Genomic DNA, 219,627 nt, shown 5'->3' on the forward strand with positions numbered 1-219,627 from the left:
TCAATCTTGTGACCCTTCAGCCAGCTCACCAGCTCATCGTGCCCTTTAGGGGTGTTAGCGAATTTTTTGGTGCGATGACGGCCATCAGGGCGCAACACATCGACATCCAGTTTCTCTTTAGCGGTGTCGATACCAATATAATGAAGTTCATGTTCCATAGTGAAACCAACCTTGCAAATACGGATTACCGGGAAAACCGGTCCATGATACTGTCCGGTTTATCACTTTGGGAGAAAGGCAGTCCGCTGCATAAATCTACCGCGCAGGTTAGAACCCAAGGCCGGATACGGCATGCGGACTGCAGGCAGAGAAAACTGGCCAATTTTCTCTGCACAGGAGGGATAATACAAGGCCGGATAAGCGCAGCGCATCCGGCAGTTATGTCGCTCGTTCATCTCGCACCGCCAACACCTCGGGCAAATTCAACTCAATCCAGTCCGCCAGTACAGCAACCTTTTCGCTCACCTGCTCGCCCAGCGGCGTTACTCGCGACGTCCGGTTAATGTTAATAACTAGTTAATTAAAGTGGCATCCTCCCGCATCCTCTCGGATAATGACGGGATGCCGGGAACGACCACGTCTGTTCCCTGAATATTTCTTCTGACAGATCAATGGATGCCAGTAATGATTAGCGGCGTGCTGTACGCCCTGTTAGCAGGGTTGATGTGGGGGCTTATTTTTGTCGGGCCGTTGATCGTACCGGAATACCCGGCGATGTTGCAGTCGATGGGGCGTTATCTGGCGTTAGGATTAATTGCGCTGCCCATTGCCTGGCTGGGGCGCGTGCGTCTGCGTCAGTTGGCGCGTCGCGACTGGCTTACCGCCTTGATGCTCACCATGATGGGCAACCTTATCTATTACTTCTGTCTCGCCAGCGCCATTCAGCGTACCGGCGCACCTGTTTCCACGATGATTATCGGCACTCTGCCGGTGGTGATTCCCGTCTTCGCCAATCTGCTGTACAGCCAGCGCGACGGCAAACTCGCATGGGGGAAACTCGCCCCGGCGCTGGTTTGTATTGGCATCGGCCTGGCGTGTGTGAATATTGCTGAGTTAAACCACGGACTCCCCGATTTTGACTGGGCACGTTATACCTCAGGCATCGTGCTGGCGTCAGTCTCTGTAGTCTGTTGGGCGTGGTATGCCCTGCGCAACGCCCGCTGGCTGCGGGAAAACCCCGACAAACATCCGATGATGTGGGCGACGGCGCAGGCGCTGGTCACGCTGCCGGTTTCTCTCATCGGCTATGTTGTCGCTTGTTACTGGCTGAATACGCAAACGCCGGACTTCTCCCTACCTTTTGGTCCCCGTCCGCTGGTGTTTATTAGCCTGATGATTGCGATTGCCGTGCTTTGCTCATGGGTCGGTGCACTCTGCTGGAACGTCGCCAGCCAGCGATTACCGACAGTGATTCTCGGGCCGCTGATTGTTTTCGAAACGCTGGCAGGTTTGCTGTACACCTTTTTACTCCGCCAGCAAATGCCGCCGCTGATGACGTTGAGCGGTATCGCGCTGTTAGTGGTTGGCGTGGTCATTGCAGTCAGAGCAAAACCAGAAAAACCTTTAACTGAATCTGTCTCAGAAAGTTGACATGCTGGCAGTGAGTTAAATAAGCCTCTGCTACGTAAGGGTTATAGCTTTTGCCTTAAAGATGCATTTAAAATACATCTTATATTATTAAGAATGAGGTATCAGCTATGGCTTATCGCGACCAACCTTTAGGTGAACTGGCGCTCTCTATTCCTCGCGCTTCGGCTCTGTTTCGTAAATATGATATGGATTACTGCTGCGGCGGTAAGCAGACGCTGGCTCGTGCTGCGGCACGTAAAGAGCTGGATGTTGAGGTCATTGAAGCTGAGCTGGCAAAGCTTGCTGAACAACCGATTGAGAAAGACTGGCGTAGCGCCCCACTGGCGGAAATCATCGACCATATCATCGTGCGCTACCACGATCGTCACCGCGAGCAACTGCCGGAGCTGATCCTGCAAGCGACCAAAGTAGAGCGCGTTCACGCCGACAAACCGAGCGTGCCAAAAGGGCTGACAAAATACCTGACCATGCTGCATGAAGAGCTTTCCAGCCACATGATGAAAGAAGAGCAGATACTCTTCCCGATGATCAAACAAGGCATGGGCAGCCAGGCGATGGGGCCAATCAGCGTAATGGAAAGCGAACACGATGAAGCGGGTGAACTGCTGGAAGTAATCAAACACGCTACCAATAACGTCACACCGCCGCCAGAAGCCTGTACCACCTGGAAAGCGATGTACAACGGCATTAATGAACTGATTGATGACTTGATGGATCACATCAGTCTGGAAAACAATGTACTGTTCCCACGCGCGCTGGCGGGTGAGTGATTTGTTCGATCAACGATCCTGACATGGGCAGGATCGTTGATTATTCAGTCATTCAGTGGAAGTAATTCATTGTTGTAACTGGTGTACATACCTTCAACGGTAAGCAAACTGCCGTTTTTATCAAGATGCGCCGCATTGAGTTGTCGAGTCTCATTACGCCGCTTCGCATCACGTACCAGCCCATCGCCTACGTAATAAATATAGTGGTCATCATGAGCAAAGGTATCTGATAATTGACCATTGGCGTCTTTAAACCACGTCCATTGACCTTTCAGTTCAAAATACTCAACCGTGTCTTCATCAATAAAATACGTATAGCGATCGTCATGTGCTAAATAATTTAATGGTGTGCCATCGGGGCTTTTAAACCACTGCCATTGTCCATTAATATCAAAAATAGTCACATCATTGCTCGCGATGAAATAAACTTTACTCCCTACAATATTAACGCCTTCCTGTAATTCTTGTTTCGGGTCGGGTAAATGAATAACCGAAAGCGTTTTTTCGACCCCAGAAACATACTTCACCAGATAGAGCGAATCTTTATATTGCGCCACATTATCCGTCAGGTGGCGAAAATATTCAGGATCAACATCAGGAATGGTCGCAACCCGGCAGTCATTGGCACGCCTGGAAGCATCTCGGGTCATCCAGGTTACTTTATCCCGCTGTAGGTCAAACGTAATCCGGCAATCTTTACCGAACGAATAACGTTTTTCCCCATCTTTATCGCGATAAATCAGCAGGGAACCGGCTCTCCAGCGCACAATCTGAAAGGTATCCGGATCGGCGTTGATGGCATCTCCGTTGACAAAGACCTGCGATTTGGTCCGCCAGATGGTATCCCAGGGTCCTGGATTACTTTTGCTTTCGCAGCTATTGGGGGAATAAATAATGGGACGACGTGTCCAGGATTTAACGCCAAGAATAGAATACCCTTGCGCACTGCCCAGCCAGCGCCCCTGAAAGTAAATATTGCGACGATCTTTCAATACATCTGCGGAATCACCTGCGTAAATTATCCCTCCCACCTGTTGCAGTGAATCCATATCAACCTGCTTTTCGCCGCGGTTATCATCCGTGCGTTCACCATCAAAATAGAGGCTGTCTTTATCGGCAGCAAAACGCCCCCAGGCGCGGAATGTTGCGGCATCGACTTTCGGTGTTCCCGGCGGGTTCTGGACTATTTTCCCAGCCCATAAAATATGGCGGCCATCAGTCAACCAGTCGAAACGCCAGCCGCCATTTGAGCGATAGCCAGAGAAGGGAGCCACCCGCACAAAATCATTATTGATATCATCTGGAGAATCATATTTTCCATCAGTGCCGTCAGCTACGCGGCGTAACTGTTTGAACTTCACCTGCGGCAAATGAATATCCGGAAAATCGATACCGTAACCGTCACTATCTTCAACGATATATTTTGTTCCTTGCCCCCACGGCTGGTAGTAAAACGCGGCATAAGGTACGCCGGAGCAGGCCATTGAAGCGGTTGAAAATAAAGCCAGTACGAGACAAACGGGTTTAATTGGCAACATAGCATCATCCTGAAACTGTTAGTGTGAAGAGGTTATTTAAATAAGGGTTTCAGACCGCTCGGAGGTTGCTTCACCGTTGACCATTCTGCTGAAATGGGGTTGTAGCGTAGCCATTCAGTTTGCTCGTAGTGTTTTCCGTCGATTGTGGTTAATCCACTAAGTTGGTGACTGTAGAGTTGCCCGTCTGTGGTGATATACATGTAGCCAGTTACCATGCTTCCCCTCTCCAATAGTTCAGAAACATCCTCTGGCCTGGGCATTATCAGTTCACCTTCACCTAATGTATTGGTTTTAACCTTATAGAATTGAGCTTTGTAATAGCCTACCGACCAGGTTAATAAGGTAAATTTTTCCGGATCTACTCCCGCCAGTGTTTCATAAACACAATCACTCCCCGCTGGCGTTGCTTCTTGTTTAAGCCAGGACACAGTCTTCAAACCAATTTTAAATGACGCACAGCTGTGACCGATATCCTCAAGCTCATAGTCATGCTCACCGCTTTTATCGCGATAAACCAACCGTTCGCCAGGCATCCAACGTTTAATCTGAAAGGTTTTGCGATCGGCGGGCAGCGGCTTGCCATTAACAATCACCTGCGAATTTGTCAGCACAACAAATTGCAGAGCTGAATCATGCCGCTCGATTTGAAATCCATCGGCATGACCCAGCCAGCGACCTTTATGCCAAAGACTATTTTTATCACGCAGTAAATTCCAGATGTCCGTCTCTTCCAGCGTTGACATATCCACCTGCTTATCGCCGCTATTATCATCGGTACGCTGACCGTCAAAATAGATACTGCGTTTATCAGCAGCGAAAGCACCGAATGCCTGGAAACTGGCGGCATCGACATTAGGTTCACCGGATGGATTTTTCAGGACTTTGCCTGCCCAAAGAACAGAGCGTCCATCGGTGAGCCAGGTATGCTGGCAATTATTCCGATCATCGCAGTCGAACTTATCGGGATTAAAATCGGACAGTAAGCGGGTTTCTTGTTTATTGGCTAAATTGGCAATGCGCCAGAGCCGGGAAAAATTAACGTCCGGCAGTTCGGAGAGGATCTCATCTTTTTCTCCCTTTTGTTCGGCAACATAAACCGTGCTTTTCTCCTGCTGGCGGTAATAAAAATCTGCGCCCCAGGAAGGTGAAATGGAGAGAGGTAATGCGGCGATTAATAACCAACTGTGCTTAGCCATAGTGAACTCTGCAATGAGTGGCAAAGATCCACGGTAAGCCCGCGCCTGAGAGCTGTCGATGACGGGAAGTATTTTTAGGAATGTATAAAGACAAAGGAGATTGCTGACAAAGTGTGCTTTGTTCATGCCGGATGCGGCGTAAACGCCTTATCCGGCCTACAAAAGCACGCAAATTCAATATATTGCAGATGTTCTGTAGGCCTGATAAGCGTAGCGCATCAGGCAATTTTGCAGCCTGAAAGACACCCGCAGGTGCCTTAGCGGCATTACTTCGCCATGCGTTTTTTACCAATAAACAACCAGCCCAGCCCCAGCGCGATAAACCACAGTGGGGTAACCAGCAGCGCCTGGCGAGTGTCATCTTCCAGCGTCAGCAGCACGATGACGAACACAAAGAACGCCATACATACCCAGCACATCAGCTTGCCGAGCGGCATCTTGTAGATTGACTTCTCATGCAGGTGCGGACGCTGTTTGCGATACACAAGGTATGAGCAAAGGATAATCGTCCAGACAAACATAAACAGAATCGCGGAAACCGTCGTGATCATCGTGAACGCGCCAATCACGCTTGGATTCACGTACAACATCACCACGCCGCCGAGCAGACAGATACAAGAGAAGGTCAGCCCTTTCGCGGGTACTGCGCGTTTAGAGAGTTTAGCGAACGCTTTCGGCGCAACACCTTCCTGAGCCAGACCAAACAGCATGCGACTGGTAGAGAAGACGCCACTGTTAGCGGAAGAAGCCGCAGACGTCAGCACCACAAAGTTGATCACGCTGGCAGCAGCAGGCAGACCCACCAACACGAACAGTTCAACAAACGGGCTTTTATCCGGGACTACCGAACTCCACGGCGTCACGGACATAATCACAATCAGCGCGAAGACGTAGAACATAATGATGCGGATCGGAATAGAGTTAATTGCACGCGGCAGTGATTTCTCTGGATCTTTGGTTTCCGCAGCAGTAGTACCTACCAGCTCAATCCCCACGAAAGCGAAAACCGCTATCTGGAATCCGGCAAAGAAGCCACTTAAACCTTTCGGGAACCAGCCGCCATCGTTCCACAAATGCGCAAATGACGCTTCCACACCGGTCGGTGACTGAAAGTGCATCGCCACCATGACCAGGCCGACGACAATCAGCGACACAATGGCGACGATTTTGATCATCGCAAACCAGAACTCCATCTCACCGAACATTTTCACGGTGGCGAGGTTCAGGGTCAGCAACAGCACTATCACCGCCAGCGAGGCGACCCAGTCAGATAGCCCCGGAAACCAGAACTGCGCATACGCCGTGATGGCAACCACATCCGCCATACCGGTAACCACCCAGCAGAACCAATAAGTCCAGCCAGTGAAATATCCTGCCCACGGCCCTAATAAATCGGAAGCGAAGTCACTAAAAGATTTGTATTCCAGATTCGAAAGCAGCAATTCCCCCATTGCCCGCATCACGAAAAAGAGCATAAAACCGATGATCATATAAACGAAAATGATCGACGGCCCGGCAAGACTGATTGTTTTACCGGATCCCATAAACAACCCCGTACCAATGGCGCCGCCAATGGCAATAAGCTGAATATGCCGGTTTGTGAGATTGCGCCGTAGCGACTGTTCAGCCGGAGCCTGATCATCGGCAACGACTTTTACCTGATCTACCATGTTTTTTTCTTCCTGTCTGTGTTGTTCAGGCTCTGCGGCCTTTAGTCAGTCTATGATACGACGAATCTGTATCGGGACTCATCGATATTAGGAAACAATACGTGGGATGAATACTAAGATTTAGATCTAATGTTAATTTTATGTTTAAAGTGAGTGTCATATCACGGTGATAACGCGAAACAGCTCACAAAAATACACGCTTACGGAGCGTTTGCAACACAAAATATCGCCGATTGGCAAACTGAAGGGTTTATTGCTAAATGCCTGCTCCCCTCTGGCTCGAGGGGAACAGAATACGCTGCTTAGAGGATTTCCAGCAGCTCGACTTCAAACACCAGGGTGCTGAACGGAGGGATGGACGCGCCAGCGCCGCGCTCGCCATAGGCCAGTTCCTGCGGGATAGTCAGTTCCCATTTAGAACCTACTGGCATCAGAGTCAGCGCTTCAATCCAGCCTGGGATCACGCCGTTCACCGGGAATTCAGCCGGTTCGCCACGAGCAACAGAGCTGTCAAACACGGTGCCGTCGATCAATTTACCAGTGTAATGAACGCGAACGCGGTCGGTACGGGCAGGAATTGCGCCTTCGCCCTGGTTGATCACGCGGAATTGCAGGCCGGATTCGGTGCTGTTCACGCCTTCTTTTTTAGCGTTTTCTTCAAGATATTTCACACCTTCAGCAGCCATCGACTGGAAACGCTGACGACGAACAGCATCGGCACGTTCATGGATTTCACGCAGCGCGCGGTGCACCACATCAACCGGAACAGCCGGATGTTTGCCTTCCAGCGCGTCGGCAATACCTGCAACCAGCGCTTCTGGCAGCAGCCCTTCCAGACCAGATTCACTCAGTTGTTGCCCTACCTGCAAACCAATGCCGTAGCTTGCTTGCGCTTCGATGGTGTCAAAAGTTGGGGTGGTCATCGTATTTCCTTCCTCAGGGTATAAAGTAACGGGCAGCATATCAGCCACACTTCCTTGGGTAAAACTTTGTCGCGAGAGTGATGACAAATCCCGGGGAAAAAGAAACAATAGCAATATCCCGTATGAATATAATGAAGGCGGGTTTACCACGGACATCATAGCGTTAGCTTATTCATAGGCTATGATTGAGGAACAAGACGCGGAGCAGGAGGAAACCATGCCCGGGCGCTTTGAACTAAAACCAACCCTGGAGAAGGTCTGGCACGCGCCGGACAACTTTCGCTTCATGGATCCGCTACCTCCGATGCATCGTCGGGGGATTATTATTGCCGCCATTATTTTGGTGGTCGGTTTTCTGCTTCCGTCTGAGGATGCGCCCGACGCCCCCGTCGTGACGCGTGAAGCGCAGCTGGATATTCAGTCGCAATCTCAGCCGCCGACGGAAGAACAACTGCGGGCGCAGCTAGTTACGCCGCAAAACGATCCGGATCAAGTTGCCCCGGTCGCTCCAGAACCAATACAGGAAGGTCAACCGGAAGAGCAGCCGCAAGCTACGCAAACGCAACCTTTCCAGCCAGATAGCGGCATTGACAATCAATGGCGCTCTTATCGTGTCGAAGCCGGCAAAACGATGGCACAACTGTTCCGCGACCACGGTCTGCCTCCTACCGATGTATACGCAATGGCGCAGGTAGAAGGCGCAGGTAAACCATTAAGTAATTTGCAAAATGGGCAAATGGTGAAAATCCGCCAGAACGCCAGCGGCGTGGTGACGGGCTTAACCATTGATACGGGGAATAATCAACAAGTCTTGTTTACCCGCCAGCCGGATGGCAGTTTTATTCGCGCGCGGTAGATGACCGTTCAACCAGAAGCCAGCTAAGGATCGTATCTTTGATGACCTTACGTCTGGCTTCCAGTGCCTGCGGTGAAACCATACTGATGTGATAAACCAGACCAAGCGTATGCTGGTTGATCAAATAATATCCCCCAAGCGCAGCAATATTAATATTCACCTGCAACGGGTCGATATCTGGCTTAAATATATTGAGTTTCTTCCCTTCATCCAATAAAGATTCCATTAACTGCAAATGCGCATGGTTAATTTCTAAGAGACGTTGTGATTTTGCATAATGCACGCCTTTACTTTGGTTTTCACTATGTACAATTTTTAAAAACCAAGGGTTTGAAACATAATAGTCCCAAGTAAAATCAATGATTTTTTCAATCGCTTTTTGTGGCGGAAGACCTGAGAAATCAAGGGCCTTTTCTTTTTGTCGAATATCGTTCCAGGTATATTCCAGCACTTCGATAAATAAATTTTCTTTATTTCCAAAGTGGTGATAAACCGTCTGCTTACTACACCCCGCAGCCTTAACAATATTATCGACCCTGGCGCCTTCGTAACCATATTCGGCAAATTCATTAACCGCGCATAACAGCAGCTTTTCCTTCAGGCTTTGTACGTTGCTGGTATCAAGATACATAACGCTTCCCCACGTCTTCTTCGTGATGGCTATCATAACCGTATTTGATCTCAGCGACAGCAAAAAGGCAAAACATTGTCTTTCATCGAGTTATCAAATGTCCTGTGATCATTATCGCAGATCAACCAACCAGATGGTTGATCTTTTTACTGACTAGTCGCAAGCTAACCATCACTTAAGGAAACAATATTCAGAAAAAGAGGATTAACCTATGAAATCCACTCGTCCTGTTGCTGTCATCACTGGCGCTGCACGTGGTATTGGAAAGGGTTGTGCGCTGGAACTTGCTCGTGGCGGGTTTAACCTGCTGATTAACGATCGTCCCGATGCCGACAGCGTAGAAAAACTGCATATCACACAACAAGAATGTATGGCAGAAGGCGTGGAAGTCATTTGCTTCCCTGCCGATGTTGGCGATCTCTCCCTGCATGAAGAGATGCTCGACGCGGCGCAAAACCAGTGGGGGCGTCTGGACTGTCTGCTCAACAACGCAGGGATTTCAGTGAAAAAGCGCGGTGACCTCCTCGATCTCGAACCAGATAGTTTCGACCAAAACATTGCCATCAATACCCGCGCGCCGTTCTTCCTCGCTCAGGCATTCAGTAAACGTCTGCTCGCACAGCCGAAGCCGGAAGCGGAGCTGCCGCACCGCTCGATTATTTTCGTCAGTTCAATCAACGCCATCATGCTGGCGATGAATCGCGGCGAATACACCATTGCCAAAACCGCCGTTTCTGCCGCTGCTCGTCTGTTTGCTGCTCGCCTTTGCAATGAACAAATTGGCGTTTATGAAGTGCGCCCTGGCCTAATCAAAACCGATATGACCATTCCGGCAACCGCCTATTACGACGAATTGATTGCCAAAGGTCTGGTGCCGTGGGGACGTTGGGGTTATCCGGCTGATATCGCCTCCACTGTCCGCGCGATGGCGGAAGGCAAACTGATTTACACCTGTGGTCAGGCGGTCGCCATCGACGGCGGCTTAAGTATGCCGCGCTTCTGAGGCTGAACTATGAGAGATCTGTTACAACGCCCTGATTTATTCAGCATTAATACCGCGACGCTGGGTTATAAAACGCCGCTGCCCGCCATTATTGACGCTTGCGCCGCGCGCGGTATTGGCGCAATCGCCCCCTGGCGCAGAGAATTGCAGGGCGAAGATCTCCAGCAGATCGCCCGCCAACTCGCCGCCAGTAACATGAGCGTTTCCGGTTTGTGCCGTAGCACTTACTACACCGCACCGACGCTGGCGGAACGCAAACTAGCGATTGATGATAACCGCCGGGCGCTGGACGACGCCGCCGTGCTTAACGCCGCCTGTTATATGCAGGTGGTTGGCGGTCTGCCAACAGGCACAAAAGATCTGTATGAGGCGCGGGAACAGGTGAAACAAGGGATTCGCCAGTTACTGCCACATTCGAAAGAGGTCGGCGTGCCGATTGCGCTGGAGCCACTGCACCCAATGACCGCAGCCGATCGTTCCTGTTTGTGCACGTTACGCCAGGCGCTGGACTGGTGTGATGAACTCGATCCCGATGGCGAATTTGGCCTCGGTGTCGCGGTGGATGTTTATCACGTCTGGTGGGATCCGGATCTCGCCAGTCAGATCCTGCGTGCCGGAAAACGCATCCTCGCGTTTCATGTTTCCGACTGGTTAGTGCCGACCACTGATCTGGTCAATGACCGTGGAATGCCGGGAGATGGCGTCATCAATATTCCGTCAATCCGTCGGCTGGTTGAAAACGCCGGATTTAATGGCGCTATTGAACTGGAAATATTCTCCCCCTACTGGTGGCAGCAAGATATTAACAGCACGTTGGATATTAGCGTCGATCGCATCGCGCATTATTGTTAAGGAATGATCATGAGTGACCAACCCGTTCTGTTCAGCAGAGCGGCAGCTTCCTGCCGCCTGACATTGAATCGAGAAGATAAATGTCATGCTATTAACGAAGAAATGATCGAATCTCTCGATCATTATTTAAATGAAATTGAAAACGACACCACATTACGATTAGTCGAATTAACTGCTACAGGTGATAAATTCTTTTGTGCGGGCGGCGATATTAAATCGTGGTCAGCCTATTCGCCATTAGATATGGGCGGAAAATGGATTAAACGCGGTAATGACGTTTTTAATCGTCTGCGCAATTTACCCCAATTAACCGTTGCGAATCTCAACGGTCATACCATCGGCGGTGGGATTGAACTTGCTTTGTGCTGCGATATTCGTATTGCTCGCCCCAGCGCGAAATTCTCTAACCCGGAAGTGATGCTCGGTATGGTGCCTGGCTGGATGGGCATTGAACGCGTGCTTAATCAGGTCGGTCCGGTGGTCGGTCGCCAGATGCTGATGCTGGGTAAACGTCTGACGGCACATGAAGCCCAGGCGGCGAATTTAATTGATGAAGTGGTAGAAAAAGAACAGGTAGAAAGCTGGATGGCGAATCAGCTAGCGCAGCTGGAAAAATGTGGCCCGGTGGCGCTGGCGCATATTAAGCAGCTGATTCTGGCACTGGAAAATAAACATGCCGATTACTCGCACCAGTTACTGGCAGGGTTAATGTCTGCTACTCAGGATTGCCAGCAGGCGACGCGCGCGTTTGCCGAAAAAAGTAGCGTGAGCTTCCACAATCAATAAGGAAATTGTATGCGTAAGATAACAACCGCCGAGGCACTGGCGGCGCAAATTCAGGACGGCGCAACCATTGCCATTAGCGGTAACGGCGGCGGCATGGTGGAAGCCGACCATATTATGGCAGCCATTGAAGCTCGTTTTCTGCAAACCGGACACCCGCGCGATCTGACACTAATCCACTCGCTGGGTATTGGCGATCGCGACAGCAAAGGAACCAATCGCTTCGCTCATGCCGAAATGCTCAAACGCATAATTGCCGGACACTTTACCTGGTCGCCCAAAATGCAGGAACTGGTGAAAAACAATGCCATTGAAGCCTACTGCTTTCCTGGTGGCGTGATTCAGGCGTTGCTACGGGAGATCGGTGCCGGACGTCCGGGACTTTTTACCCACGTAGGGTTGGGATCGTTTGTTGATCCGCGCAATGGCGGCGGAAAGTCGAACGCTTGCACCACCGACGATCTGGTAGAACTGATTGAAATTGATGGTGAAACCAAACTCCGCTATCGCCCTTTCAAAGTGGACTATGCCATTTTGCGCGGCACTTATGCCGATCCGCGTGGCAACGTCAGCCTTGAAGAAGAGGCGATTGATATGGATAGCTATTCGATGGCGCTGGCAGCACACAACAGCGGCGGCAAAGTGTTCGTACAGGTGCGCGACGTACTGGAAGCAGGCGCACTTGAACCACGTCGGGTCAAGCTACCGGGGATTCTGGTTGATGGCATCGTTGAACACCGCGAACAACCGCAAACCTATCTTGGCGGTTACGACCTGACGATCAGCGGTCAACATCGCCGTCTGAGTTCTAACGACGCTATTGAACTGGTTAGTCATCCGGTACGTCGCCTGATTGCCCGTCGGGCAGCTCGCGAACTGGTGGCTGGCGCTTCAACCAACTTTGGCTTTGGCATTCCCGGCGGCATTCCTGGGGTTGCGCTGCGCGAAGGCGTTCCTTACCAAAGTTTATGGCTGAGCGTCGAGCAAGGCGTGCATAACGGTATGATGCTGGATGATGCGTTTTTCGGCTGCGCCCGCAACGCCGATGCCATTATTCCATCACTCGATCAATTTGAGTTCTACAGTGGCGGCGGGATCGATATCACCTTCCTCGGCATGGGAGAGATGGATCAGCACGGTAACGTCAACGTCTCGCATCTCAATGGCAATCTCATTGGCCCCGGCGGATTTCTCGAAATTGCGCAAAACGCCCGTAAAGTGGTGTTCTGCGGCACGTTCGACGCCAAAGGCAGCAAAATCGATGTAACGCCAGATGGCTTGCATATCGCCCAGTCAGGTCAAATCCCTAAACTGGTTACCCGGGTAGAAAAAATTACCTTTAGCGCCGCGTACGCACAGCAAAGCGGTCAGGAGGTGCTGTATATCACTGAACGCGCGGTATTCCAGTTAACGGCAGAAGGCGTTGAATTAATTGAGATCGCGCCGGGTGTGGAGATTGAGCGCGACATTCTGCCGTTCATGGCCTTCCGCCCGATTATCAGGCAACCACGTCTGATGGAAAGCAGCCTGTTTACGCCAATGGAGGATGCATGAGTCAGCTTGATGACACCATCCTCGATGCGCTGACGCACGTCACTTTCCCGAAGGGGTTTGTGTCAGCAGAACCAACGTCAATTGTCACCGTTGAGGATGTTGATTACCCGATCTGGCAAGTTGATGCGCTGGTCGTTGGTAGCGGCGCAGCAGGATTACGTGCGGCAGTTGAGCTAAAACGTCGTCAGCAAAATGTGCTGATCGCCACCGCCGGGTTATATATGGGAACGTCAGCGTGCTCTGGTTCCGATAAACAAACACTGTTTACCGCTGCCACTGCGGGCAACGGCGACAATTTCGCCAAACTGGCGGAAGCACTGGCGAGCGGTGGCGCAATGGATCACGACACCGCTTATGTCGAGGCGGTCGGTTCTCTGCATACCCTCGGCGGTCTGCAATATCTTGGTCTGGAATTACCGGAAGATCGCTATGGCGCAATTCTCCGTTATCAAACCGACCATGACGAAGCCGGACGCGCAACCTCCTGTGGACCGCGCACTTCTCGCCTGATGGTGAAAGTATTGCTGGAGGAAGTGCAGCGCCTCGCCATCCCAATGTTGACCAGTGCAACGGTGATTAAGCTCCTGCATCAGTGCGGAGAGAATGGCGAAGATCGCGTTGCGGGGGCTATTCTCGCAACCGGTTCCCGCGCCCATAACCCCTGGGGGCTGGCAATTGTGACTGCGCCCAATGTGGTACTGGCAACGGGCGGACCGGGCGAACTTTATCGCGACAGTGTTTATCCACATAAATGCTTCGGCTCACTGGGGCTGGCGCTGGAAGAAGGTTTGACGCTAACCAATCTGACAGAAAGCCAGTTTGGTATTGGCACGCCACGTTGCACCTTTCCGTGGAATTTGTCTGGCACCTATGTACAGGTGATCCCGTATATCTATTCTGTGGATGCTGAGGGCAACGAGTATAACTTCCTTGCAGATTACTATCGCACTACCCAGGAACTGGCTTCAAACATCTTCCGTAAGGGCTATCAGTGGCCGTTCCATGCCACGCGGGTGATGGATTTTGGTTCAAGCTTGCTGGATATGGCGGTGGCGCAGGAACAGCAACGTGGTCGCCAGGTTTTTATGGATTTCAATCGCAATCCTGAAGCCGTACCTGGTGATTTGCCGTTCTCATTAGAGCGGCTGGATGCCGACGTTCATGCGTATCTGGAAAATAATGGCGCCCTGGCGCAATCGCCCATCGAACGTCTGCAACGGATGAATCCGCTCTCTATCTCGCTGTATAAGATGCACGGTTACGATCTCACCGCGCAGCCTCTGCAGTTTGCCATGAATAATCAGCATATGAATGGCGGTATAGAAGTGGATATCTGGGGGCAAACCTCCCTGCCCGGTTGCTTCGCGGTGGGAGAAGTTGCCGGAACTCACGGCGTTACCCGGCCTGGCGGCGCGGCACTGAATGCCGGACAGGTTTTTGCCGTGCGCCTGGCGCGTTTTATTGGTTGCTCCCAAAAGCGGTCTGTTAATGGAGATATTGCAAAGCTGGCAGCCTCGCCGTTGTCTACTGTCAGAGAGATCATCACTCAGGCGCTGGCAAACGAGAACGGAATGACGCTGACAACGGCGAAAGAAAAAATCCAGGCACGAATGTCTGATTACGCTGGATTTATTTGTCATGCCGATAAAGTTCGCCACGCCACCCGTGACGCCCTGCTGTTGAGTGAATTTGTGCAGCAACACGGTTTGACCATTAAGCATGTAGGCGAAATTGCCGAGCTGTTTATGTGGCGGCATATGGCACTGACCTCTGCCGCGGTATTAACACAATTAACGCATTATATTGACGCTGGTGGCGGTAGTCGCGGGGCGCGGATGGTTATGGATGAAGCCGGTAATTCTATCCCACAAACACGAAATGGTTTTTGTGATGCATGGCGCTTTCGTTCAGAGCGTATAGAGGATAAAAAGAATAAGTTACTCATTCATTATTGCAACGGTGCATTTCAAGTCAGAAATACTACTGTTCGTGAGTTTCCCATTATCCACAGCATCTGGTTTGAAAAAAATTGGCCTGACTTTCTTAATGGGACAATTTACCAGCCACAGGATGAATGATATTGCAAAGGTTAATCACTATGCGAAATATAATTAGATCTATTAATGCTCTGCTTGCAACATTGAATATTACCATTTTGGCGATCATTGTGGCATGTGTGACATGGCAGGTGGCTGCACGATTTATATTTAATAGTCCCAGTATTTTTACAGATGAACTCAGCCGTTTGCTCTTTATTTGTCTTGGACTTTTTGGTGGTGCGTACACCGCAGGGCAAAACCGGCATCTGGCGATTGACCTGCTACCTATGATGCTGAAAGGAAAAGCCCGACGTCATTTATTTTTGTGTATTCAGATTATCGTTATTATCTTCGCTACCATCATTATGGTATATGGTGGTGGGCTATTAACGATGGACACATTCGATTCAGGTCAAACCTCACCCGCTTTAGGCTGGCAGATGGGATATATCTATATGAGCATCCCGATTAGTGGTGTACTTATTATCATATACACCATAGATATGGTTTTAACCGAACTTAAACAACCACTCTAAAGATAACAAACAACAACCAACCATAGTAGGAATGGAGAAATTATGGATTACTGGTTACCTATTATTGTGTTATTTGGTGCCTTCTTTTTTATGTTGGCATTAGGTGTACCTATTGTTTATGCCATTGGTTTATCGACACTGGCATCAATTTCCACACAACTCGATTTCAACTCAGCATTGAGTGTGGTTTCCCAAAAGTTAGCCTCCGGGTTAGATAGTTTTACGTTGTTGGCAATCCCATTTTTTATCTTGTCTGGCAACATTATGAATCATGGAGGAATAGCACGAAGGCTAATTAACTTTGCGCGAATTCTTGGCGGTCGTCTGCCAGGCTCACTTGCTCACTGTAATATTCTTGCCAATATGCTGTTCGGGGCAATTTCTGGTTCAGCCGTTGCTTCGGCGGCGGCGATGGGCGGTGTCATGCATCCGCAACAGGTTAAAGAAGGCTACGACCCGGCATTCAGCACTGCGGTTAACGTTGCTTCTGCTCCTACTGGTTTACTTATTCCACCAAGCAATACGTTGATCGTCTATTCACTGGTCAGCGGCGGTACGTCTATTGCCGCACTGTTCCTGGCGGGATATGTTCCGGGAATTTTGCTGGGCCTGGCACTGATGGTCGTCGCCGGTATTATCGCGGTACGTCGCGGTTATCCAAAACCAGAACGTCCGACTTTGCGCCAGGCTGGAGTGGCTATATGGATGGCGATCCCCAGCATTTTCCTGATTGTGTTAATTATGGGTGGCGTACTAAGCGGTATTTTTACCCCAACCGAAGCTTCGGCAATTGCGGTAATTTATACTCTTTTCCTCGCGCTGGTTCTCTATCGTGAAATATCAGTTAAGGATTTACCTAAAATATTTCTGGAATCAGTGATTACCACAGCAATTGTTTTGTTATTGATCGGCTCTTCAATGGGCATGTCATGGGCTATGTCCAACGCTGACGTACCATTCCTGATCCTCGATTTGCTCAATACCATTTCTGATAATCCAATAGTAATCCTGCTTATTATCAATATTATCTTGTTGATCATTGGCACATTTATGGATATGACGCCAGCGGTACTGATTTTCACCCCGATATTTTTACCCGTCGTCACCGAGTTGGGCATGGACCCGATTCACTTTGGTATTGTCATGGTACTGAACATGTGTATCGGTATTTGTACTCCACCAGTAGGCAGTGTGCTGTTTGTTGGCTGTAGTGTATCTAAATTACCAATCAACAAAATTATCAAACCTATGCTGCCCTTCTATGCCGTGATGGTATTAGTGCTGGCAATGGTGACCTATATTCCGCAAATCAGTATGGCATTGCCAAAAGCACTTGGCTACTGATACGCATTCACTGGCGGCACCTGCCGCCATATTTATTAGAAAAGGAATATCTATGAAAATAAAAGTATCCGCTGGCATTATCGGTGCTGTTCTTATGTTATCTGCAGGCCAGTCTTGGGCAGTTACGTTAAAACTTAGCCATAATCAGGATAAATCACATCCTGTTCATAAAGCGATGGAGTTCTTTGCGAAAAAGAGCAAAGAGTACTCTAACGGTGATATTACTATTCGTATTTACCCAAATGGAACATTGGGTACTCAACGAGAAACAATGGAGCTGATTCGTTCTGGCGCTATTCCACTGGTTAAAACCAATGCGGCAGAAATGGAAGCATTTGAAAATTCTTATAAATTATTTAGCCTGCCTTATTTGTTCCGCGATCGTGATCATTATTATCAGGTCATGCAGGGCGATATCGGAAGGAAAATCCTCGACTCAACAAAAAACAAAGGTTATTTCGGTCTGACGTTCTATGATGGAGGCGCCCGCAGCTTCTACGGCAATAAACCTGTGCTGAAACCAGACGATCTGAAAGGCATGAAAGTCCGTGTTCAGCCAAGTCCTGGCGCAGTTGAAATGATCAAAGTCATGGGCGGTAACCCGACGCCACTGGATTACGGCGAGCTGTATACAGCCTTACAGCAAGGTGTGGTTGATATGGCAGAAAACAGTGTGATGGCGCTGACCACCATGCGTCACGGTGAAGTGGCAAAATCCTTCAGCCTTGACGAACACACTATGGTTCCCGATGTGGTTCTGATGAGCAATGCTGCGTTTGATAAACTTAGCCCAGAAAATCAGTCAGTTATATTAAAAGCAGCGAAAGAATCAATGAGCTACATGAAAGACTTGTGGAGCGAGGAAGAGAAAAAAGAATTCGCTAAACTGGATAAAATGGGCGTGAAAGTCTACCAGGTTGATAAAGCTCCGTTTATCGAGAAAGTGCAGCCGATGTACGCAGCCTTTGCTAAGGATAACCCTGCCCTTGCCCCAATGCTGGCTGACATTCAGGCGGCTAAGTAATTATCTTCATGGGGCTGCTTATTGTGGCCCTTATCGATATCTGCAAGTGCTCGCTACAAAAGCAAAACGCCGACACAAGGTCGGCGTTTTTACGTCTCGTTGAATAACGAATTATTCAGCTACTACGTTTACGATCACTTTCGCGAATACTTCGCTGTGAACCTGGAAGCTCACTTCGTGTTCGCCAGTGGTACGCAGAACGCCGTTCGGCAGACGAACTTCGCTCTTAGCCACTTCAACGCCAGCCGCAGTTACAGCGTCAGCGATGTCGCGAGTACCGATGGAACCGAACAGTTTACCTTCGTCGCCAGCTTTAGACGCGATGGTAACAGTTTCCAGTGCATTGATTTTCTCAGCGCGAGCATTAGCTGCTGCCAGAACTTCAGCCAGTTTAGCTTCCAGTTCAGCGCGACGTGCTTCGAAGAATTCAATGTTTTTCTTGGTAGCTGGAACAGCTTTACCCTGCGGTACCAGGAAGTTACGAGCATAGCCCGCTTTAACGTTTACCTGATCACCCAGGCTACCCAGGTTTGCTACTTTATCAAGCAGAATAACTTGCATTACCTTATCCTCTCAAAGTCGTATTAATGGACCGTGACCGATTACTGATGGCGATCAGTGTACGGCAGCAGGGACAGGTAGCGAGCGCGTTTGATAGCGCGAGCCAGCTGACGCTGGTATTTTGCACGGGTACCGGTGATACGGCTTGGGACAATCTTACCGCTTTCGGTGATGTAGTTTTTCAGCGTAGCGATATCTTTATAGTCGATCTCTTGAACGCCTTCCGCGGTGAAACGGCAGAACTTGCGACGACGGAAATAACGTGCCATATGGCTAGTCTCCAGAATCTATCAATTCAATCTGCTCGGCATGCAAAACCATTTTGCTCAGTCCGTTCTTTGCCTTGTGGCATGAAATGAACCCCTGAACGGTTATGCGACTGCCGACCGTTATACTGTGAGTAATGGCCTGGTTTTCGTGTCCGCTAACAATAACGGGCATTTGGCACCATGCCTGCCGGTGAAAACCGGCTTCCTCCTGCACAGAACGATGCTCAAGCACGAACTGGCAGTGAGGAATTCCTGATGGACTGACCTTTCGAAGGGGAGTCCTGCACACGGTGCCGGACAACACCAGACGGTTGGTCATCAGAAATTACTCTTCAGAATCCCCAGCTTCAGCATCATCTGCGGTTTCGTTTGCGAAATCATCGCGACGCTCACGGCGCTCGTCTTTCGCTTTAACCATCGGAGATGCTTCGGTAACAGCGTGCTTGGTACGCATAACCATGCTGCGGATAACGGCATCGTTGAAGCGGAAGGTAGTTTCCAGCTCATCGATCACTTCCTGCGGAGCTTCAACGTTCATCAGAACGTAGTGTGCTTTGTGCAGTTTGTTGATCGGGTAAGCCAGCTGACGGCGGCCCCAGTCTTCCAGACGGTGGATCTTGCCTTCTGCACCAGTGATGGCAGCAGTGTAGCGCTCGATCATGCCCGGAACCTGTTCGCTCTGGTCAGGATGGACCATAAAAACGATTTCGTAATGACGCATCGAATTGCTCCTTACGGATTATTCAGCCTCCTGTCTGGGTCAGCCGAATCCCGGGGAGGCAAGGAACGTGTTAAAGGTCGGCTGAAAAATGACGCGTTATAGTACTTGTATGCCCCGCTAAACTCAAGGCCAGCCGACAAATAAATCTCATCTTTCGCTCAAAAGAACTAACTCGCTGATTTGAAGTTCATCACATTCCGTCACAGTGTTTTTTCGAACAACTGCATCAGAAATGGTCACCATCAACTTCTTTATCATTGATTAAAATTAAATCAGAAGATCATCACGGAGGAGAGCACACAAAGTCAGCCGTCGAGGAGGTATCTATGTTCAGTCGTGTTTTAGCCCTTCTGGCTGTGCTTTTGCTAAGTGCAAATACATGGGCAGCCATTGAAATTAATAACCACCAGGCCAGAAATATGGACGACGTACAGAGCTTAGGCGTGATTTATATCAACCATAACTTCGCCACTGAAAGTGAAGCTCGCCAGGCACTGAATGAAGAGACAGATGCGCAAGGCGCAACGTACTACCACGTGATTCTGATGCGAGAACCGGGGAGTAACGGCAATATGCACGCCAGCGCGGATATTTATCGCTAGCACCAGGTATAACCAACGAAACATTGCCATAGTTTGCTTTGCCCCCTTCTCCGGGGGCATTTTTTTGAAAAACGGCTGCAGAATCAGACCAGTTATCTCCCGAAGAAGGAAATTTCCGCAGCGCGTGTTTTACTTCTGCCCGTAATAGGCGTTGGGACCGTGCTTACGCATGAAATGTTTATTCATCAGGAAGCTGTCGATGTGATTGAGTTGTGGATTAATACCGCGCGCAATCCACGCCATTTTCGCCACTTCTTCCATCACCACTGCGTTATGCACCGCGTCGTGGGCGTCTTTCCCCCAGGCGAACGGCCCGTGCTGATACACCACAATTCCCGGCGTATGCAGCGGCTCGGCGTCACCCAGCGTTTCGATAATCACTTTGCCAGTGTTTAGCTCGTATTCACCCTGCACTTCTTCTTCGCTTAACCCGCGCGTACACGGGATATCACCAAAGAAGTAGTCAGCGTGCGTAGTACCTAACGCCGGGATCGCCAGCCCCGCCTGCGCCCATGCGGTGGCATGAGTGGAGTGGGTATGGACAATGCCGCCCAACGACGGATAACGGCGGTAGAGTTCGAGATGCGTCGCAGTGTCGGAAGACGGGCGATACTCCCCTTCCACCACCTTGCCGCTCATATCGACCACCACCATATCGTCTGCTTTCATGGTTTCGTAGGCGACACCGCTGGGCTTGATCACCACCAGCCCGCGTTCGCGGTCAATGGCGCTGACGTTGCCCCAGGTAAAGGTCACCAGCCCGTAGCGCGGCAGATCCATATTGGCTTCAAATACCTGCTGTTTCAGCTTTTGCATTATGCCGCCTCCACCATGCCTGCTTTGACCATGCGCGCTTTCACCCAATCACGCGCTTTCGCCACTTCTGCCGCTGGGTCTTCTGCCGTTTCGCTCCACATCTCAATCAGATAGGGCCCGCAATAGCCACTCTGTTTAAGCGTTTCGAAGCAACGTTCGAAATCCACTACACCTTCGCCAAACGGCACGTTTTTGAAGACGCCAGGTTTGGTGTCTTTCACATGTACCGCGACGATATGCCCGATTCCGGCCTGCAACTCCATCTGCACATCGTTGTCCCACGCCGACAGGTTGCCGATATCCGGGTAGAGCTGGAACCACGGGTTGTTGAGATAGTGCGCGTAGCCCAGCGCCTTGCTGATGGAGTTCATCAATGGGTAATCCATGATCTCCATCGCCAGCGTCACCTGCGCGCGGCTTGCCATCTCAACGCTCTCTTTCAGGCCGTCACGGAAACGACGACGCGTTTCGTTATTGGCTTCCTGATAATAAACGTCATAGCCCGCCAGCTGGATCACACGGATACCGACATCCTGGGCGAACTGGATAGCTTTGCGCATAATCTCCAGCCCCTGCGCCCGCACCGCGTCATCTTCGCTACCCAGCGGGAAACGACGATGAGCAGAAAGGCACATAGACGGTACACGCACGCCGGTTTCCACAATCGCGTTGACCAGCGCCAGACGCTGCTGGCGGCTCCAGTCGAGGCGCGACAGGCGTTCGTCAGTTTCATCCACCGACATCTCGACAAAATCGAAGCCTAACGTTTTTGCCAGTTGCAGTCGTTCCAGCCAGCACTCCCCGGCGGGGAGCGCTTTTTCATAGATGCCAAGCGGGATTTGTTTGGACAACATATCCGCTCCTTAGCCCCACAGTTCGGCGATGGAACGTTTGAACTGACGCGCAGCTTCAACCGGAGAAGCGGCATCACGGATGCTGCGACCCGCGATAAACACATGAATCGGAATACCTTTGAACAGCGGCAGATCTTCCAGCGCCAGGCCACCGGTGACGGTGACTTTGAAGCCCATATCGGAAAGACGTTTGATCGCGGTGATATCTGCTTCGCCCCATGCCACGCCTGCGGCCTGCGCGTCACGGCTGCGGTGATAAACCACCTGCTGAATGCCTGCGTCACGCCACTGTTGCGCCTGTTCCCAGGTCCAGTAACCGGTCAGTTCGATCTGCACGTCGCCGTTAAACTCTTTTGCTACGTCCAGCGCGCCTTTGGCGGTGTTGATATCCGCACAGCAAATCACGGTCACCCAGTCAGCGTTGGCTTCGAAGCACATGCGAGAAAGAATTTTGCCCGCATCGGCAATTTTGGCGTCAGCCAGTACGATTTTGTGCGGGTAAAGCGCTTTCAGGTCACGAACCGCACGCACGCCTTCGCCCACGCACAGAATGGTGCCCACTTCGATAATGTCGACTTCTTCGGCAATCAGGCGAGTGGTTTCGTAGGCGCTATCCATAGTTTGGTTGTCCAGCGCGACTTGCAACATCGGTAATGACATGTTCAATTCCTTCTTAAGCTGCCGCGTTGGTGCGGTCAATGAGATCCAGTACTTCCTGCTCGGTACGGCAGGCACGTAAACGGTCGAAATTCTCTTCATCTTCAAACAGGTTGACGATCTGCATGATGCCCACTTCCTGGTGAGTGTTGGCATCAACCGCCGCCATGGTGATGAGGATATCCACCGGGTCGTTATCTTCGTGGTTGAACTCCAGCGGCTTTTTCAGCGTCACCAGTGCAAAACCGGTTTTCTTAACGCCTTCTTCCGGGCGTCCGTGCGGCATTGCCAGGCCTGGAGCGAGCACAAAGTACGGGCCGTGCTGTTCAACCGCATCCAGAATCGCCTGGTAGTAACGCGGCTCGACAACATCCGCCGCCACCAGCAGGTCAACGCCGATTTTCACTGCGTCCTGCCATGTCTCAGCTTCAGCCTGCAGACGGATAGATTTATTCTCCGCCAGCGAATCACGTAGTTTCATGGCGCGTCCTTACTTCACGTCCTGCGGGAAATGTTCTTTGATCACTTCCAGCAATTTCGGGCCAAAGTCGGCAGGAGAGAGCATGTTGCGCACGCCAACCACGTATTTGTTGCCGGTCACGGTGATTTCGCCCGCAATGTGCGTAGAAGCGATGATGATATCCGCGCCGCTCAACTCACTTTTATATTCGCCAACCGCGCAGCTATTTACCGTGTGGTCGATGTTCGACTGGGTTAAAAACTGGTCCACTTTCATCTTCATGATCATGGAACTGCCTTGTCCGTTGCCACACACAGCCAGAATACGTACGGTCATAATCAAAACTCCTTATTAAGCAGACTGTTCTGCCAGTTGTTTTTCTGCATCTTCTTCTGCGCGCAGCGCGCGGCCAGCGAAGAACATATAAGCCAGTGCAATTACAATGATGACGGCCATAAAGGCGATACCGATGGAGAAGAAGCCCTGCATCATCGGTGGTGCCAGAATTGACCAGTCCGCCATACCCATCCAGGCACTCATACCGGTGAGTTTCACCGCCCAGACGCAACCAAAGATTTCGATCATTCCCATCACCAGACAAATTTTCAGCGCCGCACGCCAGCCGCCGAAGTGGTTAGCGAACACGCCGATGGTGGCGTTGGAGAAGAACATCGGGATAAAGCCAGGAATAATCAGGATCGAGGAACCGCAGGCGACCAGGATACCAACCGCAATCAGCTGACCGATGGTGCCCCACATAAAGCCCCAGACCACGGCGTTCGGCGCGAAGCTATAGATAGCCGCACAGTCAATCGCCAGAACCGCACCTGGGATCAGACGCTGGGAGATACCGTTAAATGCTTCAGAGAGTTCCGCCACAAACATGCGCACGCCCTGAGTGATGATGAAGATCGCCACCGCAAAAGAGAAACCGGTTTGCAGGATGTAGACCGTCCAGTTCACTTTGCCTGCCATCGCCTGCACGGTGTCGATACCGAAGGAGAGCAGAATGGCGCCAAAGAAGATGGTCATGACAATCGCCGTGGAGACGATGTTGTCGTGGAAAATGTTCAGCCAGCCAGGCAGTTTGAGGTCTTCAACGCTCTCCTCTTTTTTGCCCAGGAACGGCGCGACTTTATAAGCAATCCATGATGCAAACTGCTGCTGGTGACCGATGGAGAAACCACAGCCATCCGTCACTTCCTGAGTCGGCTTGTACATCATGTTGGAGGTAATGCCCCAGTAGAGCGAAACCAGAATCGCCGTGCAGATAATGGTGGTCCACATGGAGTAGCCAAAGATGAACAGCGTGACGGCAATCAGCCCCGCCTGCTGAAACATAATGTGGCCGGTCAGCATGATGGTGCGAATACCGGTAATACGACGCAGCAGCACGTAACAAATGTTCAGCGCCAGTGCCAGCAGCACCGCGTACCCTACCCAGCTATAGGCATCGCCCATGCGCTCGATAGTGGCCATCATCGAAGCGTAAGTATCTGAAATCGCACCGTTGATACCGTAGACTTCCGACATTTTCGCCACCACCGGTTTGAAGGTGCTGGTCAGGATGCCGGACCCTGCCTGCAACAACATGAAACCAATTATGGTTTTAATCGTACCTTTAATAATAACGCTGACACTTTTGCGCAATAGGATGTAACCCAGGCAGGTCACAATACCCAGCAACAACGGGGCATTGGTCATGACCTGGTTAAAAAACACGGTAAAGATGTTGTAGAGGATCTCCATAACGATCTCCTGAAGAAGAGGTAACCGGGTATTCCGCACACCCGGAATGTTGTGCATTCACTCTAATTTTCAAAAGTAATCACAACAAGATTATTTATGATTAAATGTGACGCGGCACGCAAATAATTCCACATTGATAGAGTGGGATTCATGCAAAGAAACAATTACTCATTTAAATTCATTCAGTTAAATGAATTACACATTCCATTAAATCTTTCCACACTCAAAATCCACAACAACTCCCCTGGCAAAAAGTCAAAAAACGGTCATTGCCTTCCTGAAAAAATAGTGTCAGGATTAATCAAAACCAATCACATATTGATTCAAATTGAACATCATGAAGGTAAATGGCGATGAGTAAAGTGAAAAGTATCACCCGTGAATCCTGGATCCTAAGCACTTTCCCGGAGTGGGGTAGCTGGCTGAATGAAGAAATTGAACAAGAGCAGGTAGCTCCTGGTACATTCGCGATGTGGTGGCTCGGTTGTACTGGGATCTGGCTGAAATCGGAAGGTGGCACCAACGTTTGCGTTGATTTCTGGTGCGGTACTGGCAAACAAAGTCACGGTAACCCGCTGATGAAACAGGGTCACCAGATGCAGCGCATGGCTGGCGTGAAAAAACTGCAGCCAAACCTGCGTACTACCCCGTTTGTTCTTGATCCGTTTGCGATTCGCCAGATCGACGCGGTACTGGCAACTCACGATCACAACGATCATATCGACGTCAACGTCGCTGCTGCCGTGATGCAGAACTGTGCTGATGACGTACCGTTTATCGGACCGAAAACCTGCGTGGATTTATGGATTGGCTGGGGAGTACCGAAAGAACGCTGCATCGTGGTCAAACCAGGCGATGTGGTAAAAGTGAAAGACATTGAAATTCATGCCCTTGACGCGTTCGACCGTACTGCACTGATCACCCTACCAGCGGATCAAAAAGCGGCTGGCGTGCTGCCAGATGGTATGGACGATCGCGCAGTAAACTATCTGTTCAAAACACCGGGCGGTTCTCTGTATCACAGCGGCGATTCCCACTACTCTAACTACTATGCAAAACATGGCAACGAGCATCAGATCGACGTGGCGTTAGGATCGTACGGTGAGAACCCACGCGGTATTACCGACAAAATGACCAGCGCCGATATGCTGCGTATGGGCGAAGCGTTGAATGCGAAAGTAGTTATCCCGTTCCACCATGATATCTGGTCAAACTTCCAGGCCGATCCGCAGGAAATCCGCGTACTGTGGGAGATGAAAAAAGATCGTCTGAAGTATGGCTTTAAGCCGTTTATCTGGCAGGTCGGTGGCAAGTTTACCTGGCCGTTGGATAAAGATAACTTCGAGTATCACTATCCGCGTGGTTTTGACGATTGCTTCACCATTGAACCGGATCTGCCGTTCAAATCGTTCCTGTAATCTGTCGTTTATACCGGGTAGCGTGGATCTGTTCGCGCTATCCGGCGTAGTATTTCCTGGCTATTTCAAATATCATCTAAAAAAATCAAATTTTATCGGAATAGCTCATGACTGAAGCACAAAGACATCAAATCCTCCTGGAAATGCTCGCACAATTGGGCTTTGTGACCGTGGAGAAAGTCGTTGAGCGTCTGGGAATTTCGCCTGCCACTGCGCGACGCGATATCAATAAACTCGACGAAAGCGGCAAACTGAAGAAAGTGCGCAACGGTGCCGAAGCGATTACCCAGCAGCGCCCGCGATGGACGCCGATGAATCTGCATCAGGCGCAGAATCACGATGAAAAAGTACGTATCGCTAAAGCGGCCTCGCAGTTGGTTAATCCGGGCGAAAGCGTGGTCATCAACTGCGGCTCTACCGCATTTCTGCTCGGCCGGGAAATGTGTGGCAAACCGGTGCAAATCATCACTAATTATCTCCCGCTGGCAAACTATCTGATCGATCAGGAACATGACAGCGTGATCATCATGGGCGGGCAGTACAACAAAAGTCAGTCCATCACCTTAAGCCCACAGGGCAGCGAAAACAGTCTCTATGCCGGGCACTGGATGTTTACCAGCGGCAAAGGGCTGACCGCAGAAGGGTTATATAAAACCGATATGCTGACGGCAATGGCAGAGCAGAAGATGTTGAGCGTGGTAGGGAAACTGGTAGTGCTGGTCGATAGCAGTAAGATTGGCGAACGCGCGGGGATGCTCTTTAGCCGCGCCGATCAAATCGATATGCTGATCACCGGCAAAAATGCTAACCCAAAGATCCTGCAACAGCTGGAAGCGCAAGGGGTCAGCATTCTGCGTGTTTAAAGATGCTGGTGGAAAAATGTCACCGCAGCATCTAACGCCTCGGGTGTAATACGGTGGCGCACGCCAGGCTGCCATGAACAGGTTAGCAGTTTATCTCGTCCCGTCTCGCTTAAGGCCTGCTGCAAACGTAGTGATTCATCGGCAGGCACAACGTCATCGTCGAGGCCATGCCACAGCAGTAGAGGTCTGTCACCAAGTTGTTCCAGGTGGTTTGTCGCTTCCCACTCTGCCAGCGGCGCGACAATGTTATTGAATTCATTCTGCTGTGCTGCCGTTTCAGGTATCAGCGGTGGAAACAGTGAACGGGCGAGCGATGTATAATAGCCAGACCCCATCATGCTGGCGGTACATTTCACCGTGGGGTGGCGAGCGGTAATTCCCAGTGCGGTCATTGCACCCATTGACGCGCCACCAACCGCCAGGCGTTCATCAAGCAGCCAGTTTTCTTCGGCTATTGCCGCACGTAAAGTAGTGAATTCCTGCATACTTTGTAGCAAGATTTGCCAGAATTGATTTAAACGCCGCGCTGCGTCGCCACTAAAACGGCTACCGTGATTGGGCGCATCCGGCATGATCACCCGGAAACCAGCCTGCGCCAGCGCGACAGCAAAATAGCTATAAACCAGGCTGGATGAAGTAAATCCGTGATAAAAAATCACACACGGTAACGGGATTTCTTTTTGCCCTACGGGATAAGCGTGAAGAACGGGAATATCAGCCAGCACGCGTGATTCTAATTCAATCATTTTTTTCTCCTTTGAGTCTGGTATGACATGAAGAAATCCTTAGCACAAGTTTCTGCTGACCGTATTAGTTCATAATGTTGAGATGTGGATTACGCTTTCACAACGTTTTCATTCGAAAATCGCGTACCAGGTAACAATTCGGGAACATTCCCCTCAAGTTAAATAAATAAGGCACTACACTATGGTTAGCAGGAAACGTAATAGCGTTATTTATCGGTTTTCCAGTTTATTATTGGTGTTGATGCTAAGCGCCTGTAGCGCACTGCAAGGTACGCCACAGCCAGCACCGCCAGTAACGGACCATCCGCAAGAGATTCGCCGCGACCAGACACAAGGGTTACAGCGAATAGGTAGCGTAAGCACGATGGTACGGGGCTCTCCGGATGACGCATTAGCAGAAATCAGAGCGAAAGCTGTCGCTGCAAAAGCTGATTATTACGTTGTCGTAATGGTGGATGAAACCATCGTGACAGGACAGTGGTATTCACAAGCCATTTTATACTCTAAATAATTCGAGTTGCAGGAAGGCGACAAGCGAGTGAATCCCCAGGAGCTTACATAAGTAAGTGACTGGGGTGAGTGAACGCAGACGCAGCACATGCAACTTGAAGTATGACGAGTATATACCGTAAATAAATCAGACAACTTATACAGCCAGCTTTACATTGCTTTGCGTCCCTATGCGTTTACCTGTGCACAATAAATTACCGGCGGGAAGCTCGGGCGTTTATTACCGCGATGGAATGCCCTGCCACATGTGGGGAAACGAAAAATGGAGCTGACGATGAAACAATTACTTGCCTCACCCTCGCTGCAATTAGTGACTTGCCCTGCGAGCGCCACGGCACAGTCTGCAGAATTCGCCAGTGCTGACTGCGTGACGGGCCTGAATGAAATAGGTCAGATCTCGGTTAGCAATATTTCAGGGGATCCGCAGGACGTGGAACGTATCGTGGCGTTAAAGGCCGATGAACAAGGGGCATCATGGTATCGCATTATTACCATGTATGAAGACCAGCAGCCCGATAACTGGCGTGTACAGGCGATACTGTATGCGTGAGTGTCATCTACAGCAAATGAACAATGCCGGATGCGGCGCGAGCGCCTTGTCCGGCCTACAATTTTCACATATTTCATTTAGTTAATCGAAACCAGCGTCGCATCCGTCGTATACGCTTACAAACACACTCCCCCCGTCGCCCGCAGCAATAAATCATTCTGGATCTGCTCTGACAACCGCACGCCACCGCGCGTATTTAACATCACCTGACACCACGCCTGCGCCATTGGCGGAGAAGCATATTTCAACATTTGCGCGCCGCAGCCCAGCAAAAATAATTGATGTGTTATCTCCCGTCCCAATTCTTCAGCCGGTTTGCGCAGTTGCTGTTGTAAGCGACGAACCGCGCGATCAAAATAACGATCTTGCCCTTTCACTTCCATAAACGCTTCCGACAGCAAATCGTAGACGCCCGCTTGCTTATTAAGAACGCGCAGCACATCGAGGCACATAATATTGCCAGAGCCTTCCCAGATGCTGTTCACTGGCATCTCCCGATAAAGTCGCGGTAGTTCGCTCTCTTCGCAATAGCCAATACCGCCCAGCACCTCCATCGCTTCAGCCACAAACGGAATGCCACGTTTGCAGGTAACAAATTTCGCCGCTGGCGTAAATAAACGCGCCCACAGGGCTTCTTTGGCATCGGCACGCCGATCCCACGCCCGCGCCAAACGAAACAACAACGCTGTTTGCCCTTCAAGCTGAAGCGCCATGCGACTTAAGACATGGCGCATAAGGGGCTGTTCGATTAACGGATTACCAAATACATGGCGTTGATGAGCGTGATAAATCGCCAGCGAGAACGCGCGACGCATCATGGCATGGCTACCCAGAGCACAATCAAAACGCGTCATCCCGCCCATTTTCAGAATCAGGCGAATCCCTTCCCCTTCCTGACCCAACAACCAGCCAATGGCATCCTGAAACTCCACTTCGCAACTGGCATTGGAACGATTACCCAACTTATCTTTCAGACGCTCCAGCCGAATCGCGTTGCGTTGCCCGTCAGGCAAAAATCGCGGCACAAAAAAGCAGGACAAACCGCCCGAGGTCTGTGCCAGCACCAGATGCGCGTCGCTTTGTGGCACCGAGAAAAACCATTTATGCCCCACCAGCCGATAAGACCCATCGTCCAGACGTTCGGCGCGAGTGGTGTTGCTCATCACATCGGAACCGCCCTGCTTTTCCGTCATTCCCATGCCAATCAACAAACCGCGTTTTTGCCCACCTGGCAATAAGTGAGAATCGTAGCGATCGCTCAACAGCGGCGTGGTCCAGTCCTGAAACGGCGCGGGTAACATCTGTAACAGCAATGGCGTGGCGGCAAAGGTCATGGTTATCGGGCATAATGACCCGGCCTCAACCTGTGCGTGCAACATAAAACGCGCCGCCCGCGCCACAAATGCGCCGGAGCGAGCATCTTCTTCCCAGGCCAGGTTGTGTACCCGATTGGTACATAACGCCTGCATCAGCAGGTGCCATGCGGGATGGAAACGGACATCGTCCAGACGTCGCCCCTGGGCATCGTAGCGCAACAGTTCAGGTGGGTTTACATTCGCCAGCCGCCCCAGTTCAAGGGATTCTGCCGTTCCGAGTTGCTGACCAATACTGGCGAGAAAATCGCTATCCCAACCAGCGCCTTCGCGCGTTACCGCTTCGCAGAGCGCGCCATCAGACAGGTATAAATTGCTGTTATTTAAGGGTATAGGTTGATTAAAAACAGTGTGAGTTTGCCAGTGCACTGTGTCTCCCTCCATCAATGGCAGTCACCATTAGTATGGTCACTGCCACGGATTCCTGACAGAAAGAGATTGCTAAAACATTCTTAACCCGCAATGTAGTGCGGAACAAAACGCGAAGTGTCTTTAGTGATCAGCGTGTTATCTTCGCGGATACCCATACCGCACGCTTCATCATCGACAATCCAGCTACCAATCAGCGTGTAACTATCGCCAAATCGCGGTAGCGGTTGAAACGCCTGATAGATCATCGGTTCATCGGCGTAATCACCATCAGCGTGGTCAACGACGTTATTCTGGCCGTCGAAAATGGTGACGTTACCGCCCTCGCGTGAGTAGATCGGTTTACGCACATAGCTTTCGCCAGCGGCGATCTGCGGTTTTTCGCCCTCAAACCAGGACGCCAGAAGATTAGGATGACCAGGAAAGAAGCGCCAAAGCAGCGGCATTAGCCCTTTGTTACTCAAGATACTTTTCCATAACGGCTCCACCCACTGCTCACGACGCTTGCGCAGCAGCGGACCGTTATCGTCACGCATCATCCACTCCAGCGGGTACAGCTTAAATGCACGCTGGATGACATTATCATCAAGATCGGTCAGTACACCGCCGACGCCCAAACCGAGATCTTCAATGTAGATAAACCGCGACTCCTGTCCTGCCTGCTGAGCGCAGTCCTGCAAGTACAGCACGGTACTCCTGTCTTCGTCGGTGTCCTGACAGCAGCAAAAATAAAACGGCTCCCGGCTATAAAGCTCGCTAAAGCGTGAAATCAGGCGCTCCTGAATGGCATTGTACTGATCGGCATCGCGCGGAATAACGCCGCTGCGCCGGGCATCTTCCAGCCACAACCACTGGAAATAAGCCGACTCATACAACGAGGTCGGCGTATCAGCGTTGTATTCCAGCAGCTTCACCGGCGCATTGCCACACCAGGCAAAATCCATACGGCCATACAGCGAAGGATCGCGGGAGCGCCAGCTTTCAGCGATCACATCCCAGTACAACGGCGGGATCGCCAGTTGCGTCAGGATCTCTTCATCTTTAACCGCGCGATCCACCACCTCAAGGCACATCTGATGCAGTTCCGCAGTCGGTTTTTCGATCTGCTCTTCAATCTGGCGCAGAGTAAAACGGTAAGCCCGACTCTCATCCCAATAGATTTCATTGTCGATGATATGAAAGTCGAAACCGTTGTCGGCGGCGATCTGGTCGAGATCCCGCCGCACAGGAACGTTGTGTCTCAGCATGATTAGCCTCCCCAATGCCCACGGGCGCTGGAAGAACGACCATAGCCGCCGCGAGAAACGGTAGACGCTTTTTTGGTGGTAAAGCCGCCCGTGGAATAAGACTCTTTTTTGCCAGAACCGGAGCGCCAGGAGTAATCACCGGAAGTGTTGCGCCAGACGGGTCGCGAAGCAAATGAGGAGCCGCCGCTGTTATAAACGAACTGCTCATCGCGATCTTTACGAATAACCCGGCTTAACAAAAATCCAGAAACGACCGGGATCCAACTCTGTTCGATATTGTCATAATAGCAATTTTGATACTTAGACTGACAATTTTGCTGAGTCATATTCTTCGGTACATCGGCATAAAATGCCGCTTTGGCGTTGTTCCAGCCACGCGCGCAAATGTCTGCATTATTACCGTCATCAATACAATCCTGCACTGTCGAATAAAACGTTCCGTCACCGTCGTTATCGACATCGCTACTTTCACTCCATCCTTTGATCACTAAAAAAACTGCGCCGCCCATAATCGCCAGGGTCAGATATTTTTGTGCGTAGCGATTGCGACGCGGCTCAAAAGGATTATTGGGTCTACCAATGCGACTGATCGCTCCGTGACCAATTTTACTGTTATTTCTTGATTTGCGTTTTCTGGCCATGATCATCCATTACCATGTCATACAAGCTGCGTTAAAAATACCGCCAGCCAGCGCGGCGGTTCCCATAAACATTCCTGCCGCAGTGTTGTGATTAATAATTTTATCGCTTAATGCCGGCATATAAAGTCTGACGCCAGCAAAAACGAGTAACTGAATCACCAGTGCGATTCCGCCCCAGGCAAAATAATCTGGAATACTCACCGCATTGATTGCCGCACTGGATAACGGGATCACGTAGCCCAACAATGTACCGCTGAATGCCAGTGACGCCGCGGTATTATTGTTTTTGATTAATTGCCATTCGTTGTGCGGTGTAATTTTGGAGTAGATAAACAGAAAAATAATTATCATCGCCACGCCAATAAAAAAATAGGCGCTAAAAGCAAGAAGTGAATCCAGTATATGCATCGTAAACGTCCCTGTAATTAACCAATAATATTAAGTGATGTCAGCGGGATATCGACGCCCAGCGCGCGCGAAAATAACCACTCCGGCTCGCCGAGATCGTTAAAAGATTCCTCACCATTTAACAGCAAATATTCGTAAGTATCTTCGGTCACTTGCCGTTGGTAGCCCATGGTAAAATTATGGACCTCCCATTTGGCATGGTTTTGATTTTCTACTTTTTCCAGCATGTAGACGGGTTCAATATTTCCCGGTTCTTCGCTGTTAAAAAATCGCTGCCAGCGTTTTTCCTGCCAGTTTAAGGTCATTGCCCCCATCGCTTTGGCGTTGATCGCCTCGCGCCAGTGACTCTCTTTACTGATACCGTAGCTCTCTTCATAGACAAAGAGCTTGATATCATCAATGTCATCAATATCTTCGCCGCCGGTGGTATTGATTTGCAGAAATTCATCGCCTGAAGTGTAGTAGCGGAAAATCTGGCTACCGCCGCCCAGATCGATGCGGCTGACGGCGGCTACCGTGTATTCTTCACCCGGCAGCGCAATCAGCAATTCATCTTCCAGCAAACGAAACGCTAACGAGTCGAGCGTAAAGCCACTATTGAGATGAAGTCCCAGCGGACCGCGAACGATAACAGGCTTATCATCCTGACCAAACAGGCGCTGGAAAAAACCAGACATATTTTATCCTTAAATTAGCAGCCAGCCTTTTAGTGAGGCTGGCAAAAAATTACTCGCCCTGTTGGCGTTGCAGCCTTGCCAGCACATCCTGGGCATTGCTTTTGTTAACACCACCAATCCCCACTTCTGCCAGTTTTTCGTCGAGATCGCGACCGTCTGCCACTTTTTCCAGCTGCGCGGCGGCATCCAGCCGGGCCTGGCGCTCAGCCTGACGCGTTTGCAGGCGTTTTAATGACTCTGCAGCTGTCGAAACGCTGGAAGAGGCGCCAACGGTCGAGGTCGTTACGGCCTGCTGCGCACGCTGCATGGCTTCAGTAGCTTTAACGACTTCCATTTGTTGCTCAAATTGGGCAATACGCTGTGCCGTTGCCGTAACGGCTTTTTCCACACCATCGCGGGAGACTTCCAGATTCGACAACACCTGTTCTTCAGCGGTAATAAGATTCTCAAGGCGCGCAATTTCTTCGGCGACTTCGTTAATTAACGATGGGTTAACGTTCTTGCTTAATGCTTCCAGCGCACGGGCTTCCAGACTGGTTTTACGCTCGCGTAAATCTTTCAGCTTATCGTTACTTAATTTCACCCGCGCCAGCAGATCGACGCGAGATTTTCCGGCTTTATCCAGTTCAGCTTTGGCGTCCCGAATATGTTGTTCCAGCATGCGCACGCCCTGGGTTTCTTCAATGGATTCTTCCGCCTGGGAGATAAATGATTTCCCCAGCGTAAATAAACTTTTTAAAATTCCCATAAATACCCGTCCTTGTAATTAGTGTGAATATTCTTCTGTAATTTCAGCCAGATCCAATGCATTATCTACCAGCGAGGTTATCTCAAGCAGGATATCTTCAAGAGAAGATTTAAGCGATAACGCCCCAAAAACAATGTAATACTCTTCCTGTTGTACACTGGAGATCCCTACCGATGAAAGCGGCATAATCTTCTGATTTCTTAATAAAAAGGTATTAAATTCATCCGGATTGCTGATACAACTTACCGGACAAATAAATGTTTCGATAATCATCTGGCGGGAAGTAAAAAGAATATTGATCTGCAAATCGCCATAATCATTCATTTTAATAATTAATGCGTTTTCGCTATTCGTTATATCAATATTTTGTTCAGGTACAGTTTGCAGCGCCGTCGCCAGCACCAACGGATTCCATGTCATATATTATTCCATATATATAAAATTTAATTATTAATAAGGTGAATATTTATAGAGCGTAATTATCTTACCAGCTATAGATAAAAAAAAACCATCCAAATCTGGATGGTTTTTCTTAAATCAGAGGGATTAGCTGCGCTGGCGAACCGCTTCAAATAAGCAAATTCCGGTCGCAACCGAAACGTTCAGCGAAGAAACACTTCCTGCCATTGGGATGCTGATCAACTCATCGCAATGTTCACGAGTCAGGCGACGCATACCTTCACCTTCCGCGCCCATCACCAGCGCCAGTCGTCCGGTCATTTTGCTCTGATAGAGCGTATGATCCGCCTCGCCTGCCGTACCGACGATCCAGATGTTCTCTTCCTGCAACATACGCATGGTGCGCGCAAGGTTAGTCACCCGAATCAGCGGAACGCTTTCTGCCGCGCCGCAGGCTACTTTTTTCGCCGTGGCGTTGAGCTGTGCGGAGCGATCTTTCGGCACAATCACCGCATGAACGCCAGCGGCGTCCGCGCTACGCAGGCACGCGCCGAGGTTGTGCGGATCGGTTACACCGTCGAGGATCAGCAGGAATGGTTGATCGAGCGAAGCGATCAGATCCGGCAGATCGTTTTCCTGATACTGCCGTCCTGGTTTCACACGGGCGATAATGCCCTGATGCACGGCACCGTCGCTTTTCTCATCGAGATATTGGCGGTTTGCCAGCTGGATAACCACGCCCTGGGACTCAAGGGCGTGAATCAGCGGTAACAGACGTTTATCTTCACGGCCTTTTAAAATAAAGACTTCCTGAAAACGTTCAGGGGCGCGCTCCAGCAGGGCCTGCACTGCGTGGATGCCGTAAATCATTTCGCTCATTAATGTACTCGTTGTTTACGTTTTGCCTGATGCGCTACGCTTATCAGGCCTACATGATCCCTGCAATATATTGAATTTGCGTGATTATGTAGGCCGGATAAGGCGTTCACGCCGCATCCGGCATGAACAAAGCGCATTTTGTCAGCAATCTGACCCTCTTCTGTTTGAAGAGGGTATTGATCACTCTGCCACTTTTTTCTTCGCCGCACGCTTCGCTTTGGTCGCAGCGGCTATTTTTTGTGTTTTAGCCGATGGCTTTTTCGCTTTTTTCGCATCTTTCTTCACCGCTTTCGGCTTCGGTTTTTTCTCGCCACGGAAGGCGCTATCTGGCTCAAAGTTTACCTTTTTGCCTACCTGACGACGCTTACCGCCTTTTTTGCCGGCATCGCCTTTTTTCGCTTTCTCGCGCGCAGTTTTACCAACGTTACGCGGTGCACGTTCACTGGAGATCAGGCTAAAGTCGATTTTGCGCTCGTCCATATTAACCGCTTCGACGCGAACTTCCACGCGATCGCCCAGGCGGTAAGTCTGACCACTGGATTCGCCCATCAGACGTTGACCCACCTGGTCAAAGCGATAGTAGTCGTTGTCCAACGAAGAGACATGGACCAGACCATCAATGAACAGGTCATCCAGGCGGACAAAGAAGCCGAAGCCAGTAACGCTGGCAATCACGCCTTTAAAGACGTTGCCCACCTGGTCGAGCATGAAGTCACACTTCAGCCAGTCAGCCACATCGCGCGTTGCTTCGTCGGCACGACGTTCCGCCATCGAACAGTGCTGACCCAGTTGCAGCATCTCTTCCATCGAATAATGGTAGCCACCGGTTTCGGTGGTATTCCCCTGATGCCCCTGCTCTTTCGCCAGCAGATACTTAATGGCGCGGTGCAGCGTCAGGTCAGGATAACGACGAATCGGCGAAGTAAAGTGCGCATAGGACTGCAATGCCAGACCGAAGTGACCACGGTTTTCCGGATCGTAAATCGCCTGTTTCATCGAGCGCAGCAGCATAGTTTGCAGCATTTCTGCGTCAGGACGGTCGGCAACAGACTCCAGCAGTTCCGCGTAGTCACGCGGTTCCGGCTTGTTACCGCCCGGCAGTTCCAGCCCCAACTCCGCCAGCACTGAACGGAAAGAGGTAATCGCTTCGGTGCTCGGCTTGTCGTGAATACGGAACAGTGCCGGTTCTTTGGCTTTCTCAACGAAACGCGCCGCCGAGATATTCGCCAGAATCATACACTCTTCAATTAACTTGTGTGCGTCGTTACGTTGGGTCTGTTCGATACGCTCAATACGGCGTTCAGCGTTGAAAATGAACTTCGCTTCTTCACTCTCAAATGAGATCCCACCGCGTTCTTCACGGGCTTTATCCAGCACTTTATAGAGGTTATGCAACTCTTCGAGATGCTTAACCAGCGGCGCGTACTGCTCGCGCAGATCCTGATCGCCCTGCAGAATATGCCAGACTTTGGTGTAGGTCAGACGCGCGTGAGAGCTCATCACCGCTTCATAGAATTTGTAGCCAGTCAGGCGGCCTTTCGACGAAATGGTCATCTCGCACACCATACACAGGCGGTCTACCTGCGGGTTGAGCGAGCACAGGCCGTTAGAGAGCACTTCCGGCAGCATCGGGATAACCTGCGAAGGGAAATACACCGACGTACCACGGTTACGCGCTTCGCTGTCCAGCGGTGTTGGCGGACGCACATAGTAGCTGACGTCGGCAATCGCGACCCATAAACGCCAACCGCCGCCGCGTTTTTTCTCGCAGTAAACTGCATCGTCAAAGTCACGGGCGTCTTCGCCATCAATGGTGACCAGCGGTAAATCGCGCAGATCGACACGACCCGCTTTTGCTTCTTCCGGCACTTCTTCTTTCAGCCCGGCAACCTGTTGCTCAACAGCCTGCGGCCAGATGTACGGAATTTCATGAGTACGCAGAGCGATATCAACCGCCATGCCGGTGCCCATATTATCGCCCAGCACTTCGACGATTTTACCCACCGCTTTGGTACGGCGAGTCGGGCGTTGGGTCAGTTCAACAACCACCACAAAGCCCATCCGCGCGCCCATGATCTGATCGGGCGGGATTAAGATATCGAAGCTCAGACGGCTGTCGTCAGGAACCACAAAGCCGACGCCCGCTTCGGTAAAGTAGCGACCAACAATCTGGCTGGTTTTTGGCACCAGTACGCGAACAATACGCGCTTCACGACGACCTTTACGGTCAGCGCCCAGCGGCTGCGCCAGCACCTGATCGCCATGAATGCAGGTTTTCATCTGCTCACTGGAGAGATACAAATCATCTTTACGTCCTTCAACCCGCAGAAAGCCGTAGCCATCACGGTGGCCAATAACGGTACCTTTCACCAGGTCGAGGCGTTCCGGCAGCGCATAGCACTGACGGCGAGTGAAGACCAGTTGACCATCGCGCTCCATCGCACGCAGGCGGCGACGCAGGCCTTCAAGCTGCTCTTCGCCTTCAATGTGCAGCTCTACCGCCAGCTCATCACGGCTGGCCGGTTTTTCACGTTTGGTTAAATGTTCGAGGATAAATTCCCGACTAGGGATGGGATTCGCGTATTTTTCAGCTTCGCGTTCCTGGAAAGGATCTTGTGACATCTCGGTTCCTCCGTTGTCATCTCTGATGAAGATTTTCGTCACTCCACCAGCAATAATTTATAAAGCGGTTGATTCTCTTCAACCAAATCGGCAAGCGTGTAGTTATCCAGTTCCGTAAGAAAACTTTGCACGGCCTTAGAAAGTGCCTGTTTCAACCGACAGGCAGGTGTAATGTGGCAAAACTCACTACTGCAATTCACCAGCGATAAAGGTTCCAGCTCGCGCACCACATCACCAATACGTATCGCACTCGCCGGTTTACCCAGGCGAATGCCGCCATTTTTTCCACGAACAGCAGTCACGTAGCCGGCACGACTAAGTTGATTGATTATTTTGACCATATGATTACGGGAGACGCCGTAGACGTCAGTCACTTCAGAAATACTGGTCATCCGCCCTTCTGGCAATGATGCCATGTAGATCAGCGCGCGTAATCCGTAATCAGTGAAACTCGTTAACTGCACATCAACCTCAAAAAAGGGAAATCGGGAAAAAATACATTTATATTGATGATAAACCAGCCACAAGCTGTGTCGCTAATTTATTTCAGTTTGGGGAAGGAAAAAAGCGAGGATTTAACACTGTGTCGGATAGCGTAATGGCTTACCCGACACAGCAATGTATCACACTGTTAGCCCAGCAGGCAAAATATCTGCCGGGCGTCCCAGAATTACGCGTCGAACGGGTCGCGCAGAATCATGGTTTCAGAACGATCCGGGCCGGTAGAGATGATATCGATCGGTACACCGGTCAGCTCTTCAATGCGCTTGATGTAGTTCAGCGCCGCCTGCGGCAGGCCGCTACGATCTTTCACGCCGAAGGTGGATTCAGACCAGCCCGGCATGGTTTCGTAAATCGGCTCTACACCTTTCCAGTCGTCAGCTGCCAGCGGAGTGGTAGTCACTTCGCGACCATCCGGCATACGGTAAGCCACGCAGAGTTTCACCTCTTTCAGGCCATCCAGAACGTCCAGTTTGGTCAGGCAGAAGCCAGACAGGGAGTTCAACTGTACCGCACGACGAACGGCAACAGTATCCAGCCAGCCGGTACGACGACGACGACCCGTCGTTGCGCCGAATTCGTTACCCTGCTTGCAGAGGAACTCGCCAGTTTCATCAAACAGTTCGGTCGGGAACGGACCTGCACCTACACGAGTGGAGTAAGCTTTGAGGATACCCAGAACGTAATCAACATAACGCGGGCCCAGGCCGGAACCGGTCGCCACGCCACCAGCAGTGGTGTTGGAAGAAGTTACGTACGGATAAGTACCGTGGTCGATATCCAGCAGCGTACCCTGCGCACCTTCGAACATGACGAAATCGCCACGCTGACGCGCCTGGTCGAGCAGGTCAGAAACGTCAACCACCATAGAAGTCAGGATGTCGGCAACTGCCATCGTATCATCCAGAACTTTCTGGTAATCAACCGCTTCAGCTTTGTAGTAGTTAACCAACTGGAAGTTGTGATATTCCATCACTTCTTTCAGTTTTTCAGCGAAGGTTTCTTTGTCGAAAAGGTCGCCAACACGCAGACCGCGACGTGCCACTTTATCTTCATAAGCAGGCCCGATACCACGACCGGTGGTGCCGATCGCTTTCGCGCCACGCGCTTTCTCACGCGCGTTATCCAGCGCAACGTGATAATCAAGGATCAGCGGACATGCTTCGGACAGCAGCAGACGCTCACGAACGGGGATGCCACGGTCTTCCAGTTCTTTCATCTCTTTCATCAGCGCGGCCGGAGACAGCACAACACCGTTACCGATGATGCTGGTTACATTCTCGCGGAGAATACCTGATGGAATAAGATGGAGAACGGTTTTTTCACCGTTGATTACGAGAGTATGGCCTGCGTTGTGACCGCCCTGGTAGCGTACAACATATTTAGCCCGTTCAGTCAGAAGATCGACGATCTTACCTTTACCTTCGTCACCCCATTGGGTGCCCAGTACGACGACGTTGTTACCCATTTTTCAAAATCACCGTTTGCTTAAAAATGGATTCTACCATCGCTTTTTCAGAGTTACAGCACTTTTTGCATCCAAAAATGACCTTAGTCAGCCTATTTTTTGCTCAGCCAATCGTTTTCCTCAACATGTAGTAGACCACAACGCCCGCAACCACAAGTCCACCGCCAAAACGACGTAAAATATTATCGGGTAAATTAGTCATTGCGGAGATCATCTTCTTCCATGCCTTCGGGTAAAGCATCGGCCCTAAACCTTCCAACACTAAAACCAGGGCAAGCGCCAGCCAGATAGTCGAATTCATTCATTATCCTTATAGAAAAAGAAAACCACCGACATCCCTGAGGATGCGGTGGCTTTATTGACCTGTACCGCGGTCGTTATATTAACGCGTCGCGGAGCTCGGCGTCTTCATATAGCGGAAGAAATCGCTGTCCGGGCTCATGACCATCACGTCCTGATTGCCAGAGAAGCTGTTCTCATAAGCACGCAGGCTACGAATGAACGCGTAGAAGTCTGGATCCTTGCTGAATGCGTCTGCAAACAGCTTGGCAGCTTCGGCATCACCTTCACCGCGCATGATACGGCCCTGACGTTCGGCTTCTGCCAGCGTTCTGGTGACTTCATAGTCAGCAGTCGCACGCAGTTTTTCTGCTTCTTCCTGACCTTGTGAACGATGACGACGTGCTACCGCTTCACGCTCGGCGCGCATACGGTTGTAGATCGCTTCAGACACTTCGGTCGGCAGGTTGATCTGCTTGATACGCACATCGACAACTTCAATACCCAGCGCCGCCATACTGTTCGGGTTGATGACCGGAACTTTGCCCTTCGTCTCAGCTGTTACGCGCTCTGCCGCTTCGGCAATGGCGTTATCTGCTGCCGGGGTAGTAACTTCATCTTCTGTACCCGCAGAACCAGAGTTCAGCGCGTCACGCACTTCCAGGGTCAGACGACCACGGGAATCGGTGACGATGTCTTTCACGTCCAGGCGACCAATTTCAGAACGCAGACGGTCAGAGAACTTACGTTTCAACAGCACTTCCGCTTGCGAAATGTCGCCACCGCCCGTTGCCAGGTAGTAACGGCTGAAATCGCTGATGCGCCATTTGATGTAAGAGTCGACGATCAGGTCTTTCTTCTCTTTGGTCACAAAGCGGTCGGCCTGGTTGTCCATGGTCTGAATACGTGCGTCGAGCATTTTCACCGTTTCAATGAACGGTATCTTGAAATGCAGACCCGGCTCATAAACCAGAGGTTTGTTGTCATCGTCACGCAGTACCTTACCAAAACGCAGCGTAATACCGCGCTCACCTTCTTTGACGACAAAGACAGACATGTAAAGCACTACCAGCACAATGATGATAATCGCGATAACTGACTTACGCATCGTTATTCCCCCTGACGCTGGTAGTCGTTACGCTGCGCGTTGGCGCGGCGTTGGTCCATAATATCGCCCTGACTGGTGGACGACGTGTTGCTTGCTCCACTGGTTGTGGAGGAAGAGGCTGGCGGCAGACGCAGCAGATTGCTGGCACCGTTATCGCTCTTCGCCGCAGGGGCGTTACCACCTTTCAGCATCTGGTCTAACGGCAGAACCATCAGGTTGCCACCTTTATCGTTAACCAGCACTTTGCGGGTGTTACCCAACACTTTTTCCATCGTCTCGATATACAGACGCTCGCGAGTAATTTCCGGCGCGGCTTTATATTCCGGCAGAAGTTTAGCAAAGCGCGCCACTTCACCCTGAGCTTCCAGGATGGTCTGGGCCTTGTACGCACGCGCCTCTTCGAGGATACGTTGCGCCTGACCGTTCGCACGCGGCTGAACTTCGTTGGTATACGCTTCTGCTTCACGAATGTATTGCTGTTCGTTTTCACGCGCGGCAATCGCATCATCAAACGCCGCTTTTACTTCTTCCGGCGGACGAGCAGCCTGGAAGTTGACGTCCAGCAGCGTGATACCCATGTCATACGGGCGGATAGTCTCTTCCAGTTCGCGCTGAGTATCGCTACGAATCACGGTACGACCTTCCGTCAGAATGCGGTCCATAGTGTATTTACCGATAACCCCACGCAGGGCGCTGTCGGTAGCCTGACGCAGGCTGTCATCCGGGCTGGTCACGCTATACAGATATTTTTCCGGATTGGTAACGCGGTACTGCACGTTCATCTCAACGCGCACTACGTTTTCATCGGACGTCAGCATCACACCGGAAGCGGCCAATTCACGCACGGCTTCCACGTTCACCGGTTTGACTTCGTCGATAAACGTCGGTTTCCAGTTCAGACCCGGCTCAACCAGATGGCTGAATTTGCCAAAGCGTGTTACCACGCCGCGTTCGGCTTCTTTAATGGTGTAGAAACCACTGGCCGCCCAGATAATGACAATCGCTGCCGCTGCGATGGTAACGACACGACCGCCAAGCTGCGGGCGCGGGCCTTGTGATGAACTGCCACCGCCAGAACCAGTGCCTTTACCGCCGCCCAGACCACCGAGCTTTTTGCTCAGTTTGCGGAAGATATCATCTAAATCAGGTGGCCCTTGATCGCGACCGCCTTTGTTTCCATTTCCCTCAGAGTTGCCGCCAGGTTTGCTGCTTCCCCACGGGTCGCGGTCTTGTCCGTTATTACCGGGCTGATTCCACGCCATGTTTGTGCTCCATATTTGTTATGCGGTGATCCCTGTTGTCTTTCGACGCCAGAGGATATGACTCCACGCTTCAGACGCTACGCCGTTAGATCAGGTAATCGATCAACGTCGGTTCTTGTTTACAGAGGCGACGCCAGTCAACGATCGGCATACGAACTTGCAGACTTACGCTGCCGTCTTCCTCCATCCACTCTTTTTCTATTGCCTGAAGCTGATAAAAACGACTTCTCAGACGCCCTTCCTGCGGTGGCAGACGCAATGTATGCTGCGCCACCTCGCCGGAAAGCCGCTCCGTCAAAGCCTGAAAAAGCTGTGGTATCCCCGCTCCGGTCTGTGCGGAAAGCCAGACACGGCTCGGTTTGTTCTCTTCGTCCCGATCAATACGCGGTTCGAAATCTTCCAGCATATCGATCTTGTTCATCACCAGCAGAGTTGGGATCTCGTGAGCATCGATCTCTTCAAGAACCGTATTCACCGCTTCGATGTTTTCTTGTACACGCACATCCGCCGCATCAATCACATGCAGCAGCAATGTGGCTTGCCGCGTCTCTTGCAACGTGGCTTTAAACGCCGCCACCAGATCGTGCGGCAGGTGGCGAATAAACCCTACGGTATCTGCCAGCACGGTTTCACCGACATCCGCGACGTCAATACGCCGCAACGTCGGGTCGAGGGTGGCAAACAACTGGTCTGCCGCGTAGACCCGCGCTTCGGTGATGCGATTGAAAAGGGTAGATTTACCGGCGTTGGTATATCCCACCAGCGAAACAGTAGGGACGTCGGCTTTGATACGTGATTGCCGCCCCTGCTCACGCTTCTTTTCAACTCTTTCCAGGCGCGACTGTATCTGTACGATGCGATTACGCAACAAACGACGGTCGGTTTCGAGCTGGGTTTCACCCGGACCACGCAAACCGATCCCGCCTTTCTGTCTTTCAAGGTGGGTCCAGCCACGCACCAGGCGCGTAGCCAGATGGCGCAGCTGCGCCAGCTCAACCTGCAACTTACCCTCATGGGTACGCGCACGTTGGGCGAAAATATCTAAAATAAGGCCGGTGCGGTCGATAACACGACACTCGCACAAACGCTCCAGGTTACGCTCCTGCGCCGGGCTCAGGGCATGGTCAAAAAGAACGACCGAAGCACCCGTCGCTTTTACGGCTTCCGCAATTTCAACTGCTTTACCTTCACCTACAAAATACTTTGGGTGCGGCGCTTTACGGCTACCGGTAATCACCTGCAATGCTTCGACACCGGCGGAAGAAACCAGAGATTCAAACTCCTGGAGGTCTTCCATATCTTTGTCTTGCGTAAAATAGATGTGTACCAGTACCGCCTGCTCACCAGCATCATAACGGTCAAACAAGCGTATAACCCTCTAAATAGATCAGCGGGGAACGCAGGATCGCTGGCTCCCCGTGTAAAAAAAACAGCCCGAAACCTTATTCGGTTTCTTCGCTGTCCTGTTGCGCGGAAGTATTCTGCGCGCTGCTACCATGATGGTAGTTACTGCTGGTACCGCCACCGGCGTTGTTACTGTGATGAGAAACCGGGCGAGACGGGACAACAGTAGAAATCGCGTGCTTATAAACCATCTGGCTGACCGTGTTTTTCAACAGGATCACGAACTGATCAAAAGACTCGATTTGTCCTTGCAGCTTAATACCATTCACCAAATAAATAGAAACTGGAACACGTTCCCGACGCAGTGCGTTCAGGAACGGATCTTGTAAAGATTGCCCCTTAGCCATTCTCTCTTTTCCTTATATGCTTATTTGTACTTTGAACCTTTCGATTCTGAAAAAATTGCGCACGATACGTCTCAATTGTACACATTCAGCCTGCGATAGCACCAACAACCTGTAATACTTCGTCACGCGCCTGTTCTGGTTTTTCACTGTCAAGCCAGTGAACCCCTTCCCAACCACGCAGCCAGGTTATCTGCCGCTTCGCCAACTGTCTCGTGGCGCAAACACCTCGATAAACCATTTCATCGTATGAGATTTCGCCTTCAAGGTAAGACCACATCTGGCGATAACCCACGCAACGAATGGAAGGCAAATCCGTATGCAAATCTCCTCGGGCAAAAAGCGCCCGGACTTCTGCTTCAAAACCTGAAGCCAACATCTGATGAAAACGCTGCTCAATTCGTTGATGGAGCAGTTCACGGCTCGCCGGGGCGATGGCGAACTGATGCACCTGATACGGTAGAGCGTCTCCTGACGTTTGCGTCAGTTCCGTTAAAGTTTTACCCGAAATGAAAAAAACTTCCAGTGCCCGGGAAAGCCTTTGTGGATCATTTGGATGAATCCTTGCTGCCGCAACCGGATCGATCTCCTGAAGTTGACGATGCAATGACTCCCAACCTTGCTCTGCCGCCTGTTGCTCAATTCTGGCCCGTACTTCCGGGTCCGCCGACGGTAGCGGCGACAACCCTTCCAGCAATGCCTTGAAATACAACATCGTACCGCCCACTAACAGTGGGATCCGCCCCGCCGCCGTGATATCGGCCATCTCCGCCAGCGCATCGCGGCGAAAATCAGCGGCCGAATAAGTCTGCGACGGATCGCGAATATCCAGCAATCGGTGCGGCGCAGCGAGTAATTCTTCAGCGTTCGGCTTCGCCGTCCCGATATCCATCCCTTTGTAAATAAGGGCAGAATCAACGCTTATCAACTCTACTGGTAAAATTTTACGCAGCTCAATAGCTAACGCCGTTTTACCGGAGGCCGTCGGCCCCATTAAAAAAATCGCCTTAGGCAGGCTCGCCTTACTGATATCACTCATCTTTCAGGGCTTTTATCGCCGGATGTAAATCAACAGATTGTAACAGACCACCCGGCGGCGTTTTCACAAGCTGCGGACATAACCGTTCTACATCCGTCAGCAGGGTAATGGCCTGTGCCATCGACCACTGCGCATGTTCGCTCATCAGATTTCGTGCAATCCACTGCGCAATATTGCCAGGTTCGAATACGGACTGCTTCGCCAGGTAGCCTATCAGTTCAGGAATCAAGATTTGTAAATTTTGTTGGCGTAAGGGTAAAGGCACGGCCCTGATGGTCACATGCTGCGCATCGGACTGAAATTCAATACCCAATTCCGCCAGTGCAGACTGCGCTTTTTCTAAGGCCGATCTTTCTTCACCAGAGACTTTTAGCCGCAGCGGAATAAGCAGCGGCTGAGCGCAGACCGGCGCATCTCCCGGCGTTAACTGCGCCTGACGTAACCAGCGTTCCGCCACCGGCAGGGCTAAAAGTGAAATATTGCCGTCACGTTCCAGCAGCGCACAGTCCAAATGGACGATAGTCAGCACCCGACCAAAGCTTTGACCATTCGCAGCCAGCGTAAGTTCCTGCGATTCTTGCACTTTTGGTTTGTGCATCGCTGCAGGCGTTTGCAACAGCTGGCGATACACTTCGCCTTGCTGTTTCTGGTAGCCCGGTTGCGCGTTCGGCCACGGGGCAGCCTGACGGCTACCGCTACTTGTTGCAGGCGCAGGAGATGAAGACGGAGAGTAACGCGGAGCCACTGGCTCACGAACTGCCGGTTCAGCAAAGTGATTACGCCCTGCTGCCACGCGGTTTTCGGGTATATGGCGCGGTGCTGACTGGGCGTTATCTTCCAACGGCAAGGGCGTTTCCAGCTGCTGTTGCAGCACGCTCAGCACGCCCTGATAGATAAAGTCATGCACCAGACGCGACTGATGGAAACGCACTTCGTGTTTGGCGGGGTGTACGTTGACGTCCACCTGATGCGGGTCGATCTCCAGATATAGCACAAACGCCGGTTGCTGATCGGCGCCCAGTTTGTCTTCGCAGGCCTGGCGGATCGCGTGATTAATCAGGCGATCGCGCATCATGCGCCCATTTACGTAACAATATTGAATTTCCGCCAGTGCGGGCGTGATGTGATTCGGATCTGCCACCCAGCCACGCAGCGTGAGATCGCCGTGTTGCCATTCGATCGCCAGCGCATGTTCGAGAAAAGCAGTGCCGCAAATCGTCCCTAAACGGCGTTCTTTTTGCCCGCCTTCCGGTACTGCTCGGTACTGACGTACGATTTTTCCGTTATGCGACAGGTTGATAGTGACGTCGAAACGCGCCAGCGCAATGCGGCGGATGATTTCATCGATATGGTTAAATTCGGTTTTCTCGGTGCGCAAGAATTTGCGCCGCGCCGGGGTGTTGTAGAACAGGTCCAGCACTTCCAGCGTCGTACCCAACGGATGCGCCGCCGGTTTAACCGTCACGTCCATATCGCGCCCTTCGGCATAGGCCTGCCAGGCTTCCTGCTGCTCCGTGGTACGCGAAGTGAGCGTCAGACGGGAAACCGAACTGATACTCGCCAGCGCCTCACCGCGAAAGCCCAAGCTGATAATAGCTTCGAGATCGTCCAGAGAGGCGATTTTACTGGTGGCATGACGAGCCAGCGCCAGCGCCAGCTCATCTTTTTTGATACCGCAGCCGTTATCACGAATGCGGATAAGTTTCGCCCCACCGCGTTCGATATCAATATCGATACGCGTCGCGCCCGCATCGAGGCTGTTTTCCACCAGTTCTTTGACTACCGACGCAGGTCGCTCGACCACCTCACCTGCGGCAATCTGGTTCGCCAGTTGTGGCGGTAAGACCTGAATTGGCATCAATAATCCTTAGTTTGGCAGCGTGCGATCTGGCGTCGTCACCGTACTGGCAGTTTGTGCCGTTGCACCCTGCGGCGCAGACTGCATTGGATGCGCAAGGAAGTAATTGCGCAGGCCGTTGTAAATGGCTTCTGCCAGTTGTTGTTGGTAATCGTCGCTCGCCAGCAAACGTTCTTCGCTGTTATTGCTGATAAAACCAGTTTCGACCAGTACTGACGGGATATCCGGCGAACGCAGAACGCCGAGACTGGCGTGTTCTGGTCGGCGTTTATGAATTTCGCCAATGCGTTGCAACTGACTGATCATATTGGTCGCCACATCATACCCTACCCGCTGGGAATGACCGAACTGTAAATCCAGCACCGCCTGGCTTAGGTACGGGTCGGCCTGACTGTTCGCCAGCACATCACCCGCCCCGCCCAGCAGCTCCGACTGCTTCTCATGCTGTTCCAGCCAGCTTGCCATTTCGCTGTTGGCGCGACGGTTTGAGAGCACCCATACAGAGGCACCGGTGGCACTACGGTTTGGTGCGGCATCGGCATGAATCGACACAAGGAAATTGGCGTTTTGCTTACGTGCCACATCACTACGCCCCATCACCGAGATAAAGTAATCCCCGTCACGGGTTAAAACGCCCTTAAACATCGGATCGTTATTGAGCAAGGTACGTAATTTACGCGCAATGGCGATGGTGACATTTTTCTCCCGTGTACCACCAGGGCCGATAGCGCCAGGGTCCTGGCCGCCGTGTCCGGCATCAATAGCGATGACAATTTTATCGCCAGTGTTAGCCGTCGCGCGCGCTGCCGGACGCGTTACCGTATTGCTGCTGATAACACCCGTGGTACGGTTGCTTTCTGTTTTAAACGGATTGCGCGCCGGTTCGCTAACGCGCGGTGCGACAACCGCAGGCGTTTCAACGCGTTTCGCAACCACTGGCGGCGGAGGAGGCGGTGGCGGCACATCGGCGTTAATCGTAAAGACGACGGTGTAATTGCTGCCATTCTGCCGCTTCACCGCTTCGGTTTTACCGTTTTCGGTAAGATCGACCACCAGCCGCAACGTTTGTGCATCTTTAGGCGTTCCAGAGCGAATTGCCTTCACCAGATTATTACCGCTGAACAACAACGGCAGCCCCTGAATCACGCCCGTTTGTTTGATATCGAGTGCCACGGTGCGTTTGCTTTGATGGCTAAACGCATAATCAGGATCGCCAATAAAACTCAACGTTATCCGCGCCTGTTGGTTGCCGTTAGAAACCTGAATATCAGAGAGCGTCGCGGCGCCAGCCTGCGCGCACAGCAGCACCAACGTCGCAACCAACCAATTTCTGATGCGATACATCATCCCGCCACCTTTCAAAGGTTAACCGGCTAAACGCGCCAGCAACAATTCACCCGCAGAGGAAACCGCACTCACGCGCGCCTCACGGCCTTGTGCCTGATAATCAATGTGTATTTCGACATCCGGGTCAGGAAGAACACCTGTACCTTGTTGTGGCCACTCCACCAGGCAGATGGCATCGTTGGCAAAATAATCGCGGATCCCCATAAACTCCAGCTCCTCGGGATCGGCAAGGCGGTACAAATCAAAGTGATAAACCATTATGTTGTCGAGCGTATAGGGTTCGACCAGCGTATAAGTGGGGCTTTTGACATTACCCTGATGACCCAGAGCCTGTAAAAAGCCCCGGCTAAAGGTGGTTTTACCTGCGCCTAAATCGCCATACAGATAGATTACGGTTGCGCCTTCGCAGGCTTTCGCTACCCGCTCGCCCAGGTCTAATGTTGCCTGCTCATCAGGGAGCGGAATTACTCGATTCATCATGGTTTTTATCAGTCACTTCCGGGTTAACAATACGCTGTAGCGTGGAAAAGAGATCGGTTGCCAGCATCCCGCGCGTACCAAAACGCGCCGCCAGTACGTCAGCTGCCGCGCCGTGTGCGACACAGCCTGCACAGGCTGCATCATACGGCGACAGTTTTTGCCCAAGCAATGCGCCAATAATACCAGAGAGCACATCGCCCATGCCGCCGCTCGCCATGCCTGCATTTCCGACATCAATAATGCCTAAAGCGTCAGGATGGGCGGCGACCACGGTTCCGGCACCTTTCAGCACCGCTACGCCGCCATAACGTTGTACCAGACGTTGGGCGCAATGTAAGCGGTCACTTTCAATTTCAGCGACGGAACAGCCTAACAACCGCGCAGCCTCGCCAGGATGCGGCGTGATCACGCGATTGTGACGCTTATCGGGATTGATTGCCAGCAGGTTCAATGCATCGGCATCCCACAACATCGGTTTGCGAAAATTCTCAACTTTTTGCAGGGCTTTTTTTCCCCACTCTTGCTGGCCCAGACCGGGACCAATCACCACCACATCGGCCCATTCCAGGCTTTCGGTAAGAGAGTCCATAGTCAGTTCATGCACCATCAATTCCGGTCGTGCAGTCAGCAGCGGCGCAATGTTTTCACAGCGAGTCAGTACTCGGACTAAACCAGCACCAGCACGCAGCGCCGCTTCCCCCGTCATACGAATCGCCCCCGCCGTGCCGTGATCGCCACCAATAATCACCAGCCGCCCGTGATCGCCTTTATGCGAAGTCGGGCGACGCGGTTTCAGCCAGTGAGAAAGTTGTTCAGCAGAAAACCGTTGAATTTTCGTCTCCTGACCTGCCAGCCAGCTATCCAGCCCCAGAGAGTCAAAATGCAGTTGTCCGGTAACATCCCGTGCTTTCCCGGTGAGCAAGCCAGGTTTCAGCGCAATAAAGGTGATGGTGTGATCGGCGTTGATCACCGCACCTGGCGTGGCGCCGGTTTCCGCCAACAGGCCGGAAGGAATATCAACCGCCACAATCGGCGCAGGATGGGTATTAGCATGGTCGATTAATTGGCTAATAGATTCACGAGGCGCTTGCTGCAATCCAGTGCCGAGCAGCGCATCAACAATCAGATCCACCGACTCGGGCCAGACAATATTCGTCGCATGGATTTCGCCTCCCGCGTTTAACCATGCCTCGCGTGCCAGCGCGGCCTCTTCCGGCAACGGTTTGTCACTTTCCTGGGCCAGCAGCGTGACATCAATACCGATCGCTTTGGCCAGCCGCGCGACCACGTAGCCATCGCCGCCGTTATTACCATGACCGCACAGCACCAGCCAGTGGCGGGCGTCAGGATAAGCCGAACGACACACCTGGAATGCGGCTTCGCCAGCGCGAAGCATCAGCTCATAGAGAGTGAGCCCCAGCGCATCTGCCGCCTCACGTTCTCCGCGGCGGATATCGTCGGCGTGCCAGACAGTGTGTGGTATACTTACGGGGTTTTTCTTCATTGTATGGTCCGTCATGTCAGAGCCCCTCGATCTCAATCAGTTAGCGCAAAAAATTAAACAGTGGGGGCTGGAACTGGGCTTTCAGCAGGTAGGTATTACCGATACCGATCTCAGCGAGTCCGAGCCCAAACTGCAAGCATGGCTGGACAAACAGTACCACGGCGAAATGGACTGGATGGCGCGTCACGGTATGCTGCGCGCTCGCCCTCACGAATTATTGCCCGGTACGCTGCGCGTGATCAGCGTGCGGATGAATTATCTTCCTGCCAACGCCGCATTTGCCAGCACGCTGAAAAATCCCAAACTCGGCTATGTTAGCCGTTATGCGCTGGGCCGTGACTATCACAAGCTTCTGCGCAACCGACTCAAAAAGCTGGGCGAGATGATTCAGCAACATTGTGTTTCGCTGAATTTTAGACCGTTTGTCGATTCTGCGCCTATTCTCGAGCGCCCGTTAGCTGAAAAAGCTGGACTTGGCTGGACAGGTAAGCACTCACTTATCCTCAATCGCGAGGCCGGTTCGTTCTTCTTTTTAGGTGAATTGCTGGTCGATATTCCTCTGCCCGTGGATCAACCGGTCGAGGAAGGATGCGGTAAATGCGTGGCCTGTATGACAATTTGCCCGACCGGCGCCATCGTCGAGCCATATACCGTCGATGCTCGCCGTTGTATTTCTTATCTGACGATTGAGCTGGAAGGGGCTATCCCGGAAGAGTTGCGACCGTTAATGGGAAACCGTATTTACGGCTGTGATGACTGTCAGCTTATTTGTCCGTGGAATCGCTATTCACAACTGACAACTGAAGACGATTTCAGCCCGCGCAAACCACTACACGCACCGGAACTCATTGAGCTTTTTGCATGGAGCGAAGAGAAATTCTTAAAAGTCACGGAAGGATCGGCGATTCGCCGTATAGGTCACCTGCGTTGGCTGCGTAATATCGCCGTAGCATTAGGCAATGCGCCCTGGGATGAAGCGATTCTGACGGCGCTGGAAAGTCGTAAAGGTGAGCACCCACTTCTTGATGAGCATATAGCGTGGGCGATTGCGCAGCAAATCGAGAGACGAAATGCGTGCGTGGCCGAAGTGCTATTACCAAAAAAACAGCGTCTGGTTCGTGTAATTGAAAAGGGACTACCACGTGACGCCTGATTCATCCACAGCTTGTGAATAAAAATAAAAACGCATTGCAATTCAAGACGAATATCATCGTCAAGTGATCGATACGACAAAATACAATCTTAATTTTCAACTTATATATCAACAGGTTAAAAAATTACTATTCACCGTGCGAAGTTTTTCTGAAATTAAGATTACAGCCCGCACCTGTGGATAACTCTGTTTACAAGAGTTTGTCAGAGGCAACAAAAACCAGCAATAACGCATCGCGTCGCTGTGGATATTTTATTGGGAGAAGAATTTGGAGCGGGAAACGAGACTCGAACTCGCGACCCCGACCTTGGCAAGGTCGTGCTCTACCAACTGAGCTATTCCCGCTTGGGTGGTCTGTGCTTTACAGCACTTTTCAAATTTTGGAGCGGGAAACGAGACTCGAACTCGCGACCCCGACCTTGGCAAGGTCGTGCTCTACCAACTGAGCTATTCCCGCGTACTACTTAATTTTTGCTTTCGTAATTTCGCATTTCTGCGTCGTTACGGGAGGCGCATTATACGAGAAATCTTTCCCTCTGCAACCCCCCTAAAAAAAATTTTTCGAATTTTTATCTCAAGTGCTGAAATTATCAGCAAGGCGTTCAATTTAGCGTCAAAATCACGCCACCGCAAGTGGATTCCGGCGGTTACGTGACCAGGAAGAATTTTACAGCTTGATGAAATGCTCGCGGTAGTAAGCCAGTTCCGCAACTGATTCGCGGATATCATCCATCGCCTGATGCGTCCCCTGCTTGGTAAAACCGTCGAGAATTTCCGGCTTCCAGCGGCGCGCCAGCTCTTTCAGCGTGCTGACATCGAGATAGCGGTAGTGGAAGTACGATTCCAGTTCCGGCATGTATTTGAACAGGAAGCGGCGATCCTGACCGATGCTGTTACCGCAGATAGGCGATTTCCCCGCAGGCACCCACTGTTTTAAAAATTCGAGCGTCGCCAGTTCTGCTTCCCGATCGCCCATCGTGCTCGCTTTCACACGCTCCACCAGCCCGCTGGCGGTATGGGTGCGCACGTTCCAGTCATCCATCAGCGCCAGCTGTTCATCGGACTGATGTACTGCAATGGTCGGCCCTTCTGCCAGAATATTCAGGTTGGCATCGGTCACCAGCGTGGCAATCTCAATAATGCGATCGCGCTCGGGATCCAGACCGGTCATCTCAAGATCGATCCAAATCAGGTTGTTTTCATTGGCACTCATGCTATTTTCCACCCATTCACAGTGACTATATTGATCCACAATTGCGTGTATCATAGATGTTTTGCCCATCAGGGGCGACCAGGAGTCTGTACGATTGAGTAAAAATAAACTCTCCAAAGGCCAGCAGCGCCGCGTGAACGCCAATCACCAGCGTCGTCTTAAAACGTCTAAGGAGAAGCCCGACTACGACGACAATCTGTTTGGCGAGCCTGATGAAGGTATCGTCATCAGCCGCTTTGGTATGCACGCTGATGTGGAATCCGCCGATGGCGACGTTCACCGCTGCAATATTCGCCGCACCATCCGTTCACTGGTAACCGGCGACCGCGTAGTCTGGCGTCCGGGTAAACCGGCGGCGGAAGGCGTAAATGTCAAAGGGATCGTGGAAGCGGTGCATGAGCGCACCTCGGTGTTAACACGCCCGGATTTCTATGACGGCGTGAAACCCATCGCCGCCAACATCGACCAGATTGTCATTGTCTCCGCCATTTTGCCGGAGCTGTCGCTCAATATTATCGACCGTTACCTGGTAGCCTGCGAAACCTTGCAGATTGAGCCGATTATTGTGCTCAACAAGATAGACCTGTTGGACGACGAAGGCATGGCGTTCGTCAACGAACAGATGGATATCTACCGCAACATCGGTTATCGCGTATTGATGGTTTCCAGCCATACTCAGGATGGGCTGAAACCGCTGGAAGAGGCATTGACCGGACGCATCAGCATTTTTGCCGGGCAATCTGGCGTCGGCAAATCCAGCCTGCTGAACGCGTTGCTGGGGCTGCAAAAAGAGATCCTGACCAACGATGTCTCTGACAACTCAGGTCTGGGCCAGCACACCACTACTGCCGCTCGGTTGTATCACTCCCCGCACGGCGGCGATGTGATTGATTCTCCTGGGGTACGCGAATTCGGACTCTGGCATCTCGAGCCGGAACAAATCACTCACGGTTTTGTCGAATTCCATGACTACTTAGGTCTGTGCAAATACCGCGATTGTAAACACGATACCGATCCGGGCTGCGCTATCCGTGAAGCCGTTGACGAAGGGAAAATCGCGGAAACCCGTTTCGAAAACTATCACCGTATTCTGGAAAGCATGGCGCAGGTAAAAACGCGTAAAAACTTTTCTGATACGGATGACTGACAATTAAGCTAACCGTCGTTAGAATCGTCCCCTTTTTTTCAGGATCCGGCATGTACGCCGGATCAGGAACGACAAAACAATGGCCTGGAGGCTACTTTGTTAAATTCATTTAAACTTTCGCTACAGTACATTCTGCCGAAACTATGGCTTACTCGCCTGGCGGGTTGGGGCGCAAGCAAGCGAGCAGGATGGCTGACAAAACTGGTTATTGATCTGTTCGTTAAATACTACAAAGTCGACATGCAAGAGGCGCAGAAGCCGGATACTGCCAGCTACCGCACCTTTAACGAATTTTTTGTCCGTCCGCTGCGTGACGAAGTACGCCCAATCAATACCGATCCAAATGTTCTGGTCATGCCTGCCGATGGCGTTATCAGCCAGCTAGGTAAAATTGAAGAAGATAAAATCCTGCAAGCCAAAGGCCACAATTACAGCCTCGAAGCCCTGCTGGCGGGCAACTATCTGATGGCGGATCTTTTCCGCAATGGTACGTTTGTGACCACTTACCTCTCCCCGCGTGACTATCACCGCGTACACATGCCGTGCAACGGTATTTTGCGTGAAATGATCTACGTACCGGGCGATCTCTTCTCCGTTAACCATCTCACTGCTCAGAACGTGCCGAATCTGTTTGCCCGTAACGAACGCGTGATCTGCCTGTTCGATACCGAATTTGGCCCGATGGCGCAGATTCTGGTCGGTGCGACGATTGTTGGCAGCATTGAGACGGTCTGGGCGGGTACCATTACACCACCGCGCGAAGGCATCATCAAACGCTGGACCTGGCCTGCCGGGGAAAACGACGGTTCTGTGGCGCTGCTGAAAGGCCAGGAAATGGGGCGCTTTAAACTTGGCTCTACCGTTATCAACCTGTTTGCACCAGGTAAAGTGAATCTGGTTGAGCAACTGGAAAGCCTGTCTGTCACGAAAATTGGCCAGCCGCTGGCAGTATCTACCGAAACCTTTGTTACGCCAGACGCTGAACCAGCCCCGCTTCCTGCTGAAGAGATCGAAGCAGAACACGACGCCAGCCCATTGGTTGACGATAAAAAAGACCAGGTCTAATCCATCAAAGGAAACGCTGACGTGCGCCTGATTATCACTTTTCTGATGGCCTGGTGCCTCAGTTGGGGGGCGTACGCCGCGACGGCCCCCGATAGCAAACAAATCACCCAGGAACTGGAGCAGGCAAAAGCGGCGAAACCCGTGCAGCCGGAAGTCGTAGAGGCGCTCCAGTCTGCCTTAAATGCGCTTGAGGAACGAAAAAGTTCCCTTGAGCGCATCAAGCAATATCAAGAAGTCATTGATAATTATCCGAAACTCTCCGCTACTCTGCGCGCACAATTAAACAACATGCGTGACGAGCCGCGCAGCGTGTCGCCGGGAATGTCTACCGACGCGCTGAATCAGGAAATTCTCCAGGTCAGCAGTCAGTTGCTGGATAAGAGCCGTCAGGCCCAGCAAGAGCAGGAACGCGCCCGCGAGATTGCCGATTCACTGAATCAACTGCCACAACAGCAAACCGATGCCCGTCGTCAGTTAAATGAAATCGAGCGCCGCCTGGGAACGCTTACCGGCAATACCCCGCTTAATCAGGCACAAAATTTCGCGTTACAGTCTGACTCCGCACGTCTGAAAGCCCTCGTTGATGAACTGGAGCTGGCGCAGCTGTCTGCCAATAACCGCCAGGAATTAGCGCGCTTGCGCTCTGAGCTGGCGGAAAAAGAGAGCCAGCAGCTGGATGCGTATTTGCAGGCCTTACGTAATCAGTTGAACAGCCAACGCCAGCTTGAGGCGGAGCGGGCGCTGGAAAGCACCGAACTGCTGGCAGAAAGCAGTGCCGATTTACCGAAAGATATCGTCGCGCAATTCAAAATTAACCGCGAACTGTCGGCGGCGCTGAATCAGCAGGCGCAGCGAATGGATCTCGTCTCTTCGCAACAGCGTCAGGCTGCCAGCCAGACATTACAGGTCCGGCAGGCGCTGAATACCCTGCGCGAGCAGTCACAATGGCTGGGAGCGTCCAACCTGCTCGGCGAAGCGTTGCGAGCACAGGTGGCACGACTGCCGGAAATGCCGAAACCGCAACAACTTGATACCGAAATGGCGCAGTTGCGCGTGCAACGGCTGCACTATGAGGATCTACTCAATAAACAACCGCAACTGCGACAAATCCTTCAGACTGACGGTCAGCCGCTGACCGCCGAGCAAAACCGTATTCTCGAAGCACAACTGCGTACTCAGCGTGAGTTGCTGAACTCATTGTTGCAGGGTGGTGACACGCTACTGCTGGAACTGACCAAGCTGAAAGTCTCCAACGGGCAACTGGAAGATGCGCTGAAAGAGGTGAACGAAGCGACGCACCGCTATCTGTTCTGGACCTCTGACGTGCGCCCGATGACCATCGCCTGGCCGCTGGAAATCGCCCAGGATCTGCGTCGTCTCATTTCGCTGGACACCTTCAGTCAGTTAGGTAAAGCCAGCATCATGATGCTGACCAGCAAAGAGACGATTTTGCCGCTGTTTGGCGCGTTGATTCTGGTCGGTTGCAGTATTTACTCGCGTCGCTATTTCACCCGTTTTCTCGAACGTTCGGCAGCGAAAGTCGGCAAAGTGACTCAGGATCACTTCTGGCTGACATTACGCACTCTTTTCTGGTCGATTCTCGTCGCGTCACCGCTACCGGTGCTGTGGATGACTCTGGGTTACGGCTTGCGCGAGGCGTGGCCTTATCCGCTGGCGGTAGCGATTGGCGATGGCGTAACGGCCACCGTGCCGCTGCTGTGGGTAGTGATGATTTGCGCCACCTTTGCCCGCCCTAACGGCTTGTTTATTGCCCATTTTGGCTGGCCGCGCGAACGTGTTTCCCGCGGGATGCGCTACTACCTGATGAGCATCGGGCTTATCGTGCCGCTGATTATGGCGCTGATGATGTTCGATAATCTCGACGACCGCGAGTTTTCCGGTTCGCTGGGACGGCTTTGCTTCATCCTCATTTGCGGTGCACTGGCAGTGGTCACCCTCAGCCTGAAAAAGGCCGGGATTCCGCTGTATCTCAACAAAGAAGGCAGCGGCGACAACATTACCAACCATATGCTGTGGAACATGATGATTGGCGCGCCGTTGGTCGCTATTCTGGCAGCGGCAGTCGGTTACCTGGCAACGGCACAGGCACTGTTAGCAAGGCTTGAAACCTCGGTCGCCATCTGGTTCCTGCTGTTGGTGGTTTATCACGTTATCCGCCGCTGGATGCTAATCCAGCGACGCAGACTGGCGTTTGACCGGGCGAAGCATCGCCGGGCAGAGATGTTAGCGCAGCGTGCGCGTGGCGAAGAGGAAGCGCATCATCACAGTAGCCCGGAAGGGGCAATTGAAGTCGATGAAAGCGAAGTCGATCTCGATGCTATCAGTGCGCAATCCTTGCGGCTGGTGCGCTCAATTTTGATGTTGATCGCCCTGCTTTCGGTCATTGTGCTGTGGTCAGAAATCCATTCTGCTTTCGGCTTCCTCGAAAATATTTCGCTGTGGGATGTCACTTCCACGGTACAGGGCGTGGAAAGTCTGGAGCCGATCACCCTCGGTGCGGTGCTGATTGCCATTCTGGTGTTTATCATCACCACGCAGCTGGTGCGCAACCTGCCCGCGCTGCTGGAACTGGCGATTTTGCAGCACCTGGATTTAACGCCGGGTACGGGCTACGCCATCACCACCATCACCAAATATCTGCTGATGCTGATTGGCGGGCTGGTCGGCTTCTCAATGATTGGTATTGAGTGGTCGAAATTGCAGTGGCTGGTCGCCGCGCTCGGTGTTGGTCTCGGTTTTGGTTTGCAGGAAATTTTCGCCAACTTTATCTCTGGCCTGATTATCCTGTTCGAAAAACCGATTCGCATTGGCGATACGGTAACGATCCGCGATCTTACCGGTAGCGTGACGAAAATTAACACCCGCGCCACCACCATCAGCGACTGGGACCGCAAAGAAATTATCGTGCCGAACAAGGCGTTTATTACTGAGCAGTTTATCAACTGGTCGCTCTCTGACTCGGTCACGCGCGTGGTGTTGACGATTCCGGCCCCTGCTGATGCCAACAGTGAAGAAGTGACGGAAATCTTGCTTAACGCTGCGCGCCGCTGCTCGCTGGTGATCGACAACCCGGCGCCGGAAGTCTTCCTGGTGGATCTACAGCAAGGGATTCAGATTTTCGAGCTGCGTATTTACGCCGCTGAGATGGGTCACCGTATGCCGCTACGCCATGAGATCCACCAGCTAATTCTGGCAGGCTTCCATGCCCACGGTATCGATATGCCATTCCCGCCCTTCCAGATGCGTCTGGAAAGCCTGAATGGTAAACAAACGGGGAGAACGCTGACTTCTGCGGGTAAAGGTCGTCAGGCGGGAAGTTTGTAAGGTCTTTGTGGCCGGATGAACCCATCCGGCTCACAAACAAAACTGATAGCGCAGGAAAAACTGCCACAGCCAATAGCCGAAAATAACCAGCGCGGTGGCGTACATAAACCAGCCGCCTTTTTTTCGCCGCAGCGCGAACCAGAGAAAAGGGAAAAAGAGCGGCAACGTCAATATCACACCGACATCACGGGTATCGTCATTTTCCAGATACTCCAGCACATCGCAGATGTTTTTAACCCCGCCTTCATCAATCATCCACTCTTTGTCCAACGTGGAAGTGATGAGTATCCAGGGGATCGCAATAACAAACCAGATGCAGCACAAGACAAACATGCGCGCACTCATGAGATAACCCGTAGTTTAATTTCGCTATAGCGCATACGAAATCCCACTCATTCCCTGTCATTACGCCCTATCGTCAGGCCGACGATAGGGCATCTGATTACTCAGCCACCCACTGCGGATTTTTTGCCACTCTGCTGCAATAATTCTGGTAAATCGCCATCGCTAACAGCGAGAAGAAGACAGGGCCGCCAACCATCCACAATGTGCTATCCCAGTCTCCGGCTTCAACCACTGGCTGGATAATGGTGAAAACGTTCGCAAACGTCACCACCAGTACCACCACCACTGTCGCGATCGTTGCCGACATGTGTGTTTTGAAAATCACAAATGGTCTGTCGAGATCCTGACGTGCTTTAAAGAATGGGAAAGCCAGCGCAAGGAACAGATAGGGAAGCGTCATGGAAACGTTCGCCATCAGCGTCAGCTTGTTAAAGAACGCTGATGCAGTACCACCGCCAAACGAAACCAGCAGGATGAAGACAGTAACCAGCCCGCACTGCATCCACATGGCGATAGACGGCATGCCCATGGCGTTCAGGCGCGTCATCGGTTCCGGCCATAACGCTTTCGGCGTACCCTGGATGATCGCTTTTAGTGGCGAGTAGCAAAGTGTAAAGAACGCGCCGGTGTAAGCCAGGAACATCGAAAGCCCGGTAATACGCGCAAACCATACGCCCAGCGACAATGACGCCTCAGGTGACAAATGCAGCACGTTACCCAGCGTCATCCCCAGGCTTTTCATCAGCACATAGGTAATATTGCCAAGGTTAACGGAACCATTACTTAATACCTGCTGCCAGTTAGTGCTGACGCCCCATAAAAATATCGCCAGCGAATAACCGATTGAAATAACAATAGCGGCAAAAACAATACCTTTGGCAAAGTTCTTTTCTGGGTTTTCTGTTTTATCTACCAGACCACCAACCGCTTCAATTCCGCCGTAAGCGAAAATGGCAAATACCACAAACGATAACATCGCCAGACCGGATTGATATCCTGGATTCGGCGATACCACGAAATTAATATCCTGTGCAAAATGGCCACCATTTAATAACAAAATGGCAATGCTCACTAACAGTAATACTAAATTAAGACACATTACTGCAATACCACCTACTGCAGTAATACGAGCAATTTTATTAATCCCTTTTGAAGCAACCACGGTAACCAGGATCATCCATGCCACCGCCAGCAGACCCACTACCTGCGTTGGCTCCAGGCCTGCAATGCGCCAGTGCTGAGTCATGTCGGTACCGTAGAGGAACGTAGAAAATGGTACCCAGACTTTAGCTGAGGTACTCACCATCCAGATGATATAAGAGGAAAACCACATAAATGTGCCGATAAAGGCGAAACGTGGTCCGACACTATTATTCATCCAGGAATAGATGCCGCCTTCTTCTTTGCGATACGCCGCGCCCATCTCTGCCATCATTAAGGCAAATGGTATAAAAAATAATAATGCAGAAAATATATAAAAGGGAATCGCACTATACCCCATTAAATAATAAGCTGCCGGGCTATTGGCAAACCCAAATACTGAAGTAAAGATCATCAATATGAGCCCTATCAGACTCATCTTTTTTATCGTGTGAGGCATGAAATTATCCTTCGTGTTAGCACATGTATAAAACGCGCGCACTGAACTGCACTACCCATCGATTGACGGGCCGCAATAAAAAACCATACAGAATTGATACCTGGATGATAGCAAATATCCAGTCTTAAATTGTGGCCTTCAGCAGAAAAATGAAAACATCTGCTACAGAATGGCGTTAAAACGCCATTCTGTACGGTTAATTAGATGATTTTTCAGAATTATGCCCGGTCAACGCTAAAGGCAATCACTTCCGCAAGCGTCTCCGCGCCCAGCGCCAACATCACCAGACGATCAACGCCCAGAGCCACGCCGGAGCAGTCAGGCATACCGACTTTCAGAGCTTCTATGAGGTTTTGATCAATTGGATGCTGCGGTAAACCACGCGCCGCACGTTTGCGGTTATCCTGCTCAAAGCGTTGTTGCTGTTCACGGGCGTCCGTTAATTCGTGGAAACCATTCGCCAGCTCAATACCTTTGTAGTAGACCTCGAAGCGCTCTGCGACCCGATGATCTTCGGTACTGATTTGCGCCAGTGATGCCTGACTGGCAGGGAAATGATAAACAAAGGTCGGTTTTTCTTTACCAATGTTCGGTTCCACACCAAAGGTAAACAGCAACTGCAACAGTGTATCGCGATCTTCTTCGGTATCGGCAACGTTGCTCAGATCCAGTTTCGCCGCCACTTCCCGCAGCTGCGTTTTATCCGCAGAGAGCGGATCAATTTCCAGATAACGTAAGAAGGCTTGCTGATAAGAAAGGCTTTCTGCAGCCGGGCAATCCAGTACTTGCTGCAGAAGATCGTCAACTTCGTTCATCAACCGGTACATATCATAATGCGGCCGATACCACTCCAGCATCGTGAACTCAGGGTTGTGATAACGTCCCATCTCTTCATTACGGAAGCTGCGGCACAGCTGGAATACTGGGCCACAACCGGCAACCAGCAGGCGTTTCATGTGATATTCAGGGCTGGTCATTAACCAGAGATTCATCCCCTGAGAGTGTCCGGGGCCAACGAAACGTGTCTCAAACGGGACCAAATGAATATCGGTTACCGTCGCCTGGCTCATACAAGGCGTCTCCACCTCCAGCACTCCACGATCGGCAAAGAAACGACGGATCTCCGCCATAATCGCCGCGCGTTTTAATAAGTTAGGAATGGATGCGCTCGGCTGCCAGGATGCCGTTTCGCTCATAGTGAAATCTCCAGTTTTTAACAAGGGCACGAAGTCTACTCGCAACGCGACGGCGAGACAAATTTTACGCAGGAATCATTCAGCAAGGGGGGGTGACTAAAAAAACCACAATCTGATGGTTTAGTAATTAAATTAATCATCTTCAGTGATAATTTAGCCCCCTTGCGCACTAAAAAAATCGATCTCGTCAAATTTCAGACTTATCCATCAGACTATACTGTTGTACCTATAAAGGAGCAGTGGAATAGCGTTCGCAGACCGTAACTTTCAGGCACTTACCCTGAAGTACGTGGATGTGGGATAAAAACAATCTGGAGGAATGTCGTGCAAACCTTTCAAGCCGATCTTGCCATTGTAGGTGCCGGTGGCGCGGGATTACGTGCTGCAATTGCTGCCGCGCAGGCAAATCCGAATGCAAAAATCGCACTAATCTCAAAAGTATACCCAATGCGCAGCCATACCGTTGCTGCAGAAGGTGGCTCCGCCGCTGTCGCGCAGGATCATGACAGCTTCGATTATCACTTTAACGATACAGTAGCGGGTGGCGACTGGTTATGTGAGCAGGATGTTGTGGATTATTTCGTCCACCACTGCCCAACCGAAATGACCCAACTGGAACTGTGGGGATGCCCATGGAGCCGTCGCCCGGATGGTAGCGTGAACGTACGTCGCTTCGGCGGCATGAAAATCGAGCGTACCTGGTTCGCCGCAGATAAGACCGGCTTCCATATGCTTCACACTCTGTTCCAGACCTCTCTGCAATTCCCGCAGATCCAGCGTTTTGACGAACACTTCGTGCTGGATATTCTGGTTGATGATGGTCATGTTCGCGGCCTGGTAGCAATGAACATGATGGAAGGCACGCTGGTTCAGATCCGTGCTAACGCAGTGGTGATGGCAACCGGCGGCGCTGGCCGTGTTTATCGTTACAACACCAACGGCGGCATCGTTACTGGCGACGGTATGGGTATGGCGCTGAGCCACGGTGTTCCGCTGCGTGACATGGAATTCGTTCAGTATCACCCAACCGGTCTGCCAGGTTCCGGTATCCTGATGACCGAAGGTTGCCGTGGCGAAGGCGGTATTCTGGTCAACAAAAATGGCTACCGTTATCTGCAAGACTACGGCATGGGTCCAGAAACTCCGCTGGGCGAGCCGAAAAACAAATACATGGAACTGGGTCCACGCGACAAAGTTTCTCAGGCCTTCTGGCACGAATGGCGTAAAGGCAACACCATTTCCACGCCGCGTGGCGATGTGGTTTACCTCGACCTGCGTCACCTGGGCGAGAAAAAACTGCACGAACGTCTGCCGTTCATCTGTGAGCTGGCGAAAGCTTATGTTGGCGTCGATCCGGTTAAAGAGCCGATTCCGGTACGTCCGACCGCGCACTACACCATGGGTGGTATCGAAACCGATCAGAACTGCGAAACCCGCATTAAGGGCCTGTTCGCCGTGGGCGAATGTTCCTCTGTAGGTCTGCACGGCGCAAACCGTCTGGGCTCCAACTCCCTGGCGGAACTGGTGGTCTTTGGTCGTCTGGCTGGTGAGCAAGCAATGGAGCGCGCATCTACTGCCGGTAATGGCAACGATGCCGCGATCAATGCCCAGGTTGCTGGCGTTGAACAGCGTCTGAAAGATCTGGTTAACCAGGACGGCGGCGAAAACTGGGCGAAGATCCGCGACGAAATGGGCCTGGCCATGGAAGAAGGCTGCGGTATCTACCGTACGCCGGAACTGATGCAGAAAACCATCGACAAGCTGGCGGAACTGCAGGAACGCTTCAAGCGCGTTCGCATCACCGACACTTCCAGCGTGTTCAACACCGACCTGCTTTACACCATTGAGTTGGGCCACGGTCTGAACGTTGCCGAATGTATGGCGCACTCCGCAATGGCACGTAAAGAGTCCCGCGGCGCGCACCAGCGTCTGGACGAAGGTTGCACTGAACGTGACGACATCAACTTCCTCAAACACACCCTCGCCTTCCGCGATGCTGATGGCACTACTCGCCTGGAGTACAGCGACGTGAAAATTACTAAGCTGCCGCCGGCCAAACGCATGTACGGTGGCGAAGCGGATGCAGCCGATAAGGCGGAAGCAGCCAATAAGAAGGAGAAGGCGAATGGCTGAGATGAAAAACCTGAAAATTGAGGTGGTGCGTTATAACCCGGAAGTCGATACCGCACCGCATAGCGCATTCTATGAAGTGCCTTATGATGAAACCACCTCATTGCTGGATGCGCTGGGCTATATCAAAGACAACCTTGCGCCGGACCTGAGCTACCGCTGGTCCTGCCGTATGGCGATTTGTGGCTCCTGCGGCATGATGGTTAACAACGTGCCGAAACTAGCATGTAAAACCTTCCTGCGTGACTACACCAACGGCATGAAGGTTGAAGCGTTAGCTAACTTCCCGATTGAACGCGATCTGGTGGTCGATATGACCCACTTCATCGAAAGTCTGGAAGCGATCAAACCGTACATCATCGGCAACTCCCGCACCGCGGATCAGGGTACTAACATCCAGACCCCGGCGCAGATGGCGAAGTATCACCAGTTCTCCGGTTGCATCAACTGTGGTCTGTGCTATGCCGCATGCCCGCAGTTCGGCCTGAACCCAGAGTTCATCGGTCCGGCTGCCATTACGCTGGCACATCGTTATAACGAAGATAGCCGCGACCACGGTAAGAAGGAGCGTATGGCGCAGTTAAACAGCCAGAACGGCGTATGGAGCTGTACTTTCGTGGGCTACTGCTCCGAAGTCTGCCCGAAACACGTCGATCCGGCTGCGGCCATTCAGCAGGGCAAAGTAGAAAGTTCAAAAGACTTTCTTATCGCGACCCTGAAACCACGCTAAGGAGTGCAACATGACGACTAAACGTAAACCGTATGTACGGCCAATGACGTCCACCTGGTGGAAAAAATTGCCGTTTTATCGCTTTTACATGCTGCGCGAAGGCACAGCGGTTCCGGCTGTGTGGTTCAGCATTGAACTGATTTTCGGGCTGTTTGCCCTGAAAAATGGCCCGGAAACCTGGGCGGGATTCGTCGACTTTTTACAAAACCCGGTTATCGTGATCATTAACCTGATTACTCTGGCGGCAGCCCTGCTGCACACCAAAACCTGGTTTGAACTGGCACCGAAAGCGGCCAATATCATTGTAAAAGACGAAAAAATGGGACCAGAGCCAATTATCAAAAGTCTCTGGGCGGTAACCGTGGTTGCCACCATCGTAATCCTGTTTGTTGCCCTGTACTGGTAAGGAGCCTGAGATGATTAATCCAAATCCAAAGCGTTCTGACGAACCGGTATTCTGGGGCCTCTTCGGGGCCGGTGGCATGTGGAGTGCGATCATTGCGCCTGTAATGATCCTGCTGGTTGGCATTCTGCTGCCACTGGGTCTGTTCCCGGGTGACGCACTGAGCTACGAACGCGTTCTGGCGTTCGCGCAAAGCTTCATTGGTCGCGTATTCCTGTTCCTGATGATCGTCCTGCCGCTGTGGTGTGGTTTACACCGTATGCACCACGCGATGCACGACCTGAAAATTCACGTGCCTGCGGGCAAATGGGTTTTCTACGGTCTGGCTGCTATCCTGACAGTTGTCACGCTGATTGGTATCGTTACAATCTAACGTATCGCCAATGTAAATCCGGCCCGCCTATGGCGGGCCGTTTTGTATGGAAACCAGACCTTATGCTCAAAACGACGCTTTGCGCCTTACTGATTACCGTCTCTTGCTCCGCTCTTGCCGCGACCCACAGCGAACAACAAATCAACGATATTGTGCATCACACTATTACCCCACTTGTTGAGCAACAAAACATCCCCGGCATGGCCGTTGCAGTGATTTATCAGGGTAAGCCTTATTACTTTACCTGGGGCTACGCGGATGTGGCAAAAAAGCGGCCCGTCACGCAGCAAACGTTGTTTGAGTTAGGCTCGGTCAGTAAAACATTTACGGGCGTGCTTGGTGGCGACGCTATTGCTCGAGGGGAAATCAATCTAAACGATCCCGTCACAAAATACTGGCCTGAACTTACCGCTAAACAGTGGAATGGGATCACACTATTACATCTCGCAACCTACACCGCTGGCGGCCTGCCGTTACAGGTGCCGGATGAGGTGAAATCCTCAAGCGACTTGCTGCGCTTCTATCAAAACTGGCAGCCTGCATGGGCGCCAGGAACACAACGTCTGTATGCAAACTCCAGTATCGGTTTGTTCGGCGCACTGGCTGTGAAGCCGTCTGGTTTGAGCTTTGAACAGGCGATGCAAAATCGTGTTTTCCAGCCACTCAAACTCAACCATACGTGGATTAATGTGCCGCCCGCAGAAGAAAAGAACTACGCCTGGGGATATCGCGAAGGTAAGGCAGTGCATGTTTCGCCAGGGGCGCTGGATGCTGAAGCTTACGGTGTAAAATCGACGATTGAAGATATGGCCCGCTGGGTACGAAGCAATATGAATCCCCGTGATATCAACGACAAAACACTTCAGCAAGGGATACAACTGGCGCAATCTCGCTACTGGCAAACCGGCGATATGTATCAGGGCCTGGGCTGGGAAATGCTGGACTGGCCGGTAAATCCTGACAGCATCATCAATGGCAGCGACAGTAAAATTGCGCTGGCGACAAGCCCAGTAAAAGCAATTACGCCCCCTGCTCCTGCTGTGCGGTCATCATGGGTGCATAAAACAGGTGCGACCGGCGGATTTGGTAGCTATGTCGCGTTTATCCCAGAAAAAGAGCTGGGTATTGTGATGCTGGCTAACAAAAATTATCCCAATCCAGCGAGAGTTACCGCCGCCTGGCAGATTCTCAACGCTCTACAGTAAAATTTCATCGGGTCCGAATTTTCGGACCTTTTCTTCGCATTTCCTTGCTGTCATCTACACTTAGAAAAAACCAGTAAGGAAACATTTATGCGCCTGCTCCCTCTCGTTGCCGCAGCGACAGCTGCATTTCTGGTGGTTGCCTGTAGTTCTCCCACACCGCCGCGTGGCGTTACTGTGGTAAATAATTTCGATACCAAACGCTATTTGGGTACGTGGTATGAGATTGCCCGTTTTGATCACCGTTTTGAACGCGGGCTGGAGAAAGTGACCGCGACGTATAGCCTGCGGGATGACGGCGGCCTGAATGTCATTAATAAAGGCTATAACCCAGACAGAGAGATGTGGCAGCAGAGTGAAGGAAAAGCCTACTTTACTGGAGATCCGCGTCGCGCAGCCCTGAAAGTGTCGTTCTTTGGGCCATTCTACGGCGGTTATAATGTCATCGCGCTCGACCGGGAGTACCGCCACGCGCTGGTTTGCGGCCCGGACCGCGACTACCTGTGGATACTCTCTCGCACGCCAACCATTTCTGACGAAGTTAAACAGGAGATGCTGGCAGTCGCAACCCGGGAAGGGTTTGATGTTAGTAAGTTTATTTGGGTACCGCAGCCCGGTAGTTAGTGAGTGCTGAGTTTCAGACCAATAATTCCCACCACAATTAACGCCAGACTTGCCAGGCGCATCGGGTTAGCGGACTCGCCGAGCAGCACAATGCCGGTGATAGCCGCGCCGACTGCGCCAATCCCCGTCCAGACAGCATAAGCCGTCCCTACAGGTAATGACTTCATCGCCCAGGCGAGCAGCGCCATACTGACAATCATCGCCGTCACGGTAATAACACTTGGCGTCAAACGACTAAAGCCGTGGGTATATTTCAGGCCAACAGCCCAGACGACTTCCAGCAACCCAGCAATAAATAAGATAATCCAGGACATATAAAACTCCGGAGAAATGGGGCCGTCCCCGGTGAAAAGAAGCGTTTGCAGGTCGTCCTGCAAAGCTGATGGTTGAACGGATATTTTGCCTGGTAGCAGGGGAATTTCAACTATTACCTTAGTGACTATCGCTGAAAAAATAAACGGCACGACAAACTTGTCGTACCGTTATTGCTTATTGCTGCGCTTTCGTCGCTGCGCCAGAAATCGCGTTACCGCCGTCGGAGATATCTTCACCAACGCCACGCGTGGTGTTGCAGGCAGTCAATACTGTTGAAAGCACCAGAACAGAAAAGATCGCTGCAATTGTCTTCTTCACCATAACGTCTTCCTTTTAGGTAATGTTATTTGTGTTTGCCTATAGCAAATTAATAATAGACAACACCACCGAAAATGACGGAAATCTGATGATTTTTACGAAGAGAAGAAAAATTAGCTGGCTGCGCGGGAGATGGAATTACCGAGATGTTTAATGTCTTCACCAAAACCGCGTGCGGTGTTACAGCCCGTGAGCAGCGCACTGGCAAGCAAAACAAGAAGGATAAGGCGTTTCATCATCTCTGACCTGAGAAAGTGATGGTGCAGCCCACAGGCCGCACCACAACCGCATTACTTCACGCGAGAGACGTATTCACCAGAGCGGGTATCCACTTTGATGACTTCGCCGATCTGTACGAACAGCGGAACTTTAACCACAGCGCCAGTAGACAGGGTAGCCGGTTTGCCGCCAGTACCTGCGGTATCACCTTTCAGACCCGGATCGGTATCAACGATTTCCAGTTCAACGAAGTTCGGCGGAGTAACGGAGATCGGCTGACCATTCCACAGAGTTACGATGCACTCTGCCTGATCCAGCAGCCATTTAGCGTTGTCGCCAATTGCTTTTGCATCAGCAGACAGCTGCTCGAAAGTTTCGTTGTTCATGAAGTGCCAGAACTCACCGTCGTTGTACAGGTAAGTCAGGTTCATATCGACAACATCAGCGCCTTCAGCGGAATCGGTAGATTTGAAGGTTTTTTCTACGCGAGTGCCAGTCAGTAGACGGCGCAGTTTAACGCGAGCGAATGCCTGACCTTTACCCGGTTTCACGAATTCACTGGCTTCAACCGCGTAAGGTTCGCCATCTAACATGATTTTAAGACCAGCACGAAAATCGTTGCTATAGTACGTTGCCATAAGGCCCTCTGAAATTTATTAATTGGTAGCTAAGCCACAAAATGGCGCATATTGTAACCCTAAATACCCCATCCAGAGAAGATTGGTTAGCGCAACTTGCCGATGTTGTGACCGATCCTGATGAACTTCTGCGTCTTTTGAATATAGACGCGGACGAAAAACTGTTGGCCGGACGCAGCGCCAAAAAGCTGTTTGCCCTGCGCGTGCCCCGCTCATTTATCGATCGCATGGAGAAAGGCAATCCAGACGATCCACTTTTGCGTCAGGTACTTACCTCGCAAGATGAGTTTGTCGTCGCGCCCGGATTCTCCACCGACCCGTTGGAAGAACAGCACAGCGTAGTGCCTGGTTTGTTGCATAAATACCACAACCGGGCTCTATTGCTGGTCAAAGGCGGCTGCGCGGTAAATTGCCGCTATTGCTTCCGTCGCCACTTCCCGTATGCCGAAAATCAGGGCAACAAGCGAAACTGGAAGACGGCACTTGAGTATGTTGCTGCGCATCCGGAACTGGACGAGATTATTTTCTCCGGCGGCGATCCGCTGATGGCGAAAGATCACGAACTGGACTGGTTGTTAACGCAACTGGAAGCCATCCCACATATCAAACGTCTGCGGATTCACAGCCGTCTGCCGATTGTGATCCCGGCACGTATCACCGAGGCGCTGGTTGAACGCTTTGCCCGTTCTACGCTGCAAATCTTGCTGGTGAATCACATCAACCATGCCAATGAGGTAGATGAAACGTTCCGTCAGGCGATGGCTAAATTGCGCCGTGTCGGCGTCACCCTGCTTAACCAAAGCGTTCTGTTACGTGGCGTGAACGATAACGCGCAAACGCTGGCAAATCTGAGTAATGCATTGTTTGACGCCGGTGTGATGCCCTATTACCTGCATGTGCTCGATAAAGTGCAGGGCGCGGCGCATTTCATGGTGAGCGATGATGAAGCGCGGCAGATTATGCGTGAGTTGCTGACGTTAGTATCGGGATATCTGGTGCCAAAACTGGCGCGCGAGATTGGTGGCGAACCCAGCAAAACGCCGCTGGATCTCCAACTACGCCAGCAGTAACTGATTAAACAGGGAAGTTAAACATTAAAATTGCCTGATGCGCTACGCTTATCAGGCCTACATCGTGCATTGAAATTAAATGAATTTTCAATGAACTGTAGGCCGGATAAGGCGTTTACGCCGCATCCGGCAAGAGCAACAAACGCAGTACAGCGACCTGTCATTTTACAGGGAAGTTTAATCTTTGCCCGTTGCATAACCTTTAATTATTCATATACATTGCTATTTTTACTCTTTATATAGCCAACACCAATAATTAACCTTTCTTTTCTGTTTATATAGAGTGAGCACGGCTATTTATGTTATTTTAACAACTATTACTACCAAGCCCATTTATCTGGCTTATAAATTAAAATTAATTATTTAATTGAGAAATGGTTAGGGAGAACCTACATGGCCATAAGCATCAAGGGTGTTAATATCGGTGTTATTCGCAAGAGTAATAATTTCATTGCACTGGCGCTGAAAATTAAAGAGCCTCGCAATAAAGAATCGTTGTTCTTTATGTCTGTCATGGAACTGCGAGATCTGTTGATTGCGCTGGAAAGTCGTCTGCATCAAAAGCATAAACTGGATGCTGATGCACGCCTTCAGTATGAGCAAGCTCGCGATAAAGTCATTAAGAAAATGGCAGAAAACATCCCGGAAATTCTGGTTGATGAGCTTAAAAATGCCGATATTAATCGCCGGGTTAACGCGCTGGAACTTACCGATAATCAGGGCGAAAATCTTAATTTCGCATTAACGCTACATGATGGCAGCAAATGCGAATTAGTGGTCAATGAGCTGCAAATTGAAATGCTGGCGCGGGCAATCATTCATGCAATTAATAATGCTGAAATGCGTGAGCTAGCATTACGTATTACATCGCTATTAGATTTTCTGCCGTTATATGACGTCGACTGCCAGGACAATGGCAATCTGGAATATGACACCTATTCCCAACCAGAATGGAAACATAATCTGTTTAGTCATTATCTGGCCGTACTTTATCGCTTTAAAGATGAAGGTGGCAAAGAGCAATTTAGCGGTGCAGTAGTGAAAACGCGTGAAGCAACACCGGGTAAAGAAGTGGAGGCTATCACTCGCCGGATGCTTGATTTCAGTCCTCGACTGAAAAAGCTCGCTGGAGTGCCGTGTCAGGTCTACGTTCGTACTGTGGCAGCCAATAACGCCCAACCACTGACCCAGGATCAATGCCTGCGCGCACTGCATCACCTACGCGTTCAATCCATCAGCAAAACTGCACCACAGGCGAAATAATCCCATCTTTGCTAATGCGAGGCTGGAGCCATCCAGCCTGAAATGACTGATAACGTGATCGTTGATCATGCCGGATGCGGCGTAAACGCCTTATCCGGCCTACAAATTCTCAAGCATTCAATCAGTTGCAATGCCTGATGTAGGCCTGATAAGCGAAGCGCATCAGGCAATTATACGTTTGTCACCCAGCCTCTGGATCCCATCAGTTCGGGCACTTATATACCTGACCGATAATCTGGCTGTCAGTCGGGACAAAGCTGGACAACATGCCCTGCGACGGGCTGCTGATACCATAAATCACGTTACCACCCATTGCTGCCGCCTGGTTGCGCAGATCGTTTGCCGCACCACGCATAGAACCGCCCTCTTCACCGTGTTGTCCGGAAAGCCAGTTACTTTGCTTACCAGTAGCAGTACCAATCAGCTGGCACTCTGCACCTGGTTGCTCGTCCACGATGCGAACGCTCTGTCCGGCAGCGCTCAATTCGTTGCTGGAGCTACAACCCGCCATCAGTAGCGCGGCACCGACAATCCCTGCTAAGTATTTTACGTGCATGTTATTCCCCATAATCAATGAGCTGGACGCAACTCGCGTCGTCCGTGTCTGAATCTTATACTAGAAAGATGACCAAAAGAAAAACCCCCAGACATTTCTGCCCGGGGGTTTCTTTATTTCTGCGAGGTGCAGGGCAATGTCGGGTAGCAGCAGCGCATTACTGCGCCGCCGCCCCCTAAGAACCGTACGAGCGAGTTTCCCCGCATACGGCTCAAGCCTTAATAAGTTCAACCGACGGGTTGAACCGGCAGCATCTTTTTATTCCTCATTCACGTGAAACTGAATGTGACAGCCCGGATGCAACATCACCAGATTCTCAAGCTCGTCACCGCCGCCCAGATGTTTCTGGTGCTTATGGTGAACGTGCCAGCCTGTTTCCATCGTAATTAACTGGTTACAGAGTGGGCAGCGTTTTTCCTGCCTGAGCCAGAGCGCCAGCAACTTCTTCCTGCCCTGCATGGTTTCCTTCCAGTGACGCTCAAGGCGCTGCTCGAAGTACAGTTCCCATTCAGGCAGATAAGGGTTAGCCTCCGCCTTTATCTTGATGTGCCGTTTAATGACGGTGTCTTTTGCATAAACTAAAGTCACCGGATTTTCCTTATCCTCCCGCCATTGAAACGTCCAGTGCCGGTTGCCCACCGTGTGAAAGTATTTCGCCTTCACCCAGCGTTTGTAGCGGTTTTTATGCCGCCTGCAACACCAGCGCCAGAGCAATTTCCAGACACGGTAATCCACATAGCTGAATGTCTCCTTCGCCACCACATGCCGGTGATAGTTCGCCCAACCCCGTAATGCCGGATTGAGCTGACGTATCAACCAGTTCTGCGGCTGCGTCGGATGACGCTTCACGATGTTCCTCACTTTCGCCAGAAACGTTCGCAGGTTCTTACGGGAAGGCTTTATCAGCATTTTCCCGCGATACTTGCGCACGTTCTGACCGAGGAAGTCAAAACCCTGCTCAATGTGCGTTATCACCGTTTTCTCCGGCGACAATTGCAGCCCCCGCTCCGCCATAAAGGCTTCAACGAGAGGTTTGACTTCATTCTCCAGCAATTCTTTCGAAATGCCGTTAATAATGAAATCATCCGCATAGCGCACATAATTGACCTTGGTCTTGTAGCTGGCTTTGGTGTTCTTCATCCCAAACCGGGATTCAAGCACCGCTTCCAGACCATCAAGCGCCATATTGGCCAATATCGGCGAGATAATGCCGCCCTGAGGCGTTCCCGCACCGGTTGCGTGGTAATGACCGGACTCCATGTAGCCTGCCTTCAGCCACTTACCCAGCACCTGCTTATCCATCGGGATATGCGTCAGTAACCAGTCATGGCTGATGTTATCGAAGCACCCTTTGATGTCGCCCTCCAGCACCCACTGCGCCGAGTTGCCCCGACTGAGCGCCACAAAGCACTGTTCAATGGCGTCTGCCGTTGAACGCATCGGACGAAAACCATAACTGTTGCGGTCAGCGGTGGTTTCCGACACGGGTTCCAGCGCCAGCAGGTATAACGCCTGCATAGCCCTGTCTCTCATGGTCGGTATCCCGAGCGGACGCAACTTGCCGTTCGACTTCGGGATATACACCCGCCGCAGCGGTTTAGGGTGATATCCGGTTCTCTTCATATCGAAGATAGCCTCCCATTTGGTTTTCGGGGTACTCCATAACTTTCCATCCACACCGGGGGTATTCTTGCCCCGGTTTTCCGTGACTCGTCTGACCGCTAATGCCTTAGCCGCCAGCGAACGGGTCAGCATTCGTTGCAGCGCTTTTACCCGCCGCCACTCCTGCCGAAGTGCTGCCTTCGCAATGCGTACCTGTAGCTTTCTCACCGCTTCTGAGGTTTTACGCCAGTCAATGGCGTGCCACCTTTCCGGGCGGGAAGATGCAGATACCACCTGCGATTCAACTCGCGTTTCGGTATTCACCTTGCTATCCTCCTGAATGCTCTGTGGAGAGCACCCTGAGGACGAACGTGGATTTCCCCCGAGGGAGAAATCACGTTTCGCCCCTCGGGGTTTACATTCAATAAGCTTTACAAGCCTTATTACGATTTAAGACCAACTGGAAGTCTGCCCCGTTTCCGGTGAAGCCCTGTTTCATGCCTCTATCCACGCCATTACAGCGCGGCGTTTGCTTTCTCCAGTCTCCCTTACCCGCATACCCAACAGTTCGCCTTACGACTCCCCTGCCTCTTTGAGGCGAATATACGGGCTTACCGAGTTCCGTACAGATGACACGTATCGGTTAGGTTCTGCCTATCCACCGGTGGCGCTCATATCAGCGTATCCCCAGATGTAAAAGGGATAACCTGTCCACCCACCTTTTTGGTCAGAGCGTATCAACGACTTACGCTCAATGCGGCTGACGGTGTTTAACAGCAGTTCACGTACGTTAACCTTACGATACAGCCTGGCCTCTCATGGTCATGTCGTTAGACCAATCCAGATGGCGTCCTCGCGGATACCAGCCGCCGCTTGCGCGGGAGTACGTTGTCAGGAAGCTCCGCACCCCACCGTTACCAGTGACGCACTATCCCTAGGCTACCGTTGGCTGAACAACGGGTTCTTCTTCGCTGTTTCTGCTCAGAAAATAGCGACAGAACAATCATCGGTACAGCTTGCGCTGCATTCCTCTTGTGAAGATCGCGAGCAAAACGATCCCGCCCCGTTCATGAATCCATGAAAGGATGAAGTGATGATGTATGGCAAACCGCGCCATAATCGTTGATGATGTAACGTCAATCGGGAATGATCGACGTCTGCCCTGATGGGCACTCTGTGCAGAATAAACTGCTACAGATAACGGAGTGAAAGTAATGGGCACGTTACTGTCCATTACTGAAAGGTAACCCAAACTGCGGGTGCGTATTCCACCGTCGAAACGGTTCCACCTTATGCTACGCTAGGGATTTTGTGAGAGCGGGTACTTGACCCGCTCTCACGGGGCGCATAAGCTAACTGCAAGAGAAGATTTTCTCTAGTTTATTCAGCCAGTTACGCAGAGGAATGCGACTCTCGTCGCATTACATCATGCCACCCATGCCGCCCATACCGCCAGCAGCGCCTAAGTCAGCTGCATCGTTTTTCGGCAGGTCGGTAACCATGCACTCGGTGGTGATCATCAGGCCAGCCACAGAAGCTGCGTACTGCAGAGCAGAACGAGTTACTTTGGTTGGATCCAGGATACCCATGTCGATCATGTTGCCGTATTCTTCGGTTGCTGCGTTGTAGCCGTAGTTGCCGTCGCCAGCTTTAACGGTGTTAGCAACAACAGACGGTTCTTCACCGCAGTTCAGTACGATCTGACGCAGCGGAGCTTCCATTGCACGCAGTGCAACTTTGATACCCACGTTCTGTTCTTCGTTCTGACCACGCAGGTCAGCCAGTTTAGACGCTACGCGGATCAGCGCAACACCACCACCAGCAACCACGCCTTCTTCTACCGCAGCACGGGTCGCGTGCAGGGCGTCTTCAACGCGTGCTTTTTTCTCTTTCATTTCAACTTCGGTAGCAGCACCAACTTTGATAACTGCAACGCCGCCTGCCAGTTTCGCTACGCGCTCCTGCAGTTTTTCACGGTCGTAGTCAGAAGTTGCTTCTTCAATCTGCTGACGGATCTGAGCAACACGGCCCTGAATTGCCGCTTCTTCACCCACGCCATCGATGATGGTGGTGGTGTCTTTGTTGATCACAACACGTTTAGCCTGACCCAGGTCTTCCAGGGTTGCTTTTTCCAGCTCCATACCAATCTCTTCAGAGATTACGGTACCGCCAGTCAGGGTTGCGATATCCTGCAGCATAGCTTTACGGCGATCGCCGAAGCCCGGAGCTTTAACCGCAGCGACTTTCACAATGCCACGCATGGTGTTAACAACCAGAGTTGCCAGCGCTTCGCCTTCAACATCTTCAGCGATGATCAGCAGCGGTTTGCCTGCTTTTGCAACGGCTTCCAGAACCGGCAGCATTTCGCGGATGTTGGAGATTTTCTTGTCAGCCAGCAGGATGAACGGGCTTTCCAGTTCTACTGCACCAGTTTCCGGCTTGTTGATGAAGTAAGGAGACAGGTAGCCACGGTCGAACTGCATACCTTCAACCACGTCCAGTTCGTCCTGCAGACCAGTACCATCTTCAACGGTGATAACGCCTTCTTTACCGACTTTGTCCATCGCTTCAGCGATCAGTTTACCTACGGTTTCGTCGGAGTTAGCGGAGATAGTACCAACCTGAGCAATCGCTTTAGAGTCGGAGCACGGTACGGACAGCGCTTTCAGTTCTTCAACTGCAGCAGTAACGGCTTTGTCGATACCACGTTTCAGGTCCATCGGGTTCATGCCCGCGGCAACAGCTTTCAGGCCTTCAGTAATGATAGCCTGAGCCAGTACGGTTGCGGTGGTGGTACCGTCGCCTGCAGTGTCGTTCGCTTTAGAGGCAACTTCTTTCACCATCTGCGCACCCATGTTTTCGAACTTGTCTTCCAGTTCGATTTCACGAGCAACGGAAACACCATCTTTGGTGATGGTCGGTGCACCGAAAGATTTATCCAGAACTACGTTACGGCCTTTCGGACCGAGGGTAACTTTCACTGCATCTGCCAGTACGTTTACGCCGCGCAGCATTTTCACACGAGCGTCGTTACCGAATTTTACGTCTTTAGCTGCCATTATCTTTATTCCTTAAATTCGTATGTTCAGTGTCGTGCGCGGATTACGCTTCAACAATTGCCAGAATGTCGCTTTCGGACATGATCAACACTTCTTCATTGTCGATCTTCTCAGACTTCACACCGTAGCCATCATTGAAAATTACGATGTCGCCAACTTTCACGTCCAGCGGCTTCACTTCGCCATTTTCAAGGATACGGCCATTGCCAACGGCCAGCACTTCGCCACGGGTAGATTTAGCCGCTGCAGAGCCGGTCAGAACGATGCCGCCAGCAGATTTAGTTTCAACTTCTTTACGCTTGACGATCACGCGATCATGCAATGGACGAATATTCATTGATAACTCTCCTTTGAGAAAGTCCGTATCTGTTATGGGTGACGCCGGACCTTACGTGGTTTCCCGGCTGGTGACCAGTGAAATGGGGATGGGCTTCTCCCCCTTCAAGGGGGCAAATGAAAAAAAATTCTGATCAGTACAAAATCGGGTAAAAATCCTGATTCACATCACATTTCATCGCAATTTCTCCATCGCCGCCATACGCGAATCTGATTGTGCTACCATCGAGATCCTGCGCAGTTGCCCAAATTTTGGGCACAATTGGACATTAACCCATGAGTGGACTCAAACAAGAACTGGGACTGGCCCAGGGGATCGGCCTGTTATCAACCTCATTATTAGGCACTGGCGTGTTTGCCGTTCCTGCGTTAGCTGCACTGGTAGCGGGCAATACCAGCCTGTGGGCGTGGCCCGTTTTGATTATCTTAGTGTTCCCGATTGCAATCGTCTTTGCGCTGCTGGGTCGCCACTATCCCAGTGCGGGCGGCGTCGCGCACTTCGTTGGCATAGCGTTTGGCTCGCGGCTTGAGCGAGTCACTGGCTGGCTATTTTTATCGGTCATTCCCGTAGGCCTGCCCGCTGCACTACAAATTGCCGCCGGCTTTGGCCAGGCAATGTTTGGCTGGCATAGTTGGCAACTGTTGTTGGCAGAACTTGGTACGCTGGCGCTGGTGTGGTACATCGGCACTCGCGGAGCCAGTTCCAGTGCCAATCTACAAACGGTGATTGCCGGGCTTATCGTCGCGCTGATTGTCGCTATCTGGTGGGCGGGCGATATCAAACCTGCGAATATCCCCTTCCCGGCACCTGGTAATATCGAACTTTCCGGGTTGTTTGCTGCGTTATCGGTGATGTTCTGGTGTTTTGTCGGTCTGGAGGCATTTGCCCATCTCGCCTCGGAATTTAAAAATCCAGAGCGTGATTTTCCCCGCGCTCTGATGATTGGTCTGTTGCTGGCAGGATTAGTCTATTGGGGCTGTACGGTTGTCGTCTTACACTTCGACGCCTATGGTGAAAAAATGGCGGCGGCAGCATCGCTTCCAAAAATTGTGGTGCAGCTGTTCGGTGTAGGAGCGTTGTGGATTGCCTGCGTGATTGGCTATCTGGCCTGCTTTGCCAGTCTCAACATTTATATACAGAGCTTCGCCCGATTAGTCTGGTCGCAGGCGCAACACAATCCTGACCACTGCCTGGCACGCCTCTCTTCTCGTTATATCCCGATTAATGCCCTTAATGCCGTACTCGGCTGTTGCGTGGTGAGCACGTTGGCGATCCATATGTTAGAGATCAATCTGGACGCACTTATCATCTATGCCAATGGCATCTTTATTATGATTTACCTGTTATGCATGCTGGCAGGCTGTAAATTATTGCAAGGACGTTATCGACTACTGGCGGTAATTGGCGGGCTGTTATGTGTTCTGTTACTGGCGATGGTCGGCTGGAAAAGTTTATATGCCCTGATCATGCTGGCGGGGTTATGGCTATTTCTGCCAAAACGAAAAACGCCGGAAAATGGCATAACCACATAATCCGGCGTTTCGTCATTAATCCTGGCGATCGTCTTTATGATCAAGGCGGTCGCGGTCATCATCCTTTCGTTGATACTCACCATCAAAAGTATTACCGCCACCAGTCCCGGCGCTAAATCCGCCGCCCGGCATACGGGAAAAGCGCAAATGCGGCATCAGCTTCACCGTCAGGTGCTTTTGCACTGGCGGTAATAAAAGAAGAAGACCGAGGAAATCGGTGAAAAAGCCCGGTAATAAAAGCAGCAAACCGGCAATGATCAACGAAACACTTTTAATCATTTCCGCCGCTGGGTTTTCTCCCGCCGCCATTTTTTGTTGCATCAGCACAAAATTCTTAAAGCCCTGGTTACGTACCAGTGACATACCAATAACTGAGGTGAATATAACCAGCACGAGGGTCAGCAATACCCCCAGGACATGAGCAACCTGAATAAAGATTGAAATCTCAATATAGACATAAAGGAAAACGGCAATTAAAGGTAACCAGCGCAAAGGTTTCTCCTGTAATAGCAACCAGTTAAATCTGGTCGCCTGAATGGGTTGCGAATCGCGTTCAGCTTATATTGTGGTCATTAGCAAAATTTCAAGATGTTTGCGCAACTATTTTTGGTAGTAATCCCAAAGCGGTGATCTATTTCACAAATTAATAATTAAGGGGTAAAAACCGACACTTAAAGTGATCCAGATTACGGTAGAAATCCTCAAGCAGCATATGATCCCAGGTATTCGGCCGATGCAGGGGATAATCGTCGGTCGAAAAACATTCGAAACCACATATATTCTGTGTGTTTACAGCAAATCATTGGCAGCTTGAAAAAGAAGGTTCACATGTCAAACAACATTCGTATCGAAGAAGATCTGTTGGGTACCAGGGAAGTTCCAGCTGATGCCTACTATGGTGTTCACACTCTGAGAGCGATTGAAAACTTCTATATCAGCAACAACAAAATCAGCGATATTCCTGAATTTGTTCGCGGTATGGTAATGGTTAAAAAAGCCGCAGCTATGGCAAACAAAGAGCTGCAAACCATTCCTAAAAGTGTAGCGAATGCAATCATTGCCGCATGTGATGAAGTCCTGAATAACGGAAAATGCATGGATCAGTTCCCGGTAGACGTCTACCAGGGCGGCGCAGGTACTTCCGTAAACATGAACACCAACGAAGTGCTGGCCAATATCGGTCTGGAACTGATGGGTCACCAGAAAGGTGAATATCAGTACCTGAACCCGAACGACCACGTTAACAAATGCCAGTCCACTAACGACGCCTACCCGACCGGTTTCCGCATCGCAGTTTACTCTTCTCTGATTAAACTGGTAGATGCTATTAACCAACTGCGTGAAGGCTTTGAACGTAAAGCTGTCGAATTCCAGGACATCCTGAAAATGGGTCGTACCCAGCTGCAGGACGCAGTACCGATGACCCTCGGTCAGGAATTCCGCGCTTTCAGCATCCTGCTGAAAGAAGAAGTGAAAAACATCGAACGTACCGCTGAACTGCTGCTGGAAGTTAACCTCGGCGCAACTGCAATCGGTACTGGCCTGAACACGCCGAAAGAGTACTCTCCGCTGGCAGTGAAAAAACTGGCTGAAGTCACTGGCTTCCCATGCGTACCTGCTGAAGACCTGATCGAAGCGACCTCTGACTGCGGCGCATACGTTATGGTGCATGGCGCGCTGAAACGCATGGCTGTGAAGATGTCCAAAATCTGTAACGACCTGCGCTTGCTCTCTTCTGGCCCACGTGCCGGCCTGAACGAGATCAACCTGCCGGAACTGCAGGCGGGCTCTTCCATTATGCCAGCTAAAGTAAACCCAGTTGTTCCGGAAGTGGTTAACCAGGTTTGCTTCAAAGTCATCGGTAACGACATCACTGTTACCATGGCAGCAGAAGCGGGTCAGCTGCAGCTGAACGTTATGGAGCCGGTCATTGGCCAGGCCATGTTTGAATCCGTTCACATTCTGACCAACGCTTGCTACAACCTGCTGGAAAAATGCGTTAACGGCATCACTGCTAACAAAGAAGTGTGCGAAGGTTACGTTTACAACTCTATCGGTATCGTCACTTACCTGAACCCATTCATCGGCCACCACAACGGTGACATCGTGGGTAAAATCTGTGCCGAAACCGGTAAGAGCGTACGTGAAGTCGTTCTGGAGCGCGGTCTGTTGACTGAAGCAGAACTAGACGATATTTTCTCCGTACAGAACCTGATGCATCCGGCTTACAAAGCAAAACGCTATACTGATGAAAGCGAACAGTAATCGTACAGGGTAGTACAAATAAAAGAGGCACGTCAGACGACGTGCCTTTTTTCTTGTGAGCAGTAACTTAAAAACAACAACCTGATATCAACTTGTTAAAAAACAAGGAAGGCTAATATGCTAGTTGTAGAACTCATCATCGTTTTGCTGGCGATCTTCTTGGGCGCCAGATTAGGGGGAATTGGTATTGGTTTTGCAGGTGGATTGGGGGTGCTGGTTCTTGCCGCTATCGGCGTCAAGCCTGGTAACATCCCATTCGATGTCATTTCCATTATCATGGCGGTTATCGCTGCTATTTCTGCTATGCAGGTTGCTGGCGGTCTGGACTATCTGGTTCACCAGACAGAAAAGCTGCTGCGCCGTAACCCGAAATACATCACGATCCTTGCACCGATCGTAACCTATTTCCTGACCATCTTTGCTGGTACCGGCAACATCTCTCTGGCAACACTGCCAGTTATCGCTGAAGTTGCGAAAGAACAAGGCGTTAAACCTTGCCGTCCGCTGTCTACTGCAGTGGTATCCGCGCAGATTGCGATCACCGCATCGCCAATCTCTGCGGCGGTGGTTTACATGTCTTCCGTGATGGAAGGTCATGGCATCAGCTACCTGCATCTGCTCTCTGTGGTCATCCCGTCTACCCTGCTGGCAGTTCTGGTGATGTCCTTCCTGGTAACCATGCTTTTCAACTCCAAACTGTCTGACGATCCGATTTATCGCAAGCGTCTGGAAGAAGGTCTGGTTGAACTGCGCGGTGAGAAGCAGATTGAAATCAAATCCGGTGCAAAAACGTCCGTCTGGCTGTTCCTGCTGGGCGTAGTTGGCGTGGTTATCTACGCGATTATCAACAGCCCGAGCATGGGCCTGGTTGAAAAACCGCTGATGAACACCACTAACGCTATCCTGATTATCATGTTGAGCGTTGCAACCCTGACCACTGTTCTTTGCAAAGTGGACACCGACAACATCCTCAACTCCAGCACCTTCAAAGCAGGTATGAGCGCCTGTATTTGTATCCTGGGTGTTGCATGGCTGGGCGATACTTTCGTTTCCAACAACATCGACTGGATCAAAGATACCGCTGGTGAAGTCATTCAGGGTCATCCGTGGCTGCTGGCTGTTATCTTCTTCTTTGCTTCTGCTCTGCTGTACTCTCAGGCTGCAACTGCAAAAGCACTGATGCCGATGGCTCTGGCGCTGAACGTTTCTCCACTGACCGCTGTAGCTTCTTTCGCAGCCGTGTCTGGTCTGTTCATTCTGCCGACCTACCCGACGCTGGTTGCTGCGGTACAGATGGATGACACGGGTACCACTCGTATCGGTAAATTCGTCTTCAACCATCCGTTCTTTATCCCAGGTACTCTGGGTGTTGCCCTGGCCGTTTGCTTCGGCTTCTTGCTGGGCAGCGTGATGCTGTAATGACAAATCGCGGGGCGTTCACGCCCCGCTTTCTTTCCCGCCGACTAACATCCTTTCCCCGTCCGTTGTATAGTGACCTCTCTCTTGCGGTTCCATCTGTTCTTGCGAGGTGTTTATGCTTGATGAAAAAAGTTCGAATACCGCGTCCGTCGTGGTGTTGTGCACCGCGCCGGATGAAGCGACGGCCCAGGAATTAGCCGCCAAAGTGTTGGCGGAAAAACTGGCGGCCTGCGCAACCTTGATTCCTGGCGCTACCTCTCTCTATTACTGGGAAGGTAAACTGGAACAGGAATACGAAGTGCAGATGATTTTAAAAACCACCGTATCTCACCAGCAGGCACTGCTGGAATGCCTGAAGTCTCATCATCCGTATCAAACCCCGGAGCTTCTGGTTTTACCTGTTACACACGGAGACACAGATTACCTCTCATGGCTCAACGCATCTTTACGCTGATCCTGCTACTTTGCAGCACTTCCGTTTTTGCCGGATTATTCGACGCGCCGGGACGCTCACAATTTGTCCCCGCGGATCAAGCCTTTGCTTTTGATTTTCAGCAAAACCAACATGAGCTTAATCTGAGCTGGCAGATCAAAGACGGTTACTATCTTTACCGTAAACAGATCCGCATTACGCCGGAACACGCGAAAATTACCGACGTGCAGCTGCCCCAGGGCGTCTGGCATGAAGATGAGTTTTACGGCAAAAGCGAGATTTACCGCGAGCGGCTGACGCTTCCTGTGACCATCAACCAGGCAAGTGCGGGTGCGACATTGACTGTCACCTACCAGGGCTGTGCTGACGCCGGTTTTTGTTATCCGCCAGAAACCAAAACCGTTCCGTTAAGCGAAGTGGTTACTAACAACGCGACGCCACCGTCTGCATCAGTTCCGCAGCAAGAGCAGCCCGTCGCGCAATTGCCCTTTTCCGCGCTTTGGGCGTTGTTGATTGGTATCGGTATCGCCTTCACGCCATGTGTACTGCCGATGTACCCTCTAATTTCCGGTATCGTGCTGGGCGGTAAACAGCGGCTCTCCACTGCCAGAGCATTGTTGCTGACCTTTACTTATGTGCAGGGGATGGCGCTCACCTACACGGCGCTGGGTCTGGTGGTTGCCGCCGCAGGGTTACAGTTCCAGGCAGCGCTACAGCATCCTTACGTGCTTATCGGCCTCGCTATCGTCTTTACCTTGCTGGCGATGTCGATGTTTGGCTTGTTTACCCTGCAACTCCCCTCTTCGCTGCAAACGCGCCTCACGCTAATGAGCAATCGCCAACAAGGTGGCTCGCCCGGCGGTGTGTTTGTGATGGGGGCGATTGCCGGGCTGATCTGTTCGCCATGCACCACCGCACCGCTTAGCGCGATTCTGCTGTATATCGCCCAAAGCGGAAACATGTGGCTGGGCGGCGGCACGCTTTATCTCTATGCGCTGGGCATGGGCCTGCCGCTGATGCTAATTACCGTCTTTGGTAACCGCCTGCTGCCGAAAAGCGGCCCGTGGATGGAACAGGTCAAAACCGCATTTGGTTTTGTGATCCTCGCACTGCCGGTCTTCCTGCTGGAGCGAGTGATTGGTGATATATGGGGATTACGCTTGTGGTCGGCGCTGGGTGTCGCGTTCTTTGGCTGGGCCTTTATCACCAGCTTACAGGCCAAACGCGGCTGGATGCGTATTGTGCAAATTATCCTGCTGGCGGCAGCATTGGTTAGCGTGCGCCCACTCCAGGATTGGGCATTTGGCGCGACGCATACCGCGCAAACTCAGGCGCATCTCAACTTTACACAAATCAAAACGGTAGATGAGTTAAATCAGGCACTCGCTGAAGCCAAAGGCAAACCGGTGATGTTAGATCTCTATGCCGACTGGTGCGTCGCCTGTAAAGAGTTTGAGAAATACACCTTCAGCGACCCGCAGGTGCAAAAAGCGTTAGCAGACACGGTCTTACTTCAGGCCAACGTCACAGCCAACGACGCACAAGATGTGGCGCTGTTAAAGCATCTAAATGTCCTTGGCCTACCGACAATTCTCTTTTTTGACGGACAAGGCCAGGAGCATCCACAAGCGCGCATCACGGGCTTTATGGATGCAGAAACCTTCAGCGCACATTTGCGCGATCGCCAACCGTGAACGACACTTCAGTGGGAAAGACGGAGGAAAATAGCGTGCAACGTGAAGATGTACTGGGAGAAGCCCTGAAATTATTAGAATTACAAGGGATTGCCAACACCACGCTGGAGATGGTTGCTGAACGTGTGGATTATCCACTGGACGAGCTGCGCCGCTTCTGGCCAGACAAAGAGGCGATCCTCTACGATGCCCTGCGCTATCTTAGCCAACAGATAGATGTCTGGCGTCGTCAGCTGATGCTGGACGAAACGCAAACCGCCGAACAAAAGCTGCTGGCGCGTTATCAGGCGCTATCGGAGTGCGTTAAAAACAACCGCTACCCGGGCTGTCTGTTTATCGCTGCCTGTACGTTTTATCCCGATCCTGGCCACCCTATTCATCAATTGGCCGATCAGCAAAAAAGCGCGGCCTACGACTTTACCCACGAACTGTTAACCACGCTGGAAGTGGACGATCCGGCGATGGTAGCAAAGCAGATGGAACTGGTGCTGGAAGGTTGTTTAAGCCGAATGCTGGTGAATCGTAGCCAGGCGGATGTCGATACCGCACATCGGCTGGCGGAAGATATCCTGCGCTTCGCTCGCTGCCGCCAGGGTGGCGCACTGACCTGACAGAAACACAGAAAAGAAGCGATTTGCCGCAATCTTAAGCAGTTGAATCGCTTTTACTGAAATTAGGTTGACGAGATGTGCAGATTACGGTTTAATGCGCCCCGTTGCCCGGATAGCTCAGTCGGTAGAGCAGGGGATTGAAAATCCCCGTGTCCTTGGTTCGATTCCGAGTCCGGGCACCACTAATTCAAAGTCGGTTGGTCAGATTTGCAAGATGCAGTTCTGACGGACACGAAGGCGAGCCAGTAAAAACACGATGTAACGCTGTTACTTGTGGTTGAGAAAAGGCTCTTAAGAAACAGACTTGTTCCCGCAAGTCTGTTTTTTTCGTGCGTGATATTTACAGATCTTCGTAGTTAATGTCAAATTGTGTCAGCGCCATATTCATCAGGCTGCTACATCAATTCCGTTTCCAGTATATCCCGCAAACTATCAACACTTTCGTCAATGTATTCCAGCGTTGATGTAATGCTGACGTGACCCAGCAATTTCTTTACCGCGTACAAATTACGCTCCGGGGATTTCATCATGTGCGTTGCCACCGTATGACGGAACCGATGCGGGGATATCGTGAATTTGCATTCCCGGGACAGACGCTTAAAGAATGCGCGTAGAGGATATTCGTTCATCATATCAGGGTATTTTTTCTTTCTGACCAAGTCAAACCATCCCACGTTAAATAGCTGGTCATCCAGTTCCATACCTACTTCGCCTGCCCGAAGAACCAGTAGCTCCAGCGACGGATACAGCGCCGAAACAATCGGAACGCGATGTTCACGATGATTTTTTGCCCCCTCAACGTTCAGGTCAATCCATCGTTCCTCAAGATTGACGTCACCCAACCGAATATGCAGAAGCTGGTTCTGCCGTATTGCTGTATAGCGAAAAACATTCATTACCGTCAGCCAGAACCACACCGGGCGGAGTGCATTTCTGCGACCATTGAACATGCTGCTGTTCCCTTTCATTCCCTCAGTTTCTAGATGCCGCTCCATCAGACGATACATCGTATCCATTTGCGTCTGAGTCAGAGTCTTCTTCTTTTTCGTTCCGGGACGCACAACCGCACCATTAAATGGATTTTCGGCCTGCGGTAATAATCCCTGCTTAATTCCAAAATTGAACAGCGCCCTCATGTGTGCAACTTTGTTATTCCACGTCCGGGTGGCACAATTCTGGTCATTCAGTACCCGATGCCGCCATTTCAACACCGTAAGATGATCGATATTTGCAGGGTTATGCGGTGTAAAGCCTTCAAACGAGCGAACCACTTTCTGGTAACTCCACTCAGTCGCCGGACGTAATGATTTGCTGTAAAAATAGTGTTCAGTTAACGTCCCAAACGTACAAGCATTCATAAGAATATCCTTATATAACAATCAATAACGGGTTATCCCCTGGATTGTTATCGCTGCCGTAAACTTTACTGGCAAGCACCAGATAGCCGCTCAGCTTCTGAAAACGCCCTTCCCTTTGCTCGTTCTGATACAGGTGACAAGTGTACATCGCACCATTGTCCTGCCGGTGACGGCCGAGTCGTTCAAAGGCTTTCTGAAGCCGGGCCTTATCCTTCACTGGCGCATTCGTCTCTGTCATATACTGGTGAAAAATACCTGGCGCACGAAGAAACACGTAACCGGCGACCAGATGAATCCGCCCGTCGGATTTGTTCGGAATCAGACGTCCAGAACGGCATCCCGTAACCAGCCATTTCCAAAATGCCTCTCCAGGATCGTTCAGCTCAACGGACTGCGCGATTTCACAGGTTTCCGTGGTATCAGCACTGACAAATCCCATCATCGCCAGCAATACATCTGTATCATCCGCGCCCTCCTGCCTATCCGGGGATACCAAGTCCGCATCCGGCATAGGAACAGATTCTGCGGTCGAAAGATTTTCTGATTCGAAATACGACGTAGCCAGCTCAGGCACATCATCAGCTAATCCGGTCAGCAACGTGTCACCCTGCAATGATTCATCCTGAGCTGGAATGATCATCGCCGGAACTGCTGGTTGCTCGCCTTCTGGCGCACCAACAGTGAGGCTAATAGCCTCAGACACAATGGCATTGACCACGCCCGACTGCGCCCGAAAACCGGTCAGGTACGTTGACAGAGTTTTGATGGCTTCCGGCCAACTACTCAACCAGTTAATCGCTTCTGGAGGGATAATCTTCCACGCAAGCATGGCGCCAAAGCTCTGCAACCTTTCCGGAGACTGCTCCGAAGCAAAACGAAAGCGATAAGGTTCTGGAGGTGCGTCCAGTAACGGAAACCAGCGTTTACCACTCTCCAGCTCGACGTGGAGGTGACAAAGGTATTTAAGTGTAGGTAGCATTGCTGCATAAACCACCACCGCATTCCAGGCCGCGTTTTGCGCTGCCTGTTCTTCAGGCGGAGCGCCAACCGGCAACATGTAACTTTTCGACAATCGTGTTGCATACGATACTGTTTCCAGCATGTAGTCAACCATTCCCCCAAGGCGGGCATATGGACCACTCTCCGTTAGCGGAAATTCCTGCATGAGCGCAACACAATGCTTCAGCGGGGCAAGGTAATACTGGCGATACATGTCCTTTGGCACAGAGGAATAATCCCAGAGTGATTGCAACCATTTTTGACGGCAGGTCCTCTCCAGCAGCTCGTTAACGGTCACAGGCTGGAAGTAACCTGGTGGTAAAGAGGGTTTTATTGCCTCAACAGTTGATAGAGCATTTGAACGAGCACTCCACGGGCGAGAGAAAAAATTCAGATTTAGCATAAATGGAAACCAAGATAGAAAAAATATCGCAATATTGAACATCTATAGAAAACATGCAATAAATAATTATTTATCAAACTATATAGTTTCAGTATAAAATCCATACATACCAAAAGAAAAAATAATGTGCATCACGCCCCCCAGTAACAAATTACCTAATAGCCTACTGAATAATTATTCTGGAGTACTTACATACATCTATATCTAACTATAAGAAAAATAATTTTCTCTCATCCAGAAAAGTTATATCTAAACTAAAAATGAATACCAACAAAATCAACTTTACCAACCTAAATATCCGCATGGAATAGTAGATCACTGTAGGAAATTTAGTCCGTATTGAGCGATCTGAACAATCGCCAAAAAGAAACATATCACCAGTCGGACTGAGCAATGCCGATCATAGTTCCATTCCTCGCAGCGAACGACGACTGATGCAGAAAACTGCGGATCATGGAGACAAATCAGACTATGTCGGCATGAAGACTAGCGTTATTAATGGTATTTAGATATTAAATTAGAAATCACCTGCTCCAGCGTAATTTTTGACAGATTAATGACCTGATAGCTGACATCAACATCCAGAATCATATCCATCGCTTTTATGGTATGAACAATACTGCTTTTTATCTGGCGGTGTTGTATCTGTAATGCTGTTGTTGATGAGAATGGCATTAACATAACAAAGATATTTTCCCTTATGCGAATAATAGTATCCATCTGGCTTGCATTGCTGATCAAAACATTTGCTATATTCTTTACAGCATTATCCCCTGCTGCAACCCCTTTATTTACATAAAGCGTATCGAGATTACATATTTTACAACTAATCATTGTAATATTCGTGTTTCTTTTTTCATAAACTGAAAAACTGCGCGGCGTATTTTTTGAAAAAAAGTGAGTATTGAAAAAAACCAGTTAGATAATCCCGGCGTGAACATTCAATAACGTTGTGCAGCGCCATCTGAGTGCGGATACATATAATTACCAGCGTTACTAACTTACAGAGATTTTCAACACCCCTGCCTATATACCAGGTGATGATGCCAGCATCCTCTGTCGCGATAAGAAGAAAATTACATGTAATGTTTGAAATTATAAAAAAATTAATTATTTCACTATATTTTTCATCAGAATGATTTTTTGGAATATATATATATAACAAAGATAACCAAAGCGCGGACAAGAAAAATAATGAGCGCGAAGATAAAAGAATATCCCTGTACTCATTAACGTTATCACTATGAGATGCCAGAATACATATAATCAAAGTAAAAGCGGCCACCATCACAAACAATGAAAGGTTGTTTTTCTTGTTTATTTTTGGCGTGTAATTCAAACCTGCAACATAAATCAAAACAATAAACGAAAAATGTCTTAAAAAGTATACGAACGATATATTGCAAGCATTCTTTATTATTATTGCTTCATTCTCCTTTATTTGTATAGACGAAAGCACACTAATAATATTAGAGGATAAAAACAAGGCATCAATTCCAAAAGCAACAGAAAGAATGAGGATAACGGTCATCCCTTCCTCTAATTTGTATGCGAAACACAAAATAAAACAGAGAATAACATCAAGGGTAATTTCTGGTATTGCAAATAACAACCATTTAATCATTGACACGGAGAAGTAATGTCCTGTGTAACTATATTCAAGCACGTATTCACAAATTATTATCATGCTTACAACAATAAAAATCACGGGTATTATTTTATGATTTTTTAATTTTACCAGAGTCATTAGTATATTTTTCAAAGTCACTTTGCCATGCGTGTATTTTTTATACACAGACTGAACCTGCCGTTATCATAGTAGATAAAAACAAATAGCTTTATAGTTTTAAGTGGTATAAATAATCTGTATAGCAGATTTTTAGGAAGGGTTGAGAATATGGGTAAGACACCTCAGAAAAACGACACACAAACCGATTGAATAGCAACCGCCTGATGTTGTTTATGATATTTGAAATCATATTCACGCTATAAGTAACAGGTTGTACCAGACCAGACATGAGATGTCACACAGAACAACAAATCTGGTAACCGATATCAATAAATTATATTAATAAATGATTTGCCTTGTTTTTTTCGCTAACGGAAAATACCTCTGATATGCGATAAACAGTTAACCTCGCATCATGTAATAAATAAAAAGAGGTATTATTATAATAAATAAAATATTACTCGGAATGGGTGTTCTGCGCGCAGCGACAGCTCGTATTGAATGGGTTTTCTCAACATTCCCATCGGTGTGCCTGTCTTTTTCAGGTGGAAAGGATTCCACGGTGCTTTTCCATCTTGTGGCAGAGGTGGCCCGCAGGAGAAAACGTCATTTCTCTGTTCTGTTCATTGACTGGGAGGCCCAGTATCGGTGCACCATTGAACATATTCAGAAGATGCGGGAAATGTACCATGATGTGACGGAAACCTTTTACTGGGTGGCACTTCCCCTGACTACGGTAAACGGTGTCTCTCAGTTTCAACCGGAGTGGATATGCTGGGAGTCTGGTGTGACCTGGGTTCGCCAGCCACCGGAATACGCCATTACGGATATGGCGTATTTTCCTTTTTACCGGTATGCCATGACTTTTGAAGAATTTGTTCCGGCATTTTCTTCCTGGTTTGCCGGTAACCGGTGTGGAGTGGCAGTGCTGACCGGTGTACGTGCAGATGAGTCCCTTAACCGGTTTATGGGACTGGTGTCCCAGCGCAAACTGAGATATGCCGATGATAAGCCCTGGACCACGGCATCGCCTGAAGGGTTTTACTACACCATGTATCCGCTGTATGACTGGAAAACTCGTGATATCTGGATATATCACACCAGAACCCGGGCTATCTACAATCCCCTGTATGACCTGATGCACCGTGCCGGTGTGCCGTTACGCAACATGCGTGTCTGTGAGCCTTTTGGTCCTGAACAGCGTAAGGGGCTGTGGCTTTATCATGTTCTGGAGCCGGAAACCTGGGCCAGGATGTGTGAGCGGGTGTCAGGGGCTACCAGCGGGGCGCTTTATGCCAATGAAAGCGGTGCCTATTTTGCCCTGCGTAAACGTATATCAAAACCGGCCCATCATACCTGGCGCAGCTATGCGATGTTCCTGCTGGATGTGATGCCGGAAAGAACGGCAGAACATTACCGCAACAAGATAGCCGTCTATCTCCGCTGGTATCAGACACGGGGATTTCCGGATGATATTCCGGATGAACAGGAGAATGACCTGGGCTGCCGGGATATCCCGTCCTGGCGACGTATCTGTAAGACTCTTATAAAGAATGATTTCTGGTGCCGAACCCTCTCCTTCAGTCCGAACAAACCCCGGCACTATGAACGTTATCTGCAGCGTATGAAGGAAAGGAGGAAGGAATGGGGGATTCTGTGACACCGGAGATACTTGGCAACATGATTCGTCAGTACTTCAGCCAGGAACGAGCAGAAGAAGAGACTATACAGGCCCTGAATCACCTGCGCAGGGTGCTTCATGAGGTCAGCCCTTTTGCGCAGGAGCCTGTGGACTGTGTGCTGTGGGTGAAAGCGGATGAAGTGGTGGCCAACGATTACAATCCCAATGTCATGGCGCCGGGTGAGAAGAAACTGCTGAAGCAGTCACTGGAGAAAGATGGTTTCACACAACCGGTGGTAGTGTCTGAGGAAAAGAACCATTACCTGGTGGTGGATGGTTTTCATCGCCAGGTGCTGGGCAGGGAAGCAGGTACGGGAAAACGCCTGAAGGGCTGGTTGCCAGTGACCTGTATTAATCCGGAAAGAAAGGGACAGGCCTCACGTATTGCTGCAACCATTAGGCATAACCGGGCCAGGGGTAAACACCAGATAACCTCAATGTCTGATATTGTCAGGGACCTGTCACGCCTGGGCTGGACGGATGAACGCATTGGTACAGAGCTGGGGATGGACCAGGATGAAGTGCTGAGGCTGAAACAGATTAGCGGACTGACGGAGTTGTTTCAGGAAGAGGATTTCAGCCCGGCATGGACGGTTCGCTGAGACCGTCATATATGAGCATTATTTCAGTGAGTTGATGTTTTGAGCAGGAAAAATAGTACCCCGGAAGTTGTGGAAGACATAATTGCGCAGAAACTGGAGGCTGCTGGTTGCTGGCGCAGAGCTTCTGCCCGCTGGCTTTTTGTCATGGGAAATGTTGAATGTACAGAAGCACAACGGGAGTGGTTGTTGTTGCGCCGGGAGCATTGTCTGGCACAGCTTCCCCCACCGCCACCAGATAAGCTGGACATCAGTGAAGTATCAAAAGCCGCGGATGCAACGCTAAAACGAATGGGGGTTATTACCCCGGCCGGAGCCGTATTCTGAGTGGATACGTTTGCATCGTTGCTGTGGTTTTATTAAAGAAAAATGCGGGGACGAGTGAATACGTGTATTCCTGCAACCCCGGTTTCTGTTAGTGATGTTTACGTTTCAGGCAAGCATTTGCTTTTATGCATAATTCCTGATAAAAAACAGCCAAGCCGCTGAATATTCTGGCTGTTTTATATGATGTGTATATTTTTGCTCTGTGCACGGCGAATAATCCACAGAAAGAATTAATTAACTCAATCACTCTGTTTACTGTTTTAGTCAGAGAGATATGATTGTTGATGTGGTAAGTGAAAGTTTTCAATGCCTTGAATCATCAGAAAACCTTTCGTACGGGATATACAACTTAAACTGCCCTCCCCCTCAGGAATGGCGTTGCAGAAACTGAATATAATCATCACCGGATACAGGGAAGGTTTAATCAGCGTTAGTCTTACACAGCATATTGTCTTCTTGTTCAGAACGTGTTGTTACCTGATGTTTTTTATTAGTTGCATTGTTATAATAAAAAAATAACTCACTCACTACCTGGATGACGTATTCAATTCTTGCCAAGCAACTACCAAAATAACCATTACTGACCCCGTTATTACTACAACTGACGGCTCTTGAATGTTTTAACACCATATATTCATGCAGGGCCTTTATGATTTTATTGCTGCGTATTGAGCTTAGTTCAATAATACACCAGAACTCATCCTCACTTACTTCTTCCATTGATATAACTGTATTTTTCTTCGATAAAACCGAATATATGTTGTGTCGGAAACGACTGTCTGAATTTCCCTCCATTAATCCTCTGACTGATTCGCCTCTGAATAATGTATTCATTTTTAATGGTGCTCCTGATCTCATTTAAAAACACAACAGAAGGATGGTTATTAAGAGATAAATATGCGGAATGCTCTTACATGCACTGTTTTAGTATATGTATACAGCATTTCGTGTATTTGCTAATTGTGACATTGCATATGTTTTACACTGTACTGTTTGCGCTTATTCCATGGTCTGCGCCGTGCGGTATAAACAACTTTGCTCCGGTAGTCGCAGTCATTACCCGAGCTTGGGTGAAAATAACGGTACAGATGAAAATACAAACCTTTTTTTAGCGAGTGTCGCCCAACCTTTCAGGCAGGGATGCCATCACCTGGTAATTACTGAGGAAATCCTGCATCACGGCAGACGCTGCCTCCGGAGCAGACAAATGAACAATACTTTATTAAAGAACGCTGTCCGTTGTATCTTTAAAAAACAGAGGACAAACGCATCATTATGGTCTGTGGTGTTTTCAGTTCGAAATTGTCTGTTGTCGTTATTTTAACGATTTAATTGATAATGATTTACAGACACGGCATCAGCCTGTTGTTCTTCGACAACCACAGGAATATACAGTGTACACATCACCTTACCCTGTTCATATTCCAGCACCATCACTTCAGGCTCTGCCCTTCTGACAGCCCGCATTTCCGGCAATATATTCAGATACAGATAATACATCTGTTCAATATGTGTCTCCCGTTCAGTCTCAAACCGAACCTTCAGATATTTTCCTTCACTGTACGGAAACACCTTACCTTCCTGCCCTCCGGGAATGCCAATACCATTAACAACCCGATAGTGATACTTTTTATCCGATACAGGCGTTGCCCGGGTCACAACCCACAGCTCTCCCTGACGTTGTGATTTTTCACCAAATATTCGCTCCAGATACGCACGTACTGTTGCATTGTCCAGATAATTATCCACTGTTCCATAAAAGACCACTTCCTCTCCCACGACCGTTCCGCCCGACAGGAATACTTCCTCCGGTCGGGAAATCTCATACTTTTTACGTATCGAACCTGACAGGGGAAAAAACACCCACTCTGGTTTTTCACGATACTGTGTCGGGGTCATTCCGGTACTTTTCCTGAATTCCCGGTTAAACGACTGCTGGGAGTCAAACCCCACACTGAGCGCAATATCCTGACATCCCCGTTGAGAAAAGCGCAGCAGCAACGCAGCGCGATTCAGTCGTCTGCGTCGGATATATTCCCCCAGCCCCATCCCCGTCACGGAATGAAACAGGCGCTGCAGATGTCGCCGACTGTACCCCGAATAAGCAGCAAGCGTAGCGATATCTGTACGACGTCCACTCTCCACTTCTGCATCAACATATTCCAGAATTTTTTCTGCCGTCATTCTGTGGAACTGATTTGCCATTTCCTTTCTCCTGTCAGGGGAGTGTGATACAGAATTTTGCTATCCTGTATGCTCTGTTTTACATGATAATCATGTTTGCCGGAAATAACTTATTCCTGGAATTACATGAATGCCGTGATTTTTCTCTGGATATATACCCCCTGATTCATATAGTAATATAACTATATATTCCGGGAGGTAACTGAACAGGCCTGCAGCAACCACTGACACAGACTCATGATAAAACAGTTCTGGTCTTACTGTTGTCCGGTTCCTGCACGGTGACCGGAGTGTTAGCGGGCACCGGTACATACTGGCGATGTGTTGTTACGTTGTGGCGTCATAAATTCACTGTTCTCCCTGTCCGACACTCAAAGTGATATGGACAGGATAAAGACATGTTTCCGAGCGATAATATAACGGCACTCAACTATTTCCGACTCTGTCAGTATCAGGCTGTTTACCACAAAAATCAGATTATTATAGTTTTTGTTATGTTCCCGGCTACACATAATATCAAATGATGCATAGCTGAACTATTATCCTATACTCGTTGTGAATATTAATTCTGGTGATAAAAATATGCAGGCACCGTTAAAAACATTTTTTATTCCCCCTCCGGAAATACCGACACAACACGGCCCCGACAACATCCTGTATGACTTTAATGATGGAGCACGGGTGCTCCTTCCTGAAGGTAAATGGCATGTGCGCCTGCTGGATGCAGATTCCGGAAATATTCTTTTCTGTTGTGACATCAATAATGGCTGGGTGACCAGCAGCAAGAAATATTTTGTGCGCTTCCGTATTCAGGTATTCCGTCAGGGCGAAGAGACTCCCCTGCTGGATGAAACGCTGAACCTGACGGACCGTGATGTTCTGATTTCATTCCCCACCGGTACTCTGGGTGACCTGCTGGGCTGGTTCCCTTATGCCGAACGTTTTCAGTCCCTGCATCAGTGCCGGCTGGAGTGCACAATGGCGCAGGACATCATTGACCTGCTGGCACCACAATATCCGCAGATATGTTTCTCCACGCCGGAGAAACCACGCACAACTGAACCTTATGCAACATACCGGGTGGGGCTCTATTTTGGTGGTGACACAAATAACCAGCCGGTGGATTTTCGTCAGGTCGGTTTCCATCGTTCAGCCGGTTACATTCTGGGCGTTGACCCACGGGAAGCACCGGTCCGGCTTGACCTGTCCGCCTCCCGGACTGTCCGGGAGCCTTATGTGTGCATCGCCACACAATCCACCTGCCAGGCAAAATACTGGAATAACGGCACCGGCTGGAGTGAGGTCGTTGCTCACCTGAAATCGCTGGGCTACCGGGTGCTGTGTATTGACCGGGAGGCTCATTACGGTCAGGGGTTTGTCTGGAATCACATTCCCTGGGGAGCGGAAGACTTTACCGGCAGTTTTCCGCTACAGGAGCGGGTTAATCTGCTGCGTCATGCCAGCTTCTTTATTGGTCTGGCCAGTGGGCTGTCATGGCTGGCATGGGCAACCGGTATTCCGGTGGTGCTGATAAGTGGCTTCAGCCTGCCGAACAGTGAGTTTTATACCCCGTGGCGGGTGTTCAACTCCCATGGTTGTAACGGATGCTGGGACGATACATCACTGAATTTTGACCACAGGGATTTTCTGTGGTGCCCGAGACATAAAAACACGGACCGGCAATTTGAATGCACCCGACTGATAACAGGCACACAGGTTAATGGCGTTATCAGCAGACTCCATGCCTCCCTGATGAAGCAGGGAGATAAAACCTGTCTTACAAAAGGAACGAATAATGAACAAGGTTTATAACACTGTATGGAATGAATCCACCGGGATGTGGGTCGTTACCTCAGAACTGACCCGTAAAGGCGGTCGTCGTCCCCGGCAAATCAGGCGTACCGCACTGGCGGGGCTGATTGCTGGCCTGCTTCTGCCATCTGCTCCTGCTCTGGCGGTGGATTATAACAATAATATTCTGGGGAACGAAGGAACGCCCTTCACAATGTTGCTGAATGCCGGTGATACGGCGACAGATACCACCATTAACTATGATGGAGCCCAGTCTGTCGCCAGTGGAGGCAGCGCCACAAATACCACTATAAACGGTGGTTCCCAAAGTGTTTATGGCGGTAGTGCCACAAATACAACCATTAATAATGGAGGCACTCAGCATGTCGTTGGTGGCCGTGTCACGGATACCACCATTAACGATGGCGGCAGGCAATGGCTTGACGACGGAGCCACTGCTACGAACACCATTATTAACAATAACGGCAGCATGAGTGTCAGGGACGGCGTTAGTGCCACAAACACTATTATTAACAATAGAGGCAGTATGGCTGTCGAAGTCGGCGGTAGTGCCACGAGCACCACCATTAACAGTGGTGGTTTCCTGTCCGTCTCCGGGGGCGCCAGTGCAGTAGACATTACCCAGAACAGCGGCGGAGCTATTTCTGCAGACACTTCTACCACCCTGAGTGGCACCAACTCTAACGGCAGCTTCAGTATTGCCGGTGGCAGTGCCGTCAATATGCTGCTGGAGAATGGTGGATACCTGAGTGTTAATAGTGGTCATCAGGCCACAAGCACCACCATTAACAGTGGCGGTGGGCTATCTGTCTACGGGGGCGCCAGTGCTGTTGACATTACTCAGAACAGCGGCGGGTCTATTTCTNCAGACACTTCTGCCACCCTGAATGGCACCAACACTAACGGCAGCTTCAGCATTGCCGGTGGCAGTGCCGTCAATATGTTGTTGGAGAATGGTGGATACCTGAGTGTTAATAGTGGTCATCAGGCCACGAACACTATTATTAACAATAGCGGTGGTATGGCTGTCGAATTCGGCGGTAGTGCAACGAACACCACCATTAACAGTGGTGGTTACCTGTCCGTCTTCAGGGGCGCCAGTGCAGCTGACATTACTCAGAACAGCGGCGGGGCTATTTCTACAGACACTTCTGCCACTCTGAGTGGTACCAACATTAACGGCAGCTTCAGTATTGCCGGTGGCAGTGCCAGTAATATGCTGCTGGAGAACGGTGGTTCTCTGAGAGTTTATAGTGGTCACCTGGCCACGAACACCATTATTAACAACGGCTGGATGGAGGTCGAGGGCGGTAGTGCCACAAGCACCACCATTAACAGTGGTGGTAAGCAGAATATCTTCAATGGCGGCAGTACAACGAGCACCACCATTAACAGCGGGGGAATACTGGATGTCTACAACGGCGCCAGTGCAGTTGACATTACCCAGAACAGCGGCGGGGCTATTTCTGCAAACACCTCTGCCACTCTGAGTGGTACCAACATTAACGGCAGCTTCAGTATTGCCGGTGGCAGTGCCAGTAATATGCTGCTGGAGAACGGTGGTTCTCTGAGAGTTTATAGTGGTCACCTGGCCACGAACACCATTATTAACAATAGCGGCAGAATGAATGTCGAAGGTAGTGCAACGAACACCACCATTAACAGTGGTGGTGGCCTGTCCGTCTCCGGGGGCGGCAGTACAACGAACACCACTATTAACAGTGGCGGTGGGCTGTCTGTCTACGGGGGCGCCAGTGCAGTTGACATTACTCAGAACAGCGGCGGGTCTATTTCTACAGACACTTCTGCCACCCTGAATGGCACCAACACTAACGGCAGCTTCAGCATTGCCGGTGGCAGTGCCGTCAATATGTTGTTGGAGAATGGTGGATACCTGAGTGTTAATAGTGGTCATCAGGCCACGAACACCATTATTAACAATAGCGGCAGAATGAATGTCGAAGGTAGTGCAACGAACACCACCATTAACAGTGGTGGTGGCCTGTCCGTCTACGGGGGCGGCAGTACAACGAACACCACTATTAACAGTGGTGGTTTCCTGTCTGTCAACGGTGGCAGTGCAGTTGACATTACTCAGAACAGCGGCGGGGCTATTTCTACGGACACCTCTGCCACTCTGAGTGGTACCAACATTAACGGCAGCTTCAGCATTGCCGGTGGCAGTGCCGTCAATATGCTGCTGGAGAATGGTGGATACCTGAGTGTTAATAGTGGTCATAACGCCAGCGACACAACTGTTGGCAGTGGCGGTATGCTGGATGTCCGGAGCGGCGGTGTACTTCGTGGTACCACCACCCTGACAGATAAAGGGACGCTCGCCGGTGGTACGTTCACAAATGTCACAAATGAAGGAAACCTGTATTTCCTCAACAACAGTGCGGCGACCTTTGCGGGTACCCTGACGGGGAGCGGTACCCTGACCCAGGAAGGCGGAAATACCCGCTTCAGCGGACTGTTGTCTCAGGATGGCGGGATTGCTCTTCAGAGTGGCGCTGCAATGACGATGGTTACCCTTCAGGCGAACGCTAATGTGACGACACAACCAGGCACCACCCTGACGCTGGATAACGGAAGCATCCTGACGGGGAGCGTTACAGGGGACAACACTGGTGCAGGTGACATGACGGTTAAGGGAGCCTCTGTCTGGCATCTCGATGGTGACTCCACTGTCGGTGCATTAACGCTGGATAACGGGACTGTCGATTTCCGTCCGTCAGCCACCACGCGCCTGACGCAGGCTTTCCGGCCGGTTTCACTGGTGTCTGAAAGTCTTTCAGGTAACGGGACATTCCGGATGAACACGGATATAGCATCTCATACCGGAGATATGCTGAATGTGACGGGGAATGCCAGTGGCAATTTTGTGCTGGACATCAGAAATACCGGTCTTGAACCTGTTTCCGCAGGCACACCACTTCAGGTCGTTCATACCGGCAGTGGCGATGCTGCGTTCAGCCTGAACGGCGGGAAAGTGGATGCCGGTACCTGGGAATACTATCTGAACAAGGAAAATACTGACTGGTACCTGAAAGCTGACAGTAGTCAGCCAGGAACAGATAACCCAGGAACAGATAACCCGGGAACAGATAACCCAGGAACAGATAATCCAGGAACAGATAACCCGGTACCTCCGGTACGCCATACAACAAAATCGGCTGATGCTGTGCTGAATATGGCAACGGCACCGGTCTATGTGTTCAACAGTGAGCTTCAGAGTCTGCGTTTTCGTCACGGCGATGTCATGCAGAATACCCGTTCACCGGGTGGTGTCTGGGGACGGTACACCGGGTCAGATACCCGTATCGGCGGTGGTGCCGGCTCAGGTTATTCACTGACCCAGAGCGGAATGGAAACCGGCGGCGACACCGTATTTGACCTGAATGACAGCAGGCTGGCTGTGGGGGCTTTTGTATCCTATACCGATAACAGCATCAGCCATAACCGTGGTGGCAGCAGTACTGTCGGAAGTACCGGCGGTGGTCTGTATGCAACCTGGTTTAACAATGATGGTTACTATGTGGATGGCGTTATCAAAGTTAACCGTTTCAGGAACGAACTGCGCACCTGGATGAGTGACGGCACGGCAGTGAAAGGCGATTATCATCAGAATGGCTTTGGTGGCAGCCTGGAAGCAGGCAGAACCTTCAGTCTGAATGAAAACACCTGGATTCAGCCTTATCTCCGTAGTACGGCATTCCGGGCAGAATCAAAGGATATCAGTCTGGATAATGGTATGAAGGCGAAAGCAGGGACAACCAAATCGCTTCAGGGTGAAGTGGGTGTGAACCTCGGGATGAATCTTGATGTTGCCGGAACTGTTGTCAGACCGTATCTGACGACTGCAGTGAGCCATGAGTTTTCGGATAACAACAGAGTCCGGATAAATGACAGCTATAACTTTACTAACGATATCTCAGGCACCACAGGGAAATACGGTGCCGGGGTGAGTGCTCAGCTGACAGCGAATGCCGGGGTGTGGGCAGAAGCGAGTTACCAGAATGGCGAGAATACAGAATCGCCAGTAACAGGTAGCGTTGGTTTCCGGATTAATTTCTGATACGGAAAAAGGGGCAGTAACGGGCGCTCTTATACTTGTTACTGCCCCTGTCGGCAAAAGGAAACAACACGCTGAAAAACGCCCACATTCACCATCTTTACACTTGTTATTTTAAATGAACAGGGCCACAACGTCCTCAGTGCTGTGGCCAGACAGAAATTAATATCCGACGCTTCTGAGATGAATACGGGCCACTGATTCATCTTCCGCCCAGTAAATCCGTTCAGCGACCATGGCTTCGGGGTTTAGCTGTACGTCACGTAGTACACGCTCTTTGAAGCGCAGATAGCCCCCCCTGTCAATGAGATGTCCCATATGGAGATACACTGGTTTGCCGTCCAGCATTTCTTTTTCAAACTCAAACAGATTAGTGATGACCTGTCTGATGACATCCTCAGTAACCCAGTTAAGGAATAACTTACCCATGCGGGGCGTTTTTTTTACCGGTTCGTCCTCCCAGACGAACCTGCCAGAACTCCTGTGGCTGACGCTGCCAGGCGAGGGTGGGACACGCCAGAACACATTCTCCGCATCCGATACAGAGCGATTCTTCCTTTGTGGCTTTTCCGTTCTTTAATGACAGGCACCCCACGGCGTGGTGAGCACAGGCTTTCACACAGGCGCCACATCCGATGCAACGTTCTGCCGTAAAACGCATTCTGGCCACACCAGTAATGCCAAAATCTGACATGGACGCTTTGGCACAGTCATTCGGGCACCCGGCAATGACGGTTTTCAGGTGATAGGCACTGGGATAAATGAGCTTTTCCAGCCGCCGGGATAAACCTGTGGTGTCGGTGTTGGCTTTCTGGCAAATCCGGTTACCCTGGCAGGCGACAATGTTACGTCCGCCAATTGCCAGATATCCGGCTTTCGGATCATCAACCTGAACATCGCACAGTTCCATTTCGATTTCGCGAATGAAAGGCTCCAGGGCAGCATTCACCTTGTCGATATCTTCGTAACGAATACCGGGCATGGCCAGTTTCTGGCGGGTGGTCAGATGAATCTGGCCATTACCCCAGGTTTCAGCAATGTCGCGCGCCACGGTCAGCAGGTGAGCGGGTAAAATACCGCCGGGTATACGTACGCTTATCATGGCTTCGCCGCGGACTTTGGACAGGCGATACTCGTTGTTTGCCCGGGTCTTAATGATATCAATATCCACACTCATCATTTTTCCTCAGTCTGTAAACTGACGGGCCACGGCATAGTTGAAAACCGGACCATCGACGCAGACATAGACATCCCCCATGCGGCAGTGACCGCATTTCCCCACTGCACAGGCCATCCGGCGTTCATAATCCACCCAGATTTGTTCCGGCGGCAGCCCTTTTTCCAGCAACATCTGTACGGTGAATTTAATCATCACGGGAGGACCAACAACAATCGCCTGCATGGTGCTGATATCTTCAAATGTCAGTGCTGCCAGATGGTCAGTGACCCGCCCGGTACGGTAACGTTCATCCGCTTTGCCTTCATCCAGGGTAAGAATGAGATTGTGGTGCCGATGCCAGTTCGCCATCTCTTGTTTATACAGCACACAGTCCCGGTTTCTGTAACCGAAAATCATGTCAAGCCGGTTGATTTCCTGCGGATTTTCGACGAAATAGCGCATCAGTCCCTTGACCGGCGCAACGCCGGTACCGCCGGCAATGACCACCAGAGATTTGTGACGGAAGGCATCGACAGGGTAGCCGTTACCATAGCAGCCACGCAGCCATACCCTGTCGCCCTCACGGAGGGTAAAAAGCGCGCCGGTCACTTTGCCGACATTGCGGATAAGCAGGTCTATCCAGCCCTCTCCGCAGTCAGAAACAGAAATGGGCGCCTCTCCGACACATGGCAGGGAGACTTGGACAAACTGTCCCCAGCGGGCCGGGAAATCGACTTCCACACGGAAATTCCACTCCTGTGGTGTATGACGGGTGATGGAAATAATGCGGTATGCAGCAGGCAACAGGCTGTGCTTTTCTTTATCGTGACAGGAACACTTTGACACAGGTTATGCCTCCCCGGAGAGTGCCAGCCGGACAGCGGCAGTCATTTTATTGATAATACGTGAGAATTTAATGTACTGAGGACATCGGTCATCGCAGCGTCCGCAGCCCACGCACATATGCTCAGTACCATTGCGGGCTTTGTAATCATTGACTTTATGAAGTGCACGGTAACGTAAACGTTCTCCCGCAGACTGGCGAAAACTGTGCCCGCCGGCCATATCGCTGAAGCCAGGTACCATACAGCTGGCCCACTGGCGGCGGCGTTCACCGCGCTGAGGATTTTCGTCATAAGCCACATCAAAAACGCTGTAGCAGGTACAGGTCGGACACCCGGTTGTGCAGCGCCCACATCCAATACAGCGGCTGTTGTACTCATCCCAGAGCGGATGATTGATAATAATGTCGCGAATTCTTTGGGGGGACTGACAGATTTTTTCAGGGAGGGTAACCTGTTCCGGGTTTTCGCTGACGAAGACAGGCTCATATTCTGTGCGCTGTCCCATTCCCTGTAAGGCTTCTTCAAAAAAAGCATCCTTAATAAAAACACTGGCGCCGTCATCACTGAAACGCATTGCCGCGCTGTAATTATCAGTTTTATTGCTCCCCATGGAGACACAGAAACAGTTTTCAAAACTTTGCGAACACTCAATCAGAACAAAACGGATATGTTCACGCAATCGCTGATAACTGTAATCAGAATTATTTCCGTTTGATAAATACATATAATCCAGCCGCGACATGGCATTAATGTCACAGGCGCGGGCAAATATCAGCACCGGCGTGGTATCCGTCTCCGCAATCTGGATAGTGTCTTTATTAAAATAAAAGAGCGTTTCTGTTATCGGTGAAATAACCGTATTGGGTGACATGTGGGATTTCTCCTGCCAGACCAGGTCATCCCATCCACGGATTTGCTGATAAATAATGTTATCCGTATCAGCAAAACGCCCGCCGCGAAACTCGGCTGAAGGCGCCAGGACGCGCCATTGCGTGCTCAGTCGCCGGATTAACAGACTGAACTCTTCAGGCGTGATTTTAACCGCCATCACATACTCCATTACCTGTCAGTGAAGGATACATTTGAGAAAATAACGATACTGTTTTTACGCTAACGCTAAAGCGTTAACAGTAACAACGGAAAAAACAGATTTTTGTTATCACTATAATGAATAAGTGGTACTTTAATTACCCATACTGGATAACGCTGCGGGACGATGTCCACCGGAACAACAAATGCTGTTTCCGTTCACGTATACTGTACGGCGGCGGAAAGATCTGGCTGCATGAAATATGCCGAAAACAAGATGACAACAGTGAGTGATTAACGAAGATATATTGCAGTGGAGAAGCCGACGAGAGTATCTGACCGGGCGATTTATGCTTTCCCTATTTATCAGCGATTGATAAAGTTTCGCCTACTGATTTTTTATACGAATTTTACTTCTGTATGCGTACACGAATTGACTGTCTGACGGATAAAAACTGTTTTACAGAACAAATGAATCGCACCGTCTTCGCCGGGGGGGGGGGTGAATAAAAAATACATCATTGCCATATCAGCAGATTGCCCGGGAATTGAAAACGCCCCGTGAACGGCTGAAGTATATGCCGGAGGCAGGTTTACGGGTGACCGCGCCAGACAGCCTATTCTGATTTGGCAATCAGTGTATTGCGGCTGATATCCCGGAGTTGAGAAGAGCCGGAGTGCCGGTGGTGACTACGAATTTCCACATTTGTTATGCTGCCTGCAGTCGCAAAGAAACGGACTGCCAATAAAACACGGCAGATGTACCGTTTGGTTTTGCTATAGCTACCATTTTGGACAGATCGGACCTTCAGAGGACGTCAATGAGGACAAATCCCCTGACAGGGGAAAGCTAAAAAACGGGTTAAATACTAAGTTCCAGGTTGTCAGAATGGATGAGAGGTGCAAACACGCAATTTTTATTTTTGTTGATACTTTAATACACCATCTAAAATAAGATTGTTCGCCTCCCGATGCAAAACTAATGTCTCGAGATATCCTGGTTTTAACTTCCACCATCTCATATCTTTTGCAATGCGAGAGAGGCAATGATTATGAGTAAACACAACAGCGTTTTTACTCTGATACGATAAGTCTAAAATTTTCCTCACAGGTGATTCACCATTATTTGATAAACTTACTATAGTGGGGCTGACTCCATTTGAGAAAAAACAAGCTGTTTGTCTGGTTCTGGTTGTGTTTGTTGAATAGAGATTATAGCTCCCGGTTATATCACTCAAATCCTTACCCAGCAGAATCGCTTTTTGCGTGCCATTGACAGTTATTCCATCCGGTTCAGAAAAACATTGATTTTTTGAACGATCACACCTTTCTCCGTGTCTTATTATAAGAATGGTAGGGTATCTCTTACTAATTTCACATGCCTGCTTTATATCCAAATATCTTGGTCTTTTTAACACTGAGACAACAACTACCGCAAGCACTAAAAATGTTACCAATGTTGCAAATACTGTCTTTAGTTTAACTGATGATAATTTCTCAAATGAAAACATCTATATTAACCTTTGTAATAACAGAATAGAAGTTGATAGACGAAGTTATCTTTACAGGGCAGAAGGCGTCGCTTCCGAATTACGGAGAGACTGTCTACCAGAAATAAACATCTTCGTTCATCTAAGGGAAGCACTAAAATAAAAATTCAATATGATAACAAAATCAACATCACACCAAAAAGAAATCCATAAATTTTTACGGGAAGCTATTTTATGGGAAATATCATACAATATTGAATCATTCAGAACGCAAACCGTATTTATCACATCTAGTTTTTTTACTCTTTACAAATGAAGCGAACTGGTCAGCTGATAATGGGGGGGAGAAATAATACCCCTGAAATAATTTTACCCCCTGTTTTTTTAACCACTCATACTGCCATTTATTTTCAACACCTTCTGCAATCACTCGCAAAGAAAACTTGTTTGCAGCAAACATAACGCATTCAGCCAGACGGTGTGAAGATAGAGCTTCATCCACACGATAAATGAATGAACTCCCTATTTTCATAAACTCTGCATTAACCCTAGATAACATATCAAGATTTGAATATTTTGTTCCAAAATCGTCCAGTGCCACAGATATATTTTCTCTGTCCAGATTATCAAGAAATATACTATCTTCTGAAGAGTTCCCCCATTCTCTGTGCTCCGTCAATTCACAAACCAGCACAGGGCAGAGTTGAATAAGACGCTTCTGGAGCAGTTTACATGCACAAATCATTTCCGCTGAATTATTGTCTGGCGCCCCCGCATTAAAAGTGATTAACATACCAACCGGTAAAAATGGTTTTAAAGACAGTAAAATATCGGCGGTCTTTCTTAATAGTATATTTGTCATAAATCCGGATAGCCCGGCATGAACCACCTGAGAAATAAACAGGTCGGGAGATAACACCCTGCCATCGGGCATATTCCAGCGAGCCAGAACTTCAACACCACATAAATTAGAGTCAGCATCCACTACGGGCTGAAAAAATGGCAAACATTCCTCAGCCATATGTAGCTTACTGGAAAATATATTATAACAGTCAGAGTTACTATACATGCCCACCCCTTCTAAAGGATAGCTGCAGACTAAAGTAATTGTATACCATATTGTTATTCGGTGCATAAATAAAGAGATTACTTTTTCTCATTCAGGACCTGTGTTCAGTAATCTCTTTATGGCAGAGTCCCTGTTGTATCTGATTGGCACTCTGCTCATTTTATTACGGATATGTGGCAGAAATATTCACTGGTATAACAAAATTCCCGGGTTTAGTCGCATTTACTCGGTATTCAAACTGAAATGTCGCATCGTAACTTTGCCCTGCATAGTTCGGATTCACAAGTTCCGGTAATGTGAGGGTATAGTCCGTTGTGGTATTCGCAACATTTGATGTGAACTCTATTTTCGATGGCATAAACCCATTGAGTGTGAGCTCGGCATGATCGACAGCGATAGTTCCCATCGGGGATTGTAGCGTTGCAGATGTCGGCGTTACTGACATCGAATTGACAGCACTGGTTACGTAATGTCCCGTTGCATTAATATAAGAACCATCACCACCACGACACATACGAATAGTTATATCAAATCTTTCAGGTCCCCCATCCACGGTCACCGGAGTAGGAAAGCTCACGGCTTGTGAACCATACCATCCCGTCCCAATTCCTGTTTTACGCCAGCTCTGTCCTGAGGGAAGCCATTGACCAAATTTCCCCCCCCAGTCACTCTTCCTACCAACCTGTGATGCAATCCCATTAAAATCTGTCACAGGCACGTTTTCGAGGTATGTCTGATTTCCATTAAAATGAGATGTTAACCCCATTTGCACATTCCAGTCGACATTATTTTGTGCTGAAGTTATAACACCACTGCTGAATGCACAGTCACCAGTAACACTACTGACCTCATAATTGTTATCCTGGTTATTAAACTGTAGCTTATATATTTTACTGGTTTTTCTGTAAGACGATTGTGTTATAAGATTTTTTTCGTATATAACAGTCGCAAAAACCGGTAATGAAGAGATGATCCCCACACATAAAAAAAGGAATGTGAATACATTCAAAAAACAGGGCTTAAACGTAAAGTTAAAGTTCCGTACTTTTACCGCGATTTGCGCAAAAATAACAAAGCATCTTTTTAACATTATAATGGACTCTTTTGCTGAAATGAGTTTCATTAAAATCTCCCGTTCTGAATAGCAATCCAATCGACTGGTGTAATGCCTGACTATTCTGTATCAAAGCAACAGTCACGAATCTTGCGTATTCATGGATATCTCTGATATGCATTTTTATCATTCATGACGGAAACTCTCACATTTCATGAATATTCATCAAAAATGACGTCGTGCAGGTCGGTGCTATGACGGATAATATATGAACATTCGGAACTCCCATAAGAGAACACAGGCGAGAGCGCCAGTAATAATGCTTCCGGTCTTTGTTTGCTGATGGTTTTCGGGATAGTTTCTGAAGAAAACTTATTCTGTCCATACACTCTTTCTTATATATGTAAAAGGGCGTGGGCGCTTCATCCCGCCCCCCTCCTGCTGTTTTTATAATACTGTCTTTCAACACTGCCAGCGGCAGGGAACCGTCGACAATATTTATTGTTGAAAATAATCGTTGCATCTCTTTCACCTGTCCGGGAACCAGAAATATTGTCCTGCAGTAGCGCACATCATCAGATGCTCTGAACATTGAGAATAAAGACAACCAGTTCAAAAGTGGCACTGCACTCAGCGCTATTATCAGTATATCTCCTTTGGTCGGTTCGGTTTCTTTCCTGAGTCTGACATCATAATTTTCTGCTTTCAGCAGTGCGCTTAACCCCAGCATCTCATACTCACAGAAACCATCTATAATGATTCGTTGTTGTATCATAAATACATTATGGATATATAACTTCAAATGTCACTGCAGCCTTAACCGGACCAAACTGATCTGTGTTATGGACTTCCGTTACCGGTGTAATGACACACTGGCGCTCACCGGTTGCGGCGGTACTGTCACTGCAGAATGCATCAGAATCTAGCCCTGTCAGTTTTACAGGCGTATTATTGTTCTCCAGCCATAAATATGTTCCATTTGGCTTACCGTCCTTTGTTAACAACATTTGCAGCTTATCATTCGACGATTCCAGTTGCCCCTGTGAAACAGAACCTTTAATTGCCGTCTTTACTGGTATATTCCCTGCGCATGCCCACTTTATTTCAAGCGGTGAGTGTTTTTTCGCTGCTCCCGGTGTTAATGTTCCCAGGCTATAAAATTGCGTTGGGATGGATATATCACAACTGGGGGCAGTGAATGTTGCATTAATGGTAAATGTGGCCGTTTTGGTATCTGCACTCCGGACATTCGCAGAAAAGCCGACAACACTCACAGATAATGCCGCTATCAGCACAGGATTAATGAATTTCATAATTCTGTACTCCCCCCCAGTCATTTATCGCGGCAATGTTAAGGCTCCCACGGACACTAACCCCCAGAGATACACTGCTAAAGGGTGCCAGCAGCGTTAATTCTTTTGTAACCTTATCGCTGAGTTTCAGCTCCCTGCCATTGGTTTGCACACCGACAATTGCCATATAGTAGGGGGTCGGGTTTTTAATCCAGGTTTTATCTCCCCTTTGCTCCATGGTCAGTTTCTTCTCAGCATTTTCCCTCCCGTTCTTAAGACCGGATGGACGATAAATCAGCTTCACTCTGGAGTTCATCGCAATCGCCAGAACACTGCCATGGCTTTCTTTAACATCTGGTTTTGGCGGTACTTCCTGTACATTCAACCAGAATAACGATTCACGGTCTGTGGGTAATGAGGAATCTGTTTTCATGATTCGGATAATCTGTTTTTGTTTTGCGCCGACTTTAAAAAAAGGAGGCTGAGGAACCATGTAGATACCATTTCCCTCACTGGTATTATCCACCCATACCTGCCCCCCATACATCTGACCGGCATTATTGGTGACTTCAAAGGTAATATTTTTTTTTATTTTCATCATAAATGAAGCGCGTCCCATTCAGTACAAACGCAGCCATAGCCTGGCTACAGAATGCGAATGAGAGCACAACTGCAATCGCCGTTTTAGCTACTTTATTCACAACGAATCTCCTGAACTTTATTGGTGTTAGCCTGTAAACCTTTCATGGAAAAATGACACTGCATTCCATTTCCCATATCAATGCGGATCTTTTCTGGTTCAGTCAGCATATTCATTAGCAGAACACCGTTTGTGGATATAAACCCGGCATTCAGTCCCTGTTCTGTGGAGGCTTCACCACCTGTAAGGTATTTACCCTGCTTATCCTTCACACGCAGGATGTAACGAAGTACGTTCTCAAAACCAAATTTTCGGTAAACCATCGCCTTTTCAGTCGGAACCACTTTGTAGGATGTCGTGCTGAAATCCATGTCGTCAGGGACGTTTTCCATGTTAATGTTAATGCTGTTTTCTGCATACCCGGACAACCACACTACAGTGTTACCATTTCGGTCAGTAGGCATGGAGTTGTTGAACTTGATTCCACTGACACCCGGTACGCTGACAATAGCGACAGTATCGGAAGACTCTTTTGTAAAGAGAGGTCCGGTTTCGCGGGTCCCTAACACAGAGCCGGAGATGCCTCCGGAGAAGCTGGTCTGTCCGTCACCCTGGCGCGAATGTGTCTGCGATACTCCAATATTTGTCTGAACAGCGTCAAACGCATAGCTGGCCGATGCCGATGCGCCCCGCTGACCACGGGAACTGATATCCGCATTGAGGTTATAGTTAACGCGATCATTCACTGAAGCTGAAATGCTTGTATTGAACGTTGAACCATTGCTCCGGTTATATCCCACACTGTTACTGGCGTAATGCTGTATCCCCCTGAAGTCAAAAGGTATGCTGACACTCACCGACGCTGAATAATCCGCTTTATCAGTATTTGCGTAACGGTTATATGAACCGTTCAGGAACACAGATACCGAATCAAAAGCTGAAGTGCTCAGCGACAAGGTCGCCCCGGTATCACTCCCGTCTCTGTCCCAGTAATTCTGGTGCCACCACGCTCCACTCAGATAAGTCGTATCAAACCGATGAGACAGACGCGCCTCATACCGTGATTTCTGATTACCGTGAATAAAAGTGCGATGGGGATCAAATTCTGCATAATCCACATACCCTTTGTCCTGATAACGATATGTCAGAAGCTGCAGGTCTGTTCTGTCTGTAAAGTTTTTGGCGTACTTGACACTGACGTTCTGGCCTTTCTTTTCATCCCCATTGTTATAGCGGGCTTTAGCTGTCTGGGCACTCAGGGATAACGCCCCCAGCTCACCAAACGGTTTCGTTACGCCAATCCCTGCCGACTGATAGCGATTGTTTAACAGTATTGCCGAATTCAGCGTTGCGCTGGAAAAACCATAGTCAACACTGCCCAGCCAGAAGAGTCCGTTATCCGACGAGAACGCCTTATTCAGTTCATTACTTTGATTTTTCTTACCCATGGCAAAGTCGTACTGGAAATCACCTGGCCTTAACAACGTCGGCAGAGTAGTGACCGGATAAACCTGAACCGTCTTATGCCCGTTATCATCCTCTAACGTTACAACCAGATCGCCATTTCCGGTTGGCCGAAGGTCATCAAGACGATAAGGGCCTGCCGGAACCATGCGGGAATAAATCGTATAGCCGTTCTGGGTCACGGTTACCCGTGACGGGCCTGAAGCGATCCCCGAAATATCCGGTGCATATCCGCGTGCCTCCCACGGGCGCATGTTACTGTTAGAGCGAACTGATACGCCATAAAAATTAAAATCAGAAAATAACTCTGTCTGAGTTTGCGATTTTCCCAGTAATAAATCCCCCTGGATTTGACTGATTGCCGTGGACAATGTCATATCACTGGAGGTGAATTCTGTTTCTCCTCCTGAGCGGGATACGTTAATATTACTGGATAATACCCATCGCCCGACATTGAAACCAAGGTCAAAATTTCCGAAGGCATTTAATTTGTCATTTGTTGTTTTATTGAAGTTAGCATAATACTTTAGCCGTCCTCCGGTAACACCGTAATCCCATCGTGACGGGTCACTTTTACTGAGCAGATAAGCCTGAGGAATATCAAGCAGCAGTTTCTGCGCACTGTAATCAAAAACTACCTGTGTATGATTTTTTTTAGCCAGCTCATAACAGTTCTTTTCTCTGTTATAAACATCATCATATTTACTGGCATCCAGCATTACACCTGCACTGTTTATCCATTCCGGAGAGAAACAGAGCATATTGTTTTTTTCATCTGCCGGTGTAATGTTTAACTCAGCCGTACCGGTTTTTTCATTGTTAACAAATACATCCACACTGTATTGTCCCTGAGGATAAGCATAATCAGATTTTAGAATCGAAGGAATTATGCTGGTCCCCTGGATAAAATCCAGATTTAAGTCCGTAGCATATCCGAGATGCGTATAAATACTCATCGCTAACAAAGAAATCTTTGGTAGTCGCGATAAGCTCATATCATCCTCCATCGGCTTATATTTGTTATCTGTTTAAGGTGTTTTTAATACCGCTAATGAATAGCATCAGCGGTATTGGTGAGATTAGTTATAAGTTATTGCGTAAGCAGCAACGCCCTGATAATCGCCAGGGGTGGTTCCACCTTTCAATTTTGCCTGGAATTTAAAACCATCTGAATTAGCATTATTTGCATCAAATTCAATACTGGTATTAGAAGATGTTACCTGAGTGTTTGCTGTGTTTTGTGCATTCATTGCTGTCAGTTTTACGACAGCGTCGGTAGCCTTACCGGTACTATTTTTCAAGCCTTCGGCATCAAAGTTGCCATACCATGTTATGGTTGCAGTCTTACCTGCCAGGTTACCACACTGTGTTGGATTAACGGGTTTAAATGAGAATTCCGTCGGTGTCTGGCTTTCTGCATTTGGAGCCACAGTGCCCAGCTGAATAACATCCGTCATGCTACCGCCATTATTTACAGCAACATCGCAGGTTACGGATGTAACGTTACCAAAAAAATGAACTTCGCTTTGCTGTGCTGCGTTAACAGTAGCAGTCGCGAATACCAGAGCGATAAGAGAACCAGGATATAATTTATTCATAACTTAAAACTACCATTGTTGACATTACTTGGGTGATTTTATATGTGTGTTACAAAAACACGCACATATAAAACATTTGTGAAAGTATGTTTTCTTTATTTTATAAAACCACTTAATTTACTTCATTTTCAGGCGTTTTGCAGAGAGAGAATAACTCATTAACTACCTGAATAACATGTTCCACTCTTGCCAGACAACTTCCGAAATATCCATTGCTGACTCCATTATTATTGCAACTAACGCTCCTTGGATGTTTTAAAACCAGATAATCATACAAAGCCTTTATAACTTTATCGCTACGAATAGAACACAACTCAACAATACACCAGAATTTATCTTCACTTATTTCTGTTGTTGGTATGACTGTGTTTTTCTTTGATAAAATTGAACTGAAGCGATGTCGACAATAACCACCTGAAAGATCTTCCACCCTCCCTCCTTTCTTTTCACTAAAAAAAGAAGCAACAAAAAAATAAGTACCACCCGACCTCTTTTTAAATAATAACAAACCAAAGCGGCTGAAAAAACAATCAACTTTGGTTACTAAGACCAAAAGCATAAAACAAAACAGAATAAAAAACCAAAAAAAATAAAGAAAATAGATTAAAAATCTATTTTCTTTAAATTTTATAGCACCATTGTTCGTTTTATTAGTTGGAAATGTCTTTTATATGGCAATAAATTGTCTATTTTTATCATTTACATAACCTAAATTTTATATAAAGCTTATCTAAAATTCCGATTAACCCTGATGGGAAATTATCTCCTCCACACTAAACTACCTATTATTAGGTAGTCGATTAGTAAGTATAAGAATTATCATCAGGTTAGATAACTACTAAATCAGTCTTTCATTTTAAACATCTGATACAAGTCGTAGGCTCATAATTAAAGAAATCTTCCTTCCCCGATGACGCATTGTATGTTTTCTGAACTTTTTATGTTTACCTTATATCGTCGGTAATAGCGCCCGCCTAGTTAAGCAAAGAGTGAAATTACGCGATATGGGAAATGTGGTTTTCCATAAGGATGTTTTCGTCAATAAAGGGGAAACATCCCTCAGGGGAATGTTTCCCCTGAGAAGTGACTGGTTGATTAAATCAACGTTGGTAAAGTGGGCTACGCCACCAGCGCCTGCTCACGCAACACCAGGTATTCAAATGCTTCCCGCGAAAAACGAGCGGCACGAAATACAGCCCGGTTATCTTCTTTTAGCATTTGCAGCCACGAGGCAATATAGCTCTCATGTTGCAAGTCACCATGAATGCCAAGCTCAGCACACAGAAAGGCCGATCCCATCTCCGCTATCAGCTCTTCAAATCCATAAACCGGATCGCCAAACTTCCGCGAAGTGGAAACAATACCGTCTCTCGCCAGCCGAGAAACATGCCCAGTAGAATGCACCAGTTCATGCAACAGCGTACTGTAGTAGTCTTCCACCGAATCAAACTGAGCGGCTTCCGGCATCATAATGTGGTCAACTCCCGGGCGGTAATACGCACGATCCTGATAGCGATGCTTCACTGGCACACCACTACAAGCTACAATCTGCTCTGCCCGGGCAATGCGTTTCACGTCGGGCAAAACCGGTATTTCCGGGTAAAGGTTGTCAGGCAGTTTTTCACACTGCTCAACGTTGAAAAGGTGAAAGCTGGCCATAAAGCAGCGATCCTGCATAACCATCTCGCCGTTCTCATCAAACATCGGCTGGCCGCTGTTATCCGTAGCCTCTTTCTGGAACGGTTTAAACAGCGTCACCAGCGTCGATTTTTCGCCTTTCCGGACACTCCCACCGGCATCAAGTGCCTGTTTGAACGTCAGCCAGCGATTTGAATGAAATCCCTTATTGGCAGCATCGATCCATAACAGCATCACGTTTATACCGCTGTAGTTCCGGCCAGTTATGGCATTAGCAGGCAAACCCTCCTTTCCGGTTTGCCATGCTTTACGCCAGGGTACTGTACCGTTCTCCAGCGCCGTAATAATCTTGTCGGTTACGGTCTGGAACAAATCCTGCCGTGGGGCAGATTTGCGGTTGGTAGTTTTCTTCGTCATATGCCATTCCCATCAATAAAAAACGGGAATGGCTCCCAGACGGGGAACAATCCCCGTTGGGTTAAAGTAAAAATCAACCAATTAATCAGTTATTAACCATTCATTCAGTTCATCCTGAAAAGAAAAATCCCAAACGCCTGGGCATACTGTCCTGGCCAGTTTAATAACTTCATCGTAAAAAGCCTTACATGAAGGATGTTTATAGCGTGATAAATCGCCATTACATCCCTCTATAAAAGTTCGGGCCAGCCTGGAAATCTGCCACTGATTATCAGTGACATTACTCTCATCTGGTTCCATTTTAAGACCCAGACGCTCGTATGCGGCAACGGTCAACAATTCCCCCTCAAGATTTGCCAGCTCACATAAAGCGTCTATAGAAAAGAGTTTCTCTAGCATTAAAAAGGAACTAGCTCCGGATAAGGCAGCCATAATTTCGACCGATTCAGCGTGCTTTAGTGCATAATCGCGTAGAGCGAAGCAAAGACGAATGTCTTCGTCATCTTCATTAAGGATGGAAAGTTCTCCCAGTGCCAATAAAGACAACGTGATACCAAAAGCCTCTGCAGTCATTGCACCTTCATAGCCATTTCCTGGCACGCTGACACGATACGTCAAAGCCCCTATAGGCACTGTATAAAAGCTATTGTTTGACAATCCGCGACCTTCCCAGCGAACCGGAGCGGCATTACAGTAATCAACACTAAGTTCATCAGCCCAATCATAAAAGAATGATTCGCGTTGACGAGATTTTATAAATTCATGGAACACAGAATCAAAATCACAGTGTTCTGTTACCCGGATGGTTTGTTTCGTTGCCATAAAAAATCCTCGCAGGTTAAGGGCGGGGATTGCTCCCTGACGGGAAATCAATCCCCGCAAGGGTCAAGTTAAGATTTTAAGCAAAACAGCCTTATTGGTGCCTGAAGCCGTGTTCCGTCAACGTTTTTTCTAATTTCCGGATCGCATCAAGCATTTCATCGCATTCGCTGTTAGTCATGGCAAAGTCACGCATCGTATTCCATGTCAGACATTGAGTCAGATGCGATAATGCCAGCGCTTCGTCGTCAGTCAGTTCAAGCTGAAGTGTCATCTCTCATTCTCCCAGGGTTACAACCAGCACATCGTCAACATATCTGGCGACAAAGTTTTGCGTCCGTTCAGCAGTCTCACCTCCCAGACGGACAAATAGTGTCAGTGAAAATGTCACCTGCTGAGTGTCGGGATCTGGACGATGGTTCCAGGCATCCTGTGCGGCTTTAATCAGCGCAAATTGCCGACGTTCCCACTGGGAAAAATCAAACACTTCAATAGCGTGTTCCCAGGCCGGGAGCGTGATAGAAACAGGCGTAAATGCCAGAGATAAGCGATTAGTCATCGGTGTATTCCTTACGTAAAAAAGGGAACACCGATCCCCTGTGGGAAGCGTGTTCCCTTAGGGCGAGTGAAAATATTGATAGCGGAAAATCCGCTGTGGTCAGAAGTGTACCTTCATCGCGAAAGCGACCGCTGTTTTCAAAGGCTAAACAGCGTTACCGCCCGAAGGCATCGTCTCTCAGGTCATGACGATTTTGGCTGGTAATCACCCGAAGGCGTCCCTCTCAGATTACCGGACGGGACATTGGCTGTTGTCGGAGACAACGAGTTAGCGTTTAAATGCTATCGCTTATATTCCACAGAGGCAAGCTGGTTTAATTAATCCTCCATATCTGGTTTATTATAGACACGTTCAATATAACGCCCCCGACCATCACCGTGCCCCAGATCCATTGACACCATTGCTTTTGCCTCATCGTCACTCATACCTTTACTTTTATGATATTCCATTGCTTCACCTGCCCAGGCATATCGCAGACTATGAGGTGCATATTTCCCCACTAATCCCGCATCTCTGATAATATTTCGATAGCGATCAATCGCTGATTTCAGATCCGGTTTATCAACCAACTTACCATCATTTCCGGCAGCAATTTTCAAAGCATAATTGACGGCGTTTAGCATTTTATCGCGATCTATAACTGTCGTGTCTCTTGGACGTCCTCCTTTTGTACCAAATACGATCCTGACACGATCATCACCACGCGATAATGCGCGTTGCCAGGTTTTTAGTGATTTAACAGATTGCACCGCTTCTTCGGTCCTCAGACCAAAACAACGAGCAACCTGCATTGCAGCTGCTACGCCAACGTCTTGCTTCTCTGAATAAGCGAACGCTGCGAGATAGCGTTCGCTATTAATTGCGACTTTAGTACCGTCACGACTGGCATCAGATAATCCGAGAGCTGAATTACTTAATTTCTCGTGACCAGGATCGGCAAGTTTTGTCCGACCAGCAACGGTCAGAATATTTCTGATTGCGGCCATCTCATTCTGCATTGTTCTTTTGGATATCCCTTCAGCCTGGCGACTCTTCACATACAGCTCTATATGATGGGTTTTTATATGCTTTACGTCCCGAATCTGAATATTTAACTTAGCTATCCTTTCCGCTATACGGGTGGCGATCTTTGAACGATCCGCAATAGTTTTAAACCCACCACCGCCCTGCCTTGCCAGCGTGACGAGCTGCTTACTTAATTTAGACATACCTGTCCTCCTTTACTAAGAAATACAGATCAAGCTCTTCTCCCAAAATAAGGAAACGATCGCGATCTATATTCTGAATATTCACACAGAATATGAGTGATACATCTGGCCCCGACGACACGGTTAGGTTTTGCGCTTCCTGCGTCTCGACTGGTATCTGTGCATCGGGGTGACAACATGTTGAGTTTTTACGAGGTTCCCCAGCTCGCAGAGCTGTTCGCGGCGTATGCCGTCCTGACGTTAGTCAGACTACCTCCATACGTCAGCTTTCACTGACATTGCCATTGATACCGAGTCGAATTTTCTCCTGAAGTTGATACGTCTACGCTCATGGTTTCTCCGTGAATGGATGCCTTCCGTGATAAGACGTTATGGTTAAAAAGTGTGCTTAAAGATGCTATTTTCCCAGTCCGATCGCCGTGGCTACGTGTGCGTCAGACTGTACAGGGTGCTGAAAGACCGCATTCCGTCTGCTAAGACGGTGCCCTTTCGCGCAGCGTCACTTGGTATCGCTACCGCTCTTACACAAGTGACGCTGCACATATCCCATCGCCAAATGCCGCTCTTGCAGATGCCAAATGTTCCAATTGGCATAGCAACGAGCCGCAAATGTTGCCGGGATAAGCTGGACGTAAGCCCAAAGGAAAAACAGCTTTAAGGATATCGGGCAGACGTCGTTGCCCTGCGTTGAAGTGTACCTTTATCGCTTGCGCGATCGCCGTTCTCAAAGGTTAAACGGTGTTATCGCCCGAAGGCTTCGTCTCTCAGATTACGACGATTTTGGCTGCGGCCACCCGAAGGCATCAGTCTCAGGCCGCGCTTCTTTCCCTATGATATTGGCTTGCGATCACCCGAAGGCGCTTCTCTCAAATCGCTGGCACAGTTCCGCTTGCGTTGAAGCATTGGCTGTTGTCGGAGACAACAGTGTAACGCCCGGAGAATAAATCTTTCGATGAGATCTTTCAATATATTGCTTTAATTTTCAGCATCTATTAATCTCGATTTATAGCGACATTGATAGGGACATATTAATGGATGGTGTAATAAAATGGTTCAGTGAAGAGAAAGGGTACGGATTCATCACTGACAAGAATAACAAAGACTATTATTTTCATGTCAGTGATATAAACGGCGCCTTGGTTCCTGAAAAAGGAAATAATGTTAGCTTTGAAATTGAAATATCACTAAAAGGCGAGCGAGCAAGGAAGGTAATCATTACCCAAAAGGCTAAGAATACATCATATGATGATAGATTATATTTTTGTCGCTGTTGTAATAAAAAAGTTTTCCCACGGATGATTACTTACCAAGGGGAACCACAAAAAACAGTATGTCCATATTGTGCGAGAACAATAAAAGTTTTTAAAAAAAGCAGCATCTTTGATTTATTCATAAAGTTGTTCGATTTTATCCTTTCTACTATTGCTATGTTATTTGAAGTCATTGCATGGATTTTCAATTTATTTATAGGCAAGAAAAAATAATGGATAATAACCGAATGAAAAACAATAATAAAACATCACACCAATCAGATATCTGGTCTGTACTTTTCAATGGGCTAACCGAAGCCATAAAGATGGTCCTTTCGATTATTGTTGCTGTCGCCGGAAGCAAAGCTGTTACTTCAACCGATGACGAAGAACTGCATGCAGGTTACAGAAATGGACATAGTGGCTACGGTAACTATGGTGAAAACAACCAACGAATCTATTCTGATGACGATTTATAGAAGCAGGCAACAAGATTTCTTTTCCGTTGCCTGCTTTTTGGGGTTATTTTTTCGCTTTGGAAGCCCCTTTTGTAGCTACAGTTTTAACGACCTCACCAGCCACACCGGGTCCCTTAGCTCCCGCTTGCTGCGATCCTTGACTAGCTTTATCGACTGCTGAAGACAACGCCTGTCCTATATTCACACCACTCCAACTCACAGCACCAAACCAGAACATCGGTAGTACCACATACATAGCTCCCAGCACCAGATTCATAATCCACCCATCCGAGCCGATGCTGGCAATCCAGTTATTGAAGTTGTTGGTATACCCCTTATAGCTAGCGTACAGCAACTGGATAAGCTTATCGTCCAACCAGCCACCCAGTTCCCACCAGAACGGAACAAAAATTATCGCAAACATCGCAAACGTAATGGTGACCACCACTTTCGGATCGTAAGCACCAAAGAGCATCACCAGCGGAATGCTGATCACCAGGGCCATCAATATAATGCTGTGCACCATCGGCAGCGCCTGCCGCAGAGCATCAAATGCCGGTAGCTGAGTGGTCTGTGCTGACAGCGCCCCAAGCCCACTCAGGAACTGTTTGATACCCGTATCGATACCCGTTCCTTGCCCCTGCTGATTGCCCATCATGTAGGTGTCACCACCACCGGAAAGTTGCGTATTCTGAGGGCTGACCAGCCAGCGCAGCAGACTTTCTTCCCAGTTATTAGGGGATTTAGCCTTCATCATATTGATCGTTCGGACATCGAAGTTTTTCAGCAGACGACTTTGTAGCCCTTTCCCTGATGCGCTCCACCAGTCTTTGCACGTCGGATACCCCCCTCGGCCAACATCAGGGTAACCACTGTCACGCCCTTCATTATAAGGCCATGCAGATAATGGTTCTGTTGACGTGTAATAGTCGTAATATCCTCCAGTATTAAGAAAATAACTCGATCCAATCCAACCAACCGAATCAACTGTTACCGCTGTCAGTTTTGGATTACTGTTTTTGAGTTTGTAATATGCTTTTGCATAACACTGTCTGGCAAAATCCTGAACTTCCTGCCTGATTACAGGATCAATTAATTTCGTATGCTGCACTTCAAAACGCAGTGTCCGGAAGTCATTGCCACAGGGAATAGAGGCTATCGCGGCGTGTGTAATCCCTTTCGATAGCGAATGTACCAGATACCACCATGCCGGGATTTTCGCAGTCTGGCCGTTAAGCTCAGCAATTAATGGCCCATAGCCGGACTCATCCGGTTTAGGCACGTTCACGCCGCACTGTGAAGAACGAGTGCGATCAAACTTCATCGTCGAGATATCAACGTCCTGTATCGGCATCGCACAAAACATGATCACCACAAAGGCGACATAAATGACATGCTCCATACGCGGTAATGCCAGCGCCCCTTTGTTACCTTCGTCGTCCCCCTCTTCCCTAACCTTCAGCCAGACGCCCGCTATTTTGAATGCCAGCGGGATGGCAAAAATCCCGGTGGTGGTAATAATCGTCCACAGCGCGTTATTGATCAGCCAGCCCATCAGAACCAGCACCATTTCAAGGTAGCTATCAGCTGTCATCACATTCCCCAACGCGAGCAGGTGATTTCAATCATCACAAACAGGCACACCGTCATGATTTCCAGCCGGTATACCTGAAAGCGGCGGGTACAGTGACTTAGCAGATAGCCCCGGACACGGTGCAGCCAGAAAAACGCGATAACCGTATACAGCACCAGCCTCCAGAGCAGGAGCGGCGTTTTTATCTGGCGTAGCCATGCCCGGAGTTCTGCCTCACTGCCGACAAAATGCAGAAGGATGAAACTTAAGCCTCCCAGCACCAGAATGGCAGTAACGCAGAGCAGCATAATCCGCACGATTCGTTGCCAGAGTGGTTTACGAATGATGTCCATATCATTCCTCCACCTTTTCATTAAGATTCTGTATGGCATCGTCATTCTGATGTGCAGACTGGCGTAACCCATTGTCCGCCTCGCGACTTTCCTGGCGGCTTAGGGCAACAAGCAATGTGTTATTGCTGATTGCCTTTCGTATCTCCATCTCATTCTTCAGCGCCTGAACTTCGCGATCCAGAAACTCAAGGCGACGATCAGACTCGGTGAGTGCCATTGTTTGATCCGCCGCGTTTGGTTCAGCCTGGCCTGCCATCAACATACGGCGCATTCCCAGAGCAGTAGAAATCGTATCTGCCATAGCCAGTTCGCTGGCAAGTCGTTGTACTAATGCAGCGTTATCCGGGTCATCCTTCAGTGCCTGAATCACACCTCGGGTAACGGTCAAATCACCTGATTTAAGTTTTGCCAGGTTGGAGGCATTTGGAGCCAAGTTCCCGTTTACCAGCTTCGCTAGCGTTTCCGTATTTTCTTTTGTGGTTTCCTCCAGCATCGGAGAAAAACCAACGCCAGCAGTTGATGCTCCCGCTTCGTTTTCTACACCACCACTACTGCACTCACTGGCTTCTGTACATGTTCGAATAGCCCGGTCACCCAGCACTTTCACGACGGCTTCTGCCGCCTCCTCACTGGTTTTATATTTTTTGCACAGAGATCCATTACAAGCAGATCCACTTACCCCCCCACTACTGGTTACTGGTTGCTTATTTAGAATATTGAATCCAGCTTTTGCCATGTCATGCGTCGGCCTTATCGCTTTTTGCCCACTGCCACCACGTTTCTGCCCCCCGATCCATTTCACACCTTCTTTACCAGTAGTGGTTTTTAATTGATTATCAGCCGCTACCGCGTCCGGAGTTATAGAGACTATTTTTTTGAATTCTTCACCAATAGACGCCTGTGTCCATTTGCTTGAGTAAGCAAAGTCAGTCATTTTTGTTGCCATGTTTTGGCAATTCAACTGTGCTTTATCGAAAGCAACGGTTGCCTGTAAAATGCCATTGGACAGTAATTCATATAAACCTGGATTCGCTCTTTGTAAAACCATAGCGGGCAAACTAGCAACAGCTCCGGTAGCACCTGTAATTACCGTTCCCATCATATCTTTGAAGCCATTCGTCACACCATTCAGCTGATTTTTAACTGTGGTAGTTACATCAAAATTACCGCACATAAAGTCGCTGTCCCAGTTGATGCCCATACTGATTTTTTCCATATTGTTATTGCTGGGCGGCTGCGATATTACCGTCCCGCCACCAATTGTATAAAATAAGTTATCATTAACTGCTCCTTTTATTCCCTTACTGTTATCTTGATTAATAAATTCATTGTCCAGATCAAATACAGCCTGTGCTGGAGTACTCAGGGTAATATTTGCCAATAAAACACCGCTCAAAATAAAATTTTTGTTCATAATAACTTTCCTTGTAATTAAATAGCTGCGCCGGTGCTGTAGAGAAAGGTTTGCCCCATTTGCTTACAACAACTGTAGGGTTGCCATAGCGCCCAGGCATAATTACCGTCCAGTGAAAGTGGATTTATATTGGTAATCTCTGTGATGTCAGGAAATACGGCGCAGGTCATAGATGGCATCGGAGTCAAACGCTGCCATTTGTGGTTACGCATCCCCGTATTCTCCAGGACCGGAAATGGAGGCCAGTAACCCGGTTTAGGCATATCCACCATTGGTTGATATACATGCAACTGACCAACTCGGGTAATAATATCTGCCGCCCGCTGTGCTACGACCGCAGCAGCTTTATAGTCATTTGTCTGTGTCACAAACCCACTACGCGGATAAACATTCCCCCACATGCTCCCGGCAACGGTTGAGCCTATTTCACGCAATCCCGGTGTAATAGCTTCCGGGAAAAATGATTCTGGAAGCCCGGACCGCCATACCACAGCATCCAGAGTACTCAGGAGGTACGGCATCATCGGTGTGGCAGAACTTGCGCAGGTGTACCCCATTTGCCCCGTGAAGTTATTAAATGCTGGAGATGCTAACGCAGGATGGCCGATCGCATCGGCATTCTTGAAATGCAAGTTGTCTTTGCGTCTAGAGCGTTTTTGTTCATTCGCACCACCACCGTCGGCAATGCCAGGAAGCACTGGTCCCATAAATGCAACTTCAACCCAGGGATTTCCACCGGCCTCGTTGTAGCTGGAAACTACCGCATTAGGAATAAAGTGATGCACTTTTACCGATGTTTTTACCGTACAGCCTACGGGAGTACAGAATAACCAATAGCAAATGCCAACGACTTTATACTCCATGCATTGAGGTGATAGTGCACTGGCGATGATTTGCGCAGAGGTGATTGCAGAAGTCACAGCTCCAACAGTAAAAGGTTGTGTTGCCCATCCGACAATCAGTGCAAGAGCCAGCCGGTTTTGACGAATTCGACTTAAACTCATTGTGCCTCCCTGAACTTAGTAAGACTTGCCTGAGCTACCGCCACATCTGCCGTTCCATAAACTACATAGCTGTTGTCAAATACCACGGCAGGGTATTTCTCCAGTTTAAGACTGTACGCCTGTAAAACGCCCTGATATGCCTGTGTTATTTGCTGTTGTTTTTGCTGCCAGTCTGGTGAATGGATGATGGTTTTTGCAACCTGTTCTGCCTGCACTGGATCAGAAGGCAACTCACCAAACAGGTGCCGCTGAACGGTATCCGGCGCATCCAGGTAAACCACCTGTTCGCTGGCAGTATTTACAGTATTTAATGGGGGATGGTGGCTGTCGGTGTAAACAACGGTTGCTGCCGGTGCCTGAGCAGCAACGGACAGCAACAAAATCAGGAACTTAGAAGGTCTCATAACGCACTCCTGTGAGGGGGAAAATCACAGGGTGCGCGGGATCAAAATGAAAGGCAGCAAACAACTCTTTACTGCTTTTTGAAATTTTTCAAAACAATACTGGTCGATTGGCCGATAGTTTCAAGGGGTCTAAGACTCTAAACTTAGTAGCAACAGCCCGTTAATAAATGGTTATTTATTCACTGCAAAGGATATATTTTGACTACTCAAACAGCCAATTCGGTATTAGATCTTGATCGCTTAGACTGGTCTCGTAGAGCAAATTGCTTCGTGTGTCATGCTGCTGATATTCCAGTATCTAGCGGAATATTCTATGAGATTGGGTCGAATGACCTAAAACATACAATCTCAACCAATAATACAACTGGGCAACCAGAAGGTGCTTTTGTGCATGGTAATCTGGACGGTTCGGCATTTCGTTGCCCACACTGTGGCCCATACGTTGTAAGCGGCTCCCTAATGGCTTCGGGAAATGCTGCTGTGCAAATTAGAGAATATCTCAGCACTCATCAGGAATACCAAGATGCCCCTAAAGTCATTCATACTTACGACGTAGGTCTTTAATGACTGGCAATTTCAGTATTGAGGTCCTTCACGTTAATGGTTCTTTAACACAACCTATTCCATCCATGTAGAAACAGAATCTGGTAAAAGAGTAACTGTTAGTGTCCCTTACGATACCAATGGTTCAGCATCAGTAAACATTGATGGTGAATTCATATAACTATATGTTTAATAAGCTCCAGTTCTCGTTTCACTAGAGCTTATTTGCTATAATTCTCTCACTAACGCTATTACCAGATAAACCACATCCACCGCATCAGGCACATTGATATACCAGCGTGGCGCATGTTCATAATCCTCCGCCACCGGCCAGCGCAGACTGCCGGTGACCGTCAGCAGCAGATTAACCATGCCTGATTTCCCCACCACCTGAACAGCCAGGCAGTTATGCCCGGCCACGCGATGAGGAGAATAAGTAAACGTCGCCTTCTCCCCTACCTGCTGACGGATCTGGCGGCATAATTCCTCCAGTTGTGCATGATGGTGCTGGCTGATTCGCGGATTACCCTGTGGCGGCGCATCAAACAACACGCTGGTAGTGGAAATATTACCGTCCACCACGTCCAGCACGGTGGATCTGAATCGCATCATGCTGCCTCCTTCGTGGTAATACCACGGGCGATATCCAGTTGCTGTGCAATACGCTTCGCCGCATCCAGCTCGCTGATACCGTATTCAACCATCAGCGCCCTGCGTGCCGCCTTCTCATCTTTCTCTGTCATCCCCAGAGCCAGATACAGGCTTGGCGGTACAGCCCGGAACAGCGCCTCGATACGACTTGCCAGTACCACGCCTTCGGTGTAGCAGCGCGGCGTTTTAGTTGCAGAAAGCAGCATCGCTTTTTGCTCTGCGGTGAGCTTTTTAAAACGAGCGATCTCTTCCACCTCTTCCGGGGGCATCACCAGACACAGCCACCACTCAATCATATTGAGCATCTTCTTGGCCGTGGCCGGGAAGTCTTCCAGGTTCTGCGTTGCCAGCCATAACCACGCGCCGAGCTTACGCCACATCTTCACCACCTTAACCACATACGGGGCCAGCAGCGAGTTCGTGGTGATCATATGCGCCTCATCGGTAGGGAAGACGATTTCCCGGTCCAGAAACTGGTCACGTTCGGCGATGTTATTGATGGTGTTAACCATGGATGTATAAGCCACCGCCAGTGGTGCTTCATAGCCTTCACGCGCCAGCGTACCCAGGTCAATCAACGTAACATCCGCTTCCGGCCAGTTCTGTCCCGGTCGGTTAAATAGCTCGCCCAGGAAGCCCTGCATAAATACACCCAATGACTCGCCCATATTCTGCGCCCGGGCACGGCGAACTTCAGGACGTGATTCATCCTTCGCGAAGGCGTAAAACGCATCCTGAAGGTCGGCGGTGATCATCTGCCTGTCTTCATTCCAGGCTTTACGCGCACTGGCCAGAATCGCCTCTCGCATCATGCCCCGGTCGGCACGTTCCAGCCGCGCCTCTTCTTTCGCCTCACCACCGGTGATCATCAGACGGGCAACAATCTCCAGTTCGCCCAGGATATCGCGCTCTTCCTCTGCGTCGCCGTCATCCGTTTCCTCCACCTCGATACGCTCACTCAGTTCGCTCTCGTCAACGTTTTTCACCGGCGCTTCAATTAGCTTGTACGCATCGGCAAACGGGGCCAGCGAGATACCGCAACCCGGTTTGATGCTGATCTTATTCACCGATAACTCCAGCTCCGCGCAGTAGTCTGCAAACAGACCAAACGAGTTACCGGCTTCAGCAATAAACAGACGGGGCCGGTGAATCGCCATCAGTTGAGCAAAGAGGCTGTTAAGCGTCGCGGACTTACCGGAACCTGTCGGGCCAAACAGTACCAGATGCGCATTTTTGGAACGGTCGGAACTGTTAAGCGGATCGAAGGTCAGCGGCGCTCCGCCCCGGTTAAAGAAGGTGAAGCCCGGATGACCGGTGCCGGTGTCACGACCAAACACCGGCAGCATATTTGCCATATGCTGAACAAACGTCAGGCGAGTGTACCAATTCTTCTTGTCTAGCGTCGGGTTAAAGCACATCGGCAGCGCCCGGAGATAGCTATTCAGCGGCGCAACATCATATTCTGGTTTCACCGGCTGCAAACCAGCGTTAAGGAGGATAGCCGTCAGGTCGCGCTGGCGACTGTTCAGCGTTTTCAGAGATTCACCGGAGAGAAAGAACGTCATGCTGGCGCGATATAGTTTATGCCGTTCACCCAGATAACTTTTTGCTGTATCAGCATCGGCCCGGACGCGTTCGGACTCAGTGTTTTCACCAATCGCGTTTTTCGCCAGATGGTTGAAGCGTTCTTCCAGCACGTCCTGCGGTTGCACGACTATCGTAAGGGAAATCACCGTTCCTTCCGGCAGCAAGTCCATCAGCGCGTTGATGTTCTCCCTTTGCGGGTTTCGCCGGTCAGATGGCCGACCGAGGGCGCCCGACGGATGCGGTCAATTGTCACCGCTTTATGCGGTCGCTCATCAAACCACCACACACCATTCTCAACGTCAGAACGAGGTGGCGTAAACATCAGGGTTTCACTGAAATCGTTAAGTACCGGCAGCTCGCCGTTGCGGGTGTCAACATGTGCCGCCGTGCGATACAGAGTCTCCTTATCCACCCAGTCCGGCTCAGGGTTAAACCAGCGCAGCAGCCAGGCGTGGATCTGCTCGCCGTTCTGCCGGGAAGTCACTATTCCCGCCCCCGCTAACGCAGAAGATAGCCGCTCGCAAACCTGATTCAGTTGCTCTTCCGGCGAATATGGTTCGTTCGCTCCCGGGTTCACATAGCGATAAATGACCATCCGGGTACGACGCTGCTGGCCGCGCCACGGCGCACCTGTAATCGCTTTGTCGATAAACAGCCCTTTAGGTACGGCAATACCGCGCATATGGCATTCCATCTCATTCATATATGCGTTGGTGAATGCCGTTCCCTGCGCCCACGGTTTGACATAGCCACGCAGCCTATCGATGTACTCTGTCACGTCAGTTTCGTCCTGACAGAAGAACTGGATGACCCACGGGTGACTGTCGCGCTCGTCAAAGCTGTCCTGAAGCGCATCCTCAACGATGTCGCGGATCTCTTCCAGGCGTTCGCCGGTGCGCCCTTCGGTTCCGACCGGCACCACTTCAAATACGGCGCCCACCGAAACTCCATCATCGAGCAGCAAACTCTGGCTTTCCGGCAGGTATTCCACCCACGGCAGGAAATCGATAAACGATGCGTTATTGGGATACAGCGAACACACACCATCCTGCGTCAGTCTGCCGCTCTTTTTCAGCTCCGGACCGGATGGTTCACCAGTAGCGGGCTGCGGCTGCTTTTTTTTCGTAAACAAACTGAACATCAAAGCGCCTCCAGCCGTTCACCCGGCAATGCATACTGCACCCGGCTGTAGAAAGAGAAGACCGAGCTATAACCCGGCACCGGCGCAGGCTCATTGCCCGCCATATGCGGGTAGATATAAATCACCATATCCGGGTTAGGCAGTCGCGGGAAAAGTTGCTGAATTTCATTTTGCGCATCGCGGGTATAGCTCTCTTCCAGTGTCTGACGGGTCGTCATTTCCGTATCGGTCAGTCCCCGACGGAGTACGCTCCGGGCCTCCGTCGTGGTCCGGGCAATACTGGCTTTGTTCTGCCACAAATCCAGCATCGTGCCGTCACCAGGTGGCAATATTTCATCTTTAGATGTGCTGCATCCGACCAGTAATAACGCGACCAGCACAAGCAAGTATCCTTTCATGGCGTCTCCTTAATCCAGTTCGTGTGACTGGCTGATATCAAAATCGTATTTGACCTTGCGGCCCTTCTCTTCATAATCAATCGGGATCTGACGGGTGATATGCACGGCAACCTGTGCGCCAGGAGGCACGTAAATCGCATCAAACATCTGGCCATATCGCGCTTTCACCCATTCTGTCAGCTCGTTCGTGCCGCCTGATAACGCCTTGCCCAGCGCAGCCTGTCCGGCGCTGCCGGTCAGCGTACTGGTAATTGACGCCCCATCAGTGGTGGTCGTGGTCTGGCTTTCCGACATCGCTTCAGACGCTGCGCCGGCTGCCGAAAGGGCAAATAGCGTAGGGAGGTAGGTTGAAGCATTGCTTTTACGATCGCCGGACAGACAGGGAATGCCGTGTTCATCGGACAGCCAGCCGATACTGCCACCATTCGATTTGCCGTTACTGCCGTCACTGGATTTTGCCGACTGCGGCACCGTGCGTACCGTGCCGTCAGTGAAGACAAAGGTTATGGAGTGGACTTCACCACGTACACAGGACAACACCCAGTCGCCAGTGGCCGTACCGGACGCAATCGCGCCTTCTACGTCCGGCAGCTCAATGCCGTTAGCGGTCAGGTTCTCTTTACCGATAAGTACTTTGAAGGGATAGGGATCAGTGACTTTACCATCAATCGGCACTCGCCCCAGCAGGGCAGTCATCGCCTGACTGCCGACCAGCGTGGAATTTTCCGGCAGGGTATACACCGGCTGTTCGGTTTCCTCAATGGCCTGCTGGTTTTTAGCAACGCGATCCAGTTCGGCTTTCTGGCGAGTGATCTCGTTGTCATTTAGTCCACCGAACGCCGTAGGAAACTGGAATGTGCCAGTACCATTGGTTGCAGCAGCCGCACCGGTGATCGGTTTACCGTTACGATCCAGTTGTACACCATCCTGCGGTTCAATCCAGACCGTGCCCTGCGCCACCATTTCGGCCTGCCCTGCATCTTCCAGCCCCAGCCCGACAGGTAAGTCACTGCCTGCGGAAATGTTGCTGCCCGTTCCCGGGCCGGGAACGGTATTTTCAGTGATTCCAGCAGGCCAGCCAGCCGCTGCTGTTCAGCCTGAAGTTTTTGCTGCGCCTGGGTACTCTCCTGTTTGGCGGCATTCACTGCGTCATTGATGCGTCCGTCCACGTTGTTGCCCTTGTTTTGCAATCGGGCATTTTCTTCTGCCAGTGCCGCATTCTGTTTCTCCAGATTTTCCTGATTCGTCTGAATTGTTTTAATACGTCCAACCAGCGTTCGTAGCGTATCCTGCGGCGTATCGCCCTCGATGCCGAGGATACGCAACTCTTCCTGAGTCAGGTCGGCTACGGTGGCGTTATCTGCTGAATCCTGAGTGTGTTTTGAACCACCGCAGGACTTCACGCCGATCATGACTGCCGACAGCAACACCACCGGCACGATGACCTTCAGCAGGGTATTCGATTTAATCTGCATCGACCTTCCCTCCTTTACCTGCTTTCGCCTTCACTGGCTCAGGAAGAAACGCGGCATCAGGACGCCCTTTAGTCACCAGATACACCGTTGTGGTATCTTCCGGCGTTCCGCCTGCGCCCAGCCAGCGATGCTGGAACGTGGCGCTGTAGAAATTTCCCTGAAAACGACGCGGATCGAGAACAACTTTCTCCTGGCGCTGATTACGCAGGGTAAGCGCCACCACGCTGTAGCCCTGCAATGCCCATGCAGCCAGCGGTTTTACCTCAACGGACTCTGATGGAAGTAATGACGTCAGCTTCTCCGGTAGTGCCAGCGAAATGGAATGCACACCGGGCAACGGCTCAATCGTCCGTGACGGTGCGTAGAGACTTTGCGCGGCATAGCGGGTTAAGGCCACCGGCAGCGGCGTGGTGGATTTTTTCTCTTTCGGTTTCGATGCGGACTGTCGTTCGTCGGTGGTAGCGGTTTTATTGTCTGCCACTGCAACATCACCGTTTCCTGTCGAACTGGAGACGTCCCCCTGATAGACCAGGCTTACCGGCTCCAGTACGCTTTTCCCGTCTTCGGCACTGATATCCAGCAGGATCATCTCACCGTTTTCCACATCCTGAAGCACCAGACGCGTGCGGGCAAAGTGCGCACCCGGTTGCAGGTATACCGCGCCACCTGTACTTTGAACGCGCAATTTTCCTTTCAGCTCAGGTGGAAATCCCACGCGCACATTGCGGTTCACAAACACAATACGCTCCTGACCAACATGCAGGGCCACTGGCAGCGGAATACGTTCCCACTTCACCAATTCAACCGCCTGTACTGGTAATGTGGCAAGGCAAACCAGTGACAGCAAAAATCGTCGTAATCTCATCAGTTAAACACTCCCTTTTTCTCTTCCTTAACCACTGGGGCCGCTTCCAGACGCTGCGGCGCTTCCGAGAGACAATCCAGCGCCAGACCAAACGGGTTGGCTTCCGGATTTTTATCCCAGCGCACCACCTTCAGCGGATAGCGCACCAGCGAGCGTTTAACCGGCTCGGAGTTAACATATTCATCGGTGACTAAATCCAGACGAACCTGCCAGTTATCGCGGTCAATAATGGTGACACTGTCATCCCGGTAGCCTCGTTCAGGGATCTCCGACACGCCGCGCACGCGATCCCGCGATTCACCCAGGTCCTTACGCTGCTTAGCATCCTTACGCAGCAGTTCTTCACAGGTGGGTGTCAGGTAGGCCGATAATGTGGTGATGCGGTACGGATAATCGGTATCACCATCCTTCGGCCAGCTGTTCAGTTGCTGGAAAATATAAAAGCTGAAGGCATACACCGTTGAGGGAGGGATTTCCCACCACGGACGGGAGCTGCCGGAGCGGAGATCGGGGGGATTGTGAATGGTCAGATTGCGCGGAGACATCATCCAGCCAAGCATGGACAACACTAACAGCACCAACATAATCCCACATGCAGCGCGGAGCGTCCGGATATGGTTATCGCGAGCATTCAGGGCATTTTTAAACTTACTCATGTGTAGCCTCCTGACGGCGAACTACAGGACTCAGGCGGCGTAACGCCAGTACCTGACTGTTTAGAATCAGCCCTTTTGTTCCCAGACCAAACTGAGTAAACAGCAGATCCAGCCTGCAATAGAGATAGTTTTCCGGTTTGCCCCGTTTGAAGCGCGCCATTAATCGGCCACCAAAAATAACCGTGACCAACGGCATCAGCAGTGCCACTGTCGGAAAGGCTATCCAGCCGAGAAAGGGTAGAACCGGTATGGCGACCACGAGGCCGCCCAAGACGCTGAACAGCGCAGTAAATCCCAGTTCCGGCGTGGTGAATCCACGAAATACCACCGGCTCAGCATTAAGCCGGTCAGGCATAAATTCGATAGTCGCCATACACTATCCTCAAAGCAGGATTGTCGCGGCTTTGGATGCCAGCCAGATAACAGTGACAATCAGAATGACCCCAACAACAACCAGCATCCCAAACTTGCCCCATGTTGCTTTGCCATCACGAACTTCAGAAAAAGTTGCGATAATTGCATTCCCCACGGCCAGCATGGAACAAGCTGCAAGAACTAACCCCGCCAACACGACACCATCATTGATATATCCGTAGAACTGACCAACGAAAGAGCTGTCAGTGCTGCTTTTGGGGCCCTCAATGGTTGGCAAACCTGCCCGCGCCGCAGAAATTCCGGTCAGGGAAACCGTCAGAACCCGCGCACACCAGAGTCGAAAAGAAAAACGCAGAGAAGATAATGCAAAGCAATACATAGTTATTTCCTTATAAGAACGGCCAGATTAGCTGGCAAAGAGATAAATACTGATGATGATGAGAAGGACTGCCCGAATGGCAAAACGCATCATTGATTGCTCAGTGACATGACGAGCGGCATAGCCACGATAAACATGCACAAATCCCCACCCCACCCACAAAATCAACAGCGCCAGTAGAGCACCAATAAACAATTTGCTCAGCATCGCGGGGTCAGCGTTACCGCTGGCAACTTTAAATGCGTTGCGTTGGGCATCGTTCACGGACGGCGCTCCATCCGGTACTGACCAGTAAGAGATGCTGAAGGCACTGGTTGTGCGCGGGAAGGCTCCAGGTAAACGCTAATCCCCTGACGAATGGACTTGATGTCCTGAGTTGCTAGCAGATAATCGAAATAAAAGCGTCCGTTCTGCCCATCCTGAACGGCGACAACACGGGCGCGTTCCAGAGCAGCCTGCACCTGGTCCAGCTGTTTCATTACCAGCGCCAGCTCGTCAGACTCAGTGGCCTGAGCGCCCGATGCCAGCAGAATCCCCAAAAGGCACCATGCCCGGGGTTGTGTCATGCGCATGTAAACCTCCTTCAATGCGGTTGCATGTACGAAGGGAGAGTGGCGAAAAGCGCTATATCAGGCAGTAAGAAAACAGAAGTGGAATTTTGAAAATTACGGAAGGGGTAAGGCGTGGCGCATAATGCGCCATCGGGGTTCTTTGCCACCCCGGCGCAAGCAAGCTTGCTCTCCCGGCAAGGCTCTCCCCCACACCAGAAAGACGCGCTAACTTGCTATTCTAGTGTGGGGGAGAGCTTGATAAAATGCATAAAATGATAACGGTCTTAAATTATTAAGAGAGTCACAATATGGCACAAACCACATTAGCACTGATACTATCAACAGCGATAATAGCAATAGCCGCTATTATTTTTTTACTTATATATTAAATGATGTCATCACAGATTTGTGGAAAAAAACGTTTTGAGACAGGCATCAAAAATGGGATAGAGAAAAATAAAATCCAAAATAATGATATCTATATACTCGCTGAGCGGTGGCCTATTGGGAAAATAAATATACAACACTCTCTTAACCGGGTTTTTGATTATTATCTCAATGCCCCAGACCAAGACACCCTTAATCTAGTAAAAATTAGAGAAATTATTGACTGGCATAAAAAGCAGGATCCTTTTTCAGAATTGCCAGAAAATATAAAGCTACAGCTTACAACGCTACAAAATATTTCTGATGGAAATAAAGAGATCGTTTTGCAGCTTTCAAAGTCATTGAGTGAATTATATCTTTCAAAAGAAAAAAGTTTTCGTTCAGAAAAACGAATTGCCCGTATCAGTCTTTTCCTTGCTATAGCAGGTGCTATTTATTCATTCATCTCCCTATATATAACAATTGGTTAGCCATTTACAAAGTAACTGATAGATAAAAATCACATAACCTACCAGACGTAAAAAAACCGACTTAACATCGGCTTTTTTACTTTTCCACTCGTAATTAAAGGCAGGGAGCCAACCACTCTCTGCCTTTTAACATTTTTGAGCCGCTATAAATACTTCTTAAAACTCCCCATCGTCACCGAAATCGCTAATCCCATCAACAATGCTGCCGGTAACAGCAACAAATTGGGATAGACAGCAAATGGCGCAGACAGGTACAGCACACATGGAATATACGCCGCTGGTTTCACCACGCGCTTGGCATGATGGTAGAGGAAACTCGACTCATACGCTGCACCGTAGCGGCGTAGATCACGTCGAACCATCCCATCAGCAATTCCAATAATAGCGACCAGCACAAATAACGGTATCGACAGCACCAGAATGGTCACCCGCATCAGAAAGACCTGCGAGACATACATCGTTGCCATCAGGTATTCATACGCATTTCGTACTGCCCAGGCACTCCAGGCATTAAGCTCATCCGTAACGCCATTACCACTTCCCGCAGCAGGTGACTGAATGGACTGTAACCATCCCATAAAGCCGCTATTCACAAATAGCCACTGATAGCCCAGTGCGATCCATCCCTGTACTGTCACCACTGGTGATGACAGCAGCAAACTTTGCGTAAATCCTTCCGCAAAATAACCGCTTTCTGTCTGCATAACGGCGCGGCTATGTTCCGCCCCCTGATCCGGCCAGAAGAACGCAATCCCGATGTACTCCACAATCAGGCTGAACAACAGCGAAACCATCAGCATCCCGATAATACGCCACGGCATATCCCACAGCAGCACGGTAAAAAAACCATGCGGCTTTGGTGGCGTGGATGGTTGTGTCGGGGCAGAAGAGGTGTTCATCTGCGACATAACATCCCCTTAATGCACAGCCAGCGACTCCATCTGGCAGTTCAGTAACATCTCTTCCTGCCCCACCCAAATCCACAGTGTGACAATGTCAGTGAGCGTATCAGTTGTGGCTTCATATCTCGGGCGATAGCCCAGAGAAGTCAGACGCTCAATAATTTCCGGGATCTGAAGTGACGAGCAATCCTGCTCGCACAAGACATCCATCACATCACGCGGGACTTCCAGATTATTGTATCTTGAAGACGCCATCACCGCTTCAACCCGATATCGTTGTTTCATCATGATTTCCTTTTCAAAAAGTGGCTGCATCATAATCTCCCGGTAACGCGCTCCCCGACCACCAGGCATCGCTTGTCCGATAATTTCGCTGCATATAATCGGCAATTTGCCCAATACTATCCGGCATCAGGGCATCCGCGCCAGCAGCTGGCAGCGGCATCCGGATCTTCCACAACCGGCCCCCTTCCAGTAAGGCGAACGCCTGTCCTTTTGGCAGATTGATCACATTCGCGGCAGTGATCAGCGGCATACGCACCGTACTTACCCTATCCTGCGTGTTTGAAGTAAAATCACTGCCCATTTCGGGGTTCGAAATATCGGTGACACCGGAAACCAGCGTTTTGGTATAGACCTCCACTTCCGGCAATTGTTTAGTCATTAGTTCTGCCGTTTCTGTATGCCGTACCCGCAGCATAACCAGGCTGTTAAAGTTCCCCACCACCTGCGCCGCTTTCGCCGCATTACCCAGCCGCGCTTCGATATCCGGCAGAGTCTGGGTATATGCCGTCACCTCGATGCCCGCCCCGCCGCCCTTGTTGATGAGCGGGATAAATTCATCCCCCATCAGTTCATTGAACTCGTCACAGTGCATGCTGATCTGCGTCTTCTTACCTTCGTTACCGGGCAAACCGTCATTTACGCCAAATTTGTAGATATGCCCAGCCACGGAAACCAGATCGGCAAACATCGAATTGCCCACAGCTGCCGCGACTTCCGGATCGGACAACGCATCAAGACCGATATACACCACGCCCTTTTTACGGATCACCTGCTGCCAGTCGAAGATAGGTCGCGGATCTGACATATCGGTGTAATTCGGTGAGATCAGTTGCGCCGTCTTACCGGAAGTCAGTTTCTCCAGCAACGGCAGCAAACTGGCGACAATCTTGTCGTAATACTTCTGGTCATAGCGTACCGACGAACGCAGACCATCAAGCACCGGATCGTAAATCTTCTTCCCTTCATCGCTGTTCAGCACCTGTTCTATCGCCACCACCCGCAGCGAACGACCTTCCATATGCCGGGGAATATCACGCTCATCAAGTATTTGCGCCAGATTTTCTATCTGTTGCCACAGCGCCGGAGTGTGCTCCACCATCCACGTTTCCGCATAGGTTTCAAACAGATCGCCGATATTGTTCACATAACGCTGAATCAGACCAAAATCCGGGCGTTGCCCCAGCGCAACCAGCGCCCGGGCAATAATATTGACGAAACGCCAGGCGAACTCTTTAAAGGCTGCGCTATTACCTTCACTACTGAGCTGACCAGCCACACGCGAAGCCACTTCCGAAATACGGCCAAAGCGTCCGACTGCGTTGTAACGGGCGCTGATATCCGGCCAGCCCAGATGAAATACATGGAACTCACTGGCGCGTCCTGCCCGGTGCGCTTCGGCATACATGCGCTTCAGTAAATCAGCATCGCCTTTCGGGTCGAAAACAATGGTGACGTTACCGCGACGAATATCCTGGGTGATCAGCAGCTCGGCGAGGCGAGTTTTGCCGACGCGCGTGGTACCCAGAACCAGCATATGCCCGACACGCTCGCCAAGACTCATAGAGACGTTGACCTCATCTGGTTCGATGCCGTGCAATGCCGGATGACCGCCAACTGGGGGCAATGGTCGAACGGGATTCAGCGCCGAATCACGCGCCAGCAGTTTGCACAGTGCAGGTAAGCGATGTTCGTAGTGCTGTTCAAAACGACGCGCTGCCTGGTATAACGCCGGGGGATTGACGTAACCCGCCACCTCCGGACGCAGGGTATCCAGCAACCTCTGGGTATGCTTTTGCTCCCACATAAACCCTTTACCCAGAAATAGCCGTTGGTTACTCACTGGCACCTCTGCGCTGGTAACAATATAACGCGGCAGACGGCGGATATTGCGCCGGTAACGTAAAACCTTAACCCCCTGCTGAATGCGTTTTATCGATAACACTGCAAATCCTGCCGCCGTAACGTAGCTGACAGACGGTGCCAGTGCTACTGCCCACGGAGCCGTCACGCATATATAGCTGGCGCAGGCGGCAACAACTGCGGTGTTCAGCTCCACCGCAGGTCGTAGCATGGCTTCAATAACATAGCGGTCACTCATTTTTTCCTCCCGTCATGTCCGGCAAGAAAAATTAACCAGATGAGAAAATTCATTGCGGCCAGGCCAATCAAAAGACTGATTTCATCCAGTGGTAATCCCGCCCTCATTGTTCCACTCCCTTCTCGCTAATCAGTACCGGATAGTGAGAAATACCCAGCCGAACGGCCAGATCGCTCCCAGAAACCGGTAGCAACTCAAGCCCGTTAGCCTGAGACTGTAAATCATTCCAGGCAGATTCACTGGCGACATTCACCACATAGCCCACGGCATTAAGCTGGATAAGTTGGTCACGTCGCAATGCCAGCCAGCGTCGGGAAAGCTCGTCGTCACCAATCAGAAAAATTGATCGCATTCCGGGCATAGAGAGAGAACGCGCTTCCAGCCCCCCAGGCGAAAGCTCAGGAGTACGAATGGGTAATACCGATGCTTTATCAGGTGTTGACAGTGTCAACACTTGTGGAGCGGATGATTCCTCTCCCTGATTGTTAATACCAGCAAAGTATTCAGCCGTTGACTGACCACCCAGATCAGCGACAACGGTCAGCTCTGCCTGACTTATACCCGAAAACAGCAGTGCGAGAACCAGCGGAAAACGTCTCATCATTGTGTTCCTCCCTGATTGAATGCCAGCGTCTGTGCAGACGGCTGCAATGTGCCCAAATGATGCGACACGATAGCCTTGTAGGTTTGAGCAGGTTTGCCGCCCGCAGGATGGTGATAGCACCCCGCAGCCGATATCCAGCTCCCGGGGCTACGTTCGTAACAGGCTCGCAAAATACGGGCCGCAGCGTGAAGATTTATATAGGGATCAAATGCTTCCCAGGTAGATACGAAATGATGTCCATTCCAGCCCAGATTGACCTGCGCGATACCAACATCGATACGTTTGAGCGGATAGCGCCGCATAAAGTCCAGCAGTGCCTGATAAGCTTCGTTCCGTGAGGCGTAGCGATATCCCTTCCCGGCAACATTAATTGTCCAGGGCCACGGGCGAACACCATGCGCCAGTTTGCGGGATGATTCCGTTAATGCCAGACTATACAACGCCTCAGCAGGAACATTCTCCGCCTGCGCGACCCGATGGTATCCTTCAGGAACAGACTGCGCAGCCAGACACTCTGGTAGCACAATGAACATTACCAGCCAGATCAGTTTACTCGCTGCCATCCCTGCGCCCCCTGCTGTAACACCACTGGCATCAGCCCGTTGCCGTATTTCAGCCACATCCCGCTATCGTGATTTAGCGTTACCTGGCGGGATTTCACCTTTTCAGCAGGGATATTATGTTTCTTCGCCCAGCTTCGAACCGCCTCATCTTTACCACCGCTATCAACCAGATAGATATCCAGCGGCTGGTTCGATTTCATCAGTTGCGACAGTTTACGGTCGCAAGCAGGGCAATTATCTTTCACAAACAGCGCCTGACGGGCGTTGCTGGTTTCACTCCGTAGATCCTGAACGGGCAGAACGCCGGGATAGACACGCATCCACGCGCTATTCACTTCTCGCTGAAACGCCAGCTCCGCTTCAACCCGCTGAAACTCCTGTTTCACCGCCAGCTCAGCAAAATGACGGCGTTCTTCATCACTTTGCGCCTCGATACCCAGCATCGTCAGTGGATCTAATCCAGGAGACAACACACCGCGTCGTCCTTTTTTCAGCGTCTCATAACGCTGCCATTCTTCCGTTGTCAGTCCCCACTCCAGTGCGTTTCTTTTTATTTGTATAGGTTCCAGTTCCTGAAGACGGGAATCCGCCATCTGGATAGCAGAAGCTAATGCATCAGATACAGTCACTACGGATTTTTGAGACTGTTGTGTAGTGATCTGATCGCTTTCCGGGCTCACAGCAGCAAACGTGACTGTTGACAATGTCAACACTCCTGACAGAAGCACGGCATTGAATTTTTTCATCCTGACCTCCTTATCGCACCGTCAGCGTCCGGGTTTGCCCTGCGACACGAAACTGCGCCTGCTGCCCGGTAATCGCCAGCAAAGTCCAGCCCTGACGGGTTTCTCCCGGTTCTATTAACGCTATTTCTGTCAGTTGTGTTGCCGATTGTGGCGCTATCGCAGCAAAGGCAATTCCTCCCCGCCGTTCGATACCAGTGAGGATGAAGGGGGTGGTAACTGGCCGCCGCGCTTTCGGCGTTAGTTTCTTCTTTACCGTCACAACATCAGGCATTACGGCAGGAACAACGGCTGTATTGGCTGGACGTTGTTTCAACGTTCGAACCTGTTCCTGAAGGGAGGATAACTCTGTGTTAAAGGCCGTAAACGAGGCAGACTGCTCACGCTGGTGTTTATCGAGCACATCAATCTTCTGCTGCAAAGCCGCAAGCGCCGGTTTGTCAGCCTTACTCCCCAATTGCATTCGTGACACATCAAACTGCTGTTGCAGCGTTGTCATCTGTTCCTGGAGTGGCTCGATATCCGGGCTACCCTGCAACGCAGTTTTAAGCTGGCTAACCTCCCCAGAAAGAAGCTGAACCTGCTTCAGACTAATAAATGTAGTTCCACCCAACGTAAACAAAACCAGCCCCCCCAAACCATAGCGGACTATCGTCCAGAAATTGTTTCGTACAGGTCGTACAGGTCTGGTGGATTCTTTCATTTCAGGAATCTCCATGACACTAATGGATTCGTTCATTTCAGCATCCTCTGCGGAGCCGGAGCGGTGATATTGACGGGGTGAGCGGATAGTGGCACAGAGACCGAAGTGACCGACGTTCTCACCGCTTCCGGCGGCAAACGATAGCCATCACGTAATGAATGGCAGACGATCCGTTGAACAGAATCAATCTCAAGCTGCCAGGACTCCCCGGCCAGGATTTGTAATGCCTGACTCAGGCGCATTGGCCCCAGTTGATAATGCACCGCGGGCAACCTCTGGTTGTACAGCACCCGGTTCGCTGGTGTCGTACTGCACAACGAGTACCCGGACTGGCGCAGAGCATAGCGCATGGAATCAGCCACGGTCGGCGATAATGACGCGGGGATACGGATATCTATTGTTTGCTCCAGCGGAGCACGTTGCGCAGCACTCGGGGAAGTATCAACCAACAGGTAACGGTCATAACGAACAACTTCGGGAGAGGCGGCATAGACATCTGGTCGGGCTGGCTGGATATTGCCATTCAGCACCGTTGGATGGGATTGAGTATCAGGTTGCTGGAGCTTTTGCGTACAACCAGCAAGGATGCTGGCCGCCAGGCAGACAATCATTGGGATATGAGGATTCATGCAGGTTCCTTAGTCAGACAAAAGAGGCCCAACTTTGCGAAACCAGAGGCATCTCCTCAACGAACAACTGTTTTTGCTATGCAAAAAAACGCCAGAAAAATCTGGCGTTAATACAACAAACAAGAAGTGTACGACGTGGAGATTTGCACTCTTTCTATTATCAATATGCGGAGTCGGTAGACTCAGCTTTTTCAGCTTTATAAACCATGTTTTGCCCCACTTTGATAAAACTGATTTTAATCAGTCTCGCTCGCAGTGCTGCTCTTGATTCACCTGCATGATCGCCTTTGGTCAGTGTAAACACATCGGCAGTCAGGTTACTGAGTTTAAAACCGATAAGGACCTTCTTCTCTTCATTCACTGCATTCTGGCAGCGTCTGATTAAAGAACTAGCCTGTTTACCCGATACCGTAACATCAAAACGCGTGTACTCAGGTTTTTCGGTTGAGCCATGTAACGCGTTAATCGTGCAGCTCAGGAATGCCCCCGTAGCGGTGTTAATTTCGCGAATATTGCTCAGATAACCCAGCCCATCGATATGCAAATTAAAGTAGCTGGATTGTGGTTTTGGTTGTACCGGCGCCGGAGCTACTGATTGAGCTGGGGTTGCTGATTCAACAGGAACTGGAGCCGGGGCTTTCTTGCTGGCACTGCTTTTTTTAGGTTTAGCGGTGGTGGTTTTAGATATAGTAGACATGTTGTTTCTCCTGGAAAAATTCGATAAACGGAGAAACATCCCAGCTGGGTGTTTTCCCGCTGGGGTGTCAGGCATCGAAGCGAAGCTGACGGTCTGTCGTTGAAGTGTACCTTTATCGCTGGAGCGATCCCTGCTCTCAAAGGTTAAGCAAGGTTACCGCCCGAAGGCATCGTCTCTCAGGCCATGACGATTTTGGCTGGCAATCACCCGAAGGCGTCCATCTCAGATTGCTAGGACATTGGCTGTTGTCGGAGACAACGGGATAAGAGCGAATATATTATTTAGTATTAGCTCATAAAATCAATTAAAATCTCACTTATCAATTACATTTTTCTCAACATCATGCAACTGACTCTCTGATAGTTTATTTATTTGACTTATCAATAATTGGTTGATATAGAATCTTTTTTGCTCCAAAGATAGATCGTCACGCGAGTCAATTGCATGAAGTGTATTACTAAAACATTCATCTATAGCGGAACCCTTAAATACTTCAATAATAGTTTTTGCATTCATAATAAGAACACACATTGCCAGACAACCAACACACCAAACCCAATCAACCACAAAACCGCGCACCAAAAAAAACTCTTTAAATATATATAAGAACACCCAAACAACAATCCCCAAAAGACATCCAAAAGTAGTCCTTAATGGATATTTTAATAATAAAATATCTAACAGGCGATTAAGAAACCTAGTAAACTCATCCATGTAAACTCTCCCAACGCCCTTTCTTAATCTCGGCTAAATCAGTATATAATTTATCTCTATCATTTAATATTTTTCGCCCCCCGTTACTTCCACCATTAATATCATCAATATTTTCCTCTATAAACTTAATTAACTGAAGTGCTTCATGTCTATTAGAACCAAAGAAACCTCGAGATATTCGATATGTTATTATTCTATCCTTGACCTCAAGAACTAAAAACAAGGTAACACTTAACCCAATAACAAATACCCCAACAGAATATTGGATATGAATTATTGTGGTTGCAATCAATATTAATAGGGTAGAGATTTTAGCCTTTATAAAAATCTTTTTTTCTTTTATTAAGAAGAGTTCCACTACTGTTTTTCTTTTTAACTCATCAGACTCTTTTTTTGTTAAAACACCACTGGAGCGATATAATCCTTTCAGATTTTCACTATATTTCTTAGAAAAAAACAACTTTAACGACAATCTCGTATATTTGATTTATCAATGCCATTGCGACACCGGAAATGAAAAAATCTACCCATTTATTAGTAATTCCAAAATACAAATGTAAATAGCCCACCCCCCTAGCACCAAGTATGGCAAGAACTAATAAAAACAATAATTTTACTATAGCCGAAAATTTCATAAAACCGCCAAGCATTCATGTATTGAATGTATTGTTTATTTCCCAAAATAAATATACTTCAAATAGTAAAGTTAAACCAAACAAAAAGGCCCGATCCCATCCTGGTATCGAGCCTCTGAACCTGCACCAGGGTTCATCGTCAGTGTCGCTTCTCCGGGCCAGAGCCTTTTTTGGCCGACGTGTAATCTCACGGAGGGTCACGCCTTACAACCTCATCCAGGTAACAAAATGGGTCGCTATACTGTCCTGTCTTCCGCTACAAGAAGCGAAAAATCGGATTACCGCAGTCACGGGGGTACTTCAAAGCCATGAGCAAAATAGCAAATTCACGCTACGCTTCCAACCAAAAACATAAAGCTAATCAGCCATTGTTCTTTGCAGGGCTTTTCCGCCGCCGAGCCGGTTTCTTTGCTCCGATATTCACAATACCGTTGCAGTCTGGATAGTTACTACATCCCCAGAATGAGCCGGACTTCCCCGTGCGCTGTCGCGTTGCACCGCCACAAACCGGGCACGGCGGAGACGGCGGTAACGTAATCCTGACAGTCTGCTGTCGCCCCTTTTCCACCAATTGCCTGGTCCAGGCTGACTGTTTCGCCATAAAGTCATCCAGCATCATCCGCCCCTCGGCAATATCATCCAGCGACTGCTCCCAGAGTGCCGTCAGGCCGGGATCTTTGAGCTGTGCAGGTAACACCGCCATCAGGTCAGCGGCAATAGGCATCGCAAGCAGGTGCTTGCCTTTCTTCACCACAAATCCACGCTTCAGCAACGTTTCAATCACGCCTGCCCGTGTCGCTTCCGTACCCAACCCCGCATTCTCCTTGAGGATCTTTTTAAGGCACGGATCGGTGACAAACTGCGCCGCGTTCTTCATCGCGACAATCAATGTACCTTCCGTATAGTGCTCCGGTGGTTTTGTTTGCTGCTGTTTCGCTTCTGCCCCAGTGATCGGGCATACGCTCCCTTTAGCCATTGCAGGTAACTGGGTTTTGTCACCGGTACTTTCTGTATCTTCTTCAGCATCCATACCAAACAAGCTCTTCCAGCCAGCAACGACCACAATCTTACCGCTGGTCTTAAATAACTGCCCACTGCAATGCAACGAAATCCGCGTGGCATCCACTTCATGGTTTGGCTGGAACTGGGCCATATAATGCAGCCGGATAAGTTGGTAAACGTTGCGCTCCTGCTCACTCATTTTTGCCAGATCACAGGGCTGCTTTGTAGGAATGATGCCGTGGTGTGCAGTGATCTTTTTGTCATTCCAGATACGGGAAACATGCTGCATATCGAGCCGTTGGATGATCGCAGATAAAGCAGGATCGCTTTGTTGTATCGCTGCTATAACCTGCCCAATCTCTCCACGCATTGATGTCGGCAGATAACCGCAGTCAGTACGAGGGTACGTGGTTGCTTTGTGGGTTTCATACAAAGCCTGCGCAATATCCAGCACCTGTTGAGCGCCATAGCCAAAACGACGGGAACAGGCTTGTTGTAGCGTACCAAGATCAAACGCCAACGGAGCTGATTCAGTCTCCCTTTTGGTCTCAACCTCTGCCACTGTCGCCTGCCCGGTTTTCTTGCAAAGCTGAACCACCTGCTGCGCCGCAGTCGGATTAATACAGCGTTTTTCCTCATCACAATACGCCGCTGCTGGCACCCACTGCGCCTGAAATGTGATCCCTCCCGCTGCCAGCTGCACCACAACATTCCAGTAGGGCTTCGGGACAAACTGCGCAATATCGCGATCGCGTTCCACAATCAAGTTAAGCGTTGGCGTCTGCACCCGCCCCACGGATAAAACGCTACCATAACCATTCTCCCGGGCCTTGACCGAATATAGCCGCGTCATATTCATGCCGATCTGCCAGTCAGCCCGGGCACGGCCCAGACCGGCTAAATAGTAGGGTAAGGTCGCACTTCCGGGCTTTATCGCCGCCAGCGCGGCGCGGACGCTGGCCTCATCAAGTGCCGAGAGCCACAACCGCTCAACTTTTCCCTGATAATGGCAATAATCAAGGATTTCACGGGCAATCACCTCTCCTTCCCGATCCGCATCGGTGGCAATCACTACCGTATCAGCCTGTTTCAGCAATTTCTGGATGACGGAAAACTGAGCCGCCGCATCCGGTTTAACCTGCATTTGCCACGTTGTCGGCAATACCGGTAGCACATCGGTACGCCAGGGAACACCGAACTGTTCACCGTAGGCATCCGGGCTGGCCTGCTCCAGCAGGTGACCAAAACCCCAGGTGACGCACACACCGTTTCCGGTCTGATGACCCGGCATTTTCTTTGTTGCGCCCAGCACAGCGGCAATATCCCGCCCCTGAGTGGGCTTTTCACAGAGAAAGAGCTTCATCGGATCGTCCCTTCCGCCACGTTCTTCACATTCTCAAACAGCTTGCTGGTATAAGCCGCTGTGACATGAGAGGCCAGACCGGAACGAAAGGTGATATAAAGCCGACTACCTGAACCATTTCTCTCCAGCTCAACCTGAATGCTGTCACCAGTATTTTCGCTTCCCCAGTCGCGCCCCATTTTGTAGTAGCTACCGGGTTGCCCATCCCATACCCATGCCCCATCGGCTACTGAAGCGGCAGTCCACCCTCCACTTTGCGTACCGTTGTTACGTAGCTGCGCTACTTCTTCCGCCGAGATAAAGCGGTAGTAGCGTTTTACCCGCGCAGCTGCCGTATCAACATCAACGGGAACACGGTATTCCTGCGCGATTTTGTGGTTCGCCTGTGGTACGCCTTTCGACAACACCACCGGACCACTGTCTGCCGGTACAGAACCGACTGAGAAGATCCCACCGCTAATCTGGTTTATCGCACTGTTGACACTGTCAACACTCGCACATCCACTCAGGCAGGTACTCAAGATGAGCAATCCGGTAAAAACAGTCTTATTGCTGATCATCCTGCACCTCCAGCTTTGTCGCTTTATCTTTGCGTGACTGGCGTTTGAAAGCGGCTTTCAGCGCCTTAATACTTTCGGCGCTTACTGGCGGAGAAAAGCGGGAGCGGCGGGTTCCCAACAGGATCGCCCTGTCCAGTTCCCCAAATTGTTCGATAGCCTGCCGGGCAACATCATTATTTGAAGCTATATCCTGGCGGGTAACGGGATGAGAACGATAACGCAGAGCAACCGAGAAGATTTGGCGAATTTGATGGCTACCACGATGCAACCAGGCTTTGCGCTCTTTCAGCGACATCAGACCGTAATGATGCGACTGGAAGACACGCAGAATAAGCTGATCAAATCCAACCAGGAGGTAAACGCAGCGGTATCCCAGCGGAGTATGGCTGTGAACGCCAATATTCAGCGGTGCGGTAGAGGTGACCCCGGATACAGAAGCGTTAGCTGGCAGCATCGCCATCAGAGCATCGATATCACTGAGCCATTTCTGGAGCTGCTCGCTGGCTGTCCCCAGTAATGTTTCAACTTCCATCAGAGCAGCATCCGCCCACGGATTATCCGCCAGTGAATCGCGGTTAATCCGGGAAATGAGTTTGAAGAACAGCGGCATTCCGATGAGCGACGGCTTGCCATCTGAGGCTGGTCGCCCGCTCCAAGTGTTAATGGCGTACTGGGTATGCAGCTCGATGCGCAACTCAGAATGCAGCGCACCGGCTTTCTTTTCTGTCTTGTCTGACATGATTTTCCATCTATAAAAGTTCAACAAGATGGAAATAGTTGTGTATTGGTGATACGAAGCACAATAATAAAATCATTGTACAAAAATAAAATTTATTCTAAGAGGGTAGAAAAATCCACCCTCTTAATAATTACCAACCGTAAGATACTCCCGCCGCAACACCAAGATTGTTTTGTGTATCAAAGGACGATTTTAATGAAACAATAGTTCTATCGTTGACACGGTAATAACCGCCAGCTGAAATCGCCTGCTCAGAATCAAAATTAGCTAATCCCATACCAAACTGAAAATCGTAGCTAAAATTCTGAGGGATACTACTCATTGCCATTGCACCAGCAATCCCGGCAGCAGCTTTCTGACGATTTTTATCAACTTTGCTATCTAATTGTTCAATTCGTCCGTTCACTTTATTTATTTGCGAGTTCGTATAATCGATAGATTGATTGAATCGGTTATCGGTATACGTTGTTGCTTGATTTAACGTATTTCTTGTGGATGTGTCTGTGTAACTTTTCGAGATATCAATTGCATAACTATTACCCTGATTAACTCTCGAATCAGTATATTCAATTGCTTTGTCATATGTATTCTTTGACGAATTATCGGTGTATGTATTGGCATCAACAAGCGTCTGCGCCGATGAGTTATCAGTGTAGGAGCGCATATCATTGGTGGCGTTCGTTACCTGAGTATCGGTGTACGTATTGGCATCGACAAGCGTCTGCGCCGATGAGTTATCAGTGTAGGAGCGCATATCATCGATGGCGTTCGTTACCTGAGTGTCGGTGTACGTATTGGCATCAACAATTTTTGAATCGGTATAGATATTAGCGTCAGTCTCAGCTTTATCGGCTTGCTGTTCAGTATAGGAACGATCAGCGGCAGATTTGCTATCAGTATAATCTTTTGATGCAGCATCGCCAGCATCAACATAACTCTGTTCAACCCCTGAACCGAAATTAGAAATAGAGTTGTCAACATAGCTCTTCATATCACTGATTTTTGAATCAGTGTAATCATTAGCATTAGATTCAGCAGTAGCACTTGTCGTGTCTGCGTATTTTTTTGCATTAGACTCTGCTGTAGATGCTTTATTATCTGCATATGATTTAGCTGCGGCATCGCCAGCATCAACATAACTTTTCTCTACCCCCGAATTATTTTCGACATACGATTTCATTTCATTATATTTTTGATCTGTATAATTTTTTGAAATATCAATACCTGTATTAACTGCGTCTGCGACGCTTCGCTCATCCATATTTGTACAGTTTTCATCCCCGCCGCCAGAACGAGTGCATTCGTTACGCCAGCGGATATGTCCTGAGCCATCCTCAGTAAAATCAGCCATCGCAGGGCCTGATAACAGTGCAGACATAACAAGTAAATAAATTTTAGAGTATTTCATTTAAACTTCCTTTTTCTATCAAAAAAAGAAGTAAACAAAAACTACGATGTTTTCCCCACAAAAAACCGTATTTGCATTTTTAGTATTTTTCAGGGTTACCTGCCACAAACCTCAGCAAGAAAAATTACAGATTAAATCTCATTTCCCTCCTGCCCTTAAACCACTATCAGTTCCTTAGTGTTGACACTGTCAACACAGGTCGTTTTATGACCTAAAATAACTACTACGGTTCTCGTCCATGCTTCGTCATATAAATACTAGCGACCATGATAATAAGGCATGTTTATTCTCCCTTGCTGTTGACACTGTCAACAGTGCTCACTTTATGAGCTGAAATAATTCCCCCTAATCTCAGCCATCACGCCAGACACAAACTCTCTCCGGGCGCGTTTGACCTCTTTTTTCTCATTGAGTGGTGGCACACTAACCGATGTCTGTTTTACAAGCGTATGCAGAACACGCGCATCTCCAACGTTAAACTGCCCTTCTCTGGCCCGTTTCAGGTTTGCCAGCAGATACGCAGTGACGTTCCTGACCTCTGTCGCTTTCATGCGGTCAGCCAGATCGTCCAGAATCAGCTGTCCCAGCCCTTCAGGTAACGCGCTAAGTTGCCGCTCCAGCATATCCCTGTCGGGCGTATTCAGCCGTTCGATTACCTTCGTCGACCACGACAACCGACTTTCGCCTTCTACGTACGTATCTTTTACACTCTGTGTAAAACTACGTACGTAACGGTTCGATTTTCGAACTAAGCCGCCATCCCTTGATTTCCGGCTTAGTTCGGAATCCGAACCCGGAAAAATATCCCCCTTCAGATGGCCCAGTTCGGATTCCGAACTCTGTGTTTTTTGACCGAGTTCGGTTTCAGAACCGTGAGTTTTCTTCTGCCGCGATGACACCATTTCCTGCGGAGTTTGTGGCGCGGATAACCGGGCTTCGATCAACGCAACGCGTGAGTGCCGGTGGCGCATACGAGTATCGGATTTCATGTCCTGCAAAACAGCCAGCGCAGTGAGGCGTATCGTTTTATTAGTGTGCCGGCAGGCATCAGCCACGGCATCAAACCAGCCGGGATCGAAGTATTCCGAATCAAACAGTCCCAGCGGTTCATCATGCTGAGCGTAGATATTGCCGCGAATACGACCTGATTTATCCCGGACACGCTTGCACAAGCTCAGCCACCCGGTCAGACGCAGCATTAACAGCGCCCTGCTGATTGTCTCCCGGGAGGCTTTATCCGAATGAGGAAGCGCGAGCTGGCACTGCAATTCGTCGTAGGTAGGAAAAACAGTGCCCTCGTTCTGTTGGGCGTACAGCCGGATCATCACCCACGCCATTTTATCCAGCGGCGATAACCGGCTATCCAGAAATAAACGCCGGGGAACGGCATCATGCACGTTCCCCAGAAAGAGCAATCCACTCTGCTCATTACTCTGCTCACCGGACTGCGTTTTTTGCTCAATCCGGTTTTGCATCTTTGCCAGCGTACGCTGGATAACATCATCGACGGGAACAGCAGTCATGAGGCAGCACTCCAACCTTTGGTTAGCGTCCAGACTGCGGTTAACGAGATATCCTGCTGCTCAGCGATTAACATTATGGCTTCCAGCGCATCCAGTGATTCCCGGTTGTCAACGTTCGATGCCTTCCACTGTTGCCACACCGCCAGCTCCTGTTCTTCTGTGGGGATCTGGCTGCGCCCCTGCCGTGTTACAACACCAACCAGGCGTCGCCGGGAGCTGACCTCCGTCGCCGTCAGACCGAAAAAATGCTGCATCAGCTCGATAGATCCACCCAGCGTTAACGCCCTGTCTATCCGCTGCGTCCGGGTCTGCTCACGACGAGCCTGCGCCAGCATGGTGTTAAGGTTGGTATGGTTGATACGAAAGGTTAGAAGAGATACCTGCGTATTTACCAGATAATGCAGATCTTCAACGGTTAAGCTGTTAAGTTCCTGAATCTCTTCCAGGGTTAACCCCATAGCTTCACAACGGCGGATATTGCCCGACTTTAGCTCCATAACTATCTGCGTTAACAATGCATTCATTGCGCACTCCCCTCATAAATAATCGCAATATCAACAGTCCATACCAGAAAACAAAGTAGGATAACAATCAACGATGTGGCTTCAGCTTTCATCGAATCCCCCTTATCCAACACGCCGCCGAAACTCGGCAATGGTCTGGCATTCAACGCACAGCCTGACACCAGAAATAGCTCTGCGACGGGCCTCCGGGATCGCATGTCCACAGAGTTCGCATTCAGCAGACGACATCGTCGGTGAGATCAACGAAGATCGAATGCGCTCAATCTGGCTATCGACCATCAGTTGGGTCACTTCCTGTGCCTCATCAACCCAGTCTGCTTTCATGCTGCACCCTCCCTGAATGTCTGGCGTTGCAGCTCACGTAAACGACGCACAATTCTGATCAACCGCAGAAATTTCACCGCGTAAACATCATCAAACAGAGGATCATCGAACGGGCCACTGGCACCAAGAAGGAACCCGGTCAAGGCTGATAATGGGGTATAAGTCACATCACCACACAATGCGCTCAGTAGCTCACCCTCAGGTGTTGATCGAAGGATATAACCCGTACTCAGAAAGGATTTATCCTCCAGAACCGTGCTCTCAATTCCCATCACCTCCGCCAGTTCAAACGACAGGCGAAACGCGATGTCCTGTAGATGTTCAACATCATCCTGCAAAGCCGGGATATGCCAGATATCGGTTACCGGCTCCAGCCCGTTCGCAGCAAACGTAATGGAATTTGCAGGTAGTTCCTGAAGCGCATCATCATTAACACCAGGCTCTGGCTCAGCACCCGGAAAAGTGTCTGGTAAATCAGGTGTTGAATTCCTGTTTAGGTTCCCATCATAAAGATCCAGCTGTTCTTCATCAGACTGTTGGTCAATATGGTCAGAGGAATCAGCTTCAGTAGCGGCAGGCTTTTTCCCCGATGGCCTGGAGTCAGTAGTGACGGATGGCAGCTCCTCAGCCGGTGGTGGTGAAGGCTCATCATTGTTTTTGTCTGCATCCAGAACATGCTGGGGAAGCGGCTCCGGCTCGCCGAACAATTTGCGACGGTTCTGTTCCTGCGGATCGAGTTCAATCAGCCAGCTATCGTAGGTCAGTTGTGGATCGGGCATAGCCTTCAACAGGGCCGCAATCAGTTCTTCTTTAAAAACATCGACAGAGTAGTGGTCCGGGTCATCAAAGGCGCGACAGACACCGCCGAATACATCGTTAAATTCCTGTTCCGGGGATAACGCAACGTTCTGACTGAAGGCTTGCCAAGCTTTTTCTGCCGCTGTTCGCAACGTAATTAGCTGGGCAATCTGAGGCCGTCCCATACCCGAATTAAGCAAATTGGGCATCCACGGCCATAGATATTCGATTGTCGCCACCATACGGCTGATATTCGAATGGTGAACCGGATAACCCGCTTCTTTCAGCAGGTCGGCCAGCTCGCGCTGACTCACTTCACGCCCCAGTTGTTCCTCGTAAATAGCCCGTGCCTTCTCGATACCGAAGGCTTTTTCAATAAATGACAGCTCGCCACGCACATCATTCTCGGCCAGATGCCCGATGACACACTGCAAACGCCCGGGCCACGGTTTCACGATGCACTGAACACGGCGAAAACGCTCATCGCCTGTTTCTGCATACAGTTCCGTCAGAATGGAATAGCGAGTGTTGCCGCCGTCGCTGAAGATATAAACATCCTCCGGGCTTTCCGGATCTCTGGTGACTTTTGGCACCGAATCAAGCCCCCGTGCGCAGATCGACGCTTTGATATCGTCATACTTCGGATTACGGGAAGTACGGGGGTTATCGGGATTCGGGCGCAACTGCTCCAGCGTCAGAACCATCGGCATCTCATTGACCGGCAACACCACGGCGGCGCTTTCAGTATTTGGGGTACGACCACGCTGGAGTAGCTTTTCGCCCAGTTGGCTAGGTTTCTTAGAAGTCATAGCGACCTCCAATGAAATCCTCGAAACGGGTAATCTCCGCCTGATATTGCACCTTTATTGTGCCGATAGGCCCATTGCGCTGCTTGCCAAGAATAATTTCAGCCACACCAGGTTCATGCGTATCGGCGTCATACACTTCGTCCCGATAAACAAACATAATCAGATCGGCATCCTGCTCCAGCGCCCCGGAGTCACGCAAATCGCCATTATTCGGGCGCTTATCTACCCGACTTTCCAGTGACCGATTGAGCTGTGACAACGCCACCACCGGACAGCCAATTTCTTTCGCCAGCGCTTTAAGCGAGCGGGATATCTCCGCAATCTCCTGCGTCCGGTTCTCCTGCCCCGGGCAGCGCATCAGTTGCAGATAATCCAACAGGATTACGGATGGATGGCCGTATTTACGGATATTTTTTCTCACCCGGGAACGCAGGAGCGCCGGTGTCATATAGCTGGAATCGTCAATCACCAGCCTGTTTTTCCAGTCTTCAAGCAGGACTTTCATTGCTACACCGACCCGCGCCCAGTCTTCATCCTGCATATCGCCATTGCGCAGATGTTGCAGAGGCACACGCCCCAACATGGCGGTAAATCGCATCAGCAGCTGCTCGGTAGGCATTTCCAGGCTGTAGACCTGCACTGCCATATCCGGGCGCTCGTTCAATGCACCTTCGCAGAACGCCAGCCCGAGCGCGGTTTTCCCCATCGACGGACGGCCAGCCAGGAGAATCAGATCACTGGACTGGAAGCCGCTGGTCATACTGTTAAGTTGCGTAAAACCGGTAGGTGTACCGGTAATCAGGTCCTCACTACCGCAACGTTGCTCCAATCGGTTAAGGAAGACTTCAAGTGAAGCAGGTAAATCAACGTCACCATCCGGAGATTGCTGTTCGGCAATAGCAAATATGCGGCGCTCAGCTTCATCCAGTAACACCATCAGGTCACTTCTGACATTGCTGGCCTGCCCGACCAGATCGTATCCCAGTGCTAGTAACTGACGTTTCTGGCCGTAGCTAGCAACATACTCCGCATAAGCCACAATATTCGCTGAACTGGGCGTATTTTTGGAAAGTTCGGCGAGATAGGCAAAACCGCCGCACTGTTCTAATGTGCCCTGCAGCTCCATTGATTCCGCAAGCGTGATCAGATCGATAGGCTTGTTCTGAAGTAACAACGTCTGCATCGCAGAAAAAATCATGCCATGCGGTCGTGAATAAAAACAGTCAGCAGAGACAATCGTCGCAATATCATCCCAACGATCGTTATCAAGCATCAAACCGCCAAGGACGGCCTGCTCGGCGCTGATTGAATGCGGCGGCAATATCTGTTCTGTGTTATTCATGCAGGCCTCCTGTGCTACGACATTCGACCAGAGCTTTATTAAAACGGGCCAGCCAGGACGGGGAGAATATTTTCATTATCTATCCCCCTTCGGCTGGTTTTGCAGTACCACATCAAAGCGGTCGCGCCATTCAGGGAATAATTCACAGGCCAGATAATGCATGGTCTTCGCAGCTGGTAGACTTTTCCGGTCGGTCTGGTATTCAAGACGGTGAGCTGGTTGCCCCCTCGTATGACCAAGCTTGTAGACTTCAAGGTCGTAAATTTGCGTTTCAAGCAGAGTGACGGGGGGAATATCTGCTTTGCTATATGCTCCATCAGCAATAATCGTGGTTAACGCACTCAGTGCTTCTTCAGCCAGCAGGGTGTAGTCCATACAGTTGACCAGGACTTTCATTGGCGGCAGAGTAAGACCAAACCCACGATAAGGCAGAAGTTCCTCCATTAGTGTCACTGTTCCTCGCAGGAACTCCCTGACATCCGGGACAACCGGTTTTACCATCGCCACTGCCGTATGTGTTGTTGCCAACAACACCAGTTCCAGCATGATTGAACGCGCGCCCTGTGAATCAATGATGATGGCATCGTAAGCAGCAAACAGCGGATGCTGGAGTAAGTTGCGCAGACGAATTCTGCCATCCGGCGCATGCATCATCGCCGTCTTGAGTTGTTCATGGGGATCGTTAGAGATAATCAGGTCAAGATTATCGATGCAGGTCTGAGAAATCAGTTGCTCGGGATGGTTGAGATCTACGGTCTGCATCAACATTTCGTAAAGACCGCATGGGGCTTCATAGCGGAAGGAGTAGTAACTGGAGGCAGTTGGCTGGGCGTAGTCGCCGTCAATCAAAAGGGTTTTAAGACCGGCGTCGGCACAGAAGCCAGCCAAGTTAGCGGAGTGAGTAGATTTACCTTCACCACCTTTGGTAGAAATTACTGAAATTACATGCATATAAGTCACCTGTGTACGATTTACAGGTAACAAACGTTCTATGCGTGTTTAAATCAGGGATTGAAAATCCCCGTGTCCTTGGTTCGATTCCGAGTCCGGGCACCAAATTCATATGAACGGACCTCAACGGAGGTCCGTTTTTCGTTTCAGGACGCGACGATTTAACCGTTCTTCCTCCAAATCACTCCCACCAAACTCAACCAAATTCTCCCCACATCACCAGCATTTTGCGGGTATCCCCCTGTTTGAGAAAATTTGTCCCGGAGCTATGACACTGACTGACGCAAAATGTCGTGCGGCCCCGTAATGCTGTTGAACGTCAAATGACGTCATCAGGAGCGTAACGCATCCATAAACAGAACGCCGACTGATGAGATTTTTTGGATGCGAACAAAGAGAAATGTATCAGTCCGTTTGATCATGCAAAGACTAACAATCCATTAAAATAGTAAGCGTTCCAGGCAATTTTCCGGGGATTATTTTCTGAACGTTTTCTTTGGCAAAGATAATCAATCTTGGTGGTAAGGCAAATTACTTCTGATTCTCATTAAAGTCATTTCGTAAGGCGATGTAATCAAGAGGTTTACGGGTGGTAAAAATAACGTCTCACATTCACCTGTAATATGTAAACGCACCCATCTATAGATGGTAAAAATAGGTTATGGCAATTATCATTGCACCATTCCTTTTTCGAATGAGTTTTTATTATGCAACAACCTGTAGTTCGCGTTGGCGAGTGGCTTGTTACTCCGTCCATAAACCAAATTAGTCGCAATGGGCGTCAACTTACCCTTGAGCCGAGACTAATCGATCTTCTGGTTTTCTTTGCTCAACACAGTGGCGAAGTACTTAGCAGAGATGAACTTATCGATAATGTCTGGAAGAGAAGTATTGTTACCAATCACGTTGTAACGCAGAGTATCTCAGAACTGCGTAAGTCATTAAAAGATAATGATGAAGATAGTCTTGTCTATATCGCTACTGTACCAAAGCGCGGTTATAAATTAATGGTGCCAGTTATCTGGTACAGCGAAGAGGAGGGAGAAGAAATAATGCAATCTTCGCCTCCCCCTATACCAGAGGCGATTCCTGACACAGATTCCCCTTCCCACAGTCTTAACATTCAAAACACCGCAACGCCACCTGAACAATCCCCAGTTAAAAGCAAACGATTCACTACCTTTTGGGTATGGTTTTTTTTCCTGTTGTCGTTAGGTATCTGTGTAGCACTGGTGGCGTTTTCCAGTCTTGAAACGCGTCTTCCTATGAGTAAATCGCGTATTTTGCTCAATCCACGCGATATTGACATTAATATGGTGAATAAGAGTTGTAACAGCTGGACTTCCCCGTATCAGCTCTCTTACGCGATAGGCGTGGGTGATTTGGTGGCTACGTCACTTAATACCTTCTCCACTTTTATGGTTCATGACAAAATCAACTACAACATTGATGAACCGAGCAGTTCCGGTAAAACATTATCTATTGCGTTTGTTAATCAACGCCAATACCGCGCTCAACAGTGCTTTATGTCGGTGAAATTGGTAGACAATGCAGATGGTTCGACCATGCTGGATAAACGTTATGTCATCACTAACGGTAATCAGCTGGCGATTCAAAATGATTTACTGGAGAGTTTGTCAAAAGCGTTAAATCAACCGTGGCCACAACGAATGCAGGAGATGCTCCAACAAATTTTGCCTCATCGTGGTGCGTTATTAACTAATTTTTATCAGGCACATGATTATTTAATGCATGGTGATGATAAATCATTGAACCGTGCCAGTGAGTTATTAGGTGAGATTGTTCAATCATCTCCCGAATTTACCTACGCGAGAGCAGAGAAAGCATTAGTTGATATAGTACGTCATTCTCAGCATCCTTTAGATGAAAAACAATTAGCAGCACTGAACACAGAAATTGATAACATTGCTACACTGCCAGGAATGAATAATCTGGCCATTCTCTATCAAATAAAAGCGGTCAGTGCTCTGACAAAAGGAAAAACTGACGAATCTTATCAGGCGATAAATACTGGCATTGACCTTGAAATGTCCTGGCTAAATTATGTGTTGCTTGGCAAAGTTTATGAGATGAAGGGGATGAACCGAGAAGCTGCTGATGCATATCTCACCGCCTTTAATTTACGCCCAGGAGCAAACACCCTTTACTGGATTGAAAATGGCATATTCCAGACTTCTGTTTCTTATGTTGTTCCTTATCTCGACAAATTTCTCGCTTCAGAATAAACGAATCCTGGGTTGATTCATTCGCGGGGATTTTTAGCGTTAAACGCTTGTATATTTATTGACACAACATGTTGCAGCAATTTATTTGCTGCATAATTTTTTATTACATAAATTTAACCAGCAACTTTCTCGTAATTCATTGTAAATATTGAATGTTTATCTTTTCATGATATCAACTTGCGATTCTGATCTGTTAATGAAGAGCTAAAATCCTCACTGACATAAACTTTTGTATTATTTCACCTAATCTTTAGGATTAATCTTTTTTTTTGAGTAGTCTTGTCGCCAGTTTGGTCTGGTCAGTAAATAGTTATACATCATGACCCGGACTCCAAATTCTAAAATGAAATTAGGAGAAGAGCATGAGTTCTGCCAAGAAGATTGGGCTATTTGCCTGTACCGGTGTTGTTGCCGGTAATATGATGGGGAGCGGTATTGCATTATTACCTGCGAACCTTGCAAGTATCGGTGGTATTGCTATCTGGGGTTGGATCATCTCTATTATTGGTGCAATGTCGCTGGCTTATGTATATGCCCGACTGGCAACAAAGAACCCGCAACAAGGTGGCCCAATTGCTTATGCTGGAGAAATTTCCCCTGCATTTGGTTTTCAGACAGGTGTTCTTTATTACCATGCTAACTGGATTGGTAACCTGGCGATTGGTATTACCGCTGTATCTTATCTTTCCACCTTCTTCCCAGTATTAAATGATCCTGTTCCGGCAGGTATCGCCTGTATTGCTATCGTCTGGGTATTTACCTTTGTAAATATGCTCGGCGGTACCTGGGTAAGCCGTTTAACCACTATTGGTCTGGTGCTGGTTCTTATTCCTGTGGTTATGACTGCTATTGTTGGCTGGCATTGGTTTGATGCTGCAACTTATGCAGCTAACTGGAATACTGCGGGTACCACTGATGGTCACGCAATCATTAAAAGTATTCTGCTCTGCCTGTGGGCCTTCGTGGGTGTTGAATCCGCAGCTGTAAGTACTGGTATGGTTAAAAACCCGAAACGTACCGTTCCACTGGCAACCATGCTGGGTACTGGTTTAGCAGGTATTGTTTACATTGCTGCGACTCAGGTGCTTTCCGGTATGTATCCGTCTTCTGTAATGGCAGCTTCCGGTGCTCCGTTTGCAATCAGTGCTTCAACTATCCTCGGTAACTGGGCTGCGCCGCTGGTTTCTGCATTCACCGCCTTTGCGTGCCTGACTTCTCTGGGCTCCTGGATGATGCTGGTAGGCCAGGCAGGTGTACGTGCCGCTAACGACGGTAACTTCCCGAAAATTTATGGTGAAGTCGACAGCAACGGTATTCCGAAAAAAGGTCTGCTGCTGGCTGCAGTGAAAATGACTGCCCTGATGATCCTCATCACTCTGATGAACTCTGCCGGTGGTAAAGCCTCTGACCTGTTCGGTGAACTGACCGGTATCGCAGTACTGCTGACTATGCTGCCGTACTTCTACTCTTGCGTTGACCTGATTCGTTTTGAAGGCGTTAACATCCGCAACTTTGTCAGCCTGATCTGCTCTGTACTGGGTTGCGTGTTCTGCTTCATCGCTCTGATGGGTGCAAGCTCCTTCGAGCTGGCAGGTACCTTCATCGTCAGCCTGATTATCCTGATGTTCTACGCTCGCAAAATGCACGAGCGCCAGAGCCACTCAATGGATAACCACACAGCATCTAACGCACATTAATTAAAAGTATTTTCCGAGGCTCCTCCTTTCATTTTGTCCCATGTGTTGGGAGGGGCCTTTTTTACCTGGAGATATGACTATGAACGTTATTGCAATATTGAATCACATGGGGGTTTATTTTAAAGAAGAACCCATCCGTGAACTTCATCGCGCGCTTGAACGTCTGAACTTCCAGATTGTTTACCCGAACGACCGTGACGACTTATTAAAACTGATCGAAAACAATGCGCGTCTGTGCGGCGTTATTTTTGACTGGGATAAATATAATCTCGAGTTGTGCGAAGAAATTAGCAAAATGAACGAGAACCTGCCGTTGTACGCGTTCGCTAATACATATTCCACACTCGATGTAAGCCTGAACGATCTGCGTTTACAGATTAGCTTCTTTGAATATGCGCTGGGTGCTGCTGATGATATTGCTAACAAGATCAAGCAGACCACTGACGAATATATCAACACTATTCTGCCTCCGCTGACCAAAGCGCTGTTTAAATATGTTCGTGAAGGTAAATATACTTTCTGTACTCCTGGTCACATGGGCGGTACTGCATTCCAGAAAAGCCCGGTAGGTAGCCTGTTCTATGATTTCTTTGGTCCGAACACCATGAAATCTGATATTTCCATTTCAGTATCTGAACTGGGTTCCCTGCTGGATCACAGCGGTCCACACAAAGAAGCAGAACAGTATATCGCTCGCGTCTTTAACGCAGACCGCAGCTACATGGTGACCAACGGTACTTCCACTGCGAACAAAATTGTTGGTATGTACTCTGCTCCGGCAGGCAGCACCATTCTGATTGACCGTAACTGCCACAAATCGCTGACCCATCTGATGATGATGAGCGATGTTACGCCAATCTATTTCCGCCCGACCCGTAACGCTTACGGTATTCTTGGCGGTATCCCACAGAGTGAATTCCAGCACGCAACCATTGCTAAGCGCGTTAAAGAAACACCAAACGCAACCTGGCCGGTACATGCCGTAATTACCAACTCTACCTATGATGGTCTGCTGTACAACACCGACTTCATCAAGAAAACGCTGGATGTGAAATCCATCCACTTTGACTCCGCGTGGGTGCCTTACACCAACTTCTCACCGATTTACGAAGGTAAATGCGGTATGAGCGGTGGCCGTGTCGAAGGGAAAGTGATTTACGAAACCCAGTCCACTCACAAACTGCTGGCGGCGTTCTCTCAGGCTTCCATGATCCACGTTAAAGGTGACGTAAACGAAGAAACCTTTAACGAAGCCTACATGATGCACACCACCACTTCTCCGCACTACGGTATCGTGGCGTCCACTGAAACTGCTGCGGCGATGATGAAAGGTAATGCCGGTAAACGCCTGATCGACGGTTCCATTGAACGTGCGATCAAGTTCCGTAAAGAGATCAAACGTCTGAGAACGGAATCTGATGGCTGGTTCTTTGATGTATGGCAGCCGGATCATATCGATACTACTGAATGCTGGCCGCTGCGTTCTGACAGCACCTGGCACGGCTTCAAAAACATCGATAACGAGCACATGTATCTTGACCCGATCAAAGTCACTCTGCTGACTCCGGGGATGGAAAAAGACGGCACCATGAGCGACTTTGGTATTCCGGCCAGCATCGTGGCGAAATACCTCGACGAACATGGCATCGTTGTTGAGAAGACCGGTCCGTATAACCTGCTGTTCCTGTTCAGCATCGGTATCGATAAGACCAAAGCACTGAGCCTGCTGCGTGCTCTGACTGACTTCAAACGTGCGTTCGACCTGAACCTGCGTGTGAAAAACATGCTGCCGTCTCTGTATCGTGAAGATCCTGAATTCTATGAAAACATGCGTATTCAGGAACTGGCTCAGAATATCCACAAACTGATTGTTCACCACAATCTGCCGGATCTGATGTATCGCGCATTTGAAGTGCTGCCGACTATGGTAATGACTCCGTATGCTGCGTTCCAGAAAGAGCTGCACGGTATGACCGAAGAAGTTTACCTCGACGAAATGGTAGGTCGTATTAACGCCAATATGATCCTTCCGTATCCGCCGGGAGTTCCTCTGGTAATGCCGGGTGAAATGATCACCGAAGAAAGCCGTCCGGTTCTGGAGTTCCTGCAGATGCTGTGTGAAATCGGCGCTCACTATCCGGGCTTTGAAACCGATATTCACGGTGCATACCGTCAGGCTGATGGCCGCTATACCGTTAAGGTATTGAAAGAAGAAGGCAAAAAATAATTAGCTAGTACAAGGGAAGTGGCTTGCCACTTCCCTTTTTTGCTCATAAGGAGAACACATGAAAACACCCTCACAGCCGCGCGCGATATACTATATCGTGGCGATCCAGATCTGGGAGTACTTCAGTTTTTACGGCATGCGTGCCTTACTCATTCTCTATCTCACCCATCAGCTTGGTTTTGATGATAACCATGCCATCAGCCTGTTCAGCGCATACGCTTCTTTGGTTTACGTTACCCCTATTCTCGGCGGCTGGCTTGCCGACCGCCTGCTCGGCAACCGCACTGCGGTAATTGCCGGCGCGCTGTTAATGACCCTTGGCCATGTGGTGCTGGGCATTGATACAAATTCAACCTTTAGCCTGTATCTGGCGCTGGCAATCATTATTTGTGGCTACGGTTTATTCAAATCAAACATCAGCTGTTTGCTTGGCGAGCTCTACGACGAGAACGATCATCGACGTGATGGCGGTTTTTCGCTGCTGTATGCCGCGGGCAATATCGGTTCTATCGCAGCCCCCATCGCCTGCGGCCTGGCTGCTCAGTGGTATGGATGGCATGTTGGCTTTGCCCTTGCGGGTGGCGGCATGTTTATCGGTTTGTTGATTTTCTTAAGCGGTCATCGTCATTTCCAATCCACGCGTAGTATGGATAAAAAAGCGCTCACTCGCGTGAAGTTTGCCTTACCGGTATGGAGCTGGTTAGTGGTGATGCTCTGTTTAGCCCCAGTATTTTTTACCTTGCTGCTGGAGAACGACTGGTCCGGATATTTGCTGGCGATTGTTTGCCTTATTGCTGCACAAATCATTGCCCGCATGATGATCAAATTCCCCGAACACCGCCGTGCTCTTTGGCAAATTGTATTGTTGATGTTTGTCGGGACGTTGTTCTGGGTACTGGCACAACAGGGCGGCAGTACCATCAGCTTGTTTATCGATCGCTTTGTGAATCGTCAGGCATTCAATATTGAAGTACCTACTGCGCTATTCCAGTCAGTGAACGCAATTGCGGTGATGCTCGCTGGGGTTGTACTTGCCTGGCTGGCGTCGCCAGAAAGCCACGGCAACTCAACATTGCGCGTCTGGCTGAAGTTTGCCTTTGGCTTACTGCTGATGGCTTGTGGCTTTATGTTGCTGGCATTTGATGCCCGACATGCAGCGGCTGGCGGTCAAGCGTCAATGGGTGTGATGATATCCGGGCTGGCGCTAATGGGCTTTGCCGAACTCTTTATTGACCCGGTGGCGATTGCGCAAATCACGCGTCTGAAAATGTCTGGCGTATTAACCGGTATTTATATGCTGGCAACAGGCGCGGTCGCCAACTGGCTGGCAGGCGTAGTGGCACAACAGACGACTGAGTCGCAAATTAGCGGTATGGCAATTGCAGCTTACCAGCGATTCTTTTCCCAGATGGGAGAGTGGACGTTGGCTTGTGTCGCGATCATCGTGGCATTGGCCTTTGCTACCCGATTTCTGTTTAGCACTCCGACGAATATGATACAGGAAAGCAACGATTAACTTCCGTAAAAACAATTAGTTATGAATCAATTTACTTTCAGTTAATCACACTAGCAAATCCCAGATTAATAAGATATTTAAACCATTTTTATGGTTATTTATTAGTGATATCAACTTGAGGTAAGCGTTGGTTTAGATAAGATGAACTGAGTTACTAATAGTCGAGGCAGATAATACAGTGTACCGATCTGTCTCTTTATCTACGCTAAATTGAAAGCTGGATTAAGAGGAACCAAAATGTCTGAACAAGAAACACAGGGAGCCAATGAGGCTATTGATTTTAACGATGAAATGAGAAATCGTCGCGAAAAACTGGCAGCGCTGCGTCAGCAAGGCGTGGCGTTTCCCAATGATTTTCGCCGCGACCATACTTCTGACCAGTTGCACGAAGAGTTTGATGCGAAGGATAACCAGGAACTGGAATCCTTAAACATTGAAGTCTCGATTGCTGGCCGAATGATGACCCGTCGAATCATGGGGAAAGCCTCCTTTGTAACATTGCAGGATGTCGGTGGCCGTATTCAACTGTACGTTGCACGAGATAGCCTGCCAGAAGGTGTTTATAACGATCAGTTTAAAAAATGGGACCTGGGTGACATTATCGGTGCCCGCGGTACGCTGTTTAAGACGCAAACTGGTGAGCTTTCCATTCACTGTACTGAGTTACGCCTGCTGACTAAAGCACTACGTCCTTTACCAGATAAATTCCATGGTCTGCAGGATCAGGAAGTCCGTTATCGTCAACGTTATCTGGACCTCATCGCTAACGATAAATCCCGTCAAACGTTTGTTGTCCGTTCAAAAATTCTGGCCGCTATCCGCCAGTTCATGGTCGCACGCGGCTTTATGGAAGTAGAAACCCCGATGATGCAGGTAATTCCAGGTGGGGCATCTGCTCGCCCGTTTATTACCCATCATAATGCTCTGGATTTAGATATGTATCTGCGTATCGCGCCGGAGCTGTATCTGAAACGTCTGGTTGTAGGTGGTTTTGAACGGGTATTCGAAATCAACCGTAACTTCCGTAATGAAGGTATTTCTGTTCGTCATAATCCTGAGTTCACGATGATGGAACTCTACATGGCGTATGCGGATTACCACGATTTGATTGAACTGACAGAGTCACTGTTCCGCACCCTGGCACAAGAGGTACTGGGTACCACTAAAGTCACTTATGGCGAGCATGTGTTTGATTTCGGCAAACCGTTCGAAAAACTCACCATGCGCGAAGCAATCAAAAAATATCGTCCAGAAACTGAGATGGCCGACCTGGATAATTTTGATGCCGCTAAAGCATTAGCTGAATCTATCGGTATTACAGTAGAGAAAAGCTGGGGGCTGGGACGTATTGTCACCGAAATCTTTGATGAAGTTGCAGAAGCACATCTGATTCAGCCAACCTTTATTACTGAGTATCCGGCAGAAGTGTCACCGCTGGCGCGCCGTAATGATGTTAACCCGGAAATCACCGACCGTTTTGAATTCTTCATCGGTGGTCGTGAAATCGGTAATGGTTTTAGCGAATTAAACGACGCAGAAGATCAGGCTGAACGTTTCCAGGAACAGGTTAACGCCAAAGCTGCAGGTGACGACGAAGCGATGTTCTACGACGAAGATTACGTGACTGCGCTGGAATATGGTCTGCCGCCAACCGCAGGTCTGGGAATTGGTATCGACCGAATGATTATGCTGTTTACTAACAGTCATACTATTCGCGACGTTATTCTCTTCCCGGCGATGCGTCCACAGAAATAAGTTTCACTTTAATGAACGAAGCAGCCAGTCGACTGCTTCGTTCGTCGTTCCGCAAATCAATTTTTGAGGAGAGACGCTTCGTTTCAAGATAACCAGCGGATCCACTCAACCACAGCTCCTAAAAGAGAGAAAAAAGTAATGCCACAGGCAGACTCATTGGCCAGGTTATTCCTACCAGGAATGCACTAAGTAAACGAATATGTGTTTTCTCATGTGAGATAAACCAGATAATGACAAAGGATATGTTCACACCAATCACATAAAAAATTAATATTTTAGAGAATAGTGTCATTTTTTATGTTCTTCTTATCCTTCCTGGCTACTTGTAAAGCTGACGGAAATAGTCATCAACTATCATAATGTTGAGGTCAAAATCAATATCTGGCAAGTCTAAGCATTTGATCCTGATTAAATCTTCAATTTCACTTGCGGCTAATGATGTCGTTATTGCGAAAGAATTCTCATTCAATTGTCGTGGTATTCCATATTCATCAGCCACTATAGAGGAGAAGTTCATATCATGCATCAATGATCTTAACCTTAAGAAAACTGAGGAATAAGATGATGGATAATCAAAAGAAACGACATAAGTATTGAACTTTTTCTTACCTTCCATAATAAGACTCCTATCAATATTAAATGCCCCGGGGATGCAAAGTTTATTAACCCCGATTGATGATTCTCATATAGGAGATATTCTTTTTTTTTTGCTCACTAAAGGGGATGACTTGGGACAAGAAAACGCTCTCTCTGACCATTCTTTGTGCATCCCCCGACCCTTCAGATACTCCCCTGCATCGCATTACGCAGAGCATGAAAAATATCGTTACTCATCAACTGCGAATATCATCATACTCACGCGTTTTATCAAATTCGTGTTTCGCAAATGGGCACAGTGGGATAATTTTTCGTTTTTCCCGGCGCATTTTTTCCACGACTTTCGCAACCAACTGTTTACCAATCCCTTGCCCTTTCAGGCTTTCATCAACATCGGTATGTTCGATAATCGCTAAATTCTCTCCAGTCGGCACAAAGACAATTTCAGCGATTTGCTTACCCTGCTCGTCATTGATGTAAAATTTATTGTGGCCTTCACGTATTTCCATTTTCCCCTCGCTTATTTATGACGGTATTTCAGCGCGCCGCTCGGGCACGTATCAATCACTTTCACTACAGTGGCGACGTCCACTTCATCCGGCATGATCCACGGCTTACGTTTGAGATTAAATAACTTGCCGTTGCCACGTACGCAATTGCCAGAATGCTGACATATTGCAGTGTTGAACCAGACATCGATCTTTTCGCCGGTATAGCAGCGATAACCACCGTCCAGTAGATCCTGATCCATGACCTTCCCTCTCTCATCAGTATGGTTTTCGCAATAAGCATAGCCCGGAATCTTCATACAGCACCGGCAGTTTCAGTTTCCAGAGCCTCTTCCCCTATATAGCCAATTATTCTTACTCCCTTTGAATTACCTGCCTCATCAGAGATAATGCTTAAGAAATTTGTCACACAAGGAAGCTGATGAGACATTCATTGCCCTACCGCAAGTTACGCAAACGTCCGATGAAATTGAGTACCACAGTGATCTTAATGGTCAGCGCGGTGCTGTTCTCGGTGCTGTTGGTGGTGCATCTGATTTACTTCTCGCAAATCAGTGATATGACGCGAGACGGACTGGCCAACAAGGCGCTGGCGGTGGCGCGTACCCTTGCCGATTCGCCGGAAATCCGTCAGGGCTTGCAGAAAAAACCGCAGGAGAGCGGGATCCAGGCCATCGCGGAAGCCGTGCGCAAACGTAACGATCTGCTGTTTATTGTCGTTACCGATATGCAAAGTCTTCGCTACTCGCATCCTGAAGCCCAGCGTATTGGTCAGCCATTTAAAGGTGATGACATCCTTAAAGCGCTGAATGGCGAAGAAAATGTCGCTATCAATCGCGGTTTTCTGGCGCAGGCTTTACGCGTATTTACCCCCATCTATGATGAGAATAATAAACAGATTGGCGTGGTGGCGATCGGCCTTGAGTTAAGCCGCGTGACCCAACAGATCAATGACAGTCGCTGGAGCATTATCTGGTCGGTGTTATTTGGCATGCTGGTCGGCCTCATCGGCACCTGCATTCTGGTTAAGGTGCTGAAAAAAATCCTTTTCGGCCTGGAACCCTACGAAATATCCACACTGTTTGAGCAACGCCAGGCCATGTTGCAGTCTATCAAAGAAGGCGTCGTTGCCGTGGACGATCGCGGCGAAGTCACGCTGATCAACGATGCCGCACAAGAATTGCTGAATTACCGTAAGTCGCAGGACGATGAGAAACTATCGACGCTAAGCCACTCGTGGTCACAGGTAGTAGATGTCTCGGAAGTGTTACGCGACGGTACGCCGCGCCGCGACGAAGAGATTACCGTCAAAGATCGGCTATTACTGATCAACACCGTTCCGGTGCGCAGTAATGGCGTTATCATCGGTGCCATTTCAACCTTCAGGGATAAAACTGAAGTACGTAAACTGATGCAGCGACTGGATGGTCTGGTCAACTATGCTGACGCACTTCGTGAACGATCCCACGAATTTATGAATAAATTGCACGTGATTCTCGGATTATTGCATCTGAAGAGTTATAAGCAGTTGGAAGATTACATTCTCAAAACAGCCAATAACTATCAGGAAGAGATTGGCTCTCTGTTGGGCAAGATCAAATCGCCGGTTATCGCTGGTTTTTTAATCAGCAAGATTAACCGCGCGACCGATTTAGGCCATACGCTGATTTTAAACAGCGAAAGCCAGTTGCCCGACAGCGGCAGTGAAGACCAGGTCGCGACGCTGATTACCACGTTGGGAAATCTGATAGAAAACGCGCTGGAGGCATTAGGGCCGGAACCCGGAGGCGAAATTAGCGTAACATTGCACTACCGTCACGGCTGGCTGCACTGTGAAGTTAACGATGATGGACCGGGGATCGCACCCGACAAAATCGATCACATTTTTGACAAAGGTGTCTCGACAAAAGGAAGCGAACGAGGCGTCGGTTTAGCTCTTGTCAAACAACAGGTAGAAAATCTCGACGGCAGTATCGCCGTAGAATCGGAACCCGGGATTTTCACACAATTTTTTGTCCAGATACCCTGGGACGGGGAGAAGTCGAGCAAATGATCAATGTATTAATTATCGATGACGACGCAATGGTGGCGGAGCTGAATCGCCGATACGTGGCGCAGATCCCGGGCTTTCAATGCTGCGGAACGGCCTCGACACTGGAAAAAGCCAAAGAGATAATTTTCAACAGCGACACGTCTATTGACCTGATATTGCTCGATATCTATATGCAGAAGGAGAACGGGCTCGATTTACTTCCGGTACTGCATAACGCTCGCTGCAAAAGCGATGTGATAGTCATCTCTTCCGCCGCCGATGCCGCGACGATTAAAGATTCGCTGCATTACGGCGTTGTTGATTACCTGATAAAACCCTTCCAGGCATCACGCTTTGAAGAGGCACTCACCGGCTGGCGACAAAAGAAAATGGCGCTGGAAAAACATCAGTATTATGACCAGGCCGAGCTGGATCAGCTAATCCACGGCAGCAGCGCCAACGAGCAGGATCCTCGTCGCTTGCCAAAAGGCTTAACGCCGCAGACGTTACGCACGCTGTGCCAGTGGATTGACGCGCATCAGGACTATGAGTTTTCAACCGACGAGTTGGCCAACGAGGTGAACATCTCGCGCGTTTCCTGCCGCAAGTACCTGATCTGGCTGGTCAACTGCCACATCTTATTTACCAGCATTCATTATGGCGTCACGGGTCGTCCGGTTTACCGTTACCGTATTCAAGCGGAACATTACTCATTACTGAAACAATATTGCCAATAACGCACCATTGGTTATCCGCAAGTAACAATTATTGCAGTAATGCAAAAGAGTACTGGCACAAGTTACATCGTCCATCAGTAAAACTTGTGCCAGATCAAATATAATTATCCCCTTCTCATTTCATCGATTTAATATTCTTTAGGATAAATAGTGTTTTTAATTTCAAAACGCTAACAAAAGTTAATTAACTATTATGTCACCCGCATTATGTGTATTTTTACCCACAAATGGGTAGATCAGAATAATCTATAACCGCCATTAGAACAAAAAACATACCAATAAATATCAATAAGATAGTAGAAAACAAATTATTAACATCTGCGCAGCACAAACTATAACCCCATCGCCAGAGAGTATTTTTCTCTGAAAAAGTCGCTTATCACAGTGTATTAATTTATTGCTGCCTGAATCAGCCAATATTCACTGTGAAGTAATTACTCAGGCCAGTAACGACCAAAAGGATATTAGTCAGGCTCTGAAAAAAGTTCATACAAACAGAACGAGACTGCGTTCTATTCAGTAGAAATTTAAATGGGATTATCGCGAGGGTTCACAAATGTTATTTACTATCCAACTTATCATAATATTGATATGTCTGTTCTATGGCGCCAGAAAGGGCGGTATCGCGCTAGGTTTATTAGGCGGTATCGGCCTCGTCATTCTGGTATTCGTCTTCCATCTTCAGCCAGGTAAACCACCGGTTGATGTTATGCTGGTTATCATCGCGGTGGTGGCGGCATCGGCCACGTTGCAAGCCTCGGGCGGCCTTGACGTCATGCTGCAAATTGCCGAGAAACTGCTGCGCCGCAATCCGAAATATGTCTCCATTGTCGCGCCGTTTGTTACCTGTACGCTGACCATTCTTTGCGGTACAGGTCACGTGGTTTACACCATCCTGCCAATCATCTACGACGTGGCAATTAAGAACAATATCCGTCCGGAACGTCCGATGGCGGCAAGTTCTATCGGTGCACAGATGGGGATTATCGCCAGTCCGGTGTCGGTTGCGGTAGTATCACTGGTCGCAATGCTGGGTAACGTTACCTTTGATGGTCGTCACCTTGAGTTCCTCGACCTGCTGGCAATCACCATTCCATCGACGTTACTCGGTATCCTGGCGATTGGTATTTTCAGTTGGTTCCGCGGTAAAGATCTGGATAAAGACGAAGAGTTCCAGAAATTCATCTCCGTACCGGAAAACCGTGAGTACGTTTACGGTGACACCGCGACGCTGCTGGATAAAAAGCTGCCGAAAAGCAACTGGCTGGCAATGTGGATCTTCCTCGGGGCAATTGCCGTGGTCGCACTTCTCGGTGCTGATTCGGACCTGCGTCCGTCCTTCGGCGGCAAACCGCTGTCGATGGTCTTGGTTATTCAGATGTTTATGCTGCTGACCGGGGCGCTGATTATTATCCTGACCAAAACCAATCCCGCGTCTATCTCAAAAAACGAAGTCTTTCGTTCCGGTATGATCGCCATCGTGGCGGTGTACGGTATCGCATGGATGGCAGAAACCATGTTCGGTGCGCATATGTCTGAAATTCAGGGCGTACTGGGCGAAATGGTGAAAGAGTATCCGTGGGCCTATGCCATTGTTCTGCTGCTGGTTTCCAAGTTTGTAAACTCCCAGGCCGCGGCGCTGGCGGCGATTGTTCCTGTCGCACTGGCGATTGGCGTTGACCCGGCTTACATCGTGGCTTCAGCACCGGCTTGCTACGGTTATTACATCCTGCCGACCTATCCAAGCGATCTGGCAGCGATTCAGTTTGACCGTTCCGGCACCACCCACATCGGTCGCTTCGTCATCAACCACAGCTTTATTCTGCCAGGGTTGATTGGCGTGAGCGTATCTTGCGTCTTTGGCTGGATCTTCGCCGCGATGTACGGGTTCTTATAAATGCACTTTGCGTGCCGCCCGTCGCTGTGCGGCACGCCATTTTCGTATAACAAATACAGAGTTACAGGCTGGAAGCTATGTCAAACAAACCCTTTATCTACCAGGCGCCTTTCCCGATGGGGAAAGACAATACCGAATACTATCTGCTCACTTCCGATTACGTTAGCGTTGCCGAATTCAATGGCGAAACCATCCTGAAAGTGGAACCAGAAGCCCTGACCCTGCTGGCGCAGCAAGCCTTCCACGACGCCTCTTTCATGCTCCGCCCGGCACACCAGAAACAGGTTGCTTCTATTCTTCACGACCCAGAAGCCAGCGAGAACGATAAATACGTGGCGCTGCAATTCTTGAGAAACTCCGAAATCGCTGCTAAAGGCGTGCTACCGACCTGCCAGGATACCGGCACCGCGATCATTGTTGGTAAAAAAGGTCAGCGCGTATGGACCGGCGGTGGTGATGAAGAAGCGCTGTCGAAAGGCGTCTATAACACCTATATCGAAGATAACCTGCGCTATTCACAGAACGCGCCGCTGGACATGTACAAAGAGGTCAACACTGGCACTAACCTGCCTGCGCAAATCGACCTGTACGCGGTAGATGGCGATGAATATAAATTCCTCTGCGTCGCCAAAGGCGGCGGTTCTGCCAACAAAACGTATCTCTACCAGGAAACCAAAGCCCTGCTGACTCCGGGTAAACTGAAAAACTTCCTCGTCGAGAAAATGCGCACCCTCGGTACCGCAGCCTGCCCGCCGTACCATATCGCGTTTGTGATTGGCGGCACTTCTGCGGAAACCAACCTGAAAACTGTCAAGTTAGCAAGCGCTCACTATTACGATGAACTGCCGACCGAAGGGAACGAACACGGTCAGGCGTTCCGCGATGTCCAGCTGGAACAGGAACTGCTGGAAGAAGCTCAGAAACTCGGCCTAGGCGCGCAATTTGGCGGTAAATATTTTGCTCACGATATCCGCGTAATCCGCCTGCCGCGTCACGGCGCTTCCTGCCCGGTCGGTATGGGCGTTTCCTGTTCCGCTGACCGTAACATCAAAGCGAAAATTAACCGCGAAGGTATCTGGATCGAAAAACTGGAACACAACCCAGGCCAGTACATTCCGGAAGAACTGCGCCAGGCGGGTGAAGGCGAAGCGGTGAAAGTTGACCTTAACCGCCCGATGAAAGAGATCCTCGCCCAACTTTCGCAATATCCGGTTTCCACTCGTTTGTCGCTCACCGGCACCATTATCGTGGGTCGCGATATTGCGCACGCCAAGCTGAAAGAGCTGATTGACGCCGGTAAAGAACTGCCGCAGTACATCAAAGATCACCCGATCTACTACGCGGGTCCGGCGAAAACCCCTGCCGGTTATCCATCAGGTTCACTTGGCCCAACCACCGCAGGTCGTATGGACTCCTACGTGGATCTGCTGCAATCCCACGGCGGCAGCATGATCATGCTGGCGAAAGGTAACCGCAGTCAGCAGGTTACCGACGCGTGTCATAAACACGGCGGCTTCTACCTCGGTAGCATCGGTGGTCCGGCGGCGGTACTGGCGCAACAGAGCATCAAGCATCTGGAATGTGTCGCTTATCCGGAGCTGGGTATGGAAGCTATCTGGAAAATCGAAGTAGAAGATTTCCCGGCGTTTATCCTGGTCGATGACAAAGGCAACGACTTCTTCCAGCAGATCGTCAACAAACAGTGCGCGAACTGCACTAAGTAACCTCTTCGGCCCAGCGCCTGGCAGCATGCTGCCAGGTGATCCCCCTGGGCCACCTCTTTTGCGATTGTAATTTCACGCTTGCTGGTGAATAGTCAGTATTTTCCCTGACTTGCGAACTCACCATGATCCGCACACTCAAGCCGTTAATTCTTAACACCGGCGCGCTGGCGCTAACGTTAATCCTGATTTATACCGGCATTTCGGCCCATGACAAACTCACCTGGCTGATGGAAGTGACACCGGTGATTATCGTCGTGCCGCTACTGCTTGCCACCGCCAGACGTTACCCGTTAACGCCGCTGCTCTATACGCTCATCTTCTTTCACGCCATCATCCTGATGGTCGGCGGGCAGTACACCTATGCGAAAGTCCCCATCGGTTTTGAGGTGCAGGAATGGTTAGGGTTGAGCCGTAATCCGTATGACAAGCTGGGGCATTTTTTCCAGGGACTGGTGCCTGCACTGGTGGCACGAGAAATTCTCGTGCGCGGGATGTACGTGCGCGGACGTAAAATGGTGGCGTTCCTGGTCTGCTGCGTAGCGCTGGCGATAAGCGCCATGTATGAGTTGATCGAGTGGTGGGCGGCACTGGCGATGGGCCAGGGAGCGGATGATTTTCTCGGTACGCAGGGCGACCAGTGGGACACGCAATCCGATATGTTCTGTGCGTTGCTTGGCGCATTAACGACAGTGATATTGCTCGCTCGTCTTCACTGCCGCCAGTTACGGCGCTATGGCTTAATCACCAGAGCGCCGGAAGCGATTACACCTTAGCGGTGCAACCAGCCAGGTAGCCAGTCGCCGTGAGCGGTAATCAGGTCGTCAACCAGGGCATAAATTTCGTCAATGCCCAGCACGGCGGCGGTGTGCGGGTCCATCATTGCGGCGTGGTAAACACGGTCACGATTTTCGGTGAGAATGGCTTCGGTCAGCAGCGTTTGTACGTTGATGTTGGTTTGCATCAGGGCAGCCAGATGCGAAGGCAGTGCACCAACTTTGGTTGGCTGAATACCATTGGCGTCAACCAGACAGGCTACTTCCACGCAACATCCTTGTGGCAGGTTATCAATCAATCCATCGTTACGGACGTTGCCGTAAATCACACTCGGCTCGCCGGTCCAGATAGCGTTCATAATCGTGCTGGCATATTCCCGTGACGGTTTAATATCAATCCGGGAGGCGTTTTTATACTCTTCCAGCTCTTTATGCCAGTTCGCCAACTGTTCAACACAGCGTTTCGGGTACTCATCCAGCGGCACTTTATAACGCTCAATCAAATCCTCACGACCTGGCTTAATAAACCACGGCGTATATTCGGCAAAATGTTCTGACGACTCCGTGACGAAGTAGCCAGTTTTTTGAACATTTCATAGCGCACAATATTCTGGCAGCGAGTATTACCATGAATATTCGGTTTCGGTGCCTGGCCTGCGTCATACGCTGCCAGCAGTTCCGGGTAGAGATTCACGTAACTGCCGTCTGCGGTTTTGCGCTCCAGCTCCAGGTAGAACGCCATATGGTTGATACCTGCGCAACGATAACGCAGCGTGGACGGATCGATATTCAGGTCGCGGGCCAACTCTTCCGCCGTTCCCTGCACCGAGTGGCACAGACCCACCTGTTTGATATGCGGATAGCGGGCATACATCGCCCAGGTATTCATCGCCATCGGGTTAACGTAATTGAGCATGGTGGCATCGGGGCAAACTTCCGTCATATCCTCGCAAATCTGCCACAAATGTGGAATGGTACGTAGCGCACGCATAATGCCGCCCGGCCCCAGCGTATCGGCAATGGTTTGTTCCAGACCGTGGCGCTTACAGACCTCAAAATCAGTCACTGTGCAGGGTTCATAACCGCCAATCTGAAACGCCACCACCACAAAATCGGCGCCCTGTAAGGCTTCTTTCTGTTCGCTGTGGCAGGTGATTTTGCCGCTGGCCCCTGCTGAATCCATTAGCTTGCGCACCACAATGTGCGACTCTTCCAGCCGTGTGGGATCAATGTCCATCAGAGCGATATGCGCCGTTTTCAGCGCCTCACGGTGAAACACATCACCAAGAATATTTTTAACGAAAATTGTCGAACCAGCGCCGATAAATGTAATTTTGGGTGCAGACATCATTCAGATCTCCAGGCTTGCTTGAATGTCTTCATCATGGCAGGCGATACCACAGAAAACTTCCGGCTTCCCCGTTGAGCATTCCCATAAACTCAGATCCTGAGTGAAGCATCAGTAAATCTGAGTTTATGGGAATAAATTAACTGAAAAGCAGAGATTTCGGCCTCCTTATGCTCGGACGGTCCCCGCGTCCCTCTGGGTAGAGGGTGAAAACCGTGCTCCCATTCGCAGTCATCCTCACCCACTCATGTCATAATTCTGATAATCCAGGAAAGAGAGCCATCCATGAATACTGATAACTTTATGTGTAGCAGCGATGAAAAGCAGACCCGCAGCCCGCTATCACTGTACTCAGAATATCAGCGTATGGAGATTGAGTTTCGCGCACCGCATATCATGCCCACCAGCCACTGGCATGGTCAGGTCGAAGTGAATGTGCCTTTCGATGGTGATGTGGAATACCTGATCAACAATGAAAAAGTGAAGATCAACCAAGGGCATATCACACTGTTCTGGGCCTGTACACCGCACCAACTAACAGATACCGGAACCTGTCAGAGCATGGCGATTTTTAATCTGCCGATGCATCTGTTTCTCTCCTGGCCGCTGGATAAAGACCTTATAAACCACGTCACTCACGGTATGGTAATCAAATCACTGGCGACACAGCAGCTTAGTCCGTTTGAAGTGCGTCGCTGGCAGCAGGAACTCAACAGCCCAAACGAGCAAATTCGCCAACTTGCTATTGATGAAATTGGCCTGATGCTCAAGCGATTTAGTCTCTCTGGCTGGGAGCCGATTCTGGTCAATAAAACCTCGCGTACGCACAAAAACAGCGTCTCGCGTCATGCACAGTTTTATGTCAGCCAGATGTTGGGCTTTATTGCAGAAAACTATGATCAAGCGCTAACCATCAACGACGTGGCCGAGCACGTCAAACTTAACGCCAACTATGCGATGGGGATCTTCCAGCGGGTCATGCAATTGACGATGAAACAGTACATTACGGCGATGCGCATCAACCACGTTCGCGCGTTACTGAGCGATACCGATAAAAGTATTCTCGATATTGCCCTGACAGCAGGCTTTCGTTCGAGCAGCCGCTTTTACAGCACGTTCGGCAAATATGTCGGCATGTCGCCGCAAAAATACCGCAAACTTAGCCAACAACACCGTCAGACGCTTCCCGGATAAAGATGATATCAGTATCAGCCAAAAAAATAGTTTAGCTGTCGATAATAAGCAGTGAAAACAACTTTAGAAATCAATGTAATTGTTTGTTTATAAAAATAAAAAAACAAAAGCGACTGTTTTTTACTCGCTTTACAGCCTGAAATACCCAGAAGATACTTGCCCGCAACGAAGATTCCTTCATAACCGGGTAAGCAATGATGAAAGTATTAATTGTTGAAAGCGAGTTTCTCCATCAGGACACCTGGGTCGGTAACGCCGTTGAGCGTCTGGCGAATGCCTTAAGCCAGCAAAATGTCACTGTCATTAAATCAACCTCATTTGATGACGGCTTTGCCATTCTCTCTTCAAATGAGGCCATTGATTGTCTGATGTTCAGCTATCAAATGGAACATCCGGACGAACATCAAAACGTCAGAGAATTGATCGGTAAGCTTCACGAACGCCAGCAAAATGTGCCGGTATTCCTGTTAGGCGATCGGGAAAAAGCCCTCGCCGCAATGGATCGCGACCTGCTGGAGCTTGTCGATGAATTCGCCTGGATTCTGGAAGATACCGCCGACTTTATCGCCGGACGCGCCGTTGCCGCGATGACCCGCTACCGCCAGCAACTGTTGCCGCCACTGTTCAGCGCGCTGATGAAATATAGCGACATCCACGAGTATTCCTGGGCCGCACCGGGCCACCAGGGCGGCGTTGGCTTCACCAAAACGCCAGCCGGGCGTTTCTACCATGACTATTATGGTGAAAATCTGTTCCGTACCGACATGGGCATCGAAAGAACTTCCCTCGGTTCTTTACTTGACCATACTGGCGCATTTGGCGAAAGTGAAAAATATGCCGCGCGCGTATTTGGCGCCGATCGTTCCTGGTCAGTCGTCGTCGGGACTTCCGGCTCTAACCGCACCATCATGCAGGCTTGCATGACCGATAACGATGTGGTGGTCGTTGACCGTAACTGCCACAAATCCATCGAACAAGGCTTAATGCTGACTGGCGCGAAACCCGTCTACATGGTGCCAAGTCGCAACCGCTACGGCATTATCGGGCCAATCTACCCGCAAGAAATGCAGCCTGAAACTTTACAGAAGAAAATCAGCGAAAGCCCGCTGACCAAAGATAAAATTGGGCAAAAACCCTCTTACTGCGTGGTCACCAACTGCACCTACGACGGCGTATGCTACAACGCCAAAGAAGCGCAGGATCTGCTGGAAAAAACCTCCGATCGTCTGCACTTCGACGAAGCCTGGTACGGTTATGCGCGCTTTAATCCGATCTATGCCGATCACTATGCCATGCGCGGTGAACCTGGCGATCATAACGGCCCAACCGTGTTCGCTACCCACTCCACTCACAAACTGCTGAATGCGCTGTCACAGGCCTCTTATATTCATGTACGTGAAGGTCGTGGGGCGATTAACTTCTCCCGCTTCAACCAGGCCTACATGATGCATGCCACCACCTCCCCGCTGTATGCCATCTGCGCATCCAACGACGTGGCGGTGTCGATGATGGACGGCAACAGCGGCCTGTCACTGACGCAGGAAGTGATCGACGAAGCGGTCGATTTCCGTCAGGCAATGGCGCGGTTGTATAAAGAATTTACCGACGAAGGAAACTGGTTCTTTAAACCGTGGAATAAAGAAGTGGTTACCGACCCGGAAACTGGCAAAACCTATGACTTTGCCGACGCGCCGAGCAAACTGCTGACCACCGTTCAGGACTGCTGGGTAATGCATCCAGGCGAAAGCTGGCACGGCTTCAAAGATATTCCGGACAACTGGAGTATGCTCGACCCGATTAAAGTCAGCATCCTCGCACCGGGGATGGGAGAAGACGGCGAACTGGAAGAGACTGGCGTACCTGCCGCACTGGTCACCGCCTGGCTTGGTCGTCACGGCATTGTGCCAACCCGCACCACTGACTTCCAGATTATGTTCCTGTTCTCTATGGGCGTAACCCGTGGGAAATGGGGAACTCTGGTTAACACACTTTGCTCTTTCAAACGCCATTACGACGCTAATACTCCGCTGGCGCAGGTGATGCCGGAACTTGCTGAACAATATCCTGACACTTACGCGAATATGGGGATTCACGATCTGGGTGACAAAATGTTTGCCTGGCTGAAAGAAAACAACCCAGGCGCACGGTTGAACGAAGCCTATTCTGGCCTGCCGGTGGCTGAAATCACCCCGCGTGAAGCCTACAACGCGATTGTCGATAACAACGTCGAACTGGTATCCATTGAAAACCTGCCGGGACGTATTGCGGCGAACTCTGTCATCCCGTATCCGCCAGGAATCCCAATGCTGCTCTCTGGCGAAAACTTCGGCGATAAAAACAGTCCGCAGGTAAGCTATTTACGCTCACTACAATCCTGGGATCATCATTTCCCTGGTTTCGAACACGAAACTGAAGGTACCGAAATTATTGACGGTATTTACCATGTGATGTGTGTGAAAGCGTAACCACTATTCCGCTGAAGGCGTAATTGTTTTAATAACATTACGCCGCCTGGCCTGAGGCCTTTTGAGTATGGCAACGTTTTCATAAAAATTGCTGCAAACAAAAATGCCATACTTTTTGCGCGGTCCCACCCCGCGCTTTTTTTTGCCTGTTATTTACACTTTTTCAGCATGTAAAATTTTTTGTACATGAGAAATTACTATAAAAATTTGTAATATTAGTAAAACACGTTATTTTTATGCATGTTTTGATTCGTCATACAATTATATAACCATTTCCCCGTATCGCTCTTCCTGGCGAAAACGGGTCTTTTATTTGCATTCAGGAGTACATGTATGAGGATTTGCAGCGACCAACCTTGTATTGTTTTATTGACTGAAAAAGATGTCTGGTTAAGGGTGAATGGGAAAGAACCTATAAGCCTGAAGGCTAACCACATGGCGTTATTAAGTTGTGAAAATAATATTATTGATGTCTCCTCACTTAATAACACTTTGGTTGCGCATATTAGTCATAACATCATCAAAGATTACCTCCGTTTTCTGAATAAAGATCTCTCAAAAATACCCGTCTGGCAACGAAGCGCCACCCCAGTCCTGGCCTTACCATGCCTGACACTGGACCTCTTTCGCGTCGCTGCTCAACATAGCATGATGCCCGCAGAAACAGAGTCAGAAAAAGAACGCACTCGTGCATTATTATTCACTGTGCTATCACGCTTTCTCGACAGTAAAAAATTCCTTTCTCTTATGATGTATATGTTACGTAATTGTGTAAGTGATAGCGTTTATCAAATAATTGAAAGCGATATTCATAAAGACTGGAATCTTAGTATGGTAGCCAGCTGTTTATGTCTAAGCCCCAGCCTGTTAAAGAAAAAACTGAAAAGTGAAAACACCAGTTATAGCCAAATAATCACCACCTGCCGTATGCGTTATGCCGTAAATGAATTAATGATGGACGGCAAAAATATCTCACAGGTATCACAATCCTGCGGCTACAACAGCACTTCCTATTTTATATCTGTATTTAAAGACTTCTATGGTATGACGCCTCTCCATTATGTTAGTCAGCACAGAGAACATTCTGTCGCCTGATTTATAACCTGAACGAAGAGCTATATTAATAACAGCATCAGCGATAACCCGGTTGAGGATAATTCAACGCGCGAGTGTAGGCGTATGATATGACGTAATTTATTGTCACGAAGCTCGCCTTCGCAGGAGTTTAATTATGTCTTCGGATGCTGACGCTCACAAAGTGGGCTTAATCCCCGTCACCCTGATGGTGTCGGGGAATATTATGGGGTCAGGGGTTTTTCTGTTACCTGCAAACCTGGCCTCGACAGGCGGGATAGCCATATATGGTTGGTTGGTGACGATTATCGGTGCGCTGGCTTTGTCGATGGTCTACGCCAAAATGTCTTTCCTTGATCCCAGCCCTGGCGGTTCATATGCCTACGCGCGCCGCTGCTTTGGCCCTTTCCTCGGGTATCAAACAAACGTTCTCTACTGGCTGGCCTGCTGGATCGGCAATATTGCTATGGTGGTCATTGGCGTGGGGTATTTAAGCTACTTCTTCCCTATCCTCAAAGATCCGTTGGTATTAACCATCACCTGCGTGGTGGTGCTGTGGATCTTCGTTCTGCTTAATATCGTCGGTCCAAAAATGATCACCCGCGTGCAGGCTGTCGCCACTGTGCTGGCGCTGATCCCCATTGTCGGAATTGCAGTATTCGGCTGGTTCTGGTTCCACAGTGAAACGTATATGGCAGCCTGGAACGTGAGTGGTCAGGGTACTTTCGGTGCGATTCAAAGTACCTTAAACGTCACGTTGTGGTCGTTTATCGGGGTAGAAAGTGCTTCCGTTGCGGCGGGCGTAGTGAAAAACCCGAAACGCAACGTGCCTATCGCCACCATAGGTGGGGTATTGATTGCCGCCGTCTGCTATGTACTCTCGACCACGGCAATTATGGGGATGATCCCTAATGCCGCGCTGCGCGTTTCCGCCTCACCTTTTGGCGATGCAGCGCGGATGGCGCTGGGTGATACCGCTGGGGCCATTGTCTCCTTCTGCGCAGCGGCAGGTTGCTTAGGCTCGCTGGGCGGCTGGACACTACTGGCCGGGCAAACGGCGAAAGCAGCTGCCGATGACGGCCTGTTCCCCCCCATTTTTGCCCGCGTTAACAAAGCGGGTACCCCGGTTGCCGGGTTGATTATCGTTGGTATTCTGATGACTATCTTCCAGTTCAGTAGCATCTCGCCAAACGCCACCAAAGAATTTGGTCTGGTGTCTTCCGTATCGGTAATCTTTACCCTCGTGCCTTATCTTTACACCTGTGCCGCTTTACTGCTTTTAGGTCACGGTCACTTTGGCAAAGCGCGCCCGGCGTACCTGACCATCACGACTATCGCCTTCCTTTACTGTATCTGGGCGGTGGTCGGTTCTGGCGCACAAGAGGTCATGTGGTCATTCGTCACTCTGATGGTAATCACAGCCATGTATGCGCTGAACTACAACCGGATGCATAAAAACCCCTATCCTTTAGATGCACCGATCAGTAAAGATTAAGTCCCCCTTAATCCAGCAAACGCATAAGCCAACCTTAAGAACTTAAGGTTGGCTTAACTTTGCTTTGCGAACATATGCGCACTTTGTTCGATGGAAACACCGTGATGTTGAAGCGCCTTCTAAAAAGACCCTCTTTGAATTTACTCGCCTGGCTATTGCTGGCTGCTTTTTATATCTCTATCTGCCTGAATATTGCCTTTTTTAAACAAGTATTGCAGGCGTTACCGCTGGATTCGCTGCATAACGTACTGGTTTTCTTATCAATGCCAGTCGTCGCGTTTAGTGTGATGAATATTGTTCTGACGCTAGGCTCTTTCTTATGGCTTAATCGCCCGCTGGCGTGCCTGTTTATTCTGGTCGGCGCGTCGGCGCAATATTTCATCATGACCTATGGCATCGTCATCGACCGTTCGATGATTGCCAATATTATTGATACCACTCCGGCAGAAAGTTATGCGCTGATGACACCACAAATGTTATTAACGCTGGGGTTAAGCGGCGTACTTGCGGCGCTGATAGCCTGCTGGATTAAAATTAAACCCGCCAACTCGCGCCTGCGCAGCGTTCTTTTCCGTGGGGCTAATATCCTGATTTCTGTGCTGCTGATTCTGCTGGTCGCCGCGCTGTTTTATAAAGACTACGCCTCGCTGTTTCGCAACAACAAACAGCTGGTGAAATCCTTAAGCCCGTCTAACAGCATTGTCGCCAGCTGGTCATGGTATTCCCACCAGCGACTGGCAAATCTGCCGCTGGTGCGCATTGGTGAGGATGCTCACCGCAACCCGTTAATGCAAAATGAAAAACGTAAAAATCTGACCATTTTGATCGTCGGCGAAACTTCGCGGGCGGAGAACTTCTCGCTCAACGGCTACCCGCGTGAAACTAACCCGCGGCTGGCGAAAGATAACGTGGTCTATTTCCCAAATACTGCGTCTTGCGGCACAGCAACGGCTGTTTCTGTACCGTGCATGTTCTCGGATATGCCGCGCGAGCATTACAAAGAAGAGCTGGCACAACACCAAGAAGGCGTGCTGGATATCATTCAGCGGGCGGGTATCAACGTGCTTTGGAATGACAACGATGGCGGCTGCAAAGGCGTCTGCGACCGCGTGCCTCACCAGAACGTCACTGCGCTGAACTTGCCTGGTCAGTGCATCAACGGCGAATGCTATGACGAGGTGCTGTTCCACGGGCTGGAAGAGTACATCAATAATCTGCAAGGTGATGGCGTGATTGTATTACACACCATCGGCAGCCACGGCCCGACCTATTACAACCGCTATCCGCCGCAGTTCAGGAAATTTACCCCTACTTGCGACACCAATGAGATCCAAACCTGCTCGAAAGAACAACTGGTAAACACTTACGACAACACGCTGGTCTACGTCGACTATATTGTTGATAAAGCGATTAATCTGCTGAAAGAACATCAGGATAAATTTACCACCAGCCTGGTTTATCTTTCTGATCACGGTGAATCGTTAGGTGAAAATGGCATCTATCTGCACGGCCTGCCTTATGCCATCGCCCCGGATAGCCAAAAACAGGTGCCAATGCTGCTGTGGCTGTCGGAGGATTATCAAAAGCGGTATCAGGTTGACCAGAACTGCCTGCAAAAACAGGCGCAAACGCAGCACTATTCACAAGACAATTTATTCTCAACGCTGTTGGGATTAACCGGTGTTGAGACGAAGTATTACCAGGCTGCGGATGATATTCTGCAAACTTGCAGGAGAACGACTGAATGAAAATTCTAATTGTTGAAGACGATACACTGTTATTGCAGGGATTGATTCTGGCGGCGCAAACGGAAGGCTACGCCTGTGATGGCGTCACAACCGCACGGATGGCGGAACAAAGCCTGGAAGCTGGTCATTACAGTCTGGTGGTGCTGGATTTAGGTTTACCTGACGAAGACGGGCTGCATTTTCTCGCCCGCATCCGGCAGAAAAAATACACCCTGCCGGTGCTGATCCTCACCGCCCGCGACACTCTGACCGACAAAATCGCCGGGCTGGATGTCGGGGCTGACGACTATCTGGTGAAGCCTTTTGCGCTGGAAGAGTTACACGCCCGCATCCGCGCCCTGCTGCGACGCCATAATAATCAGGGCGAAAGTGAGCTGATTGTTGGCAATCTGACGCTGAATATGGGGCGCCGTCAGGTATGGATGGGCGGTGAAGAACTGATTTTGACGCCGAAAGAATATGCTCTGCTGTCGCGGTTGATGCTCAAAGCAGGCAGTCCGGTACATCGGGAAATTCTCTACAACGACATCTATAACTGGGACAACGAACCCTCGACTAACACCCTGGAAGTGCATATCCACAATCTGCGCGACAAAGTGGGCAAAGCCCGTATCCGCACCGTGCGCGGCTTTGGCTATATGCTGGTCGTAAATGAGGAAAACTAATTGAATCTGATGCGTTTTCTGCGCCGACCAGTATCGCTGCGCCAAAGGCTGATATTGACCATCGGGGCCATTCTGCTGGTGTTTGAACTGATCAGCGTCTTCTGGCTATGGCATGAAAGTACCGAGCAGATTCAGCTATTTGAGCAGGCGTTACGCGACAATCGCAACAACGATCGCCACATCATGCGTGAGATCCGCGAAGCGGTCGCCAGCCTGATTGTCCCCGGCGTGTTTATGGTCAGCCTGACGCTATTTATCTGCTATCAGGCGGTACGGCGCATCACCCGTCCGCTGGCGGAGTTACAAAAAGAGCTGGAAGCGCGCACCGCCGACAACTTAACGCCCATTGCCATTCACAGTGCCACCCTCGAAATCGAATCGGTGGTTTCGGCTTTGAACGATCTGGTATCTCGCCTGACCAGCACGCTGGATAACGAACGCTTGTTTACCGCTGACGTCGCTCACGAACTGCGAACGCCGCTGGCGGGGGTACGTTTGCATCTGGAGTTGCTGGCGAAAACGCATCACATTGATGTAGCACCGTTAGTGGCGCGGCTTGATCAGATGATGGAGAGCGTCTCCCAGTTGTTACAACTGGCGCGTGCGGGTCAGTCATTTTCATCCGGTAATTATCAGCATGTAAAACTGCTGGAAGATGTCATTCTGCCCTCGTATGACGAGTTAAGTACCATGCTCGACCAGCGTCAGCAAACCTTGCTGTTGCCAGAAAGCGCCGCCGACATCACCGTTCAGGGTGATGCAACCCTGCTGCGGATGTTATTGCGAAACCTGGTAGAAAACGCCCATCGTTACAGCCCACAAGGCAGCAACATTATGATTAAGCTGCAAGAAGATGGCGGTGCGGTAATGGCGGTTGAAGATGAAGGGCCGGGTATTGATGAGAGTAAATGCGGGGAGTTAAGCAAAGCGTTTGTACGAATGGACAGCCGTTATGGCGGAATTGGTCTGGGATTAAGTATTGTCAGCCGCATCACGCAGTTACATCACGGGCAGTTTTTCCTGCAAAACCGGGAAGAAACCTCCGGCACACGTGCCTGGGTACGGCTGAAGAAAGATCAGTACGTGGCAAACCAGATATAGAGAAAGCTGCTGACTACCAGCACGCTGAACACGGTAGTTAAACGTTCATAAATACGGTTTTTCATTGCACTCTCCTCCGTTAACCTGGAGGAGAGTATGCGCGCCAGAGATTAAGTGAACCTTAAGAGTTCGGTTGCAGGCCTGATAAGACAGCGTCGCATCAGGCCATCCATTTCAGATTACTCATCAATACGCGGATGTTGCTGCACCAGGCGAGAACGTTTCGCCTGCAAATCGGCAATCTCGTGGTCAATATCCTCGATTTTTTGCTCAATATTATCGTAATGCTCGACGAGAATTTCCTTCGCTTCCTGTAAATCTGACGCCGCTGGCGTCGCACCTTTCAATGGCTGATTCGCCGTCTCTTTCATGGTTACGCCGGTGATTAAACCAACCACCGCCACGACCATCAGATAATAGGCGGGCATCATCAGATCCTGCGAGCTTTCGACCAGCCAGGCCGCCAGCGTTGGCGTCAGACCGGCAATCAGCACCGAAATATTAAATGCCGCCGCCAGCGCACTGTAACGGATATGCGTCGGGAACATCGCTGGCAGCGTTGAGGCCATAACCCCCGTAAAGCAGTTAAGGATCACTGCCAGCATCAACAACCCGGCGAAAATCAGGCCGATGATATTACTGTTAATCAGGATGAACGCCGGGATCGCCAGCGCAAACAGCGCAACACTACCGAGGATCACAAACGGACGACGGCCAAAACGGTCACTTAGCAAGCCCATCACCGGTTGAACAAACAGCATACCGATCATAATGGCGATAATAATCAGCACTCCGTGGTCTTCGGAGTAGTGCAGGTTATGCGACAAATAACTCGGCATATAGGTCAGCAGCATGTAGTAAGTGACGTTGGTGGCAATCACCAGGCCAATACACGTCAACAGACTGCGCCAGTGTTTGGTGGCAATCTCTTTAAACGAGACTTTCGGACCATCCTGTAGACCTTCCCGGTCGCCCTGCTCCAGTTTCTCAACGTGTTGCTGGAAAGCAGGCGTCTCTTCCAGCGCATGGCGCAAGTAAAGCCCGATAATCCCCAAAGGCAGAGCGATAAAGAACGGAATACGCCAGCCCCAGTCGAGGAAGTTTTCTTCACCGACGATGGTCGAAATTAACACCACCACGCCCGCACCCAGCACAAACCCGGCAATAGAGCCGAAATCCAGCCAGCTGCCCATAAAACCGCGTTTACGGTCAGGGGAGTATTCCGCAACAAATATCGACGCCCCGGTATATTCGCCCCCCACCGAGAATCCTTGCGCCATCTTACAGATCAACAACAGGATCGGTGCCCAAATACCAATAGAGGCGTAGGACGGTATTAAGCCAATACAGAACGTACTGATCGACATAATCACAATGGTGATCGCAAGGATCTTCTGGCGACCATATTTATCGCCCAACATACCGAAGAAGAGCCCGCCAAGCGGTCGAATCAGAAAGGGAACGGAGAAGGTGGCGAGTGCAGCAACCATCTGCACGCTGGGGTCAGCCCCCGGGAAAAAGACCTTACCTAACGCGTAGGCAACAAAACCATAAACACCAAAATCGAACCATTCCATTGCATTACCCAGCGATGCTGCGGTAATGGCTTTGCGCAGTTTACCGTCATCAATAATAGTGACATCACGAAGGGTAATCGGTTTTACTTTTTTCCTTTTCAGCATAGCTTTCCTCGCAGAGTAAGCCCATTTCCGCACACGTCAGGCAAATGACGTGGCGCCCGCAAAAGGGAAGCGGGAATTGCAGGGTGCAATCTCTGTAACAAGCGTAGCGGGTTTACTTACACGTTCCGATTAAGAATTGTACAACCAAACCAGTTGACGCCTGAATTGGGCAGTTAATGACCTTTTTACCCTACCAGCGTTTAAATTTGTGATCAACTTCACATATGAATTTCGTTAAACACTCACCAATGTAACTGATTATTTACACGCAATTTACAGAGAAGATTTCCTCGACCAAGGCCTCCACCAGACGTTGTGCTGAACAGAGCCGTGGCATCCCTACCGCGACAGTTTGCCAACGTTGGGTCACCGACCAGCAAACGGGCTGTTTATCTGCATCGGACCACTTACCCAACCAACCTAAAAAGTCAGCATGTTCCCCACCGCTTAGAGCTGTCGATGATGTGAACCACTGGTGGTAATAATGACGAGTAGTCGGTGCTGCGTTGATACTTTCAGCCAGATATTGCGTCGCTTTTACGCGCAAATCACCAAGCAACAACGCTGCCGCTTGCGGACTTCCCAGACGGCAGGCATCGCCAAACGCCCCCCAACGCAGTTCTTCCAGAACGATGAAACAACGTCCAGGCAGCGACCAACTGTCATACGCACCGGCATGCCAGCGAGTAAAAATTTGCTCGCTCTGTTCGCCCGCCTGCACCAGTAACCCTCGTTGCGTTAAGGCTTTTTCCTTCCAGTGACAACGAGCGGAAAACCACTCAAATAAAGCGGTAATTTGCTGCTGGAGCTCCGGGAAAGCGGATTGTTGGCGGAGATCCCTTTTTTGCAGTAACGCCAGATATTGTGCGATCTGTGTCAACGCCAGATGACCGGGGTCAAGCATTGCCGCCAGTTTTTCCACCAATGCCAGGCGTAGACTAAGCGGCGCATTTAACATTCCGGCATTCGCCCACGTCTGAAGCTGTGTGCGAGCAAGGATCTCCTGCATCAGTCGTTCACGAAACTGCTGCTGATGGGCTTGCGGATGGCGGGTATCATCACCCAGCGCCAGATCCACTAAAAAGCGGGGATGAACCGACTCCAGCACGCGACCGGGGCCGTCCAGTAACGTCTTTGTCAATACTGTTCTGCCGTGAAAAGAGTTTGAATATCATCGCGTAACAACTGAGAGTCCGTATAAATCCAGCCGTGTGTTGTTGCAGTCTGCTGCAATTGCTGCTGCATAATTTTCACCACGGATTCATTTTGCTGTCGCAAAGCCAGACTTTCGCGTAAACGCGTGTGTAATTCCGTCAAACATACAGCGAAATCAGCGAAAAATGTGCTCATTCCTGCCGTGACAGAATCATCGACCTGAACCGCTAAAACTTTAGCCATTTGTTGGCAATAGAGGTCAATTTCTTCGGTTAACGTACGTTGTAGCACACTGTAATCAACGGTCTTCGTCGGGGATTTCTCACTACTCCGTCCCCAGTCTGGTTGATTCAACCAGCGCGAGAAAGTCTCACGTACAACACCTAAACGGGTGACCTGCTCATCCGGTATTTCCTGGAGTGACATTGCATCGCTGAATAGCTGGCGAGTATTGAAGTGGGGAACCACACTGCGAAAAACAGGAAACTCAAATCCAGGGCGAAACCCAGACTCACTCAATGCCACTTTAACCTGTTGTTCAATGGGACGAATAACATCGGTTAGTACCCGGCAAAGGGTTGATTCCAGTTCAGCAAAACGCAGCGTGAAATCCCGGCTGATTTGGGTCTGTGCCGTCTGTAACAGTGTCTCGCAGCGAGTACGAATCTCGCTTAATGGCCACGAATCATGTTGAAACAGCACGGCTAACTGGGCATTCACCTGCTCTTGCTGCTGACGTAAAAAGTCGTTGGCTGATGCCAGGGCCAGCTCTATTTCATGTTGAATCTCACCGCTCACCTGCGTCTGATTGAGTTGCAATAGCTGCAAATTTTCTTCGAGTTGGTGGATATTTTGCCGCAATAGCTCGCAGGCGACAGTCAGGCCGTGGGCGCGAAAATCAAGGTACTCCCGCGCCTGCTGGGCGTAATTCAACAATTTATGCGAGGCAGAACGCAGAGCGTACAACGACGCGTTGGCATACGCGGCATGAAGCAACGCCTGCACCGGCTGTTCGAATAACGAGTCTTCCCACAATTGCTCAACTGCATGGCGAATATGGTCGATATCCTCCAGATCCGCGTTACACCAGCGCCTGCCGAGCGCCGCATGAGCAAAATCCTCCACCCAGCGTTGCTGTTGAGGATCGGGCAACCTGCCGCTGCTGGCTAACTCATGGCGCGCCCGATTCGCCAGATAGCCCCACATCGACGATACCGGAAATATCTGCCCTGGCGTAACACAGCCTTTCATCAACGTCCCGGAAATCAGCGCCCGCACCTGTTCGGCATCGTCGCTGTTACGATCCTGCTGATCGAATTTATTGACCAATACATACAGCGGTACTGACTTGCCGACGGCCATAACCGCCGCTCGCACCTCTTCATCGGAGATCGATTTCAGTTGCGTATAATCCATCACCGCCAGCACCGCAGAAGCACGCGCCAGCTGCTCATTAAGCATTTTTTGCAGATGTGGTTGCCCGGCTTCGTTTGGCCCGGGAGTATCCAGTAATGTTAACTGCCCCGGATAACTTTCCAGCCCCGCCAGATGAACGAACTCCACTTCAATCACCGGAATATGTTCAATGGCGGCGTAAGCAGAAAAAGGAAAATCAACGTCCAGCGCTTTCGCCATGCGCACCAAATCATTCAAACTTTTCAGACAATGAAAAATAGGCTGGGCGCCCAGGTAATATTTTTCGAAAGCGACGCCATTTTCGATCCGCTGCATAAGTGCACGCATATCTTTATCTATTTCCAGCACATCGGTCAGATGCTTAATATCGTAATCACGCAGGCGCTGTTGTAATTGTTGGATTAAACGGTCAATTGGCGCGACATGTGAAAAATGCAGCACGGGTTCTTTTTGCCCCGGCGTATGGCGAATAAGCGTTGGCAGCGCAGTCATAGGGCGATTGCGATTAGGAAGAACTTCAGTGCCAACAATGGCATTAATGGTGGTTGATTTCCCTGCTTTCATAGTGCCGACAATCGCCAGCACCATTTCCAGACGGGAAATTTTACGCAGCTCATTATTCAGCATCGCGTGGCGCTCGACGATATTATGCTGACTCCAGGGTAAAGTCAGAGGCGGCGCCACTTCTCCAGGTACAGTGAGAGGCATTTTTTCCAGTAACTGCAACTGTTGTCGGGAAAGCAGTAACAGACGTTCCGCCTCCTGACTTAACTCATATATTGTCTGTGTGCACATGGAAAGTTCTTCCTTAAAGCAAATTTTATTACTTTTATTTAGCCAGATCGTTTTTTAGTTCTGTTTTCGGCTTTTATAATTACTGCGGGAAATAATTTATATTTAATTTGTTGTTTTTATTAGAATGACGAAGTCTCTTCCGACACGTTTAAAAGTCAGAAAGATAAAAAACAATTAAATTAAAAAAAGAACAAGAATAAAGTTAACCTTATCTCAAATAATAAACTGAGGCAAAAAGATTATTTTCTTTTTGCCTTCTCTTTCAAATGAAAACGATCGTCGTCTAAAATCAGCAGTACCCCCGACAAACTCAGGGATTTTGTGTATAATTGCGGCCTTTTTCGGCAATCTGCCGTTTTTTGGCGCTTTTGCCCCGCTGACTTTTGAGGAAAACCACATGTCATTACCACACTGCCCAAAATGCAACTCCGAATACACTTACGAAGATAACGGCATGTACATCTGCCCGGAATGCGCCTACGAATGGAACGACGCAGAACCTGCACAGGAAAGTGACGAGCTGATCGTTAAAGATGCTAACGGCAACCTGCTGGCTGACGGCGACAGCGTTACCATCATTAAAGATCTGAAGGTGAAAGGTAGCTCTTCGATGCTGAAGATCGGCACCAAAGTGAAAAACATCCGCCTGGTTGAAGGCGACCATAACATCGATTGCAAAATCGACGGTTTTGGTCCGATGAAACTGAAATCTGAGTTTGTGAAAAAGAACTGATTGTATTGCTCAATGTAATGTTGGCACATGATCCGTAGGCCGGATAAGGCGTTTACGCCGCATCCGGCAACGGTGCCAGATGCCTGATGCGACGCTCGCGCGTCTTATCAGGCTTCCCTCTCATCTGTACAAATTTCGAACTACACTTAACTGGCTTCTCTTAACTGAGGTCACCATCATGCCGTTAAGTCCCTACCTCTCTTTTGCCGGTAACTGTGCCGACGCAATTGCTTATTATCAACGCACATTGGGCGCGGAACTGCTCTATAAAATCAGCTTCGGGGAAATGCCGAAATCAGCGCAGGACAGCGCCGAAGGCTGCCCTTCCGGGATGCAATTTCCCGATACCGCCATCGCCCATGCTAACGTGCGTATTGCCGGAAGCGATATCATGATGAGCGATGCCATGCCGTCAGGAAAAGCCAGCTACTCCGGCTTTACACTGGTACTCGATTCGCAACAGGTCGAAGAAGGAAAACGCTGGTTTGATAACCTTGCAGCTAACGGAAAAATCGAAATGGACTGGCAGGAAACTTTCTGGGCGCATGGCTTCGGCAAAGTCACCGATAAATTTGGCGTGCCGTGGATGATTAATGTCGTTAAACAACAACCAACGCAATAACCCGCCGGGAGGCCCGCCCTCCCGCACTGTCATCGAATTCCCGTTAACTCTTCATCTGTTAGTCACTTTTAATTAACCAAATCGTCACAATAATCCGCCACGATGGAGCCACTTTTTTAGGGAGGCTGCATCATGCAAACGATTATCCGTGTCGAGAAGCTCGCCAAAACCTTCAATCAGCATCAGGCGCTGCACGCGGTTGATCTGAACATTCATCATGGTGAAATGGTGGCTCTGCTTGGGCCGTCGGGTTCCGGCAAATCCACCCTTTTACGTCACTTAAGCGGTTTGATTACCGGCGATAAATCTGTCGGTAGCCATATCGAGCTGCTGGGCCGCACTGTCCAGCGCGAAGGCCGTCTGGCCCGCGATATCCGCAAAAGCCGCGCCCATACCGGCTACATCTTCCAACAATTCAACCTCGTGAATCGCCTGAGCGTACTGGAAAACGTGCTGATTGGCGCGCTCGGCAGCACGCCGTTCTGGCGCACCTGTTTTAGCTGGTTTACCCGCGAGCAGAAACAACGCGCGTTACAGGCGCTGACCCGCGTTGGCATGGTGCATTTTGCCCATCAACGCGTTTCCACCCTATCCGGCGGACAGCAGCAGCGTGTGGCGATTGCCCGCGCGCTGATGCAGCAGGCGAAGGTGATTCTGGCGGACGAACCGATCGCCTCGCTGGACCCGGAATCCGCCCGCATCGTGATGGATACCCTGCGCGACATCAACCAGAACGACGGCATCACCGTGGTCGTCACGCTGCATCAGGTGGATTACGCCCTGCGCTACTGCGAACGCATCGTCGCCCTGCGCCAGGGGCACGTCTTCTACGACGGCAGCAGCCAACAGTTTGATAACGAACGTTTTGACCATCTCTACCGCAGCATCAACCGCGTCGAAGAGAACGCGAAAGCTGCCTGACATCCCCATCATTGAGGAAAACGAATGAACGCTAAGATAATTGCCTCGCTGGCCTTCACCAGCATGTTCAGCCTCAGCACCCTGTTAAGCCCGGCGCACGCCGAAGAGCAGGAAAAGGCGCTGAATTTCGGCATTATTTCAACGGAATCACAGCAAAACCTGAAACCGCAATGGACGCCATTCTTACAGGATATGGAGAAGAAGCTGGGCGTGAAGGTGAACGCCTTCTTTGCCCCGGACTACGCGGGCATTATCCAGGGAATGCGCTTCAATAAAGTGGATATCGCCTGGTACGGCAACCTGTCGGCAATGGAAGCGGTGGATCGCGCCAACGGCCAGGTCTTCGCCCAGACGGTCGCGGCGGATGGATCGCCGGGTTACTGGAGCGTGTTGATCGTCAACAAAGACAGCCCGATCAACAACCTGAACGATCTGCTGGCGAAGCGAAAAGATCTCACCTTCGGCAATGGCGATCCTAACTCCACCTCTGGCTTCCTCGTCCCCGGTTACTACGTCTTCGCCAAAAACAATATCTCCGCCAGCGACTTCAAACGCACCGTCAACGCCGGGCATGAAACCAACGCGCTGGCCGTCGCCAACAAGCAGGTGGATGTGGCGACCAACAACACCGAAAACCTCGACAAGCTGAAAACCTCCGCGCCGGAGAAGCTGAAAGAACTGAAAGTGATCTGGAAGTCACCGCTGATCCCAGGCGATCCGATCGTCTGGCGTAAAAATCTTTCCGAAACCACCAAAGACAAGATCTACGACTTCTTTATGAATTACGGCAAAACGCCGGAAGAGAAAGCGGTGCTGGAACGCCTGGGCTGGGCACCGTTTCGCGCCTCCAGCGACCTGCAACTGGTACCGATTCGCCAGCTCGCGCTGTTTAAAGAGATGCAAAGCGTGAAAGGCAATAAAGGGTTGAATGAGCAGGACAAGCTGGCAAAAACCACCGCCATTCAGGCGCAGCTGGATGACCTGGACCGCCTGAACAACGCGTTAAGCGCGATGAGTTCGGTGAGTAAAGCAGTGCAGTAAATCGTAAGTCGGATAAGACGCCCCAGCGTCGCATCCGACAATGTGCAGACGTTGATGCCGGATGCGGTGCAAGCACCTTATCTGGCCTACAAACCGGAGCCAAACATGCAAACCATCACCATCGCCCCACCCAAGCGCAGCTGGTTCTCGCTTCTGAGCTGGGCCGTTGTTCTCGCCGTGCTGGTCGTCTCGTGGCAGGGCGCGGAAATGGCCCCGCTCACGCTGATTAAAGACGGCGGCAACATGGCGACTTTCGCCGCCGACTTCTTCCCTCCCGATTTCAGCCAGTGGCAGGATTACCTCACCGAAATGGCCGTCACGCTGCAAATCGCCGTCTGGGGCACCGCGCTGGCGGTGGTTCTCTCCATCCCCTTCGGCCTGATGAGCGCTGAAAACCTGGTGCCGTGGTGGGTGTACCAGCCCGTTCGCCGCCTGATGGACGCCTGCCGCGCCATTAACGAAATGGTCTTCGCCATGCTGTTCGTGGTCGCCGTCGGCCTCGGTCCGTTCGCCGGCGTGCTGGCACTGTTTATCCACACCACTGGTGTGCTTTCCAAACTGCTTTCCGAAGCAGTGGAAGCGATTGAACCCGGCCCGGTGGAAGGCATTCGCGCCACTGGCGCCAACAAGCTGGAAGAGATCCTCTACGGCGTACTGCCGCAGGTGATGCCGCTGCTGATCTCCTACTCCCTCTATCGCTTCGAATCCAACGTCCGCTCGGCGACCGTCGTCGGCATGGTCGGCGCGGGCGGAATTGGCGTCACCCTGTGGGAAGCGATTCGCGGTTTCCAGTTCCAGCAAACCTGCGCCCTGATGGTGCTGATTATCGTCACGGTCAGCCTGCTGGATTTCCTCTCTCAACGGTTGCGTAAGCACTTTATCTGATTAGCGAGGCATTGATAGCTATGCACTTGTCTACACATCCGACCAGCTACCCAACACGCTATCAGGAGATAGCCGCAAAACTTGAGCAGGAGCTTCGTCAACACTACCGCTGCGGCGACTATCTTCCCGCCGAGCAGCAACTGGCGGCGCGCTTTGAGGTGAATCGCCACACCCTGCGCCGCGCCATCGACCAACTGGTGGAAAAAGGCTGGGTACAGCGCCGTCAGGGCGTCGGCGTGCTGGTGCTGATGCGCCCGTTCGATTACCCGCTCAACGCCCAGGCGCGTTTTAGCCAGAACCTGCTGGACCAGGGCAGCCACCCCACCAGCGAAAAACTGCTGTCGGTGCTGCGCCCCGCCTCCGGTCACGTCGCTGACGCGCTGGGGATAACCGAGGGGGAGAACGTCATCCACCTGCGCACCCTGCGTCGGGTCAACGGCGTCGCGCTCTGTTTAATCGACCACTACTTTGCGGACCTCACCCTCTGGCCGACGCTGCGACGCTTCGACAGCGGCTCGCTGCACGATTTTCTGCGCGAGCAAACGGGGATTGCGCTGCGCCGCAGCCAGACGCGGATCAGCGCCCGCCGCGCCCAGGCCAAAGAGTGCCAGCGTCTTGAAATCCCGAATATGTCGCCGCTGCTGTGCGTGCGCACCCTTAACCACCGTGACGGTGAAAGCAGCCCGGCGGAGTACTCCGTCAGCCTGACGCGCGCCGACATGATTGAATTCACTATGGAGCACTGAATGCACGCAGATACCGCGACCCGCCAGCACTGGATGTCCGTGCTGGCGCACAGCCAACCGGCTGAACTGGCAGCCCGCCTGAACGCGCTGAACATCACCGCCGACTATGACGTTATCCGCGCCGCCGAAACTGGCCTGGTGCAGATTCAGGCGCGGATGGGCGGCACCGGCGAACGTTTTTTTGCCGGCGACGCCACGCTGACCCGCGCCGCCGTACGCCTGACTGACGGCACGCTCGGCTACAGCTGGGTGCTGGGGCGCGACAAACAACACGCCGAACGCTGCGCGCTGATTGACGCGCTGATGCAGCAATCTCGCCACTTTCAAAACTTATCAGAAACCCTTATTGCCCCGCTGGACGCTGACCGTATGGCACGCATTGCCGCACGCCAGGCCGAAGTGAACGCCAGCCGGGTCGACTTCTTTACGATGGTTCGCGGAGACAACGCATGACCCTGGAAACCGCTTTTATGCTTCCCGTGCAGGATGCCCAGCACAGTTTTCGTCGCCTGTTAAAGGCCATGAGCGAGCCGGGCGTGATTGTCGCCCTGCATCAGCTCAAACGCGGCTGGCAGCCGCTGAATATCGCCACCACCAGCGTGCTGCTGACGCTGGCTGATAACGACACGCCGGTGTGGCTTTCCGCGCCATTAAGTAACGATATCGTCAGCCAGAGCCTGCGTTTTCATACCAACGCGCCGCTGGTCAATCAACCGGAACAGGCGACCTTCGCGGTGACGGATGAGGCGATTTCCAGCGAACAGCTCAACGCTCTTTCCAGCGGCACCGCCGTTGCGCCGGAAGCGGGCGCGACGCTGATTTTACAAGTCGCCAGCCTGAGCGGCGGGCGCATGCTGCGCCTTACCGGCGCGGGTATTGCCGAAGAACGGATGATCGCCCCGCAGCTACCGGAGTGCATTCTGCACGAACTCACCGAGCGCCCGCACCCGTTCCCGCTCGGCATCGACCTGATCCTGACCTGCGGCGAGCGCCTGCTGGCTATCCCGCGAACCACTCATGTGGAGGTGTGCTGATGTACGTTGCCGTGAAAGGGGGCGAAAAGGCGATCGACGCCGCCCACGCCCTGCAAGAGAACCGACGCCGGGGCGATACCGATTTGCCTGAACTGAGCGTCGCCCAGATTGAACAGCAGCTTAATCTCGCGGTGGATCGCGTGATGACCGAAGGCGGCATTGCCGACCGCGAACTGGCGGCGCTGGCGCTGAAACAGGCCAGCGGCGATAACGTTGAAGCGATTTTCCTGCTGCGCGCCTACCGCACGACGCTGGCAAAGCTGGCGGTGAGCGAGCCGCTCGACACCACCGGGATGCGCCTCGAACGCCGTATTTCGGCGGTTTATAAAGACATTCCCGGCGGCCAGCTGCTTGGCCCAACCTACGACTACACCCATCGCCTGCTCGATTTCACCCTGCTGGCAAACGGCGAAGCGCCAACGCTGACCACCGCCGACAGCGAACAACAGCCGTCGCCGCACGTTTTCAGCCTGCTGGCGCGTCAGGGGCTGGCGAAGTTTGAAGAAGATAGCGGCGCACAGCCGGATGACATCACCCGCACGCCGCCGGTTTACCCCTGCTCACGCTCTTCCCGTTTGCAGCAGTTAATGCGCGGCGACGAAGGCTATTTGCTGGCGCTGGCCTACTCCACGCAGCGCGGTTACGGGCGCAATCACCCGTTCGCAGGCGAAATCCGCAGCGGCTATATCAACGTGTCGATTGTGCCGGAAGAGCTGGGATTTGCGGTGAACGTCGGCGAATTGCTGATGACCGAGTGTGAAATGGTTAACGGTTTTATCGACCCGCCGGATGAGCCGCCGCACTTCACGCGCGGCTACGGGCTGGTGTTCGGCATGAGCGAGCGCAAAGCGATGGCGATGGCGCTGATTGACCGCGCTCTGCAAGCCCCGGAATACGGCGAGCACGCGACGGGCCCGGCGCAGGATGAAGAGTTCGTGCTGGCACATGCCGATAACGTCGAGGCCGCAGGCTTTGTCTCGCACCTCAAACTCCCGCACTACGTCGATTTCCAGGCCGAACTGGAGCTACTCAAACGTCTGCAACAGGAGCAGAACCATGGCTAATCTGAGCGGCTACAACTTTGCGTACCTCGACGAGCAGACCAAACGCATGATCCGCCGCGCCATCTTAAAAGCGGTGGCGATCCCCGGTTATCAGGTGCCGTTTGGCGGACGCGAAATGCCGATGCCATACGGCTGGGGAACCGGCGGCATTCAGCTTACCGCCAGCGTGATTGGCGAAAGCGACGTGTTGAAGGTGATTGACCAGGGCGCGGATGACACCACCAACGCCGTGTCGATTCGCAACTTCTTTAAGCGCGTGACCGGGGTGAACACCACCGAGCGCACGGACGATGCGACGCTTATCCAGACGCGCCATCGCATCCCCGAAACGCCGCTGACCGAAGATCAGATCATTATTTTCCAGGTGCCGATCCCCGAACCGCTGCGCTTTATCGAGCCGCGCGAAACGGAAACCCGCACCATGCACGCGCTGGAGGAGTACGGCGTGATGCAGGTGAAGCTGTATGAAGATATCGCCCGCTTCGGTCATATCGCCACTACCTACGCCTATCCGGTGAAGGTGAACGGGCGCTACGTCATGGACCCATCGCCGATCCCGAAATTCGATAACCCGAAAATGGACATGATGCCCGCCCTGCAACTGTTCGGCGCAGGGCGTGAGAAGCGCATCTATGCGGTGCCGCCGTTTACCCGCGTGGAAAGCCTCGATTTCGACGATCACCCGTTCACCGTCCAGCAGTGGGATGAGCCGTGCGCCATCTGCGGATCGACCCACAGCTATCTTGATGAAGTGGTGATGGATGACGCCGGAAACCGCATGTTTGTCTGCTCCGATACCGATTATTGCCGCCAACAGAGCGAGGCGAAAAGCCAATGAATCAACCGTTACTTTCGGTCAATAACCTGACCCACCTTTACGCGCCGGGCAAAGGCTTTAGCGATGTCTCTTTTGATTTATGGCCGGGGGAAGTGCTGGGCATCGTCGGGGAATCCGGCTCCGGGAAGACCACGCTGCTGAAATCAATCTCCGCACGCCTGACGCCGCAGCAGGGGGAGATTCACTATGAAAACCGTTCCCTCTATGGCATGAGCGAAGCCGACCGCCGCCGCCTGCTGCGCACCGAATGGGGCGTGGTGCATCAGCATCCGCTCGACGGCCTGCGCCGCCAGGTCTCGGCAGGCGGCAATATCGGCGAGCGGCTGATGGCGACCGGGGCGCGTCATTACGGCGACATTCGCGCCACCGCGCAAAGATGGCTGGAAGAGGTGGAGATTCCCGCCAACCGTATCGACGACTTGCCGACCACCTTTTCCGGCGGCATGCAGCAACGTTTGCAGATTGCCCGCAACCTGGTGACGCATCCGAAGCTGGTGTTTATGGACGAGCCAACCGGCGGGCTGGATGTGTCAGTGCAGGCACGCCTGCTCGACCTGCTGCGCGGCCTGGTGGTGGAGCTGAATCTGGCAGTGGTAATTGTTACCCACGATTTAGGCGTCGCCCGCCTGCTGGCGGACCGTTTGCTGGTGATGAAACAGGGGCAAGTGGTGGAGAGTGGGTTAACCGACCGCGTGCTCGACGACCCGCATCACCCGTATACCCAATTGCTGGTGTCATCGGTTTTGCAGAATTGAGCCGGTGCCGGATGCGGCGTAAACGCCTTATCTGGCCTACAAATGCGCTCCCCGTAGGTCGGATAAGACACATCCGACACCCGAACCACGAGGCGAAAAATGATTAACGTACAAAACGTCAGTAAAACCTTCATCCTGCACCAGCAAAACGGCGTGCGTCTGCCCGTCTTACAACGAGCCTCGCTCACCGTCAACGCGGGCGAATGCGTGGTGCTCCACGGCCATTCCGGCAGCGGCAAATCAACCCTGCTGCGCTCGCTGTACGCCAACTATCTGCCCGACGAAGGGCAAATCCAGATTAAACACGGCGACGAATGGGTAGACCTGGTCACCGCGCCAGCACGCAAAGTGGTGGAAATCCGCAAGACCACCGTCGGCTGGGTGAGCCAGTTTCTGCGCGTCATCCCGCGTATTTCGGCGCTGGAAGTGGTGATGCAGCCGCTGCTCGATATCGGCGTACCGCGTGAAGCCTGCGCCGCTAAAGCCGCGCGTCTGCTCACGCGCCTGAATGTGCCGGAACGCCTGTGGCACCTTGCGCCATCGACCTTCTCCGGCGGCGAACAGCAGCGCGTCAACATCGCCCGCGGCTTTATCGTCGACTACCCCATTCTGCTGCTCGACGAACCCACCGCCTCGCTGGACGCCAAAAACAGCGCCGCCGTAGTCGAGCTGATTCGCGAAGCCAAAGCCCGCGGCGCAGCCATCGTCGGCATATTCCATGACGAAGCCGTACGTAATGACGTCGCCGACCGCCTGCACCCAATGGGAGCCTCTGCATGATTATCAATAACGTTAAGCTGGTGCTGGAAAACGAAGTGGTGCACGGTTCGCTGGAGATGCAAGACGGCGAAATCCGCGCCTTTGCCGAAAGCCAGAGCCGCCTGCCGGAGGCGATGGACGGCGAAGGCGGCTGGCTGCTGCCGGGGCTGATTGAGCTGCATACCGATAACCTCGATAAATTCTTCACCCCGCGCCCGAAAGTTGACTGGCCCGCCCATTCCGCGATGAGCAGCCACGATGCGCTGATGGTGGCGAGCGGCATCACCACCGTACTGGACGCCGTGGCGATTGGTGATGTGCGCGACGGCGGCGATCGGCTGGAGAATCTGGAGAAGATGATCAACGCCATCGAAGAGACGCAGAAACGCGGTGTCAACCGCGCCGAGCACCGTCTGCACCTGCGCTGTGAACTGCCGCATCACACTACGCTGCCGCTGTTTGAAAAACTGGTGCAGCGCGAGCCGGTCACGCTGGTGTCGCTGATGGACCACTCACCGGGCCAGCGCCAGTTCGCCAACCGCGAGAAGTATCGCGAATATTATCAGGGCAAATACTCGCTCACTGATGCGCAGATGCAGCAGTACGAAGAAGAGCAACTGGCGCTCGCCGCACGCTGGTCGCAGCCGAATCGCGAATCCATCGCCGCTCTGTGCCGCGCGCGACAAATTGCCCTCGCCAGCCACGATGACGCCACGCACGCCCACGTTGCCGAATCCCACCAGCTTGGCAGCGTGATCGCCGAATTTCCCACCACGTTTGAAGCGGCGGAAGCCTCGCGCAAGCACGGCATGAACGTGCTGATGGGCGCGCCGAATATCGTGCGCGGCGGTTCGCACTCCGGCAACGTGGCGGCAAGTGAGCTGGCACAGCTTGGCCTGCTGGATATCCTCTCTTCCGACTACTACCCCGCCAGCCTGCTGGATGCGGCATTTCGCGTCGCCGATGACCAGAGCAACCGCTTTACGCTGCCGCAGGCGGTGAAGTTAGTGACCAAAAATCCGGCGCAGGCGCTTAATCTTCAGGATCGCGGGGTGATTAGCGAGGGCAAACGCGCCGACCTGGTGCTGGCGCATCGCAAGGGCAATCATATTCATATCGACCACGTCTGGCGTCAGGGTAAAAGGGTGTTCTGATGACGGGAAAACTGATTTGGTTAATGGGGCCGTCCGGCTCCGGGAAAGACAGCCTGCTGGCGGAACTCCGCCAGCGGGAACAGACGCAGTTACTGGTGGCGCATCGCTACATCACGCGCGATGCCAGCGCCGGAAGTGAAAACCATATCGCCCTGAGTGAGCGGGAGTTTTTTTCCCGCGCGGGGCAAAACCTGCTGGCCTTAAGCTGGCACGCTAATGGTCTGTATTATGGCATCGGCATCGAGATTGACCTCTGGCTACACGCCGGATTCGACGTGGTGGTCAACGGCTCACGCGCGCATCTGCCGCAGGCACGGGCGCGCTATCAATCGGCGCTGCTGCCCATTTGCTTACAGGTTTCGCCGGAGATCCTCCGCCAGCGTCTGGAAAACCGTGGCCGTGAAAACGCCAGTGAAATTACGCCCGACTGGCGCGCGCCGCCCGCTATACTCCGCAGGATTGCCATACACTCAACAATGACGGCAGCCTGCGCCAGTCGGTCGACACGCTGCTGACGCTGATTCATCAGAAGGAGAAACACCATGCCTGCTTGTGAGCTTCGCCCGGCCACGCAGTACGATACCGACGCGGTTTACGCGCTGATATGTGAGCTAAAACAGGCGGAGTTTGACCATCACGCGTTTCGCGTGGGCTTTAACGCCAACCTGCGCGACCCAAACATGCGCTACCATCTGGCGCTGCTGGATGGCGAAGTTGTCGGCATGATCGGCCTGCATTTGCAGTTTCATCTGCATCATGTCAACTGGATCGGCGAAATTCAGGAACTGGTGGTGATGCCGCAGGCGCGCGGTTTGAACGTTGGTAGCAAGTTGCTGGCATGGGCAGAAGAAGAAGCCCGCCAGGCCGGGGCCGAAATGACTGAGCTTTCCACCAACGTGAAGCGCCACGACGCGCACCGTTTCTATCTGCGCGAAGGCTACGAGCAGAGCCACTTCCGCTTCACGAAGGCGCTGTAACATGAGCCTGACCCTCACGCTCACCGGCACCGGCGGCGCACAGGGCGTTCCGGCATGGGGCTGCGAGTGCGCGGCCTGCGCCAGAGCGCGGCGCTCGCCGCAGTATCGCCGCCAACCATGTAGCGGCGTAGTGAAGTTTAACGAGGCTGTCACCCTGATCGACGCCGGGCTGCACGATCTCGCTGATCGCTGGTCGCCCGGATCGTTCCAGCAGTTTTTGCTGACGCATTACCATATGGATCACGTCCAGGGGCTGTTTCCGCTGCGCTGGGGCGTGGGCGATGCGATCCCGGTCTATGGCCCGCCGGATGAACAGGGCTGCGACGATCTGTTTAAACATCCGGGCCTGCTTGATTTCAACCACACGGTGGAGCCGTTTGTGGTGTTTGATTTGCAGGGGTTGCAGGTCACGCCGCTGCCGCTTAACCATTCGAAAATCACTTTCGGCTATTTACTGGAAACGGCGCATAGCCGGGTGGCGTGGCTGTCTGACACTGCTGGCCTGCCGGAAAAAACGCTGAAATTTTTACGCAATAACCAGCTGCAAGTGATGGTGATTGATTGCAGCCATCCGCCGCGCGAGGATGCGCCGCGTAATCACTGCGATTTAAACACCGTGCTGGCACTGAATGAGGTTATCCGCTCGCCGCGCGTGATTCTGACGCACATCAGCCATCAGCTTGATGCGTGGCTGATGGAGAACGCGCTGCCGTCAGGGTTTGAGGCGGGGTTTGATGGGATGGAGATTGGGGTAGCATGATAGGGTTGGTCATGTGCGCGCTGCCCCCCTCACCGCTCATACTCATCTTCCATTCTCCGCTCTTCATCTTCCAGTTGCCGACGCTCCTGATCAAGCTGGCGCTGGCGATCGTCCAGCTGCCTGCGACGATCTTCAAACTGGCGGTGGCGGTCGTCATATTGTCTGCGCCGATCGTCGCTCACTTCACGCTGCCAGCCGTCGTCGCGCGAATCTTCATAGTCTCGCCCACGGTCAGGGTTATAAGCGTCGTTAATCGCCTGCTGAATATTGCCAATGGTGTCGTCGATAATATCGGCCTGGGCCGGAACGGTGGACAGCGTGAGCAGGGTGAAAAGAAAGAGCGTGGAGTAAGGTTTCATAAGCCAGTCTCTGCAATGGACTGGCTTAACGTTAGTTGAGTGTGAATGACCGGAGTAGCGGAGTAATCTCAAATTCGGTAAGGCGCAGACTCTTCCATTAGCTGGTTAGCTCGCTGTTTATTTTCCGCCACCAGCACAATGCCATGACATTTTTGATCCGGTGAAATACTCCAGATACGCTCTTCCGGAATGCAACCGCCATCGTAGATCACTTTCGTGCCATCGTAAGGCCAAAATGCCCCTTGTTCAGTGTCTAATACAAACACGGAAATCTGATCGGACTCGCGCGCGATCTTCTGCCAGAGCATCTTCCCGCCATCATATTGATCAAAATCGCTGATTAGCGTGATACCGCATTGCAGAATTAGCGCTTCATACAGCCGAGTTGCCAGACCCTTATCGCGCTCACCTGGAGAGACACAAATACCTTCCACCTGTACCAGATTCGAGTCTTCCCACCAGCGTTCAACGGCAATGATATCGCTGCCGAACTCTTTTTTACGCTGCAGATCGAGAGCGGCAAGTACCCGATGACGCGGCACGCCTGCAAAAACTTCAATGTCCGCTTCAATGATGGCCGCTCTTGGCGTCTGGTTGTCATAAATTACCTGTAACAGACGTCCAGAAAGCTCGATCTCTTCCACCACGCGAAAAGAACGAGCAACCGTCATAGGGCTATAGGTGGTTGGCATCACGATCATATGTGAATCACTTCAATTCAGAACAGAATTGCTCACAATAGCAGCACGTTTGCTTCAGGCCTCTTGATAAATTCTGAAAATCATCCCTCTATTTGCCCCAGCGCCTGCGCCAACTGCGCGCGGGTAAAAGGTTTGCGCAGTAGCGCCACATCGGGCAGCGCGGGGTTATGGCTGGGGCGTAAATCCTGGCCGCTGATGAGTAGCAGCGTCAGGTGCGGGTAAAGTTTGCGGGCTGCATTGACCACTTCTGCGCCGCTCATACCGCCGGGGAGCATTAAGTCACTGATAAAAATATCGATTTCCGTTGATGCCGCCAGCAGGTCCAGCGCCTGTTCGCCGCTGCTCGCTTCCAGCGTCAAATAGCCCAACAGGTGCAACTGCTCGCAGATGGTCTGGCGCACCGCGGCTTCATCTTCCAGCACTAACACCAGTTTATCGCCGCTGACAGCTGTCTGCTCTACCGTCGCTGGCGATAGGTTTTTCGCCGCCGTCAGCGCGCGGGGAAGCTGTAATCTGACCGTTGTTCCCTGCCCCGGCGCGCTTTCAATTTCCACGCGCCCGCCGGACTGGCGCACGAAACCATAGACCATCGACAAGCCCAGCCCGCTGCCGCTGCCCGTCTGTTTGGTGGTAAAGAACGGCTCAAATACCTGGCTTTTCACCGCCTGCGACATACCGCTGCCATGATCGATGACCTCCAGTGCCACCATGTCCTGTCGCTGCCCACTGCTGCGAGTAACGCGCTGATTCCAGGTGCGAATTTTGATGATTCCCGTCTGCCCTTCCATCGCATCGCGGGCGTTCACTACCAGGTTGATGATGGCGTTTTCCAGCTGGCTAACGTCAATCCACGCGGGCCACGCCGGAGACTGCGCTTCAATCTCCAGCGCCAGCGTTGTCGGTAAGGAGTGGCGCATTAATTCGCTTAACTCTTCCAGCAGTGTTTTCAGTTCAACGGCTTGCGGATGTAAGGATTGCTTGCGGGAAAACGCCAGTAGCCGTTGGGTCAGTAGCGCCCCACGTTCGGCGGCTTGCAGCGCCCGCTGTATTCGCGGCGCGTCGGGCGAGTCCGTGTTCACAAGCTCCAGACTGCCAATGATCACCGCCAGCAGATTATTAAAATCATGGGCCAGCCCGCCTGTCAGTTGCCCAACCGCTTTCAGCTTCTGGCTGTGCAATAGCGCCTCTTCCAGCCCCTGCCGCTCGGTTTGGGCAATCTCCATCTGCGTGGTTTTCTCTTTCAGCAGCCGTGAGGTTCGTTCGAGTGATGCGGTATTGCGGGCGAAGACGTTAAAGGCGCGCGCCAGTTCACCCAACTCATCGCGTCGCTGTAACGCCGGAAAAGTGACGTCCGCTTCACCGTGCGCCAGGCGGCTCATGGCGCGGGAGATCGCCGTCAGGTTAGAGCCGAGATTGCGATAGATATACCAACCGGCAAACGCGGTGATCACCACCGCTAACAGGGCGAAAATCATGATCAGCCTCTCGCCGGAGCGCAGATCCTGGTAACTTTGCGCCACCCTCTGACCGGAGAGCGTCGCCACCTGTTCGGCATAACGGTTGATGTCGCCATTGAGGATCGCCACCAGCGCTTTGATGTGGAACATATACCAGCTAATCGCCAGATCGCTTTGCTCCAGAGCGGCAGAAAGCGGCGCGAGTTTACGCAGTTCATCATTGAAATCAGTGAGTAACGTATTAACCAATGGCGTATCGCTGTGGGTCGGCAACGCAGACATCACCCCGACCAGTTGATGAATAATCGCCTGTGGCGCGGGCGTGGCAATAGCGGCGACAATCAGTCGGTTCATCTCGTTAAGCAAAATGTCATCTTGCGCGTGAGTGACTTTTTGCAAATGCCGCAGATAACTTAAGTTTTGATATAGCGAACTTAACAGCGCGTTACGCTCCAGATGCCGCCTTTGCCCGCGCTCCAGCATTCCGCCGACGCTGGTTTGCAGTTCGTTACTACGCGTGATGATTCGCGTCACCAGCCCGGCGTCCTGCTGCGCTAAAGGCGCGTCCGCCAGTTGCTCAAGCGAGATTTTTAACGCCCGCTGTGTCTCCTGCAATCGCTCGGCTTCACCTTTGTATTCCAGCGCCCCCACCACCTGTGACAATCGCACCGCCGCCGTCGCCACGTTTGCCGTATCGCGCGCCAGATTCAGACAGCCGGTCATATCATCCACCGTTTGCTGCTGCACCAGCTCCTGCATCTGGCTGGCATGACGAAAACCCATTACCGCCACGCCGCTGACCATCAGCGTCACCGCCACCACCAGCAAATTCAAAAGCAGCAATCGCCCGCGCGCGCTGGCAAAAAAGTGACGTCCGGGGTGCGCCATATCACGCTCCGTAAAGAAAAATCGCAATATGACAAATATGAACGGCTTCTGACATTTTGCATTTACTTTCCTGTGATGGAGTGCTGATATCGACAACCTCGCAGGAGTCCACCATGAACAGCACGCCGGTTCTGGAGATGCGCAATATTGCCAAAGCCTTCGGCAAATTTTACGCGCTCAAGGGGGTGGATTTGACGGTCTACCCTGGCGAGATCCATGCCCTGATGGGGGAAAACGGCGCCGGAAAAAGCACGCTGATGAAGGTGCTGGCGGGGGCTTATACCGCCACCAGCGGCGAGATCCTGATTGACGGCAAGCCCTTTCACATTCGCACGCCAAAAGATGCTTTAAGCGCCGGTATTACGCTGATTTATCAGGAGATGCAGCTGGCACCCAATTTGACGGTGGCAGAAAACATTTTCCTCGGCAGCGAGCTTTCCCACGGCGGGCTGGTGCAGCGTAAAGAGATGCTGGTGCAGGCGCAAAAAGTGATCGACCGCCTCGGCGCGCAGTTTAACGCCAGCGATAAAGTCATGACGCTGACCATTGCCGAGCAACAACAGGTCGAAATCGCCCGCGCGCTGCATCGCAACAGTCGCATTCTGGTGATGGACGAACCTACCGCTGCCCTCTCCTCGCGTGAAACTCACCGCCTGTTTGAACTGATTATGCGGCTGCGCGATGAAGGGATGGCGATTATCTATATCAGCCACCGCATGGCGGAAGTGTATGAGCTTTCCGATCGCGTCAGCGTGCTGCGCGACGGGCAATACGTTGGCAGCCTGACCCGCGACAATCTCAACGCCGCTGAACTGGTGCGGATGATGGTCGGCAGGCCACTGAGCGATCTGTTCAATAAAGAGCGCGATATCCCGCTCGGCAAAGCCCGCCTGAATGTTCACCACCTGACCGACGGTGGCAAAGTGCAGCCGAGCAGTCTGCTGGTGCGTTCCGGCGAAATTGTCGGCCTCGCCGGGCTGGTGGGAGCCGGACGTTCCGAACTGGCGCAGTTGATCTTCGGCGTGCATAAAGCGACGGGCGGAATGATTGAAGTCGATGGCGAACCGGTGGTGATCCACTCCCCGCGCGAAGCTATCGATCTTGGCATTGGTTTTCTCACCGAAAATCGCAAAGAACAAGGCTTGTTCCTTGAAATGGCGGCAGCAGAAAACATCACCATGGCAACCCTGGAGCGCGATGCCAGCTGGGGAATGCTCAACCGCAAAAAAGCACAAACCATCTCCGATGACGCCATCAAGTTGCTCAACATCCGCGTGCCTCATGCCCAGGTGCGAGCGGGCGGGCTTTCCGGCGGCAATCAGCAAAAACTGTTGATCTCCCGCTGGGTGGCGATTGGCCCGCGCATTTTACTGCTCGATGAACCCACCCGTGGCGTGGACGTTGGCGCAAAAAGCGAGATCTACCGGATCATGAACGAGATGGCGCGCAAGGGCGTGGCGATCCTGATGATCTCCAGCGAACTGCCGGAGATAGTCGGCATGAGCGATCGTGTCTATGTGATGCGCGAAGGCAGCATTGCCGGTGAGTTAAACGGCAAAAACATCACCCAGGAAAACATTATGACCTTAGCGACTGGCGTCAACGACGCCCATTCCCAGGCGGTGCCCTCATGATGACCTCTGCAAAGACCTCTGCCAAAAAAATGCTGATGAGCGATCTGATGCAAACGGTCGGCATTTTGCCCATTTTGATCCTGATCGTGGCGGTATTTGGCTTTATCGCGCCAAACTTTTTTACCGAAAGCAACCTGCTGAATATTACCCGCCAGGCGTCGATCAACATTGTTCTGGCGGCGGGAATGACCTTCATCATTTTGACTGGCGGAATCGATCTTTCTGTAGGGTCGATTCTCGGCACCACGGCGGTGGCGGCGATGGTCGTCTCCCTTAGCCCGGAGTTCGCCATGCTGTCGATTCCAGCGGCGCTGATGCTCGGCCTGCTGCTGGGGTTGTTCAACGGCGCGCTGGTGGCCTTTGCCGGATTGCCACCGTTTATCGTCACGCTCGGCACCTATACGGCGCTACGCGGGGCGGCGTATCTGCTGGCGGACGGCACCACGGTCATCAACTCCAACATTAATTTCGAGTGGATAGGTAATAACTATCTCGGGCCGATCCCGTGGCTGGTGGTGATTGCGCTGGCGGTGATTGTGCTGTGCTGGTTTATTCTGCGCCGCACCACGCTTGGCGTTCATATCTACGCCGTCGGTGGCAATATGCAGGCGGCGCGTCTTACCGGCATTAAGGTCTGGCTGGTGCTGCTGTTTGTTTATGGCATGAGCGGCCTGCTTTCAGGGCTTGGCGGGATTATGAGCGCCTCACGGCTGTACAGCGCCAACGGCAACTTAGGCATGGGGTACGAACTGGATGCCATTGCGGCGGTGATCCTCGGCGGCACCAGTTTCGTTGGCGGCATCGGCACCATCACCGGCACGCTGGTTGGGGCGCTGATTATCGCCACGCTAAACAACGGCATGACCCTAATGGGCGTCTCTTACTTCTGGCAACTGGTGATCAAAGGGGCGGTGATCATCATTGCGGTGCTGATCGATAAATACCGTACCCGACATCATCAAAGCGCATAACAACAATACCCTACACATGAGGAATACAGCATGAGATTGAAGCCCTTAGTGACCGCGCTCTGTGCAGGCGCGCTGCTGGCCGCGGCCCCCTTCGCCCAGGCGAAAGAATTGAAATCGATAGGCGTGACGGTAGGCGATCTGGCAAACCCATTCTTCGTGCAGATCACCAAAGGTGCGGAGCTGGAAGCGCGCAAACTGGCGGGCGATAACGTCAAAGTGACGCTGGTGTCCAGCGGCTACGATCTGGGCCAGCAGGTGTCGCAAATAGACAACTTTATCGCCGCTAACGTCGATATGATCATCCTTAACGCTGCCGATTCAAAAGGGATCGGCCCGGCGGTGAAACGGGCAAAAGACGCCGGGATCGTGGTCGTCGCGGTTGACGTGGCGGCAGAAGGCGCCGATGCGACCATCACTTCTGATAACACCCAGGCGGGCGAAATGGCCTGTAAATACATCACCGATCGCCTGAAAGGCAAAGGCAATGTGGTGATCATCAATGGGCCTCCGGTGTCCGCCGTACAAAACCGCGTTGAAGGCTGCCAGACTGAATTTAAACGCCATCCTGACATCAAGGTGCTCTCTGACAACCAGAACGCCAAAGGCAGTCGTGAAGGCGGGCTGGAGGTGATGACCGGGCTGCTGGCGGCAAATCCGAAGATCGACGGTGTATTTGCGATTAACGATCCCACCGCGATCGGTGCCGATCTGGCAGCCAAACAGGCACAACGTAGCGAGTTCTTTATTGTCGGCGTTGACGGAAGCCCGGACGCCGAAGAGGCGCTGAAACGTGAGAACTCGTTGTTTGTCGCCACCCCTGCGCAAGATCCCCAGGTGATGGCAGCGAAAGCGGTAGAAATTGGCTACGACATTTTGCAGGGCAAACCCGCGCCGAAAGAGCCGGTGCTGATCCCGGTGACGATGATCGACAAAAACAACGTCGGCAATTACAAAGGCTGGACGGTGAAATAAGTCCACACGCCGGGCGGCGCAGCTGCCCGGCCACCGCTAAGGAGAACGCTTTCGATGAAACGCTCCGCTATAAACGACATTCTCGTCCATACACGGCAATTCTTTTCGCAACATGACGTGCATCTTCCGCCCTTTGCCAGTTTCACGCCTGCCCAATGGCAACAACTCGACACCACCGCGTGGGAGGAAGTTTTTGCTCTCAAACTCGGCTGGGATGTTACCGCTTTTGGTGGCCACGACTTTGCTGCACAGGGACTGACGCTGTTTACCCTGCGTAACGGTTCGCCAAAAGGAATGCCGTATGCGAAATGTTACGCCGAGAAGATCATGCATGTGCGCGATGCGCAGGTAACGCCAATGCATTTTCACTGGCGTAAGCGTGAGGACATTATCAATCGCGGCGGCGGCAATTTGATTGTTGAACTATGGAATGCCGATAGCAACGAGCAAACGGTTGATAGCGACGTTACGGTGGTGATCGACGGCTGCCGCCAGAAACATACCGCAGGCAGTCAGTTGCGCCTGTCTCCCGGCGAAAGTATCTGCCTGCCGCCTGGCCTTTATCACAGCTTTTGGGCAGAAGCCGGTTTTGGCGATGTGCTGGTTGGCGAAGTCTCTTCTGTTAATGACGACGACCACGATAACCACTTTTTACAGCCGCTGGACCGCTACAACCTGATTGACGAAGACGAACCGGCCCAGTTGGTGTTGTGTAACGAATACCGCCAGTTCCGCTGAATAAGGAGAACGTTATGCCGTTGATTTCTCTCGCTGAAGGGCTGGCTCATGCCCGCGAACATCACTATGCGTTAGGTGCGTTTAATGTGCTGGACTCGCACTTTTTACGCGCCCTGTTTGCTGCGGCCAGACAAGAACGTTCGCCGTTTATTATCAACATTGCCGAAGTACATTTTAAATATATCTCGCTGGATTCCCTGGTCGAAGCCGTGAAATTTGAAGCGGCGCGCCATGCCATTCCGGTGGTGTTAAATCTCGATCACGGGCTGCATTTTGAATCGGTGGTGCAAGCGTTGCGGCTGGGATTCAGCTCGGTAATGTTTGACGGCTCCACGCTGGAGTATGAAGAAAATGTCCGCCAGACGCGGGAAGTGGTGAAAATGTGCCATGCCGTTGGCGTATCGGTAGAAGCTGAACTGGGGGCGGTAGGTGGCGACGAAGGCGGTGCGCTTTACGGTCATGCCGATGAATCTCTGTTTACCGATCCGCAACTGGCGCGTGATTTTGTCGACCGTACCGGCATTGACGCGCTGGCCGTGGCGATTGGCAATGCACACGGCAAATATCGCGGCGAACCGAAACTCGACTTCCCGCGCCTCGACGCTATCCGCCAGCAGGCGGCTATCCCGCTGGTGTTACACGGCGGCTCAGGGATTAGCGATGCCGATTTCCGTCGCGCCATAGAACTGGGTATCCACAAAATCAATTTCTACACGGGTATGTCGCAAGCGGCGCTGGCAGCCGTTGAGGCCCGAATGGCGCGCCGTCAGCCGATGTATGACGAGTTCGCCGAGTTACTGCTGGCAGTGGAAACCGCCATCAGCGATACGGTTGCACAACAGATGCGTATTTTCGGCAGTGCGGGGCAAGCATGATGGAACGTAAAGGGATTATCGCCGCAGGCAATATGCTGGTTGACCACGTCCATCAGATTATCCAGTGGCCAGAGCGCGGCTGGCTGGCGGAGATCACCCACAGCGAACGCTCTACCGGAGGCGCGCCGCTTAACGTCCTGCTGACGCTGGCGAAAATGCGCACCGGGCTGCCGTTACAGGCGGTCGGGCTAATCGGTCAGGACAGCGACGGCGATTACATCATGGCGATGCTTGAACAATATCACGTCAATCGCCAGCATGTGCAGCGCACCACCTTTGCCCCGACGTCGATGTCGCAGGTGATGACCGACCGAAGCGGGCAGCGGACGTTTTTCCATTCGCCGGGCGCTAACCGACTGCTTGATCTTCCGGCGTTCGATCAGCTCGATAACAGCATGAAGATTTTCCATCTCGGCTATTTACTGTTGCTCGATAGCCTGGATATGCCGGACGATGTTTACGGCACCCGTAGCGCGCGCCTGCTGGCGCAAATGCGTGATAATGGCTTTGAAACCTCGCTCGACCTTGTCTCCCGCAAGGGCGATCCGCGTTATCAGCCGATGGTGCTGCCCGCATTGCGCCATCTGGATTATCTGGTAATTAACGAACTGGAGGCCGGGGAGTTTAGCGGGCTGGAAATTCGCTTACCTAACGGCGAACCGCATATCGTGCATATTGCTGCCGCCGCGCGTGAACTGTTAGATGCGGGCGTACGCCAGCGAGTGGTGATCCACTGTCCGGAAGGTGCCTGGGGAGAGACACCGGAACATGGCGGCGTGTGGATCCCTTCGCAAAAGTTAGAACAACGGGAAATTATCGGCAGCGTCGGCGCGGGCGATGCATTTTGTGCCGGATTTTTATATGGCTGCCATGAACGCTGGACGCTTACCGAGAGCATAAAACTGGCACACGCCTGCGCGCGGGCAAGCCTGTTATGCGCCAATGCTATCGACGGGGCAAAAACGCTGGAAGAACTGCAAACAGAAATGTCGGATTAGTGCACGTCGGCAGCGAAGACATACCCCAGACCGCGCAGAGTTTTAATCAACATCGGCTGATGCGGGTTTAGTTCGATTTTGCGTCGTAAGCGCATGATTAATACGTCGATGGTGCGATCAAACACCTCCACGCTGTCGCGGTGGGTGAACTCCAGCAACTGCTCGCGGCTTAACACCCGACGAGCGTTTTGCGCCAGGGCCAGTAACAAGCCATATTCGCCCTGGGTCAGCTCGACATGTTGTTGTAGCGGATTGTGCAACTGGCAGCGCGTGGTATCGAGATACCAGCCATTAAATGACAGCCCGGCGTTTTTCTCCTCATTGACCACCAGCGCGCCAACGCGCCGTAGCACCGCTTTTAGTCGCGCGACCACTACCCGTGGGGTAAACGGCTTGCAGATGTAATCATCTGCGCCCATTTCCAGCCCGACCACCACATCAGACTCACTGCCCAGGCCGGTCAGCATCACCACCGGCAGTGCAGGACGCATTTTCTGTAATTGTTGCAATACCCTCAGGCCGTTGGTATCGGGTAGCATCATATCCAGCACCACCAGCGCGATATCAGGATCGCCCTCAACACGTGATATTGCCTCCTGTCCGGTATGGCAGACTGAAACCGTAAAGACATGTTCACTTAACACGTCCTGCAACAGTGCGCAGATAGCCGTGTCATCATCCACCACCAGCACAACAGGTTTCATGGTTATACTCCGAATTATTCACATGATTAATCATTGTGCGGACTTCTTGCCGAAGTGAAAGAGAAAAGCAATATATATAATAAAAACATAAGTCAGGTCACATTATTGATGACAATAATAAATATGCCGTAATTTTCCCTCTTCAGCACAAATGCCTAATAAAATGGCCGATTCTGTTCACACTTCTGCTTATTCAATTCGTCGTTTCCCAATTATGATAACGCCAGCTTTAAATGACGTATTTTGCATGGATTACATATTTACGACATAAATGATAAATGGAGATTTATATGAATAACTCTCGGTTATTCCGTTTGAGCAGGATTGTTATTGCGTTAACCGCCGTCAGCGGCATGATAGTAAATACCGCTTACGCAACAGATGAAGCGAAAGGCGCCACTCAATATACCCAGCAGGTTAATCAGAATTACGCTAAATCATTACCGTTTAGCGATCGTCAGGATTTTGACGATGCCCAGCGTGGATTTATCGCTCCGCTGCTGGATGAAGGTATTCTGCGTGATGCGAACGGTAAAGTTTACTACCGCGCGGACGATTACAAATTTGATATTAATGCCGCTGCGCCGGAAACCGTAAACCCCAGCCTGTGGCGTCAGTCGCAAATCAACGGTATTTCTGGCCTGTTCAAAGTCACCGATAAAATGTATCAGGTGCGCGGCCAGGATATCTCTAACATTACGTTCGTTGAGGGTGAGAAAGGCATTATTGTTATCGACCCGCTGGTAACGCCGCCTGCCGCAAAAGCCGCACTTGACCTTTACTTCCAGCATCGTCCGCAAAAACCGATTGTTGCCGTTATCTACACTCACAGCCACACCGACCACTATGGCGGCGTGAAAGGCATTATCTCTGAAGCTGATGTGAAATCCGGCAAAGTTCAGGTGATTGCCCCGGCTGGCTTTATGGACGAAGCCATCAGCGAAAACGTGCTGGCGGGTAACATCATGAGCCGCCGTGCGCTCTACTCTTACGGTCTGTTACTGCCGCACAACGCGCAAGGCAACGTGGGCAACGGCCTCGGTGTGACGCTGGCAACGGGCGACCCGAGCATTATTGCACCGACTAAAACTATCGTCAGAACTGGCGAGAAGATGATTATCGACGGCCTGGAGTTTGACTTCCTGATGACCCCGGGTAGCGAAGCACCAGCCGAAATGCACTTCTATATTCCGGCCCTGAAAGCCCTGTGTACCGCCGAGAACGCCACGCATACCCTGCACAACTTCTACACTCTGCGCGGCGCGAAAACCCGCGATACCAGCAAGTGGACCGAGTACCTGAACGAAACGCTGGATATGTGGGGTAACGACGCGGAAGTACTGTTTATGCCGCACACCTGGCCGGTCTGGGGCAATAAGCATATCAATGATTATATTGGTAAATATCGCGATACTATCAAGTACATTCACGACCAGACCCTGCACCTGGCAAACCAGGGCTACACCATGAACGAAATTGGCGACATGATTAAGCTGCCGCCTGCGCTTGCCAATAACTGGGCCAGCCGCGGTTATTACGGTTCTGTCAGCCACAACGCCCGCGCGGTGTATAACTTCTATCTTGGCTATTACGACGGTAACCCGGCTAACCTGCATCCGTATGGTCAGGTGGAGATGGGTAAACGTTATGTGCAGGCGCTGGGCGGTTCTGCCCGTGTCATCAACCTGGCGAAAGAAGCGAACAAGCAAGGTGATTATCGCTGGTCCGCAGAGTTGCTGAAACAGGTGATTGCCGCCAACCCGGGTGACCAGGTCGCGAAGAATCTGCAAGCGAATAACTTTGAACAGCTGGGCTATCAGGCCGAGTCCGCCACATGGCGCGGTTTCTACCTGACCGGCGCGAAAGAGCTGCGCGAAGGGGTGCATAAGTTCAGCCACGGCACCACCGGTTCCCCGGACACCATTCGCGGGATGTCGGTCGAAATGCTGTTCGACTTTATGTCCGTTCGCCTCGATAGCGCGAAAGCCGCGGGTAAAAATATCAGCCTGAACTTCAATATGAGCAACGGCGATAACCTCAACCTGACGCTGAACGATAGCGTGCTTAACTACCGTAAAACACTGCAACCGCAAGCCAACGCCTCTTTCTACATCAGCCGTGAAGATCTGCACGCCGTGCTGACCGGACAAGCCAAAATGGCGGATCTGGTAAAAGCGAAGAAAGCCAAAATTATTGGCAATGGCGCGAAACTGGAAGAAATTATTGCCTGTCTGGATAATTTCGATTTGTGGGTGAATATCGTAACTCCAAATTAATGCCACTCGCTTTTGGGGGCGCTGAAGCCCCCAAAAGCATTTATTTTAAAAATATATACAGCCAATTAATAAATAAAATATATAAGTTATGAATGCGGTGGCTGAATAAAGCTATTTTTATTCATCGAGAAAATAGCCATACTGACGCCTTCAATGGATATTGATATTCACTACAGATATTGTTCGCAGCAGACAGGATGTATTTAATATGCCAACAGTTCTCTCTCGCATGGCGATGCAACTCAAAAAAACGGCCTGGATAATTCCCGTCTTCATGGTTTCGGGATGTTCATTATCTCCGGCAATCCCGGTGATCGGCGCTTATTATCCCAGCTGGTTTTTCTGCGCCATTGCCAGCCTTATTTTGACGCTCATCACGAGGCGAATTATTCAGCGGGCAAATATCAATCTGGCATTTGTCGGAATTATTTATACCGCCCTTTTTGCTCTCTACGCCATGCTGTTCTGGCTGGCATTTTTCTAATCTATTTGAGACGCGCTCATGGAAAGTACGCCGAAAAAAGCTCCTCGCAGTAAATTCCCTGCTCTGTTAGTGGTTGCGTTGGCGCTGGTTGCCCTTGTTTTCGTTATCTGGCGCGTAGACAGTGCGCCATCAACTAATGACGCTTACGCGTCAGCAGATACCATTGATGTGGTGCCGGAAGTCAGCGGTCGCATTGTAGAACTGGCGGTCACCGACAACCAGGCGGTGAAACAGGGCGATTTGCTGTTCCGCATCGACCCGCGCCCGTACGAGGCCAATCTGGCGAAAGCCGAAGCCTCCCTCGCAGCGCTGGATAAGCAAATTATGCTCACCCAGCGTAGCGTTGACGCGCAACAGTTTGGTGCCGACTCGGTTAATGCCACGGTAGAAAAAGCCCGTGCCGCGGCAAAACAGGCCAGCGATACATTACGCCGCACCGAGCCATTACTGAAAGAAGGTTTTGTCTCAGCGGAAGACGTTGACCGTGCAAGAACGGCGCAGCGCGCCGCAGAAGCGGATCTTAATGCCGTATTGTTACAGGCGCAGTCAGCCGCCAGCGCCGTCAGCGGCGTCGATGCGCTGGTGGCGCAACGTGCGGCGGTCGAAGCGGATATCGCGCTGACCAAACTGCATCTGGAAATGGCGACCGTCCGCGCGCCGTTTGATGGCCGGGTCATTTCCCTCAAAACCTCGGTTGGGCAATTTGCTTCTGCCATGCGCCCTATTTTCACCCTCATCGACACTCGTCACTGGTACGTGATCGCCAACTTCCGCGAAACCGATCTGAAAAATATTCGCTCAGGTACACCCGCAACGATTCGCCTGATGAGCGACAGCGGCAAAACCTTCGAGGGTAAAGTGGATTCGATTGGCTACGGCGTGCTACCGGATGACGGCGGCCTGGTGCTGGGCGGCCTGCCGAAAGTTTCTCGCTCTATTAACTGGGTCCGCGTCGCCCAGCGTTTTCCGGTCAAAATCATGGTTGATAAACCTGATCCGGAAATGTTCCGCATCGGCGCTTCGGCAGTCGCTAATCTTGAGCCGCAATAATGAGCGCGCTCAACTCCCTGCCATTACCGGTGGTCAGGCTGCTGGCGTTCTTTCATGAAGAGTTAAGCGAGCGGCGACCAGGCCGCGTGCCGCAAACCGTGCAACTCTGGGTAGGCTGCCTGCTGGTGATTCTGATCTCGATGACCTTTGAGATCCCTTTTGTGGCGTTATCGCTGGCAGTGCTGTTTTACGGTATTCAGTCGAACGCGTTTTACACCAAATTTGTGGCGATCTTATTTGTGGTCGCCACGGTGCTGGAGATCGCCAGCCTGTTTTTGATCTACAAATGGTCATACGGCGAACCGTTGATCCGATTGATCATTGCCGGACCAATCCTGATGGGCTGCATGTTTTTGATGCGCACCCATCGGCTGGGGCTGGTCTTTTTCGCCGTTGCCATTGTCGCTATTTACGGGCAAACCTTCCCCGCTATGCTCGACTATCCGGAAGTGGTCGTGCGCTTAACGCTGTGGTGTATTGTTGTCGGCCTCTACCCAACCTTGCTGATGACGTTAATCGGCGTGCTGTGGTTTCCCAGTCGTGCCATTACGCAAATGCATCAGGCGCTTAATGATCGGCTTGATGATGCCATTAGTCACCTGACGGACAGCCTCGCACCGCTACCCGAAACGCGGATTGAAAGAGAGGCGCTGGCGCTGCAAAAACTCAATGTCTTTTGTCTCGCGGACGATGCCAACTGGCGAACCCAGAGCGCATGGTGGCAAAGCTGCGTGGCAACGGTAACCTACATTTACTCGACGCTGAATCGCTACGATCCCACCTCTTTTGCTGATTCTCAGGCAATCATTGAATTTCGGCAAAAATTAGCCTCAGAAATCAACAAACTGCAACATGCCATTGCCAAAGGTCAGTGCTGGCAAAGCGACTGGCGGATCAGTGAAAGTGAAGCGATGGCAGCACGGGAATGTAACCTGGAGAATATCTGCCAGACGTTGTTGCAACTGGGTCAGATGGACCCGAATACGCCGCCAACGCCCGCAGCCAAACCGCCGTCAATGGTCGCCGATGCTTTTACCAATCCAGACTATATTCGCTACGCGGTAAAAACGCTGCTCGCCTGTTTGATCTGTTACACCTTCTACAGCGGCGTGGACTGGGAAGGCATTCACACCTGTATGCTGACCTGCGTGATCGTCGCTAACCCGAACGTCGGTTCGTCGTACCAGAAGATGGTGCTGCGTTTTGGCGGGGCTTTTTGCGGCGCGATTCTGGCGCTGTTATTCACGCTACTGGTCATGCCCTGGCTGGACAATATTGTCGAATTGCTGTTTGTGCTGGCACCGATTTTCCTGTTGGGCGCATGGATTGCCACCAGCTCTGAACGTTCTTCTTATATCGGCACACAGATGGTGGTCACCTTCGCGCTCGCCACGCTCGAAAACGTTTTTGGCCCGGTGTACGACCTGGTGGAAATTCGCGATCGCGCCCTGGGTATCATCATTGGTACCGTGGTGTCCGCGGTGATTTACACCTTTGTCTGGCCTGAAAGTGAAGCGCGCACACTGCCGCAAAAACTGGCTGGCGCGCTGGGTATGTTAAGTAAAGTAATGCGGATCCCACGCCAGCAGGAAGCCACGGCTCTGCGCTCTTATCTGCAAATTCGCATAGGTCTGCATGCGGCGTTTAATGCCGGTGAAGAGATGTGCCAACGCGTAGCGCTGGAACGTCAACTGGACAGCGAAGAACGCGCATTACTGATTGAACGTTCGCAAACGGTTATTCGTCAGGGACGCGACATTCTTCACGCCTGGGATGCAACCTGGAACTCGGCGCAGGCGCTGGATAACGCACTACAGCCGGATAGAGCTGGCCAGTTTGCCGACGCACTGGAGAAATACGCCGCCGGTCTGGCAACCGCACTCAGCCGTTCTCCTCAAATAACGCTTGAAGAAACACCCGCCTCGCAGGCCATCCTGCCGACCTTATTAAAACAGGAGCAACACGTCTGCCAGCTTTTCGCCCGCTTGCCAGACTGGACAGCCCCGGCATTAACGCCCGCCACGGAACAGGCACAAGGAGCCACGCAATGATCAATCGTCAACTTTCACGCCTGCTGTTGTGCAGCATTCTCGGCAGCACGACGCTGATTTCCGGCTGTGCCCTGGTTCGTAAGGATTCTGCGCCTCATCAACAGCTCAAACCGGAACAAATCAAACTTGCCGATGATATTCATCTGGCCAGTTCCGGCTGGCCGCAGGCGCAGTGGTGGAAACAATTTAACGATCCGCAACTGGATGCCCTGATCCAGCGCACACTGCAAGGTTCACACACGCTTGCTGAAGCGAAACTACGGGAAGAAAAAGCGCAATCGCAGGCCGACCTGTTAGATGCCGGTTCACAATTGCAGGTGGCGGCGTTAGGGATGCTCAACCGCCAACGTGTCTCGGCGAACGGTTTTTTAAGCCCTTATGCGATGGATGCGCCAGCACTGGGTATGGACGGGCCGTACTATACGGAAGCCACAGTAGGTTTGTTTGCCGGACTGGATCTCGATTTGTGGGGTGTACATCGCTCGGCGGTTGCCGCCGCTATTGGCGCGCATAATGCCGCGCTGGCAGAAACCGCAGCAGTAGAGCTATCGCTGACCACGGGCGTAGCGCAGCTTTATTACAGTATGCAGGCCAGCTATCAGATGCTTGATCTGTTAGAACAAACTCGCGATGTGATTGATTACGCGGTGAAAGCGCACCAGAGTAAAGTGGCGCACGGTCTGGAAGCGCAAGTGCCTTTCCACGGCGCGCGGGCGCAGATTCTGGCCGTCGATAAACAAATTGCTGCCGTCAAAGGGCAAATCACCGAAACGCGAGAATCTCTGCGTGCATTGATTGGCGCGGGAGCCAGCGATATGCCGGAGATCAAGCCGGTGGCATTACCGCAAGTACAGACCGGCATTCCGGCGACGCTCTCTTATGAGTTGCTCGCCAGACGCCCGGATCTGCAAGCCATGCGCTGGTATGTTCAGGCGTCATTAGATCAGGTAGATTCCGCGCGGGCGTTGTTCTACCCGAGCTTTGATATCAAAGCGTTTTTCGGTCTGGACTCCATCCACCTGGATACCTTATTCAAAAAAACCAGTCGCCAGTTCAACTTCATACCGGGTCTGAAATTGCCGCTGTTTGACGGTGGACGGTTGAATGCCAATCTCGAAGGCACTCGCGCCGCCAGCAACATGATGATTGAACGTTACAACCAGTCAGTACTGAACGCGGTGCGCGACGTTGCAGTCAATGGCACACGTCTGCAAACGCTCAACGACGAGCGGGAGATGCAGGCAGAACGCGTAGAAGCAACCCGCTTCACCCAGCGTGCCGCCGACGCCGCCTACCAACGCGGTCTAACCAGCCGCTTACTGGCCACCGAAGCTCAGTTGCCGGTGCTTTCCGAAGAGATGTCATTACTGATGCTGGACAGCCGCCGGGTGATTCAAAGTATTCAGTTGATGAAATCGCTGGGCGGCGGGTATCAGGCGGCTCCCGTCGTTGAGAAAAAATAAAATGTCTGCCGCGTGATGGCTGTCACGCGGTATTTCGTTTCGTCACGTCAAAACTGACGACAGCCTGTTTTTCGTCAGAGTTTTGAATAAATAGTGCCCGTAATATCAGGGAATAGCCTCAAATAAAATGTGGCATAAAAGATGCATACTGTGGTCGAGAGCGCGTATGCGTGATTTGATTAACTGGAGCGAGACTGATGAAAAAAGTCGTCACGGTTTGCCCCTATTGCGCATCAGGTTGCAAAATCAACCTGGTCGTCGATAACGGCAAAATCGTCCGGGCGGAGGCAGCGCAGGGGAAAACCAACCAGGGTACTCTGTGTCTGAAGGGTTATTATGGCTGGGATTTTATTAACGATACCCAGATCCTGACCCCGCGCCTGAAAACCCCCATGATCCGTCGCCAGCGTGGCGGCAAACTCGAACCTGTTTCCTGGGATGAGGCACTGAATTACGTTGCCGAGCGCCTGAGCGCCATCAAAGAGAAGTACGGTCCGGATGCCATCCAGACGACAGGCTCCTCGCGTGGTACGGGTAACGAAACCAACTATGTAATGCAAAAATTTGCGCGCGCCGTTATTGGTACCAATAACGTTGACTGCTGCGCTCGCGTCTGACACGGCCCATCGGTTGCAGGTCTGCACCAATCGGTCGGTAACGGCGCAATGAGCAATGCCATTAACGAAATTGATAATACCGATTTAGTGTTCGTTTTCGGGTACAACCCGGCGGATTCCCACCCTATCGTGGCGAATCACGTGATTAACGCTAAACGTAACGGGGCGAAAATTATCGTCTGCGATCCGCGCAAAATTGAAACCGCGCGCATTGCTGACATGCACATCGCACTGAAAAACGGCTCGAACATCGCGCTGTTGAATGCAATGGGCCATGTCATTATTGAAGAAAATCTGTACGACAAAGCGTTCGTCGCTTCTCGTACAGAAGGCTTTGAAGAGTATCGTAAAATCGTTGAAGGCTACACGCCGGAGTCGGTTGAAGATATCACCGGCGTTAGCGCCAGTGAGATTCGTCAGGCGGCGCGGATGTATGCCCAGGCGGAAAGCGCATCTATTCTGTGGGGCATGGGTGTGACCCAGTTCTATCAGGGCGTGGAAACCGTGCGTTCTCTGACCAGCCTCGCGATGCTGACCGGTAACCTCGGTAAGCCGCATGCGGGCGTTAACCCGGTTCGTGGTCAGAACAACGTGCAGGGCGCCTGTGATATGGGCGCGCTGCCGGATACGTATCCGGGATACCAGTACGTGAAAGATCCGGCTAACCGCGAGAAATTCGCCAAAGCCTGGGGCGTAGAAAGCCTGCCTGCTCATACCGGCTATCGCATCAGCGAGCTGCCGCACCGCGCAGCGCATGGCGAAGTGCGTGCCGCGTACATTATGGGCGAAGATCCGCTGCAAACGGATGCGGAACTGTCGGCAGTCCGTAAAGCCTTTGAAGATCTGGAACTGGTCATCGTTCAGGACATCTTTATGACCAAAACCGCGTCGGCGGCGGATGTCATTTTACCGTCAACGTCGTGGGGCGAGCATGAAGGTGTCTATACTGCGGCTGACCGTGGCTTCCAGCGTTTCTTCAAGGCGGTTGAACCGAAGTGGGATCTGAAAACGGACTGGCAGATTATCAGTGAAATCGCCACCCGTATGGGTTATCCGATGCACTACAACAACACCCAGGAGATCTGGGACGAGTTGCGTCATCTGTGCCCGGATTTCTACGGTGCGACTTACGAGAAAATGGGCGAACTGGGCTTCATTCAGTGGCCTTGCCGCGATACGTCAGATGCCGATCAGGGGACTTCTTATCTGTTTAAAGAGAAGTTTGATACCCCGAACGGTCTGGCGCAGTTCTTCACCTGCGACTGGGTAGCGCCAATCGACAAACTCACCGACGAGTACCCGATGGTACTGTCAACGGTGCGTGAAGTTGGCCACTACTCTTGCCGTTCGATGACCGGTAACTGTGCGGCACTGGCGGCGCTGGCTGATGAACCTGGCTACGCACAAATCAATACCGAAGACGCCAAACGTCTGGGTATTGAAGATGAGGCATTGGTTTGGGTGCACTCGCGTAAAGGCAAAATTATCACCCGTGCGCAGGTCAGCGATCGTCCTAACAAAGGGGCGATTTACATGACCTACCAGTGGTGGATTGGCGCCTGTAACGAGCTGGTTACCGAAAACTTAAGCCCGATTACCAAAACGCCGGAGTACAAATACTGCGCCGTGCGCGTCGAGCCGATCGCCGATCAGCGCGCCGCCGAGCAGTACGTAATTGACGAGTACAACAAGTTGAAAACTCGCCTGCGCGAAGCGGCACTGGCGTAAATAAGTCCCTTCTACAGCCTCCTCTGGGAGGCTGTTTTTTTATCCATTCGAACTCTTTATACTGGATACACCCTACCCAATCGTATTATCAAAATGAAAAAAATTATCGCATTGATGTTGTTTTTGACATTCTTTGCCCACGCGAATGACTCCGAGCCTGGCAGCCAGTATGTAAAGGCGGCAGAGGCCGGAGACAGACGCGCACAATATTTTCTTGCCGACAGCTGGTTTAGCTCCGGCGATTTGAGCAAAGCCGAATATTGGGCACAGAAAGCCGCCGACAGTGGTGATGCCGATGCCTGCGCGCTGCTGGCGCAGATTAAAATCACCAATCCGGTCAGTCTGGACTATCCACAAGCAAAAATTCTCGCCGAAAAAGCAGCGCAAGCGGGCAGTAAAGAAGGTGAAGTGACGTTGGCACATATTCTGGTGAATACTCAGGCAGGTAAACCGGATTATCCGAAGGCGATTTCGCTGTTAGAAAACGCCTCGGAAGATCTGGAGAACGACTCCGCCGTCGATGCCCAGATGCTGCTTGGTTTGATTTACGCCAACGGCATAGGCATTAAGGCCGATGATGAGAAAGCGACCTGGTATTTCAAGCGTAGCTCTGCGATTTCCCGTACCGGTTATTCCGAGTACTGGGCAGGAATGATGTTCTTAAACGGTGAAGAAGGTTTTATCGAGAAGAACAAACAGAAGGCACTGCACTGGTTGAACCTGAGCTGTATGGAAGGGTTTGATACCGGGTGTGAAGAGTTTGAAAAATTAACCAATGGTTAAGGTAGCCCTGATAAGACGCGGCAAGCGTCGCATCAGGCATTGATGTCGGATGCGGCGTAAACGCCTTATCCGACCTACAAAATCACGCTAAATCAGGCTATTGCGCTGTCTGGCGTAGGCCTGATAAGACGCGGCAGCGTCGCATCAGGCATTGATGTCGGATGCGGCGTAAACGCCTTATCCGACCTTGTATTATCCCTCCTGTGCAGAGAAAATTGGCCAGTTTTCTCTGCCTGCAGTCCGCATGCCGTATCCGGCCTTGGGTTCTAACCTGTGTTGTAGATTTATGCAGCGGGCTGCCTTTCTCCCAAAGTGATAAACCGGACAGTATCATGGACCGGTTTTCCCGGTAATCCGTATTTGCAAGGTTGGTTTCACTATGGAACATGAACTTCATTATATCGGTATCGACACCGCTAAAGAGAAACTGGATGTCGATGTGTTGCGTCCTGATGGTCGTCATCGCACCAAAAATTCGCTAACACCACTAAAGGGCACGATGAGCTGGTGAGCTGGCTGAAAGGTCGACAAAGATTGACCATGC

The 219,627-nt window shown here is 50.6% G+C and carries 205 protein-coding genes, 3 tRNA genes and 10 pseudogenes; 91 read left to right on the forward strand and 127 right to left on the reverse strand.

Going from position 1 to position 219,627, the window contains the following annotated elements; all coding sequences use genetic code 11:
• Both AACU94_RS18090 and AACU94_RS18095 read right to left on the reverse strand, forming a co-directional pair.
• Positions 1-158, reverse strand: a pseudogene (locus tag AACU94_RS18090) (IS110 family transposase); the annotation flags it as partial.
• Between the two features lie 220 nt (positions 159-378).
• Positions 379-486 (reverse strand): annotated as a pseudogene (locus AACU94_RS18095) (winged helix-turn-helix transcriptional regulator); the annotation flags it as partial.
• A gap of 138 nt (positions 487-624) precedes the next feature.
• On the opposite strand from AACU94_RS18095, the gene AACU94_RS18100 reads away from it, so the two are divergent.
• Together AACU94_RS18100 and ytfE are read left to right on the forward strand one after the other, a co-directional pair.
• Positions 625-1,590 carry a DMT family transporter gene (locus AACU94_RS18100; protein ID WP_135405724.1) on the forward strand — a complete coding sequence of 322 codons (966 nt, stop codon included), beginning with the start codon at positions 625-627 and terminating at the stop codon, positions 1,588-1,590.
• A gap of 107 nt (positions 1,591-1,697) precedes the next feature.
• Positions 1,698-2,360: an iron-sulfur cluster repair protein YtfE gene (gene ytfE / locus AACU94_RS18105; protein WP_135489967.1), complete on the forward strand. Its 663-nt coding sequence runs from the start codon at positions 1,698-1,700 to the stop codon at positions 2,358-2,360.
• 44 nt (positions 2,361-2,404) lie between these two features.
• Here ytfE and AACU94_RS18110 read toward each other — a convergent pair whose 3' ends face one another.
• From AACU94_RS18110 to fklB, 4 genes are all read right to left on the reverse strand, one after another.
• Complete coding sequence (locus AACU94_RS18110; RefSeq protein WP_135489969.1) at positions 2,405-3,898, reverse strand: hypothetical protein; 1,494 nt, start codon at positions 3,896-3,898, stop codon at positions 2,405-2,407.
• Positions 3,899-3,930: 32 nt separating this feature from the next.
• On the reverse strand, positions 3,931-5,094 hold the full coding sequence (locus AACU94_RS18115; RefSeq protein ID WP_135490077.1) for a hypothetical protein: 1,164 nt from the start codon (positions 5,092-5,094) through the stop codon (positions 3,931-3,933).
• A 266-nt stretch (positions 5,095-5,360) separates the two neighbouring features.
• Positions 5,361-6,764 carry a D-serine/D-alanine/glycine transporter gene (gene cycA, locus AACU94_RS18120; RefSeq protein WP_130216689.1) on the reverse strand — a complete coding sequence of 468 codons (1,404 nt, stop codon included), beginning with the start codon at positions 6,762-6,764 and terminating at the stop codon, positions 5,361-5,363.
• A 302-nt stretch (positions 6,765-7,066) separates the two neighbouring features.
• Entirely contained in the window at positions 7,067-7,687 is a 621-nt protein-coding gene (gene fklB / locus AACU94_RS18125) for an FKBP-type peptidyl-prolyl cis-trans isomerase (protein WP_064525832.1), read from the reverse strand.
• Positions 7,688-7,904: 217 nt separating this feature from the next.
• Between fklB and ytfB the strand changes: the two genes are divergently transcribed.
• The gene (ytfB, locus tag AACU94_RS18130; RefSeq protein WP_130221758.1) at positions 7,905-8,543 is read left to right on the forward strand and encodes a cell division protein YtfB; all 639 of its coding nucleotides are present in this window, start codon (positions 7,905-7,907) and stop codon (positions 8,541-8,543) included.
• Here the strand turns inward: ytfB and AACU94_RS18135 are convergent.
• On the reverse strand, positions 8,527-9,174 hold the full coding sequence (locus tag AACU94_RS18135; RefSeq protein ID WP_130216693.1) for a TetR/AcrR family transcriptional regulator: 648 nt from the start codon (positions 9,172-9,174) through the stop codon (positions 8,527-8,529). The genes ytfB and AACU94_RS18135 overlap by 17 nt on opposite strands.
• Positions 9,175-9,385: 211 nt before the next feature.
• Between AACU94_RS18135 and AACU94_RS18140 the strand changes: the two genes are divergently transcribed.
• The 8 genes from AACU94_RS18140 to AACU94_RS18175 are packed head-to-tail and all read left to right on the forward strand — an operon-like array spanning position 9,386 to position 18,309.
• On the forward strand, positions 9,386-10,177 hold the full coding sequence (locus AACU94_RS18140; protein ID WP_130216695.1) for a 3-ketoacyl-ACP reductase: 792 nt from the start codon (positions 9,386-9,388) through the stop codon (positions 10,175-10,177).
• A 9-nt stretch (positions 10,178-10,186) separates the two neighbouring features.
• Positions 10,187-11,029 carry a sugar phosphate isomerase/epimerase family protein gene (locus AACU94_RS18145; RefSeq protein WP_130216697.1) on the forward strand — a complete coding sequence of 281 codons (843 nt, stop codon included), beginning with the start codon at positions 10,187-10,189 and terminating at the stop codon, positions 11,027-11,029.
• A 9-nt stretch (positions 11,030-11,038) separates the two neighbouring features.
• On the forward strand, positions 11,039-11,815 hold the full coding sequence (locus AACU94_RS18150) for an enoyl-CoA hydratase/isomerase family protein (protein WP_135489971.1): 777 nt from the start codon (positions 11,039-11,041) through the stop codon (positions 11,813-11,815).
• Positions 11,816-11,824: 9 nt separating this feature from the next.
• A complete protein-coding gene (locus AACU94_RS18155) occupies positions 11,825-13,366 on the forward strand; it encodes an acyl CoA:acetate/3-ketoacid CoA transferase (protein ID WP_130216699.1) in 1,542 nt (513 codons plus the stop codon).
• Positions 13,363-15,444: an FAD-dependent oxidoreductase gene (locus AACU94_RS18160; RefSeq protein WP_135489973.1), complete on the forward strand. Its 2,082-nt coding sequence runs from the start codon at positions 13,363-13,365 to the stop codon at positions 15,442-15,444. The genes AACU94_RS18155 and AACU94_RS18160 overlap by 4 nt, the downstream gene beginning before the upstream one ends.
• 20 nt (positions 15,445-15,464) lie before the next feature.
• Positions 15,465-15,941: a TRAP transporter small permease gene (locus tag AACU94_RS18165; protein ID WP_130216701.1), complete on the forward strand. Its 477-nt coding sequence runs from the start codon at positions 15,465-15,467 to the stop codon at positions 15,939-15,941.
• Between the two features lie 42 nt (positions 15,942-15,983).
• Entirely contained in the window at positions 15,984-17,285 is a 1,302-nt protein-coding gene (locus AACU94_RS18170; protein ID WP_135385130.1) for a TRAP transporter large permease, read from the forward strand.
• A gap of 52 nt (positions 17,286-17,337) precedes the next feature.
• Positions 17,338-18,309, forward strand: coding sequence for a TRAP transporter substrate-binding protein (locus AACU94_RS18175; protein WP_130257938.1), 972 nt, complete (start codon positions 17,338-17,340; stop codon positions 18,307-18,309).
• A 111-nt stretch (positions 18,310-18,420) separates the two neighbouring features.
• Here the strand turns inward: AACU94_RS18175 and rplI are convergent, their stop codons facing one another.
• The 4 genes from rplI to rpsF are packed head-to-tail and all read right to left on the reverse strand — an operon-like array spanning position 18,421 to position 19,860.
• On the reverse strand, positions 18,421-18,870 hold the full coding sequence (gene rplI, locus AACU94_RS18180) for a 50S ribosomal protein L9 (protein ID WP_001196062.1): 450 nt from the start codon (positions 18,868-18,870) through the stop codon (positions 18,421-18,423).
• A 41-nt stretch (positions 18,871-18,911) separates the two neighbouring features.
• Positions 18,912-19,139 carry a 30S ribosomal protein S18 gene (gene rpsR / locus AACU94_RS18185; RefSeq protein WP_000135199.1) on the reverse strand — a complete coding sequence of 76 codons (228 nt, stop codon included), beginning with the start codon at positions 19,137-19,139 and terminating at the stop codon, positions 18,912-18,914.
• A 4-nt stretch (positions 19,140-19,143) separates the two neighbouring features.
• A complete protein-coding gene (gene priB / locus AACU94_RS18190; protein ID WP_001296681.1) occupies positions 19,144-19,458 on the reverse strand; it encodes a primosomal replication protein N in 315 nt (104 codons plus the stop codon).
• Positions 19,459-19,464: 6 nt separating this feature from the next.
• On the reverse strand, positions 19,465-19,860 hold the full coding sequence (gene rpsF / locus AACU94_RS18195) for a 30S ribosomal protein S6 (protein WP_001216676.1): 396 nt from the start codon (positions 19,858-19,860) through the stop codon (positions 19,465-19,467).
• A 326-nt stretch (positions 19,861-20,186) separates the two neighbouring features.
• On the opposite strand from rpsF, the gene yjfY reads away from it, so the two are divergent.
• Complete coding sequence (gene yjfY, locus AACU94_RS18200; protein ID WP_000492914.1) at positions 20,187-20,462, forward strand: DUF1471 family protein YjfY; 276 nt, start codon at positions 20,187-20,189, stop codon at positions 20,460-20,462.
• Between the two features lie 129 nt (positions 20,463-20,591).
• Here yjfY and ulaF read toward each other — a convergent pair whose 3' ends face one another.
• Genes ulaF through ulaA form a run of 6 tightly spaced genes read right to left on the reverse strand, consistent with a single transcriptional unit; the run spans position 20,592 to position 24,998 of the window.
• The gene (gene ulaF / locus AACU94_RS18205) at positions 20,592-21,278 is read right to left on the reverse strand and encodes an L-ribulose-5-phosphate 4-epimerase UlaF (RefSeq protein WP_015966193.1); all 687 of its coding nucleotides are present in this window, start codon (positions 21,276-21,278) and stop codon (positions 20,592-20,594) included.
• Positions 21,278-22,132 carry an L-ribulose-5-phosphate 3-epimerase UlaE gene (ulaE, locus tag AACU94_RS18210; protein ID WP_135489975.1) on the reverse strand — a complete coding sequence of 285 codons (855 nt, stop codon included), beginning with the start codon at positions 22,130-22,132 and terminating at the stop codon, positions 21,278-21,280. Before ulaE ends, ulaF begins: the two co-directional genes overlap by 1 nt.
• A gap of 9 nt (positions 22,133-22,141) precedes the next feature.
• Positions 22,142-22,792, reverse strand: coding sequence for a 3-keto-L-gulonate-6-phosphate decarboxylase UlaD (gene ulaD / locus AACU94_RS18215; RefSeq protein ID WP_000056760.1), 651 nt, complete (start codon positions 22,790-22,792; stop codon positions 22,142-22,144).
• Between the two features lie 13 nt (positions 22,793-22,805).
• Positions 22,806-23,270 carry a PTS ascorbate transporter subunit IIA gene (gene ulaC, locus AACU94_RS18220; protein ID WP_000776505.1) on the reverse strand — a complete coding sequence of 155 codons (465 nt, stop codon included), beginning with the start codon at positions 23,268-23,270 and terminating at the stop codon, positions 22,806-22,808.
• 9 nt (positions 23,271-23,279) lie between these two features.
• On the reverse strand, positions 23,280-23,585 hold the full coding sequence (gene ulaB / locus AACU94_RS18225) for a PTS ascorbate transporter subunit IIB (RefSeq protein WP_000218362.1): 306 nt from the start codon (positions 23,583-23,585) through the stop codon (positions 23,280-23,282).
• Positions 23,586-23,600: 15 nt separating this feature from the next.
• Positions 23,601-24,998, reverse strand: coding sequence for a PTS ascorbate transporter subunit IIC (gene ulaA / locus AACU94_RS18230; protein WP_000404886.1), 1,398 nt, complete (start codon positions 24,996-24,998; stop codon positions 23,601-23,603).
• 353 nt (positions 24,999-25,351) lie between these two features.
• Here ulaA and ulaG point away from each other — a divergent pair, with 353 nt between their 5' ends.
• A complete protein-coding gene (ulaG, locus tag AACU94_RS18235; protein ID WP_001295191.1) occupies positions 25,352-26,416 on the forward strand; it encodes an L-ascorbate 6-phosphate lactonase in 1,065 nt (354 codons plus the stop codon).
• Positions 26,417-26,523: 107 nt separating this feature from the next.
• Positions 26,524-27,279 carry an HTH-type transcriptional regulator UlaR gene (gene ulaR, locus AACU94_RS18240; protein WP_135489977.1) on the forward strand — a complete coding sequence of 252 codons (756 nt, stop codon included), beginning with the start codon at positions 26,524-26,526 and terminating at the stop codon, positions 27,277-27,279.
• On the opposite strand, the gene yjfP is transcribed toward ulaR, so the two are convergent.
• Positions 27,276-28,025: an esterase gene (gene yjfP, locus AACU94_RS18245; protein ID WP_135489979.1), complete on the reverse strand. Its 750-nt coding sequence runs from the start codon at positions 28,023-28,025 to the stop codon at positions 27,276-27,278. The two genes, ulaR and yjfP, sit on opposite strands and share 4 nt — an antisense overlap.
• Positions 28,026-28,206: 181 nt before the next feature.
• Here yjfP and bsmA point away from each other — a divergent pair, with 181 nt between their 5' ends.
• Positions 28,207-28,536, forward strand: a complete 330-nt coding sequence (gene bsmA, locus AACU94_RS18250) for a biofilm peroxide resistance protein BsmA (protein WP_135489981.1) — start codon at positions 28,207-28,209, stop codon at positions 28,534-28,536.
• Between the two features lie 273 nt (positions 28,537-28,809).
• The gene (yjfN, locus tag AACU94_RS18255; protein ID WP_001517630.1) at positions 28,810-29,085 is read left to right on the forward strand and encodes a DUF1471 family protease activator YjfN; all 276 of its coding nucleotides are present in this window, start codon (positions 28,810-28,812) and stop codon (positions 29,083-29,085) included.
• Between the two features lie 116 nt (positions 29,086-29,201).
• Here yjfN and AACU94_RS18260 read toward each other — a convergent pair whose 3' ends face one another.
• From AACU94_RS18260 to nnr, 21 genes are all read right to left on the reverse strand, one after another.
• Positions 29,202-30,827: an isovaleryl-CoA dehydrogenase gene (locus AACU94_RS18260; RefSeq protein ID WP_135489983.1), complete on the reverse strand. Its 1,626-nt coding sequence runs from the start codon at positions 30,825-30,827 to the stop codon at positions 29,202-29,204.
• A gap of 83 nt (positions 30,828-30,910) precedes the next feature.
• Entirely contained in the window at positions 30,911-32,074 is a 1,164-nt protein-coding gene (locus AACU94_RS18265; protein WP_135489985.1) for a glutathionylspermidine synthase family protein, read from the reverse strand.
• Between the two features lie 2 nt (positions 32,075-32,076).
• On the reverse strand, positions 32,077-32,715 hold the full coding sequence (locus tag AACU94_RS18270; RefSeq protein ID WP_064525802.1) for a DUF1190 domain-containing protein: 639 nt from the start codon (positions 32,713-32,715) through the stop codon (positions 32,077-32,079).
• A 9-nt stretch (positions 32,716-32,724) separates the two neighbouring features.
• The gene (locus AACU94_RS18275; RefSeq protein ID WP_135489987.1) at positions 32,725-33,123 is read right to left on the reverse strand and encodes a DUF350 domain-containing protein; all 399 of its coding nucleotides are present in this window, start codon (positions 33,121-33,123) and stop codon (positions 32,725-32,727) included.
• A 17-nt stretch (positions 33,124-33,140) separates the two neighbouring features.
• The gene (locus AACU94_RS18280; RefSeq protein ID WP_135489989.1) at positions 33,141-33,800 is read right to left on the reverse strand and encodes a YjfK family protein; all 660 of its coding nucleotides are present in this window, start codon (positions 33,798-33,800) and stop codon (positions 33,141-33,143) included.
• A 49-nt stretch (positions 33,801-33,849) separates the two neighbouring features.
• Entirely contained in the window at positions 33,850-34,548 is a 699-nt protein-coding gene (locus AACU94_RS18285; protein WP_135489991.1) for a PspA/IM30 family protein, read from the reverse strand.
• Positions 34,549-34,566: 18 nt separating this feature from the next.
• On the reverse strand, positions 34,567-34,968 hold the full coding sequence (locus tag AACU94_RS18290) for a YjfI family protein (protein WP_135489993.1): 402 nt from the start codon (positions 34,966-34,968) through the stop codon (positions 34,567-34,569).
• A gap of 126 nt (positions 34,969-35,094) precedes the next feature.
• The gene (gene rlmB, locus AACU94_RS18295) at positions 35,095-35,826 is read right to left on the reverse strand and encodes a 23S rRNA (guanosine(2251)-2'-O)-methyltransferase RlmB (protein ID WP_001293282.1); all 732 of its coding nucleotides are present in this window, start codon (positions 35,824-35,826) and stop codon (positions 35,095-35,097) included.
• A 180-nt stretch (positions 35,827-36,006) separates the two neighbouring features.
• Positions 36,007-38,448 (reverse strand): ribonuclease R, encoded by a 2,442-nt coding sequence (rnr, locus tag AACU94_RS18305; protein ID WP_135489995.1) that lies wholly within the window; start codon positions 38,446-38,448, stop codon positions 36,007-36,009.
• Between the two features lie 38 nt (positions 38,449-38,486).
• On the reverse strand, positions 38,487-38,912 hold the full coding sequence (nsrR, locus tag AACU94_RS18310; RefSeq protein ID WP_001177639.1) for a nitric oxide-sensing transcriptional repressor NsrR: 426 nt from the start codon (positions 38,910-38,912) through the stop codon (positions 38,487-38,489).
• A 206-nt stretch (positions 38,913-39,118) separates the two neighbouring features.
• On the reverse strand, positions 39,119-40,417 hold the full coding sequence (purA, locus tag AACU94_RS18315; protein WP_130221773.1) for an adenylosuccinate synthase: 1,299 nt from the start codon (positions 40,415-40,417) through the stop codon (positions 39,119-39,121).
• A 103-nt stretch (positions 40,418-40,520) separates the two neighbouring features.
• Entirely contained in the window at positions 40,521-40,718 is a 198-nt protein-coding gene (locus tag AACU94_RS18320) for a DUF2065 domain-containing protein (RefSeq protein ID WP_001089295.1), read from the reverse strand.
• Positions 40,719-40,799: 81 nt separating this feature from the next.
• Positions 40,800-41,804 (reverse strand): protease modulator HflC, encoded by a 1,005-nt coding sequence (hflC, locus tag AACU94_RS18325; protein WP_001232411.1) that lies wholly within the window; start codon positions 41,802-41,804, stop codon positions 40,800-40,802.
• Positions 41,805-41,806: 2 nt separating this feature from the next.
• Positions 41,807-43,066 carry an FtsH protease activity modulator HflK gene (hflK, locus tag AACU94_RS18330; protein ID WP_000312488.1) on the reverse strand — a complete coding sequence of 420 codons (1,260 nt, stop codon included), beginning with the start codon at positions 43,064-43,066 and terminating at the stop codon, positions 41,807-41,809.
• An 85-nt stretch (positions 43,067-43,151) separates the two neighbouring features.
• A complete protein-coding gene (gene hflX / locus AACU94_RS18335) occupies positions 43,152-44,432 on the reverse strand; it encodes a ribosome rescue GTPase HflX (protein ID WP_135489996.1) in 1,281 nt (426 codons plus the stop codon).
• Between the two features lie 76 nt (positions 44,433-44,508).
• On the reverse strand, positions 44,509-44,817 hold the full coding sequence (hfq, locus tag AACU94_RS18340) for an RNA chaperone Hfq (RefSeq protein WP_001051883.1): 309 nt from the start codon (positions 44,815-44,817) through the stop codon (positions 44,509-44,511).
• 85 nt (positions 44,818-44,902) lie between these two features.
• Entirely contained in the window at positions 44,903-45,853 is a 951-nt protein-coding gene (miaA, locus tag AACU94_RS18345) for a tRNA (adenosine(37)-N6)-dimethylallyltransferase MiaA (protein ID WP_135489997.1), read from the reverse strand.
• Positions 45,846-47,711: a DNA mismatch repair endonuclease MutL gene (gene mutL / locus AACU94_RS18350; RefSeq protein ID WP_135489998.1), complete on the reverse strand. Its 1,866-nt coding sequence runs from the start codon at positions 47,709-47,711 to the stop codon at positions 45,846-45,848. Before mutL ends, miaA begins: the two co-directional genes overlap by 8 nt.
• Positions 47,712-47,720: 9 nt before the next feature.
• Positions 47,721-49,058, reverse strand: a complete 1,338-nt coding sequence (amiB, locus tag AACU94_RS18355) for an N-acetylmuramoyl-L-alanine amidase AmiB (RefSeq protein WP_135489999.1) — start codon at positions 49,056-49,058, stop codon at positions 47,721-47,723.
• Between the two features lie 18 nt (positions 49,059-49,076).
• Positions 49,077-49,538 carry a tRNA (adenosine(37)-N6)-threonylcarbamoyltransferase complex ATPase subunit type 1 TsaE gene (gene tsaE, locus AACU94_RS18360; RefSeq protein WP_135490000.1) on the reverse strand — a complete coding sequence of 154 codons (462 nt, stop codon included), beginning with the start codon at positions 49,536-49,538 and terminating at the stop codon, positions 49,077-49,079.
• Positions 49,510-51,057 (reverse strand): bifunctional ADP-dependent NAD(P)H-hydrate dehydratase/NAD(P)H-hydrate epimerase, encoded by a 1,548-nt coding sequence (gene nnr / locus AACU94_RS18365; RefSeq protein ID WP_135490001.1) that lies wholly within the window; start codon positions 51,055-51,057, stop codon positions 49,510-49,512. The genes tsaE and nnr overlap by 29 nt, the downstream gene beginning before the upstream one ends.
• On the opposite strand from nnr, the gene queG reads away from it, so the two are divergent.
• A complete protein-coding gene (queG, locus tag AACU94_RS18370) occupies positions 51,056-52,195 on the forward strand; it encodes a tRNA epoxyqueuosine(34) reductase QueG (RefSeq protein WP_135490002.1) in 1,140 nt (379 codons plus the stop codon). The two genes, nnr and queG, sit on opposite strands and share 2 nt — an antisense overlap.
• Here the strand turns inward: queG and AACU94_RS18375 are convergent.
• From AACU94_RS18375 to orn, 4 genes are all read right to left on the reverse strand, one after another.
• Positions 52,178-52,231 (reverse strand): hypothetical protein, encoded by a 54-nt coding sequence (locus tag AACU94_RS18375; protein ID WP_100699686.1) that lies wholly within the window; start codon positions 52,229-52,231, stop codon positions 52,178-52,180. The genes queG and AACU94_RS18375 overlap by 18 nt on opposite strands.
• 233 nt (positions 52,232-52,464) lie before the next feature.
• Positions 52,465-52,540: transfer RNA gene (locus tag AACU94_RS18380), tRNA-Gly, on the reverse strand.
• Between the two features lie 36 nt (positions 52,541-52,576).
• Positions 52,577-52,652 (reverse strand) — tRNA-Gly (locus tag AACU94_RS18385).
• 210 nt (positions 52,653-52,862) lie between these two features.
• Positions 52,863-53,408, reverse strand: coding sequence for an oligoribonuclease (gene orn / locus AACU94_RS18390; protein ID WP_064525781.1), 546 nt, complete (start codon positions 53,406-53,408; stop codon positions 52,863-52,865).
• Positions 53,409-53,502: 94 nt separating this feature from the next.
• Here orn and rsgA point away from each other — a divergent pair, with 94 nt between their 5' ends.
• From rsgA to mscM, 3 genes are all read left to right on the forward strand, one after another.
• Positions 53,503-54,555 carry a small ribosomal subunit biogenesis GTPase RsgA gene (gene rsgA, locus AACU94_RS18395; RefSeq protein ID WP_135490003.1) on the forward strand — a complete coding sequence of 351 codons (1,053 nt, stop codon included), beginning with the start codon at positions 53,503-53,505 and terminating at the stop codon, positions 54,553-54,555.
• Between the two features lie 96 nt (positions 54,556-54,651).
• Positions 54,652-55,620 (forward strand): archaetidylserine decarboxylase, encoded by a 969-nt coding sequence (gene asd / locus AACU94_RS18400; RefSeq protein ID WP_130221779.1) that lies wholly within the window; start codon positions 54,652-54,654, stop codon positions 55,618-55,620.
• A gap of 21 nt (positions 55,621-55,641) precedes the next feature.
• Complete coding sequence (gene mscM, locus AACU94_RS18405; protein WP_135490004.1) at positions 55,642-58,965, forward strand: miniconductance mechanosensitive channel MscM; 3,324 nt, start codon at positions 55,642-55,644, stop codon at positions 58,963-58,965.
• Between the two features lie 30 nt (positions 58,966-58,995).
• Here mscM and AACU94_RS18410 read toward each other — a convergent pair whose 3' ends face one another.
• The 3 genes from AACU94_RS18410 to epmA all read right to left on the reverse strand — a co-directional run bounded on the left by AACU94_RS18410 (position 58,996) and on the right by epmA (position 62,106).
• The gene (locus AACU94_RS18410) at positions 58,996-59,310 is read right to left on the reverse strand and encodes a YjeO family protein (RefSeq protein ID WP_135490005.1); all 315 of its coding nucleotides are present in this window, start codon (positions 59,308-59,310) and stop codon (positions 58,996-58,998) included.
• 97 nt (positions 59,311-59,407) lie between these two features.
• A complete protein-coding gene (yjeM, locus tag AACU94_RS18415) occupies positions 59,408-60,910 on the reverse strand; it encodes a glutamate/gamma-aminobutyrate family transporter YjeM (RefSeq protein WP_130258495.1) in 1,503 nt (500 codons plus the stop codon).
• 218 nt (positions 60,911-61,128) lie between these two features.
• On the reverse strand, positions 61,129-62,106 hold the full coding sequence (gene epmA / locus AACU94_RS18420) for an elongation factor P--(R)-beta-lysine ligase (RefSeq protein WP_000004771.1): 978 nt from the start codon (positions 62,104-62,106) through the stop codon (positions 61,129-61,131).
• Positions 62,107-62,430: 324 nt separating this feature from the next.
• On the opposite strand from epmA, the gene frdA reads away from it, so the two are divergent.
• The 6 genes from frdA (at position 62,431) to blc (ending at position 67,568) form a co-directional block, all read left to right on the forward strand.
• Positions 62,431-64,239, forward strand: coding sequence for a fumarate reductase (quinol) flavoprotein subunit (gene frdA / locus AACU94_RS18425; RefSeq protein ID WP_130205969.1), 1,809 nt, complete (start codon positions 62,431-62,433; stop codon positions 64,237-64,239).
• Complete coding sequence (gene frdB / locus AACU94_RS18430) at positions 64,232-64,966, forward strand: fumarate reductase iron-sulfur protein (protein WP_064525766.1); 735 nt, start codon at positions 64,232-64,234, stop codon at positions 64,964-64,966. The genes frdA and frdB overlap by 8 nt, the downstream gene beginning before the upstream one ends.
• Positions 64,967-64,976: 10 nt before the next feature.
• Positions 64,977-65,372: a fumarate reductase subunit FrdC gene (frdC, locus tag AACU94_RS18435; protein ID WP_001568431.1), complete on the forward strand. Its 396-nt coding sequence runs from the start codon at positions 64,977-64,979 to the stop codon at positions 65,370-65,372.
• Between the two features lie 10 nt (positions 65,373-65,382).
• The gene (gene frdD / locus AACU94_RS18440) at positions 65,383-65,742 is read left to right on the forward strand and encodes a fumarate reductase subunit FrdD (protein WP_001299198.1); all 360 of its coding nucleotides are present in this window, start codon (positions 65,383-65,385) and stop codon (positions 65,740-65,742) included.
• Between the two features lie 62 nt (positions 65,743-65,804).
• Positions 65,805-66,947, forward strand: coding sequence for a BlaEC family class C beta-lactamase (locus tag AACU94_RS18445; RefSeq protein WP_135490006.1), 1,143 nt, complete (start codon positions 65,805-65,807; stop codon positions 66,945-66,947).
• An 87-nt stretch (positions 66,948-67,034) separates the two neighbouring features.
• Complete coding sequence (gene blc / locus AACU94_RS18450; RefSeq protein WP_135490007.1) at positions 67,035-67,568, forward strand: lipocalin Blc; 534 nt, start codon at positions 67,035-67,037, stop codon at positions 67,566-67,568.
• Here blc and sugE read toward each other — a convergent pair.
• The 4 genes from sugE to efp all read right to left on the reverse strand — a co-directional run bounded on the left by sugE (position 67,565) and on the right by efp (position 69,058).
• Positions 67,565-67,882, reverse strand: coding sequence for a quaternary ammonium compound efflux SMR transporter SugE (gene sugE, locus AACU94_RS18455; protein ID WP_130205961.1), 318 nt, complete (start codon positions 67,880-67,882; stop codon positions 67,565-67,567). The two genes, blc and sugE, sit on opposite strands and share 4 nt — an antisense overlap.
• Positions 67,883-68,057: 175 nt before the next feature.
• The gene (ecnB, locus tag AACU94_RS18460) at positions 68,058-68,204 is read right to left on the reverse strand and encodes a lipoprotein toxin entericidin B (RefSeq protein WP_000239596.1); all 147 of its coding nucleotides are present in this window, start codon (positions 68,202-68,204) and stop codon (positions 68,058-68,060) included.
• Between the two features lie 110 nt (positions 68,205-68,314).
• Entirely contained in the window at positions 68,315-68,440 is a 126-nt protein-coding gene (gene ecnA, locus AACU94_RS18465; protein WP_064525758.1) for a lipoprotein antitoxin entericidin A, read from the reverse strand.
• A 51-nt stretch (positions 68,441-68,491) separates the two neighbouring features.
• Complete coding sequence (gene efp, locus AACU94_RS18470; protein ID WP_000257278.1) at positions 68,492-69,058, reverse strand: elongation factor P; 567 nt, start codon at positions 69,056-69,058, stop codon at positions 68,492-68,494.
• 41 nt (positions 69,059-69,099) lie between these two features.
• Between efp and epmB the strand changes: the two genes are divergently transcribed.
• Positions 69,100-70,128, forward strand: a complete 1,029-nt coding sequence (gene epmB / locus AACU94_RS18475) for an EF-P beta-lysylation protein EpmB (protein ID WP_130221786.1) — start codon at positions 69,100-69,102, stop codon at positions 70,126-70,128.
• Between the two features lie 393 nt (positions 70,129-70,521).
• Positions 70,522-71,391 (forward strand): YjeJ family protein, encoded by an 870-nt coding sequence (locus AACU94_RS18480; protein ID WP_135490008.1) that lies wholly within the window; start codon positions 70,522-70,524, stop codon positions 71,389-71,391.
• 202 nt (positions 71,392-71,593) lie between these two features.
• Here the strand turns inward: AACU94_RS18480 and AACU94_RS18485 are convergent, their stop codons facing one another.
• From AACU94_RS18485 to AACU94_RS18500, 4 genes are all read right to left on the reverse strand, one after another.
• Entirely contained in the window at positions 71,594-71,947 is a 354-nt protein-coding gene (locus AACU94_RS18485) for a DUF4156 domain-containing protein (RefSeq protein ID WP_000558209.1), read from the reverse strand.
• A 258-nt stretch (positions 71,948-72,205) separates the two neighbouring features.
• Positions 72,206-73,873: a group II intron reverse transcriptase/maturase gene (ltrA, locus tag AACU94_RS18490; protein WP_135490009.1), complete on the reverse strand. Its 1,668-nt coding sequence runs from the start codon at positions 73,871-73,873 to the stop codon at positions 72,206-72,208.
• Positions 73,874-74,970: 1,097 nt separating this feature from the next.
• Positions 74,971-76,608 (reverse strand): chaperonin GroEL, encoded by a 1,638-nt coding sequence (groL, locus tag AACU94_RS18495; RefSeq protein ID WP_105288839.1) that lies wholly within the window; start codon positions 76,606-76,608, stop codon positions 74,971-74,973.
• Positions 76,609-76,651: 43 nt separating this feature from the next.
• Complete coding sequence (locus AACU94_RS18500) at positions 76,652-76,945, reverse strand: co-chaperone GroES (protein WP_001026276.1); 294 nt, start codon at positions 76,943-76,945, stop codon at positions 76,652-76,654.
• 275 nt (positions 76,946-77,220) lie between these two features.
• Between AACU94_RS18500 and yjeH the strand changes: the two genes are divergently transcribed.
• On the forward strand, positions 77,221-78,477 hold the full coding sequence (yjeH, locus tag AACU94_RS18505; RefSeq protein ID WP_135490010.1) for an L-methionine/branched-chain amino acid transporter: 1,257 nt from the start codon (positions 77,221-77,223) through the stop codon (positions 78,475-78,477).
• A gap of 15 nt (positions 78,478-78,492) precedes the next feature.
• Here the strand turns inward: yjeH and AACU94_RS18510 are convergent, their stop codons facing one another.
• Entirely contained in the window at positions 78,493-78,969 is a 477-nt protein-coding gene (locus AACU94_RS18510) for an FxsA family protein (protein ID WP_135385148.1), read from the reverse strand.
• Positions 78,970-79,305: 336 nt separating this feature from the next.
• Here AACU94_RS18510 and aspA point away from each other — a divergent pair, with 336 nt between their 5' ends.
• The 6 genes from aspA to AACU94_RS18540 all read left to right on the forward strand — a co-directional run bounded on the left by aspA (position 79,306) and on the right by AACU94_RS18540 (position 85,081).
• Positions 79,306-80,742 (forward strand): aspartate ammonia-lyase, encoded by a 1,437-nt coding sequence (aspA, locus tag AACU94_RS18515; protein ID WP_130205949.1) that lies wholly within the window; start codon positions 79,306-79,308, stop codon positions 80,740-80,742.
• Positions 80,743-80,859: 117 nt separating this feature from the next.
• Complete coding sequence (dcuA, locus tag AACU94_RS18520) at positions 80,860-82,161, forward strand: anaerobic C4-dicarboxylate transporter DcuA (protein WP_130216753.1); 1,302 nt, start codon at positions 80,860-80,862, stop codon at positions 82,159-82,161.
• Between the two features lie 115 nt (positions 82,162-82,276).
• Positions 82,277-82,615, forward strand: coding sequence for a divalent cation tolerance protein CutA (cutA, locus tag AACU94_RS18525; RefSeq protein ID WP_064525746.1), 339 nt, complete (start codon positions 82,277-82,279; stop codon positions 82,613-82,615).
• On the forward strand, positions 82,591-84,288 hold the full coding sequence (gene dsbD, locus AACU94_RS18530) for a protein-disulfide reductase DsbD (protein WP_135490011.1): 1,698 nt from the start codon (positions 82,591-82,593) through the stop codon (positions 84,286-84,288). The genes cutA and dsbD overlap by 25 nt, the downstream gene beginning before the upstream one ends.
• A 35-nt stretch (positions 84,289-84,323) precedes the next feature.
• Positions 84,324-84,899 carry a transcriptional regulator gene (locus tag AACU94_RS18535; protein ID WP_001188520.1) on the forward strand — a complete coding sequence of 192 codons (576 nt, stop codon included), beginning with the start codon at positions 84,324-84,326 and terminating at the stop codon, positions 84,897-84,899.
• A gap of 106 nt (positions 84,900-85,005) precedes the next feature.
• Positions 85,006-85,081 (forward strand) — tRNA-Phe (locus tag AACU94_RS18540).
• Positions 85,082-85,294: 213 nt separating this feature from the next.
• Here the strand turns inward: AACU94_RS18540 and AACU94_RS18545 are convergent.
• The 4 genes from AACU94_RS18545 to AACU94_RS18560 form a co-directional block, all read right to left on the reverse strand.
• Positions 85,295-86,257 carry a tyrosine-type recombinase/integrase gene (locus tag AACU94_RS18545; RefSeq protein ID WP_135490012.1) on the reverse strand — a complete coding sequence of 321 codons (963 nt, stop codon included), beginning with the start codon at positions 86,255-86,257 and terminating at the stop codon, positions 85,295-85,297.
• Between the two features lie 10 nt (positions 86,258-86,267).
• Positions 86,268-87,701 (reverse strand): TraI domain-containing protein, encoded by a 1,434-nt coding sequence (locus tag AACU94_RS18550; protein ID WP_240726510.1) that lies wholly within the window; start codon positions 87,699-87,701, stop codon positions 86,268-86,270.
• Positions 87,702-88,154: 453 nt separating this feature from the next.
• Positions 88,155-88,577, reverse strand: coding sequence for a diguanylate cyclase domain-containing protein (locus tag AACU94_RS18555; protein ID WP_135490013.1), 423 nt, complete (start codon positions 88,575-88,577; stop codon positions 88,155-88,157).
• Entirely contained in the window at positions 88,516-89,283 is a 768-nt protein-coding gene (locus AACU94_RS18560; RefSeq protein ID WP_240726520.1) for an MASE4 domain-containing protein, read from the reverse strand. The genes AACU94_RS18555 and AACU94_RS18560 overlap by 62 nt, the downstream gene beginning before the upstream one ends.
• Positions 89,284-89,854: 571 nt before the next feature.
• Here AACU94_RS18560 and AACU94_RS18565 point away from each other — a divergent pair.
• From AACU94_RS18565 to AACU94_RS18575, 3 genes are all read left to right on the forward strand, one after another.
• Positions 89,855-91,048 carry a phosphoadenosine phosphosulfate reductase gene (locus AACU94_RS18565; RefSeq protein WP_135490015.1) on the forward strand — a complete coding sequence of 398 codons (1,194 nt, stop codon included), beginning with the start codon at positions 89,855-89,857 and terminating at the stop codon, positions 91,046-91,048.
• Positions 91,033-91,671: an IbrB-like domain-containing protein gene (locus AACU94_RS18570; RefSeq protein ID WP_135490016.1), complete on the forward strand. Its 639-nt coding sequence runs from the start codon at positions 91,033-91,035 to the stop codon at positions 91,669-91,671. The genes AACU94_RS18565 and AACU94_RS18570 overlap by 16 nt, the downstream gene beginning before the upstream one ends.
• A gap of 78 nt (positions 91,672-91,749) precedes the next feature.
• A complete protein-coding gene (locus tag AACU94_RS18575) occupies positions 91,750-91,995 on the forward strand; it encodes a PerC family transcriptional regulator (RefSeq protein ID WP_135490079.1) in 246 nt (81 codons plus the stop codon).
• A 420-nt stretch (positions 91,996-92,415) separates the two neighbouring features.
• Here AACU94_RS18575 and AACU94_RS18580 read toward each other — a convergent pair whose 3' ends face one another.
• Together AACU94_RS18580 and AACU94_RS18585 are read right to left on the reverse strand one after the other, a co-directional pair.
• Positions 92,416-92,829, reverse strand: coding sequence for an adhesin biosynthesis transcription regulatory family protein (locus AACU94_RS18580; RefSeq protein WP_240726512.1), 414 nt, complete (start codon positions 92,827-92,829; stop codon positions 92,416-92,418).
• 486 nt (positions 92,830-93,315) lie between these two features.
• Positions 93,316-94,200, reverse strand: a complete 885-nt coding sequence (locus AACU94_RS18585) for a helix-turn-helix domain-containing protein (RefSeq protein WP_135490017.1) — start codon at positions 94,198-94,200, stop codon at positions 93,316-93,318.
• 561 nt (positions 94,201-94,761) lie between these two features.
• Here AACU94_RS18585 and AACU94_RS18590 point away from each other — a divergent pair.
• A complete protein-coding gene (locus tag AACU94_RS18590; protein ID WP_135490018.1) occupies positions 94,762-95,991 on the forward strand; it encodes an autotransporter strand-loop-strand O-heptosyltransferase in 1,230 nt (409 codons plus the stop codon).
• A complete protein-coding gene (locus tag AACU94_RS18595; RefSeq protein ID WP_135490019.1) occupies positions 95,975-100,069 on the forward strand; it encodes an AIDA repeat-containing protein in 4,095 nt (1,364 codons plus the stop codon). Before AACU94_RS18590 ends, AACU94_RS18595 begins: the two co-directional genes overlap by 17 nt.
• Before the next feature lie 159 nt (positions 100,070-100,228).
• Here the strand turns inward: AACU94_RS18595 and asrC are convergent.
• From asrC to asrA, 3 genes and pseudogenes are all read right to left on the reverse strand, one after another.
• Positions 100,229-101,243 (reverse strand): annotated as a pseudogene (gene asrC, locus AACU94_RS18600) (sulfite reductase subunit C).
• A 9-nt stretch (positions 101,244-101,252) separates the two neighbouring features.
• Positions 101,253-102,071 (reverse strand): anaerobic sulfite reductase subunit AsrB, encoded by an 819-nt coding sequence (gene asrB / locus AACU94_RS18605; RefSeq protein ID WP_135490020.1) that lies wholly within the window; start codon positions 102,069-102,071, stop codon positions 101,253-101,255.
• Between the two features lie 3 nt (positions 102,072-102,074).
• Positions 102,075-103,118: an anaerobic sulfite reductase subunit AsrA gene (gene asrA / locus AACU94_RS18610; RefSeq protein ID WP_135490021.1), complete on the reverse strand. Its 1,044-nt coding sequence runs from the start codon at positions 103,116-103,118 to the stop codon at positions 102,075-102,077.
• Between the two features lie 490 nt (positions 103,119-103,608).
• On the opposite strand from asrA, the pseudogene AACU94_RS18615 reads away from it, so the two are divergent.
• Positions 103,609-103,848, forward strand: a pseudogene (locus AACU94_RS18615) (hypothetical protein); the annotation flags it as partial.
• 168 nt (positions 103,849-104,016) lie between these two features.
• Here AACU94_RS18615 and AACU94_RS18620 read toward each other — a convergent pair.
• The 14 genes and pseudogenes from AACU94_RS18620 to AACU94_RS18685 all read right to left on the reverse strand — a co-directional run bounded on the left by AACU94_RS18620 (position 104,017) and on the right by AACU94_RS18685 (position 116,347).
• Complete coding sequence (locus AACU94_RS18620; protein ID WP_135490022.1) at positions 104,017-104,610, reverse strand: lipopolysaccharide core heptose(II)-phosphate phosphatase; 594 nt, start codon at positions 104,608-104,610, stop codon at positions 104,017-104,019.
• Positions 104,611-104,848: 238 nt separating this feature from the next.
• Positions 104,849-105,610: an EAL domain-containing protein gene (locus AACU94_RS18625; RefSeq protein WP_339379167.1), complete on the reverse strand. Its 762-nt coding sequence runs from the start codon at positions 105,608-105,610 to the stop codon at positions 104,849-104,851.
• A gap of 211 nt (positions 105,611-105,821) precedes the next feature.
• The gene (locus AACU94_RS18630) at positions 105,822-106,781 is read right to left on the reverse strand and encodes a hypothetical protein (RefSeq protein ID WP_135490024.1); all 960 of its coding nucleotides are present in this window, start codon (positions 106,779-106,781) and stop codon (positions 105,822-105,824) included.
• Between the two features lie 136 nt (positions 106,782-106,917).
• Complete coding sequence (locus tag AACU94_RS18635) at positions 106,918-107,487, reverse strand: hypothetical protein (protein ID WP_135410524.1); 570 nt, start codon at positions 107,485-107,487, stop codon at positions 106,918-106,920.
• 7 nt (positions 107,488-107,494) lie between these two features.
• On the reverse strand, positions 107,495-108,025 hold the full coding sequence (locus tag AACU94_RS18640; RefSeq protein ID WP_135490025.1) for a fimbrial protein: 531 nt from the start codon (positions 108,023-108,025) through the stop codon (positions 107,495-107,497).
• Positions 108,012-108,705: pseudogene (locus AACU94_RS18645) on the reverse strand (fimbrial chaperone). Before AACU94_RS18645 ends, AACU94_RS18640 begins: the two are co-directional and overlap by 14 nt.
• Entirely contained in the window at positions 108,698-111,103 is a 2,406-nt protein-coding gene (gene pefC, locus AACU94_RS18650) for a PefC/AfrB family outer membrane usher protein (protein ID WP_135490026.1), read from the reverse strand. Before pefC ends, AACU94_RS18645 begins: the two are co-directional and overlap by 8 nt.
• Positions 111,104-111,187: 84 nt before the next feature.
• Positions 111,188-111,706 carry a fimbrial protein gene (locus AACU94_RS18655; protein ID WP_135490027.1) on the reverse strand — a complete coding sequence of 173 codons (519 nt, stop codon included), beginning with the start codon at positions 111,704-111,706 and terminating at the stop codon, positions 111,188-111,190.
• 112 nt (positions 111,707-111,818) lie between these two features.
• On the reverse strand, positions 111,819-112,136 hold the full coding sequence (locus AACU94_RS18660; RefSeq protein ID WP_135487875.1) for a PapB/FocB family fimbrial expression transcriptional regulator: 318 nt from the start codon (positions 112,134-112,136) through the stop codon (positions 111,819-111,821).
• Between the two features lie 689 nt (positions 112,137-112,825).
• Entirely contained in the window at positions 112,826-113,761 is a 936-nt protein-coding gene (locus AACU94_RS18665) for an ArdC family protein (protein ID WP_135490028.1), read from the reverse strand.
• A gap of 81 nt (positions 113,762-113,842) precedes the next feature.
• A complete protein-coding gene (locus tag AACU94_RS18670) occupies positions 113,843-114,583 on the reverse strand; it encodes an antirestriction protein (protein WP_240726516.1) in 741 nt (246 codons plus the stop codon).
• A gap of 91 nt (positions 114,584-114,674) precedes the next feature.
• On the reverse strand, positions 114,675-114,854 hold the full coding sequence (locus tag AACU94_RS18675; protein ID WP_135490029.1) for a DUF7706 family protein: 180 nt from the start codon (positions 114,852-114,854) through the stop codon (positions 114,675-114,677).
• Between the two features lie 3 nt (positions 114,855-114,857).
• Positions 114,858-115,139 (reverse strand): hypothetical protein, encoded by a 282-nt coding sequence (locus AACU94_RS18680; protein WP_079497156.1) that lies wholly within the window; start codon positions 115,137-115,139, stop codon positions 114,858-114,860.
• 317 nt (positions 115,140-115,456) lie between these two features.
• The gene (locus tag AACU94_RS18685; protein ID WP_135490030.1) at positions 115,457-116,347 is read right to left on the reverse strand and encodes an integrase domain-containing protein; all 891 of its coding nucleotides are present in this window, start codon (positions 116,345-116,347) and stop codon (positions 115,457-115,459) included.
• Between the two features lie 1,031 nt (positions 116,348-117,378).
• Here AACU94_RS18685 and AACU94_RS18690 point away from each other — a divergent pair.
• Together AACU94_RS18690 and AACU94_RS18695 are read left to right on the forward strand one after the other, a co-directional pair.
• Positions 117,379-117,831, forward strand: coding sequence for a cold shock domain-containing protein (locus AACU94_RS18690; protein ID WP_135490031.1), 453 nt, complete (start codon positions 117,379-117,381; stop codon positions 117,829-117,831).
• A 14-nt stretch (positions 117,832-117,845) separates the two neighbouring features.
• Positions 117,846-118,076, forward strand: coding sequence for a hypothetical protein (locus AACU94_RS18695; protein ID WP_135490032.1), 231 nt, complete (start codon positions 117,846-117,848; stop codon positions 118,074-118,076).
• 43 nt (positions 118,077-118,119) lie between these two features.
• Here the strand turns inward: AACU94_RS18695 and AACU94_RS18700 are convergent, their stop codons facing one another.
• The 15 genes and pseudogenes from AACU94_RS18700 to AACU94_RS18770 all read right to left on the reverse strand — a co-directional run bounded on the left by AACU94_RS18700 (position 118,120) and on the right by AACU94_RS18770 (position 131,445).
• A complete protein-coding gene (locus AACU94_RS18700) occupies positions 118,120-119,649 on the reverse strand; it encodes a conjugal transfer protein TraG N-terminal domain-containing protein (RefSeq protein WP_135490033.1) in 1,530 nt (509 codons plus the stop codon).
• Positions 119,649-119,981 carry a hypothetical protein gene (locus AACU94_RS18705; RefSeq protein WP_135487868.1) on the reverse strand — a complete coding sequence of 111 codons (333 nt, stop codon included), beginning with the start codon at positions 119,979-119,981 and terminating at the stop codon, positions 119,649-119,651. The genes AACU94_RS18700 and AACU94_RS18705 overlap by 1 nt, the downstream gene beginning before the upstream one ends.
• Before the next feature lies 1 nt (position 119,982).
• A complete protein-coding gene (locus tag AACU94_RS18710) occupies positions 119,983-121,395 on the reverse strand; it encodes an integrating conjugative element protein (protein WP_135487867.1) in 1,413 nt (470 codons plus the stop codon).
• Positions 121,396-121,412: 17 nt separating this feature from the next.
• Entirely contained in the window at positions 121,413-122,399 is a 987-nt protein-coding gene (locus AACU94_RS18715) for a TIGR03756 family integrating conjugative element protein (protein WP_087901627.1), read from the reverse strand.
• Complete coding sequence (locus AACU94_RS18720; protein ID WP_135490034.1) at positions 122,396-122,803, reverse strand: TIGR03757 family integrating conjugative element protein; 408 nt, start codon at positions 122,801-122,803, stop codon at positions 122,396-122,398. Before AACU94_RS18720 ends, AACU94_RS18715 begins: the two co-directional genes overlap by 4 nt.
• Before the next feature lie 771 nt (positions 122,804-123,574).
• A complete protein-coding gene (locus AACU94_RS18725; RefSeq protein ID WP_135490035.1) occupies positions 123,575-123,958 on the reverse strand; it encodes a hypothetical protein in 384 nt (127 codons plus the stop codon).
• A pseudogene (locus tag AACU94_RS18730) lies at positions 123,955-126,728 on the reverse strand (conjugative transfer ATPase). The gene AACU94_RS18725 and the pseudogene AACU94_RS18730 overlap by 4 nt, the downstream one beginning before the upstream one ends.
• Positions 126,725-127,123, reverse strand: coding sequence for a TIGR03751 family conjugal transfer lipoprotein (locus AACU94_RS18735; protein WP_135490036.1), 399 nt, complete (start codon positions 127,121-127,123; stop codon positions 126,725-126,727). The pseudogene AACU94_RS18730 and the gene AACU94_RS18735 overlap by 4 nt, the downstream one beginning before the upstream one ends.
• Positions 127,124-127,132: 9 nt before the next feature.
• A pseudogene (locus tag AACU94_RS18740) lies at positions 127,133-128,598 on the reverse strand (TIGR03752 family integrating conjugative element protein).
• A complete protein-coding gene (locus tag AACU94_RS18745) occupies positions 128,588-129,463 on the reverse strand; it encodes a TIGR03749 family integrating conjugative element protein (protein WP_135490037.1) in 876 nt (291 codons plus the stop codon). Before AACU94_RS18745 ends, AACU94_RS18740 begins: the two are co-directional and overlap by 11 nt.
• Positions 129,463-130,119, reverse strand: coding sequence for a PFL_4703 family integrating conjugative element protein (locus AACU94_RS18750; RefSeq protein ID WP_135490038.1), 657 nt, complete (start codon positions 130,117-130,119; stop codon positions 129,463-129,465). The genes AACU94_RS18745 and AACU94_RS18750 overlap by 1 nt, the downstream gene beginning before the upstream one ends.
• Positions 130,112-130,492, reverse strand: coding sequence for a TIGR03750 family conjugal transfer protein (locus AACU94_RS18755; protein ID WP_135490039.1), 381 nt, complete (start codon positions 130,490-130,492; stop codon positions 130,112-130,114). The genes AACU94_RS18750 and AACU94_RS18755 overlap by 8 nt, the downstream gene beginning before the upstream one ends.
• A 9-nt stretch (positions 130,493-130,501) precedes the next feature.
• Positions 130,502-130,873 (reverse strand): TIGR03745 family integrating conjugative element membrane protein, encoded by a 372-nt coding sequence (locus tag AACU94_RS18760; RefSeq protein ID WP_135490040.1) that lies wholly within the window; start codon positions 130,871-130,873, stop codon positions 130,502-130,504.
• A gap of 27 nt (positions 130,874-130,900) precedes the next feature.
• Positions 130,901-131,137: a TIGR03758 family integrating conjugative element protein gene (locus tag AACU94_RS18765; RefSeq protein WP_135490041.1), complete on the reverse strand. Its 237-nt coding sequence runs from the start codon at positions 131,135-131,137 to the stop codon at positions 130,901-130,903.
• Positions 131,134-131,445: an integrative conjugative element protein, RAQPRD family gene (locus tag AACU94_RS18770; RefSeq protein ID WP_135490042.1), complete on the reverse strand. Its 312-nt coding sequence runs from the start codon at positions 131,443-131,445 to the stop codon at positions 131,134-131,136. The genes AACU94_RS18765 and AACU94_RS18770 overlap by 4 nt, the downstream gene beginning before the upstream one ends.
• Positions 131,446-131,813: 368 nt before the next feature.
• Here AACU94_RS18770 and AACU94_RS18775 point away from each other — a divergent pair, with 368 nt between their 5' ends.
• Entirely contained in the window at positions 131,814-132,281 is a 468-nt protein-coding gene (locus tag AACU94_RS18775) for a hypothetical protein (RefSeq protein WP_135490043.1), read from the forward strand.
• Positions 132,282-132,424: 143 nt separating this feature from the next.
• Here AACU94_RS18775 and AACU94_RS18780 read toward each other — a convergent pair whose 3' ends face one another.
• The 21 genes from AACU94_RS18780 to AACU94_RS18880 form a co-directional block, all read right to left on the reverse strand.
• Positions 132,425-133,189 carry a TIGR03747 family integrating conjugative element membrane protein gene (locus AACU94_RS18780; protein ID WP_135490044.1) on the reverse strand — a complete coding sequence of 255 codons (765 nt, stop codon included), beginning with the start codon at positions 133,187-133,189 and terminating at the stop codon, positions 132,425-132,427.
• 9 nt (positions 133,190-133,198) lie between these two features.
• Complete coding sequence (locus AACU94_RS18785; RefSeq protein WP_240726518.1) at positions 133,199-133,471, reverse strand: hypothetical protein; 273 nt, start codon at positions 133,469-133,471, stop codon at positions 133,199-133,201.
• A 10-nt stretch (positions 133,472-133,481) separates the two neighbouring features.
• Positions 133,482-135,566: a type IV conjugative transfer system coupling protein TraD gene (traD, locus tag AACU94_RS18790; RefSeq protein WP_135490045.1), complete on the reverse strand. Its 2,085-nt coding sequence runs from the start codon at positions 135,564-135,566 to the stop codon at positions 133,482-133,484.
• A gap of 103 nt (positions 135,567-135,669) precedes the next feature.
• Positions 135,670-136,170: an integrating conjugative element protein gene (locus AACU94_RS18795; RefSeq protein ID WP_135490046.1), complete on the reverse strand. Its 501-nt coding sequence runs from the start codon at positions 136,168-136,170 to the stop codon at positions 135,670-135,672.
• The gene (locus AACU94_RS18800) at positions 136,167-136,703 is read right to left on the reverse strand and encodes a transglycosylase SLT domain-containing protein (RefSeq protein ID WP_445298355.1); all 537 of its coding nucleotides are present in this window, start codon (positions 136,701-136,703) and stop codon (positions 136,167-136,169) included. The genes AACU94_RS18795 and AACU94_RS18800 overlap by 4 nt, the downstream gene beginning before the upstream one ends.
• Positions 136,704-136,714: 11 nt before the next feature.
• Entirely contained in the window at positions 136,715-137,479 is a 765-nt protein-coding gene (locus tag AACU94_RS18805) for a TIGR03759 family integrating conjugative element protein (RefSeq protein ID WP_135410419.1), read from the reverse strand.
• Positions 137,480-137,489: 10 nt separating this feature from the next.
• Positions 137,490-138,215 (reverse strand): hypothetical protein, encoded by a 726-nt coding sequence (locus AACU94_RS18810; RefSeq protein ID WP_135490048.1) that lies wholly within the window; start codon positions 138,213-138,215, stop codon positions 137,490-137,492.
• The gene (gene pilL2 / locus AACU94_RS18815; protein ID WP_135410421.1) at positions 138,212-138,808 is read right to left on the reverse strand and encodes a PFGI-1 class ICE element type IV pilus protein PilL2; all 597 of its coding nucleotides are present in this window, start codon (positions 138,806-138,808) and stop codon (positions 138,212-138,214) included. Before pilL2 ends, AACU94_RS18810 begins: the two co-directional genes overlap by 4 nt.
• A 160-nt stretch (positions 138,809-138,968) precedes the next feature.
• The gene (locus AACU94_RS18820) at positions 138,969-139,505 is read right to left on the reverse strand and encodes an STY4534 family ICE replication protein (protein ID WP_135487850.1); all 537 of its coding nucleotides are present in this window, start codon (positions 139,503-139,505) and stop codon (positions 138,969-138,971) included.
• A gap of 312 nt (positions 139,506-139,817) precedes the next feature.
• On the reverse strand, positions 139,818-140,219 hold the full coding sequence (locus tag AACU94_RS18825) for a hypothetical protein (RefSeq protein WP_135490049.1): 402 nt from the start codon (positions 140,217-140,219) through the stop codon (positions 139,818-139,820).
• Positions 140,212-140,679, reverse strand: coding sequence for a hypothetical protein (locus AACU94_RS18830; RefSeq protein WP_135490050.1), 468 nt, complete (start codon positions 140,677-140,679; stop codon positions 140,212-140,214). Before AACU94_RS18830 ends, AACU94_RS18825 begins: the two co-directional genes overlap by 8 nt.
• A 536-nt stretch (positions 140,680-141,215) precedes the next feature.
• Positions 141,216-143,219 carry a DNA topoisomerase III gene (locus AACU94_RS18835; RefSeq protein WP_135490051.1) on the reverse strand — a complete coding sequence of 668 codons (2,004 nt, stop codon included), beginning with the start codon at positions 143,217-143,219 and terminating at the stop codon, positions 141,216-141,218.
• Complete coding sequence (locus tag AACU94_RS18840; protein WP_135410426.1) at positions 143,216-143,779, reverse strand: hypothetical protein; 564 nt, start codon at positions 143,777-143,779, stop codon at positions 143,216-143,218. The genes AACU94_RS18835 and AACU94_RS18840 overlap by 4 nt, the downstream gene beginning before the upstream one ends.
• The gene (locus AACU94_RS18845; RefSeq protein ID WP_135490052.1) at positions 143,766-144,518 is read right to left on the reverse strand and encodes a PFL_4669 family integrating conjugative element protein; all 753 of its coding nucleotides are present in this window, start codon (positions 144,516-144,518) and stop codon (positions 143,766-143,768) included. The genes AACU94_RS18840 and AACU94_RS18845 overlap by 14 nt, the downstream gene beginning before the upstream one ends.
• A gap of 130 nt (positions 144,519-144,648) precedes the next feature.
• Positions 144,649-145,926 carry a YadA C-terminal domain-containing protein gene (locus tag AACU94_RS18850; protein ID WP_135490053.1) on the reverse strand — a complete coding sequence of 426 codons (1,278 nt, stop codon included), beginning with the start codon at positions 145,924-145,926 and terminating at the stop codon, positions 144,649-144,651.
• 323 nt (positions 145,927-146,249) lie between these two features.
• On the reverse strand, positions 146,250-147,449 hold the full coding sequence (locus tag AACU94_RS18855; RefSeq protein WP_135490054.1) for an STY4528 family pathogenicity island replication protein: 1,200 nt from the start codon (positions 147,447-147,449) through the stop codon (positions 146,250-146,252).
• Positions 147,446-147,973 (reverse strand): DUF2857 domain-containing protein, encoded by a 528-nt coding sequence (locus AACU94_RS18860; protein ID WP_135410429.1) that lies wholly within the window; start codon positions 147,971-147,973, stop codon positions 147,446-147,448. Before AACU94_RS18860 ends, AACU94_RS18855 begins: the two co-directional genes overlap by 4 nt.
• A gap of 102 nt (positions 147,974-148,075) precedes the next feature.
• Positions 148,076-148,297: a TraR/DksA C4-type zinc finger protein gene (locus tag AACU94_RS18865; protein WP_135410430.1), complete on the reverse strand. Its 222-nt coding sequence runs from the start codon at positions 148,295-148,297 to the stop codon at positions 148,076-148,078.
• A complete protein-coding gene (locus AACU94_RS18870; protein ID WP_135410431.1) occupies positions 148,294-149,904 on the reverse strand; it encodes a ParB family protein in 1,611 nt (536 codons plus the stop codon). Before AACU94_RS18870 ends, AACU94_RS18865 begins: the two co-directional genes overlap by 4 nt.
• Positions 149,894-151,246 (reverse strand): SPI-7-type island replicative DNA helicase, encoded by a 1,353-nt coding sequence (gene dnaB-PI / locus AACU94_RS18875; RefSeq protein WP_135490055.1) that lies wholly within the window; start codon positions 151,244-151,246, stop codon positions 149,894-149,896. The genes AACU94_RS18870 and dnaB-PI overlap by 11 nt, the downstream gene beginning before the upstream one ends.
• Before the next feature lie 75 nt (positions 151,247-151,321).
• Positions 151,322-152,197, reverse strand: coding sequence for a ParA family protein (locus AACU94_RS18880; protein ID WP_135490056.1), 876 nt, complete (start codon positions 152,195-152,197; stop codon positions 151,322-151,324).
• Between the two features lie 707 nt (positions 152,198-152,904).
• Here AACU94_RS18880 and cadC point away from each other — a divergent pair.
• The 5 genes from cadC (at position 152,905) to lysS (ending at position 161,638) form a co-directional block, all read left to right on the forward strand.
• Complete coding sequence (cadC, locus tag AACU94_RS18885; protein WP_130216757.1) at positions 152,905-154,443, forward strand: lysine decarboxylation/transport transcriptional activator CadC; 1,539 nt, start codon at positions 152,905-152,907, stop codon at positions 154,441-154,443.
• Positions 154,444-154,805: 362 nt separating this feature from the next.
• A complete protein-coding gene (gene cadB / locus AACU94_RS18890) occupies positions 154,806-156,140 on the forward strand; it encodes a cadaverine/lysine antiporter (protein WP_130216759.1) in 1,335 nt (444 codons plus the stop codon).
• A gap of 79 nt (positions 156,141-156,219) precedes the next feature.
• A complete protein-coding gene (gene cadA, locus AACU94_RS18895; RefSeq protein WP_130216761.1) occupies positions 156,220-158,367 on the forward strand; it encodes a lysine decarboxylase CadA in 2,148 nt (715 codons plus the stop codon).
• Between the two features lie 58 nt (positions 158,368-158,425).
• Positions 158,426-159,883, forward strand: a complete 1,458-nt coding sequence (gene dtpC, locus AACU94_RS18900) for a dipeptide/tripeptide permease DtpC (RefSeq protein ID WP_130205935.1) — start codon at positions 158,426-158,428, stop codon at positions 159,881-159,883.
• 237 nt (positions 159,884-160,120) lie between these two features.
• Positions 160,121-161,638: a lysine--tRNA ligase gene (lysS, locus tag AACU94_RS18905; protein ID WP_130216763.1), complete on the forward strand. Its 1,518-nt coding sequence runs from the start codon at positions 160,121-160,123 to the stop codon at positions 161,636-161,638.
• Between the two features lie 118 nt (positions 161,639-161,756).
• Here lysS and ghoT read toward each other — a convergent pair whose 3' ends face one another.
• The 4 genes from ghoT to yjdI form a co-directional block, all read right to left on the reverse strand.
• Positions 161,757-161,930, reverse strand: a complete 174-nt coding sequence (gene ghoT / locus AACU94_RS18910) for a type V toxin-antitoxin system toxin GhoT (protein WP_064525730.1) — start codon at positions 161,928-161,930, stop codon at positions 161,757-161,759.
• Between the two features lie 27 nt (positions 161,931-161,957).
• Positions 161,958-162,254 (reverse strand): type V toxin-antitoxin system endoribonuclease antitoxin GhoS, encoded by a 297-nt coding sequence (ghoS, locus tag AACU94_RS18915; RefSeq protein WP_135490057.1) that lies wholly within the window; start codon positions 162,252-162,254, stop codon positions 161,958-161,960.
• Between the two features lie 217 nt (positions 162,255-162,471).
• Positions 162,472-162,744 carry a GNAT family N-acetyltransferase gene (locus AACU94_RS18920; RefSeq protein WP_000405647.1) on the reverse strand — a complete coding sequence of 91 codons (273 nt, stop codon included), beginning with the start codon at positions 162,742-162,744 and terminating at the stop codon, positions 162,472-162,474.
• 11 nt (positions 162,745-162,755) lie between these two features.
• The gene (gene yjdI / locus AACU94_RS18925; protein ID WP_130216765.1) at positions 162,756-162,986 is read right to left on the reverse strand and encodes a 4Fe-4S mono-cluster protein YjdI; all 231 of its coding nucleotides are present in this window, start codon (positions 162,984-162,986) and stop codon (positions 162,756-162,758) included.
• Between the two features lie 179 nt (positions 162,987-163,165).
• Between yjdI and AACU94_RS18930 the strand changes: the two genes are divergently transcribed.
• The 5 genes from AACU94_RS18930 to AACU94_RS18950 all read left to right on the forward strand — a co-directional run bounded on the left by AACU94_RS18930 (position 163,166) and on the right by AACU94_RS18950 (position 169,907).
• Positions 163,166-164,797 (forward strand): sensor histidine kinase, encoded by a 1,632-nt coding sequence (locus tag AACU94_RS18930; protein WP_130221792.1) that lies wholly within the window; start codon positions 163,166-163,168, stop codon positions 164,795-164,797.
• A complete protein-coding gene (gene dcuR, locus AACU94_RS18935) occupies positions 164,794-165,513 on the forward strand; it encodes a two-component system response regulator DcuR (RefSeq protein ID WP_130205923.1) in 720 nt (239 codons plus the stop codon). The genes AACU94_RS18930 and dcuR overlap by 4 nt, the downstream gene beginning before the upstream one ends.
• Before the next feature lie 556 nt (positions 165,514-166,069).
• Positions 166,070-167,410: an anaerobic C4-dicarboxylate transporter DcuB gene (gene dcuB / locus AACU94_RS18940; protein ID WP_000899528.1), complete on the forward strand. Its 1,341-nt coding sequence runs from the start codon at positions 166,070-166,072 to the stop codon at positions 167,408-167,410.
• Between the two features lie 77 nt (positions 167,411-167,487).
• Positions 167,488-169,134, forward strand: coding sequence for a class I fumarate hydratase (gene fumB / locus AACU94_RS18945; protein ID WP_130205921.1), 1,647 nt, complete (start codon positions 167,488-167,490; stop codon positions 169,132-169,134).
• Positions 169,135-169,256: 122 nt separating this feature from the next.
• Positions 169,257-169,907, forward strand: a complete 651-nt coding sequence (locus tag AACU94_RS18950) for a DUF2238 domain-containing protein (RefSeq protein WP_130221794.1) — start codon at positions 169,257-169,259, stop codon at positions 169,905-169,907.
• On the opposite strand, the pseudogene melA reads toward AACU94_RS18950, so the two are convergent.
• Positions 169,904-171,258, reverse strand: a pseudogene (gene melA, locus AACU94_RS18955) (alpha-galactosidase). The gene AACU94_RS18950 and the pseudogene melA overlap by 4 nt on opposite strands.
• Positions 171,259-171,540: 282 nt before the next feature.
• Between melA and melR the strand changes: the two are divergent.
• The 7 genes from melR to pmrB all read left to right on the forward strand — a co-directional run bounded on the left by melR (position 171,541) and on the right by pmrB (position 180,997).
• On the forward strand, positions 171,541-172,449 hold the full coding sequence (melR, locus tag AACU94_RS18960; RefSeq protein ID WP_130216775.1) for a transcriptional regulator MelR: 909 nt from the start codon (positions 171,541-171,543) through the stop codon (positions 172,447-172,449).
• Between the two features lie 197 nt (positions 172,450-172,646).
• Positions 172,647-174,914, forward strand: a complete 2,268-nt coding sequence (gene adiA, locus AACU94_RS18965; protein WP_135490083.1) for an arginine decarboxylase — start codon at positions 172,647-172,649, stop codon at positions 174,912-174,914.
• A gap of 333 nt (positions 174,915-175,247) precedes the next feature.
• The gene (gene adiY, locus AACU94_RS18970; protein ID WP_130205913.1) at positions 175,248-176,009 is read left to right on the forward strand and encodes a DNA-binding transcriptional activator AdiY; all 762 of its coding nucleotides are present in this window, start codon (positions 175,248-175,250) and stop codon (positions 176,007-176,009) included.
• 136 nt (positions 176,010-176,145) lie between these two features.
• Positions 176,146-177,483, forward strand: a complete 1,338-nt coding sequence (adiC, locus tag AACU94_RS18975; RefSeq protein ID WP_130216777.1) for an arginine/agmatine antiporter — start codon at positions 176,146-176,148, stop codon at positions 177,481-177,483.
• A 104-nt stretch (positions 177,484-177,587) separates the two neighbouring features.
• Positions 177,588-179,231, forward strand: coding sequence for a phosphoethanolamine transferase EptA (eptA, locus tag AACU94_RS18980; RefSeq protein ID WP_135490058.1), 1,644 nt, complete (start codon positions 177,588-177,590; stop codon positions 179,229-179,231).
• The gene (gene basR, locus AACU94_RS18985; RefSeq protein WP_103753345.1) at positions 179,228-179,896 is read left to right on the forward strand and encodes a two-component system response regulator BasR; all 669 of its coding nucleotides are present in this window, start codon (positions 179,228-179,230) and stop codon (positions 179,894-179,896) included. The genes eptA and basR overlap by 4 nt, the downstream gene beginning before the upstream one ends.
• Positions 179,897-180,997, forward strand: a complete 1,101-nt coding sequence (gene pmrB, locus AACU94_RS18990) for a two-component system sensor histidine kinase PmrB (RefSeq protein ID WP_165383529.1) — start codon at positions 179,897-179,899, stop codon at positions 180,995-180,997.
• Here the strand turns inward: pmrB and pmrR are convergent.
• From pmrR to crfC, 4 genes are all read right to left on the reverse strand, one after another.
• On the reverse strand, positions 180,973-181,062 hold the full coding sequence (gene pmrR / locus AACU94_RS18995) for an LpxT activity modulator PmrR (RefSeq protein ID WP_074399408.1): 90 nt from the start codon (positions 181,060-181,062) through the stop codon (positions 180,973-180,975). The two genes, pmrB and pmrR, sit on opposite strands and share 25 nt — an antisense overlap.
• A 114-nt stretch (positions 181,063-181,176) precedes the next feature.
• Entirely contained in the window at positions 181,177-182,679 is a 1,503-nt protein-coding gene (gene proP / locus AACU94_RS19000; protein WP_130216781.1) for a glycine betaine/L-proline transporter ProP, read from the reverse strand.
• Between the two features lie 262 nt (positions 182,680-182,941).
• Positions 182,942-183,820 carry a diguanylate cyclase regulator RdcB family protein gene (locus AACU94_RS19005; RefSeq protein WP_135490059.1) on the reverse strand — a complete coding sequence of 293 codons (879 nt, stop codon included), beginning with the start codon at positions 183,818-183,820 and terminating at the stop codon, positions 182,942-182,944.
• Positions 183,817-186,045, reverse strand: coding sequence for a clamp-binding protein CrfC (gene crfC / locus AACU94_RS19010; protein WP_135490060.1), 2,229 nt, complete (start codon positions 186,043-186,045; stop codon positions 183,817-183,819). The genes AACU94_RS19005 and crfC overlap by 4 nt, the downstream gene beginning before the upstream one ends.
• A gap of 397 nt (positions 186,046-186,442) precedes the next feature.
• Between crfC and AACU94_RS19015 the strand changes: the two genes are divergently transcribed.
• From AACU94_RS19015 to phnP, 16 genes and pseudogenes are all read left to right on the forward strand, one after another.
• Positions 186,443-186,778 (forward strand): zinc ribbon domain-containing protein YjdM, encoded by a 336-nt coding sequence (locus AACU94_RS19015; RefSeq protein WP_001300891.1) that lies wholly within the window; start codon positions 186,443-186,445, stop codon positions 186,776-186,778.
• Positions 186,779-186,956: 178 nt separating this feature from the next.
• The gene (gene yjdN, locus AACU94_RS19020) at positions 186,957-187,400 is read left to right on the forward strand and encodes a VOC family metalloprotein YjdN (protein WP_130224349.1); all 444 of its coding nucleotides are present in this window, start codon (positions 186,957-186,959) and stop codon (positions 187,398-187,400) included.
• A gap of 132 nt (positions 187,401-187,532) precedes the next feature.
• Positions 187,533-188,321, forward strand: a complete 789-nt coding sequence (gene phnC, locus AACU94_RS19025) for a phosphonate ABC transporter ATP-binding protein (RefSeq protein ID WP_096986695.1) — start codon at positions 187,533-187,535, stop codon at positions 188,319-188,321.
• 24 nt (positions 188,322-188,345) lie between these two features.
• Positions 188,346-189,362: a phosphonate ABC transporter substrate-binding protein gene (gene phnD / locus AACU94_RS19030; RefSeq protein WP_135490061.1), complete on the forward strand. Its 1,017-nt coding sequence runs from the start codon at positions 188,346-188,348 to the stop codon at positions 189,360-189,362.
• A gap of 105 nt (positions 189,363-189,467) precedes the next feature.
• Positions 189,468-190,247 carry a phosphonate ABC transporter, permease protein PhnE gene (phnE, locus tag AACU94_RS19035; protein WP_001193500.1) on the forward strand — a complete coding sequence of 260 codons (780 nt, stop codon included), beginning with the start codon at positions 189,468-189,470 and terminating at the stop codon, positions 190,245-190,247.
• Between the two features lie 20 nt (positions 190,248-190,267).
• Positions 190,268-190,993, forward strand: coding sequence for a phosphonate metabolism transcriptional regulator PhnF (phnF, locus tag AACU94_RS19040; RefSeq protein ID WP_135490062.1), 726 nt, complete (start codon positions 190,268-190,270; stop codon positions 190,991-190,993).
• Complete coding sequence (gene phnG, locus AACU94_RS19045) at positions 190,994-191,446, forward strand: phosphonate C-P lyase system protein PhnG (RefSeq protein WP_130205889.1); 453 nt, start codon at positions 190,994-190,996, stop codon at positions 191,444-191,446.
• On the forward strand, positions 191,443-192,027 hold the full coding sequence (phnH, locus tag AACU94_RS19050) for a phosphonate C-P lyase system protein PhnH (protein WP_107236291.1): 585 nt from the start codon (positions 191,443-191,445) through the stop codon (positions 192,025-192,027). Before phnG ends, phnH begins: the two co-directional genes overlap by 4 nt.
• Complete coding sequence (gene phnI, locus AACU94_RS19055; protein ID WP_135490063.1) at positions 192,027-193,091, forward strand: alpha-D-ribose 1-methylphosphonate 5-triphosphate synthase subunit PhnI; 1,065 nt, start codon at positions 192,027-192,029, stop codon at positions 193,089-193,091. Before phnH ends, phnI begins: the two co-directional genes overlap by 1 nt.
• A complete protein-coding gene (gene phnJ / locus AACU94_RS19060; protein ID WP_135490064.1) occupies positions 193,084-193,929 on the forward strand; it encodes an alpha-D-ribose 1-methylphosphonate 5-phosphate C-P-lyase PhnJ in 846 nt (281 codons plus the stop codon). The genes phnI and phnJ overlap by 8 nt, the downstream gene beginning before the upstream one ends.
• The gene (gene phnK / locus AACU94_RS19065) at positions 193,926-194,684 is read left to right on the forward strand and encodes a phosphonate C-P lyase system protein PhnK (protein WP_097498322.1); all 759 of its coding nucleotides are present in this window, start codon (positions 193,926-193,928) and stop codon (positions 194,682-194,684) included. The genes phnJ and phnK overlap by 4 nt, the downstream gene beginning before the upstream one ends.
• Before the next feature lie 99 nt (positions 194,685-194,783).
• A complete protein-coding gene (phnL, locus tag AACU94_RS19070; protein ID WP_130224341.1) occupies positions 194,784-195,464 on the forward strand; it encodes a phosphonate C-P lyase system protein PhnL in 681 nt (226 codons plus the stop codon).
• The gene (gene phnM, locus AACU94_RS19075; RefSeq protein WP_135490065.1) at positions 195,461-196,597 is read left to right on the forward strand and encodes an alpha-D-ribose 1-methylphosphonate 5-triphosphate diphosphatase; all 1,137 of its coding nucleotides are present in this window, start codon (positions 195,461-195,463) and stop codon (positions 196,595-196,597) included. Before phnL ends, phnM begins: the two co-directional genes overlap by 4 nt.
• A pseudogene (gene phnN / locus AACU94_RS19080) lies at positions 196,597-197,153 on the forward strand (ribose 1,5-bisphosphokinase). The gene phnM and the pseudogene phnN overlap by 1 nt, the downstream one beginning before the upstream one ends.
• Entirely contained in the window at positions 197,140-197,574 is a 435-nt protein-coding gene (gene phnO / locus AACU94_RS19085) for an aminoalkylphosphonate N-acetyltransferase (RefSeq protein ID WP_001110490.1), read from the forward strand. The pseudogene phnN and the gene phnO overlap by 14 nt, the downstream one beginning before the upstream one ends.
• 1 nt (position 197,575) lies before the next feature.
• Positions 197,576-198,334, forward strand: a complete 759-nt coding sequence (gene phnP / locus AACU94_RS19090) for a phosphonate metabolism protein PhnP (protein ID WP_135490066.1) — start codon at positions 197,576-197,578, stop codon at positions 198,332-198,334.
• Positions 198,335-198,363: 29 nt separating this feature from the next.
• On the opposite strand, the gene yjdP is transcribed toward phnP, so the two are convergent.
• The 3 genes from yjdP to AACU94_RS19105 all read right to left on the reverse strand — a co-directional run bounded on the left by yjdP (position 198,364) and on the right by AACU94_RS19105 (position 201,739).
• Positions 198,364-198,693, reverse strand: a complete 330-nt coding sequence (yjdP, locus tag AACU94_RS19095; protein WP_130215636.1) for a DDRRRQL repeat protein YjdP — start codon at positions 198,691-198,693, stop codon at positions 198,364-198,366.
• A 68-nt stretch (positions 198,694-198,761) separates the two neighbouring features.
• A complete protein-coding gene (locus AACU94_RS19100; RefSeq protein WP_135490067.1) occupies positions 198,762-199,394 on the reverse strand; it encodes a GNAT family N-acetyltransferase in 633 nt (210 codons plus the stop codon).
• An 80-nt stretch (positions 199,395-199,474) separates the two neighbouring features.
• On the reverse strand, positions 199,475-201,739 hold the full coding sequence (locus AACU94_RS19105; protein ID WP_135490068.1) for a hybrid sensor histidine kinase/response regulator: 2,265 nt from the start codon (positions 201,737-201,739) through the stop codon (positions 199,475-199,477).
• Between the two features lie 113 nt (positions 201,740-201,852).
• On the opposite strand from AACU94_RS19105, the gene AACU94_RS19110 reads away from it, so the two are divergent.
• From AACU94_RS19110 to AACU94_RS19135, 6 genes are read left to right on the forward strand one after another with little or no spacing between them, the layout of a single operon-like run.
• Entirely contained in the window at positions 201,853-203,373 is a 1,521-nt protein-coding gene (locus AACU94_RS19110) for a sugar ABC transporter ATP-binding protein (RefSeq protein WP_130215632.1), read from the forward strand.
• A complete protein-coding gene (locus tag AACU94_RS19115; protein WP_130224331.1) occupies positions 203,370-204,344 on the forward strand; it encodes an ABC transporter permease subunit in 975 nt (324 codons plus the stop codon). The genes AACU94_RS19110 and AACU94_RS19115 overlap by 4 nt, the downstream gene beginning before the upstream one ends.
• Before the next feature lie 30 nt (positions 204,345-204,374).
• Complete coding sequence (locus AACU94_RS19120) at positions 204,375-205,316, forward strand: ABC transporter substrate-binding protein (RefSeq protein WP_130205867.1); 942 nt, start codon at positions 204,375-204,377, stop codon at positions 205,314-205,316.
• Between the two features lie 54 nt (positions 205,317-205,370).
• Complete coding sequence (locus AACU94_RS19125; RefSeq protein WP_135490069.1) at positions 205,371-206,054, forward strand: D-lyxose/D-mannose isomerase; 684 nt, start codon at positions 205,371-205,373, stop codon at positions 206,052-206,054.
• A gap of 14 nt (positions 206,055-206,068) precedes the next feature.
• Positions 206,069-206,929, forward strand: a complete 861-nt coding sequence (locus AACU94_RS19130; RefSeq protein ID WP_135490070.1) for a ketose 1,6-bisphosphate aldolase — start codon at positions 206,069-206,071, stop codon at positions 206,927-206,929.
• Positions 206,926-207,927, forward strand: coding sequence for a carbohydrate kinase family protein (locus AACU94_RS19135; RefSeq protein WP_135490071.1), 1,002 nt, complete (start codon positions 206,926-206,928; stop codon positions 207,925-207,927). The genes AACU94_RS19130 and AACU94_RS19135 overlap by 4 nt, the downstream gene beginning before the upstream one ends.
• On the opposite strand, the gene AACU94_RS19140 is transcribed toward AACU94_RS19135, so the two are convergent.
• Complete coding sequence (locus tag AACU94_RS19140) at positions 207,924-208,631, reverse strand: response regulator transcription factor (RefSeq protein ID WP_135490072.1); 708 nt, start codon at positions 208,629-208,631, stop codon at positions 207,924-207,926. The two genes, AACU94_RS19135 and AACU94_RS19140, sit on opposite strands and share 4 nt — an antisense overlap.
• Positions 208,632-208,921: 290 nt before the next feature.
• Here AACU94_RS19140 and yjcS point away from each other — a divergent pair, with 290 nt between their 5' ends.
• The 8 genes and pseudogenes from yjcS to AACU94_RS19180 all read left to right on the forward strand — a co-directional run.
• Positions 208,922-210,907: an alkyl sulfatase YjcS gene (gene yjcS / locus AACU94_RS19145; protein ID WP_135490073.1), complete on the forward strand. Its 1,986-nt coding sequence runs from the start codon at positions 208,922-208,924 to the stop codon at positions 210,905-210,907.
• 208 nt (positions 210,908-211,115) lie between these two features.
• A complete protein-coding gene (locus AACU94_RS19150; RefSeq protein ID WP_001305715.1) occupies positions 211,116-211,391 on the forward strand; it encodes a YtcA family lipoprotein in 276 nt (91 codons plus the stop codon).
• An 18-nt stretch (positions 211,392-211,409) separates the two neighbouring features.
• Complete coding sequence (gene mdtN / locus AACU94_RS19155) at positions 211,410-212,441, forward strand: multidrug efflux transporter periplasmic adaptor subunit MdtN (protein WP_000446360.1); 1,032 nt, start codon at positions 211,410-211,412, stop codon at positions 212,439-212,441.
• Positions 212,441-214,492, forward strand: a complete 2,052-nt coding sequence (mdtO, locus tag AACU94_RS19160; protein ID WP_135490074.1) for a multidrug efflux transporter permease subunit MdtO — start codon at positions 212,441-212,443, stop codon at positions 214,490-214,492. The genes mdtN and mdtO overlap by 1 nt, the downstream gene beginning before the upstream one ends.
• Entirely contained in the window at positions 214,489-215,955 is a 1,467-nt protein-coding gene (mdtP, locus tag AACU94_RS19165) for a multidrug efflux transporter outer membrane subunit MdtP (RefSeq protein WP_135490075.1), read from the forward strand. Before mdtO ends, mdtP begins: the two co-directional genes overlap by 4 nt.
• Before the next feature lie 197 nt (positions 215,956-216,152).
• Positions 216,153-218,300 carry a formate dehydrogenase subunit alpha gene (gene fdhF, locus AACU94_RS19170; protein WP_077629246.1) on the forward strand — a complete coding sequence of 716 codons (2,148 nt, stop codon included), beginning with the start codon at positions 216,153-216,155 and terminating at the stop codon, positions 218,298-218,300.
• Between the two features lie 93 nt (positions 218,301-218,393).
• A complete protein-coding gene (gene yjcO, locus AACU94_RS19175; protein WP_064525643.1) occupies positions 218,394-219,083 on the forward strand; it encodes a Sel1 family TPR-like repeat protein YjcO in 690 nt (229 codons plus the stop codon).
• 379 nt (positions 219,084-219,462) lie between these two features.
• Positions 219,463-219,627 (forward strand): annotated as a pseudogene (locus AACU94_RS19180) (IS110 family transposase); the annotation flags it as partial.

The sequence above is a fragment of the Escherichia sp. E4702 genome, assembly GCF_963883545.1.
Taxonomy (GTDB): Bacteria; Pseudomonadota; Gammaproteobacteria; order Enterobacterales; family Enterobacteriaceae; genus Escherichia.

Excerpts from the sequence above, each read along its gene's own strand:
- ulaG (WP_001295191.1), top strand. The coding sequence starts at position 25,352 with ATGAGTAAAGTGAAAAGTATCACCCGTGAATCCTGGATCCTAAGCACT.
- cadB (WP_130216759.1), top strand. The coding sequence starts at position 154,806 with ATGAGTTCTGCCAAGAAGATTGGGCTATTTGCCTGTACCGGTGTTGTT.
- AACU94_RS19115 (WP_130224331.1), top strand. The coding sequence starts at position 203,370 with ATGATGACCTCTGCAAAGACCTCTGCCAAAAAAATGCTGATGAGCGAT.
- AACU94_RS18640 (WP_135490025.1), bottom strand. The coding sequence starts at position 108,025 with ATGAAATTCATTAATCCTGTGCTGATAGCGGCATTATCTGTGAGTGTT.
- ulaB (WP_000218362.1), bottom strand. The coding sequence starts at position 23,585 with ATGACCGTACGTATTCTGGCTGTGTGTGGCAACGGACAAGGCAGTTCC.
- AACU94_RS18585 (WP_135490017.1), bottom strand. The coding sequence starts at position 94,200 with ATGGCAAATCAGTTCCACAGAATGACGGCAGAAAAAATTCTGGAATAT.
- AACU94_RS18860 (WP_135410429.1), bottom strand. The coding sequence starts at position 147,973 with ATGAATGCATTGTTAACGCAGATAGTTATGGAGCTAAAGTCGGGCAAT.
- phnH (WP_107236291.1), top strand. The coding sequence starts at position 191,443 with ATGACCCTGGAAACCGCTTTTATGCTTCCCGTGCAGGATGCCCAGCAC.
- AACU94_RS19150 (WP_001305715.1), top strand. The coding sequence starts at position 211,116 with ATGCCAACAGTTCTCTCTCGCATGGCGATGCAACTCAAAAAAACGGCC.
- ghoS (WP_135490057.1), bottom strand. The coding sequence starts at position 162,254 with ATGGAAGGTAAGAAAAAGTTCAATACTTATGTCGTTTCTTTTGATTAT.
- AACU94_RS18795 (WP_135490046.1), bottom strand. The coding sequence starts at position 136,170 with ATGATGAGACGTTTTCCGCTGGTTCTCGCACTGCTGTTTTCGGGTATA.
- AACU94_RS19015 (WP_001300891.1), top strand. The coding sequence starts at position 186,443 with ATGTCATTACCACACTGCCCAAAATGCAACTCCGAATACACTTACGAA.
- AACU94_RS18285 (WP_135489991.1), bottom strand. The coding sequence starts at position 34,548 with ATGGGAATTTTAAAAAGTTTATTTACGCTGGGGAAATCATTTATCTCC.
- AACU94_RS19140 (WP_135490072.1), bottom strand. The coding sequence starts at position 208,631 with ATGAAACCTGTTGTGCTGGTGGTGGATGATGACACGGCTATCTGCGCA.
- proP (WP_130216781.1), bottom strand. The coding sequence starts at position 182,679 with ATGCTGAAAAGGAAAAAAGTAAAACCGATTACCCTTCGTGATGTCACT.
- purA (WP_130221773.1), bottom strand. The coding sequence starts at position 40,417 with ATGGGTAACAACGTCGTCGTACTGGGCACCCAATGGGGTGACGAAGGT.
- AACU94_RS18770 (WP_135490042.1), bottom strand. The coding sequence starts at position 131,445 with ATGCGCATGACACAACCCCGGGCATGGTGCCTTTTGGGGATTCTGCTG.
- mutL (WP_135489998.1), bottom strand. The coding sequence starts at position 47,711 with ATGCCAATTCAGGTCTTACCGCCACAACTGGCGAACCAGATTGCCGCA.
- AACU94_RS18865 (WP_135410430.1), bottom strand. The coding sequence starts at position 148,297 with ATGAAAGCAGACTGGGTTGATGAGGCACAGGAAGTGACCCAACTGATG.
- yjdI (WP_130216765.1), bottom strand. The coding sequence starts at position 162,986 with ATGGATCAGGATCTACTGGACGGTGGTTATCGCTGCTATACCGGCGAA.
- AACU94_RS18690 (WP_135490031.1), top strand. The coding sequence starts at position 117,379 with ATGGATGGTGTAATAAAATGGTTCAGTGAAGAGAAAGGGTACGGATTC.
- rlmB (WP_001293282.1), bottom strand. The coding sequence starts at position 35,826 with ATGAGCGAAATGATTTACGGCATCCACGCAGTGCAGGCCCTGCTGGAG.
- phnK (WP_097498322.1), top strand. The coding sequence starts at position 193,926 with ATGAATCAACCGTTACTTTCGGTCAATAACCTGACCCACCTTTACGCG.
- AACU94_RS18680 (WP_079497156.1), bottom strand. The coding sequence starts at position 115,139 with ATGACTAATCGCTTATCTCTGGCATTTACGCCTGTTTCTATCACGCTC.
- AACU94_RS18785 (WP_240726518.1), bottom strand. The coding sequence starts at position 133,471 with ATGATGAAACAACGATATCGGGTTGAAGCGGTGATGGCGTCTTCAAGA.
- ulaE (WP_135489975.1), bottom strand. The coding sequence starts at position 22,132 with ATGTTGTCCAAACAAATCCCGCTTGGCATCTATGAAAAAGCGCTCCCC.
- AACU94_RS18170 (WP_135385130.1), top strand. The coding sequence starts at position 15,984 with ATGGATTACTGGTTACCTATTATTGTGTTATTTGGTGCCTTCTTTTTT.
- efp (WP_000257278.1), bottom strand. The coding sequence starts at position 69,058 with ATGGCAACGTACTATAGCAACGATTTTCGTGCTGGTCTTAAAATCATG.
- AACU94_RS18880 (WP_135490056.1), bottom strand. The coding sequence starts at position 152,197 with ATGCATGTAATTTCAGTAATTTCTACCAAAGGTGGTGAAGGTAAATCT.
- AACU94_RS18100 (WP_135405724.1), top strand. The coding sequence starts at position 625 with ATGATTAGCGGCGTGCTGTACGCCCTGTTAGCAGGGTTGATGTGGGGG.
- AACU94_RS18855 (WP_135490054.1), bottom strand. The coding sequence starts at position 147,449 with ATGACTGCTGTTCCCGTCGATGATGTTATCCAGCGTACGCTGGCAAAG.
- AACU94_RS18845 (WP_135490052.1), bottom strand. The coding sequence starts at position 144,518 with ATGTCAGACAAGACAGAAAAGAAAGCCGGTGCGCTGCATTCTGAGTTG.
- AACU94_RS18275 (WP_135489987.1), bottom strand. The coding sequence starts at position 33,123 with ATGCATATACTGGATTCACTTCTTGCTTTTAGCGCCTATTTTTTTATT.
- yjeH (WP_135490010.1), top strand. The coding sequence starts at position 77,221 with ATGAGTGGACTCAAACAAGAACTGGGACTGGCCCAGGGGATCGGCCTG.
- phnP (WP_135490066.1), top strand. The coding sequence starts at position 197,576 with ATGAGCCTGACCCTCACGCTCACCGGCACCGGCGGCGCACAGGGCGTT.
- dcuA (WP_130216753.1), top strand. The coding sequence starts at position 80,860 with ATGCTAGTTGTAGAACTCATCATCGTTTTGCTGGCGATCTTCTTGGGC.
- ulaA (WP_000404886.1), bottom strand. The coding sequence starts at position 24,998 with ATGGAGATCCTCTACAACATCTTTACCGTGTTTTTTAACCAGGTCATG.
- rpsR (WP_000135199.1), bottom strand. The coding sequence starts at position 19,139 with ATGGCACGTTATTTCCGTCGTCGCAAGTTCTGCCGTTTCACCGCGGAA.
- amiB (WP_135489999.1), bottom strand. The coding sequence starts at position 49,058 with ATGATGTATCGCATCAGAAATTGGTTGGTTGCGACGTTGGTGCTGCTG.
- AACU94_RS19100 (WP_135490067.1), bottom strand. The coding sequence starts at position 199,394 with ATGATCGTGATGCCAACCACCTATAGCCCTATGACGGTTGCTCGTTCT.
- phnC (WP_096986695.1), top strand. The coding sequence starts at position 187,533 with ATGCAAACGATTATCCGTGTCGAGAAGCTCGCCAAAACCTTCAATCAG.
- AACU94_RS18270 (WP_064525802.1), bottom strand. The coding sequence starts at position 32,715 with ATGGCCAGAAAACGCAAATCAAGAAATAACAGTAAAATTGGTCACGGA.
- AACU94_RS18150 (WP_135489971.1), top strand. The coding sequence starts at position 11,039 with ATGAGTGACCAACCCGTTCTGTTCAGCAGAGCGGCAGCTTCCTGCCGC.
- rpsF (WP_001216676.1), bottom strand. The coding sequence starts at position 19,860 with ATGCGTCATTACGAAATCGTTTTTATGGTCCATCCTGACCAGAGCGAA.
- AACU94_RS18840 (WP_135410426.1), bottom strand. The coding sequence starts at position 143,779 with ATGATCAGCAATAAGACTGTTTTTACCGGATTGCTCATCTTGAGTACC.
- AACU94_RS18160 (WP_135489973.1), top strand. The coding sequence starts at position 13,363 with ATGAGTCAGCTTGATGACACCATCCTCGATGCGCTGACGCACGTCACT.
- AACU94_RS18725 (WP_135490035.1), bottom strand. The coding sequence starts at position 123,958 with ATGATGCGATTCAGATCCACCGTGCTGGACGTGGTGGACGGTAATATT.
- hflK (WP_000312488.1), bottom strand. The coding sequence starts at position 43,066 with ATGGCGTGGAATCAGCCCGGTAATAACGGACAAGACCGCGACCCGTGG.
- AACU94_RS18705 (WP_135487868.1), bottom strand. The coding sequence starts at position 119,981 with ATGGACATCATTCGTAAACCACTCTGGCAACGAATCGTGCGGATTATG.
- rnr (WP_135489995.1), bottom strand. The coding sequence starts at position 38,448 with ATGTCACAAGATCCTTTCCAGGAACGCGAAGCTGAAAAATACGCGAAT.
- AACU94_RS18760 (WP_135490040.1), bottom strand. The coding sequence starts at position 130,873 with ATGTATTGCTTTGCATTATCTTCTCTGCGTTTTTCTTTTCGACTCTGG.
- adiA (WP_135490083.1), top strand. The coding sequence starts at position 172,647 with ATGAAAGTATTAATTGTTGAAAGCGAGTTTCTCCATCAGGACACCTGG.
- frdC (WP_001568431.1), top strand. The coding sequence starts at position 64,977 with ATGACGACTAAACGTAAACCGTATGTACGGCCAATGACGTCCACCTGG.
- AACU94_RS18710 (WP_135487867.1), bottom strand. The coding sequence starts at position 121,395 with ATGAACAAAAATTTTATTTTGAGCGGTGTTTTATTGGCAAATATTACC.
- mdtN (WP_000446360.1), top strand. The coding sequence starts at position 211,410 with ATGGAAAGTACGCCGAAAAAAGCTCCTCGCAGTAAATTCCCTGCTCTG.
- AACU94_RS18920 (WP_000405647.1), bottom strand. The coding sequence starts at position 162,744 with ATGGAAATACGTGAAGGCCACAATAAATTTTACATCAATGACGAGCAG.
- phnO (WP_001110490.1), top strand. The coding sequence starts at position 197,140 with ATGCCTGCTTGTGAGCTTCGCCCGGCCACGCAGTACGATACCGACGCG.
- traD (WP_135490045.1), bottom strand. The coding sequence starts at position 135,566 with ATGAGTGACCGCTATGTTATTGAAGCCATGCTACGACCTGCGGTGGAG.
- ytfE (WP_135489967.1), top strand. The coding sequence starts at position 1,698 with ATGGCTTATCGCGACCAACCTTTAGGTGAACTGGCGCTCTCTATTCCT.
- AACU94_RS18755 (WP_135490039.1), bottom strand. The coding sequence starts at position 130,492 with ATGGCGACTATCGAATTTATGCCTGACCGGCTTAATGCTGAGCCGGTG.
- ghoT (WP_064525730.1), bottom strand. The coding sequence starts at position 161,930 with ATGACACTATTCTCTAAAATATTAATTTTTTATGTGATTGGTGTGAAC.
- hfq (WP_001051883.1), bottom strand. The coding sequence starts at position 44,817 with ATGGCTAAGGGGCAATCTTTACAAGATCCGTTCCTGAACGCACTGCGT.
- AACU94_RS18445 (WP_135490006.1), top strand. The coding sequence starts at position 65,805 with ATGCTCAAAACGACGCTTTGCGCCTTACTGATTACCGTCTCTTGCTCC.
- AACU94_RS18635 (WP_135410524.1), bottom strand. The coding sequence starts at position 107,487 with ATGATACAACAACGAATCATTATAGATGGTTTCTGTGAGTATGAGATG.
- AACU94_RS18800 (WP_445298355.1), bottom strand. The coding sequence starts at position 136,703 with ATGTTCATTGTGCTACCAGAGTGTCTGGCTGCGCAGTCTGTTCCTGAA.
- epmB (WP_130221786.1), top strand. The coding sequence starts at position 69,100 with ATGGCGCATATTGTAACCCTAAATACCCCATCCAGAGAAGATTGGTTA.
- AACU94_RS18630 (WP_135490024.1), bottom strand. The coding sequence starts at position 106,781 with ATGAAACTCATTTCAGCAAAAGAGTCCATTATAATGTTAAAAAGATGC.
- AACU94_RS18625 (WP_339379167.1), bottom strand. The coding sequence starts at position 105,610 with ATGGCTGAGGAATGTTTGCCATTTTTTCAGCCCGTAGTGGATGCTGAC.
- AACU94_RS18675 (WP_135490029.1), bottom strand. The coding sequence starts at position 114,854 with ATGACACTTCAGCTTGAACTGACTGACGACGAAGCGCTGGCATTATCG.
- AACU94_RS19120 (WP_130205867.1), top strand. The coding sequence starts at position 204,375 with ATGAGATTGAAGCCCTTAGTGACCGCGCTCTGTGCAGGCGCGCTGCTG.
- yjdN (WP_130224349.1), top strand. The coding sequence starts at position 186,957 with ATGCCGTTAAGTCCCTACCTCTCTTTTGCCGGTAACTGTGCCGACGCA.
- adiY (WP_130205913.1), top strand. The coding sequence starts at position 175,248 with ATGAGGATTTGCAGCGACCAACCTTGTATTGTTTTATTGACTGAAAAA.
- nnr (WP_135490001.1), bottom strand. The coding sequence starts at position 51,057 with ATGACGGACCATACAATGAAGAAAAACCCCGTAAGTATACCACACACT.
- AACU94_RS18175 (WP_130257938.1), top strand. The coding sequence starts at position 17,338 with ATGAAAATAAAAGTATCCGCTGGCATTATCGGTGCTGTTCTTATGTTA.
- ytfB (WP_130221758.1), top strand. The coding sequence starts at position 7,905 with ATGCCCGGGCGCTTTGAACTAAAACCAACCCTGGAGAAGGTCTGGCAC.
- AACU94_RS19125 (WP_135490069.1), top strand. The coding sequence starts at position 205,371 with ATGAAACGCTCCGCTATAAACGACATTCTCGTCCATACACGGCAATTC.
- cutA (WP_064525746.1), top strand. The coding sequence starts at position 82,277 with ATGCTTGATGAAAAAAGTTCGAATACCGCGTCCGTCGTGGTGTTGTGC.
- AACU94_RS18580 (WP_240726512.1), bottom strand. The coding sequence starts at position 92,829 with ATGAATACATTATTCAGAGGCGAATCAGTCAGAGGATTAATGGAGGGA.
- mdtP (WP_135490075.1), top strand. The coding sequence starts at position 214,489 with ATGATCAATCGTCAACTTTCACGCCTGCTGTTGTGCAGCATTCTCGGC.
- sugE (WP_130205961.1), bottom strand. The coding sequence starts at position 67,882 with ATGTCCTGGATTATCTTATTTATTGCTGGGTTGCTGGAAGTCGTCTGG.
- AACU94_RS18715 (WP_087901627.1), bottom strand. The coding sequence starts at position 122,399 with ATGAGTTTAAGTCGAATTCGTCAAAACCGGCTGGCTCTTGCACTGATT.
- AACU94_RS18480 (WP_135490008.1), top strand. The coding sequence starts at position 70,522 with ATGGCCATAAGCATCAAGGGTGTTAATATCGGTGTTATTCGCAAGAGT.
- AACU94_RS18115 (WP_135490077.1), bottom strand. The coding sequence starts at position 5,094 with ATGGCTAAGCACAGTTGGTTATTAATCGCCGCATTACCTCTCTCCATT.
- AACU94_RS18265 (WP_135489985.1), bottom strand. The coding sequence starts at position 32,074 with ATGCTGAGACACAACGTTCCTGTGCGGCGGGATCTCGACCAGATCGCC.
- AACU94_RS18745 (WP_135490037.1), bottom strand. The coding sequence starts at position 129,463 with ATGAGATTACGACGATTTTTGCTGTCACTGGTTTGCCTTGCCACATTA.
- phnF (WP_135490062.1), top strand. The coding sequence starts at position 190,268 with ATGCACTTGTCTACACATCCGACCAGCTACCCAACACGCTATCAGGAG.
- pilL2 (WP_135410421.1), bottom strand. The coding sequence starts at position 138,808 with ATGAATCCTCATATCCCAATGATTGTCTGCCTGGCGGCCAGCATCCTT.
- AACU94_RS18670 (WP_240726516.1), bottom strand. The coding sequence starts at position 114,583 with ATGGCAACGAAACAAACCATCCGGGTAACAGAACACTGTGATTTTGAT.
- groL (WP_105288839.1), bottom strand. The coding sequence starts at position 76,608 with ATGGCAGCTAAAGACGTAAAATTCGGTAACGACGCTCGTGTGAAAATG.
- AACU94_RS18805 (WP_135410419.1), bottom strand. The coding sequence starts at position 137,479 with ATGAAAAAATTCAATGCCGTGCTTCTGTCAGGAGTGTTGACATTGTCA.
- priB (WP_001296681.1), bottom strand. The coding sequence starts at position 19,458 with ATGACCAACCGTCTGGTGTTGTCCGGCACCGTGTGCAGGACTCCCCTT.
- dcuR (WP_130205923.1), top strand. The coding sequence starts at position 164,794 with ATGATCAATGTATTAATTATCGATGACGACGCAATGGTGGCGGAGCTG.
- queG (WP_135490002.1), top strand. The coding sequence starts at position 51,056 with ATGTCAGAGCCCCTCGATCTCAATCAGTTAGCGCAAAAAATTAAACAG.
- orn (WP_064525781.1), bottom strand. The coding sequence starts at position 53,408 with ATGAGTGCCAATGAAAACAACCTGATTTGGATCGATCTTGAGATGACC.
- AACU94_RS18825 (WP_135490049.1), bottom strand. The coding sequence starts at position 140,219 with ATGGATGAGTTTACTAGGTTTCTTAATCGCCTGTTAGATATTTTATTA.
- basR (WP_103753345.1), top strand. The coding sequence starts at position 179,228 with ATGAAAATTCTAATTGTTGAAGACGATACACTGTTATTGCAGGGATTG.
- dtpC (WP_130205935.1), top strand. The coding sequence starts at position 158,426 with ATGAAAACACCCTCACAGCCGCGCGCGATATACTATATCGTGGCGATC.
- AACU94_RS18720 (WP_135490034.1), bottom strand. The coding sequence starts at position 122,803 with ATGAGACCTTCTAAGTTCCTGATTTTGTTGCTGTCCGTTGCTGCTCAG.
- ecnA (WP_064525758.1), bottom strand. The coding sequence starts at position 68,440 with ATGATGAAACGCCTTATCCTTCTTGTTTTGCTTGCCAGTGCGCTGCTC.
- cycA (WP_130216689.1), bottom strand. The coding sequence starts at position 6,764 with ATGGTAGATCAGGTAAAAGTCGTTGCCGATGATCAGGCTCCGGCTGAA.
- fklB (WP_064525832.1), bottom strand. The coding sequence starts at position 7,687 with ATGACCACCCCAACTTTTGACACCATCGAAGCGCAAGCAAGCTACGGC.
- AACU94_RS18500 (WP_001026276.1), bottom strand. The coding sequence starts at position 76,945 with ATGAATATTCGTCCATTGCATGATCGCGTGATCGTCAAGCGTAAAGAA.
- phnL (WP_130224341.1), top strand. The coding sequence starts at position 194,784 with ATGATTAACGTACAAAACGTCAGTAAAACCTTCATCCTGCACCAGCAA.
- AACU94_RS19135 (WP_135490071.1), top strand. The coding sequence starts at position 206,926 with ATGATGGAACGTAAAGGGATTATCGCCGCAGGCAATATGCTGGTTGAC.
- fumB (WP_130205921.1), top strand. The coding sequence starts at position 167,488 with ATGTCAAACAAACCCTTTATCTACCAGGCGCCTTTCCCGATGGGGAAA.
- frdD (WP_001299198.1), top strand. The coding sequence starts at position 65,383 with ATGATTAATCCAAATCCAAAGCGTTCTGACGAACCGGTATTCTGGGGC.
- AACU94_RS19110 (WP_130215632.1), top strand. The coding sequence starts at position 201,853 with ATGAACAGCACGCCGGTTCTGGAGATGCGCAATATTGCCAAAGCCTTC.
- dnaB-PI (WP_135490055.1), bottom strand. The coding sequence starts at position 151,246 with ATGAATAACACAGAACAGATATTGCCGCCGCATTCAATCAGCGCCGAG.
- tsaE (WP_135490000.1), bottom strand. The coding sequence starts at position 49,538 with ATGATGAATCGAGTAATTCCGCTCCCTGATGAGCAGGCAACATTAGAC.
- yjcS (WP_135490073.1), top strand. The coding sequence starts at position 208,922 with ATGAATAACTCTCGGTTATTCCGTTTGAGCAGGATTGTTATTGCGTTA.
- cadC (WP_130216757.1), top strand. The coding sequence starts at position 152,905 with ATGCAACAACCTGTAGTTCGCGTTGGCGAGTGGCTTGTTACTCCGTCC.
- cadA (WP_130216761.1), top strand. The coding sequence starts at position 156,220 with ATGAACGTTATTGCAATATTGAATCACATGGGGGTTTATTTTAAAGAA.
- AACU94_RS18700 (WP_135490033.1), bottom strand. The coding sequence starts at position 119,649 with ATGACAGCTGATAGCTACCTTGAAATGGTGCTGGTTCTGATGGGCTGG.
- phnG (WP_130205889.1), top strand. The coding sequence starts at position 190,994 with ATGCACGCAGATACCGCGACCCGCCAGCACTGGATGTCCGTGCTGGCG.
- melR (WP_130216775.1), top strand. The coding sequence starts at position 171,541 with ATGAATACTGATAACTTTATGTGTAGCAGCGATGAAAAGCAGACCCGC.
- aspA (WP_130205949.1), top strand. The coding sequence starts at position 79,306 with ATGTCAAACAACATTCGTATCGAAGAAGATCTGTTGGGTACCAGGGAA.
- AACU94_RS18135 (WP_130216693.1), bottom strand. The coding sequence starts at position 9,174 with ATGTATCTTGATACCAGCAACGTACAAAGCCTGAAGGAAAAGCTGCTG.
- miaA (WP_135489997.1), bottom strand. The coding sequence starts at position 45,853 with ATGAGTGATATCAGTAAGGCGAGCCTGCCTAAGGCGATTTTTTTAATG.
- AACU94_RS18870 (WP_135410431.1), bottom strand. The coding sequence starts at position 149,904 with ATGACTTCTAAGAAACCTAGCCAACTGGGCGAAAAGCTACTCCAGCGT.
- yjfN (WP_001517630.1), top strand. The coding sequence starts at position 28,810 with ATGAAACAATTACTTGCCTCACCCTCGCTGCAATTAGTGACTTGCCCT.
- AACU94_RS18560 (WP_240726520.1), bottom strand. The coding sequence starts at position 89,283 with ATGATTAAATGGTTGTTATTTGCAATACCAGAAATTACCCTTGATGTT.
- AACU94_RS18110 (WP_135489969.1), bottom strand. The coding sequence starts at position 3,898 with ATGTTGCCAATTAAACCCGTTTGTCTCGTACTGGCTTTATTTTCAACC.
- AACU94_RS18750 (WP_135490038.1), bottom strand. The coding sequence starts at position 130,119 with ATGAGTAAGTTTAAAAATGCCCTGAATGCTCGCGATAACCATATCCGG.
- AACU94_RS18820 (WP_135487850.1), bottom strand. The coding sequence starts at position 139,505 with ATGTCTACTATATCTAAAACCACCACCGCTAAACCTAAAAAAAGCAGT.
- yjfP (WP_135489979.1), bottom strand. The coding sequence starts at position 28,025 with ATGATTGAATTAGAATCACGCGTGCTGGCTGATATTCCCGTTCTTCAC.
- AACU94_RS18685 (WP_135490030.1), bottom strand. The coding sequence starts at position 116,347 with ATGTCTAAATTAAGTAAGCAGCTCGTCACGCTGGCAAGGCAGGGCGGT.
- dcuB (WP_000899528.1), top strand. The coding sequence starts at position 166,070 with ATGTTATTTACTATCCAACTTATCATAATATTGATATGTCTGTTCTAT.
- AACU94_RS18145 (WP_130216697.1), top strand. The coding sequence starts at position 10,187 with ATGAGAGATCTGTTACAACGCCCTGATTTATTCAGCATTAATACCGCG.
- AACU94_RS18590 (WP_135490018.1), top strand. The coding sequence starts at position 94,762 with ATGCAGGCACCGTTAAAAACATTTTTTATTCCCCCTCCGGAAATACCG.
- AACU94_RS18485 (WP_000558209.1), bottom strand. The coding sequence starts at position 71,947 with ATGCACGTAAAATACTTAGCAGGGATTGTCGGTGCCGCGCTACTGATG.
- AACU94_RS18140 (WP_130216695.1), top strand. The coding sequence starts at position 9,386 with ATGAAATCCACTCGTCCTGTTGCTGTCATCACTGGCGCTGCACGTGGT.
- AACU94_RS18735 (WP_135490036.1), bottom strand. The coding sequence starts at position 127,123 with ATGAAAGGATACTTGCTTGTGCTGGTCGCGTTATTACTGGTCGGATGC.
- AACU94_RS18810 (WP_135490048.1), bottom strand. The coding sequence starts at position 138,215 with ATGAACGAATCCATTAGTGTCATGGAGATTCCTGAAATGAAAGAATCC.
- phnI (WP_135490063.1), top strand. The coding sequence starts at position 192,027 with ATGTACGTTGCCGTGAAAGGGGGCGAAAAGGCGATCGACGCCGCCCAC.
- AACU94_RS19130 (WP_135490070.1), top strand. The coding sequence starts at position 206,069 with ATGCCGTTGATTTCTCTCGCTGAAGGGCTGGCTCATGCCCGCGAACAT.
- yjeM (WP_130258495.1), bottom strand. The coding sequence starts at position 60,910 with ATGCCTCACACGATAAAAAAGATGAGTCTGATAGGGCTCATATTGATG.
- AACU94_RS18565 (WP_135490015.1), top strand. The coding sequence starts at position 89,855 with ATGGGTGTTCTGCGCGCAGCGACAGCTCGTATTGAATGGGTTTTCTCA.
- ulaR (WP_135489977.1), top strand. The coding sequence starts at position 26,524 with ATGACTGAAGCACAAAGACATCAAATCCTCCTGGAAATGCTCGCACAA.
- mdtO (WP_135490074.1), top strand. The coding sequence starts at position 212,441 with ATGAGCGCGCTCAACTCCCTGCCATTACCGGTGGTCAGGCTGCTGGCG.
- AACU94_RS18320 (WP_001089295.1), bottom strand. The coding sequence starts at position 40,718 with ATGAATTCGACTATCTGGCTGGCGCTTGCCCTGGTTTTAGTGTTGGAA.
- frdB (WP_064525766.1), top strand. The coding sequence starts at position 64,232 with ATGGCTGAGATGAAAAACCTGAAAATTGAGGTGGTGCGTTATAACCCG.
- crfC (WP_135490060.1), bottom strand. The coding sequence starts at position 186,045 with ATGTGCACACAGACAATATATGAGTTAAGTCAGGAGGCGGAACGTCTG.
- phnE (WP_001193500.1), top strand. The coding sequence starts at position 189,468 with ATGCAAACCATCACCATCGCCCCACCCAAGCGCAGCTGGTTCTCGCTT.
- phnJ (WP_135490064.1), top strand. The coding sequence starts at position 193,084 with ATGGCTAATCTGAGCGGCTACAACTTTGCGTACCTCGACGAGCAGACC.
- AACU94_RS18950 (WP_130221794.1), top strand. The coding sequence starts at position 169,257 with ATGATCCGCACACTCAAGCCGTTAATTCTTAACACCGGCGCGCTGGCG.
- AACU94_RS18410 (WP_135490005.1), bottom strand. The coding sequence starts at position 59,310 with ATGAGTGCGCGCATGTTTGTCTTGTGCTGCATCTGGTTTGTTATTGCG.
- AACU94_RS18155 (WP_130216699.1), top strand. The coding sequence starts at position 11,825 with ATGCGTAAGATAACAACCGCCGAGGCACTGGCGGCGCAAATTCAGGAC.
- ecnB (WP_000239596.1), bottom strand. The coding sequence starts at position 68,204 with ATGGTGAAGAAGACAATTGCAGCGATCTTTTCTGTTCTGGTGCTTTCA.
- asrA (WP_135490021.1), bottom strand. The coding sequence starts at position 103,118 with ATGGCGGTTAAAATCACGCCTGAAGAGTTCAGTCTGTTAATCCGGCGA.
- rplI (WP_001196062.1), bottom strand. The coding sequence starts at position 18,870 with ATGCAAGTTATTCTGCTTGATAAAGTAGCAAACCTGGGTAGCCTGGGT.
- dsbD (WP_135490011.1), top strand. The coding sequence starts at position 82,591 with ATGGCTCAACGCATCTTTACGCTGATCCTGCTACTTTGCAGCACTTCC.
- AACU94_RS18620 (WP_135490022.1), bottom strand. The coding sequence starts at position 104,610 with ATGTTTTCATTTGAGAAATTATCATCAGTTAAACTAAAGACAGTATTT.
- epmA (WP_000004771.1), bottom strand. The coding sequence starts at position 62,106 with ATGAGCGAAACGGCATCCTGGCAGCCGAGCGCATCCATTCCTAACTTA.
- AACU94_RS18280 (WP_135489989.1), bottom strand. The coding sequence starts at position 33,800 with ATGTCTGGTTTTTTCCAGCGCCTGTTTGGTCAGGATGATAAGCCTGTT.
- pmrR (WP_074399408.1), bottom strand. The coding sequence starts at position 181,062 with ATGAAAAACCGTATTTATGAACGTTTAACTACCGTGTTCAGCGTGCTG.
- AACU94_RS18850 (WP_135490053.1), bottom strand. The coding sequence starts at position 145,926 with ATGAAATACTCTAAAATTTATTTACTTGTTATGTCTGCACTGTTATCA.
- AACU94_RS18930 (WP_130221792.1), top strand. The coding sequence starts at position 163,166 with ATGAGACATTCATTGCCCTACCGCAAGTTACGCAAACGTCCGATGAAA.
- AACU94_RS18290 (WP_135489993.1), bottom strand. The coding sequence starts at position 34,968 with ATGACATGGAATCCGTTGGTGCTGGCGACGGCGCTGCAAACTGTACCT.
- yjfY (WP_000492914.1), top strand. The coding sequence starts at position 20,187 with ATGTTCAGTCGTGTTTTAGCCCTTCTGGCTGTGCTTTTGCTAAGTGCA.
- AACU94_RS18775 (WP_135490043.1), top strand. The coding sequence starts at position 131,814 with ATGATGTCATCACAGATTTGTGGAAAAAAACGTTTTGAGACAGGCATC.
- blc (WP_135490007.1), top strand. The coding sequence starts at position 67,035 with ATGCGCCTGCTCCCTCTCGTTGCCGCAGCGACAGCTGCATTTCTGGTG.
- AACU94_RS19105 (WP_135490068.1), bottom strand. The coding sequence starts at position 201,739 with ATGGCGCACCCCGGACGTCACTTTTTTGCCAGCGCGCGCGGGCGATTG.
- AACU94_RS18835 (WP_135490051.1), bottom strand. The coding sequence starts at position 143,219 with ATGAAGCTCTTTCTCTGTGAAAAGCCCACTCAGGGGCGGGATATTGCC.
- yjdP (WP_130215636.1), bottom strand. The coding sequence starts at position 198,693 with ATGAAACCTTACTCCACGCTCTTTCTTTTCACCCTGCTCACGCTGTCC.
- AACU94_RS18655 (WP_135490027.1), bottom strand. The coding sequence starts at position 111,706 with ATGAATAAATTATATCCTGGTTCTCTTATCGCTCTGGTATTCGCGACT.
- eptA (WP_135490058.1), top strand. The coding sequence starts at position 177,588 with ATGTTGAAGCGCCTTCTAAAAAGACCCTCTTTGAATTTACTCGCCTGG.
- pefC (WP_135490026.1), bottom strand. The coding sequence starts at position 111,103 with ATGAGCTTATCGCGACTACCAAAGATTTCTTTGTTAGCGATGAGTATT.
- AACU94_RS18665 (WP_135490028.1), bottom strand. The coding sequence starts at position 113,761 with ATGACGAAGAAAACTACCAACCGCAAATCTGCCCCACGGCAGGATTTG.
- ulaD (WP_000056760.1), bottom strand. The coding sequence starts at position 22,792 with ATGTCATTACCGATGTTGCAAGTCGCGCTGGACAACCAAACTATGGAT.
- lysS (WP_130216763.1), top strand. The coding sequence starts at position 160,121 with ATGTCTGAACAAGAAACACAGGGAGCCAATGAGGCTATTGATTTTAAC.
- AACU94_RS18165 (WP_130216701.1), top strand. The coding sequence starts at position 15,465 with ATGCGAAATATAATTAGATCTATTAATGCTCTGCTTGCAACATTGAAT.
- adiC (WP_130216777.1), top strand. The coding sequence starts at position 176,146 with ATGTCTTCGGATGCTGACGCTCACAAAGTGGGCTTAATCCCCGTCACC.
- bsmA (WP_135489981.1), top strand. The coding sequence starts at position 28,207 with ATGGTTAGCAGGAAACGTAATAGCGTTATTTATCGGTTTTCCAGTTTA.
- ulaF (WP_015966193.1), bottom strand. The coding sequence starts at position 21,278 with ATGCAAAAGCTGAAACAGCAGGTATTTGAAGCCAATATGGATCTGCCG.
- AACU94_RS18550 (WP_240726510.1), bottom strand. The coding sequence starts at position 87,701 with ATGTTCAATATTGCGATATTTTTTCTATCTTGGTTTCCATTTATGCTA.
- ulaC (WP_000776505.1), bottom strand. The coding sequence starts at position 23,270 with ATGAAACTACGTGATTCGCTGGCGGAGAATAAATCTATCCGTCTGCAG.
- hflC (WP_001232411.1), bottom strand. The coding sequence starts at position 41,804 with ATGCGTAAGTCAGTTATCGCGATTATCATCATTGTGCTGGTAGTGCTT.
- yjcO (WP_064525643.1), top strand. The coding sequence starts at position 218,394 with ATGAAAAAAATTATCGCATTGATGTTGTTTTTGACATTCTTTGCCCAC.
- AACU94_RS18695 (WP_135490032.1), top strand. The coding sequence starts at position 117,846 with ATGAAAAACAATAATAAAACATCACACCAATCAGATATCTGGTCTGTA.
- AACU94_RS18780 (WP_135490044.1), bottom strand. The coding sequence starts at position 133,189 with ATGTCGCAGATGAACACCTCTTCTGCCCCGACACAACCATCCACGCCA.
- AACU94_RS18570 (WP_135490016.1), top strand. The coding sequence starts at position 91,033 with ATGGGGGATTCTGTGACACCGGAGATACTTGGCAACATGATTCGTCAG.
- phnM (WP_135490065.1), top strand. The coding sequence starts at position 195,461 with ATGATTATCAATAACGTTAAGCTGGTGCTGGAAAACGAAGTGGTGCAC.
- phnD (WP_135490061.1), top strand. The coding sequence starts at position 188,346 with ATGAACGCTAAGATAATTGCCTCGCTGGCCTTCACCAGCATGTTCAGC.
- AACU94_RS18545 (WP_135490012.1), bottom strand. The coding sequence starts at position 86,257 with ATGAATGCTTGTACGTTTGGGACGTTAACTGAACACTATTTTTACAGC.